A 230,686-nucleotide genomic window follows, 5' to 3' on the forward strand; every position below is an offset into this window, starting at 1 on the left:
GAAGTCGAAGAAAATTATTTTGACTCATTTATAATTAATTCGTTAAGAAATCTACATAATGAGCAGAATAAGATAGATTTTATGAAAGCAGCAAAGTTAATTGGTGAGGTTTATGGTCAGTTGGATGAACCTCTAAGCGATACCTTTATAGAGTATAGAATTAGAGAACTGATCGACCAAGGTAATTTTGAAATAAAAGGAACCCCAAAGAATATGAGGTCGTATAGTGTGAAATTACGATAATGATTGATTGGTCTAAGAAAATATTCTTTAAAATTATCTTGGAAGTGACGTCTTGAACCCGGTTTATATATTGGATATCATTTCCTGTATCTAACTAATATTAATCTATGAATCAATGGTAAGGAGAATTATTATGATTGCAGAAATGTATAAACGGAGAATCAAGATGAGTTACATAACAATTAAGTAGCTGATCTACGGTTGTATTCGAAAGTGTGAAGAAGTAGTGAATAGAGCCGTTGTCAAACCCAAAAGGAGGAGGAATTGTGCTGGAAATGGGCAATAGAGCTGTTCTCAAACCCAAAAGGAAGAGGAATCGTGTTGGAATTAGGTAATAGAGCGGTTGTCAAACCCAAAAGGAAGAGGAATCGTGTTGGAATTAGGTAATAGAACGGTTGTCAAACCCAAAAGGAAGAGAAATTGTGCTGGAAATGGGCAATAGAGCCGTTGTCAAACCCAAAAGGAAGAGGAATCGTGTTGGAAATGGGCAATAGAGCCGTTGTCAAACCCAAAAGGAAGAGAAATTGTATTGGAATTAGGTAATAGAACGGCTCTAAAACCCTAAAGGGGATTAAAAATCTGAGAAAATAGGTAATAGAGCCACTTTGAATAGGGATTCGTCAAAATGGGCGTCACATTTGCGGATTTTCTTAAATAAAAGCGATTGTGGCACCGCACCGTTATGCCACAACCACTCCCGCTTCCGTTAATGGAAGAACTATTTATTATTACCAAGGTCCTCACTTAAACAGATGCATCGACTGATAAGAATTTAGACAATGTTTGTTCATGCTTATCGAGCATAATTTGTTTCGGATGGATGCCCTGTTCAAACAGTACTTCAATGTTTTGCGCAAGGAATTCGTCACTTCCTACTACATAAAATAGTCCATCCTTGTCTGCTGCAAGATTTTTCACTTCTTCATAGTATCCTTCACGATAATCGACGAACTGTGAAGTGAATTTCTTGTCAGGTGCAGATTCAAAAACATCTTTAAACAGAAAATCTTTTGAAGAATCGATGTTTAGAGAATGAATTTGATTGACGTTATCTGCACGATTCAAATAATCAAGTACAAGTGGTCTAAAAGTTGCTAGTCCAACTCCTGATGATAGAAGATAGACGTTTTTATCCTCTCTTTTTAGCGGTACATTCGAATGTGTCTTAAATAATGCAACATCACTGCCTACTTCAAGGGTTCTTAAAATTGTTTTATACTCCGAGCACTGCTCTTTAATGCGTGTTGTGATACCGATCGAATTTTCATGTGGTAAAGTAGAAATTGACATATGGCGAACTAAGCTACGGTTTGGTTTTTCTCCCGCATTAAAGCCTTCTAATGCAAGGTGTGTGTGGGCACCCTCTTCCCATGTGAAGTCTTCTGGGCAGTCGAGCAAATATGTTTTAACCTCCGGTGTTTCTTCAATAATCTTATTTATCTTCGTCCAGTATATTTGCATGATAAATCCCCCTTACTCAATTTTTATTTGTCTTACTATTTAATATACTATAATTGATAATAATTCTCAATTAAACAAATTAATTGATTCAAATGATTTAGGTTAAGAATAGTTGCTAATAATTGAAGCTACCGCTATACTTCAAATAAGTTTAAATACACGAATGAAAGAGTGTGTTGCATGGCACTAATAACATTAGAAAATGTTTTAAAACAGGACGGAAATCGAACTGTTCTAAAGAATATTAATTTAACTATAAAAAACTCATCTCAAATTGGGATTAAAATGTCTGGTGAAGAAAGCAAGTGTGTTTTTTGAATTAATTTCTGGAAAGCAATACCCTTCCAGTGGTCACATTAACCGATCTACTGATTCGTTACTTGTAGAAAGTAAAGATGATGGCTTATATGATGATTTAACCGTACAAGGTTACTTGAAGTTTTTTAAAAATATTGCAGACTTTAGAGATCCTCTAGAAGAATATATTGCAACATTTTCTCTATCTGATGTTTGGAAAACGAAAATCAAGAAATTGACTAAGGATCAGAGGAAAAGAGTTAGTTTGTATCGGATGTTTTTATTCACTCCGGAAGTCGTATTAATTGAGGATCCTTTTAATGATCTAACAGATGAAGGTATAGAACTTTATCTGAAATCATTGGAACAACTTCGTACAAACAATATTGCCACATTATTTACTTCTAACTACACGGAAGACTTACTTCTCTTAAGTAATGAGGTTTACCGTTATCATCGACTAACTGGATTAGAAAAGACGGATTTAGCTGAGGAAACAGATGGAGACACTCGTAAAAACGATGAGAGTGAAAGTAACCAACCCAAAAATGTTTTCAAAGTTACGTGTAAATTAGAAGATAAAACTATCTTTTTTAGTCCGGATGAGATTGACTTTATCGAGAGTATTAACAGTGTAAGTAATATTCGAATAGATGATGAATATTTCCCTACAGATTTAACGATGAATGAATTGGAAAATAAGTTGAGTAAATTTGGATTTTTTAGATGCCATCGATCGTATTTAGTTAATCTTCAGCGTGTGTCGGAATTAATAAGTTACTCAAAAAATAGTTATACCTTAATATTAAAAGGAAATCCAAGCGCGAAGCTCCCTTTGTCTAGAAATCGATTGGAAGAAATGAAGCAATTAATAGAATTTTAGCGTACAGTTGAGGTTGAAATGAGATCATTTCAGCCTCATTTTGGTACATTTGGGTTTTTAAATGTACTGTTCAAGGGATTTATACGACTTTTCTATATTTGTTTACTAAACTTAGAATTAGACGGGCAACTTAAAGAAAAACCGATAATCAAAATTCTTTAAGCCCTCCATAAATCAATTTTAAGGAGAGAAAAACAAAATGGAAAAGCAAATGGTGATTCAGGTTGAACATCTATCTAAAAAGTTCAAAAATGAATCTGCATTAAAAGATCTTAATTTTTCTGTTCATGCTGGAGAAATCTTCGGTTTTCTGGGTCCTTCTGGGTCAGGGAAAACAACAACCATTAAGATATTGACTGGACAATTGGCTCAAACATCGGGGCAAGCAACAGTGTTAGGGAAATCTGTAAATCAGATTGATGAAAGTATTTACGAACAAGTAGGAATTGTCACAGATAATAGTGGTCTGTATGAAAAAATGACGGTTTATAATAACCTGAAAGTTTTCGCTAAGATATTAAATGTAAAAAAGGAGCGTATTGATCTTCTGTTAGAAAGAGTTGGCTTATTGGAGCATAAAGATAAGATTGCGTCTAACTTATCAAAAGGTATGTCTCAGCGACTTGTCCTAGCAAGAGCATTATTACACAAACCGAAAGTGTTATTTTTAGATGAGCCGACGAGTGGACTTGATCCAAGTACAGCAGAAGCGGTGCATGCATTATTGTTTGAATTAAAAGAGAGCGGTACAGCTATCTTTCTTACCACCCACAATATGGATGAAGCCACCAAACTTTGTGATCATGTTGCATTATTAAATGATGGCTTAATTGTAGAACATGGGCCGCCGAAAGCGATATGTTTACGTTTTAATTCGAACAAACGATACCGGGTTCTGTTAAAAGGGGAACAAGAACTTGAGTTACCTCATTCTTTAGAGACAACAGAACAGATAAAAGAGTGGATGAAAAATGATCAGCTACTAACGATTCATTCTTGTGAACCGACATTAGAAAATGTATTCTTAGAAGTCACAGGGAGGGAACTAGTGTGAAGATTTCCTTACGAAAAATAAAAGCAATTATAGCAATGAAATTTCAGACGTTAGTAAGCAACACCAGTGTTATACTTGCACCAATTTTAGCATTAGGTTTTGTGTTTATTATGAAAAGAATCATGCCGGATGTAGATGTGAATGAAGCGGGAATGAATTTCTCCACAAGTGGTTTTGTGTTAAGTTTTGGGCTTATCTTTAATATTGCGATCGCGGGTATTTCAATGAGTAGTAGCCCACTGGCGGAAGAAAAAGAAAAGAATACCTTAAGAGTGTTAATGACTTCCTCTGTTAATGGTTTAGAATATCTAATTGGGACATTAATTCCGCCGTTAATTATCTTAATCATCGTCAATATATTGATGATTCCAGTAAGTGGTGCATCTTTTGCAGACCTTCAGCTTGGAAGTTATTTCGTAATTTCAACCGTATCTAGTGTTATAAGTTTGTTAATCGGTTATGTTGTTGGTATTTTCTCAAAAAATCAAACACAAGCTTCCCTTATTGGTATGCCGATTACATTAATTCTGACGTCTGTACCGGTATTGAAGTTTTTACAAGAAGATTTCGGACAATTTCTGAATTACACGTATACAGGTGTGTTAACGAATTACTCGAATAGTATATTTAGTGGAGATGGATACCAATGGAATGTAACAGACAGCGTTGTTCTCTTTGGGTGGTTGTTGGTATCTACAATTGTTTTCGTTTATGCGTATAAGAAGAATGGTATAGATGGATAATGTTTACGAAGCTGGATCTAGGTAGGTCCGGCTTTTTGTCTGTCAGAAATCTGTACGAATATATGTTCCTTTGATAAAATATTCGTATAATTAGGAGGAGAGACAATTGCATAAGTCAGAACAAGTAGAATTACAATTATTCAGAGATGAGTTTGAAGATGAACTGAATAGCTTTTCTTTACCAGATAACCAAGCACGATTTACAGCTTTGCCGGTAAAAGTGCTAACGGTCACTGATGGACAATATCCCGTTGTCATATTAAATCAAGGAACGCCAGTAGGGTTCTTCATATTACATTGTACGGAAAGGGTTCAAGAGTATTCCAATAATCCCAATGCGATGTTATTAACTTCATTTTCGATCAATCATAAACACCAAGGTAAGGGATATGCCAAGAGAGGAATGGTGGCATTGGAGCGTTTTGTTTTAAGTAATTTTCCGGACTGTGATGAAATTATTTTAGCGGTGAATCATAAAAATCTCCCTGCTCAACAACTTTATGAACAAGCAGGTTTTATTGATACAGGGAGAAGAATAGTAGGCGAAATCGGTGAGCAGTTTATTATGGAATATAGGTTTATAGTTAAATAGAGTCTTGATAACATAATGAGCACGAAAAGTTGGCAAGGCAATTACTTCTTTTCACATGTAACTGGAGACCAAAATCCATCCTTCTTTATCACTACTTTTCCTTCTGCATTAAAATTATCGAAGCACTTCTCTATAATTAATTCATTTGCTTTATGATTTTTATGTATTTGATTAAATAGTAGGGCACCCGTAATTAGAATTGCGACACTTCCAATTACTGCAATAACCAGAGTTAGTCTATTATTGTTCAAGCTTGCCTGCTCCTTTCATGTTCATCTAGTTAGCGGAGTGAGTTATTTACTCACTCCGGTTATATCAACATTTTCTAAAAATGAAACCTGCGTACAATTTCATTTTTCATGGTTTTTTCAGAAAACAGTATCATGCCAATTAGTGTTAGCAACGCATATAATGCAGTTGCCGCACTTGGCCATAATACAGTAGACCAGGAACTTAAGAAAAGGAGCACAGGAAGAAAACCAAGTACGACCATAGTTGTCAAATAGCCAATGTACTCGCGCCATTTCATTGGCTTCCGGAGTACGATAATCGTTACAAATAATGTAGCGAGTGTAACGAGAAACGGTATTACATAATGAATCGACCATCTGGAATTTCCAGAAGCTGCATCTAAAATGAAAAGTGTTACAGATAATGCGATGACTTGAAGTATCACTTTCGATCCGGTGTGAGCTCTAGAAAGAATGGTGTGATTAATAGTCAGTAATGCATATAAGGTAGGGCCTAACACATATAAGAACCACCAGCTATCCGAGTTCGTCAATAAATTAATTAATAGGCTCGTACTGATTGCGAAAATAGCAATAAACAGTACAAGACGCTGGACAAATCGTCGTCTTTTTACCCTCGTCTCATACACAGGATAGTATTCATTGTCTCCTGCTTCTTGAGAAAGTTGATTTTTACATAACGGACAATATTGTTGTTTGGTATAGGTCTTGCAGTTACTGCAGTAATGTTGCATTATTTTCACCTGCTATCATTGGAGTATACTTCTACCTCCAAATTGTATGTTTGTGAAAGTTCCCGAAAGAAGGTACGGATAATATCTGCTTCCTTTATAATTCGAGAAAAACTAATGACAAGCTCATCACCAAATGCAATCATCGCGCTATTAATTGGACTTTTCTTTGTTGGATATAAAATCAGTTCCATGTGAGAAATGTGGGACTGCATCGATTCAGGAAGTTGGACTCGTCCGACATTCGTCATTGTCATTGATTTTGTACGCTCACTAAAGCTTTTGTACCCATAACGTATGGCGTGATATTTCAGTGGCAGCGGTATAAATCTTGCTGTGAGTCTGGTCTGCCATTTTACTCGATCATTGATACTATGCTGTAAGTTTTCTTTTTGAACTTTTTCACGTAATTGTTTTGATACCTCTAAGATAATTTCATCTAATGTTGTGTTATCGTTAACTGCTATACCAACATGAACAACTCCGAAGAAATTACGAAGTGTAGTAGAAGGAAAGAAATTTCTTAGATTGACAGGAATTGCGATTTTTATTTCTTCTTGGTAAGCGCGGAATTTTAATCTTTCTTTATAAATCGCTGCAATAAGAAGCGATGATATAAAAGCAGTAATCGTTGTTCCGTGCTTTTTGGCAAGCTGATGAACACTTGATGCGCTCATTTTCCCATGAATAACAACCGTTTGATCAATTGCTCCGCCGCGGATTTGATATGAAGATGTCTCTTTGAATTTTATTTGTCGTTTTTTTTCGGTTACATAGTTTTGATAACTGTCATCGCGTTCGTAATAACTTGGATGTTCCTTTAAATTGATTAGCTTACTCTCATAGCTTACATCTTTTCCTATATGAACAAGGTAGTAATAAACGAGTGCATTTATAAATTCTAAAGCTCCAGTACCGTCTGTGACAGAATGAAAAAATTCTACTGCTATTCTTTTTTTATAATAAGTGACACGGAGTAAAAACCCATTTGTTTCGATTGGGTCAATCGGTGCACATGGATACTGACTTTCCGGCTGAATAAAAAGCTTCTCATTATTTTCCACAAGGAAATCCCAAAATACACCTTTATTAAGCTTTACTGCAAACATTGGAAGACGTTTAATCACATCGTCTAAGGCAAGCTGAAGTTTGTCTGGATCTATCGTTTCTTTCATAACCGTAGCTAATCGAAAGACGGATGAATTTGACTGTTCAGATACAGCATGAAACATTTTTCCAGCATTATCAAGTTTGTACCATTCTTCCATTTTTTGAACCTCTCTTGTCGTTCTAAATATCATCTATATTAATAATCTGAGTTAAATCTATTGTCATTATTAGTATTAGTTTTTACTTTAACAGATGGAGTTCTTTTTTTGTACTCTTAAAGAAGTGTAACCAAGTATTCGTATCGCTATCTTAAAAAAATGAAAGAAGTTCGAAAAAGAACACTTGTATTTATAAAAACTGATATGATTAACATTATATTCTATTAGAGGGAGAAAGTGGATGAATATAACGAAGAAAAGAAGCTTGTTATTGGGTGGTTTAATTATCATCTTGTTATTCGTAGGTGGACTTATTTACTATTATTTTTATTATGAAGAAGACGTTAATAAACCTTTACCAATGACTGCTGAAATGAAAGAAGACGACAATCAGGAACTAGAGGACATTGCTTATCGTTTTTGGTTTGCTTACATGAGCCAATATAAAGGGGATGACGTCAGCTCATGGAAGCGATTATCGGATGCTCGTTATAATGAATTTCAATTATTAGCGGGTGATGAGCAAGAATTTGCTGTTAAAGCAAATTTTTGGGTGGAGTTAGAGAAAGGAAATTGGTCGACCCACCATAGTTGGGGAGATGTAAAAGAGGACAGAGTAATAGAAGGTATTGAATGGACATTTAGAATAAAGAAAACAGGTGAAAAAGAATATACATTGCTTCGAATTGATGACATATCGGATGCGATTGGAGATCTTCCTCCTTTAGAAGATACGTATCAAAAAGAAGCAGGAATTGAAGTACCTGATGAATACAATCGTTATAGAATTGAAAATGATAAGCTTGAGATTACGTATGATAACGGAGAGACTTGGAAGGAAGTTCCTGTGGAAATTAATCGTTTATTTGAAGGTGATTATAACGGACCAGAGAATGAACTGATAGAAGACAGTTATTTGATATCTCCACAGCGAACTGTATTCATTGTTGGTGGGAATGAGAACATAGCAGTGATGCAATCAACAGATCAAGGAGAAAATTGGGAGACAACAACAATTCCAGCTGTAATTCAAGGGATTCGTATACGAATAATTGATTTCATATCGGAGAACAATGGATTTTTAATTCTGACTGGTGGACGGACGATGAGTTGGGAAGGAAATATAATTTATAAAACTGAAGATGGAGGAAAGACCTGGGAAGAAGCAGGGAATGTACCGACTGAGCGACAGGTAACGAGTGGCGGTTTTATTGATGAAGAACTTGGATTCGTTTCATTTGGAGCCATTAATGTAAATGAGAGTCCAGGAATGCCAGATATTTATCGTACTGCTGATGGCGGGAATACTTGGTCAAAAATAGAAGTACCAATTCCAGCTGAATATCAAGGAATCTTTACCGTAGCGGAAACTCCAACATTTGACGATTCTCAGGGTACAATGCTTGTGAATCAAGGACCTAATGGAGATTATCAAGGAGGAAATGTTAAGGCGAAATTTGTTTCAGTTGATGATGGAGCGACTTGGTCATTTGCAAACTTAGTTGATCCAAATGATGTTATAGGAAGATAAAAATAAGTTATAAATTGAATCTTTTGTATGTCCTTAATTCATAACGTTGTAAATTAAGATCTATAAACAAAATGAAGGACTTTAACTAAATGTTGTTGAAGTCCTTTTTAATAGAGATAGTTCTGAGATTATGGTTAGGAGTGTTAACGTGAAAGGAAATAAACGTAGAATAAAAGATTCGACGTCAATAAGTGCGATTTTGGGTGGAATTGCAGGATGGTCAGTTAATTTTAGTTTAAGCATTATTAATAATACGGATACGACACATCTGTATGGCATATCAATATTTTTGGGTGTGATTGTAGGCTTACTTTGGGATATTTCAGATAAGCTAAATAGAGATTAAGGAATTTGTTTTCTGTATAGATTTTATATGGATAAGCCTTGTCTTCGTTTGGGATACTAAACTGAGGTGAAAGCCATGAAGAAGAAGTGTCTCCTAGTTGTATTAATAGTGATGTTTATAATTTCTCATACCACTGCTTATGCTGAAACAACAAATCAAACTGATACAGATTGGTGTGATACGTTAAAATATGCATTTATAAACAGTTTAAAAGAGCCCATAGATGAAGCAATAAAAGAAATTTATAAAGATGATACGTTTGCTACAAATGAGGGACTATCTTGGGCACCATTCCAGACAGAGATAACAGAGATTAATCAAATATATGGAGTTGGGGGAGAATACGAGATTACATTAAAGATATATCCTTATTATCGTGCTCATAATACGTATGGAGAAGACCTAGTTGTAGTAAATACTGATGGTGAGTTAATAAGTTATGAGCACGTAAAAACTTTTCCCATTATAGGTGAAAATCTTGATTAACTGCATGTAAGCTTTGCATGAACAAATATTTATCGTAATATCTTTTTCCTGAGTTTAGAAGCCAATTTCATGGCTATTAACTGTGGAATTAAATTTAAAATAGTTACTAAAATTACTATCTGGTATGGCCATAAAGGCTTGAAATATCCGTTCCAATGATTGTTATCAGCTAACAGACTAGTAAAGTAAAGTGAAAATATGAGTGATAAAATGTTCCCCAAAATGATAATAAATGAGTTGCGAAAAAATTTGCTAATAAAAGCAAGGATAGCAGTAGAAACAACCATAATGAGATATCCAGGCAATAAATTGTTCGTAAAATCAATGTACATAGAAAAGTAAACAAAGGGAAAACAGTATAAGCACAGTATAATACTTCCAGTAATGGGCCTTAACATGGACTCACCTCTCTTACAACTTTCTTTCTTTTCCATCAGATTCAATCCTGATATTAAGCATTTTCATACTTCCGGCATCCATTGCTTCTTCTAACTGGGACACGTCAATTGTTGTATATATTTCTACGTGTTTTCTTTCATTTTTACGTATTTTAAGATGATAGGGAGCACCATTGTTAATGATTTTTATCATGTCATGTTCTACGTCACTGTATTTATCAATAAAAGCCAGTGATAAATCTACATCACTGTTACTATGATTGGTTAACAAAAGATTACATTCAGCCACTAAGGTGGTATCTCCATTTTTTCGAATATCACATTCACTAAACTCTTGTTCGTAAGATATTGCATATACCCCTGTTGCGAATGTTTTTTGGTATGTATCAGCTAAATATAGAGGAATGAAAGTTGCTAATAAGATGCCAATAAGAACAGTGCGTTTTTTATATTGATTTAATGATTTAACAGCTAGAGTAAAACTAGTAAACAATAAACTTAAAGCTATAATACCAAGATAGTTTAGCCCACTCATTGTTCGGAGCGGAATATTAAACAGAAAAACGTTATTACTTGGATGACTTTCGTGAAAGAAAGGGAAACCAACCACTAAATATACTATAAATAGGCAGATGGATACATAAAGATTATTTTTATTCTTGAAAATAAAAATCACTTCCTTCATAAAAAATCAATTTCTTACGTGTTAAGGGAAATCAAACCCTATTTCAAATAATGAGGTTTAGTCCAAGAAGTTACTATTGGGAATAAACCGACCATAAAATTTGGTTTGTTCACTAATATTCGATGGGGATTAAAGAATGCTCACTGAATGATGTATCAGGTTCTTCTTAATTATGGTTGCTGTTGTAACGTTCGTAAAGTCTTTTTTGAATAATGATGTAAAATTTTAAATAGTTTTAAAAGGTTATTATTATAATGGACGAATAGGTTTCTGAACAATTACGTATAGGTAAGAGTAAAATAGGAGATATCAACTAAATAGTGTGAGCACGCTTCAAATAAGGGATGGAGCGTGCTTTTTAGTATTTTTATGAGAAAAAAAGAAAAAAATATAAAAAAATGTGATCCAAAATCTATTAGCTTTCGTTAGCTTAATAGAAATAAAGAAAGAGAGGTGAACACAAATGACTGACGTTACTCAAATTTTAAGTGACATTTTAGGCGAAAGTGTGAATGACTCTGGAAATATTTCAATTGATGTAAGTAATTTACTTTAATGGAAAATCAACATTAAAAAAGCTAAAGGAGATGAGCAAATGTTTGATGTAACTCAAATTCTAAGCGATGTGTTAAATGGAAGTGGAAATGGATCGGGTAATGCTGATGTCGATTTAAGCGATATTCTATAAGATTAAATTTAAGGTGAAGGAGTGAAAAGATCATGGATATTACTCAAATTCTTAGTGATGTGTTGAGTGGAAGCGGGAATGAATCAGGGAATCTTGATATCGATTTAAGTAACATTCTCTAAATAATTTGGAAGGAGCAACTAACGAACATCACAGTTGCTCCTTTTTTTAATAGAGTAAGGTGGGAGAGTAATGAAAGAATTTTTACAGAAGTTTGTAAGTCCATATGAAAAACCTATTTTTATAATACTAATATTCATATTGTTACAAGCAGTTACACAATTAGCATTACCATTAATTATGGCGGTGATCGTGGACGAAGGAATAGTAAATAATAATATTTCTCAAATACTGTTGATGGGAAGTGTTATGTTAGCTGTTGCGGGACTCGGAGTCGGATTTGCAATATTATCTAACTATTATATTTCAAAAGTAACACAGAGAGTGGGCCGGGATGCTAGAGAAGAGATGTTTCACACCATTGCACGGTTACCAAGACTTAAATTTGAGTTTTTTGGAGAATCGACGCTAACAACTAGAACTACAAATGATAGTATGCAAGTTATTCAATTTATAAATACTCTCTTACGTGTAGTTGCTATGGCTCCAATAATGTTTATAGGTGCAATGATATTGGCTATCTGGATGAATCCTACGCTTTCACTTGTAATACTTACTCCCCTACCCCTTATCGTTTTATCCGTATGGTTCATTGCCAAAAAAGCTACTCCACTGTTTCATCAGGTTAGAGATCAATTAGACCATATACATTTGGCTATAAGAGAAACATTGGATGGAATGAAGATAATCCAACTCTACCAAAAGACAAAACAAGAAAAGCAACGATTCAAGGACATTAATTCCAACTATTATGGATTGTCACTGTCTGTAAATAGATTGATGACATTTTTAACCCCAACTATGATGTTGATTTTGAATTTTTCTATATTAGCTATTATTTGGGTGGGTAGTTCTCTAATTAGTAGCGGGAATTTACAAGTAGGACAGCTGATGGCTTTTATACAATATGCTATGCAAATAATGTTCAGTGTTGTTATGGCTTCAGTTGCACTAGCAGCTTTTCCAAGAGCAACTGTTTCCGCAAGTAGAATGATGGAAGTTCTGGATGAATCGAATATATCAAAGGAACCAATAAATGAAACTATACGGAAACAAGTAAGTCACAAATCAATATATTTTAATGATGTAAGCTTTTACTATCCAGGTGCAGAGAAGCCAGCTTTATTTAATGTGAATTTGACTATAAAACCTAACAAAATTAACGCTATCGTAGGAGGGACTGGAAGCGGAAAATCAACATTAATACAAGTATTACTAAAGTTTTATAATCCATCCGATGGTTCTATTGATATAGGATCTAGTTCTCTAAGGGAATTAAACGACTCTGACTGGAGATATGCTGTCGGCTATGTCCCTCAAAAAAGTCAATTGTTTACGGGTACGATAGAAGATAACGTTCGATTTGGGGATATGAAAGCAACGAATCAAGAGCTATTTAACGCACTTGATGAGGCTAAATTAAGTCATTTAATTGAAGAACTACCAAACAAACATCAAACAGTTTTAAAGCCAAAAGCTTCAAATATGTCTGGTGGTCAGAAGCAACGAATAACAGTTGCAAGAGCATTTATTTCGAATGCTCCTATACTTATGTTTGATGACAGCATGTCTGCTTTAGACTATCAAACTTCGAATTATCTTCGAGAAGTATTTCAGAAGAAAACCAAAGAATCTACCATCATTATGACAAATCAAGATATAAATACTGTAAAGTATGCAGATCACATTATTATTCTGGAAAAAGGTAAGGTCGTTGCCACAGGGACATATGAAGAACTAACTGCTAAAGATAACAACTTTTACGTAAAAGGAGGATAAATCATGAATAACGAGAAAAATAATTATAGTAAGATGCAGCATATCGTAAAAAGATTATTCAAATATATTACTCCTTACAAAAGGAAACTGATAATCGTTGTCATACTAGCAGTGTTAGGCACTTCTTTTACTATTTTCAGTCCCGTGATTTTAGGTTTAGCTGTGACGGAGTTATATGAGGGAATGGTCAATGGCGGAAGTAATGTGAATATGCAGTACATCCTACTTATAGTCGGTATTTTAGCAGTTTTATATTTGTTAAGCTCTGTATTTACCTATATACAAGAGTATCTTCTGATAGGTGTGTCTCAGAAAGTTATTTATACGCTTAGAAATGAAGTGAATAAAAAGTTATATAAGTTACCAATTGCATACTTTGATAATAATAGTCATGGGGATTTACTAAGTAGGGCGATAAATGATATTGAGAAGGTGAATAGTACATTTAAACAGATAATCAGCCAATTTTTCACATCTGTTATAACATTACTAGGGATCACGATTATTATGCTTTCTATAAGTCCATTCATAACAGTCGTTGTATTTCTTATTATCCCTGGGAGTATATTTATTACTAAGAAGGTTATTAAGAAATCACAATTATATTTTAAAAACGAACAGCATATTTTAGGCAACCTTAATGGTTTTGTGGAGGAAACGTATGCTGGGCAAGAAGCTATAAAATCGTTTAATCTAGAAAGTTTTTCAGATCAAAGCTTCCAAAAAAGAAATAATCTATTATACGAATATGGCTGGAAAGCACAATATATATCTAGCACGATAACCCCTTTACTAAGATTGTTACAAAACATGGTTTATATCGTAGTTTGTGTAATAGGAAGTATCTTTGTAATAAATCAGGTGCTAACTTTGGGAAATATACAGGCTTTTATTATGTATGTACGTCAATTTCAGCAACCAATTAATAAAATGGCGACAATTACAAATACCATTCAATCAACGATTGCTGCATCAGAGCGGATATTTGAATTGTTAGACGAGGAAGAGAAGCCTATTTTTTCGGGACAAGCTACTAAGTATAATGCCAATGCGTTTATTCAATTTGAAAATGTAAGTTTTTCTTATAACAATATTCACTCAACGATTAAGGATATCCATTTAGAAATTAATAAGGGAGAAACGGTAGCTATAATCGGTTCCAATGGAGCAGGTAAGTCTACTTTATCTTTATTGTTGCTTGGACTGTTAACCCCGAGTAAAGGGAAGATTTTAATCAATGGGATGGATATTCATCAAATGAAGGAACATGAAAAATTAGAATTGTTTGGAACAGTTTTACAAGAAGATTGGTTGTTCCGTAGAAGTATAAGGGAAAATATCGCCTATGGTTCCAATAACAATCAGGTGACGGACGAAGCGATTGAAAGAGCAGCTAAATTAGCACAAGCAGATTACTTTATTCGTAATTTACCGAATGGTTATGACACCGTCATGAATGAATCTAGTTCCAATCTATCTGAAGGAGAAAAGCAATTAATAGCTATTGCACGGGCGGTATTGGCACAACCAGAGATCTTGGTATTAGATGAAGCGACAAGTCATGTTGATAAAGAAATGGATGAACGCATACAATCTGGGTTACAAGAGTTAATGAAAGGAAGAACAACATTTATCATTGCGCATCATCCATCTACATTAAAAAATGCGGATCAAATTCTTGTTTTAGATAAAGGTAAAATCATTCAAGAAGGCAACCGCGAAGAACTAATGGATCAACATGATTATTATGAGGATTTTTTGTTTCAGAGTTAAATAATCAACTGAAAATTCGGTTAATGACACCAGCGATGTGGTAGAATGGGAGATAGCCTACTTGGAAATAACAAGCAAGAGTGAACGATCGGGCTCAGTTTTAAGTTTTACTCTGTAAGTATATTGGTGGTGATAACTATAGTTTTAGTCTTGGGTGTTTTTCCAGCACTAGTTTGTCTATATTCCTTTTATATAGCAGTAACGACAATGAACAAATTAAGTAAGTATATAGGGATTACTTTAGGAGTAGTATCTCTATTATGGTTGGGATTCTATATTTTTGTTTTACCTAGTATGTTTGGTGTTTAGGTAAACTTATAGAAAAGAAAGGAAACCTTGTTATGAAATTCAAAAATATATTTTTATTAGGAATAGTAGTGATCACTGTAGCTTTAACAACAGGTTGTAATACTTTCGCAAAAGAATCAAATGATGCAGATAATACAGAACAAAATCATACCTCGAATCAAACTTCCTCAGATTCACATCATCCATCTTCTTCAACGGATGCGATGGAAAAGCAGACCAGTAGTGGTGAATCTAATACCGTTGTTGAGAAAAATAATAGTAATCCAGTTGGAAAAACAAAAGAGCAAAATGATGATAAACCGAGATACCTGAAAAAGGAGTATCTTGAAAAACTAAATAAAACCAAAGAAGAAACAGATAAAGTTCGTAAGGAATCAGAAGATGAAATTACCTATGCTTTAAAAAAGGTAGAAGGTGATAGATATGATAATATTTGGGATGGTTTATTAAATGAAATTTATGGTGTTCTAGTAGATCAGTTATCATCTGAAGAAATGGAAGCTTTAAGAGTGGAGCAACGAGAGTGGTTAGAATATAGGGATAATACCGCTAAGGAAGCATCACTAGTATATGAAAATGGTACAATGGAGCAATTGGAGTATGTAACTGTTCAAAACAACTTAACGGAAGAAAGATGCTTTCAATTAGTTGAAGAATATATGAAATAATCTGTTCGTTAACGTATACGAGGCAATTGTTTTCACCATGGATTTACTGAAAATACTTAATTTAATCTTATGGGGAATAAGATGTCACAGCGGACAGTTGGCATATTACTGTTTGATGAAGTTCAATATGGGTTTGGCTGAAACTCTATTAGAGTAATCTTTGTTATTACTTTAATGGAGTTTTTTTGATATGCCGAATTTACTACTTTTTGAGGTAGGTTAATAGTAATAGATAATATATTTTGATTATTGACAACATCATAGGATTAAAGTATATTAATTGATAATGATTATCATTATTAAAAAGGGTTTATCGATCAAAAATCCTTAGACCAAAAAACTAAATAATAGATAGGAAGGGTTTACATATGTTTAAAAAGAAGTCTTTTTTACTAGTATTAATGTTTACTATAATTGCTACTTTAGTATTAGCAGGTTGTTCTGTTTCATCCTCAACGGAAGATGAGTCAGAAGAAGAATCGAATGATTCTGCAGAAACAGAAGGTCAATACCCAATAACAATTGAACATGCTTTAGGGGAGACAGTTATCGAAAGTAAACCAGAAAGAATTGCAACGATTCAGTGGGGAAATCACGATGATGCTTTAGCTCTTGGTGTAGTTCCTGTAGGGTTTTCTTCTGCAAACTATGGTGTTCAAGATAATAGTGGTATGCTACCTTGGACTGCGGAAAAGGTACAAGAACTTGGTGAAGAAAATCCAAATCTTTTCCAAGATACAGATGGTTTAGATTTTGAAGCAATTGCTGATAGTAACCCAGACGTTATTCTTGCTGCCTACTCAGGTATAACACAAGAAGATTATGATACATTAACTCAAATTGCTCCGGTTGTAGCATACCCAAGCGCTCCGTGGCTAACTACATGGAGAGAACAGTTAGAAATGAATTCTACTGCTATGGGAATGAAAGAAGAAGGCGAGCAATTACTTGCAGATGTAGAGAGCCAAATTGAAGAAAAGGTCAGTGAATATCCTGAACTAGAAGGAAAAACAGCTGCATTCTTAAGTGTAAATGCGGAAGACTTATCCAGCTTCTTTGTCTACACACCAGCAGATCCACGTGGTGGGTTTCTTTCTGAGCTAGGGATGGATTATCCTGAAAGTATTACAAATGAAATACCAGATTCAGATAGTTTCTATATTGAACCAAGTGCTGAAAATGCAGATATGCTTAACGATGCAGATATCTTGGTAACCTATGGTAATGATAATACACTTGAAGCACTACAAGCAGATCCTATTTTCGGGAAAGTTCCAGCAATAGAAAGAGGTTCTGTTGTAATTATTGGAGATAATACGCCACTTGCAGCAGCAGGAACTCCAAGCGCTCTTTCCATTCAATATACTATTGACGAATACTTAACTTTACTCTCCGAAGCTGCAAATAAAGTCGAATAAAATGAGTAATATATCCGTCTCAGAAAACAAGCAGTTACATTTACCGAAAAATTTAATAAAGGTACTTATACTTTCCGTTGTATTGCTGGGTATAAGTATCTTGGCTTCGCTTGCTTTTGGATCTCGTGTAATTGGATGGAATGAATTAATGGATGGTTTGTTTCATCCGGAAGTACAGACCCACGGGGCAAATGTAGTTCGCCAAAGAGTTGCGAGAACTGTATTTAGTTTAATGTGTGGAGCTGCACTTGGAGTTTCAGGAGCGCTAATGCAATCAGTCACTCGTAATCCAATTGCAGACCCTAGTATATTAGGAGTTAATACTGGTGCAGCGTTATTCGTTGTATGTGGAATTGCCTTTTTTAATATTGGTAGTGCTAGTCACTATATTTGGTTTGCATTAGTAGGAGCAATCTTAACTGCCATTTTTGTTTTCGGAATTGGTTCGATGGGGAGTGGCGGTGCCACGCCCCTTAAACTCGTTTTAGCGGGTGCTGCCACAAGTGCAGCGTTATCTTCGCTCGTAATGGCAGTTATGATTCCTCGCTCTAGTGTTATGGATGAGTTTAGATTTTGGCAGGTAGGAAGTGTCGGTGCAGGAGACTGGAACTCTGTTTCTCTCTTTATTCCTTTTCTTTTGATGGGGATAATCATAGCGATTGCTACTTCACCAGCTCTAAATGCATTAGCATTAGGTGATGAAGCAGCTACAGGATTAGGTGTACGTACTGGGACACTTAGACTTATTGCGGCTTTTGGCGGTGTAATATTGTGTGGTGCAGCGACAGCATTAGCTGGCCCTATTGGTTTTATCGGTTTGTTAGCGACACATGTCATACGACTATTAATTGGACCCGATTTACGATATGTTATCCCTTTATCTGCTTTAGCAGGGGCTGTTATTTTAACAATATCCGATGTATTTGGACGTATTGTAGGTAGTCCTGGGGAGCTAGAAGTTGGTGTGGTTACAGCCTTTATTGGGGCTCCTATATTAATCTTAATAACTATGAAAGCGAAAATGCGTGCTTTATGATGAATAATTCAATGAATCTTATTATGATAGGAAGAATAAAGAGACGTCGTCGGTTTATCCTTGTAACATCTTTACTGGCAATTACTGCTTTTGTGCTAAGTTGTACAATGCTTATGCTAGGGAACACAATTTATCCTGTCTCGGATGTTATAAGTGTATTACTTGGTGAAGAAGTCCAAGGTGCTTCATTTGCTGTTGGGACGATTCGTCTTCCAAGAATGATAGCAGGTGTATTTGCTGGTTTTGCTTTTGGGGTTGCTGGATATGTATTCCAAACGATGCTACGTAACCCGCTCGCAAATCCGAATGTTATTGGAATAACAGCTGGTTCAAGCGCGGCGGCTGTGTTCTGTATCATTGTCCTTCAAGCAAGTAATACAGTTGTTTCTATCGCTTCCATTATTGGTGGACTTGCGACAGTAATTGTTATCTTTTTATTAGCAAGAAGTACTTCTTTCTCAATTGGTAGATTAATATTAGTAGGAATTGGTATTCAGGCTATGCTTAATGCCTTAATATCATACTTATTAATGATTGGTCAGGAAAATGATATCCCTACGGCAATGAGATGGCTAAATGGTAGTCTAAATGGTGCCAAGATGGAGGATGTTTATCCTCTTATCATTGCTGTTATTATTTTTGCGCCTATTATCATTGCTCTCGGGAAACGATTGGATATGCTAGAACTAGGGGAACAAACAGCCATTTCACTTGGAGTAAATACCGATAAAACACGAGTTATACTTATAATCAGCTCGGTACTGATTCTTGCGTTAGCTACTGCTACAACAGGACCTATCGCATTTATTGCATTTCTATCTGGACCTATCGCTAAAAGACTAGTTGGTATAGGGTTTTCCAGTATTATTCCAGCAGGTCTTGTTGGCGTCATATTAGTTTTAGCAGCAGATCTTGTAGGGCAATTTGCGTTCGTTGCTAGATACCCTGTAGGTGTAATCACAGGTATCATCGGCGCACCATATTTGATCTATTTGCTAATTCGAATGAATCGAAAGGGAGATTTATAATGAAACCGACACTTGATTTTCATACAGAGAGAATTACTGCTGGATATGATAATAAACCTATATTACATGATGTAGATATTTCCATTCCAAGTAATAAAATAAGCATTATTATTGGAGCGAACGGTTGCGGGAAATCTACTTTGCTTAAGACAATGGCAAGGCTTATCAAGCCTACCTCTGGTCAAGTTATCTTAGGAGGGAAATCAATTCAAAAAATTCCTCCGAAGCAGGTAGCCAAAGTATTAGGGCTATTACCACAATCACCAATTGTTCCAGAGGGGATAACAGTTGCAGATTTAGTGGGAAGAGGAAGATTTCCACATCAAACGTTTCTAAAAGGATGGACCAAGAAGGATTATGAAGCGGTTAGTGAAGCAATGGAGATTATGAATATTACTGAATTTGCCGATCGACATATTGATGAGCTGTCAGGCGGTCAAAGACAACGTGTGTGGATTGCGATGTCTTTAGCTCAACAAACAGATATTTTACTTCTAGATGAACCAACAACCTTTTTAGATATCACGTATCAAGTGGAGATATTAGACTTACTAACAAAATTAAACCGTAAATACGGGACAACCATTGTAATGGTATTGCATGATATCAACTTATCCGCGCGGTATGCGGATCATATCTTTGCGATTAAGGAAGGTAAACTAATAGAAGAAGGAAATCCAACCGAAGTTCTAACAAGTGAGCTAGTAAAGACCGTATTTGATTTAGATTGCATCGTGATTCCAGATCCAATCTCACAAACTCCATTAGTGATTCCGAAAGGTCGTTATCATGTAGGAACTTAATGTCTATGTTGGTTTCGCCAACGTGTATTACTTTGATGCATCCAATGTGAATACAAGCTTTATAGTTTATATATTCGTGAAGTTACTATATTCTTAGTATTAGGAGGTGCATGACATTATGTCTATATACGAGTACCAAGTTGAAAAAAGTAATGGAGAAGAAATTTCACTATCTCAGTATCAGGACAACGTTTTATTAATTGTTAATACAGCAACTAAGTGTGGGTTTGCAAATCAATTTGAAGGATTAGAGGAATTGCACCAAAAATATCAAGATGAAGGGCTGCGTGTTCTCGGATTTCCAAGTAATCAATTTAACGAACAAGAACCAGTTGATGATGAAAATATGGAAGAAGCATGTAAGGTTAATTTTGGCGTTACATTTCCATTGTTTAAAAAGATTGATGTAAAAGGTCCTAATGCCGCCCCGTTGTTTAAATATTTAACAGAGGAACAAAAAGGGTTGTTAGGCAGTAATGTGAAATGGAATTTTACAAAGTTTCTTGTAGACCGAAATGGAAATGTCGTGAAAAGATTCGCACCCAAAGATAAACCAGCAAAAATAGAAGATGACATCAAAGCACTCTTATAAGCTTGGGTAAATTTAGAGCTGACTTATAAAAAATAAATGTAAAAACAGCAGTGTTTAACACTGCTGTTTTTTTATACACAGGAAATTATAAAATGAATGTTATTCCCAATTTAATTCTTGATCCGTTGTATTTGCGAATTTAACCATAATCGCTTTTAGATATTCATAATCCATGGATGGAAGACTTTCGATATCCACCTCTTCTAAAATATAACTATTAAAGTCCCAAAGTTCTTTTTGGATGGACTGATTGCTGACAACCGCACATTTATATAATACGTCTACGATGTTGCAAACAACGGATATATCATCTTTGCCATAATGTCTAATTTGGTAAAAGCTCTTATATAAATAATCGCGGAACCTTTTTTGATCCATTATTAATCTTAAATCTCCTTGGTTATCAGAGAAGTAAGTAACTTCACGATAATTTCCCGCTAATTCGGATAGTAATCCACCAAGACGATGAATACAGTTAATTGCCGTGTTTGGATCGTTCATCCCTGTTGATAGAGCTTTTACTGCAATTTCAACTAATTTATCCATCGAGAATTCAATATCTTGCAGATTTGTTCGTTCATTGCCTATCATAAGAAACTGGTCATGTTCTGCTTCATTTACGACTTTGTCGTTAAACGACCAATAATAAAATACGGGCATCCCCTTAGGTACATAATCTCCGACTTGGAAATTTGCTTCCAGGACCATTTTATTTTTACTTGCCCAGTTAATCAGATATTTGTAATCCACGTGCTGAATATATCCAGAACGTAATGCATACGTTGTTTGCTTATCTTTTTCTTTTATCTCGTTAATCTGAGAATGATCCCAATGTTGGTGCTCTCCATATGACCTATCTTCAAAGGTCTCTTTGATTAATTTCGAGGTTTCATTGCGAACAGTCGAAATTAAAAAATTCACCTGTACGTATCGAGCGGCATAGTGGATAAACAAGATGAAAAAACCGAGAGATATTACAGTAAATACTACTGTGAAAAAGGGGCTTAATAAGTCTTTTTGCTTTGATTCGGTTAAAAGCCATAAATTAATCAGCACAAATATAAACCCAAATGTAAACACACCTAAAACATGTTTCGTGATTTTACTTCGCATAAAATCTTGTAAGGCACGTGGTGAAAATTGAGAAGAATACGTAGTTAATACAACCATAATTGTTGAGAAACTGATTGTTATCATGGTTAGCGTGGCGGTAATTAAAGCTGCGTATAAATTTTTGGCGATACTTTGCCCGGTTAAAAGTATATCTGGAATACTATTTGAAAAGCGTGGTACGAGTTTAACATCGATCAATGTAACGACACCTACAGCTAGAATTGAACATAATCCATATATAATTGGTAAGAACCAGAAGCTATCGCGTATTTTGGATGAAGCTTTGGTGGTATTCATTTTATAACCTCTTTTCTGTGATTCTTTAGATGGCTAATAATTTACTTCTATATGTTCCCCGGCTGACTATAAGTATGCAAGAAGCTATAAAAAATTATCTAGCTTAGAATGTGGGTGTCAGGTGGAACCGAAGAAAAACTAACCTTTTTCATTTTTTTATTGAAAACCTACAATTACCTAGTTTTAAATTGTTAATTATGGCTTGTTCATCCAGCCACAATTTTCTTGGATGAGTTTTTCTTCAAACTTGTTTCTTCTTGTTTATACTATACGGAATTTGAAAATATTTAGTAGCGGTGATTGATGTGGAAATTTCATCTGAAGTATAGGGAGTTTTTTCCATAAAAAAATCTCCTGGAAAAAAGATTATCCTATTTTGTATTACTTATGCTAGCTAGATCTTTAGATTTATTGATGTTATGAAACAGGTATTCGATTAAAAAAATCTTTATAACTACTTCAGTTCTATGTTAAGATTTATGAAAAGTTCAGAAAATTATTAATGATTGAAGGTGAAAAATAGGTGAAGCTAGTCATAATATTTGGGCCTCAAGCAGTTGGAAAAATGACGGTTGGACAAGAGTTAGCTAAGATCACGGATCTTAAGCTTTTTCATAATCACATGACAATAGATCTAGTAGGTAATTTTTTTGATTACGGAACAAAGGAAGGGAAAAGGTTGGTAAATCTTTTCCGCCAAGAGATCTTTGAAGAGGTGTCCAAGAGTAATCTATATGGAATAATTTTCACTTTTGTATGGGCTTTTGATATGCAAGAAGACTGGAATAATGTTAAGAGGCTATCCGGTTTGTTTGAATCAAGAGGTGCGACAACATATTATGTGGAGCTTGAGGCTAGTATAGACGAAAGACTAGACAGGAATAAAAGTGAAAACAGGCTTAAGCATAAGCCTTCGAAAAGAAATATTGAATGGTCGGAGAATGAATTGAAAAGGTCGTTGGAAAAACATAGGCTTAATTCCATTGACGGTGAGATTACCTATCCCAACTATGTACGAATAGATAATACCAGTTTAGAAGCAAATGAGGTTGCCGTTTTAATTAAGAAAAAATTTAATTTGTAAATAAGAATCACAGGTGTTGTATGAACATTCAAGTTAAAAACTTAATTAATTAGCCCCAGGACAATGAAGTCAAGGGGCTAATACCATATCTGCTACTGTCTTTTCTTTGTTTTTTTATTGTTCAGCTTTTCTTCGGCTGTTAATGGTTCATTGGCAAACTCATGATCAAATTGTTTGGAAAGATCTCCTCTAACCGCTTGTTCGTCACTTATATTTGCACGATCTGTTTTTGACTTTTTACTCATAAAAAACACCTCCTAGCTTAATTTTTCCTGAGCTAAGAAAAATATGTAATAAATGTGATAGAGATACTTTAGAGTTTGCGTACCAAGTAGCACTTTTCTTCATTTCTTGAATTTATTACCCATTACGAAAAAGACAGCAATCCCACATAGGATAATTACTACAATAAAAGGTAACATAGATAACCATGTACATTATATTTGTATGTTATAATAATTAACAGAATATTTCATATATAATTCAATCAAACATTTGTTTAAGGAGGAATAAAGAATGGGTAACCCCATTTCGGTAACGGGATAAGTCATGGTAAACAACGAGGTGAATGTATTGGAAAAAAGCTCAACTGTTAAGGCGAAATTATTATTATCGATAATCGTAGTACCACCTTTGATCGCTTTCTCGGAAATTGATGATTCATTCAACAGATGGCTAGTTACTTTACTTTGGGGACTCTTTTTTATCTTTATTATTCAACCATTTATTTCTAAACGTTTTTAACATATTTACGATTAGTTAGGTTGGTTTAATCGAGCCTTTTTTAATGTTCTAAGAAATTATAAAATTATGCATCTGTGGGTAAACTTACTAAATTAATTAGCCACATCCAGCGCAAGCGCCCATCACCTATTGTACTTCCAGAGACCTCTTTACGAGGGTTCCTTCGTCTCATTCGTTCCCGTCCAGGACTAAACAGGCGCAAGCGCTTTTTTCCTTGTAAGAGAGGTTGCTATATTTATATATGAGGCGTATATTTAGTTGATAAAGAATGGTATTGCCTAAGAAAGAAGGTTCATCATCATGGTAGAGACTCAAGAGCATCAAAAGAGCAACAATCAGCTTCAATTTGTACTGTTAGTTATCGGAATAATTGTTGTAGCATTTAATCTACGACCGGCTATAACATCGGTAGGTCCATTGATCAGTCTTATCCGAGAAGATATTGATATTTCAAATGGTTTGGCAGGGTTATTAACGAGTTTGCCGTTGATAGCATTTGCAGTTATTTCACCAATGGTGCCGAACGTTGCTCATAAATTTACAAGAGAAAAAGTATTAATTTATGGACTTATTTTAATTATAATTGGAATGTCAGTCCGGTCTATTTCGGTATTTATTTTATTACTAATAGGAACATTAATCATTGGTACAGGGATAGCAATTTGTAATGTATTACTACCAAGTCTTATTAAGAGTCACTTTCCTTTAAAAGTGGCGTTGATGACAAGCATCTATACTACAGTCATGAATATTTTTGCAGCAGCTGGCTCTGGTTTAAGTAATCCCCTTGCGAAAGATCTAAACTTAGGTTGGGAGATTTCTTTACTTATTTGGGCACTACCTGCTGTATTTGCTGTTCTAATTTGGGTAGTTATCATAAGAAAAGATACAACAAAGCAAGAAACTATCACACCTTCTAAAAAGGGAATTCTTTCAGGTAATCGTATGTGGAGAATTCCACTTGCATGGATTGTTGCATCATTTTTAGGTCTACAATCAACGCTTTTTTACGTTACGATTTCTTGGCTTCCAGAAATTCTGCATGATTTTGGTATGAGTATGGCGACTGCCGGATGGCTCCTCTCTATTACACAAATTATCGGGTTACCAGCGAGCTTTGCCATTCCAATCTTGGCAGGTAAGTTACAAAAGCAATCCTTTATTGCTTGTTCGATTGGTATACTCTCATTGATTGGCTACGGTGGATTGCTATTAGGAGATTCATGGGCAACGATAATATTCAGTTTGATTTTCATTGGAATTGCATTAGGCGGAGGATTTGCTTTGGCTTTAACTTTCATAGGTCTCCGGTCTAAGGATGCAGAACAAGCAACGGAGCTTTCGGGAATGGCACAATCTGTCGGTTATTTATTTGCTGCTATAGGTCCATTTGCGATAGGTTCTATTTATGATGTTACTGCGAGCTGGACGTTACCACTGTTAACATTGATGGTAGTAGCGGTGTTAATGATAATTACTGGATATCAAGTTGGTAAGGATAGGTATGTAATTGATTAAGTTAATGGAGGGGGCTGTGTTTGTATTTCAGCATTTAATTGGAAGAAATGGTTGTTTTTATTACTGTTGATTTTCCTTGTAGGAAGTTTCATCTTACTTATTACCTTTATCTATCCAGTAGGTAAATTGTTTACAGCATCTATAGACTTAAGTCAAGAGAGTATAGGAGAATTTTCATTATATGAAGAGCTGGGTGCACATCACACAGAACAGTTAGCTAATTTTAAAAAGAGAGATGAAGAAAACGGAATAAGTTATCATCATGAAGATCACTTTGTACGTGCAAATGAAGGTAATGAAATAACTTCTATATCGATGGGCAAACCATATCGTACATCCTCAGGACTTAATGTAGGTGATTCTACAGAGGATGTAGAGAGAATTTATGGAGATGAGTACTATACGTATAGTGAAATGGGACTCGGAGATGCAATGGTTTACATTGATCGTGAGAATAATATAGAATTTACGGTTTGGACACAAGAAGAACGCGTTAGGTATATCTGGTTAGCAAGCAGCGATTAAAGAAAGATACTTCCGGGGAAAATGGGGAATGAGAAACATAGAATTATTTCGACACCTTGGAGGTAAGCAGAATGAAATGGATAAGTAGTATTGTCATTATGGCGGTTATTACCGTTGGAGTGGTTTATTATTATTTACAATCAGGCGACGAAAAAACTAATCATTCCAATCATAATACTTCAATGGGTGGAACATTGGATGTATCGAGTTTGGTAGATGCGATGAGTTTAGATGAAAAGATTGGGCAATTGATCGTTGGTGGAATTGACGGAACAGAAATAAATACGGATACGAAAGACATGATTGAAAATTATCATGTTGGAGGAGTTATTCTGTTTGCAGACAATATTGAAAGCAAGGCACAAACTGTAAATCTTATGAATGACATAAAACAGGTGAATGAGAATAATCCACATCCATTGCTTCTTGGGGTTGATGAAGAAGGTGGAAGCGTAACAAGAATGCCAGACGAGATCACAAGTCTCCCACCAAGTGGATCTATAGGAAAAGCACAAGATGAGGAACTTGCTTTTGAAGTTGGTATTCTTCTTGGACAGCAAATGCGAGGATTAGGATTCAATTTAAATTTCGCTCCGGTTCTTGATGTGAATAGTAATCCAGATAATCCTGTAATTGGCGATCGTTCCTTTGGTGATAGTCCAGACATCGTGACTGATATGGGGATTCAATCCATGAAAGGAATTCAAAGTGAGGGGATTATCTCTGTCGTCAAACACTTTCCTGGGCATGGAGATACAAGTGAGGATTCACATTTAAAGCTTCCCAAAGTCGATAAAAGTATAGAGGAGCTTTCAGAAGTGGAACTGGTTCCTTTTGAAAAAGCAATTTCCAAAGGAGCAGACGTGGTGATGACTGCACACATCTTGTTGCCACAAATAGATACTGAATATCCAGCATCTATGTCTGAAAAAATCATTTCTGGTCTATTGAGAGAAGATATGGGGTTTGATGGAGTTGTTATCTCAGACGATTTAACAATGGGAGCAATTACGGAAAACATTAGAATAGAAGAAGCGGCTATCCAATCTGTAAAAGCTGGCAGTGATATGGTACTTATCGCACATCATCCAGATGTAGTGGTATCCGTTCATAAGAAGCTAAAAGCAGCCGTGCAAAATGGTGTTATTTCTGAAGCAAAAATTGATGAAAGTGTAGAAAGAATTATTCAGCTAAAAAGGAAATATAAACTTTCAAATGAGGAAACTCCGCAGATAGATTTTCAACGAATAAACGAAAAGGTGGAAGAGATACTAGATCAAGTCTCTTCCACCTTTTCGTTTGATGAATTTTTAGTATATTCCAAATTCATGTCAATTGTACTATAATGAAGATTAGTAAAGGTATATATACCTGTATATTTGTAAGGAGTGATTGTAATAGCTGTTTTAAAGTTAAAAGAGGTATCCAAAAAGTACAAATCTCAACAAGTTATTGACGAGATAAATTTAACGATTGACCACCCCGGGATTTGGGCATTAGTTGGTCCGAATGGAGTGGGGAAAACCACTTTATTAAATTGTATTTGTAATATTATTCCTGCTAGTAAGGGAGAAATTTATCTACTTGGGGAATCAAACAAAAATTATCAGGTATTTAAGCAAGTATCTTATCTCCAGGATAATACAGTGTTATTTCATTATTTATCGGGATACGATCACTTGAAGTTTGTTTGTGATATACATAAATTGTCTAAGAGTCGCATAAAGGAAGTTGCCGAATATGTTGGAATGGATAGTTATTTACATAAAAAGGTTGGGGATTATTCCCTTGGGATGAAGCAGCATTTACTGCTGGCAATCTCCATTGTTAACAGACCGAAGCTTTTGTTCATGGACGAGCCGTTAACAGGACTAGATCCATCCAGTGCTATTCTTATGCGAAATATTTTACTCGAATTAGTAGAGCAAGGAACAACTGTAATTCTTTCCTCTCATAATCTAGCTGAAATTGATCGTGTGACGAATAACATTATTTTTTTAAAAGATGGAAAGCTGGTTGAAGTAGACCGATTAAAACATATGGAGACTCAGTACATATTCAAGTTATCAGATGAGGATTTAGGAAAACGTCTGTTCACAGATGCCGGATATACGATTCAAGAAAATAGCAGTAATGGTATGAAGGTAATTATGGAAGAAAGTAACTTAAATCAGTTCATCCAAAATATACAGAATAGTGGGATATCTATATTGGATATTCAAAAAGAAGTTTCGGGATCTGAAGAGTTGTATGAAACATACTTCGGTAAGCGAGGCTGATGAAATGAAGATATTATTATTTGAATGGAAGAAACTGTGGAAATCAAAAGCATTCATACTTCTTCTTTTGGTCAGTATGATACTTATCGCTGGATTATTTATACGTAACTATATTTATCAGGACATTGTAAAGTCGCAAAAAATAGAAATGTATCAAGACCATGCTTCGAATGTTCTTTCACAACTAATGGGTGATCAGGAAGACAGAAGAGAAATTGGTGAAGGTGTAGACCCGATATTGGAGGAAAAGGTTGAAGTCGGAAGTTCTTTATATGGAAAACACGAAGAATTAATAACCGCAATTAATGAAGATGAAGAAATTACCGCATTACAATTGGAAAATGAAACCTATGATTTGGCAATAAAATATCATTCATTAGAGAAGAACTATCCGTTATCAAAAATAGATATGGAGGATGAAATTAGACTAAATGAAGAGTTATTGATGAAACAGTTACCAAAGGAAAATTTGAATGCGTCTATTCAACCTGCCGTATTTATGAAGCAAGTCATTCAACTCTTATTAAATACCTTTGGGTTTCTTATATTAATCGTTATTATTGGAACGCCGATGATCAAAGAATTTGATGATAATACCATTCGGTTGACCTATGGTTTACCCATTTCTTCTCGTAGAATGGTTCTATCCAAATGGGGCGGCTTAGTTCTAAGTGGAATGACTTGGTTTGGGATCGTTCTTTTATTTACTTATTTCATAGTTGCCACTTTTGGGAAGGAATTACCCAATCCGTTCGAGTATCCGTTTTATACTGAACAAATGAACTTTATTCTAGGAGAAGACTATATTCAGCAATCGATTATATTCGGAATGCTCTACTTGTTAACACTTACAGCGTTATTTGTATGGCTGATGTTTTTAATGAAAAATACATTAGTTGTACACCTAGTAATCTTGTTTTTATTCTTGATTAATTTTTTGGTAATCAAAAGTGGCTTCGTATACCCGTTTCTACCATGGAGTTATCAAGAATTGGATGTTGTAACCTTACAGCAGAAACAAGCCTCATGGATAGGGGTTTTTCTTAACATAGGTATTACGACGCTTCTACTTCTTTTAGCTATTACATCTAGCAAAAGGAGGGAGTACGTAAAATGAATGTATTTAAATTTGAATTTAAAAAACTATTTACAAGAAAGTTGATATGGTTTTTTATAAGTTTAAGTATTTTCGCTATAGTGGGAATCTATAGTTTGAATTGGATCCTAACGACGAATGTCGAAAAACAAGGATTGACCTATTATGATCAACAAATTAATTGGTGGATGCAGGACATACAGTATTGGGCTACCGAAAAAGAGAAGGCTATGGAGGCGGAGGATGAAGCATTAATAGAAGAAGCTACACTGATGGAAGATGATGCTCGTTCTAGACATCAAAGATATAGTGATTTAAAGGAAGCATATAAGAATGGAGAATGGTCTAATATTTATAAAGGAAATTTAGAAGGCTTAGAGATTCTTGCATATCCACCTCCTGACCAACCAAGTGGTTCTAGCTTTGAAGAACAGCCAATATCCAATTTTACCTTGCGAGCAAGTTATGAAGAAATAAAATATTTATTGGAGCACAATATTGATTCATTTGGATCCAAGAGTCCAGACTCTATGTTTCTACCAACAATTTATGATGATTTCAGTGGGAATACACTAGAGAAATGGGAAGAAAGTACAAAGCGATATAGTAAACAAGGTATATATTTCTTCTATCAATTGATACAAAGCTTTTATATTCCTATTGTCATTTTAGTTGGTTGTTTTATTTTTGGAAATACACTTTCGCTTGAAACAACCAAGAAGCGTCCTAATTTACAATTTTATAAAACTCTGCCTATAAACCAATCAAAGCTTTTTTTAGTAAAATATCTGACTGGCTATTTAGGAGTCTTTCTTTTTCTACTTCTGATGATAGCAATACCGATATTAGTTGGAACGATCATTGGTGGTTTCGGTGATTTAGACTACCCGGTACTGGTTTATGACGGATATACAACAGAATACATGGAAGTCAATGCAGTAGAAGACACATTTCATTTTATAACTTTGCAGGAGTATTTAATTCGTACTTTCCTATTTACAGTGTTTATGAGTTTGTTTATATATTCTATTTATTACTTTATTTCTCAATTTATCAAGGAACCTATCTTTAACGTAATACTGGTTGGCTTAATTGTTTTTGGAGTTACATTAATTCAACATCCATACAATCCGTTGAGTTACTTAGATATGGATAAGGTACTTACTAATGAAGTGCAGTTGCAGTTGTTAAATACTGATTATACGTATATTACTGGGTTAATAGTGAACATAGTGTTAAGTATTATTTTCATATGGACTAATTTTATAACATTTAAAGTGAAAAAGGATAAAACATGATATTTATTGGGGGTACAACGAGATTTTTAATTTAATTTTAATTGGATATTTTTAACATTCAGTTAAAATCTTGCTATTTACCGGCTTTGTTTTCCATGTTTAAGAAAAAAAGACTAGATAGTAGTAAAATAAATTGTTATTTCTCCTTAAACTCTATGTTAATGCACTGTGATTTTCATATGATAGATTGGGTACAGTGGTAAAATATGATGGATTTTGTCGATAATTATCATATTTTAACTAGTATAGTAGAGAAATAAAGGAGGAATAACGTTGGCACAGACCAATCTATCAGCTAAGAAATATGTGCTTTCTACAGCACTTGTTACTTCATTAGCTCTAACACCTGTTTTTGCAGGAAGTGTGTTTGCTAATGCTGGAGCAGGAGCGTCGGAGGGAGATATACCTGCTAGCGAAAGTAACCTACCGAACGCAACAGAGCAAGAAGAAACTTCACCTAGTGTGGGACTAATTCAGCGCGGAGATGTAAGTTCTGCAGTAGAAGATTTGCAAGAAGAATTACAAGATCAAGGTTATTATACATATAACATTGATGGAATCTTTGGCCCAATTACTGAAGAAGCAGTAAGAGAATACCAAGCAGACCAAGACTTACAAGTGGATGGTATTGTAGGACCAAATACGAAAGACGCGTTGGCAGTACAAAATGAAAATTCTGATGAAGAATTGAACATTGTAGAAAAAGACGAAGATGAAAATACATCAGAGTCTGGAGACATCCAATCTGATATTGTTGCTGCAGCAGAGAGTGTTGTAGGTACTCCATATGTATGGGGTGGAACAACTACAGATGGTATGGATAGTAGTGGATTTATTAACTATGTATTCGATCAAGTAGATATTGATATTTCTCGTACGCATAGTGAAATGTGGGAGAACGATGGAGTACATGTAGACTCTCCTGAAGTTGGAGATGTTGTATTCTTTGAAGGAACTTATGACACTGAAGGAGCTTCTCACAGTGGTATCTATATTGGTGACGGTCAAATGATTCACGCTGGAAATGATGGTGTAAGTGTTGCTGATTTCACTATTGATTACTGGCAAGATCATTACATTGGCGCGAAATCTTTCACTGAATAATACAATCTAAAATTAGTATGATTACTCATTGAAAAGAGGCTAGTAAAATCTAGCCTCTTTCTTTATAGCTTTAGTAGCAATGAGTGTGTTATCTTTTTTCTATCTTATAATCTAGGCAGCTACAATAACCATACTCAAGGAGTTTTTCTTGATAACGTCTTAAATTTATTCAATACATGTCTAATTAAACTGGGTCCTTGCTAGATATCAATTATAGCTCGTTCTAGGTTTTCTTTTAACTGTTCTATGCGAATGAATCGACTTTCTCTAAATAATTCTTTTTGGTCCTTGAGCAAAAACATAGTAGGTACCGTAAATACCAAATATTCCCCTGCGATTTCTTTCACTTCATCTGCATCTACTTTTCCTAATTGAATTTGTGGGTAGTCACTTAATAATTCTTGAACCCTTGGCCATACGGCATGACAAACGCTACAGTTTTCTCTAGAAATATATATGAATGATAATCGGTTGTCTCTTGTAAATTCTCTAACCATTTCAATAGAAGTTAGCTGTGTATAATCCTTCATACATTGACTCCTTTATAGTTTATACATCATCTTTTACTCGAAGTAATCGTAAGCTGTTAAGCGTTACGATTAATGTAGCACCAATATCTGCAAAAATCGCTAACCAAAGCGTTAACCATCCTGGAATAACGAGCAGTAGGGCTGCTAGTTTTATGCCTAATGAAAAGATAATGTTTTCTTTAATAATTCGTAGCGTTTTACGACTCAAGTTCATTGTATATGGCAATTTATTAAGGTCATCTGACATTAATACAATATCAGCGGTTTCTAAAGCGGTATCGGTACCTGCACCACCCATGGCAATACCTACAGTAGAAGCTGCAAGTGCTGGAGAATCGTTAATTCCATCTCCTACCATCGCTGTTTTTTGATCGTTGTTTGTTAACTCTTTAATATACTTCAACTTATCTTCTGGCAATAGATTTGATTTAACATTGGTAACTCCTACTTGCTTTCCGATAGCTGAAGCAGTGTTTTGGTTGTCACCAGTTAGCATGACAGTGCTCATTCCAAGTTTATTTAGCTTAGTCACTACATGTTTTGATGCTGCTCTAACCTTGTCTGCGATGGCATATAACGAGAGAATGTCTTGATGAGTCCCTAGAATAATCACTGTTTTTCCTTCTAATTGCATATCTTCTATTTGTTGTACGATAGTCGGATCGATGGAGGTTTGTAACTCTTTAAAGAAATCAGGGCTTCCAACATAATAATCTTTGTTGTCTATCGTAGCTTGAACACCTTTTCCTGTGATCGATTTGAAGTTCTCCATCTCCACATTTTTGAAGGTAATATTATCCTCATTTGCTTTACGTATAATCGCAGCAGCTAGTGGATGCTGGGATCCATTTTCAATTGCGGCGATGAGTGATAAGTTAGAACCTTCCTCGCCTTGATAGGAAACAATATCCGTAACATGTGGCACACCTTCTGTTAATGTTCCTGTTTTATCAAAAGCAATTGATTGTAATGAACCAGTTTCTTCTAAATACACGCCACCTTTAATTAATACACCATTTTTAGCAGCATTACCGATTGCAGTAACAATCGCAACGGGTGTAGAGATGACAAGTGCACAAGGGCAACCGACGACTAATATAGCTAAGCCTTGATATATCCATGTACTCCAATCTCCTGTAATAGCAGAAGGAACAATCGCCACCATGAGAGCAATGAGCATGATTACTGGAGTATAGTACTTAGCAAATTTATCTACGAAAGCTTGTGAAGGAGCACGTTCTGCCTGTGCCTCCTCAACAAGATGAATAATCTTGGAAATAGTAGTGTCTTCCACTTTTTTCGTAACACGTATCTCTAATAATCCATCTTCATTAAATGTACCTGCAAAGACTTCATCATCTGTCATACGAGCAACAGGAATGCTTTCACCTGTTATAGCTGATTGGTTTACAGACGAAGAACCTTTTATGACAATGCCATCCATCGCTATCTTTTGTCCTGGTTTCACAATCATAATATCGTTTATCTGTATATCGTTGACATCGATTGTTTGCTCTATATTATCTCTGCGTATAAGCGCTTCGTTTGGTGCAATGTCCATTAAGGACTGAATGGATTGTCTTGCTTTATCCATAGAAAATCGCTCTAATGCTTCACTTATCGCAAATAGAATGACGACAGCTGCACCTTCTAACCATTCTCCAATTAATGCTGCACCAATAACGGCGATCGTCATTAATGTATTCATATCGAACTGGAATTGGATTAAATTCTTTAGTCCTTTCATAAATAGAGAATATCCGCCAATCAGAATTGCTGCACCGAAACCTATAGTGGGGATAATGCTTTGTTCATTTAAGGAATAACTAGCGATAAGACTGATAACAATAATAAACGCGGCAATATAGAGACGGATATTATCCTTTTGTTTCCAAAAGGAAATCGTTTTCTCGGATTTACGTTCTCTATCGTTTGTGATTTTGAGATTTTCGAATGATCCTGCTTTTTCTAAATCTTGTATGGTTGTGTTTCCCTCTACATATACCTTTGATGCTCCAAAATTTACTTGGGCATTCTCTACTCCGGGTAATTTTCTTACGTTGTTTTCAAATTTTGCTGCACAGTTCGTACAACTTAACCCCTGTATTCGATATGTTTCTACATTAGGACTAGAATTAATTTGACTATGAGACATGATTTTCCACCTCTTGATGATGGATTAGTGCTATGGATACAAGTTGGCGAATATGATCATCATCTAGAGAGTAGAAAGCGAGCTTTCCTTCTTTACGGTACTTCACAATTCCTTGTTTATATAACGTTCTCAAGTGATGAGAAGCTGTTGCAACTGATGTCTCGATGATATTCGCAATATCACAAACACATAGATCATCTTCTTCACTTAAGGCGAAGGTGATCTTTGCTCTATTTTGATCAGATAAGGCTTTGAATATCTTTGCCATACCTTCTAAATCATTGTTTTGCATTTTGACTTGAACACGATTAACCTTTTCTTCATTATGACAATATATATCGCAAGTATCTTTCGTTATCATAAGATTCACGTCCTTATTCAAATATTCATTTGATTGTATTGTAATACTAAATTTATTTATATTCAAGTATTCATTTGAATGTTCGTTTGTATACGTTTGTAAAGGAAAAAGAGGATAAAGATAGAATAGTAGTAAGTAGAGATGGGTTAAAGGGGGGATAGGATGTTTAATCAAGCATTATTAAGAAGAATACCAGAATTACGTGAATGTATGGAGATTATTCAAATTGAAAAAGGATTCTCTGCAGATAAGAAATATATAATTCATACAGAGAAAAATCAAAAACGATTACTGCGTATATTTGATAACGCAGAGTTAAAACAGAAACGTCAAGAATTTATGGTGCTAAAGAAAATGGAAGAAAACCAAATAGCCTGTTCAAGGCCTATTGCCATTGGAGAGGTGGATCAACTAGGGTATATGATAACTTCATATATCGAAGGAGAAGATGCGGAAATAGAAGTCATCAAACTATCTGAAGAAAAGCAATTCCAAGTTGGTGTAAAGGCAGGTAAAGAACTCAAGAAGATACATCAACTCCAAGCTCCCCCACAGATTTCTTCTTGGTACTCGAGAAAGGTGACCAAACACCAAAGGTATATGGAAGCTTATCAAAATTGTGGGGTACAAGTAAAAAATGATGAAAAAATTATTCGGTTTATTGAAGGTCATATGCATTTAATGAAAGATCGTCAAAATTCATTTCAACACGATGATTATAACCTTTCTAATCTGATTATTAATAATGGCGTGTTTGCGGGAGTAATAGATTTCAATCGATACGATTGGGGGGATCCCGTTCATGAATTCTTGAAGATTGGTATTTTTAGCCGAGAGGTTAGTATTCCATTTTGTATTGGACAGATTAAAGGTTACTTCGGTGGAAGAGAACCAGATGAAGTATTTTGGCAATTATATTCACTTTATCTTGCAATGTGTGTGTTCTCGACAGTTGTATGGACATTGAAAACAATCCCGGATAACTTGGATGACATGCTAGATAAAGTATACACATTTCTAGAGGATCACAATTATTTTGATGAGATTGTACCAAAGTGGTATAGAAACGAAGGAGTGTAGTGATTTGATCAAGCAACTACTACTAATTATAGATGTACAACAAGATTTAGTGGATGGAAATGATACAGAACAACCTGTTTTTTTGAAGGAAGAACTTATAAGTACTATTAATGATGTGATTGAAAAAGCACGTAATGAAAATATGCCTGTTGTATTTGTCAGAGACCTTGATGTGGCGGGAGGTAGTGGAGAAGGATTTGACGTTCATCGCAACATACATGTACCGGAAAATGCGAGGTTTTTTAATAAATCGGCAACAAATGCTTTTTACGGGACTGGTCTATTAGAGTATGTAAAGGGAGAGAAGTTCAACCATTTAATTATTATGGGCTGTGAAACACAGCATTGTATTGATAGCGCTGTTCGAACTGCGACGATTAATGGCATGGATGTAACGCTTGTTGGAGATGGACATTCAACGAAAGGCAATGAAGTGTTAAGTGGAGAACAAATTATCCGGCATCATAATACCACACTTCATGGCCATTATAATGTAGACCATTTTTCCGTCGTTCGGAATTCGAATGAGGATTTATTTGTTCCTACACATGATAACTATAGGTGATAGAGAGGAATTAATATATGAGTACAAAAATTATCGAATTATTAAATGAAATATATTCGATTCATTAACTGAACTTGGAGCTATTGATTAATAAGCAATCTATTATTAGTTGGTGTGTTTTACCTTTCATAAAAATGATTAACTTTATTAAAACTGGGAATACAGATTATATAACCAAATTTAATAGGAGGTAAGTATCATGCCATTTGTAAAAGCTTATACAAACGATGAAACGCTAGAAAAGGATATTAATACTTTAAAAGAAAGTGATATTAACTCTAAAGAAATTTTTGTGTTATCCCATGATGATGACCGTACAGCACGGATCGTAAGTAATACAGATATTTCAGGAATTGACTATAATAAAGAAAATATCGGATCCTTTGAAAAACAAGGTGATGAATTAAGAGAGAAACTTATTGAATTAGGAATAGCAGACGCAGAAGCTCACGAATTTGAAGAGGATATGGATGAAGGAAAAGTCTTCTTAATTGTAAAAGACGAAAGAGCAGAAACGGTGCTAAAATAATGATTGTAATTTGAAAATCGCTTGGAGATTAGGCTTCAAGCGATTTTTACTGTCTAATTTTTATGGTAGATTCAACTTATACAAACGATGGTGGAAGAAACTTATAGTACAAATTAGAAGATAGCCCCCACACCATACTTGCATCGCTTGATTTTTAAATATATAATGATTTTTCTGCAATAGAAAAGGAGGTAAGTCAATGTCAGAATGGATTTATATTGACAATGCGAACGAGCATAATCTAAAGGGTATTAGTTTACGTATCCCCAAACGTAAATTTACCGTGATCACGGGAGTCTCGGGTTCAGGAAAATCTACACTTGCACACGATATTCTATTTAATGAGTCACAGCGCCAATATTTAGAGGCGATGGGGATGCAAGGAATTGAAAAGCCCAAGGTAAACCATATTAGTGGTGTATCCCCAGCAATCAGTATTAAGCAACAAGAGACATCATCCAACCCTCGTTCCACTGTTGGTACAAAAACAGCGATGTATACAAGTTTAAGAATGATCTATGAAAAACTAGGCATCCGAAACTGCCCGAACTGTCAAAAAGAAGTTAACCCCACAAAAGCAATTGAAGAAACCGAGCATGTAGATGGAGAATTTACTGTTTATCAAATTTGTCCCCACTGTACACATAAGTATAAAAAACTTACACGAAGTCATTTTTCATATAATACTATTGAAGGAGCATGTCAGACATGTAAAGGAATCGGAGAAGTTATCCAAATTAATATGGATACGTTATTTGATATGGAATCCTCCATAGAGAATGGAGCTGTAGCATTATGGACAGGCCAATATCTTGATTACCAATTATCAAATATTAAGACCACCATGGATTACTACGGAGTTCCTCTGGAAGAACAAACGCCACTCCAAGAATTTAATGAATTGCAATTTGCTCTACTCTGTCATGGGACGAGTAGTGAAGAAGTTCTAGCTCTTACAAACATAAAAGAACCAAAAACAGTTTCAGCTGGAAAATTTCAAGGTGTGTTGACAAATCTTTGGCAAAAATACCAATATAAACAAGGTGATATGGGTAAAGAATCTATCTTCTTTTATAGTGACACATGTTCGGATTGTCATGGTACAAAATTGAATAAACAAAGTAGAACAGTAAGCGTCATGAATCGTTCTATCACTGATATAGCAACATTAGACTTAGATCAATTATTGGATTGGGTGGAAGAGTGTTATGAAGAGCTTCCTGATACAGAAACGAATGCTGTAAATGTGTATTTACAAGATATTAAAATAAAACTCACAAGAATAAAACGCTTGGGGCTAGGGTATCTCACCTTAGAACGTGGAACAAGCACTTTATCTGGTGGAGAAAGTCAACGGATAAGATTATCAGCAATTTTAGATTCAGACTTAACGGATGTTGTTTATATTATAGATGAGCCTACAGCTAGTCTACATGCGAAAGATACAGAGGGAATTATCACTATACTTAAACAGCTAAAAGAAAAAGGAAATACGGTTATTGTTATTGAACATAATACAGATCTAATGCGAGAAGCAGATTATCTAGTTGAAATTGGTCCAAAGGCAGGTCGCTTTGGAGGGGAATTAATTGGCCAAGGGTCAATAGAAAGTCTAAATAATACTGAAAGATCCTTGTTAAAAAACTATCTTGAAAATAAAAGTGAGCCGAAACAAGATGTTAGAAAAACAGACACGTATATTGGGGTAGATAAAGTAACACATCATAATCTGAATTCGGTTAGTGTAAATATCCCTACAAACATGCTGGTTAGTGTTACAGGTGTGTCAGGTTCCGGAAAGTCTTCACTTATCTTTGATGTAGTAGGAGAGAAGAATTCCAAAGTACAAGGGGTAGACCAGTTTGATGAGGTAATAACCATTAATCAAACAACTATTTCAAAGATGAAACGATCTAATGTGGCTACCTATACGAACGTATACACGGATATACGAAATGTATTTGCGAAGCTGGAAGATAGTAAAGCGCAAGGATTTACTTCAAAACACTTTTCTTTTAATACAAATGGCGGAAGATGTGAGACTTGTGAGGGATTAGGGTATGTAATGAGTAATATGCTATTTTTTAATGATATGGAAGTAATATGCCCAACTTGTAAAGGAAAGAGATTTAAAGAAGAAATTCTGCGTATTACGTATGAAAATCATAGTATTAGTGATTGCCTAGATCTGTCAGTGGAAGAAGCTTTTGAAGTATTTAAAGGGGAAGCTAAGATTGTAAAAGTACTACAGTTATTAACAGAAATTGGCTTAGGATATCTGAAGCTTGGACAATCCTTAACAACATTATCAGGTGGTGAAGGACAGCGGCTAAAGCTATCAACTTCCTTAATGAAGAAATCGAAGCAGAACACATTATTTTTATTAGATGAACCATCCACAGGCCTTCATCCCTACGATATACAATACTTGTTAGAACTGTTTAACCGGTTAATTGATAAGGGAAACTCTGTCATTATGGTTGAACATAATATTCGTATGATCCAGGCCAGTGATTGGATTATTGACCTTGGTCCAGAAGGTGGAATTAAGGGTGGACGTATAATGGCAGAAGGGACTCCAAAAGAAATTAAACAAAATCCTTTATCTATAACAGGGAAATATCTATAAATCTTTATGAAAAAACCATCTACTCTAAAACTAAGTAGATGGTTTTTTGTGCATTAATTTACAAAATTAACCATATTTTAATCTATTTCTAAGAAAGCCTTAATAGCTATCTCATTATTCATCATTAAGATATTGTTTATAACTTAAATGATGATATTGGAGGCTATCTTATGAAAATTGTAATCATACCATCCGGATTTAAAGAGTGCCTGAACGCAGAAGAAGTTGCGAGCTCTATGGATACGGGCATCCGTCGATTTGATCGAAATGTAGAAACAGTTGTCATTCCAATGATTGATGGTGGGGAAGGTTTTGCAGAAACCATTATCAATATTAAAAAAGGAAAACTTATTTACAAGAAAGTCACTGGTCCGGTAGGCGAACAGATAATGAGCCATTTTGGAGTATATAAAGAGAAAGGGATAAAAACTGCTGTAATAGAAATGGCAGCTGTTGCAGGGTTAAAATTAGTTCCTCGTTCCATGCGTAATCCTTTGGAAACGACTACATTTGGTGTGGGCGAACTAATCACGGCCGCTTTAGACGAAAATGTCGATCATATTATTATCGGGTGTGGTGATTCGGGAACTTCTGATGGGGGAGCTGGAATGGCTCAAGCGTTAGGTGTTCAATTTCTCAATCAACATCATCAGTTATTGGATATCCGTGGAGGTGGCGACTTAAGTCAAGTCGAACATATTGACCTCTCTCATTTGGACCAAAGAGTAGCTAAAGTGAATATTGATGTTGCTTGTAATTGGCATAATATTCTTTGTGGTGAAAAAGGAGTGGCCCGTGTATTTGCTCCACAAAAAGGCGCTACGCCTGAAGAAGTAGAAATTTTAAGTGATGGTTTAGAACACTATGCGTCTTTGATCCAGGAAGCAATGGGTGTTGATGTTAGAGTCATACCGGGAAGTGGAGCTTCAGGTGGTCTAGGAGCGGGATTGCTTGCCTTCACAAATGCTGTGCTACATCCTCGCTATGATATTATCATGCAATATATTCAGCTTGAAGATCATATTCAGGGTGCTGATTTGGTTTTAACTGCGGAAGGATGTTTAGATGGCCAAACGCCAAATGGAAAAATACCATCAGAAGTTTCGAGGATAGCCAAATTAGCAGGGGTCCCGGTGATTGCTATTACCGGTACCATTGGCGAAGGAGCAAGTATTAATTACACAAGTGGGATTGATGCGTATATAAGTATTATCCAAAAACCGACTTCATTAGAAAGTGCTATGGAAGAAGCAGCTATTTGGATTGCGGATAGTGCAGAGGCAGCGATAAGACAAATACAAATAGGATACAACATTGCACAACGCAAATATAAACGGGATGTAATATGATAGGCGATACTCGAATAGAAAGAAGAAATGCGAGAATGTCTCCGATCACTAAATATTTTAATGGCATGTCTTATCGCTCTGTATTTCTATACAGTATATTCATCATTTTATTTGTAGCATTCTCGTTTACTAGATCGTTAGAGTACGAGGCAAAGGTTACGCTAATTATTTTTATTATTGCGATGGTATTATGGGTAGCTACGAAGCTCCCTGCTGGATATGTAGCACTTGGATCATTATTATCGATCATTCTATTAAAAGGAGCTAGCACTAGCTTATTATATGAATCATTTTCACTTGAAATAGTTTGGTTAATGATTGGAGCATTTATGATAGGTGAAGCGGTAAAACGTTCTGGATTAGCTGATCGAATGATGAACTCGATCCTACATCGCTCTACAAGTTACAATGGACTTTTATTTTATGTCATGGTAGCGCTTTTTCCATTAGCTATTTTTATTCCATCTACATCTGGGAGGGCTGCGTTAACATTGCCTGTTGTTAAGGAATTGGGTAGACGAATTAAGGATGAGAAACAGAAGCAAACACTTGCGTTGTTTGTCCCAATCATTATTTTGATGTCAACATCAGCTACTGTGATTGGAGCGGGATCACATCTAATAGGTATAGAACTATTAAACCAAACAACAGGGGATTCGATTTCGTATTTTAATTGGTTGATTTGGGGTTTGCCTTTTGCTTTGTTTATTAGCCTTGTTACCTACTTTGTAATAAAACTATATATGGTACGGCAAGGCTCTAATCCTGTATCCACGGAAATAGTCAGTGATTCAGTTGAACATGAGAAAAAAGCTATGACAAAAAAAGAGTCGCAAACCTTAATAATCATTGGCATTCTTGTTCTGCTTTGGTTAACAGAGGCAGTACATGGTTATGAAATTGGGTTTATTACTATTTTGGGGGCTATTGTTTTGATGACTCCTAAATATGGTCTGATTTCGTGGAGGCAAGGGATAAAGGCAGTATCTTGGAATTTGATTATATTTGTATCGGCTGCAACGGCTTTAGGGATTAACCTAGTGGAAACAGGAGTTGTTGGATGGGTTGAGGAACATATCTTTCAATTTATTTCAACATATTCTGGCTTCAGTCATTGGGGAATACTTTGTGTGATTCTACTCATTTCCATTACGAGTCATTTATACGTGACCTCCCATACGACAAGAGCCATTGTATTTCTACCTGGATTTCTTATGTTGAGTACGTCGTTAGATTTGAATGCTACCGCAGTTTTATTTTTAAGTTTGATTGGTATGAATTATTGTGTGACTTTTCCAGTTAGCTCTAAAGCATTGCTTGTGTATTTTGAACAGGAGGAAATGAACTTTGAAGCCAGAGATTTGATAAAGTTAAGTATGCTACTGATGCCTGTTTATTTTATTTCTATGTTGATATTCTATTATACGTATTGGTCATGGACTGGATTATCACTATAGAATTTTTTCGCACCGCGTTTTTAGTGGAAATATACCTTGCATAAGATCACCTTATATACAAACGATAAACAGAGGTGATTTTTCAATGAAAAGAATTGTTGTTTTAACGTTTTTCATTAGCGTATGTATAGGTGCCCCATCTGTTTTTGCAAAGCCCATTAATGAAGCGGATACGGATTTTACCAAGACTCTCGAATATGCACTTATCATTAGTCTCAGGGAACCAATTGACGAAGCGATTACTACCATATACAAAGATGATAAAAAAGCTCCAGAAGATTTAGAGTGGTCCGCAGATGAAGCAGAGATATTAAAGATTAAACAAATAGGCGACGTTGGAGAAGCATATGAAATCACATTGAAAGTGTTCCCATACTATGGTGATAAACAAATATATGGTGAAGATCTGCTTGTTGTTCAGGCTGGCGGAGAATTAGTAGAGTTTCATCATTTGGACACGTATCATGTAAAAGATGAACACAAATAGATTTGGTATTTACTTTAGTGAATCAATTTCATAATTAATATATTTAGTGTAAAATCCGTATGAAGCGTTGTTTGATTTCCATTGCAGACGGCCGCTTATTAGCAGGCACAGCTTCAACTAACTAGGAAAAGAAAACCTCTTTTCCTAGTGGATTTTAGCTCATTGCTCTGAGCAGGAGTCGCCGTCTTCCATTATAATCAAAGTCGATTTTCCACTGATACCTGAACATTAATAAAAATATTATTACTAATAATTCGTTGATAAAAATTGGTAAGTGTGAAATTGATTTAACAAAATATGAATTGCTCAGCGTAAATTTCAGGTCTCAGTATCAGTTATAACAAAGTCCATAAAGTCGCACTGTCCTCTAAATCGAATCTGAAATTCTAATATCCTCCTTTGAAAAACAATATGTAGTGTTTTTTATTAGTTGTTTATTTCAGAAAAATGAGAAATATGGTATTCTTACTGATAAAGAGGAGGAGATCTCCATGTGTAGATTCCAAGTGTGAACATCCTAACTAAATGATCCTTACCATACGTTTTTAAAAATACTAAAGGACATTTAGGAGGATATAATGATGAATAAAAAGATGGAGTATGTTGATAAAGTTGCGAATGATATTCAATTTTCAGGAACGTTTCATGTGAAAAATTCTGAAGGAATAACAACGAAAAATTATGGTTATTCCAATTATGCAGAAAGAATTAAAAACCAAACCAATACTCGTTATGGGATTGCCTCTGGGTGTAAAATATTTACATCTATTGCCGTTTGCCAATTAATTGAAGCAGGAAAATTATCTTTTGACACTACATTAAATCAATGCTTGGATTATGATTTTCCGTATTTTGATAAGGATATCACTGTTCATGATTTATTAACCCACACATCAGGCATTCCTGATTATTTCGATGAAGACGAGATGGATGATTATGAAGAACTGTGGGCGTCCATACCAATGTATCATATGCGGAGTCTAAAGGATTTTTTGCCGTTATTTAAAGGTATGAAGATGAAAGGAAAAGTCGGAAACGCATTTTCATACAATAATGCTGGTTATATTCTGCTAGGATTAATTGTCGAGAAGGTCTCTGGATATGTATTTGGTGATTATATCGAGAAGTATATATTTCAAAAGGCGGGAATGGAAGACTCTGGGTATTTTGAGATGGATGATTTACCAGGACGAACTGCATTGGGTTATATCGAAAAGCCAGACGGGGCTTGGAAGACAAATATATATTCTCTTCCAGTCAAATCTGCTTCTGATGGTGGTGCATATGTGACAGCTAGAGATATGGCTTTATTCTGGGATGCGCTAACACAGGCCCGACTTTTATCAAGAAACATGACAGACCTTCTATTAAAGCCTATAGTCCGCGTGGATGATGATATTTACTATGGCTATGCTGGTTATATGCAAGTAATCGAAGACAAAACAATTAAGCATATTCTGATGGGGTATGATCCAGGAGTTAATTTTCGATTTGTACAGTATCCTGACACATCGTTAATAATTGTCGTGTGTTCGAATAAATCAGAAGGTGCATATGAGATTCTAAACAAGATAGAGGATCTATTGGTATAAGTGTAAGGAGAGGCTGGGCATACAATTGTCCAGCCCTTTTAAAATTAACAAATTCTTGGGTAGGAGGAAGGCAATTTGACACCAACTAACGTAAAATGGGGAGATGCTAAGGTAAAGCTGACATGGGCACCAAGCAGGATGCTACCATCATTTCATCTAATTACAAGCGTGCATGGATTATGCTTTCAAGATGGAAAATTATTAATGATTGATTTGAAACAGCGTGGCTGGGATTTTACGGGAGGGCACATCGAAGTAGGAGAGACACCTGAACAATGCTTCCAAAGGGAAACACTGGAAGAAGGTTATGTAGAAGGGGACTGTTTGTTACTAGGATACATAATTGTCGATCATAGTGAAAATGAAAATTGGAGAGAGGGTAGTAAGTATCCAAAGGTGGGTTATCAAGTTTTTTATAAAATGAATGTTACTCACCTACATCCATTTGAAGCAACGTATGAATCGAACCGTAGAACGTTTATTCATCCAGCAGAAGCGAGCTTGTATCATCATAATTGGAATGTTATTTATGAAGATATATTGAAAGTTGCATTATCACTAGAATGAGAGTTAATGATATATGGTTATGACCTTTTCGAATGACATAATAGGTGAAAATCCACTAAGCTATGTGTAGATTGTCTTTTGGCGCGTCTTTGTTTTGAGTAACTATTCGTGATGAATGATAGTATGGATAGAATAAGGGTTTTACTCGACTATACCCCTTCTTTTTCAATGTTGAGTGCGAATTAATATTGGATTAGCATAGATATTTATCTATATAACGGAAAGGAGAAAAATAGTTGAAAATAAGGCACATCCAAAGTTCAGATTATTATACTATATCCCCATTGGTAAACGAGTGGTGGGGAGGCAGGAATATGTCAGATATGTTACCTAAATTATTTTTTAATCATTTTAATGATACGAGCTTTATAGTGGAAGACGATAAAGAAGTAGTAGGATTTTTAATTGGATTCTTATCGCAAAGTAAAAAGAATACAGCGTATATTCATTTTGTTGGAGTACATCCTGATTATCGTAATCAACAAGTTGCGAGAAGGCTTTATAATACTTTCTTTAAGATGATTCAACAGAAAGGAAGGAACATTGTCCGTTCAGTAACATCTCCGGTCAACAAAGGGTCCATAGCTTTTCATAAGCAGATGGGATTTGCTATCGAAGAAGGGGATAAAGAAGTAGACGGAATCGAAGTTGTCTCCAATTACGATGGACAAGGGCAAGATAGAATCTTATTTATGAAAAGGGTTTAGAACTGAACAACTAAGTAAATAGGATAAAAAAAGGACGGAAGCGGTGATTTTACATGCCAACAGAGCAAGAAATGAAAGCAAGCCTACAAAAATATCTAGAAGGATTTAATGAAGGGAATTCAGAAAAAGTAATTTCCTTATTTGCAGAAGATGCACGTGTAGAAGATCCTGTTGGAAGTGAGCCTTTAAAAGGAAAAGCCTCGATTACGACATTCTTTCAACAAGCTATTCCATCGGTGAAAAGATTAGAATTAGCTGCACCAATACGTGGATCACATGGTAATGCAGCAGCTATGGCATTTAATATATACGTTGAAATGGAAGGAAAAGGCGCAGTTATTCGCTGTATTGATGTAATGACATTTAATGATGACGGATTTATTATTGATATGAAAGCATATTGGGGACCAGAGGATGTACAATCATAATTTAAATTGTTTAATTGTACGGGAAAGTAATATATGTTAGTCTTTAAGTGTAATGATCGTTCTATCTAAGGAGGGTAAGCATGAGGAAATCAAAGAAAAGAGAAGATTTATTGGATGCAGCTGAAGCCCTTTTTTACAAACAAGGATTCCATACGATTGGTATAAAGCAAATTTTGAATGAAGCTAATGTGGCGACAATGACAATGTATAATCATTTCGATTCAAAAGAAGAATTAATTACGGAAGTATTAAAACGTAGGGAGGAAATCTATTTTGATTTATTAAGGTCTAATACTTCTGAGCAAACAGATGTAGAGAGCTATATAGAATCGTTAATTGATTTTCATATTGATTGGCTTGTAAAGGATGGCTTTAATGGATGTCTGTTCTTACGGGCGAAACAAGAGTACGAAGGAATTAATGAAGAGATTACCTCACTAAGTGTGGAGTATAAGCAGAATCTCATTGATAAAATTAGTCAAGACCTGGCTAGATTGAATATGGATGATAACTATTCTGCCAGTATACAAATCACACTTATCTTAGAGGGTGCGACATCCATGTTTCAAATTTTGGATACGGAAGCGACCAGAAGAGAAACCAAAAATGTGGCATCGAAGTTGATTGGAAAATAGATGTTGATCTATTTTCTTTATTTTAAGCTTTTTACTATAATGAACGTTCTATCTAAATAAGGAGGATGCACAATGAAATCAAGGACATTAATAATGGCTGGACTACCGATGATAGCAGTAACGTATGGTTTATCTAGATTCAGCTTTGGATTGATGCTTCCATACATTCGTGAATCATTAACAATTAGTCAAAGTGTGTCGGGAGTTATTTCATCACTATCGTACTTTGCGTATTGTATTGCTATTATTATGGCAATGATTTTTGCAGTTAAAATTGGTTCCAAAAATATCATAATGATAGCTGGTCTTTTTTCTATCACCGGATTAGGATTGATCGCTGGTTCGAATAATTCCTTATTGTTGGGTATGGGAGTGTTCATTGCTGGGTTAAGTACTGGTTTAGCTTCGCCGCCTTATGCAGATATTGTTAGTACTAAAATAAATACGGATAAAAAAGATCAAACAAACTCTTGGATAAATTCAGGAACAAGTATTGGAACTGCGTTTACAGGTATGATTGCACTTACGATGACGAATGATTGGAGACAGGTATATATTATTTTCGCAATCGTAGCTTTCGCAGTTTTACTAGTAAATTATTTCAGTCTTCCACGTAAAAATATTTCTAAAAAGGAGGCATCACCATTATCATTTTTTCCTTACAAACAGGAGTGGAAAAATGCTATTGGATTAATTAGTGCTTCTATTCTTTTAGGTATCTCTAGTGCCGTATATTGGACCTTCTCACGTGATTATATAATTGGAATTGAACAACTACCTACCTTATTAGGCGATTTATTTTGGGTCCTTATTGGACTATCTGGACTTGCTGGTGGTACGGCGGGTTACTTTGTTTCCAAAATAGGACTATCCAAAGCGTATGTTATAACAGTAATTATGTTATCGACCGCTTCTTTATTATTAGGGTTATTTCCAACTAATACGTTAAGCGGGATTATTTCTCCAATCCTATTTGGAAGTTCTTATATATTTGTAACAGGATTACTAATTGTATGGGGTACAAATACTTTTATTACTAATGCATCGTTTGGGTTAGGTGTACCATTTTTATTATTAGCTTTAGGGCAAGTGTTTGGTTCGATTATTGCTGGAACAATAAGTGAAGCGATGGGGTACCCATTCTTGTTTATTTTCTCTGCTCTTATAGGCTATCTAACAATTTTTATTTGGCCGAAAGCAAAGAATAAACAGGAAACGGAACAATTAAGTGGTTTACATTGATGACTTAGTAACTGGCTGGAAAAGTAATTTGTTCATGACGTAATGACATTTAAGGATGAACCATATATGATTGATTTATTGACGGACGGAGGATTGACTCGATTTTTCTAAAGAGGTGGTATTTGTTGAATAAAGAAGTTGTTGGTAAATGTAAGATATGTGGAGACAACGTTTATTGTTCAGGTGGTTTTGTAGAAGGAGTTTTACAAGATGATAGAACACTTTTGTGTTTAAACTGCGCAGGAAGGGGCAAAAAGGATTGACACTCGACTGTCAATCCTTTTCCATTGTTACTTCGCAATAGGTTCGAGAGGTCCAAATAATTCCATATGAATATCGTTTTGAGCAATGTTCATATTTTGTAGATCATTGTTTATTGCACTCATAAAAGGCTTCGGCCCGCACAAGTAAAAGGCAGCATCTTTTGTAGGGATAACTTCTTTTAACCATTCATAATCGATATAGCCTTGTTTATCTCCATCTGTACGATTCGTTGGGTTACTATATACAACATACTGCTTCACTTGTTCTTTAGATTTTGCTATTTCAGAAACTCTTTTTCTCATCGCTTGATGGTCGATAGATTTGGCAGCATGAATGAATACTACATTCCGATTTGGCTGATGTTCTACAACGGATTCTAACATACTCATGATGGGAGTTAATCCAACTCCACCACTAATTAAAACTAGAGGACGGTGGTCACGTTCGTCTAAAATAAAATCACCAGCAGGTGCACTGATTGGTAAAACAGATCCCACTTCCACAGAAGTGTGAAGATAATTAGATACAACTCCAATCGGTTGATTTGAAGCTTCTCGTTTTACACTAATACGATAATAATCTTTCCCTGGTGCCGTTGATAAGCTATATTGTCGTAAATGAACATAAGCTTCACTTTCTATCTGTGCTTTTATCGTAATATATTGCCCAGGTATGAAAGTGGTGATTGGTAAATTATCATCCGGCTTGAGATAAAAAGAAGTAATCTCCTTACTTTCTTTTACTTTTTTAATAACTTTAAAATCACGAAAACCGGTCCATCCACCGATCTGGTTCTTTTTCTCGTTGTACATCTCTTTTTCTACGGATATAAAGATGTCCGCGATAACAAAGTATGCTTTTTCCCATGCCTCTATAATTTCGTCAGTAGCTGCATCTCCTAATACTTCCTTGATCGCTATTAACAGGTATTTACCAACAATAGGATATTGTTCTGGTTTAATATTTAAACTGACATGTTTATGTGCAATTTGTTTAACATGTGGTAAGATTTCTTCTAATTTCTCAATGTTTGCTGCAGCAGCGTATACCGTATTTGCTAGTGCTTTCGATTGGGCTCCTTTCCGTTGATTTGTTTGATTAAAGACATTTTTTAGTTCTGGATTGTTTTCTAAAAGTATCTTGTAAAAATGCTTAGTTATGGCTTCTCCGTGCTCCTTTAATACTGGTACGGTAGCTTTAATAATTTCTGTCGTTTTTTTGTCTAAAAGTACGGTTGTGTTTGACATGAAATCACTCCTAAATAAAAGATGTATTTTCTATACATCTTTTATTTTATACGATTACATTCTAAATACAATAAGTCTAACGCAACCATGTGTTACAATAATGTGAAAGATATAGCAAGTAGGTGTTAAAAAATGAACTTAAAAAAATATACCGATTATGCACTACGAGTTTTGATATTTACCGGTTTGAAATCGGATCAAGAGCTTGCGAATATTAAGGAAATAGCTGAAGTTTATCAAATTTCACAAGAACATCTGCGGAAAGTTGTGCATGAATTAACAAAAATGGAATTAGTTGTGACGATTCGTGGAAGAAATGGTGGGATAAAGCTAGCTAAACCAGCTTCAGAGATAAATATAGGACTTTTAATTAGACAGTTAGAGAATGATTTTGTTTTGTTGGAGTGCTTTGATAAAGGGACAAACCATTGTGTTATTTCTCCAGGATGTACACTCAAACACGTGATTAATAAAGCATTGGTAGCTTTCTTTAAGGTACTAGAAGAATATACACTAGAAGATTTAATTAAGAATGAAGAAGAGTTACTAGCACTCATGGGAATAGAAAAAGTATAATTGATAGAGGAGGGGATAATATTCCAATTGTCTTACAAAGAATTTATGAAGACTCGCAACCCGACGGTTATAGAGTTTTAGTTGATCGAGTATGGCCAAGAGGAATCTCAAAAGCGACTGCTAATTTAGATGACTGGGCGAAAGATGTTACCCCGAGTCCAAATCTTAGAAAGTGGTTCAATCATGATCCAGAAAAATTTGATCAATTTAAAAAAGAGTATAAAAAAGAGTTACTTGAAGATCAATCAAAGATAATGAAATTATTAGAGTTAAAAGAAATACAGGAAAAGCAAAATCTGATTTTGCTTTATGCAGCGAAAGATAAGGAACATAATCATGTTTTGGTTTTAAAAGAGGTTTTGGAGAATTATCAGCAGTAACTACAAATTTCTCACCTTGGAAGCACGATGGTCAGGCAACCGGAATTGATATTTCTGCCAAGAAGATAATTAAATTAACAGAAACAATCAATCAAATAATTGTTGATCCTTCGGGCCAGTCATGTAGTAAATGTAAGAAAAGATCATTTCGAATGAATTGGAATTGAAAACCCGCTTCAGAAATATACTGCGCTTTCCGTGGGCGGCTGGTGAGCCTCCGGATGCTCCGCATTCCGGGGTCTAACCTATGCCTCACTCCCACAGGAGTCTCCGTATATTTCTTACGCTTATATAGCTTTTATTCGTTTGTGAGAAAAATATTTTGGTTCTATGTCAAATGTGGTGGTGGGTTGAATCAACCCATCACCTTTTTCATTTCCTTGTTGCCATAGGATTTTCTTCTTTAATCTCTCGAAGCCTTTGATTCCATAAGAATTGCGTTTTATTACTTTAATCGTGTTGTTCACACCTTCACATTAGTATCTTTTATCCCTAACATTTCTATGATAAAATGGTTTTGCATTCGTTCTCTCTCCTTTGCCTTTTGTGTCGCAACTTTAGGGTATCAAAAGAGAGAGAACGGTGCATTTTTTACATCTTTAAAACATTGACAGGACAAGAAGCACCACCACATTCATTGTAGAGCCAATATTTTTAAAAACATTTTATTGAATGAATAACATGAAATCTGTTCAAGAAAAACAACCTCCTATAGTCATAATAAGTCCAAATACGAACTTTATGAAAATAGGAGGTTACATATGAATTAGTTATTCTCTTTCATTGATCTATCAGCTAATTGCATCATTGTCATATCATCCATCGGAGGATTGTGCAATCCCGCTCGAACGTCTCGATAGTAGCGTTGTAGATTGTTTTTCTCTGATAAGCTTTTTGCTCCAACAATCCGCATAGCTAAATCAACGGCATGAACAGCTTTATTAGTAACCGATAGTTTTGCTGCACCAAGTTCAGGTCCCATCGCAACACGAATGTTTTCATCGCCATTATCCCATTGTTGTGCAATGGAATGAAGGAAATGCTTAGATTCCATTAATAACAATTCAAGGTCACCCATCTTTTGTTTTACATTAGGTAAATCAGATATAGTTCCTTCAATACTGTTTGGTGAATAATTCATGGCGAATTGTACCGCTTCTTTTTGCGCTGCCTGTGCGATTCCTAGATAACAGGCAGGTATGTGAAGTAACCAACCAGCTGGTTTTCTTTTCTTGTTTGATAATATCTCTACTAAATTTTCTTCATCTAGGTGAACATTCTCTAATACTAAATCGTGACTTCCGCTGCCACGCATTGCAATAGAATCCCACGTCTCTTCTACGTTCACGCCCGGTCTATCTCGTTTGATTAAGAAATTGCCGACTTCACCTGTCTCATCAATAGTTGCACTAACAACAAAGTAGGTAAGAATTGGAGATAGTGTAGTGAATGTTTTTCTGCCATTCATTATCCACTTGTTACCTTGTTTAATCGCGTGTGTCTCTGGTTTACCGCCTCTGGTCGGGCTGCCAGTAGCTGGTTCTGTTGCTGCATTGTTGAGTAGAGCTCCGTTTTGAATAACATCATTTGCTACAGTGGAATAGACATCTTCATTCCATATTTTGTTTTCACCAAGATATTTCATAATCCCCATATGCCAACCGATTGATAAAGCAGTAGAGCCATCTGCCTGTGCGATGATTTCTTGATAGGTCAGTAATTCATCTAAGGTTATCCCGGCGCCTCCGTATTCCTTTGGTATGGTCAAACTAGGATAACCAATTGATTGTAAGTCTTTATAGTTTTCAAATGGAAAAGATACGTCTTTATCATGCTTTTGTGCGCGTTCATTAAATGGCGCAACAGTATTTTTTAATAATTGTATGCGTTTTTCAGTTGTATTGAGTTCGAGTAAATTATTCATTATTTAGGACCTCCTCTATAATGCCTAGTAAGTCAATAGGTATAATTCTTATTATTTCATTGTTAAAAATAAAATTCAATTAACTGGTATTTGAAAAGAACATAAGAAATATCAGTCCCTAGGTGGATAACATATGAATAATTACTTCAGATAATGAAGATAAGTTCAATTCATTATAAAGGAAGGAATATAGTTGGTAAGGTCGAAAGAGGAAATGATTTAACAGTATTTCTTATGAAGGAAGAGAAAGGAGAATAATATGCATAAACCTATCGTTGAGGTGAAACGAATGAAGGACATAAATACAGATGTGAGAAGAGAAGTGGCACAGGTATTTGTGAGTGGTTATGAAAAGGAGTTATCTTTTCTTTCAAAGGATAAGGAAAAGTTAGTCAGCGCTTTTCAACAAATGATCTGTCCAGAAGTATTTTATATTGGAATGTTGGAAAGTGAAATTGTAGGGATTCTAGCCTGTTCAAATAAAAAACAACGAGCAATACCTATAAAACAAGAGGTACTAAAAAAACATTTTGGTGCTTGGAAAGGTATAGTAGCATACCGCTTTATGAAAGATGAATTTAACAGTCAGCTTCTTTTTGGTGATGAAACTGGCTATATTGAATGTGTTGCAACTATGGAAAAAGCAAGAGGTAAAGGTGTATCTACTGCTTTATTTAACCATGTGTTAGTGCACGCTCCACATCAACACTATATGTTAGAAGTAGTAGATACTAATGTAGTAGCTCTAAACATGTATTCTAAGTTAGGATTTATAGAAACAAAGCGAAAGAAAGAACGGTTTTCTTCTTTAAAAGGTTTTAAGGAAAGAATCTATATGGAGAGATATTCATAGGTTAATTGTGTATTAGTATATAATAGTAAACAGAGAGGGGAGAAATTTATGAAAAATCACTCATTATGGAAGAATGTAGACGAGTACTTTGAGGCAAAACTTTTACCCGATGATAAGATATTGAATCAAACTTTAGACAATAATCAAGCAGCAGGATTACCACAAATCGATGTGGCACCTTTGCAAGGGAAGTTATTATACCTATTAACAAAAATGAAGTCTGCGAGACAAGTGTTAGAGATTGGAACATTGGGCGGTTACAGTTCGATATGGTTTGCCAAAGCAGTAACACAGAATGGAAAGGTAATATCATTGGAAGCAAATCAAAGCCATGCCGAAGTAGCAAGGCAGAATATAGAGAATGCTGGGTTTAAACAAACAGTGCAAGTACTCGTTGGAAATGCGCTTGATACGCTTCCGACTTTAGAAAATGCAGGAGAATCATTTGACGTTATTTTTATCGATGCGGATAAACAAAATAATCCCAAGTATTTAGAATGGGCATTACGATTAGCCAATGAAGGAGCACTTCTCATTGCAGATAATGTTGTGCGAAACGGAGAAGTGATTGATCAAAAAAGCGAGGATGAACGTATTCAAGGCTTGAGAGAGTTTGTGAATATGCTTGAAAATGAAGAGCGTATTGAATCTACTGCTATTCAAACAGTTGGCTCTAAAGATTATGATGGTTTTGTTATTGGGATAGTGAAGTGAGTTGGATTTGTCGCAGATGTTTACCGAACCTATTTATTACTATCTTGTTCTGATCAAGCGTAAGCTAATCTTTATATAGATTTATATTGTTCGACTTCAGAAATAACGAAAGATGTCGTTTTTCAATGGGGACCAATTATTGCTGGTGCACGGTTATTTGAGGCGGTCCCTTCTGAAAGGAAGCAACGATTAATAAATATCGTGAATGGGCTTTATCGGTAGTGTGGTATTTCTTACTCTATACGAAGAGAAAATACATAAGATGCTTCTCCTTGATCCCAATAACCGATGATTTCATAGATTATCTCTCCTTTATTCGTTAAATCTATAGAATCCGAAGAACTTACCACTTTATCATCCTTCCAAATTCTAACATCATAGTCATTAGGTTCAAGGTCAAAGTTTAATGTAACCTCAGAGTTTGTAGTTACGTTAGGTGAATGGAATTGTTTTGCTAATCTGGGTGGCCCTTCTTTATCTACCGTTGTATTTGTCATGGTCCCATCATTATTATCATATTCCCAACTGTATGTTCCTTGAATGGGTGAAATTGACTCATTACCAATATCGATTGATAAACGAGGCGGCTCCAGGAGTTGATTTTCTTTTGGATTTGAATGAGTGGGTTTATCAGTGGCTATCGTTTCTTCCACACATCCTATCAGGAAGAAGAAAGCGCAACATATGATCAATAAATAAAATGGCTTCATGATACACCTCCAATATATCTGTAAATTTACTATACCATAAGTAGTTAGAAAATTGGTTATATTTATAGGTTGAAGGGATCGGGTACACTGAAAGAAAACAAAAGGATGTGTAAACAATGGATCAACAACAGAACTTCCAACCTTTAGCAGAATCATTTTACCAAGTACCAACACTCGAACTAGCGAAGAATCTATTAGGTTGTATTTTAGTGAAACAAACAGAAGAAGGAACAAGTTCAGGGGTTATTGTAGAGACAGAGGCATATTTAGGGAATACAGACCGGGCTGCGCATGGTTACGGGAATCGCAGAACAAAACGGACAGAGATTCTCTATTCCAAACCAGGATATGCATATGTACATCTTATTCATAATCATCGTCTTATAAATGTAGTTAGTAGTATGGAAGGTGATCCTGAGAGCGTGTTAATTCGGGCAGTCGAGCCTTTCTCCGGTATAGATGAAATGCTTATGCGAAGGCCAGTGAAGAAGTTTCAGAACTTAACGAGTGGGCCAGGAAAATTAACACAAGCTATGGGGATATACATGGAGGATTACGGACATTTTATGTTAGCTCCTCCCTTATTTATATCGGAAGGAAAATCTCCCGCATCGGTGAAAACTGGAAGTCGAATCGGTATAGATAATACTGGTGAGGCAAAGGATTATCCTTATCGATTTTGGGTAGATGGCAATCCATTTGTATCAAGATAGAATGGAAAGGGGGTGCACACATAAAGGATTATATAAAAAAGGGATTCACATAATTATGTAGAATTAATTACGTAGATGTATTCATAGACATTAATATTTAAAGGAGGAAAAGAATGGATACGAAAGAAGTCTTATTAGCCCAAATGGACGCTTGTTTGGAAAATACATGGTTCGTATCGTTATCTCAATCTATACAAGGACTAACAGCAGAAGATGCAGATTGGAAACCTTCAGATGAAGTAAACTCTATACGAGAAATAGTGAATCATTTGATCTTTTATAATGAAAGACATTTAAACAGATTTAAGAACGTACCATCAGACAAAAAACAAGTTGAATCTACTTTTTTGAATAAAGATGGACTTACTTGGCATGATGCCCGAGAACGGATGACAAGGGGAATTGAAAACTGGCGAATAGAAATACAAAATGCAGATAGGAAGAAAGTGGAGGAGCAAGCTGAGGTAATTGCCCACTTAACAATACATATAACTTATCATACTGGTCAGATTATTTTCCTAAGGAAGTTACAAGGTAGTTGGAACACAGAAGATGGTGTGAAGGGGTAAAATTGATGAATGAAAAGCTGTGGCGAATTGGAACAACCTATATTCCGGTTAGTAATATAGAACTTTCTGTGAATTGGTATGTGGAGCAGTTAGGTGCACGGGTGAACTATCAAGATGATGATAAATGTATTCTAGATCTGGCAAATCAAAGCATTTTTCTTGTTAAGGCGCCGTCTGGACAGAGTGCTAATTTTATAGATTTAAATGGAGAAGAACATTTTTCGTTAACATTTGAAGTAGATGGAATTAATTCACTAGAATCATTACGAATTGAATTGGCAGAAGGTGATGTTCGTGTTGGTGAACTAGAAGATAGAGGTCATGCCGGGAGAAATTTCGTGTTTTATGATCCAGATGGCAATAAATTTGATGTGTGGAGTGAATTGAGTCCTGATTTTAAGGAAAAGTATAGCTTGGTGGAGAGGTGATTAGGACTGGATTTTTATTGGTTTGGCTTAATTTTTTGGATCTTTACTATTTCCGGATTTGTTTTGTTAATTGGCGCTTTATGGTTTAAAGAATGGAAGTTTTCATTTATAAGTGGCATGCTATTTTTATTTCCTGCATTATATTTTCTAGGTGCAGAGAATTGGCTTCGAGTTTTTGTACTTCTTCCTTTGTTTTCTTTTGGTCTAGCTTTTTTTCTATATCGAATGGTGATCGACCTAAGAAGTTAACGATGTTGCAAGCCGTACCTGAGGAAAGCATTCGTTTGCAACGGAAATCAAACGAGACAAGTTGCGGGTTTTATACTAAATATATTAATGATGAAGTTGATTCAGGTCTGATAATATTCAATTAATGGAGGGATTCAGATGGCAGAACAATATACAGTATTAGAAGGAGCAGAGTCATTTCATTTTGAAGGGAATCGTGTAGGCGTATTGGTTTCACACGGTTTTACGGGTACGACACAAAGTATGCGGCCGCTTGGGAAAGCATTTGCGGATGCTGGATATACTGTGTGTGGACCAAGATTGAAAGGACATGGAACGCACTATGAAGATATGGAGAAGACAACCTTTCATGATTGGATTCAATCGATTGAAGAAGGATATCAGTGGCTCCAAAAGCGATGTGACACCATTTACATGTGTGGCTTGTCAATGGGAGGAACATTATCTCTATATATGGCAGAAAAGTACAGTGGATTAAAAGGGATTGTTCTAATAAATGCAGCTATAGAAGTGCCGGATATGGAAACAGCGACTACTATGAAAGATACCCGATTTATTGATGCAATTGGTTCGGATATTAAAAAGCCGAATGTTCAAGAATTAGCATATGAAAAAACACCAGTTCAATCAATTCGAGAGATTGTAGGGCTCATGGAGCAGGTGCGATTAGATTTAAATAAAGTTACTTGCCCGACATTCATATTTGTATCGAATGAGGATCATGTTGTGCCGCCATATAATTCGGAGGTCATCTATAAGGAAATTCAATCTGAAGTGAAAGAAATAATTTCTCTAAAAGAAAGTTATCACGTGGCAACGCTGGATAATGACCAAGCTTATATTATTGAGAAAGCATTGGAGTTTATAAGTAAGCATTAGTTTGAGGGAGAAAATACAATGCCAAATGTTAATGGAATAAGTTTTGTAAATATCTTAATGATAGATGAATCTGATTTAGTGGAAATTCCTGAATTATCAGGTTCTTTTGCGATAATTGAATGTCGAAGTAAATATCTATTATGCTTTAATACGTTGAGAAAACAATGGGAATTACCTGCAGGGAAAAGAGAAAAAAATGAATCTCCAAAAGAATGTGCAATTAGAGAACTGTATGAAGAGACAAGTCAGTCCATAATGGATATGGCATTTATAGGAATATTAATTTCAAAAGATAAACTTGGGAAGGTTAAATATAATCCATTGTTTTACGCAAGAGTAGAAGAGCTTCAAACATTTATACCTAATAAAGAGACTTCAGGTTTGAAGCTCTGGGGTCAAGCAGATGAAATAAGTCCGATAGATCCTATTGATGAGAACCTTTTACAATGTATCTCTTCCCATATTAAGAAGACTATGTAGAAAGAAATTCCATTATCCTTCCACCATCTGAAGGTATGGAATTTCTCTGTTTTCTACAATTGCAATAAATATTTGCGTATCGGTTTCATAAATTTTTGTTCCTACAGGTAGTTTATTAGCAGTCCCGTTTTTGAAATCTTTAGCTTCATTCGATTGGGATGAAATCTCTCCAATTTCCTCACCAATAGTATATGTTTCTTCTTGAACCCATTCTATGTTTATAGCATTGGAAAAGACAGTATCTTCTAACAAGAAAATGTCTGCGTTTTCATTTTGGAGGAATTCATATGGAGTTGGGTTTTTAGTAACAGATTGTTCAGCTTTTGAACTACAACCGGTCAGAACAATTATTGAAACGAAGAGAATCATTACAAAGTAGCGCATGAATGTTTTTCCTCCTTAAGTAATTTTGATTTTCATTTGTATTCTATAGTATATCGGAAATTCCCTTTAAATGGTAATTATTAATTTGAGGAGGAGAAGTAATGAAAGATATAAAAAGTCGCATGGATGGAATAGAAGCAGCCAATAAAATAGTGGAGCAGCATTTCCCTGAGTGTACTGGATCGATCTTAGCAGGGAGTGTAGTGCGTGCGGAGGCAACAAATACTTCTGATCTTGATATCGTTATTTTTGATAAAAAATTGCCAGCAGCTTATCGAACTTCATTTCATGCTTTTGGGTGGCCAGTGGAAGCATTTGTTCATAATAGAGAATCATTCAAGTTTTTCTTTGAGTCAGACCGCAAGCGAGCTCGGCCTTCTTTGCCGGATATGGTAGCTAATGGAATAATTATTAAAAATGAAGATGGGGTAATAGATAAGATTAGGGGGGAAGCGAAGCAAATTTTAATGAATGGACCTGATAATTGGATGGAAGAAGAGGTTGATTTAAAACGTTACTTTATAACGGATGTATTAGATGACTTTATTGGCAGTGAAAATAGATCAGAGGAATTATTTATAATAAATAAGCTCGCTGATCTTGTAAGTGAATTTATTTTACGAACAGATAATCAATGGGTTGGAGAATCGAAAGGAATGTACCGTGCTTTACATATATATGATGCCAATCTAACGGATGAATTGATACAGAGCTTGGATGCTTTCTATCAACATAATGAGAAGAATTGCATGATTGAATTTGTGGATAGAATCCTAGAACCATTTGGTGGAAGGTTTTTTGAAGGATTTTCTATTGGGAAACCTGGGAAGTAATTAACAACTTGAATTACATTATCCCATAGATGAGTGCCCGAAATAAGAAGGACAAGCAAGAAATAGTAAGTCATAACGGTGATGAGTGCCCGGAATAAGAAAGATAAGCAAGAAATGGTAAGTCATAACGAAGATGAGTGCCCGAAATAAGAAGGACAAGCAAGAAATAGTCCCTCATGTAATTTAAAGCAAAGTTTAATCTCCTTGGAATTACGGTTTCTCTAAAAATGGCGGGAATAAATGGAATAACGAAATTCTTCATTTTTTTCTGAAAAATATGTTGATTTTTGACTAATTATGCGTTTATAATAATTAGCAATCACTCTACATTTTCAGACTTTGGACTATTCATATAGAGGTAGCCCTACTCACAGAGTGAATTTTCGAAATCATTAATTAATTTCTATCAAAAAAGGAGGGCTATTTCATGATCAGTAATCCACTGGTTGCTACAACACTTATTTTTGCACTAATTGCTCTAGGAGAATATATTTCTATTATTACAAGGGCAAGAGTTCCGATGTTGCTTACGGCGATGGTTGGATACCTCGTTTGTGTGTGGACAGGCATTTTTCCAACTGATTTGCTCGCAACTTCACAGTTCGCAGCGCTTGGGGCTATATTAGTTGGACCAGCAATTTTGCATATGGGGACGATGATTCCTTTTTCACTTTTAAAAAGCCAGTATAAAGCCGTACTTATTTCTTTAGGCGGACTGGTTGTGTCAGGTGCACTCGTATTAATTATCGTGAGCTTCATGTTTGATTATCCAACCGCAGTTGCGGGTGTGGGGCCATTAAGTGGAGGTATTGTAGCACTTATTGTTACTTCAGAAAGGTTATCAGAACTCGGTTTAACGAGTTTGGTCGTAATTCCAGCATTAGTTGTCGCTTTTCAAGGTGTACTAGGTATGCCTTTAGCACAGTATTTCTTGCGTAAGTATGCATTTACGATCCAAGAGAAAATAGATAACGGCACCTTTGTACCGATAAATCAAGAGGAAGCAAGTGCCACTAAGGAAACAGAGAAGCCAGAAGGACCAATTAGATCAAGTGCAACATTAAAACTGTTCTTTATATTTGTTGGGGCAGCTATCGGTATAGTGCTAGGAGAGTTAACACCAATACACTACAGTCTTTGGTGTCTGGCGATAGGTGTTGGGGGATTGAAATTAGGTATTTTCCAACATAAATCACTAGAAAAAGCCAATTCATTCAATATAACGATGATTGGAATTATCTTTGTCGTTATTGGAACCATGGCGGATGTTGGACCACAAGATGTGTTAAATAATTTACCTAGTATTATTGTTTTATTGTTACTTGGTACATTTGGTCTCTCGGTTGGCGGGTTTCTGGTATCTAAGTTGCTTAAATGGCATCCATATAAAGGAATGCCTGTCGCATTAACAGCATTATTTGGATTTCCAGCAGACTATATACTTTGTGAAGAAGTGAGCAGAAGTATTGCTCGTAATAAAGAAGAGGAACAGACTATTTTTGATGAAATTTTAACACCAATGTTAATCGGTGGATTTACTACAGTGACGGTAGCCTCTGTTGTAATCGCAGGAATATTAGTGGAAACATTATAATTTTTTGGGGGAGATATCATGACAACTTTACTGATAAAAAACGGATTATTTATAGATGGAAATGGTGGTGAACCACAAAAGGATGCAGTTATTGTAGTAAAAGATAATCAAATTGCTTACGTAGGACCAGAAACAGCTTATTCAAGTAGTGGCGAGGAGCAAGTTGTAGATGCCGAGGGCGGAACAATACTTCCTGGAATGATTGATACACATGTGCATATGATGATGGAATTTTCTCCAGTTGCAGAAAGATTGGAGACACCTTTTTCTTTTATGTATTATCAAGCAGCGAAATATTTAGAAACCACATTAAAAGCAGGAATCACCTCTGTAAGAGACGCACTTGGTACTGATCTTGGTGTGAAGAAAGCGGTAGAAGAAGGTTTGATTTCAGGACCACGCTTACAATTAAGTATCAATGCGCTTACGATTACCGGTGGACATGGAGATGGTTATACTGTTTCTGGACGTGAAGTTGACTTACTGCCTTCGGATTATCCAGGCATGCCAAGTGGGAAATGTGATGGTGTAGAAGAAGTGCGTAAGAAGACACGTGAGATGTTACGTGCCGGAGCAGAAATTATTAAGGTACATGCTACTGGTGGTGTTCTAAGTGCTACGGATCATCCAGAGTTTACTCAATTTTCGCAAGAGGAACTAGAGACGATTGTAGAAGAAGGGCGCTTCCGAAAAGGAGTCAAAGTAATGGCGCATGCTCAAGGTGCTGAAGGAATTAAAAACGCAGTAAGAGCAGGGGTACATTCGATAGAACATGGAATATTTCTTGATGATGAGGCAATTGATTTGATGATAGAAAAAGGCACGTTCCTTGTTCCTACATTACTTGCACCAGTTGCTGTACTAGAAACAGCTAAAGAGACGGGTATGCCTGATACGGCAGTACAAAAATCAAAAGAAGTTATTGAAATTCATAAAGCTAGTATTGCTAAAGCCCATAAAGCCGGTGTTAAAATTGCAATGGGAACTGATGCTGGTGTGATGAAGCATGGAACAAATTTACGTGAGCTAGGTTTGATGACAGAAGCAGGGATGACAGCGATGGAGGCGATTGTTGCTTCAACAAAAACAGCCGCCGAATGTTTGGGATGGCAAGACAGAGTTGGTACCATTGAAGAAGGAAAGTTAGCAGATATAATTATTGTTAATGGCAATCCATTAGACGATATTAACCTGCTAGCGAATAATGAAAATATAACAACCGTCATTAAAGACGGGAAAATAGAAAAATAGTATCAAAAAGATCCGCCTGAGATTCATCCCTTATAGGGTGTGTATCCTCAGACGGATCTTTTAATTTTTTTAAGTATTTAGCCACCGAAGAACAGATCAAATGCATTACTCGCAGCTGAGCTATCTTTATTATAGAACTCAGAGTAACCGCAATCTTGGCAGAAAACTACGGTGAAGCGATTGTTTTGGACATCAAACATTTTAGATAGGCCTGAGCCAGTCATGGATACATCCTTTTGATCTGCATTCGTACTACCACACTTTATACAACCTTGACCCTGTTTCATTTCCATCACCCCTTAATATATATTACGACTAAATCATGTGAAAAGTTTCATGGAATTCTGATACAATACTACTCATGTTTCAATTATGTTTAATTCTTTTGTTTTACAGGGAAAGATATAACGTGAGAAGTTTAAGGAGGCGATGAATAATGAAATTACAAGAAGCTTTAAATAAAAAAACTGGTTTAGGTACTGCTCCTTTAGGAAATATGTTCCGAAACGTGTCTGAAGAAGAAGCACAAGAGACAATACAAAATGCGTGGGATCAAGGTATCCGATATTTTGATACGGCACCTTTTTATGGGGCTGGATTAGCAGAGCAACGTTTAGGAAAAGCACTTAAAGACAAAAATCGAAATGAATATTTGTTAAGTTCAAAGGTTGGAAGAATTATTTTGGATGAGAAGGAAAATAGCTCTGGAGAAGGACTATTTAAAGATGCTCCCCAACATAAAATAGTAACCGATTATTCTGAAGAGGCTACACTTCAATCGATAGAAGATAGTCTTAAACGATTAAATACAGATTATTTGGATATGGTATTTGTTCATGATATTTCACCGGATTTCTTAGGAGATGAATGGATTACAAAATTTGATGAAGCGCGCAATGGTGCATTTAAAGTCTTAGATCGTCTGCGTGACGAGGGAGTAATTAAATCATGGGGACTTGGTGTTAATACAACGATTCCAATAGAATTAGCTATGGAATTAGAAGAGGCGAATCCAGATCTTTCTCTAACAGCAACACAATATACCCTTATGCAGCATGAAAGAGCATTAGAGCGTATGATGCCGCTTGCTGAAAAAACAGGTAAAAAGTTTGTTGTTGGTGCTCCATATAATTCTGGTGCGTTGCTTGGAGGCGATCATTTTGATTATCAACCAGCAAGCAAAGAAGTAAAAAAACAAGCACAGCAATTAAAACAAATTGCAGATAAACATGGAATTACTCTAAAAGCAGCTGCATTACAATTTTCAACAGCAAACCCAGCGGTTAGTGCAGTAATTCCAGGTTCTACAAGACCGAGTCGTATTAAGGAAGATTTAAGCGCAATGCAAGAATCTATACCTGCTGCGTTTTGGCAAGAATTAATCAGTGAAGGATTAATTTCTGACAAAGCTCCATTACCAAAATAACAGGAATGTAGGAAAGAGGCTGGGACAAAACGAAAATTTTGGGCAAGACGGAGGCTCGCTAGCCGCCTTAGGGTTAGCGCAGTATATTTCTGAAGCAGGTTTAAAAGCAAGTCATTCGGATTGCTCATTTAATTAAATACTTTTGTCCCACCCCCCTTCTCTCCCAATTTCTTAATAAAAACATGCAATGATTCTCCCTAAGGTATTTATCAAATCATCTACATCCAATATTCTTCCGATTATGAATCCAATTGAACCTCTATTACCCATTCTTTAGCTTTTCAAACGAATTATTGGTTTAGAGAACCGCTCTATCACCCACTTTTTAGCTTTTCAAACGAATTATTGGTTTAGAGAACCGTTCTATTACCCATTTTTTAGATTTCCTAACGTATTTTTGGTTTAGAGGACTGCTTTATTTACTACTTTTTCAGCTTTTCTAAGTTTTTTCGCTTACAGTCTTGTGTTCTTCGTAAATTAGTAAGATTGAGACATAATTATGATACAATAAAAATAATCTGAAAATTAAAACGTAAAAGATAATCATGGAAGGCGTGAGGAATAATGAGTGAGTCATATGAAGTAGATATTTTTCAATGCAGGGGTAGTTCATTTGACATTGGATATAGCATTGGTAAACAACTTAAGAATAACAATATTGTAAACGTGTATAAAGAAAAGATGAAACCAACGATAGACATAGCAAATATGGAATCGATATTTACTACCTTTGCCCCACACCTTATAGAAGAATTGAAAGGAATATCAGAAGGATTAGATATTTCCTATAAAGAAGCAGCCGCTATATTTAGTGGGTATGACATACCAAAAATAGATACGATGGGATGCAGTGCAACAATCACAAATGAATACTATGTACGAAACTATGATTTTACTCCTTTATTATACGACCATTTATTTCAGTTAGTAGATCCAGAGAAATCATTTGCTTCGGCTGGTTATTCACAACAAGTTTTAGGTAGAATAGACGGTGCTAATAGCGAGGGACTCGTAATTGGACTTCATTTTGTAAGTTATACTGAATATCAAATTGGAATTTCTGCGTGGACAGCAATACGAATGGTATTGGATACATGTTCTAGCACTAGTCAGGCGGTGAACATGTTAAAAGAGATACCACATGCCGCTTGCTATAATTTTTCCATTGGCGATAAGTCTGGAGATATAGCTGTTGTTGAAGCTAGTCCAAATAAAGTGGTAATGCGTGAACACAATAGCTACCTTACTTGTGTAAATCACTTTCAAAACCAAGATTTGCATCAAAAAAATAGACAGCATATAGAGTTTTCCGAGAAAAGAAATATGCATATGCAAGAGTTGAACAAACAAGGATTTTCCGAGAAGCAAATGTTTGAACAATTTAAAGATAGCCATTCTCCGCTATTCTTTAAAAACTATGATGATTTCTTTGGGACCCTCCACACCTTTAGTTATTCTTTTCATGATTCAAAGGTAACTACTTGTTTGGCACAAGGTGATAATGTAGTATCTTTTTATTTAAAGAATTGGGCTAATGGTGAAGCGATACCAGAATCCATCATGTCTGGAAAAATTGAAAGGGAAAGCATATGATCAAAGAGATAACGTTAGGTGAAGCTAGAGTAGCTACTTTGCTTGCTTGTAAATTATATACAAGTCACACTGTTAACGAATTAGAAAAAGAAATGGAACTACTCATTGAGGATGACAATGCTGCTATCTTACTTGCTTATCATAGCAATGAAGCAATTGGATTTGCGCAATGTCAGCTTCGAGTTGATTATGTAGAAGGTACGGACTCAAGCCCAGTTGGGTATTTAGAAGGGATATATGTACTGGAGAATTATAGAAATTCAGGAGTAGCAAGAGAATTAGTGAAAGAATGTGAACGTTGGGCAAAAAGAAAAGGATGTTTAGAGTTTGCAAGTGACTGCGAATTGGGTAATGAACAAAGTCTTGCTATGCATCTTCGCTTAGGGTTTACAGAGGCGAATCGAATCATATGCTTCCGAAAAGATATATAAATTAACCAATGAATTTAGAATTAGTTAATGAAAGGAGTTATTGGAATGATTCAATTCAAAGATAATAACCTGACCGTGTTTCAAAGTGCCTTATACAAAACAACGACAGCCGTCATTCACACAGAAGAAGCACTTATTATGACAGATCCGAATTGGCTACCAGAAGAAGTGCAAGAAATTAGAAACTATGTATCCCAACATATTGGAAACAAAAAATTATACATTATTTATACGCATAGTGACTTCGATCATATTATTGGAGCTAGTGCTTTTCCAGAGGCTTATGTGATTGCTTCAGAAGAGTTTAGTGCCAATAAACATAAGCAAGAAATTATGAAAGATATTGAAGAGTTTGATCAGAAGTACTATTTATATCGAAATTATACGCCTGAGTATCCTAACGTCGATGTTCATGTAGTCAACGATGGTCAAACATTACAAATTGGTGAGGTCACACTACATTTTTATAAAGCTCCTGGACATACGTCTGATGGGATATTTACGGTTGTAGATCCATATGGGATTTTTTTGTCTGGGGATTATCTATCAGATGTGGAATTTCCTTTTATTTTTAGTAGTTATCGGGACTATGTTCGTACGGTAGATAAAGCAATGCAAATTTTTAAAGAGCATTCAATTTACTATCACGTTCCCGGACACGGAACAACTACTGTTGATTATCAAGAAATGGCAAAAAGAGTAGAAGTATCTCGTTATTATTTAGAACAGTTAGGTAAAGACAACGAACAATTAGAGGGATTTTGCAAAAAAGAATATAGCTTTTTTGACGGCATGAAGGAAATTCATGAAAGTAATAAGGAGAAGGTGAAAATGGATTAATTATTGAAAGTCTATTAAAAAATGTACAGGAGAATACGCTATGAAAATTACAATGCTAACAACAAAAGATCAATGGCTAGAAGCATTTCCTATCATGAAACAATTACGGACCCATCTTGATAAAGGATCTTATATTAGCCTCATATCGGAAGCGGTAGAAAAAGATAATTATCGTCTTTATGCTTTGTATGATCATCAAAAGATGGTAGCTGTAGTTGGTCTTAAACCAATGATCACGCTGTACTATGGCAGATTTGTATGGGTGTGCGATTTGGTAACAGATAATATTTATCGTTCGCGAGGCTATGGAGAATATCTATTAAACTTTGTCCATACTTGGGCAGCAGATAATAAATACGAGAGTGTTGCACTCTCTTCGGGAATTGAACGTTATCAAGCCCATCGTTTTTATGAAGAAAAAATGGATTATGAGAAAGTCAGTTATGTATTTAAATCAAAATGAACCTCCTATTACCTAGTAAAGGATAAAACCAATCCTTCACGTCTAGATACTAATATGCTAGTTTAGAAGAAAGAACTTGGAATATATTACATAGGAGTGTTAAATAATGACTGGTAAAAAGGCAGTAGTTATATTAAGTGGCGGATTAGATAGTACGACGTGTATGGGAGTTGGCAAGGAAGCAGGGTATGAATTGTATCCAATTTCTTTCCACTATGGTCAGCGCCATGATCGTGAGATTGAAAATGCTAAAAAGGTAGCTTCCTATTTTAATGTAACGGAACACAAAGTATTTTCACTAGAATTTTTAAAAGAGATTGGTGGCAGTTCTTTGACCGATCAATCAATGGAAGTAAGTCAAGAAGGTGTCGGTGAAGATGTACCAAATACATATGTTCCGGGAAGAAATACAATTTTCCTATCAATTGCTGCTTCTTATGCAGAAGCCATAGGTGCAGAAAAAATATATGTAGGTGTATCGGCGGTTGATTATAGTGGATATCCAGATTGTCGTCCTGAGTTTATAGAAGCAATGCAACAAACTATATATCAAGGGACCAACGCAAATCCTGCAATGACGATTGAGGCTCCACTGATTGATTTATCAAAAGGAGATACCGTCAAATTAGGAATGAAATTAAACGTACCGTATCACTTAACTACTTCTTGTTACTTAGGTGGAGAAGAAGCATGTGGTGAATGTGATAGTTGTAGATTGAGATTACAAGGATTTGAAGAAGCTGGTGCCACAGATCCTATCAAGTATATGTAATAGTTTATTTTATATGAAGCCTATTAGTACTAGGAGGTTAGTTTATGAACACATTTGATGAATTTCTACAGACAATGGAAAATCCTAATCATCGTTCAAGAATGGAAGAAATTCTAGACTGGATAACAAACAAGTATCCTGATTTAAATCAAGAGATAAAATGGAATCAGCCAATGTTTACCAATCATGGAACGTATATTATTGGTTTTAGTGTTTCAAAAAAGCATATAGCGGTTGCTCCTGAACAGGCGGGAATAAATCAGTTTATAGAGGAAATTGAACAGGCTGGTTATGACCATACGAAAGAGATAGTTCGGATTCGGTGGGAGAGTGAAGTGGAGTACTCTCTAATTGAAAGCATGATTGAGTTTAATATCAATGATAAGGTTAATTGTTCAACGTTTTGGCGTAAATAAAATGGTGAGCAGATTGGTTAGAAAGTTGACTAAGTAGAGGAGAATTAGAATGGATCGTATAGCCAAGATACGTCGAGAAGAGAAATTATATCATGATCAGTGTTATGAGAAATTCGCTTTGTTTGAAAAAGGATCTTGGCTATATAAACCTGTTCAATCTGTACTGGATATTATCCCGTATTTCAGAGGAGTAGAACCGTTGGAGGTACTAGATTTAGGTGCAGGTATAGGAAGGAACAGTATTCCGGTTGCAGAAGCGATCTCTGTTGGGAAAGGGAGCGTTACCTGTGTCGATTTATTAGATTCGGCCATCGAGAAGCTCAGTGAGTATAGTAAAATTTATCACGTCGAAGATCGAATCCAAGCAGTGAAGCAGGATATTGGTACCTATCCAATTTATCCAAATACATATGATTTTATTATAGCTGTTTCCAGTCTTGAGCACGTTCGGACAGAATCAGAACTCGATAAAGTCCTACACGGAATGAAAGCGGGCACGAAGCATAAAGGTATAGATTGCATAATTATTAATTCAGAAGTTAGGGAAGTAGATATAACAACAGGCCTTGATTTAGAGGCCCAGATGGAAGTGAATTTACCGACAGCAGATATGATAAACAAATTAAAAAAAGTATACCAAAGCTGGTCAGTTGTGAAACATGTAGTGAAACCGCTCGAGTATACGATTGAAAGACAAGGAAAGCCTGTGTTAATGACTACAAACGCGATTACCTATGTGGTAAAAAAAGAAGCGGGATTATGAAAATAAATCAATCCCAAGTTTTGTAAGAACTCCTATTAAGATTCCATATATGCCAATACTTATTGCCGATGATAAAAATAGACGCTTTTTATCCATTCCAATGACTTTTCCAATCACACCGATCGCCCACGAACCAAGCAAAGGAGTTCCTAAAAGAATAATCATAAATCCACCTTTGTTTAAACGTTGGCTGGTTTTTGATTGGGTTAATTTATAAAAGTATTTATTGATCTTATTAAATTTCGTTAACCAATCATAACTATAAGCAATAAAAGGTATTGCAAAGAAATTACCAAACCATGCCCATATTATTGACGACACCATATCTAAACCTAATCCCATACTAGCTGGAATCGCTAAATAAATTTCGAATAAAGGGAAGAAACCCATAAACCAAGCAGTAGCTGCTAATATAATGTACTCCAACATACATATCACCTCTGTATAATCAAAAATAAAACCGAACGTTCGGTAGTTTTATTTTAACATAAATACTATATTTTTAGTAACTGAGTCAATCTCATTGCTCAATTTCCAGGGTAAAGTTTATTATGTTTTTCCAGGCGGAGGAATCGAAAAAGGAGAATCGCCTCAAGAAGCTGCGAAAAGAGAAGCATATGAAGAGTTAGGACTACTTGTGGCAATTGGAGAGTGTATTGCAGAAATAGCATATAATGGTATACAATATTATTTTGCTGCTCAATTAATCGATGGTGAGTTTGGAACAGGAAAAGGAGCAGAATTTTTCAATGAAGGTAGAGGATCATATACACCCGAGTGGTTGGAAATCGATAAGCTCTCCTTTGTTGATATGCGTCCTCCTGAATTAGTGAAAATAATTCAAGCTCATGGTGATTGCTACAGCAGAAGAAACAAATAATTTATTTAGGGAGAAAGCAATGACGGGAAAGACACATATAATGGGAGGTATTGCGGCTACGACTGCCTATGCCTACTATTCGAATTATGATCCAACAGCATTAATTATTTCAGGTGTTATTGGTTCCATCATACCGGATATTTGTCATGGTGGAAGTAAGATTGGAAGGCGTTTTCCAATTTTATCAAACATTATCAATGCTATTTTTGGACATCGTACCATTACACATAGTTTGATATTTTTAGTACTAATTGGATATATCCTTACGCTAATCACCGATAATCAGTCAATTATTATGGGTGTGTTGGTTGGAATGGCGAGTCATTTAGTTTTAGATGCATGTACAAAAAATGGCATAAAGTTATTATATCCTGCTTCGGTAACAGTACGTTTGCCAATAACCACAAGAACTGGAGGAGCAGTAGAGAATATCGTTCTTATTGCTTTAACAATTGTAACGATTTATTTTGGGAAAGAATTTATTCTCTAATGTTGTACATATTAAAAGGAAGTGCCAGTAGAGGCACTTCCTGTTTAGTTGTCTAGGAAATTATAAATTTTTGGACTGTGGATAAACAACTAAGTTAATTAGCCACGTCCAGCTCCAGCGCCCATCACCTATTGTCCTTCCGGAGACCTCCTTACGATAAAGAAGACTGCCGAATGTTCTTTATGAGGCATAGTCGCACTTATGCCATGGCGAAAAGAAGACTGCCGAATGTTCTTTATGAGGCATAGTCGCACTTATGCCATGGTGAAAAGAAGACTGCCGAATGTTCTTTATGAGGCATAGTCGCACTTATGCCATGGCGAAAAGAAGACTGCCGAATGTTCTTTATGAGGCATAGTCGCACTTATGCCATGGTGAAAAGAAGACTGCCGAATGTTCTTTATGAGGTATAGTCGCACTTATGCCAATGGTGAAAAGAAGACTGCCGAGTGTTCTTTGTGAGGCTAAGTCGCACTTATGCCCTTGCGGTGAAAGTCAACATCGATTCGCATACGCTTATCGTGTTTCCTTTATCTCAAAGAAATAAAGAAGTTCGACCAGTCGAACCACCCCTTGAAAACCAGGGGCGCAGGACATACGGTTATAAACGGGCGCTTGCGCTTTTGTTCTATATCTGTTAATTTTACGTGATCTTATGATTTTGATTTTAATATATCTGATACGGCATGGAATACTTCTACACCTTGATACGTAAAGACTGACAAGGCTGTTAATGAAAAGAATCCAACAATGATATAACGAATAATCATTGATTGTTACCTCCTTTGATAAACTGTTTAATTAGTGTTTGTCAAAGGAGATTCTCCCAGATAACTCGACTGATAAAATATCGGAGTGAATTGAATTCTGCGAGTAACATAAGGCACTTGAAAATTACTCGAAAGTCGTTGAACCAAATTAATTATAATGATGGCTGAGAAAATCGATAGGAAAATAACTTTATCGTTATAACCACTTTGAGAATAAGATAAATCGACTGTGCTCTGATGTTCTACAATGTTTGCTTTGTCTAGGTTTACGTGACTATGCGAGCCGACTGTTAATTGAGAAATCGGTAATATAAGAATCATTAATGCAATTATTAAATATCGTTTCATCACGTCACGTCCTTTTCATTTATTCTTACAATATGTTGCCGAACCGGATTTAGTACATTTATACGCTTAAAATTTATTAAATGATTTTATCACAATAATATATCATGTATATGAAATTCACACAATGAAAATTATTCCATTTGCAAATAGGAGGAACTCGTTGTAAAATTAATTGTAGATAATATAGGTCTATAATAGTTATTTGAGAAAGGGTATTAGCATGAAGTTTTCTAAAGCAACAAATTATGCATTGCACACGATGGTCTATTTAGCGGATATACCAAAGGGTACATCGATTGGTGTGGATCGATTAGCGGAAACGCAGAAGTTGTCTCCGACGTATCTTTCCAAAATATTGACCAAATTAGTGAAATCGGGATTAATAGAGTCTACGCCAGGTGCTAAAGGTGGATATCGATTAGCGAGAAAAGCGGACAATATTACGTTTTTAGATGTTATTCGTGCCATAGAAGGACAAACAGTGTTATTTTATTGTTCCATCGATCATGATGACGATTTTTCTAGAAATGAAGAATGTTTAATAGAGAATGCCATGATTGAAGCGGAAGAAAAAATGAAAGAATCTTTAGATCGTAAATATATTGTGGATATTGCAAAGTTAATGCGCTCTCAAAAAAATCTTTAATGGAGCGTATTCTTTTTTGAATCTATTATAGATATTATGAGTCTTTAATATATTTATTAAAAGGAGTGTATGATAAATGTTAGATAGTATTGTTATTGGTGGAGGGCCCGCAGGATTAAGTGCGGCACTTGTATTAGGTAGAGCTGGAAAAAGAGTGGTTGTCTTTGATGATGATAACGCTAGAAATAAGGTGACCCATGAATCACATGGTTTTTTAACGAGAGATGGAATTCATCCTTCTGAATTAAAAGAATTAGGAAAAAAAGATATATTAAAATATCCTACGGTTAGTATGGAAATGCAACGTGTGAATGAAATCCATAGAGAAAACAATCATTATCAATTAATTACCGAAAACGGAGATTTATATCAAACAAAAAAGGTGCTCCTTGCAACGGGGCTTAAGGATGTTTTTCCACATGTGGAAGGACTCGATAAGTTCTATGGGTCCAGCTTATTCAGTTGTCCGTTTTGTGATGGATGGGAAATGAGAGACCAAGCGTTAGTAGTCATTTTTGAATAAAGATGCAGCATTTCATATGGGCAAAAAGTTATCTAATTGGAGTAAAGATATTGTAGTGTGCACGAACGGAAATCAACTATTGAATGAAGAACAAAAACGCTCTTTTGCTAAAAATGGTATTCAAGTCATGGAAGAGAAGATAGACGAACTTATAGGAGAAAATGGAAAGCTTCAAAAGATAAGATTTAGCAGTGGAGAAGAAATTCTTCGTGAAGGTGGTCTTGTTACAGTAGGTTTAAAGCAGTCATCTCCTTTTGCTGAAAGTTTAGGGTGTGTCATGTCAGAAAATGGTGGGATTAAAACAGATGGTTTAGGTAGAACAAGTATTCCTGGTATTTATGCAAGTGGAGATGCTACGATTTCGACTCCTTCGCAATTAATTATGGCGGCTGGTGAAGGCAATAAGGTAGGAGCGATGATCGTTTCTGATTTGATTGACGAATCGTTTAAACTATAAAAAGGCTAAAGATGCACTCTTTAAATTTTATGAATTAAATTTGTATTACATGGGAATATATAAATAGACATGTATTAATAGACATAGGTATAAAGGAGTGTACACATTGAGTGAACGAATTTTTATAAGTCCAGCAAAATATGTACAAGGAAAGAATGCAATCCAACGAATTGGCGAATACGTTAAAGATATTGGTAATCAAGCAATTGTTATTGCAGATGAAAATGTATGGGAAATAGCAGCGAATGACGTTGTAAAGAATTTAAAAGAAGAGAGTATTGAAGTAGAAGAAGTAGTATTTAACGGAGAAGCTTCCAAAGCTGAGATGGAGCGAATTTCTAAGATTGCAGATGAATCTAATTCTACTGTAGTTGTAGGGGTTGGTGGTGGTAAAACACTAGATACCGCAAAAGCTGTTTCTGATGAAGTAAAAGGTCAGACGGTGATTGTACCAACAACAGCTTCAACAGATGCTCCAACTAGTGCGCTTTCTGTAGTTTATTCCGATGATGGTGTGTTTGAAGGGTATCGTTTTTATGATAAAAACCCAGACTTAGTAATTGTAGATACAAAAATTGTTGCAGGAGCTCCTAAACGTTTCTTAGCATCAGGAATTGCTGATGCATTAGCCACTTGGGTAGAAGCACGGAGTGTGATTGAAAATAAAGGTAAAACAATGGCTGGTGGAATAACCACGATAGCAGGACAAGCTATTGCAGAAAAATGTGAAGAAACGCTATTTAACTATGCGGAATTGGCATATGAATCAGTGAAAGCAAAAGCAGTAACACCTGCTCTAGAGAATGTTGTTGAAGCAAATACATTATTAAGTGGACTTGGATTTGAAAGTGGTGGACTAGGTGCAGCACATGCGATCCATAATGGTTTTACTGCCTTAGAAGGTGAAATTCATCACTTAACTCATGGTGAGAAAGTTGCTTTTGGTACCTTAGTTCAATTGGCATTAGAGGAGCGCTCAAAAGAAGAAATCGAACGATATATTAAATTATATATCGCATTAGACCTTCCAGTAACATTAGAAGATATCAAGCTGAAAGATGCAACTCGTGAAGATATTATGAAAGTTGCAGAAGCAGCGACTGTTGATGAAGAAACAATTCATGAAGCATTTAATGTTACTGCGGATGATGTTGCAGATGCTATCTATGCTGCAGATCAATACTCTAGATCGTATAAAGAAAAACATCAGAAGTAATAATTATTTAGAAAAGGCATATCAACACTAATAGTTGGTATGCTTTTTTAATGTCATTTATTTTCTTTTTGTATAGTGAAACTTTTCTCTTATAAAAACCGTCTAATTTAATACAATCAGATTGGAAGGGAGAAGGAAGCGGTGAATAGTAAAAAGTCATATGTGTTCATGAGTTTGTTATTCATCATGTTATTGACGGGGTGTTCCTTTTTCGGAAATGGATTGATTAAGGGAGAAGTGCAAACCATTCGAATAGCTGAATCCAATGGTTTTGCGTCTGAAATTAGTAATGATTTTTTTAATGAAATAAAGGACGAAGAAGAGATTAAACAATTTAAACATGCTATTAATAGTGCTGTAAAACAACCTGGAGTAGTAGATATGATAGATCCAGTTTACGATGTGGAGTTGATAATCAATGACGAAGCGAGCCAAGAATTATATCTGTGGTTATATGAATCCTCTGGGTCGGTAATGACAGTCGAAGATACAAATACAGTTTATTCAATTTCTGAGAAAGAAGCAGAGAAATTATATAACATTGTAAGGTGATTAAATTAATAATTCAACGCTACTAACATACATCAAAAAAAGTTGATGTAAAACTTGTGGGATTTATCTTAATATTTTATAATCAACATATCAAGAAAAATTGATGTAAGGGACTGATCTATATGACCCAATTCTTAGAGTATGAAAAAAAATTCAAGGCTCTTGCCGATCAAAAACGCTTAGAAATAATGTATGAACTTTGCCAAAGAGGAAGAACCTGTGTATGCGATTTAACGGATATATTTGATGTTTCTCAATCAAAATTATCTTATCATCTCAAGATTTTATTAGACGCAGGGTTAATTACTAAAGATACAAAAGGTAAATGGAATTATTACACTTTAAATGATAAGGAAGTAAATAATCTGTTATCGGAAGAACTATGTTGCATATTTAGAAAAGAAGGAGAAAAAAGTACATGTTAATTTTTAGTCAATACATCAATTTTTTTTGATATAACGATTTAGGGGGAGTTTTTAATGAAGTATGTTCATGTTGGGGTAAATGTAACAAAGATTAATGAATCCATCGAATTTTATTCGAAAGTTTTTGGGGTGGAACCAGTAAAATCTAAGTCTAACTATGCTAAGTTTTTACTTGATAAACCTGGCATAAATTTCACACTCAATTTGAAGGATGAGGTGAGAGGAAACCAGGTGAACCACTTTGGATTTCAAGTAGAGACAGCTGAAGAAATTTTATCTCATAAAAAGAGATTAGAAAAAGAGGGTTTTTTTGCGCGTGACGAGATGAATACAACATGTTGTTATGCAGTACAAGATAAGTTTTGGGTGACTGACCCTGACGGTAATGAATGGGAATTCTTTTATACAAAAGCAGAAAGTGAAATAGAGGATAATACATGTTGTACCGGCTAAAATATACTAAATGATTAGTGTATCCTCGTACTTAGTGGGGATGAAGGGAACTTTTATTAATAGAAGCGAACAATAATTGGTTATTTCATTATATTGTTCGCTTTTTTTGGAATTCTTTTGCAGGTACCTTCTAGCTTTCTACTGTTATATTGCAGATAACACAAAGCTATTTAAAGATTGCCCTTCAACCGGCTGGTTCATAATATCGTAATAACTTTCAACAAGTGTTTGTATCATTGGAGACGCTTCGGAAAATGACTCTCTAATGGAATTTGCATAGGATCTCTCCCAATCTCCATCTTGTAAATAGGTTGCATCGACAGTAGATTGATCAATTATATTAAATCCAGCATCTTCTATGTATGTTTGGATTTGTCTCTTATCAAACAAATGTTGAATATTTCCATCATTGGATACAAAGTTTGAATATAGTGCTAAGATGGATGCTGCAAGAAAGTGTGGACGTTGTTGGATGTTTGCGTATGCTAGATCCCATTCCGCAAAGCATAGCTTTTTTGTGATTCGACGTAATTTACTAAAGTATTTTTGAAGTTGAGATGGGCTATTAAAATACCAGGATGAATGTGACAGTATAGCCATATCAAAGGTTTCATTCGTCTCGAATTCTAAGAAATCGGTATCTAAATAAAATGAAATTCTGTCACCTAAAGGTGATTGTTTGATAACCTGATTTGCCTGACCGAGTGTTAAAGGTGCTCCATAATCTTCTTTTGCAATGTCGATTGCAACAATTTTACCGTTTTCACCTACCGCATTAGCTAATGCAGCTGTTGTATCTCCTTGACCACAACCAATTTCGATAATACGCATTCCTTTTTCTACTTGAAAAGCATTTACTAGCTCCATTCGATGATTTAATTGGATTTGTTGAATAGTATCACCTTTATACAAGTTATATGTATGTATAAAGTGGTTTAGTTGATCTGAAGATTGAAAACTTGTCAATATATTTCCCCCATTCCTTTTAAGAAGGTACATTCTGTAAACCCCGCTGTATAACTTTCAAATTAAGCTTTTATATGTGATAAATATAGCTCTTTCATAATTTCTAACTGACGCCGTGGCTCCACCTCTACATCATAATAGTTAACAGCTTTCATTAATGCTAATTTACGCGCAAATAAACCAAAGTTGTTTATGAAAGATATCATTGTTTCTTTAATATCTATATCCTTACGAATCGAACCGTCACTTGATCCCTCTTGGATAAGTGTAGACATTAAAATATAGATCTTTTCTCTAACTGCATCGTATAAACCTATATCTTCTAAGGGTTCTTTAGAAATAGCAACATAGTTTTCAAATGCATCAATAAACGTTGTAGAGTTTTTAGAAGCATGTGTAACAATTTGACTTAGGAAGTTAAATATTTGTTCAATTTTTTTATATGCATTTTCGCCGTTATTGATAATTAATTGAAACTGATAAAGTTCTTCTTCCATAATGGAAGTTGCAACGGCAACGATAAGTTTATCTTTCCTCGGAAAGTATCGAAATAATGTCGCTACGCCAATCCCTTCTTCGTCAGCTATATTCTGCATCTTTATACTTTCTAAACCTGATTCGGCGAATAATCGTTCTGCAGTTTTAACAATACTTTGATAGCGCTTGTTTTTATTTTTTTCTCTCAAACCTGTTTTATTGGAAACGTCCATAACAATCTCCTTCTTGATAAATCTATAGTTAATTTATACAGGGAATCAATTTGTTTTGCAATTATATCAGAATTCGTATACAATTTAATTAATGATAGTCTTTCTATCAATACTTTATTTAAATGAAGTACAAGATATGTATCTATATATCTTATGGAAATATTCATAGGTAACCTTTCCATAAAGAATGGAGGAATTATAATGGGGCGATTAGAGAATAAGGTGGCAATTATTACAGGAGGAGCAAGGGGTATGGGTGCTTCTCATGTGCGTCTTTTTGCAAAAGAAGGAGCTAAAGTAGTGTTCACGGATTTAAATGAAGAGGGTGGACTTGCTTTAGCAAATGAATTAGGTGAAAATGTTAAATTTGTGAAGCAGGACGTAACAAACGCGGATGACTGGGAAACAGTTATCTCTGAGACAGAAGAAGCTTTTGGTCCTGTAAATGTATTGGTAAATAATGCGGGAATTAGTTTAAGTATTCCATTAATGGAGATGACAGAGGAACAATACCGTAAAATTATTGATATTAACCAAGTATCCGTATTTTTAGGGATGAAAGCAGTAGTTCCTTCCATGCAAAAAGCAGGAAGCGGATCGATTGTAAATATCTCTTCTATGAATGGAATTGTAGCAGGTGCAGTAGGATATACAGATTCTAAATTCGCTGTACGCGGAGCTACAAAAGCAGCTGCTGTTCAATTAGGTGGATTAGGAATTCGTGTGAACTCTGTTCATCCTGGTGTAATTGAGACTCCGATGGTTACAAAAGGTGATGCAGTAGAACAAATTAAAGAATTTGCGAAACAGATCCCATCTAAACGCATGGCACAGCCAGAAGAAGTTTCCAATATGGTGCTTTTCCTCGCATCGGATGAAGCTAGCTACTCTACAGGTTCTGAATTTGTGATTGACGGTGGATTAACAGCAATGTAATAGATGAATTTTCAAAAATACCTCTATGAGAAAAACGATTCTTTCTTATAGAGGTTTTTGATATTTTGGTGAGGTAGGAGAATTCATTGAACGAAATAAATACATACAGCTATTAACGCAGAGAGGATACCAATGCCTCCTGCTTTTAATCCGAAATTAGTTCGATAATGACGTTGTTCCTTTGATTGGGAATAATAATCAGCACGGTTATCAGGACCTGACTTCCATGTTCCCAGTACCAGTCCAGATATAATTAAACTAATCAGCCCTATTAGAAAGAATATATAAAACAATGCCTCTAATAATGTGGATAGCAATTTATTTACCCCTCCTTTTTATTATTTACGCTGTAAATCAAAAAAGGATATTTGAAATAGTATCAAATATCCGCTGTTCCTACCTATCTTATTCAGGATAGGTAAGGGATATTCTTTTTATTGCGAATATTATATAATTACCCTTAATTGATCTATGTAAATCGTAGGAAATCTGGAGGGGGTATTCATGAAGGGTATAGTGTTTAAATCAAAAGTGGATCGAGGCTACAAATTATTTTTATGTGTAGTGACTCTCATTTTATTTATAGTGTGCTTAATCCCGGTAATCATTTTTCCTTTTAATTGGTTAATATTAATTATACTTGTTGGTGTATTTGTTTTATCTACATTATTTATTTTATTGCCATGTTTTAATCTTTGTTATATTTTCTTCTATGACTATTTACTTGTGAAAAGCGGTTTCTTTCGTTTTCATATAAAGTATTCTCAAATGACTAAAATAGAAGCGACTTCTAATTTTTTGATCGGAACAAGAGCAATGATGGCGACAAATGGAATTGTTATATATTATTCGAGTGGAATTACAGGAGAATTAAAATTATCTCCTGACGACCAGGATGCCTTTTTAAAAATTTTGCAGGAACGGGCTCCGCAAGCAAATATTAATGTAAGATAAGATGAATAATTTTAATTAACTAAGGGGAAAAACACATTGTGAACAAATGTCATTTCCATTAATATAAAGAATATACAGTTTTTTAATGAACTTTTTATAGAGGATGATCAGATGAAATTCTTGGGTAGATTTCTATTAATAGTTGGAATAGTAATCGTTGCGATAGCTGGATTTCATTTATATCAGACAGAAAAATCACAAGATGAGGCTTTGCTGGAAGCAGAAATGCGTATAAAGCAAGGAGTAACGGAAGTTGAAGGTTCTACGTCAGTTGACGACATGAAACCAATAGATTTTAAAACCAAAACTGGTGAAGCATTTGGTACTTTAGAAATTCCTAAACTAGATAAAACACTACCCATTGTAGCTGGGACTGATCCAGATTCATTAGAGCGAGGGGTCGGACATTTGGATAACTCTGTGTTGCCTAGTCAGGGAGAGCAAATTGTCTTATCTGGTCATCGTGATACTGTTTTTCGGAATTTTGACCAAATAGAAATAGGGGATCAGTACATTGTTCACTTACCTTATGGATCGTACACATATGAAATTAAAGAAACAGAAATTGTTCCAGAGGATGACACTTCTGTAATCAGGCAAATGGGAGAAGAAGTTTTAGTCGTAACGACATGTTATCCATTCCACTATGTAGGCAATGCTCCGGAACGTTTTGTTACGTACGCTTATCCTGTAGAAAAGCATGCAAATAGTGATTAATGACTACTTTCAGCATTGGTAACAAAAATACTTGGTGTAGACTTTGGTCACTAATTCGGTAAGGAAGTACGATTTTGATTCATTTTCATCACGTGTTGTGAACACGGGAATGAGAATTCCTGTTGAAGGATTTCTCGCTTATTATATGAAGAGGTGGGGAATAAATGGGGGAATCATTTCTATCGATTGATTTAGGAGGAACATATACAAAATATGGATTAATTGATCAGGAAGGCAATGTAAGTAAAACACATAGGATAATTACACCAAAGGACTTGTCTGGGTTATTAGAAGAAGTAAATCTAATGATCAGTGAATATCCAAATAGTAAAGGTATTGCTATTAGCGCTCCTGGTGCTGTTTCGCATTCAGGTGTCATTCACGGGACGAGTGCAATACCATATATACATGGTCCAAACATCAAAGCGTTAATAGAACAATCTACTGGTAAGATGGTTTCAATAGAGAATGATGCAAATTGTGCTGCCCTAGCAGAAAGCTGGAAGGGGAATGCGCAAAAGGTGCAAAATGCTATTGTTATTGTTGTAGGAACGGGGATAGGCGGCGCTTTTATTCATCAAGGAGTTGTACAGCGAGGAAAGCATTTACATGCCGGTGAGTTTGGCTATATGCTCATTAAACATGAAGAGCAGTGGAGTTCGTGGAGCGAATTAGCAGCAACATCATCACTGAGAAAAGAAGTCGCTAGGCAAAAAAGTATTCCGTATGAAAGTATATTTACCGGTGAACAAATATTTGAAATGGCTTCAAACGGAGATCCGGAATGTATACGTGCGATTAAACAGTTCTTTTACTATCTTGCAGTTGGAATTTATAATATCCAACATATGTATGATCCTGATATTATTCTTTTTGGTGGAGGGATTAGTGCGAGAGAAGGTTTTATAACTGAAATATATCGTGAATATGAGGCTCTAACGGAAAATATGCATTTCGAAACAATTCGCCCAAAGCTAGATACTTGTTCTTTTAAACAACATGCGAACCTAGTTGGAGCAGTAAAGCATTTCTTACAATCAGAAGGAAATTAATCAAACGATTGATTAAAATAATCTAGCCGCCGTTGGTTATAAAATAATGATGTTCGGATTATAGAAACAACGTGGCATTCATTCAAAATAGATCAATTCTGAATGAAATAAAGTAAAAATATAAATAAGAAAAAAACTAAAATATAAGGTAGGTCAACAGCATGAGTAAAAATTTAACTTTTAGAAACGCCACTATAGAAGATTTACCAGAGATAGTAGCTATTTATAATTCAACGATCGTCAGTAGAATGGTAACAGCTGATACAGAACCGGTTACTGTAGAAGAGAGGCAAAATTGGTTTAATGAACATGACTCTGTCAGAAGGCCTTTATTAGTAGCAGAATTAGAAGGAGAAATCTGTGGGTGGATTAGTTTAGAATCCTTCTATGGACGTCCCGCTTATAATCAAACTGCAGAAGTTAGTATATATATAGATGAACGTTTTAGAGGAGAAGGACTAGGAAAGAAATTATTAAACTATATCATAGAAAAAAGTCCTTCTTATGGTATCGAAATATTATTGGGATTCATATTTGCCCACAATGAGCCAAGCATTAAATTATTCGAACGCTTCGGGTTTGAACAATGGGCCCATCTACCGAGCGTTGCTAAACTAGATAGCGTGAATAGGGATTTAATTATACTAGGGAAAAATATAAGTAAATAAGTAAAAAGAAGGATTAACTTGTGTAATCCTTTTTTAATGGAAAAATATACCTAAAATTCACTTTACAAGTCGTGTTATTTGTTTTAATATTAATATTCTGATTTTTATAAGAAAAAGGAGATTGGCTTGGGGTGTCTACGAATATGTCGCATTTATCTCATATTGATAAACTAAGGAGAGGTTTTATTTTAATCGCAACGGTTATTATTCTATTTCCTTACATTACGGACTCTATTATCATTAGTTTCCATCGTGTCCAAGCATTTGCGACAGAGGAAAATAATGAAGCTTTACACACTGAGGATATCAACATCTCCATTAAACTAAAACATGATTGGATTCACATAAAACAACTCGTATTAACAGAAAAGGCAACGACGATAAAGTACGAAATAATCCCTGTAAATCCTTTAAAAAGTGAACTAACTTCTGAAGCAATTACAATAAAAAATGAACAAAATGAAGAACTCTCGCCAACTTCAGGAGTTGCTAAAATTTTATATACGAGAGAATTTGGACAACGAAGTTTTGAAGCTATACCTTCCGATCAGGATAAATTAGTTGTAGGTTTCCTGTATTATGGACAAATGGTTGAACAAGAAATTGAGATACATAGATGAGGAGTTTTTAAATGAGATTATTTCATGGAAAGCAAAAAGGGGTATTGTATTTGCTTGAGTGGGGAGTTGTCATTTTGTTTGTGTGCTTCTTTATAATAAAGTGGTTCGATTATACACAATATCATTTTTCTGCAGATGCTGCTTTTGAAGAAAAACAAGATCTAAATTATTCCGGACCATCTAAAAAAGTTGAAAAAGTGGATGTGGATGATCGAGTATTTTACTTGAATACTTTTAATGACCAATTTTCTGTTGGGATACTAAAAAAAGACTTTGGCCTTCTGTGGAAATATGAAAATTCCTTTTACAGTATTGAAAGAGTAGACGAAGAAGCTATAACGTACTTACATGATGGATATATGAAGAATAATGATGTGTATTCTATTTATCTGGTTGGAGTTGTCAATGATCCAGCCATAAAGAAGATCCGACTGCAATTAAAAGGTGAAAAAACATTAGCATATCCAATAAGAGATAATGGTATGTTTGCCTTTTTCATTGAGGATAACCATATAGGGTACGATAATTGGGAGAAATTATCCGGTGTAGATAAAAATGGTAAAGTAGTTTATGAGAAAGCAATATAATTTGTTAGCCATTAACGAAAAACAAATGGTAAAATAAATAATTAGCCATATGGACGATGAAGAAATGAGGTTTATTTATGACAGAAATATACTTAGTTAGGCACGGGGAAACAAATTGGAATAAGGAAGGAAGAGTACAAGGCAGGACGGATATTCCTTTAAATGAAACAGGTAGAATGCAAGCAAAACTTTGTTTTAACGGAGTAAAGGAATTTGAGCCAACGATTCTGATTGCAAGCCCTTTACAACGAGCCAAAGTAACTGCTGAAATTCTAAATGAACAATGGGGTTTACCTATTATTGAGATGGAAGAATTTAAGGAACGATCCTATGGTGATGCGGAAGGAATGACGCTGGAAGATAGAGAACGATTCTTCCCTGATAAAGACATTCCGAATATGGAAATATTGGAAGATGTAAAGCGACGAGGAATTGAAGGAATACAAAAAGTGTGCCAACGGTTTTCTGATGAAAAAATCGTAATTGTAGCTCACGGGGCGCTAATCAATGCGATTTTATCGGTGATCTCTAAGGGAGAAATTGGATCAGGTAAAACACATTTAAATAATACTTGTATTAATAAGCTGACGTTTGCTGATAAGGTATTTGAAATTAAAGATTATAATAACACGGATCATTTAATAGCGGTGAATGATTAATTTATATATTTCCGGATAAGTATGGATATTGCTTATTCGGGATTTTTATATATACCCAGATTTTATAATATCCGTATGTAGGTGGCGGTAATGAGTCGATTTCATAACGATGTACATTCGGAGAGAATTTATTAACTGGTTATTAAGAACTGGTTCAAATGAAGGGAATAACATAATCCAGTTATGATTTTTATAACGAAAACAGTACTATTTACCCTGCAAATAGAAGCGTTGTTTTATTATAATGATGCATAGATATAGGAAAATAAAACCAATTTTAGGGTATTAAATCGGGTATAAAGAGGTGTTAACAAGGTGGATGTATTTACTATTAATGCAGAATTAAGTCGACTACAACATCGTATCTATCTGAATAATATCGACTTACAAACAAAGCAAGAATATTTAGAACGATTAAAGCGTACATTGAACAGCATCGACTCCAAGCTAGGGGATTTTCGCGGAAATAATCAATTATGTACGAAACCAGAATGTTCAAGGTCTACTTTTTTTGGAAATAATGCAGATACTGTTGAAGGGTTACGTGATAGTGACATCGTTCCTAGTTATAAGGACATCGCTGATAATCAGCTATATGGAAAGACAGACCAGATTCAGTCAAAGATTAGGGAGCTTGAAGGTGACATAAGTGCGCTAAACAGTTCGAATAATACCATGGAATCTAGCAGAAGAACATTGATTGATAGAAGGAATGAAATAGGCAGGTCGTCATGAGGTAGAATTTTTACACCTAAAAGCGGAAGCGTAGACGACCTATCTGGATGAGGGGATAGAGAACCCCCTTCAAATCTTGGTATTGTAAGAAGGGGCGGTTGTAATCTACCATTTTGAAGTAGAACTCATTTCAAAAGCTTCCATTTTTTCAATTAAAGTTTTAGGGTCTTGGTCGCTAATAATTAATTCTAAGTATGATTCTTTCATAAATCCTTCTTTGACCGTGTTTTTCAACATGCTTATTAAAGGATCATAAAACCCATTTACATTTAGAAATCCACAAGGCTTTTTGTGGTAGCCTAATTGTAGCCAAGTAAAGACTTCAAACCATTCCTCGAGAGTTCCGGCTCCTCCGGGTAATGCAATAAAACCATCTGCGAGTTCTGCCATTTTTGCTTTTCGTTCATGCATATCAGCAACAGTATGTAATTCAGTTATATCCTCATGAGCAATTTCAACATCAACAAGTTTTTGAGGAATCACGCCAATGACGTATCCGTGATGACTAAGAGACGCATTCGCTAATTCCCCCATGCATCCTACTTTTGCACCGCCATAAATTAGTTTTCGATTCGTTGCTGCCAAGTATTTTCCCATGTCATTGGCTGCTTTTAAATACCGCTCATTGGTTCCATTACTTGACCCACAAAAGATAGCAATATTATTTAAATTCATTGAGTTTTACCTCCTTAATTAGAATTATAGTATAGTTGTATTGCTTTGTATGGAAAAAATCTAATTTTTTCATAGTAGTCCATTTCATGATTGATAGGATTTGATATTTATATAATATTGATCATTACTTTTTGAACTAGTGATGGACATATGTTTATGTCATAATAAAATTAGAATGAATCCATAACTGAACGTTAAGCAAGATAATTAAAAAGACGAAAGAATTACCCAGAAAAAAGAATTGCCTTTGGGATGATAAGGAGAATAACAGATGAATGTCGATTATGTAAAAGTGGAGGTATATTTACCAGAAGAATATATAGAAACCATGAGGAATGAGCTAAATGATCATGGTTTTTTAACCGTTGGTAATTATGATCATGTTATCTCTTATTCAAGGGTAAAAGGGTTTTGGAGACCGCTCGAATTTGCTTCTTCTTTTGACGGAGAGAAAGGCAAAATATCTCATGGCACAGAGTGTAAGATGGAGTTTAGCTGTATGCGTGATCAAGTTGAACAGGTTAGAAAGATAATTATTGATAATCATCCATATGAGGAACCGATTATTTATTTCATACCGATTTTAATTTAATACGTAGTACAGGTAGAAAAGCGCTTGGGGTATAAATAATGTTTTAAGCTAAAAGAAGGATTATTATAATCAAAAATTAGCGTGAGAAATATGCAGAGAGCCCGGATTGAGGGATTTCAGAAGCGGGATTACATTAGGAAATATCTTTTGAAGATACTTATCTTTGTGTTTTTCTGAATATTCTATTTTAAGAGGTGTGAAAGATGTGAAAAAAAGTCTCCTTATCTTTATTTTCGTCTTTGGCTTAATGTTAACTAGCGGTTGTATGGGGGAAAACATTCCGGAATTAACCGTAACTGCGGACAGTAAAGAAGTTGAAGTCCGACTATCTAGTTATAGCTGGAAAGGAACGGAAACAAGTGTAATTGATCCAGTAAAAGTTGCGGAGGAAATGAAGGCGACATTAGTAAGTGAGAGTACGAATATAGAGTGGAGAATAAGTGAAAAAGCAGATTCGTATCGCTTTTCTACTTGGAATGGGAAAGAGTGGATAAATCATAAAGAGATCGATTTTCCTTCTAACAAAGGAAGAACTATCCATATGGTAATTGCAGAGTGGGATAATCAAGATTATGTTAATTATTTATTTGTGACAGAACTAGTTTATTAGAAGTTGGAGGTTATAATGGATTTTGGGTTATTTTTGTTTATTGTTATGAGCGTAGCTTCAGCTATACGTTGGTTATTTCGTCATATACTATATCGCATATTAGGTGTGGAGAGACGAACGCGTTTTATAGATGACGATCATAAGTATAAGAATCATATTATAGGCATAGTCGGAGTAATGGTATTAATCTTTGGCGTGACTTTATTATATATGTTTAATTATATTTCAATATTTGTGATTACTATAATCATAGTATTTGTAATATTTGTTAGTACGAGTATACATCAAATACGCTTAGAAAAAATGCTTGAACCAGAGACTAACAATTATCTTCATTCGATTTATATGTTAATTTTCGACATTATTGTTATTATCGTTATATTTATCCTGCTTTATCAAAACAAAGATATGATTTTACTATTTTGAGAGGAAAATACAATCAATGAATAACGATGTCTTAGGAAATATATGGTTGGATTTAGCGGTTTTTGTTTTAATGATTTTCTTCTTGCATTTCGTTTTTAGTAAACTAATGAGACGATTACTGAAAGTGGAAAAAAGGAAACCGTTCTCCTATAACTATGTAAATGATCAACATAAAAAAGGTGATAAAATAATAAGGACACTAGTTGTTATAATAGCTATAATAGCGCTAGGAATACATTACAATTCTGATGTAACAACAGGTATCCCAGTAGCTCTTATAATTGCAATACTGCTGCAGTTAATTCCTGAGTTATACCGAGCCTATATGGAGAAAAAGTATCAATCGCATTCAAATAATTATAAATATACATTGGCTGAAACTCTATTTTTGGCTTTAATTCTTATTGTCAGCATATTATTAATTTATCGTTTATATCGTTTTTAAATTAGTTTGCTATAATTTAACAATGAGCAGACAGCATATGAATTGGCCAATAGAATGGTTCTATTGTCTATTGAATGTAATAATAAAGGATTCTTCACCATATTTTGTTCGCTATGGACATCTTGGCTTCGCGCGTATAACCGAAGCTTATTGAGGATTGCCTGATCGAATTTTAAGAGAGACCATGCCAGGTGGTTTTTTAACGTTTTCTAATGATTAAACCGTATAGCATTCCTGATTTTCAGGAGGGCTATACGGTTTTAATGGTCTCTCTTCACTCACTTTATCTATTCTTTTTTTGCTGCATACTGATTTTCTTCCATTTCTTTCTCTCTTCAGTAGCTAATTTAGCATTTTGTTTTCGCTCGATATAAGCTAACTCACGTTGTAACTTAAGATAACTATTCCAACGTCCTTCTTCAAGATCACCTGTTTCCAATGCTTCTTTAACTGCGCAGTCTGGCTCCGTATCATGTTTACAGTCTGTAAATTTACATTCAGCTATTAAATGATTTATATCAGAGAAAGTATGGCTTAATGTATCACCATCTTCTGTCCATAATTGTAATTCACGCATTCCTGGAGTATCGATAATTACTCCGCCAGTTGGTAAGTTAAACAGTTCTCGGTGTGTAGTGGTGTGCCTACCACGTTTATCATCTTCTCGAACCGACCCTGTCTTTAAGACTTTTTCTGTCAAAAGTGCATTGATAAGCGTAGACTTTCCAGCCCCTGAACTTCCAATTAAGACGACAGAATCATCTTCGTGAATATTAGCCAAAATGTCTTCCTTGCCTTCTTCATTAGTCGCATTCCATTTGTATAATGGGATACCAAAAGCAATGCTGTCAGCGTGTTCAATGATTGAATCCATATCGCTGGCGAGGTCTACTTTTGAAAATACAATATGTGGTGATGCTCCGCTTTCCCAAACAGCAGTTAAATATCGTTCTAATTTCCGTTCATTTAAGTCTTCATCCGCACTAATGACAATAAAGACTTTAGTAACATTACTAGCAACGATTTGAGCGTCTGTCCTCAACCCAGCAACTTTTCGCACAATACTGCTGAATCTAGGCAGTACTTGATCAATAATCACGATGTCATTAAAGTCTTTTTCTTGTAGGACCACCCAATCTCCAACTGCTGGATAATCTTCTCTAGAAATTGCTTCATGTCGCATTTTCCCTTTTACTACTGCGGGTTTGAAACCATTTATTGTCTGTAAAATGTATCGTTCTTTTTGTTCCATTACTACTCGAGCTAATAAATCTATTTGTCCGTCATAATTGATTTCTTTTCGATATGCATATTTTTGTTGAAATTCGTTCAAGTTCATTTCCTCCTAGTGTTTTGTTGGCATAAAAAAATTCGGATAGGCACTCGCCAACCGAATAAGACAAAACACTAGAATAAACATGTATAAAAAGCTACACGTTAAAGGGCGTCCGACGTAAAGGTAGGCAAGTGCATAAAGAAAATTTGAGAATTTACATTGATCATTTTCATCACACATCACCTTCCTCCACATTATTTTCATTTATCATACATCAATTTGAAAATAATGTAAAGAAAATATTGAAAAATTAGGCGATTATAGTGTTGTTCATGGTAAAGTAAGTAAAAAGAATAAATTAATGGAGGAGAAGAGATTGATAAAGTTATTCGAATATAATTGGCAAGTTCGTGATGAGTGGCTTAATTGGTGTGAAACTATACCTGAAGAAGCGTTGTTTAAAAAAAGAGTTGGTGGAGTACATAGTATCCATTACACGTTATTTCATATTATTGAAGTCGAGTATAGTTGGATAAGAGCTATTCAAGAAAAGCAAGATGTTCCAATAGACTATAAAGACTATCCATCTATCGCTTCATTACAATCCTTATCCAGAGAGTGTCGGGATGAGATAGTGAGTTTCTTTGCCGACAATTCTAACTTTAATAGTAACAAACAAGTTCGGCCAGCATGGGAAGAAACAAGCTTTTCCATACAGGATATCTTACATCATGTCATTGTACATGAGGTTCATCATATCGGTCAGCTATCTATCTGGGCGCGAGAGGTAGGAGTAGAACCTATATCTGCTAGCTTTATTGACAGGGATATGAAGAAGGTATCAGATTATTTGGAGTAGAAGGAAGTGAAAAATAACCTCTGTATGGAGACAAAGGTTAACTTGCTTTCCTATAAATTAGCATGTAGCATGCCATTGTTACTGACTTCTGTAATTATTCTAGTCATTTCTTCTGTTGACTCCTTCATTCCATCTTCTAGCCAACGTTCAATGACGTTAATACTGCCACTAATAACATATAAACTAATATATTTTGAACGGGTTTTATTCGATATTATATGGTCATGGTTTAACGAACTCATGATATGAGATTGAGCAGCTTCCATTACTCTGTGTTGAAAACCTTTGTTACCATGTTCACTAAACAGAATTCGGAAATGCTCACTTCTACTCACTACATAGTCCAGTAAATATTTTGCCATTGCAAACATTTCTTTTTTATTTTGATAATTATATTGCAGTAAACTTTGATCCAGTTCTTCGATTATCTCTTCCTCAATGTGATTAAGTAAATCATATTGATCGGTGAAATGGCTATAAAAGGTAGATCGATTGATATCGGCTTGAGAACAAAGCTCTTTAATAGTGATAGAAGAAATTGGTTTATCATTTAAAAGTTCCATTAAACTGTCTTTTAATACCATCCGTGTATATTTTTTTCTTCGATCTAATTTCTTTTCCATATAAAAACCCTTTCATTTCGTGATTTCCAACATTTTTCTGAAAAGTGTTGTTAAAGTAACATAAATTATACAACTGTTTGTTGTGTAACTAACATGATGTATTTATAATGTTAATGTAAAATCATTAAATCATCAAGATGTGGGGAAATTACATTGTCAAATATAATTATTCGATTTAAGAAATCTGTGGTCATTCTATTCTTCGTATTAATGATTATCTCGGCATTTGCTTTCTTATTCGTAGATGTAAATTATAATATGCAAGATTATTTACCGGAGGATGCTGAATCAACAGTCGGGTTAGATGTAATGGATGAAGAGTTTTCCAGCGGAGTATCCAATACGAATGTAATGATCGAGGATGTCACGATTCAAGAAGCGATGGAGTATAAGCAAGAGATAGAGTCAATGGACGGTGTCACCGAGGTGTTATGGCTAGATGATGCTATAGACCTTCGTGAGCCAATAGAGGTGGCTGATACTGATACAGTAGAGAATTATTATAAGGATAATAAAGCACTTTTGTCGGTTACGATAGAAAGTGGTGAAGAAGTAGCAGCTACTGATCAAATTTACGAACTAATCGGTGAAGAGAATGCCATTTCTGGTGAAGCAGCTAATACAGCGACCCAACAGAAAATGGCTGGTAGTGAAACAATGTATGCTGCAGCTTTACTAATTCCGATTATTATAATCATACTTGTTCTATCGACGAATTCATGGTTAGAACCGGTATTTTTCCTGACGGCGATTGGTGTATCTGTATTAATAAATCTAGGTACAAATATCTTTGTAGGTGAGGTTTCCTTTATCACCCAATCGGTAGCACCAATCTTACAACTAGCAGTTTCGCTGGATTATGCCATATTCCTATTACATAGTTTCCAGGATTATCGTAATAGGGGGAATAAACCAGAAGAAGCTATGAAACTGGCAATGAAAGAATCATTCCCGGTTGTTAGTGCTAGTGCCTTAACTACATTCTTTGGATTTACAGCACTTATGTTTATGGACTTTGGAATCGGTGCTGACTTAGGATTAAGCCTTGTTAAAGGGATTTTATTGAGTTTCATTAGTGTTATGATATTCCTGCCAGCATTAACATTATTACTTTATCCTTGGATTGACAAAACACAGCACAAGTCACTTATTCCAAGTTTTAAAGGTGTAGGAAAGAAATTAATCAAGTTACGAATTCCAGTTCTTATTCTTATAGCACTGGTAATTGTTCCGAGTTTTCTTGCGCAAAGCAGTACGGAGTTCACTTACGGTATGGGCGATCAGCCAGAAAATACTCGTTTAGGTTCCGATATAAATCAGATTCAAGAGACTTTTGGAGAATCAACCTCTGTTGTGTTATTAGTGCCTAATAACGATATCGGAAAAGAACAAGAAATGATTCAAGATATAGATACAATCGATCATGTAACTTCCGTTGTAGGTTACGCTAATATGGTTGGAAGTACAATCCCGCAAGATTATTTAGAAGAAAATGTCACCGAACAATTTCTTTCGGAAAACTACAGCAGAATTATTATTAATACGGATGTTGGTGCAGAAGGAGATGTACCATTTAAGTTAGTAGAAGAAGTTCGCAGTGTGGCTACTTCTTATTATGGAAATGAAGCATTAACGCTTGGAGAAAGTGTTGCGCTTTATGATATGAAAGAAACTGTCACCGCGGATAATAAATTAGTAAACATCCTTACTATTGTAACTATAGCTATCGTATTGTTATTCACATTCCGATCGATATCTATACCGGTTGTATTATTGGTGACGATACAATCAGCTGTATGGATTAACTTATCCGTACCATATTTCACAGATACATCCCTTGTATTTGTAGGGTATTTAATTGTGAGTACAGTACAATTAGCTGCAACGGTAGATTATGCAATTCTTTTAACCGAGACGTATAAACAAAATCGCAAAGATATGGCCGCCTTACCTGCCATTAAAAAGACGATTGATGATAAATTGTTCTCGATAGCAGTATCTGCATCGATACTATCTAGTGTTGGATTTATATTATGGCTAACATCTTCAAATCCGATTGTAGGATCGATTGGTCTATTATTAGGTAGAGGGGCGTTATTAGCCTTTATTCTAGTAATTACGTTATTGCCAGCATTGCTTGTTATTGGTGATAAATTGATTTGGAAGACTACTCTCGGTACGAAAGTTTATAAGGAGGAAAAGCATGAAGATAATTAAATGGTTATGGCTTACTCTAGCAATCTTTTTCTTTCCTGTATTAATTACAAATGCAGAAGCGAATACTTCTGATTCTAATGATATCGATAGTGAAAATACAGAAGCTGGAGAGGTTTCTAGTAAAAATGAAGTTATTTATGCTAATTTACAAGCTGGCGGAAGCATGAAAGATATGTATGTTGTTAATGCGTTTGAATTATCGAAGCCAGGTTTGATTGAGGATTATGGTAATTATCAAGGTGTGAAGAATTTAACAGATACGTCACCCGTGGAACAGAATGATGATAAGGTTTCGATGATTGCAGAAGATGATTCTTTTTACTATCAAGGAAATATTACTAAAGAGTTACCTTGGACGTTTGATATTAAGTACTATCTAGATGGTAAAGAAATGGAACCTGAACAAATGATTGGTGAATCGGGAGAAGTTGAAATAACCATTGATGTTCAAGAGAACGATATAGATACATCTGCATTCTTTGAAAACTATATGCTTCAAATTTCACTACCATTGAATACAGATCACTTTCAAAATATAGAGGCACAGGATGCAACAATAGCTAATGCAGGTAAGAATAAGCAAATTGCATTTACCGTGATGCCTGAAGAAGAAGAACAATTTTCCATTAAAGCACAAACGGATAATTTTGAAGTAGATGGATTAGAAATTTCTGCATTACCTTCATCTATGTCTATAGATAGTCCAGATACAGATGAATTAACGAGCGAGTTTGAATCTCTAACGGATGCTGTTGGAGAGATCGATAATGGTGTTGGTGAATTAAGTGATGGCATTAGTGGATTAGCTTCTGGATTATCTGAATTAGAAAATGGTTCATCCCAATATAAAAATGGGATGGATGAATTAAATCAATCTAGCAGTCAATTAACAAATGCTTCATCTCAAATTAATGACGCATTATCTACGATTCAATCACAAATAGGGCAAGCAAGCGGTGCAAGTGGATTAGATCAATTAGAAGAATTAGAAACGGCTGTCACTGAAATGTCCAGTGGATTAGACGAATTAGCTAATGGGATGGACGATTTAGCTTCAAACTATAGCGATGCAAATCAAGCTCTAGAAAATGCGATTAACCAGATTCCTGAAAGCTCAATTTCAGAATCAGATATTGAAGCATTGTATCAAAGTGATGCAGATCAAGAGGTTGTTGATGAATTAGTGGCAACATACGAAGCAGCTCAGTCGGTAAAAGGAGCATATGATTCAGTTGGAGAAGCGTTCGATGCAGTTGAACCCAGCTTAACTACCTTTAGTGAGTCTACTAGAGAAGTATCAAATCATTTACGTGAATTAGCAGACGGGTTACAAGAATCAATGGATCAAGTAGATGTTGATGAAGGATTAAATGAACTTACAGCAGGATTAGAAGAAATGTCTTCTAATTACAGCCAATTTCACGATGGATTGATGGAATATACAAATGGCGTTAATGAACTAGCTAATTCGTATACTGAAATTCATAATGGTATTGGTGAATCAGCGGATGGTGCAGGTCAAATTGCTGATGGTGCTAGTGAATTAGAAGAGGGTACTGGACAGCTTTATGATGCAACTTCAGAAATACCTGATGAAATGCAAGAAGAAATTGATTCTATGATTTCACAGTATGATAAATCTGATTTCAATCCAATTTCATTTGTTTCCGATCAGAATGATGAAATAACAGATTCGGTTGAATTTGTTATTAGCACGGATAGTCTTATAAAAGAAGAGGCAGAGAATACAGAAGAAGAAACAGAAGAAGAAAAAGGATTCTTAGAAAAACTAAAAGATTTATTTAGATAACAGTTTGATGAGGACTATCAAGTTTAATAGCTTGGTAGTCTTTTTTAGTAAAAATGTAAAGAGGAAATCGGGGTGAACAGTAAGAATTTATAATGATAATTGTATATAAAGGGGGAGAACAAGATGAAAAGAAAATATGGTGATCGAGCTAATTGGCAGAGGATACTAGAGAGAAGTTATGCTCAAGCCTACATAAATGAAAAAGAATTCAAAGGATATATAACATTAATTCATATGAAAAAAGTGTCTCAACCATTGGTTATTCATTATGAGCAAGGAAAACAATTGAGCATTGTTGAGGATGGGTTTATGTGGCTACAACAATTTCCAGATCATGAGCATTTTGCTGTTACGACAACATTTGATGCTAATGGTAATGTAAAACAGTGGTACATTGATATCGCATGGGCTAATGGGGTGGAAGGGGGGATTCCATACGTCGATGACTTATATCTTGATATTGTTCATTTGCCATCGGGAGAAACATTTATGTTAGATGAAGAAGAACTTCAGGATGCCTTATTAACTAATGAGATCAATCGAGATATGTATAATTTAGCACAGAATGAATCTATTAAAATTCAAGAACAAATTAAGAATAATTCTTTTTCAATCCTTTCATTAGTACATCAACATATGGAGTATCTAAAACGTAGATTAGATTAAGTGGTTGAACAAACGTTTGATTTAATTTATTTCGTATGGTAACAAGGAGTAAATTACCTATCTAAAGGAAATAGGACTGACTGGAATTGAACATTATCATTCGATGAAGGAAGAACGAATAGCCCATAAGAAAGAGTTTTATTTCATGAAGTTGAAAAGAAAAGAAGGAATTTGAAAGCGATACAGATGCGGCTAATGCCTTAAAATAGCGGATTTCTTCGCAATGAGTTATAAAAAATATCTAAGAAACTCATTAATTAAATATGGAAAAAATCTTGGAAAATGAAGAGAAGTTTCCCAACTTAATTGTCTATAAATCTAATATTATCAATGATATGATTAAAGTAGAAAAAGTAAACATGTGGTATTAGCATAAAAGCTTCCCCCCACTCACATGTTTACTCTTTTTTATGTACAAGCTATAAGTCACCAATATATTCAATGTTCATACGTTTTAACAGATATTTTTGAGACATTTGAAAGTATATAGAAGCGAGTTTATACTTTCCTCTTGCTTTGAATCCATTAGCAAGCCATCCGGAATATTTTAGACAATGTCTGAGGTCTTGTATTCCATCAAAGTAATTAATTGCAGCGACACCTACCTCTTCCGTTATATATTGATAATCGGCAAGATCTTGATACACTTTTAAATGATGCGTGTATTTAGGATGAGCTTCCGGTGCGCTTTTTATCACGGCAAATCCCTGATCTATCCAATAAGTAACCTTATCCCATTGCTCATATTTTGCATATTCAATTACGATAGAGAATATCGTAACCAGTTTGTTGTTTGCTTTTTGTTTATAGGATAAGCTTTTTTTATAATATGGAATGACTTTTTCTGGTTGTAAATGAGAACTTAATGAACCGAGATTTTGATAAATTACTCCTTTTAAGAGTTCAACTTCTTCTAACATTCGAGTTTCATTTGTCATTTTTAAAGCTAGCTCATAAGATTTAAGTGCTTCTTCAAGGTTATTTCCCTTCTTATAAGCAATACCAATTAGTAGATAACAATCAATGGTTCGATTGATAATGAAGGCACGTTGAAAATACTTTAAGGAAAGTTTCCCGTATTCTATGGTATTAATTACTTCATCACAGGAATTATATGCAATAGCAAGCATGTATTGATGATCAGCTCTCTCCCAACCTTCTAATACGATATCATCTGAAATTACTAAAGCCTCTTTAAAATACGTTAATGCCTGATGAATATCTGCATACGTATGATGGAAAATTGCTTTGCATTGTAAAAATAAAAACTGTTGGTTTGGTGTAAAGTTTTCTTTTTCTTGTTCTAAGTAATCTAGATAAAAAGTACTACGCTCTTTATCTTCAAAGAAAAGTGTTAATCGAAAAATTAATAATTGCAGTTCTAAAAATGTCGTTTTACGGTAGATATTTTTCATGTATTGCAATTCATTTATTTTTTCTTCGATAAATTTAGATTCTCGATATATGCGAGCTCGTTTAGAAATAGCGCGTATTTCTTCAATAAAAGCCTCTTCATTTTTTTCTTGGTCAGAAAGCTCAATATTCAATTTCTGTAGTAAGAGGTTAATAACCTCATCACTTGCTGTAGTTGTATTGTTTTCAATTTTACTTAAATAGGATGTGGAACAAATACCTTTTGCTAATTGAGTTTGTTTAATTTGCTGCTTTAGTCGTTCTAGTTTAATGATATCCCCAATATTATTCATATTTCTCCCCCACCTTGCCCGTATCTATAGTATGATTATTTTTGTATATTAATTAGAATTGTCTGTTATTATTAGTTTAACGGTAATACTATAATTGAACAATAAAAATAGGTAAATTTGTATAATTTTGGGTGAGTGACCAATAAATACTCCTAGAGTAGTAGATTTTGGAGTGGATAAAATTGAACAAATGGATAGGTTCAGCGGCAGTTTGTATAAATAATCAGAGTGAAGTTTTAATGGTTCTGCAAGGGAAGAAAGAAGAAATTAAAACGTGGTCGATTCCTTCTGGCGGTGTCGAAGGTGGAGAAACGTTAGAGGAATGCTGTATACGTGAGCTAAATGAAGAAACGGGATATGTAGGGGAACTAATTTGTTCTGAGCCGATTAGAACGAAAGTCAGTATGGAAAACGAAATACCAGTTGAAGTGAAATATTATAGCGTTAAAATTGTTGGCGGGAGTATGCATATACAAGATCCGGATGGATTAATCTATGATATTAGGTGGATTAATTTACAAGAGTTTCGTGATTTAAATTTAACATTTCCGGAAGACCGCAAGTTTTTAGTAGGACTACTAGAATAAGTTCAACCAGGGGGATAGTAGAATGTTGTACGTAGATGAAGTATATGGTGAGTTTGAAATTGGTGGAGTGCTTGTGGATCTAGTGGAAAGTGAGAAGGAGAGTGAACTTATTGAAGATAATCGAAAAGAATCTGATCGCATCCTATAATAAAATGGCTGGTGAAAGAGATAAGCTTCGAATGAGTGAATGGAAAAAGGGAGAAAGAGATGTATTTGAACGTTTTATACTGAAAAGAGAAAGTAAGAACTTACTAGAAGTAGGTGCTGGAACAGGTCAGGATAGTCTTTATTTTCAAGAATTGGGATTAGAGGTAACTAGCGTAGATTTGTCGACAGAGATGGTAAAGCTTTGTAAGGAAAAGGGGCTAAATGCGAAAGAAATGAGTGTCTTCGATTTGGAGTTTCCGGACAACACCTTTGATGCGATTTGGTCATTAAACTGTTTACTACATATCACGAAGGAAGAATTACCACGCGCTTTACATGAAATAAAGCGAGTACTAAAGCCTAATGGGATATTTTACATGTTAAGAGAGTATAAAAATTTGGAATTCAAATAGTTCGTAGATAGAAATGGCTACGTCCAGCTCCCGTGCCCAGAAACTAGGCGACTTCACGAAATCGCCCTACAATAAGTCATCATCGATTCGTCACCTCACCGTGATTCCTTTATCTCAGTTGATTCGTTCCACTCGCTACGTTTCTAAACAGGCACCTGCGCTTTTGTTATGGGTGTATATGGGGGTAAGAACTCTCAAGGAGTTTGGGAAAAGGATACATACAATCCAAAAAGATTCTTTTCTTTCTACCTCGATGAACAGATTCAAGCTGTTGTAGAAAAGGTTTTTAACGTAGAGTATATCAATATAATTCCTAAAGATATAATTGGTGGAGAGCAAGAGCTAAGTTTTCAATCAATGGTGTTAACGAAATAACAAAGAACCTCCGTATCTATGAGAAGAACGCATGGATTGGAGGTTTATTTTGTTGTATCTTCTTGAAGTTTCTGCTGTTTACGAATAGTGTGTGCTTGTCCCCATTCATGCATTGCATGAAGCAAATCTTCTAAGGTTCTTCCATATTCGCTTATCGAATATTCAACACGGGGAGGAACTTCAGGATAGACGACGCGATTAATGATCTCCTCATTTTCTAACTCTCGTAGTTGTTTTGTAAGCATTTTTTGTGTGATTCCTGGAATACTACGTTTAAGATCACTAAAACGAACGGTTCCTTTTTCCATTAAATGTAATAGAATAATTGGCTTCCATTTTCCAACCAGTATACCTAAGGCATCCTCTACACTACAATGATTCGCATCAATGTTCATCTGCTCATCCCTTTCATATGAACAATAGTATCTTTAAGGAAACTATGTTTCTTCTAGGTGCGTACTTCTAAAATAACACTATATCATTCATAATAGCATTAATAGAAAATGTCGAATAGAGGCAATTAAAACATTAGAGGTGTTTGTAATGGAGAAATATCGTATCAACCCAAACCAGGGATTAGAATTTGGTTTATATACATTAGGGGATCACATGACAGATCCAAATACAAATAAGCGCATTTCTGCAGAACAGCGATTAAAAGAGATTATCCGTCTTGCTCAACTTGCAGAACAAGCTGGAATTGATTTTTTTAGTGTCGGTGAGAGTCATCAAGATTATTTTGCTACGCAAGCACACTCGGTTGTACTGGGTGCCATCGCACAGGCGACAGAGAAAATAAAAATCGCAAGTTCTTCCACAATTATTAGTACATTAGATCCCGTTAGAGTTTATGAAGATTTTGCAACGATCGATCTTATTTCTGGTGGACGTGCAGAGATTATTGCAGGACGGGCTTCTAGAGTGGGAGTTTTTGAGTTGTTAGGTTATGATTTACGTGACTATGAAGAATTATATGAGGAGAAGCTGGATTTATTATTACAGCTTAACGAAAATGAAGTTGTCAATTGGCAAGGAGAATTTCGTGCCCCTTTAAAAGACGCTAGAGTGTTACCTCGTCCGAAAGAAGGAAGTATGCCTATATGGCGCGCAGTAGGTGGACCTCCCGCAAGTGCCATCAAAGCAGGCTATGCTGGTGTCCCAATGTTCTTAGCGATGCTGGGGGGACCAGCACAAAGCTTTAAGACATCCATAGATGCGTACCGTGAAGCTGCACGTAGTGGGGGGCATGATCCTGCCCAACTTCCAATTGCTACAGCAGGATTCTTTTATGCTGCGGAAACAACACAACAAGCTCAACGTGAGATGTATCCGTATATTAACGAAGGAATGAAACTTTCAAACGGAAGAGGGTTTCCGAAGCAACACTTTGCACAAGGAGCAGACCCAAGAGATGTCATGAATATCGGTAGCCCTCAAGAAATTGTCGAGAAAATTCTTTATCAACATGAAATGTTTGGTCATCAACGATATATTGGCCAGATGGACTTTGGCGGGGTACCATTTGAAAACCTAGAGCGAAATATTGAATACATTGGTAATGAGATACTACCTCAAGTACGAAAATATACAGCGAAGAAATAGGAGGATGTGTCGTGAAGATAGTAGGATTATCAGGATCGGTAGTTGGATCAAAAACGAGAACGGTAATGAATTATACGATAGATAAGTTTAAAGAAAAATACCCAGATGAAGATATTTCACTCATTGACTTAGCGGATTATGATGTGCAAATTAGTGATGGAAGAAACTATTTGGACTATACAGGTGATACAGGATATGTTGCGAAAGAGCTTATGGGGGCAGACGTAATTATCATCGGTACCCCCATATTTCAAGCATCAATACCAGGTGCACTGAAAAATATCTTTGATCTTTTACCTGTACAAGCTTTCCAGGATAAAGTTGTAAGTATCATTGTAACAGCAGGTTCGACCAAGCACTTTTTAACGGTAGAGCAACATTTGAAACCAATTCTTGGTTACATGAAAGCTACAATTGTGCAAACCTATGTATTTATTGAGGAAAAAGATTTTTATCAAAAAGAAATCACTAATGTCGATGTGCAATTTCGTATTGAACGATTAGTGGAAGATACGATAGATGTGACACATGCTTTTCAAAAAATTCGAGAAGAAAAAGATGACAAATATGATTTTTAATGAGCGCTACATTGCGAAAAACTTATCTCTTAGGAGGTAAGTTTTTTTAGTTTTTATTCTTGGTAAGGTGAGCGCCTGAAATCCTCATAAGGCCGATGAGTGCCCAAAATCCAGGAGCAGCAGAAGAAAAGGTAACTCATAGGATCGATGAGTGCCCGAAATCCAGGAGCAGCAGAAAAAAAGGTAACTCATAAGGCCGATGAGTGCCCGGAATCAAGGATCTGAAGAAGAAAAGGTAACTCATAGGGCCCGAAATCCAGAAGGCTAGTGAAAATAGTCACTCATTGAAGTTAGCGATTGTATTGAGGATGATAATTAACATGAAAAAATGTAGAATAAAAGAAATGTTAGAAACCTCAAAGGTGGATGAGTGTAATATGAATATATTAATTGTGGAAGACGATAAGACGATTGCGACAGGATTAGAGTACTCGTTAAAACAAGAGGGTTATGATGTGGTAGTTTGTCATAAAGTTCAAGAAGCGCAGAGGAAGATAAATAATGATTTAGATGATATATCTCTTTGTTTGTTCGATTTGTCATTACCGGATGGCAGTGGGTATGAGCTTTGTGAAATGGTGAAGCGAAAAGCGGATATTCCGGTAATTTTTCTTACGGTCGTAGATGATGAGGTTAATGTTGTGATGGGGCTTGATATGGGTGCAGATGATTACATAACGAAGCCCTTTCGAATTCGCGAATTAATCTCTCGAATAAAAACAGTTCTCAGGCGCTATGAAAAAAGCAAACCAAATAAAGAGCAATTATCCAGCGTTATTTCTATCGGATCGATTAACATTCATACTCTCGAGGGGAAAGTTTATAAAGAGACAGAAGAAATACTATTAACAGCCTTGGAATATCGTTTATTAATGATTTTTGTGAACCATCGCGGACAAGTTTTATCTAGAAAACAATTGCTTCAGTTAATATGGGATATAGCTGGTGACTTTGTGAACGATAATACATTAACTGTATATATAAAGCGGCTAAGGAAAAAGATTGAAGAGGATGCACAACATCCAACAGTAATTGAGACTGTTCGTGGGATGGGATATAGGATGGTAGATACACATGATAAGAAACAATGAGGTTCGGAGATATTTATTTTTTGCAATTACCATTCTCATAATTAGTACGGTTTCGATAGCATTTATTTCGTCTGTTGCTGCTGGAATTGTTTTTGTATCGACTTCTCTAATTATTATTGTTTTTCTATGGATGACACACTGGCGCTACAAACAAATGGAAAAACTCTCTCATTATTTAAGGCAAATATCAGCTGGAAATACTTCACTTGATGTACGGGATAATCGTGAAGGGGAGCTGAGCATATTAAAAAATGATATCTATAAAATGACTTTAATGCTTTCTGAGCAAGGGGAAGATCTAAAAAAAGATAAACAAAAATTAACAGATGCTATCTCTGATATCTCGCATCAGCTAAAAACTCCTCTCACATCCATGACAGTTATGGCAGATTTACTTAGTGATGAGACGATGGATGATGAAAAGCGGTTGGAGTTCACGCATAATATCCGTAAACAACTGGAACGTATGGACTGGTTGGTATCTTCTTTGTTAAAGCTATCAAAAATGGATGCAGGTACTATTCCGTTTGCCATGGAACGAATTTTTGTATCTGATTTAATTGATGAAGTCATTGCTCCTTTAGAAATACCGATGGAACTAAAAGACATCGATTTCCAAAAGTTTGGTAATAGAGAAGTGACTTTCTTAGGAGATTCCAATTGGACGAAAGAAGCGTTGATTAATATTATGAAAAATGCGATTGAGCATACGCCTGAGGGTGAACATATTACCATACACTTTCAAGAGAACGCGCTTTATACAGAAATTATCGTACAAGATACAGGGAAGGGGATCCCAAAGCAAGACATTCCTTATATCTTTAAGCGATTTTATAAAGGCGGAAATGCCACGGATGGTAGCGTAGGAATCGGATTAGCAATGGCACATAGCATTGTTACGAATCAGCAAGGCGATATTGAAGTCGTAAGTGAAGAAGGCAAGGGAACAACGTTTACACTTAAATTCTATAAACAAGTTATTTAAAAAGTAGAAGGTGACAATATTGTCACTGAAAAAGTCACTGAGCCGTCATGTTGGACAAGTATGCTAAAGATAAAGCAATAGAAGGAGGAAATTTTACATGGAAATGTTAAAAATAGAAAACTTGTCCAAAGTGTACGGCAAAGGTGATACCGCAGTAAAAGCACTAGATGATATATCATTCTCTGTGGACAAGGGCGAATTTGTAGCGATTATTGGTCCATCCGGTTCTGGTAAATCTACGTTACTTCATTTACTGGGAGGCGTAGATCGACCTACAGAAGGTAAAGTATTCGTAGACGGAACGGACATGTATGAATTGAGTGAAACGCAATTGGCGATCTTTCGGAGAAGGCAAATTGGATTGATATACCAATTTTATAATTTACTACCGATATTAACGGTTGAAGAGAATATTACATTGCCGTTACTATTAGATTCTCACAAAGTGGATCAAAAACACTTTAAAGAGATTGTAGATATTTTAGGATTACAAAAACGTATTGAATATTTGCCTAACCAATTATCAGGAGGGCAGCAACAACGTGTCTCGATAGGAAGAGCAATAATTAGTAATCCTTCTATAATTTTAGCAGACGAACCAACAGGAAATTTAGATAGTGAAAATAGTAAGGAAATCGTGGATTTATTGAAAATGTTTAATCGGACGTATAACCAGACGCTTGTAGTTATTACACACGATGATCGAATTGCACTACAAGCAGATCGAGTTATCTCAATTGAGGATGGAAGGATTGCTAAAGATGAGGTGATCCGTCCGTGAATATCGTCAATAAAGTAACGATAAGGCATTTGAAAGAAAATAAACGACGAACACTTGTCACTATTTTAGGGGTAATTATCTCTGTAGCTATGATCACGGCTGTTGCAACTCTAGGTCAGTCTTTTTTAGATTTAAATCAGCGTCAAACGATTGAAAATACAGGGGAATGGCATTATAGCTATACCAATTTAAATGAACAACAATATCAAGCAGTGAAAGAGCATGATAAAACGGAGTCTATTGGTCTAATGAACGAATTAGGGTATTCACCACTAGACGGTGAGGGAAGTAAACCGTATGTGTATGTTCATCAATTAAATAAAGCAGGGATGGATCAGTTTCAAGTTAAATTGCAAGATGGGCGACTCCCTGAAAATCCAGACGAAGTGGTACTATCGGAAACATTATTACAATCAGGTTATGATAAAGAAATTGGCGATACAATAACATTAGAAGTTGGAGAACGCTATTCCTTATCAGATGAGATGGAAGGGGAAGGCCCTCTCAATCAAACCGTGTCAGCAGAAAGAACGGAAGATGGTTTAGCCGAAGAATTAAGAAATACCGAAGAACATACGTTTACGATTGTCGGTACAATAGAAGAACCTTTGTGGGATTATTCTTGGGCACCAGGTTATAGTATGCTTTCCTATATTGATGAAGACATTCTTTCTACAGAGGAAAATGTAACTGTTTATGTGAAAAGTAATGATATCTCAACTTCACTTTTTGATGATATTCCATCCTTTGCCAAGAAGCAAAACATAGACCAAGAACAAATTGAGTTTAATTATAATCTTCTCGAAGCATATATAGTATCTCCAAACCAAGGAGCATTGGCGACTATATTTGGCTTAATAACGATTATCGTTGTTATTATCATGATTGGCTCGATTGCATTGATTTATAACGCGTTTGCCATTTCTGTATCTGAGCGATCTCGTTACTTAGGAATGTTATCTAGTATTGGAGCAACAAAACGGCAAAAGCGGAATTCTGTATTTTTTGAAGGAATCATTATAGCTTTAATTAGTATTCCTTTGGGTGTAGGAGCAGGGCTTTTAGGAATTGGTATTACGCTATATTTTGTTAATCAGATTCTTTCGCAAGCGCAGTTTGATGTGGATTTACAACTCGTTGCATCGTTTGAATCGATAGGGATTGCAGTGGTGATTTCTTTTATCACAATTATGATCTCAGCTTATATTCCAGCAGTTCGTGCTTCAAAAGTAACTGCGATTGATGCTATTCGTCAATCGAAAGATATAAAACTAACGAAGAAAAAAGTAAAAGCAAACCCGCTCGTGCGAAAAATATTTGGCTACGAAGCGGAAATAGCTTTAAAAAATCTTAAACGAAATAAGAAACGGTACAACGTTACGGTTCTATCTTTAATTGTGAGTATAGTTTTATTTTTATCCGTAGGGTATTTTTCCAACACGCTGACAAAATCATTTGAGTTACAATCAAATCAATTAAATTATGATATAGCAGCCTCTTCTGCTACTGGTTATGGTGGAGTGGAAGGATTAAAGCAAGTAATGGATAATATCCAAGGACTTCAAGAAGTAAATGGTGCAATAATGTATCAAACAATGCATATGAGTGGGTTTGTAGAAGAGGAAATCGCAGGAGAGCCAATCAAGACACTGGAAAATGCTTCTGATTATATTAGTGATCAAGGAGTACAATATTTCATTGAGTTTATTGGATTGGATGATAAGGCTCTACAAGATTATGCCCAAGAAAATGAAATCTCTTACAGTGACATAGATGAAGGAGAAGGTATACTGATTAATCAAGTATCCTATCCAGATGATAATCAGGGTAAGTATGTAGAAACAGAAATACTTGATGCAGAGGTTGGAGATTCGGCGATAGCAGCTCAGGAAAATGTCGAAGATACTGGAGAAGTTTCTTTTGAAAGAGTATCGCAAGTAGACATTGCGGGCTTAACCGATCATTTTCCGATGGGGAATTTTTATCCCTCACCGAACACCTTATTCTTTGTGGTTTCTGAAGATACACTGGCTAATATTGATGAACAGACAGAATATCAGCCAAATGCAATGACTTTATATATTGAAACAGAGGATCCAGTAAGTACGCAGGAACATATAGAAGGATTAGAAGTGGCAAATGAACTTCATATTGCGAATCAATTTTATTATGAACAACAAGATAGACAAATGACACTGGTTCTTTCGATATTTGTTTATGGTTTTATTACGCTAATCACATTGATTTCTGTCGCGAATATCTTTAATACCATTTCTACTAGTGTAGCCTTACGTAGAAGAGAATTTGCAACGATGAAATCGATAGGGATGACACCTAAAGCCTTTCGTAAAATGATTCAGTTTGAAAGTGTCTTTTACGGTTTGAAGTCTCTATTATACGGGTTGCCGCTTAGTATCGGTGTGATGTATGTCATATATAATCAATCACAGAATACTTTTTCCTATTCATTCTCTTTACCTTGGATCAATATTTCAATTGCTATATTAGCTGTATTTGTCATTGTTAGTGTAGCGATGTTGTATTCGATATCGAAAATTAAAGATGATAATATTATTGAAACATTGAGACAAGAAAATATATAACGAGAGAGCGCATGTAATATAGTGACCACTTACTATATTACATGCGCATTTTTATTGTCTTCACGCATAAAAAAGAACGTTTTGTGAAGGGAGAGGGATTTATAAGAAATGTAGCGAATATATAACTATATCGAAATGATTGAGGTGATGATGTGATTTTACATAAATGGAAGAATCCTTCTTTCCTTCTTACTTCTATAGGCATTGCGAATATCGGTGATTTTATTTATTTAGTCGCAATTAATATTCTCGTATTTCAAATGACTGGATCTGCAGCCGCAGTGGCGGGACTGTGGTTAATTGGACCTTTGACCAATATATTTGCAAAGTTTTGGACGGGAAGTTTTATTGATTATCGAAGTAAACGAAAAGTGATGATGGCTACATATGTTATACGAGGTGTATTTATATTCATAATTCCATTTATGGATAATTTATTTTTGTTATATAGTGTTTTAGTGATATTAAGTATTGCTAAGGCATTCTTTAACCCGGCGTCGATGACATTTATTACAATAGTCGTGCCGAAAGATATGAGAAAAAGGTTTAACTCTATTCGCGCTTTTGCATCTTCTGGTGCCTTTATTATTGGTCCGTCTATCGGAGGAGCGTTAATCTATGCGACTTCTATTGATATTACATTATGGTTTAATGCGATCTTTTTTGTGCTGTCTGCTGTGCTTTTATGGCCATTGCCTGATGAGCACAAGCGTGCAGATCAAATTCCGAAATTAACAATCAAACAAGTGATGAAAGATTTTACAGTTGTCCAGACCTTTATGAAACATAACCGATATGTAACTGGTATATATCTAGGCTTCATTATTGTATTATTATGTACATTTGCGATGGATGCACAAGAAGTAGTCTTTACCCAACAAGTGGTTGGATTGTCGGAAGTGGACTATACGTTATTGATTAGTATTACAGGAATAGGGTCCGTTACCGGTGCAATTTTGCTATCAATTATTTCTAATAAGTTATCCTTACGAATGATGATCACTGTGGGGTTAATATTTGTATCAATTGGGTATGTTCTATACGCATTTTCTTGGTCTTTCATATCGATTACGGTTGGGTTTATCATTTTAGGTTTCTTTCTTGTATTCTTAAATGCTGGAATGATGACGTTTTATCAAAACAACATCCCAGTCGAATTAATGGGGAGAGTAACAAGTATCTTTGATTTAATTCAAAGCATATTGCAAGTACTCATTGTTCTAGCGATCGGGTTATTGGCAGATATTGTATCATTACGAGGTGCAATCGTTGGTTTATCTATCTCCATGTTTATGTTATCGATAATGTATACGTTTCTAGTATTAAAACCAAGGCATGCCAACCTATATCAAGACGTATCCTAGTTCATTATATTGACTTTCTTTGTTGCATTCGATACTATATTCTTACGGTATATAAAATGATGAATTCGATGACGAGAACGAGTAATTAGGCACCTCTTATCTACAGAGAGTTGACAATAGCTGAAAGTCAATGGTGAGAAGCTTAATGAAAATCATCTCCGAGAAGCAAAGTTGAACGGTAACTGGTAAACTTTGACGGTCTCCAACCGATATCTTGGACGCGTATGATGGTACGTAGTGCTAATTAGAAAAAAACCGCTACGATGGTTTTTTATTTTTGTCTAATAATGGTAATACTCGATTCTACGTGGTGGATTCGAGTTTTTTTAATTTAGTGAAGAGGTGAATGGAATGGATCACGCACAACGTGAACGAAGCATGAGGGCGCATTGGAAAGAAAATCGAACGTTTCAACGCTCCATTGAAAACAGAGAAGGTCAACAAACGTATGTATTTTATGAAGGGCCGCCAACGGCAAATGGAATGCCACATGCTGGTCATGCATTAGGCCGTACGATTAAAGACTTTGTTGCTCGTTATAAAACAATGTCTGGTTATCAAGTATTACGTAAAGCAGGCTGGGACACACATGGTTTACCAGTAGAATTAGAAGTGGAAAAACAGCTTAATATCCGTGGGAAAGATGATATTGAGAAGTTTGGAGTAGAGAGATTTATTGAGAAATGTAAAGAAAGCGTCTTTGTTTATGAAAATGAATGGAAGGAATTCACGGACAAGCTTGGATATTGGGTAGATATGGAAGATCCATACAAAACATTAAACAACCCATATATTGAGTCTGTTTGGAATATCCTTGCAACTATTCATGATGAAGATCTACTTTATAAAGGACATCGAGTAGTTCCATATTGCCCAAATTGCGAGACATCGTTAAGTTCCCATGAGGTGGCACAAGGCTATAAAGATGTGACAGATTTATCGGTAACTGCAAAATTCCGAATTAAAAATAAAGAAAATGAATATATTCTTGGGTGGACAACAACTCCATGGACATTACCAGGAAATGTTGCGCTAGCAGTGAATCCAGAAATGACCTATGTAAAAGCGAAGCAAGGTGAAGAAATCTATGTTGTTGCTAAATCATTAGCGAACACTGTTTTAGGTGAAGCTTACGAAGTGGTAGAAGAAGTATCGGGAGAAGATTTAGTTGGAATTAATTATGAGGCTCCATTTGACTTTATTTCTTTAGATAATGGTCATTACGTGATCGGTGCAGACTTTGTTACCGATACAAGTGGTACCGGTATTGTCCATCTAAACCCAGCACATGGGGAAGATGACTATAACGCTATCCAGGCAAAAGGGATGGACTTTGTAAATGTAGTCGATTCTAAAGGAAGATATGAGGATGTAATCGCTCCGCTTGCAGGACAATTTGTGAAGGATAGCGATGTGGATATCATCAAAATGCTAGCAAAAGACGGAACTTTATACGAAAAGCAAAAATATGAGCATAGCTACCCTCATTGCTGGAGATGTGATACACCATTGCTTTACTATGCGATGGAAGGTTGGTTTATTAAAACAACAGCTGTAAAAGAAAGAATGCAGGAAAATAATCAAAGCGTAGAATGGTTCCCGAATCATATGCGTGATGGGCGTTTCGGAAACTTCCTTGATAATATGGTCGATTGGAATATTGGACGTAATCGCTATTGGGGAACACCGTTAAACGTATGGGTATGTGATGATTGTGATAAACAAAAATCGCCTCACTCGATCCAAGAGCTACGTGCTTTTGCAGATAGTGACGTACCAGAAGATATTGAATTGCATAAACCATATGTTGATAAAATTACATTCGACTGTGAATGTGGCGGTAAAATGCATCGTACAAAAGAAGTAATTGATGTTTGGTTCGACAGTGGATCGATGCCATTCGCACAATATCATCACCCGTTTGAAAACGATGAACTATTTAATAAACAATTCCCAGCAGATGTGGTTATTGAAGGAGTCGATCAGACACGCGGCTGGTTCTACAGTCTCCTAGCGGTATCTACACTGTTTACTGGTAAAACACCATACAAACGAGTATTATCTCTTGGGCATATTCTTGATGAGCATGGGCGAAAAATGTCAAAAAGTAAAGGGAATGCTTTAAGTCCTGTGGAACTTATTGAAGAGTTTGGTGCAGATGCACTTCGTTGGGCACTTCTTGCTGATAGTTCACCATGGAATAATAAGCGTTTCTCGAAAAAGACAGTAAGTCAGGCAAAATCAAAAGTCATTGATACGATATTAAATGTCTATTCATTCTACTCTATGTATGCTGACATTGATAAATTTAATGTTGCAGAACATGCAACTGATGCTAAAACGACATTAGACAGTTGGATTCTATCCCGATTGAATTCGGTAATTAAAGAAGTAACAACAAGTCTTGATCAATATGATATTACTAAAGGTGCTCGTTCCATTGCATTGTTTGTAGATGAATTAAGTAACTGGTATGTACGTCGTTCTAGACAGCGTTTTTGGAGCAGTGGCATGAATGAAGATAAAAAAGCTGCTTTCACTACATTACACGAAGTACTATCAAAACTTACGCAGTTAATGGCGCCATATATACCATTTGTCGCAGATGATATATATACAAATCTGCAAGGGGATAGTGTTCATGTATCGGACTTCCCGAAAGTAGATGAAGCTGCAATTGATGAGAAATTAGAAGCTGATATGCAAGGAGTACTTGAAGTCATTGAAGGAGCACGTTCACTCCGTAATGAAGTAAACATTAAAACAAAGCAACCTCTTGCGGAGCTAGTGGTTGTTCCAAATGATGAACAACTTCAATCTGGGTTACAGGCATATACTTCCATTATCGAGGAAGAGATTAATGTGAAACAAGTTAGCTTTAAGAAAGACACTGCTGATTTCTTGGATACGGAGATGAAACTTAACTTCCCGGTTGCTGGACCAAAACTAGGTAAACAAGTTGGTCAGGCAAAAGGAAAAGTAGAAAACTTTACGGAACAAGAAAAAGAAGCGTTCTTAGTGAACGGTACGATTAATGTTGAACTTCAAGATGGTAGTGAGGTCACTCTTGAAAAAGAAGACATTATCGTAGAGAAAAAAGGACAAGAAGGATATCAATTATTTGAAGGCAATCGTTTTGTTCTTCTATTGGATACCAACTTGACAGAGAAGTTAAAGGAAGAAGGATTCGTAAGAGAGTTTATCCGTGCGGTACAAACATATCGTAAAGAACTTGATCTTCCAGTTGAACAGCGTGTGGATATATACGTGAATTCCGATGAAAATGCAGAGCGGATTCTATCAGAATTCGATGCTCTAATCCATGACGGATTAATCATTAACAGTGTTCAATTTGCAGAAAAAGAGGATATGAAGCAAGTAACAGTAAATGATACGGAAATGGGCTTGTCTATAGTATAAGCAAAAAAGTAGGGGTGCGCCCCTGCTTTTTTGTTGTCTAGAAAATCAGAAAATTTTGGAGCTTTAGATAAACGTACGCTTGTGCTTTTATTCTATTCCTAAGTATATATAATCATTTATAAATACTTCGTTAAAAATAGCAGGAATCTTCTTCATTCATGTCGAATATTATTAGAATTAAGGAGGAAATAAAAATGTCTAAACATATAGGTTCTATCAATAAAGATCAACACGTTTACATTGCAGAAAAGGATGATATGAAAGGCATTGTTCGCTTGTTAAAGGGCGTTTCTTCTTGGTTACAGGAGAGTCGCTTAAAACAATGGGAGTTTTTAAACGAAGGCGGAGAAGATCCTGAAATTAAGCAGGCGATTGAGGATGAGAATACATTTATAGTTAAAGAAGGTGACGAGCTAATAGCAACCTTTACGCTATATGAAATTCAAAATCCTTGGGATAAAAATATTTGGGGACAATCCAGTGACGACGCCTTTTATTTACATAGGCTATCCGTTGATTACGCTCGATTAGGTACAGGACTAGGTCGTGATGTCATAGCTTGGATGGAAACGTATACGAAGACACAGGGAATGAAAAGAATTCGTCTTGATTGTGTAGAGAATAATGAAAAGCTTAATTCTATTTATCAAAACCTTGGTTATGATTATAAAGGCACTAACCACGAACACTGCCGCTACGAGAAGATGTTATAACTAAAACGCATATCCGACTAAAAGGATATGCGTTTTTCTATGCTAGTGCATGGAATTATTCGAGAGTTTTTCCATCGACTGGACAAGCTGCGTACTCTCTTTATTCATTCCTTTAAATCGCACGGTAATATCGTTATCCTCAAACTTTGTTTTAATCTTGTCTAGAGCTCCCACTGCAGAATCATCCCATATATGCGATCTACTTAGGTCAATTTCTACATTACTTCTATGGTCATGAAAATCAATTTGGGATAATAAATCGGTAACAGATGCAAAGAATAGCGGTCCCTGTACTTTATAATAACGTGTATCATAACTTACTGTTGTACTTACTTTTACCTTTGAATTTTTTGCAGCAAAGAATATCATACTGAAAAGCACCCCTGCAAGAACTCCATAAGCAAGGTTATGAGTTAATACGACTGTACCAACAGTAACAATCATTACTATAGCATCGGTACGAGGAATTCGGTGAATGTGTAATACTGATTTCCAATCAAAAGTACTTATTGATACCATAATCATTACTCCCGCTAAAGCTGCCATCGGAATTTGAACAACGATATCACCTAAAATCAAAATAAGGAACATTAAGAACAAACCAGCAACGAATGCAGAGAGTCGTCCTCTTCCACCAGACTTGACATTAATAACGGATTGTCCGATCATAGCACATCCAGCCATACCTCCGAAGCAACCTGCTACAATGTTAGCAATTCCTTGTCCTCGCGTTTCTCTGTTTTTATTACTTTCCGTATCTGTCATATCATCGATAATATTGGCGGTTAGTAATGATTCTAAAATACCGACAATTGATAAAGCGAGTGCATATGGAAAGATAATCATTAAAGTTTCAAGGTTAAGAGGAATATTAGGTAGAGCAAACATAGGTAAAGTCTGTGTTAACTCTCCCATATCACCAACATTTCGTACACCTATATTCATTGTTAATACCATAATTGTAACAACAATAATTGCCACTAAAGTAGATGGCACAGCTTTCGTTATTCGAGGGAAGATGTAGATTATTGCTAGAGTTAAAGCTACTAAAGCATACATCATCCAAGTTTCGCCTACAAAATGCTGTAATTGCGATGTGAAAATAAGGATTGCTAACGCATTAACAAATCCTGTCATGACAGTTCTAGGGACAAACTTCATAAAGCGTGCTAATTTAAAAATGCCAAATAAGATTTGAAGAACTCCCGTTAAAATTGTAGCTGCTAACAAATATTCAATTCCGTGATTAGCTACTAAAGTTACCATTACTAATGCCATTGCACCAGTTGCTGCAGAAATCATTCCAGGGCGTCCACCAACAAATGAAATTACCACAGCAATACAAAAAGATGCATAAAGACCAACCATTGGATCTACACCTGCAATAATAGAAAAAGCAATCGCTTCTGGTATTAAAGCGAGTGCGACAACGACACCAGCTAATATATCTCCTTTGATGTTTCCAAACCACTGTTCCTTCCATGTTTGTTCCATAATTATACCTCTTTCAATCTATTAAAATAAATAATTCAAAAATAAACACCATAATAATTTATAACAAATAGAAACAATGTACAAGATATTATTTAACATAGAGGTAGATTCGTGCTTGTTCATACATCAATTATTAATTATTCTAAAAAGTGTAATAAATAATTGAAAATCTAGTATGATATAGATAAAATAATACTAATCTAGTACAGGGATGGAGTGGGGATGAAGTGACATTTCAGTCGAATCAGATATACATAAGAGAAGCAACAAATAATGATATAGGGTATATGATAAATGTAGAAAATAGTGAAGAGAATAAACCTCACATTCTTCCTTGGACAGAGGAGCAGCATCGTAAAACTTTGCAAGACGAAGACTCCTATTATTTGATCATTGTTGAAAAGGTTACAAATCGAAATGTCGGATTTATTATTCTAAGAGGATTAACCAATACGAATAAAGGTATAGAGCTTGTTCGGATTGCTATAGAGGAAAAAGGTAAAGGCATTGGTAAAGAAGCGCTGAATTTAATTAAAATATGGGCGTTTAATTCCTATAAAGCGCATCGATTGTGGTTAGATGTAAAAACGGATAACAAAAGAGCAATTACTATTTATAAAAAAGAAGGATTTACGTTAGAAGGAACATTACGAGAGTGTTTGAGAGTAGGAAACACATATGAATCCCTTCATGTAATGTCCCTATTAAAACATGAATATGATAATAGGTAGGATCTTTGGAGAATGTCCAGGTGATATTTTATTTCACTACAAAATTTAATAAAGGCGGGAAGTAATCAATAAATTATCAGAAAAGGTTGTTAAATCTAAATATTTATATTACTATAAAATAACAACGTTGTTATTTTATGTTAAAAAGAAGGGAGTAGTTTGTAATCGAAACTTTGTTAAGTAATTTAAAATCAGGCGAAATTGGAAAGGAAACCGGGGATATAAAAATATATAAACAATCATTTTCGCAATACCAAGGAACGTTTCTTGTGATGATTAAAGAAAGCGCTGACAAATTCTTGTTAGCTTCAGGTGAGGGAGAACTTTATAGTGAATTAGAAGGGGAAGAAATCGGTGGTGAAGGTAAGGTATGTCCGTTAACTCACCATAATCGATTAGTGTTAAATCGATATTTTGATTATACAGTCCCGAGTGCATTTGGAAAAAACACAGCAACTATAGGGCTCGGTGATCGACTTGGTATAGCTTCCCCAGGTCATATCGAGGCTGTTAGAGATAGGGATGTAAAACCGATTTTAGGGCAACAAAGTATTCGTGAGTTAACGTTAACAAAACGTACGATGGAAGATATGATTGATGCTGCAACATTTGCTGTATTTCAAGAAGGATATAGGGATGGGTTTGGTATTGATGCTGATCACATCAAAACGGAGGATGATATTAAACGTTCATTAGAAATTGGTGTGACGATGTTGACTTTAGATTGTTCGGATTATATTCAAAAAAACGTTGAGTCAGCATCTGAAAAACAAGTGCAAGATGAATTTGAAAAACTAGATGCAAAAGTAAAAGAGTATTATCTTCATACCTATTGTAACCAGGAGTTTAATATCAAAGAGAGAAAAATAGTTTTTAATGAGCTTGATGTTAAGCGTAACGTTTTAATATATGAAAAAGCGATTGATTACATGGTACATGTTTTTAACACGTATATCCGACATTTAGAAAGAGATTTTGACTTTGAAATATCAATAGATGAAACAGAAGCAATTACTTCTCCGGAGGCACATTTTTTTGTAGCTAATGAGTTGAAAAAGGCTCAAGTTGAAGTGACAAGCCTTGCTCCTCGATTTTGTGGTGAGTTTCAAAAAGGAATTGACTATATAGGGGATATTGGTCAATTTGAAAAGGAATTGAGTGAGCATGTAGATATTGCAAAACATTTTGGCTATAAAATAAGTATTCATTCTGGAAGTGATAAATTTTCGGTGTTCCCCATCATTTCAAAGCATACAGAGAGGATTTTACATGTTAAAACAGCCGGTACTTCTTGGCTAGAGGCGCTAAGAGTAATCGCAAATAAGAATCCATCATTATATAGAAAGATACACGCTTATGCTGAACAAAACGTAGAAGAGGCTTTGCAATATTATCATATTACTCCAGATTTCGGAGCGATTACTCCTCTGGAAGATACAAAGGATTCCATGCTTTCTGAGTACCTTAATGATGATAACGCGAGACAATTACTGCATATCACATACGGATTGGTTTTAACTGCAAGTAAAAATGGCAGTTCCCTCTTTAAGGATCACATATACTCTACGCTTAGTGAATATGAAGATGTTTATCGTGATTATCTTATTAAACATATTGGTAGACATGTAGATACATTAGATCTATAAAGGAGGCTTTTTCGTGAAAAAGTTTATGGATGATAATTTTTTACTGAGCAACGATACTGCAGAAGAGTTATTTCATCATTATGCAAAAGATATGCCGATTATAGACTATCATTGTCATTTAAGCCCAAAAGAAATCTATATGAATAAAAGGTATTCTAACATTACTGAGGTTTGGCTTTATGGAGATCATTACAAGTGGAGAGCGATGCGAGCAGCCGGTGTAGAAGAATCACTTATAACAGGTGATGCAAATGATTATGATAAATTTATGGCTTGGGCTGAAACCGTTCCTAAACTAATTGGAAATCCTCTGTATAATTGGACTCACCTTGAGCTACAAAGATATTTTGGTGTAGATGAAATTTTAAACAAAGAATCAGGACCATCTATTTGGGAAAAGGTAAATAAATGCTTAGCCCAAGATGATTTTGGGGTTAGAGAATTAATTAATCAGTCTAATGTGCAAGTCGTTTGTACTACGGACGATCCAATTGATGATTTATCTTTTCATCAAATGTTGGTTGAAGATGATGATTTTTCGGTTAAGGTGCTGCCCGGTTTTCGGCCAGATAAAGCAATAGAAATAAATCAAGAAGGATTTATTGACTATGTAGATTCGCTTGAAAAAGTCACTTCTCATTCTACAAAGACTTATGACGGTTTTTTAAGGGCGCTTAAGTCTAGAGTAGACTATTTTCACCAAAATGGATGCAGCGTCGCTGATCATGCATTAAATACGATGATGTTTACGGAAACAACCAAAGAAAAAGCCAGAAATTATTATGAAAAAGCCATGAATGGTCAGAAACTTTCTCCTAAAGAAGAAAGTGATTTTAAAAGCTTCACACTAGTATTTTTAGGGGAACAATATGCAGATAAAGGATGGGTAATGCAATATCACATAAATGCACTGCGTAATAATAATTCTAGGATGTACAATAATCTTGGGCCAGATACTGGATACGATGCCATGAATGACGAAGTAATTTCTAAACCTTTAGTCAATCTATTAAATGAGCTTGAAAAAAAGGATAGACTTCCAAAAACGATTTTATATTCGCTTAATCCAAACGATAATCCTGTTATTGCCTCTATCATTGGAAGTTTTCAACGTGGTGGAGTTCCTGGAAAGCTCCAATTTGGAACAGCGTGGTGGTTTAATGATACAAAATCAGGAATGATTAAACAAATGCAGACGTTAGCAGATATTGGTGTGTTCAGCCAATTTATTGGCATGTTAACCGATTCAAGAAGCTTTTTATCTTATCCTAGACATGAATACTTTAGGCGTTTAGTTTGTTCGTTGATTGGTGAGTGGGTTCACAACGGTGAAGTTCCTTATGACCTAAAATCTTTAGGGGAAATCGTTCAAGATATATCCTACTATAATGCAGCAAGATACTTTGACTTTGGACTCCTCTCGGATGAATGAAAAAAAGGGAGAAGCTGGGACATAACAACAAATTCTGATCAAAAGACGACGAATGAAAGCTAGAATAAGCGTAAGAAATATACGGAGACTCCTTGAAAATAAAGATCAATTTTCTGCGTGCGATGTAATGCTGTCGAAGCCTTCCTTGTACCGTGGGAGGAAGGCCTAGTTGAGATCCCGGAAATGCGGAGCATCTGGAGGCTCAGCAGCCGCCGTTGGAAAAGCGCTGTATTTCTAAAGCTGGTTTCCAAGGCTAAACATTCGGATTTATCTTTTGCATGAATACTTTTGTCCCAACCTCCCTTTCTTTAATGTTTACAGATCTGGTTGAGGAGCATTCGCGAGTAATTTACGATAAATCTAGATTTAGAATATAAGAGAAAGTCATAGAAAAAATAATAGAAAACTATCTTGAATTCTTATAAATATCAGAGTAAACTATAAATAAGGTCATCAGATGACCTTATTTATTTTGACATCTATGAAATCGCTTCATTGGGGAGAAAGAGGGGTTTTGATGTATTTACTTATAGCACTAAGTGCGATTATTGCACCGTTTATTTTTTTAGTGTTATTACGTTTTCCGGCAACAAAAGGAATGACGTGGAGTGCGTTAATTGTGATTTTATTCGCAATTACTGTATGGGGGATGGAAGGAGAAGTTATACTATCATCCATTTTCCAGGGGACGCATAAAACATTAACTATTTTATGGATTTTATTTGGGGCACTCGTATTGTTAAATACACTACGTAATACGGGAGCGGTTGATCGAATTAATCAAGGTTTTCAAAGTATTTCAGCAGACATGAGAGTTCAAGTGATTATTGTTGCTTTTTTGTTCGGAGCTTTAATTGAAGGGGCAGCAGGATTTGGTACTCCTGCGATGGTTACTGGACCTTTATTAGTGGCTTTAGGCTTTCGACCATTGGCAGCAGCTACAATTGCCGTGGTAGCTGATAGTGCTTCCGTTGCTTTTGGAGCTGTAGGTACACCGATTGCCGTTGGATTAAGTAATGTTCCTATTGCAAATGCTACGTTCTATGATGAAATCGGTATCATGGTAACGACACTCGATCTTTTTGCAGGAACATTTATTCCATTTGTATTGGTTATCTTACTCACCATATTTTTTGGGAAAAACAAAAGTATCAAACAAGCTTTACCTATGCTTCCATGGTCATTATTGATTGGTCTTTCCTATACAGGGTCTGCTTTATTTTATGCAGTTGTATTTGGGCAAGAATTTGTTGCTATTTTAGCTTCGTTAACAGCATTAGTCATCGCTACACTTACAGCAAAAAAAGGTTGGCTTTTACCAAAAGATACGTGGAGAGAGGCTGTTAGAGAAGGATTTGTCGTCAAGGAAAAGAAATCAGAGATGGGTATTATAGCAGCTTGGGCACCGTATGTAGTTGTCGTTGTTTTATTACTTATGACAAGAATAATACCTTGGCTAACCGAATTTACACAATCAGCTATTGATTTATCTTGGACGAATATACTAGGTGTGGAAGGCGTTTCTTCAACGTGGGAGTTTCTGTACTCACCAGGTACGATATTGGCAGTGGCAGCGGTTCTATCCGTGTTTTTACATAAAAAATCGTTCCATACTTTCGTAAACGCATCAAAAGAGTCATTATCAACGATGAAGACAACATCCATTTCATTAATTGCTACCCTAGCCATGGTGCATGTATTTACGAATTCAGGAATTAATCTCAATGAATTAGCAAGTATGCCACAATACATTGCAGAATCCTTAGCAAATTCATTAGGTTTTATTTGGTTAATTGTCGCACCATTTTTAGGAGAATTAGGTTCATTCATTACAGGAAGTGCCACAGTGTCTACACTTACATTTTCTCCGATTCAATATAGTGTGGCGAATCAAATAGGATTAGATGTAAATGCAGTGCTTGCAGCTCAGGTTATCGGAGCGGGAGCTGGGAATATGATTTGTGTGCATAATGTTGTTGCGGCAAGTGCTGTAGTAGGGTTGAGTGGTAAAGAAGGAGATATTATTCGAAAGACCTTACTTCCTGCCATTCTCTATGGTTTAATTGTTGGAATCGTTGGATTTATTATTGCTCATTTCTTTTTGTAGATTATCGTAGTCCTTGCCATCAGCTTTTCAAACTGGTTCGTTTCCATTAAAATGGTCTCAAGTGATGAGGAGTTGAAATGAATGGAGTACAAACGTATTAAATCCAAAAAAATATATGAACAAGTAGCAGATTCCTTAATAGATATGATTAAACAAGGGCGTATACAGCCTGGAGATAAATTAGATTCTGTAGAACAATTGGCACAAAACTTCGGAGTAGGGAGATCGGCTATTCGTGAAGCACTAAGTGGTTTAAGGTCTATGGGATTAGTAGAAATGAGACAAGGTGAAGGTACATTTATTAATACCTTTAATCCGAAGAGATTTACACTACCTGTTAGTACAGCATTTCTGATGAAACAAGATGATGTAAAAGAATTATATCAAGTCCGTAAGATTCTTGAAGGCGGTACGGCAAGATATGCTGCAACCAGCTATGAACAGGCAGATCTAGAAAAGATGGAAAAAACGTTAAACATAATGAAAAATGCTAAAGGGGATGATGTATTAGCGGAACAAGCGGATACGGAATTTCACTTAGCGATTGCCCAAGCGACACATATGGATTTATTAATTCATTTAATGGGCAGTGTGTCTGATTTGATGTCAGAGACAATTCGAGAAACAAGACAAATATTATTATATTCAGAAGACCGAGCGGATGCGCTATATGATGAGCATGACCGTATATATCAGGCAATTAAAAATAGACAACCAAATGAAGCGAGAGACGCAATGTACGATCATTTAGAAAAAGTAGAAATGCTCTTATTTAAAAATCTAGATATGTAATTCTAGCCTCGGTCATAGTTCAAATTAGAAGAGGTGTAACCAAATGAAAGTATCGTTATTCATTACATGTGTGAGTGATATTGTATTTGCAGATGTAGGTAAACATACGGTGGAAATTTTAGAACGAGTAGGTTGTGAAGTTGATTTTCCAGCTGCACAGACATGTTGTGGCCAACCTGCCTATAACAGTGGTTACCTACAAGAAGCCAAGAAGTCAATGAAACAGATGATTAAGGCATTTAAAAATTCAGAGTATGTAGTTGGTCCTTCTGGATCTTGTGTAGGGATGTTAAAAGAATACCCTCATATCTTTAAGGGTGATCCAGACTGGGAACAACCTGCTATTGATCTTGCGAATAAAAGCTATGAAATTACTCAGTTTTTAGTGGATGTATTAGGAGTAACGGATTTAGGCTCAACTTTCAAAGGAAGAGTTACGTACCATCCTTCCTGTCATATGACTAGGGTATTAGGTGTAAAAGACGCACCACAGAAACTACTACAAAGCGTAAAAGGCATTGATTTTGTTGAACTTCCTGTAAAAGAGGACTGCTGTGGATTCGGTGGAACCTTCTCCATTAAAAATCCGGAAATATCAAGAGAAATGGTAAAAGAGAAATCTCAGCATGTGTCCGAAACAAAGGCTGAATACCTAGTAGGTGGAGATATGGGCTGCTTAATGAACATCGGTGGAAGAATGCGTCGTGAAGGAAAAGATGTAAAGGTCGTTCATATTACAGAAATACTAAATACGCATCGTGAAGGAGGAATAGCATGAGCGTAAAAATTGGTGAGATTTCCTATAAAGAGCGAATTGATAAGGGAATTGATAACGACTTTATGCGTCAAGCCGTTTCTTCGGCACAAGGGAGATTTCGTAAGGGGCGTCTTTCTCAAGCAGAAGAATTAGGAAATTGGGAAGATTGGCGTCAGCTAGGTTCAGAGATTCGAACCCACACGTTAGAAAACATCGATTATTATCTTCACCAATTGAGTGAACAAGTAGAAAAACGTGGAGGGAACGTATTTTTCGCACAAACTGCTGAAGAAGCCAATGAATATATCGAAAATGTTGTGAAAAAGAAACAAGCGAAAAAAGTTGTCAAAACAAAATCCATGGTTACCGAAGAAATCGGATTGAATGAAGCACTAGAAAAATCAGGAGCAGAAGTAGTTGAATCGGATTTAGGGGAATGGATCCTACAATTAGATGAGGATCCTCCATCACATATTGTTACACCTGCTTTGCATAAAAACCGTCAACAAATTCGCGAAACATTTGCAGATAAACGTGGATATGATAAAACAGATTCACCAGAAGAACTGGCAGCCTTTGCCCGTGAGCAACTACGTCAAGATTTTCTAACTGCTGATGTAGGAATAACCGGCTGTAACTTTGCGATTGCAGAATCAGGAGCAATAACGTTAGTAACCAATGAAGGAAATGCAGAAATGGTTACTTCATTACCAGATACACAGATTACAGTGATGGGTATGGAGCGATTAGTACCGACGTGGGAAGACATGGAAGTACTAGTTAGTTTATTAACACGTGCAGCAGTTGGACAAAAACTAACTAGCTACATTACAGCCTATACCGGAGCTAGATTAGAAGAAGAGATAGATGGGCCGGATGACTACCATCTAGTAATTGTTGATAATGGCAGATCCAAGATATTAGGAACAGAATTCCAATCTGCGCTACATTGTATTCGTTGCGCTGCTTGTATTAATGTATGCCCGGTGTATCGTCATGTAGGTGGTCACGCGTATAACTCTATTTATCCAGGTCCTATCGGTGCCGTATTAACACCACTTCTAGATGGATATGACGATCATAAGGAACTGCCGTATGCTTCTTCTCTTTGTGCAGCTTGTACAGAAGCTTGTCCGGTGAAGATTCCATTGCATGAACAATTAATCCGTCATCGAGAAATTATTGTAGAGAAGGAGAAGAAATCTCCAGTATCTGAGAAAATTATGATGAAAGGTTTTGCGCAATGGGCTTCGAACCCAGCAGCTTATAAGTTAAGTACCAAGGTGGCCAGAACCGCATTAAAACCATGGACGAAAGATGAGTTTGTAGAAAATGGACCAGGGCCTTTAAAAGGCTGGACGGATGTACGTGATTTCCCTGCTCCTGGTAAACAATCTTTCCGTGCATGGTGGAGTGAACGCGCGAAGGGAGAAAAGCAAAATGGCAATTCATAATCGAGATAAATTTTTAAGTAATTTAGCTGCAAACCTTGGCCGTCCTCGGAAAACAGAAGGTGTAGAAAGACCGGAATATAGTGTGCAACCACAATATGAAGTTCTAAAAGGAGCTTCGCAAGATGAATTAATTGATGTATTAGAAAAACATTGTGAGGTCATTCATACAGATTTTGTGCGCACGAGTAAACAAGAGCTGCCTCATGTTGTACGACAAACCATCGAACGATATGAAGCGAAGTCTATCATTGCTTCTAATGATAAACGAAATGCGGAATATGGGATGGATCAAGCGTATAATCAGTTTGCAGAGGAACTTGATATGCATATTTGGGACGCTTCGATTGGTAAAGAAAATCAAGTTATTGCGGAGAAAGCAGATGTCGGAATTTCCTTTAGTGATATTACACTAGCAGAATCAGGAACAGTAACATTAAAAAATGATAAAGATAATGGTAGGTCGATAAGTTTAATGCCTAAAAGTTATATCGCTATCATTCCAAAAGAAACACTCGTACCTCGAATGACACAAGCGGCCAAACAAATTCATGATGATCATATGAATGGAATACAGACACCGTCAAGTGTTTGTTTTGTCACAGGACCTAGTAATAGCGCCGATATAGAAATGAACTTAATTGTAGGTGTTCATGGTCCAGTAAATGTTACGTATATTGTGGTAGATTAATAAGAAGAACATTTCGTTTATAATAATTTAATAACATATTGCAAGCATTCGTTTTAATAACAGATGTATGATAGCAGATGAAATATAAATAATTCCTAGGAGTCGAAGATTAATTTTACAAAGCTTTATGCTTAGTAAAAGAGAAGAATCTGGGGATACGAACATATTTCATCTGTTTTTTAAATGGAGATGATTAATCGTCAGTTACCCTGGAAGTCTTATGTTATCTTTAATCCTTTTATTACCACTGTTTTTACAAGTTAATTTCCAATTTAATTGTCTTTCTATTAATCAGTTAATCCAATAAGAACTATTTTTTACTGTGGGCATATGCTGATTTTAGATTCTAAGAAAGGCAGGTTAATGAGTACATGTATTATATTCCTTATTATCCAAATGATCTTCGTTATGCTTCGCAGTCACCCTCTATAACGGAACAGGAGAAAGAAGAGTTAGCAAAAATAACATTAGAGAACTTACAAAAAGATGCTGTGACCATCCAGTTATTAGATCAATTAAGCTCATCTATAAATGAACAACCATTTTTGAATACAATAAATTATACACGTGAGATTAAATTGAGAAACATAAATCAATTGGATTATTTATATAGAAATATCACCGGTAAGGCTCCGCGTTATGAGACAGAAGCAGAAGAAAGAAGCAATTCAGAATTAGGTATACAAGATATTGTGGAACGATGTATAGAAGATTATGAGGAAAACTATAAAGCTAGTCTAAAAAGTAACAGCTCAGCTGTTCAACAATTACATTATCAATTATCATCAGTAGGTTATATGGCTGCAAATCAATTGTATAATTGTTATCATTATTCCAGAAATAATGAATCGACCACTGCTATGAAAAGACAGATTGGGGACTATGGTGGCCATCCATTCGTTATTGATATAGAGGATGCTGCTGAGCAAAATACAGCATATCGAACAGCAATTTGGACTGGAGAACATCTACAAGTCACATTGATGAGTATTCCTGTTGGTGATGATATTGGTTTAGAAGTCCATAACGACCGCGATCAGTTTTTTCGAATAGAGGAAGGTGATGGTTTGGTTCAAATGGGAAGCCGAGAGAATAATTTAACATATCGGCGACAACTGTCTGATGGGAGTGCTGTCATGGTACCGGCAGGAACGTGGCATAATATAACCAATACGGGAGATGAACCACTGAAATTATACTCTATTTACGCGCCCCCAGAACATCCATTTGGAACTGTGCATCAGACAAAAGCGGATGCACTCGCTTCAGAATAAATAAGAATATGCTATAACGCATGAAATTGGAGGAAACTCTGAGTTTATGCGTTTTTTCATTGAAAAGAGAGAATCTAAAACTATTTTGTGAATTATAAGAATATGGAAGTCGCCTTTATGGTATATTTTCTACAAGTATTAAAAAGGGAAAGGAGAAAAGGATGAGTAGAAAAATTATTTATTCACAAATGGTTACATTAGATGGCTATATTGAAGGAACTAACGGTGAACTGGAATGGAGTATACCAGGTGATGAATTATTTGGATTTATAAATAAAAAGGAGGAAAATATAGACGCACATATATATGGTAGGAAGATGTACGAAAATATGTCTATTTGGCCAAGTAAAGGACAAGCACCGGATGCTTCAAAAGAAGAGAGAGATTGGGCAAAGCACTGGATGAAAGTAAAAAAATATGTGATTTCAAGTAAATTAAAGCAAGAAGATCTACAATGGAATACAGAATTACTGAATGGTGATATGGTGTCATCCATCTTACAATTAAAAAAAATTAGAGGCGGGGATATTTCTCTAGGAGGAGCAAGCTTGGCGGAAGAATTTTTTCATTATGACTTAATCGATGAAGTTTGGTTATTTATTTTTCCAATATTGCTTGGTGATGGCAAGCGGATGTTTCCGACTATGCAAAATCAAAGAAACTATCATTTAAAAGAATACAAGCGTTTTGACGATACTGTTTTTTTAAATTATGAACGAGGAAACAATATATTAAAAGGAGATTTATAGTATGGGGAAGGTGTAGTAGATATGATATTTCCATGTCCTTAGATAGGTATATCACTGGAAAAGATGATTCCACACAACAACCACTGGGAATAGGTGGAAAATCATTACAAAATTGGATGTTTCAAGGTTCATTTGCTAGTGAATACAATAATTTTTTTACCATGTCTGAAGTGAATCGACGTATATTTGACCAACCCATACGTTCGATAGGTGAAATGGTGGTAGGGAGAAGAACTTTTGATATTGTAAACGGATGGAATGGTAGTCATCCAATAGCAGGTATTCCTATTGTAGTTGTAACACATGAACCACCGAACGAATACGCGGAACAAGATACAATATTTCATTTTGCAAGTGGTTTTCATAGGGCAATTGATACGGCAAGACAAATTGTTGGAGATAAAGAGGTTAGTATTGGAAGTGCTAGCAATGTAGAAAAATTAGCAGATGAACTACATTTACATATTACACCGGTACTATTAGGAGAAGGTAAGAAATTATTTGTAAGAAGTAATTAACAATTCCACTTAAATTAATAAAAGCAATTAATGGTGATGTAGTCACGCATTTTTTTTACCACGTAATTTCATAGGTGAATGAAAAAAGGCTTATCCTCCTCTCGTATGAGTATATTCCAAAATGCTGAATAGTATGGATGTATTAAACAGGAGGGGTCAAAATATGGCTATCAAATTAAAGCGTAATACTGGAATGATGGGTGGAGCAACTCGAATTACTGTCAAAGCGGACAATGAGAAGTTGACGAGCTTAAAACAGAATGAGGAAAAACACATCGATTTGCCAAAAGATAAAACGCAAATTACTGCAAACCAATGGTTTTTTGGAAGTAAACCAACATCAGTAAAAGATGGTGATAATGTGAAAGTGCGCATGAACAATTATGCTCTTTTATTATATATCTTATCTATGATTGCGTTATTCACTGGTTTATTTACCAGCAATTTAATTCTCCTCATTATTGGTATTTTATTAATTTTTATCACTATGATTTATGCTATTAAAAATTGGTTTGTAGTTAATGTAAAATAGTAACGTACGTATATCGCTTTTACCTAGTGGTGAGTAAAGCTTTTTAATTCCAAACTCCTCACCATAATCTTAATACATTTAATAGGAACCAGCATTGTCTATGAGCAGGAGAGATAAAACCGGGCGGGGGTTGCCCGTTTTTTCTTTTTTGTAATTGTAAGGAAATACTGTACATAATTGCAAAAATATATTAATATCGATAACTGTGCGTAAATAATTTTCTTTTATCGTTTGTTGAAAGCGTATGCACCTTATCAAAGAAAAATACTAGAATAAAATTGCTTCGTGCCTTTAGGAATATGAGAAAGGTTTTACCCCCCTATTCTATCTAACAGGTAATGTAGTATATCTGTAATACATCACGAGCGTAACATAGTACATAGGAGGATATAAATGATTAACATACTAGAAAATATCAATGACGTTCTTTGGGGAACCCCCAGTTTAATCTTACTGGTTGGAACTGGACTATTTTTAACACTTATTTTAAAGGGCTTACAATTCAAAAGACTTGGCTATGCGTTTAAAGTTGCCTTCACAAAAGACAAAGAAGATGATGGAACGGAAGGTGACGTCAGCAACTTTAAGGCTTTAATGACATCGCTTGCAGGGATGGTCGGTAATGGAAACATTGCCGGTGTAGCAACAGCGGTGACGCTTGGTGGACCAGGGGCAATCTTCTGGATGTGGATTGTTGGACTAGTAGGAATGGCGACGAAATATGCAGAGGCTTTACTTGCGATGAAATATCGCGTGAAAAATGAGGACGGGGAGTATTCCAGTGGTCCAATGTATTATATCGAAAGAGGTATCGGCAAGAAGTGGAAACCGCTTGCTGTTGCTTTTGCCTTTTTTGGTGCTTTCGCAGCATTGGGAATAGGAAATAGTGTACAGTCCAATACAATTGCCGATGTGATGGAAAATAGTTTTAGTATAAATGGTTTAACTACCGGTATTATTCTTGTTATATTCACATCCTTGATTATATTTGGTGGATTACAACGTATTAGCTCAGTGGCGAGTGTATTTGTTCCGATCATGGCACTTCTTTATATTGGTGCATCATTACTAATTATTGGTTTAAATTACGATAAAATTATTCCGGCTTTTGAATTAATATTTACCTATGCATTTAATCCGGTATCAGCTGTTGGTGGATTTTCCGGAGTTGTTGTTTCAGAAGCGATTCGAAATGGCGTATCGAAAGGAATCTTTTCAAATGAAGCAGGTCTTGGTACAGTTGCTTTAATTGCTGGAAATGCAAAAACAAGCCATCCAGTTAAACAGGCATTAGTGGCTATGACCGGTACATTTATAGTTACGATTATTGTTTGTACAATGACAGGAATGGTTTTATTAGTTACTGGTTTTTGGGATACAACAGGTGGGCTTCTTTCTGGAGTCTCACATGATGCTAGTCTTGAAGCCGGAGCGCTAACAAGTGCAGCTTTTGGATCAACGCTAGGTAATATTGGAGAATATGTTGTATCTATTTCTGTTGTATTCTTTGGTTTCTCGACCATTTTAGGGTGGTATGTTTACGGTATAAAATGTTTTGAATATTTATTTGGCTTAAAATATGTAAGCATATATCGAACGATTTATATAGGCGCCACATTTATTGGGACCATTGCACAATTAACAACTGTTTGGGCATTTGCAGATATGGCTAACGCGTTAATGATGATTCCAAACCTTATTGGGTTGTTACTCTTATACAAAGTGGTTGCAAGTGAGACAAACGATTATTTCAGTAACTTTTATAAACAATCTACCAAAAATATTGGTTAAATAGATTTTTTGAGTTAAATCCGCATATTACGATATGCGGATTTAATTTTGATATCTATACTATTAAATTAAATAGAGAAGTAGTTATTATGGGATATCATGCGTTGATGGCTAAGTTATTTACGTCTAATTAAACATCTCTGGTATTTATTTTCTGAAATATAAGAATAATACATGTATAATAAAGGTAGTAATTTATAGCATAGCTGAATAATACTGGATTCAAATAAAAGGGTATACCTAACGAGGAGGTAACTGTTTAATGGAGCTAAAAAAACCTACTACCTATTCTAGTATCGCTTCATATCTAGCAGAAGCAAATAAAAATCCAATAAAAAGATGTGGTTATATAGGCGAAAATACGAACGAGATAAAAGAAGTATTAATGGAAGATTTTAGATTAGAAGAAATGATGGTTGCCGTAGACGGAGACGAGATTGTAGGAGTGGTTGCTTTTGATCACGAAGATGGGGAAGCAGAAGTTTGGGGTCCAGTAGTAACAAGTGAAAATCCAATTCAAACTGCAAATAGTCTCTGGTCTCAACATCCGTTCACAAAACAAAAATGGAAATTCCAATTTTTTTATCATGTAGAAAATGAAGAGATGAGATCATTTGCGAAAAACTTAAATGCAACCGTAAATGGGTATCATACCGTTCTCCAATGCAATCAATTTACGAGCACAAGTAATACGAATTATGAAGAAATAGATATATATAATACTAAGATGACCGATAGTTTTAAGGCATTGCATGATACCCTTTTTCCTGGTACATATTATCCAGCAGAGATAATCCTCGATCGTCTAACAGATGAACATCGATTATTAGTTCGAACAAATGGTGACGATGATGTAATTGGTTATGCTTATTTAGAAGGAAATAAACAGTTTAAAGAAGGGAGTGTAGAATTTATAGGAGTGGATTCTGCTTATCGAAAACAAGGCATAGGGAAGCAATTATTACAGCAAAGTATGATACTACTTATGATAGAAATGGAAATACCAACTTTGGATTTGACAGTTAATGACGAGAATATAGGTGCCATTCACCTTTATGAATCAGTTGGGTTTAAAAAGGTGAATAACTTTGTGCACTATGAATTAAGATGATTATTTAAAGGAACTAGTGAGGAGATTTAAATGATACGTCGATTACAAGATGGAGAAAATGTTCCAATGAAACTATTATTAATGGCGGATCCATCTGAGAGTATAGTGAAGAGTTATGTAAGAAGAGGGGTTTGTTATGTATTGGAGAAAAAGAAGCAATTAATCGGAGAATATGTACTTATCCCAACAAGACCGGAGACTATAGAAATAGTAAACGTGGCTGTTGATGAATACTTTCAGGGTCAAGGATTTGGAAAGAAACTTATTCTTCATGCAATTGAAGAATCAAAAAGATTAGGATATAAAACGATTGAAATAGGTACGGGGAATTCGAGTGTTCATCAACTCGCGTTATACCAGAAATGTGGATTTCGAATAACCAGTATTGATCGTGATTTTTTTGTGCGGCATTATAAGGAACCAATTTTTGAAAATGGAATACAGGTAATGGATATGGTTCGTTTATCAATGGATATTTAGAAAGAGGCAGTTGTAAAAGTGGAAATATATAATGAGTCATCTGGTAAAGGAGTAGAAAATATATAGCTAAAAGGGACAGTAACTCGCTTAACCAAGAGGTAAGCGGAATAAACTGTCCCCCAACGTTTCTTTTATGTGGTACTAAATGAAGTAGAGTAGTTAGGCCTCATGCCCACTCAATAAAGTATTACTTTATTCAAACTGTTGAAAGACAGCCTGCTGAGGTACAGGATAAATACTCTTTCCAGCAATTGAATTAATAATTTTTTGATTACGAAGTACAGATAAGCCTAAGTTAGTGGCACTAGAACCATGAGAATGCTCTAAGTTAGTTAATGTATAAATATGATTATGGCGTTCCTTTTTAAAAGCTAAACGATAATCTTTGGTCACTTTATACAGATGTTTATCTTCCCATATGATCTGTTCGGAAAAACGTTGTAACCAATCTGGAAGATTCGGTTTATATCCCGTTGCAAGAATAACTTTATCGGAAGAATGTGTGAATTCCTCTTGCTTTAGCCATTGCTCACAGGTTAGCTGATAAGTCGATTGGGACGTATCTTTATTAATATCCTTAACAGAAGTGGAAGATTGAATAGTAACGGATGGATTGTCTGCGTGAATCGAACGGTTATACATAATTTCATAAATCTTATTTAACATGACAGGGTCGACACCGTTCCGAACGCTATCCAATGTTTTCAGTGATTCTTGTCTTCCTTCAAACGATAATTTATGGAAGTAATCGATAAACTCAGGTGAAAAAACTTCTTTACCAAGGCTTGTTTCATCTTTTTGAAAGAAACCACCCGAACGAGTGAACCAAGTTAAATCATATCCATGCTTTTTTTGATCCTTTAACAAATCATAAAAAACCTCAGATGCACTTTGTCCAGAACCTACAACCGTTATAGATTTGGAATTCTTGATTGAATCCTCAAGATATAAATATCTGCTTGTATGTGTGACATCTTCGTTTGGAAAACCCTGTAAAGGTTTAGGGATATTCGGGATACTTCCCGTACCTAATACGATATGACGAGAGAAGTAAGATGTGGTTGTTTGATCAACGAGGTTCTCCACAATCACCTCATAATGAGGCGAGCTTTCTTCGGTGTGGTCAATAACATCAACCACGCGCATCCCAAAATAACAGTGATTGAGGTTAGATACAACCCACTGACAATAATCATTATACTGTTCTCTTGGTATGGTAAAGCGATTAAAGAAATAAAATTGATACAGTCTATTATGTACATGTAAATAGTTTAAAAATGTATGAGGGCTTGTCGGATTAGCGAATGTTACTAAGTCTGCTAAAAATGGAGTTTGCATATCCATCCCTTCTATAAGCATGCCCGGATGCCAATTAAACTCCATTTCTTGCTCGAAGTACATTGCATCAACTTCTGCTGTTTCTTCTGTTAAAACAGCAAGGCTTAAATTAAATGGACCTACTCCGATACCAATTAAGTCGTGTATTTTCTTGTTCATTTTTTTTCCTCCGAGAAATAGTAATAATTTAGGATAAATCATACGTTATCTATTCCCTAATCGAATACGATATAAACGGGGGAGAGCGGAAAGATATATTAAGATCTCCTAAGGAAGTAGAATATTTTCTTCAATCATTCAGAAGAGTTATGTAAAAATGAGAAGATATTATGAAGATGAACAAGCCTGAAAACAACAGGCTTATTCCGTCTTTATCGAGAAATATACAATTAAGCCTATAGTTGTTGCTAGTAAAATAGCAAAAATAGAAACAAATAAGTATCCGACGGGTATTGATACGACAAAAAAGTCGATAATGAACAATAAGAATACTAATATAATAGAAACTGCATAGGCACTGAGTGTAACTTTTCGTTTATTCATGATGTGTCTCCCTTCGACTTGTCCTTAAGTTCTGTTTACCCGATGAACCTTTTCTTGAAACAACCAAAAAAATGTATTGACCTATACGCAGCGTAAACCTTTAAACTGAAATTATCAGGAGGTGATGAAGTGGATTATACCGTAAAGCAAATAGCAGACTTATCAGGTGTTAGTGCACGAACACTTCGATATTATGATCAAATTAATCTGCTTAAGCCAAAGATGGTAAATGATTCTGGATATCGCATTTATGGTGAGGAAGAAATTAATCGTCTGCAGCAAATACTCCTTTATCGATCCATGGGGATGAAGTTGGAGCAAATTCAATCTGTTCTCGATGATTCTACATTTGATATCCATATTGCTTTGGAAGAACACCGTAAACAACTACTGGCAAAACGGAAGCAAATTGACCACTTATTACTGACTGTCGATAAGACGATACGTTATCAAAAAGGAGAATTAAATATGTCGAATAACGAGAAGTTCGAAGGGTTTAAAAAAGAACAATTGGAAGAAAATGAGAAGATGTTTGGTGATGAAATCCGTCAAAAATATGGAGAAGAGGCAGTAAATGCTTCTAATCAACAATGGATGAATATGAGTGAGAAAGATTTTAAGAAGATGCAGGAAATAGAAGATGAATTGTTTATGACATTAGACCAATTAGATCAATCAAAAGATTTAGATTCCAAAGAAGCACAGCAAGCGTTTGACCTTCATAAGAATTGGTTATTGTATAGTTGGTCAGAGTATTCTGCTGAAGCACACAAAGGGTTAGCGGAAATGTATGCAGCAGATGATCGTTTTAGAAAGTATTATAACGACAAAGCGGGTAAGGAAATTGTAGATTTACTTCGCGACGTAATAGTGAAGTATGCGAACCAACAATAATTGATTATAAAGAGCCTCTAGTCATTGGTACTAGAGGCTTATAAAATTTTTAGAAACTTTTTTAGCGATGAATCGTAAAATAGTTGATAATTCTTTTAATGATGTAAGATGCAAAAGGTCGTGTGTATAATAAATTAGTATTTAAATTGTAGAATTAAATTTGGGGGGGCTATTGTGGAATTTATATTTACTTACCAATGGGAAATATTTATCGTAGCAGAAATCTTATCTGTGATAATGCTCTTGTTATTTGGAATAACAAGATATCTTCTAGATAGAAAACAGCTTAGCGCCATCTTTATAATTTTATTTTTAGTACTTCTTATTATGGAAGCTTTACTTGGTATTTGGGTTTATCAACAAACGGGAGAAATTTCTAACTTTCAAATCATTATTACACTATTTGTAGTTTATGCTTGTACATTTGGTATCACCGATTTTAAACGGTTAGATCGCTGGATGAGAAAGGTAATAGGAAAATGGAGAAGCAAAGAACTATTAACGGAAAGAGATAGAGAGATAATGGCAAAACAACAGAATCCAAAATATATTGCCAAAAAATATCGTTATTCTTCTATTATTCATCTTATTGTTTTTGCTTCTGTTCAATTCATTTTATGGATCTATGGACTAGGTGGTACGGAAAGTATATTGGATTATATCACCGACTTATCGTGGATTGAAAATGGTGACTATAGACAATCTCCATATGCGAACGAAACAGCATTTGGATTATCCATGGTTTGGGGGATTATTTTTATTATTGATTTTATTTATTCATGGTCGTATACGATCTTTCCAAGTAAAGAGGAGAAATAAATCTGATAATTTGGTAAACTAATATGAAGGGGGAAGATAGCATGCAAACAAATCCAAATCATCAGCTATTCATGTCAAAGGCTATTGAATTAGCAGTTAGTAATATCTCTCAAGGTGGGGGGCCTTTTGGAGCTGTGATTATAAAAGATAATAAAATAATTGCAGAAGGAACAAACCAAGTAACCAATTACAATGACCCAACTGCACATGCTGAAGTTCAAGCAATTCGCCAAGCTTGCGAGAAGCTTTCGACTTTTGAGTTGAAAGGCTGTACCCTTTATACGAGTTGTGAACCATGTCCAATGTGTTTAGGTGCAATCTATTGGGCAAGAGTTGATGCGGTATATTATGGAGCGAATCGAAAAGATGCCGCAAAGATTAATTTTGATGACGATTTAATCTATCAAGAAATTGACCTTCATCCTAGTTCCCGTAAACTACCTTTTATCACAATTCCTACAAACGATTCCTTACTTCCCTTTGAAACATGGGAAAAATATACAAATAAGACGCATTACTAGATGTCAAATATGAATTGACATCTTCTTTTTTTGGCGTATAATAATTAGTAATTATAAAATTACAAATTACTTCAAAAAATTGAGGTGAAGTTATGCCCAAATTCGATCAAAAACAAGCATTTTTACAACCGAATTCTTCAAAAAAATATATAACTCCAGATGGGTATACAAGTGATATTGCTGTCTTTACTATCGTATCGAATACGATTGTTGAGAATACAAGTAAACGAAAAGTACTACCAAAAAAATTATTAAAACTACTTTTAATTCGAAGGGTTGAAATAGACAAGCATGGAAATCCAAATGTTGAGGGTGGAAAGTGGGCGTTGCCTGGAGGCTTTGTGGACGCAAAACAGCAAGAGACAGCCCATGAATCAGCGATGAGAGAATTAGTAGAAGAAACGGGTGTTGATCAAGTATATCTAAAACATTTTGGAGTTTATGATGACTGGGGACGTGATCCAAGAGGGTGGATTATATCCAATGCGCACTACGCCATCGTTCCTGAAGGTAAATTAACTAATCGCAAAGCAGCAGACGATGCGGCTGAAGTGAGATTGGTTTCTATAGAAGAAGCGTTTGAATTACCATTAGCGTTTGATCATCGTCAAATTATTGATGACGCCTTAAAGCGAATTGAAAGAGATATGTTGAATACAGATATAGCGAAGAATTTTTTGTTACATGAATTTACATTATCAGAACTCCAAGGAGTATTACTTACGGTATCTAATCATCCGAAAATAGCAAATAAATCTGTTTTTTTCACAAAAGCACCGAAGCTTCCTTTTTTAGAAAAAGTTGTTGATGAAACTGGAAATTGGAAGAAAACAGAGCGGAATTCTTATCGACCATCGCAATTATATCGGTTTACGAATCAAGTAATTGTACCATCTATCTGGGAATAAATTGATTTTGCGCTTATGAATCCATAGAAAGTAGCGCATTCTATAATTTAGGAGGAAAACAATGAATTACATTGATGACAGCTTGGCATTACATACGGATTTATATCAAATTAATATGGCAGAAACATATTGGAATGACGATGTTCATAATAGGAAAGCAGTGTTTGATCTATATTTCCGCAGCCTTCCATTTGGAAACGGATATGGAGTGTATGCTGGTTTAGAACGGATAATCGAGTATATGAATAATTTTCGATTTACAGATGCAGATCTAACTTATTTAAAAGAGATTGGTTATCAAGATGACTTTATCGAATATTTAAAAAGTATACGCTTCACTGGTACGATTAAGTCAATGAAAGAAGGGGAAATCGTATTTGCCAATGAGCCGATTCTTCGTGTAGAGGCTAGTCTTGCTGAGGCGCAATTATTAGAAACAGCTTTATTAAATATTGTTAATTACCAAACGCTTATTGCTACCAAAGCATCGCGTATTCGCCAGCTTGTAGGAGATCAGCTTGTAATGGAATTTGGAACGAGAAGAGCGCAGGAAATGGATGCAGCAGTTTGGGGTACTCGCGCTGCATTTATTGGAGGCTTTAGTGCAACGAGTAATGTCCGTGCAGGCAAATTATTTGGTATTCCTGTCTCAGGAACCCATGCGCACTCGATGATTCAGGCGTATCGAGATGAATATAAAGCGTTTATGAAGTACGCCGAACGACACAAAGACTGTGTGTTTCTTGTTGATACATACGATACATTACGTTCAGGAGTTCCGAACGCTATTAAAGCTGCAAAAGAGCTAGGGGATAGTATTAATTTCCAAGGAATACGATTAGACAGCGGAGATTTAGCTTATTTATCAAAAGAAGCAAGAAGAATGCTTGATGAAGCTGGTTTTCCAGATGCAAAAATTTATGCATCGAATGATTTAGATGAATATACGATTGCAAGTCTTCTCGCACAGGGAGCGAAGATTGATGTGTGGGGAATTGGAACAAAGCTGATTACTGCGTATGATCAACCTGCACTAGGTGCAGTATATAAACTTGTGTCTATTGAAGATGAAAATGGGGATATGAAAGATACCATTAAATTATCAGGAAATCCAGAAAAAATGACAACACCTGCTATGAAAAAGGTTTACCGAATTATAAATAAGGAAAATCAACATAGTGAAGGAGATTATCTCACGCTGGAAAATGAGTATCCAAATGAACAAGAAGAAGTGATGTTATTCCATCCGGTGCATACTTACTATAAAAAGTTTGTTTCTAATTTTGAAGCTGTAAATCTCCATCATGATATTTTCATTGATGGACAACTTGTTTATGAATGTCCTGATTTGGCAGAGATTCAATTATTTACTGAAAATCAACTTAATTTATTCTGGGACGAGTATAAAAGAACAAACTATCCGGCTGAGTATCCGGTCGATTTAAGTGAAGCATTATGGAATAATAAGATGAATCATATTGAACGAGTGAAACAAGCAGTAAAAGATAAAATTAATAAACGATAAATTAAGGAGGAAAATGCATGAGTGATTTACAAAAAACGATCATTGAAGATTTGCATGTTGAACCTGAAATTGATCCGAAACAAGAAATTCGTACGCGAGTAGACTTTTTAAAATCATATTTAAAAAAGCATACATTCTCAACAGGATATGTATTAGGTATGTCTGGTGGACAAGACTCCACTTTGTTATCAAAGCTCACGCAAATCGCAGTAAATGAACTAAACGAGGAAAACTCTACAAATACATATCAGTTTATTGGTATGAAGTTACCCTATGGTGTTCAAAAAGATGCCGATGATGTGGATGATGCGATTAAGTTTGTTGAACCAAGTAAAGTATTGACAGTAAATATTAAAGAATCTGTAGATGCAAGTGTAAAAGCTTTAGATGGAGCAGGCGTGGAAATTAGTGATTTTCTAAAAGGAAATGAGAAAGCAAGAGAACGCATGAAAGCTCAATATAGTGTGGCAGGAGCATTTAACTGTTTTGTTTTAGGGACAGATCATGCAGCAGAAGCTGTAACAGGTTTTTATACAAAACATGGTGATGGCGCTTGTGATTTAGCACCTTTATTTGGTCTTAATAAACGCCAAGGTAAGCAGATGTTAGTCGCATTAAATTGTCCGGAGCATTTATATAATAAGAAACCTACTGCTGATCTGGAAGATGATCGACCAGCTTTACCAGATGAAGAAGCATTGGGAGTTACTTATGAACAAATTGATGAATTCTTAGAAGGAAAAGAGGTAGCAGAAGACAGTAAGCGAACAATTGAAGGTCATTATTTAAAAACCATGCATAAACGTGAAGGTGAAGTAACGTTATATGATCAATGGTGGAAATAAATTTAGCAAAGAATGAGTTGTTAGAAGCTCATTCTTTTTTCCTGCAGTAAAATAGTATGATTTTGTCTAAAAATGACTAGACTTAGAGTGAAAAATGAAGCTATGAGTTGCGTTATAGTTAACTCTAAGTTATAAAATAATATTATAAAAATGAATAATAGCTTTAATCTATTTAGATTACTAGAAACTTCGAATAAAAAGTAATTAACTAAATGAAAAACTAAAAGGTTGGGATAGAAATTATAAAGCGATTGTTTTTACTGCTGTTAATAATATTATTGGCTTTTTGGACAAAACCATATTGGGAAGATACTGTTCGTGAAATTATTCCTGAATCAGTCAGTGACACCTTTCATTCTGCAACGGATGATCTTACGAATCAAAATATTGATTATGAATTTGACTTTGACTTCGATAGAGTAAAAGATCAGGTTTCTATGCTTTACTCGTCCGTTATTGATTCTATTCAAAATGCAGAGCAAGAACCTCAGACAGAACCAGTAGAAAAGCCTGAATTGACAACTCCTGATGAACAATCATTTTCTGTTGGGAATGTAGAACTAGGAGATACAAAAGCCGTAGTCGAAGAGATGTATGGAGAACCCATGCGTGAAAATGCAAACGAGTATGGAGTACAATGGTCTACTTATCATGAAAATTATCAAAATTTTATGATGGTTGCATATGATGAGCAAGATGTAGTGCGAGGGTTATTTACTAATCAGGATTTAATTTCTTCACAGCATAATGTAGAATTAGGTGTTCCGAAAACCGTTGTAAATGAAGCACTTGGTGAGCCAGAGGAAGTAATTCGTAATGGTTGGTTTAACTATCAAATCAATAGCGAAGGTGAATATGATATCTATCACATGGATGGGAGTTATGTTACTGTTTTCTATGACATTCATGAAAACGATGAAATGACAGCTATTCAATTAATAGATGAGAACTTAGAGTCCTCAAAAAAAGCACTCTATACGCCTAGTAGTGAGTCATTAAAAGAAGGTTTTGAATATCAGTTATTTGACTTAACCAATGCTACTCGCGTAAACCATGGATTATCAGTATTAGAATGGAATGAAAATGTACGGGAAACTGCAAGGGATCACAGTACGGATATGGCAGAGAATCAATACTTTAGTCATACTAATCAAGAGGGGCAGTCACCTTTTGATCGAATGCGAGAAGATGAGATATCCTTTTTAAATGCTGGAGAAAATTTAGCCTATGGGCAGTTTAGTAGTATATTTGCTCATCAGGGTCTAATGAATTCGCAAGGTCACCGTGAGAATATCGTAAATAATAGATTTACCGAGTTAGGGATTGGTGTGGACTTTAACGACGACAATCAGCCGTTTTACACGGAGAATTTTTTAGATAAGTAATATTTTAATCGTTTGGTGTTACTAGCCAAGCGATTTTTTATTACATATTAGGAAAAGAGATTGGGAAAAAGAATATGAATGATATGTTTACAAAAACCCCCCATTAGATTGCCTCGTATCTAATGGGGGTTTTGTGACTACGCCTATGATGTAAGAGAAATAGTCTAATTTACGAATTCATGCCTTTCTAGATAAAAGGCATTTTAACCAAAAATGGTTATATCTTAAAACTCTTCATAAACTGCTGGGTCTTGATCTTTCATACGACCATCCACTTTTGATAGCTGATTAATAATAGACATTTCTTCATCAGATAATTCAAAATCAAAAATAGAAATGTTTTCGAGCTGTCTTGAAGGCGTTGCAGATTTAGGTATTGCAATCGCATCAAGTTGATAATGCCAACGTAAAATTATTTGAGATACCGTTCGGTTATGGTTCGAAGCGAGCTTTTGTAAAACAGGATGGTCTAATACATCATTTGTACGTGCCAATGGGCTCCAAGATTCGGTAGCGATTTGATGTTCTTGATGCCATTTACGCTGGTCTTCTTGGTTAAAGAAAGGATGTAATTCAATCTGGTTTATCGTTGGTAATTCCCCAGTTTCCTGTTTAAGTCGCTCTAAGTGTTCTGGTAAGAAATTACATACTCCGATAGAACGGATATATCCCCTGCGTTTGGCCTCAATTAAAGCTTGCCATGCTTCTACATATATATCTTGGATTGGATTTGGCCAGTGAATAAGATATAAGTCATAATAATCAAGGTTTGCTCGATATAAAGATTCTTGGATCGTAGTAACTGCTTTATCATAGTGATGATATCGACCTGGTAGTTTAGAAGTAATAAGCAGCTGTTCTCGAGGTGTGGAACTTCTTCTAACCGCCTCACCAACAGTTCCTTCATTCTCATAGTTATAGGCAGTGTCGATTAAACGATACCCATGATCAATGGCATTATTAATGGCTTGTACACCATCGTTACCATTTAAACGATAGGTTCCAAAACCTACTTTCGGAATGGTTAGTCCATCATGTAGTGTAACGTTTGGGATTTGATTTACCATGTAATCCTCTCCTTCCATATATAAACTATAGATTACGCTTGCATTATTAAAAATTCAAACCATTTGCATAAAAGTGAATTTGATTATAAAAGGGTGAAGCACGTTTTACTGTATTTAAATTAAACAAACGCTTACCGTTACATTTCGTCCAGGAGGTTCTCTAACTCCTACCCCTGTTACTACCATTCAAATTGACAATGTAACAGGTGTTCAATTCAAGCGACAGACGATCCTGAATCAGAAAGTGATATATTTGACTTTTTACTTTCTCTTGGTTTAACTTGCTTTGATGACGACGACTTCGATTGCAAGAAAAAGAAACTATGTTGTGAGGGAGAAATCTTAAACAATCTAAGGGCTGCACAAACTTTTGCGTTAGAGATTAACCTTCTTATCACCGGGTTGGATACACCAATTGAGAGTGTATTTGTATATAATATCTGTGACTACATTGCGTTTTTTGTAGATGATTTAATTGACCCGACTACAATTTATGCATTTTCCGTATGTGATATTGGTGGATACACTGTACCTTAATAGAAGTGTGAAAAAAGCTAACGAATATTCTAACCTGAAAGGGTTAAGCACCTTATGAACTTTCAAGGAAAACGAAGTATTTATAAAGAAAATTTAATTTATAGATGGAGGATTTAGATTATGGAAAATAATAAAAGTCATAAAAATCATTCATTTACGATTAAATCAAATGTGACTAGAAATAATTCTAATGACGAGGTAACTATCGAAGATGAAGAGCTAGAACAAGAGGTAGTCGATTATATTAAATCGACTGTTGAAGAGTTAAAAAATAGTTTAACTAAGAATAAAACTAGATTTAAATCGTTAATGGATCAAGGTATAACGAGGCACAAAGAAGCGTTTAAGGATTCTGTTAGAAATTCAAAAGATATTATTGAGCAAACCAACAAAAGTGTACAGAAAAAGGTTGATGAAGAACAAAGTGAGAACGAAGAATAGTAATCATATCAAAAGTTATAGGGATACTGTCAACATTCCACTAATTTCATACAAGAAACAAATTTTGACGAGAGTGAAGTCAATTTTTGGTATGTTAAAAAGGTTTGTTTCCATAGTATCCCTTGTTATTAAGTATTTTTTACAGTATAATCAAACTATTCGAAGAAATGAACGGAGGTGAGTAGAGATGTTTATTCATGATATAATGCGCGCAGAATGGATAGAATTCCTTTATTTTTGTCGTGCAAAATTTGCTGTAGTTGCTTACAACGGGATACGTATGCCCTTTTTTAGTAACTTAATAACAGCGAATGAACCATGAAAAAGCATCTCTACATGCATGTAAGAAGTAATTTATAAAATATGAATTTTTGCACAAAGAGACCCCTGCTGCTCTTTGTGCTTTTTTCTTCTTATTGTCATTAGAGGTGACAAGTAAAGGAGATATATATACATGATTGCGTGTAGTATACAAAATATTAAAAAGATGTACGGTGGAAATCTTATTTTTGAAAGAATTAGTCTGGAAATAAATGAAAATGAAAGAATAGGTATCGTTGGCAGAAATGGATCTGGAAAGTCGACGCTGCTCAGGTTGATGGCAAAGATAGAAGACCCCGATGAAGGTAAGATTCATTGGAGAAAGAATACCGAAGTGGGTTATTTAGAACAAATACAAGCCGAGATGAATGGATTAACAGTTTATCACGTATTGAAAAGTGCTTTTGAAACTTTAAACGATTTAGAAATACAAATGCAGGAATACGAGGAAAAGATGCAGGACACTTTAGAAAATGTATCCGATCTTGTTATCCAATATGGAGAGATTCAAGAACGTTTCTCTTTTTTAGGTGGCTATGAAAGAGATGCGCAAATCGAAAAAGTTTGCCGTGGGATAAATATAATTTCATTATTAGAGCTGACATTTCAACAACTAAGTGGAGGAGAAAAGACAAAGGTTGCTCTGGCAACAATCTTATTGAAACAACCCGATTTTCTATTGTTAGATGAACCAACCAATCATCTTGATATATCTGCGGTTGAATGGTTAGCTTCATTTCTAAATGATTATCCAGGAACAGTGGTTATCGTGTCTCATGATCGTTACTTCCTCGATGAAACAGTAACGAAAATTATTGATTTAGAAGATGGGGAAGCAGTTATGTATGAAACCAATTTTAGTAATCACATAAAGGAAAAGGAATCCAGGTTATTAAAAGAGTTCCAAGATTATCAAGAACAGCAAAAGAAAATTAAGAAAATGAGAGAGGCAATCAAACGACTACGTGAATGGGCGAATCGCGCTAATCCACCGAATGAAGGATTGCATAAACGTGCAAGAAATATGGAACGTGCTATAGAACGAATGGAAAAGATCGATAAACCACTACTTCATCGAAATAAGATGGGGTTAGATATAGAAACAGCAGATAGAAGTGGAAAAGACGTTGTTAGATTAGAAGACGTAAAGAAGCGTTTTGAAGAACATCTACTCTTTGAAAATGTTAATATGCACATTCGATATCAGGAGAGAGTAGCCATTATAGGAGAGAATGGAACAGGGAAATCTACGTTGATTAAGATATTATTACAATCTCAACAACCTGATGTTGGAACAGTTTATATCGGTAATAATGTGAAGATTGGTTATCTTTCACAGCATGTTTTCCAAGATATAAATCCAACTAAAACGGTGATAGAGGTTTTTCGAGAGCAGATCGCAGTTGAAGAAGGAAGAGCAAGATATATATTAGCACAATTCTTATTCTATGGATATGCGGTGTTTCGGAAAGTTTCAGAACTTAGTGGTGGAGAAAAGATGCGACTTCGATTAGCCCAACTAATGTATGAGGACATAAATACGCTCGTATTAGATGAACCGACCAACCATCTTGATATTGATTCACGAGAAGTATTAGAAGAAGCTTTAGAAAACTTTCAAGGAACGATAATTGCAGTAAGTCATGATCGATACTTTTTAGATAAGATATTTAGGCGTATATATTGGATAGAAGATAAAACGGTTTATGATTATGATGGAAATTATTCTTGGGCTAGAGAAAAAATGAATGATAACAGGATAAAAAGAAAAGAAATCTTGGATATTCGTAATAATTCTAAGCAGTATGCAACTATCTCTCAACCTATTATTCCTGTGCCATCAAAAAATAAAGAGCAGGAAAACCTATTGGAACAAATTGAAAAGTTAGAGCAAGAATTGGTAACTATCGAAGGAAAGATGGAGAAAACAATGGATGTTGATCAATTAATGGTGCTTCAAAAGAATAAAGAAGAGATAGAACAGTTATGGGAGCACTATTTTCTTTTAATAGAAGAGTAAATTTATAGTTAAAAAGGCAGGTAATGTAGGCTGTTCCTGTCTTTTTATGCTAGGATATAAGTAGGGGTTAAAAGTAGTCTATTATGGCAAGAATAGTTGTTATGTATAATTCTGTTAATTAACATTATTCTGTGTGTTATTGAATTTACTATAAAAGAAGGTGCCTGTTTGGAAATGCATGATAAAAAAATGGGGTTATTTAAGCGTTTTTTTCTTAACAATCGTTTTGTATTGTTTCTCACCGTTCTATTATTAATAGGATTAAATATACTTATATTCACGAATATATCTTTTGTTTTTACACCTTTTGTTGTATTAATAAAGACTGTGATATTACCATTAATATTGGCAGCAGTCGCTTTTTACTTATTAAATCCTATCGTGAACTATTTAGAGAAGAAAAAAATAAAACGTATTTATTCGATATTCGGTTTATATGTTATTATCATTGGAATCCTCACCGTGATAATTGTATCGGTTATTCCTGTTTTGCGGGAACAAATCATGAGTTTGATAGAAAATCTACCACCTTTTATTAGTGATATTGAGGATATGGTTGAGGATTTAATTGGCAGCCAAGTATTAAACCAATCTCAAATATTGAGTAATTTAAATATATCTAGTTTTGTTGAGCAAATCTCTAATAAATTACTAGATCTTGTTGATACTGCATTCTCGAATATTGGTGGAGTAATAGGAACGGTAACGGAAATTGTTTTAGCTATAGTTACGCTTCCATTCATACTTTTCTATTTATTAAAAGATGGAGATAAATTACCGGGATATTTCCTGAAATTCTTACCAGTTTCATTCCGTGATCAAACATATACCGTACTTAAAGAAATGAATAATCAAATCAGTGCTTATATACGCGGGCAAATTATTGTGGCTTTTTGTATCGGGGTCTTAATGTATATTGGGTTTATGATTATACAATTGGATTATGCTCCAGTATTAGCTTTAATTGCTGCATTTACAACTGTAGTGCCTTATATAGGTCCTGCAATTGCTATTACACCAGCATTAATCGTTGCAATTGTAACATCTCCATTTATGCTAATTAAATTAATCGCTGTTTGGACTATTGTGCAGCTGGTAGAAGGGAAATTTATTTCTCCGCAAATCATGGGTAGAAATTTACGTGTCCATCCAATTACCATTATCTTTATCATTTTAACTGCAGGTAATTTATTTGGTGTAGTTGGCATCTTGTTAGCAATACCGGGATATGCTATATTGAAAGTTATTACAACACATATATTTGAATTTATAAAACGACGAAGTAAGTTATATAATGAGGACAATGTTCCTCAGAGTTAAAATTTAAAGGCTACGAAAAGGAAAAGTATATGGGGTAAAGTTCAAAGAGAGCCTCTGTTGGTGAGATGAGGTAACGATATTCCATTGAAAAATGACCTTTGAGCTGCGCACCAAACACAAAAATGTTAGTAGGCTGCGACGAGAGTGCACTCGTTACAACGGCGCCAGTATAGATGTACTGATGGAGGCAAATTGTGAGAGCAATTTGTGAAAATAGGTGGTAACACGGGAAATCTCGTCCTAATCTGATATACAGATTAGGGCTTTTTTTATGTATATATAATGAGGAGTGGTAACTATGGGTATTTTTATTGGTGGGGCATGGCCATATGCAAACGGTTCTTTACATGTAGGGCACATTGCAAGTTTATTACCTGGAGATATTATAGCAAGGTATTATCGTCAGAAGGGAGAGAATGGGGAGATCGCGTCCACTCCCCACATAGTGAATATTTAACTTAGGGTTTCATTGGTCGTTTTTTGCTGGAGTGCATGGAAAACTCAATTAATATTTCAATAACTACTGCAAAAATAAATATAATCCAAGCATATTGAATTCCTGCTAGCATCCAGATAATAATAAATACTCCAATAGAACCGACCCACAGTGCTCCAGACAGCATGCCTCTTTTTGTAGCTTGTTCAGGGGTTTGATAAGTATTGGAATAGTACTCGGTCAATTGAGCTTCTTCTTCCATAACCCAAGGTTTTAATCGTTTTTTCTCCGTGAGTATTAAAAAACAAATTGCTAATAATGCAGGAAGTACAAATGGAATTAATATACCAATTACAGCGACTGGGTCGCTATTTTCCATAAAATATTGGGAAGTAGAAATCGTTGATCCAAAAAGAATGGATCCTAATGCTATAGCGTATATCAATGCACGTCCCTGATGCATAGGGTATTTTCTAGATGTTTCTGTTGTTAATGCTAAATAAACTAAAGCAGCTCCTGCTGGTACAATAAATGGTAGTATAGTGGAAATCGCATAAAATAAATTGTTCGTTGCAAAGAAGGTAATCATACTTGTGATTAAACCAAATAAAAGTACACCTGCTGCTAATGTATATGCAATCGCATAACCTGTAAGGAGTTTTGGTGTAGGATCTACATACATTTTACCTATCAATTCCTTGCGTTTTTCTTTACTAATATCATCAGCAATTTCGGTAATATTTCCTAGTTCAGATACAGCATTAGTAAAGGCGTCTTCCGTTGAATGACCTTTTTTCTGTAAATCATCAATACGATCTTGTAGATTCAAAATAATCTCTTCTTTAAAATCTTCTAATTCAGGTGTGGATTCATAGTTGTGAAACAAATTATTTACATATGATCGGATATCGGTATTCATGTTTACTCCTCCTCCAGAAGTTGATTAAGAATTTTTTGAGTGAATTCCCAGTCCACTTTGTTTTGTCGATAGCGTTCTTTCCCTGAATCAGTGATTCGATAATATTTTCTTCTTCCTCCTTGGCTTTCGTCTCCCCAATAAGCAATAATAAGACCGTCTTTTTCCAAACGCTTGTAGCTTGAATATAGGGTGGCTTCTTTTAATTGATATAGTCCGTCAGTTCTTTCTAAAATGGTTTTATATATTTCGTAGCCATAGTTGTCTTTGTTCATTAAAATGCCAAGGACAATCGTATCTGTATGTCCTCGTAATAAATCTGCAGAAACTCTACCTTTCATGAGTTTTTCTCCTTCCTCTACATCCATCGCTCAATAATTACTATGACAGTCAAAGTAATTATTAGTATTATCATATTACTATGACTGTCATAGTATGTCAACGAATAATGTATAACAAAAAAACCGCCATAAAGGCGGTTTTTCAAGAGTTAGTTAGCGTATTTAATTTTTTTCCATTGTTTTAGGTATAAGAACGAAATTATAATTAAGAAAATCATTAATATAATGGTTACAAAACTTAAGGTCCATTGATCTGAAAAATTTTTAACTGCAATTCCGCTCATTGACCATAGGAAAACAAGTAATATACTCCAATCACGTACCGAGAATAGTATAGCCATACTAATCAAGATAATTACGGTAAGTGCCAGGTAAGCAAGTAATAATTGTGTAGAATCAGTAACTTCCAACGTAGCAACACTGAAATAAATTATATTGGTTGTAAAAGCAACAATTAACCACCCAAAATAAATGGAGACCGGGATTATCATTGAATAACTTGCTCGTTGTTGGCGTTGGTAGGTATATAATATTAATACGGATACAAGATGTAAGCCAAGGATAATAAGTGCTACTCCATCAAATAAATAATGCCAAAATACAATCCAAAGTGCGTTAAAAATACATGTCGAGATAAATATCCACATTAACGTAGCAGTGACAGGTTGCTTGTGTAGGCTAATTCTTATTAACCAATAAAGTAACCCAATATAAATAACAGTCCAAATACTAAAGGTATAGCTTGCAGGTGTAAAATATACATTGTACATGTTGGATACTTCACCTGTGTTATATCCGTTCAATGGAATTATATTAGCTAATGCATTGACTGCAATCATAGCAAAGAAAACTATGTACATAGATATAAGCTGTGTTGTTCGTTTTTCCATCGTATCACTCCAAACTACTTTTCATATGTTTACCCAATTTTTAACAATTTTAATCATCATTGCTAAACCATTTAAGATTATAGGGAAGAGAGTTATAATGTAATAAAAAAGAAGAAGTGAACATCATGTATAGAACAATGACCATTACATTTATAGTTGGATTAATTGGAGCTTTTATATTTTCAGTTATAGGTTTGCCCATGCCGTGGTTATTAGGACCACTATTTTTTGTTTTAATTACTCAATTGAAAGCTCCGATTTCGTTAACATGGCATCCTTTCTTTAGAAATATAGGATTAGTTATAGCCGGTTATGTCATAGGATACGCATTTACACTGGAAGCATTACAGCAAATGATACATTTTTTTCCGTTAATGATAGCTATCAATGTATTATTTTTCCTTTTATTTCTAGTAATTAGTTTTGTATTATCTCGATTATCTAAGATGAATTTAGGTACTGCAATGACGTGCTGTGTCCCAGGTGGATTGCAACAAGTCATTGTATTTGCTGAAGAACAAAAAGAGATGGATGTAACACTAGTGACGTTTTATCATGTATTACGTGTACTTGTTATTGTTTCCATGGTTCCATTTATCGTATCCATTCAAGGACCAAATCTTCCGGTTGAAACTTCTCAAAGTGAAAAATATAGTTTCATCCTATTGGGGTTAATGATCGTAGCATATTTTGTCGGTATGTTGTTTAAATTAATTAAGGTGCCTACAGCTTATTTATTAGGACCAGTATTTTTTGTGATGGTATGTAATCTAGTCGGATGGCAAGTGCCAATGATGCCAGATTCTGCTCTACATATAGCTCAACTGTTTATTGGTATTTATATTGGTTTATTGCTAAAACGAGATAGCATTAAAAAGATGAACAAACAATGGATGTATGCATTGTTATCATGTGTGATCTTCGTTAGTTTTGCACTCGGTATTAGTTGGTTTGTAAAGCAAGCGTATTTTGACTTTTCTACAAGCTTTTTAAGTGTTGTTCCTGGCGGTTTAGATCAGATGGGTATTATTGCGGCTTCTGTACAAGCAGATGTCATGATTGTTACTGCATTTCAATTATTCCGGATTTTATTCTTATCAGCACTTGTGATTCCTTTTGTGCAATATGTGGTTAGAAACAAAAGGAGAAATTACCGAGCAGAACATGATAGCAAGGAGGTTAAATAGATGATTTATATTGGATTAACCGGTTGGGGAGATCATGATACTTTATATACAGCAGACTCAAAACCACAAGAAAAATTACAGGATTATAGTAGTCACTTTCCAATCGTGGAATTAGATGCTTCCTTCTACGCCATTCAGCCACATCGCAATATTGAAAAATGGATAAAAGAAACGCCAGAGAAGTTTCAATTTGTAGTAAAGGCATATCAAGGAATGACTGGTCATCAGCGTGGGGAAAGCCCATTTGAATCCAAGGAAGCTATGTTTGAGGCGTTTAAAGAATCAATGATTCCTTTTCAAAAAACAGGTAAATTAGCAACTGTATTATTTCAATTCCCGCCTTGGTTCGATTGTAAAAAAGAACATGTACAATATATTCGATATTGCAAAAAACAGATGGGGGATATACAGGTTGCGCTAGAGTTTAGGCATCAATCATGGTATAGCGATTCTTTTCGTGAACAAACAATTTCTTTTATGAAGGACGGGGGATGGATGCATTCTATTGCAGATGAACCTCAGGCTGGCAAAGGGTCAGTACCTTTTGTTCCAATTACTACACACCCTGATACAACAATTATTCGATTGCATGGACGGAATTTTCATGGTTGGACTAGATCTGGGAATGAAAACTGGCGAGAGGTCCGGTATCTCTATGACTATAACAAAGAAGAACTATTAACACTAGCGAATGAAGTGACTCAATTAAATAAGCCCAATCACGATGTAATAGTACTGTTCAATAATAACTCTGGAGGGCATGCTGCAAATAATGCAAAGCAATTACAGGAGATGTTGGGGATAGATTATCAAGGTTTGGCACCTAAACAATTAGATTTATTTTAGGTTTGTTCAAAAAGAGCACCCACAGGATGTGGTGATTTCTGCGTTGCCCACAGGACGTGGGCGATTTTAGCAGAAGGTCCTTCTGTTGGCTTTGTTGTTTAGTTCCTCACGTATTAACTACATACGTTTCGGTACGGGGAGCAGCGCCACCTTGAACACTTTTACGATATATTTTGATTGCTTCCGAAAAATTTTTGATATATTTTTTGAGCATATCTTTTAAATGTTTTTGATTTGTCTAGGTTTCGTTCTTTCGTAAATGATTGAAAGGCAGTTCTTTTATCTGCGTCTTTCTTTTCTATTTGATTTTCAGTTGCAATTAGTAATAAGTCTCGCTCAGATAAATGACTAGCGTTTTTTTCTTGTTCTTCATTAAGATAACCAGCTCTTTTTAAAATTCGCAAAGGCTGTTTCATTGATTCAGGAATGCCGGCAAACTCATCACGTACATCTAATTTTTTTCCTTTTCCAGGAAGATCATCAAATTCACCATTTTCGATCGATTCTTTAATCTTATCTTCAACGAAATGATACATAAGTACCCTCCTCTTCTTACTTCATAGTATGAAGTAAGGGGAGTAGTCATTCAACTATAAATTATTGTCAATATGCTGAATGATTTGTTGCACAGCATGCTCTCCATTTTTCTGCCAATAAGATTTATCATCAATTTCTCCATCTGCATCCACAGGTTTTTGGAATTGACTTAGGCCTGTAGCTGTTGCTAAGTCAGAGCCTTCTTTTTCTAATCCTGTATTTACTACATGATTAATAACGAATGGTGTATCAAACTCGAGCAGTGCATGATCACTGTCTAATTCACCACTTATCACATGAAAGGGGAGGCGTAAATAAATTGTCTCTGCTCCTTCACGAGAAAGTATTCCATCGAAATATCCTTCATCATATTGCCATGATCCAGAAAGGCTAAAACCTAGTTCTTTTAATCCTCCCTGTAATTTACCAAAATACGCTTGCTTTCCTTCAATACCTGTTTCTAATTGAATCATACTAATTCACCTCGTACTTCCATTTTAGTACTATTGTTGCCACTTCTAATGGAAACATACGGATATCGAAGCATAGAAAAAGTGAAGGCTGTAAAATTTGCCTTCACTTTTTCTATCTGATAAATATCGCTACCCTTTAAGAGGTAGAATCTTATGAAGTGAAGCTTTATGCTTCTTCATTTTTCTTTAATGATGTTTTCCTTTTTTTGATGTAAGCATCCTCTTTTAAGGCTTTATATAAAGAAATAACCATTAATATAATAACAAAGGAAAATGGTAATGCTGCAACAATAACTGTATTTTGCAGGGAGCTAAGTCCGCCTACATATAAAAGAATTAATGCTACCGCAGAAATAGATAAACCAAGTGCGACTTTCACAGAATTCGGGGGTGAAAGTGATCCTCCGGTTGACTGCATACCTAACACAAATGTCGCTGAATCCGCAGACGTGATAAAGAAAATAACCAATAAAAATATTGCCAGTAAAGAGATGATGGTTGATAAAGGTAGGTAATCAAACATATTAAATAAAACGAGTTCAGTTGGAAATTGAGTTAGGTCAACAATTCCTTGTTGCTGCATATCTCCTGCAGTAGTACCAAAAACAGTAAACCATGCAGAGATTACTAGAACCGGTACAATAATTACGCCAAAAATGAATTGACGAATGGTTCTCCCTCGAGATATACGTGCAACGAAGATACCTACGAATGGTGCCCAAGATATCCACCATGCCCAGTAGAATATTGTCCATATATCCAACCATGCTCGATTATCTGATGCTAGAGGAGCGGATCGGAAGCTCATCTGAATAAAATTTTGAAAATACAAGCCAATTGATTCGGAGAACATGTTAAATATTAATAATGTAGGACCGACGGCTAATACAAAGATAAAAAGTATTAAAGCAAGTATAAGATTAATGTTGGATAGAGTCTTAATTCCTTTATTTAACCCACTCCAAGCTGATATTATAAATAATACAGTAACAATTAATATGATAGTTGCCTGTACGCCGATATTAACTGGAAGATCAAATAGATGGGATAAGCCAGCATTAATCTGGATTGCACCTAAACCAAGAGATGTAGCCACTCCAACTACTGTTGCGAAGATCGCTAAAGCATCAATTGCTTTACCGAATCCCCCATTCATTCGATCGCCAAATAAAGGCTTTAATGTAACGGAGATAAGTCCAGGTTCATCTTTTCTGAATTGAAAGTATGCAATAGCAAGAGCGACGAGTCCATACATGGACCATCCATGTATTCCCCAATGAAAGAATGAATGCGATAAAGCTTCTTTAAATGCTTGTGCAGTCCCTGGTTCTGATAGAGGCGCATCAATCATAAAGTGAGCAAGTGGCTCCGATGCCCCGTAAAAGACTAAACCAATACCAATTCCCGCAGCGAACAACATAGCTACCCAAGAAATATTTGAAAAATCAGGACGATCGCTATCTTTCCCAAGGCGAATATTACCATAAGGACTAACAGCAATAAATAGTGCTACAGCAACTAAAACAGACATTAGTAATAAATAATACCAACCAAAAGTAGATGATACCCAAGCTTGAACGCTTTGTGAAATTTGTTCAAATTTCACTGGGAAAATGGCACCAAGTGCAACCATAATACCAACTAAAATAACTGCGAAATAAAAAACATTCGTGACCTTTTTCATGTGTTCCCCTTTCGTATGGAAGAGCGTAGTTAATAGATATAATAAACTACCCTTTTTTGAATATTTTTAAACTTTTCTTTTGAATTATGAACCGCGTACAAATAGTATGAAACGAAACTTATTTGCTATACAAAAACACGAATAAGAATAACTTATGCTATAGTAAAAAGTGAAAAAATCATTTATAAAAGGAAGTAACAGATGAAAGATTATCAATATGATAAATTTTTACATATACGTACACAACCTCAAAAACACTTAGATTATCCAGATGAAATACAATATAATCCTTATGAGCCAACTCCCTATGGTGCATTAGAAGAATTAAGTCATGTATATACACCTACAAATGGTTATCTTGTTGATTATGGATGTGGAAAAGGAAGGGTGAGTTTTTATTTTCATCATTATTTCAAGTTGGGGGTAAAAGGGGTTGAAATGGATGAGAATATAATTCAAATTGCGATCGATAATCATCATCGTTATCGTAAACATCATGGTGGTGAAAGTATAGAATTTAATTGCTGTCTTGCCGAGGAATATTTTGTATCCAAAGATGAATGTATCTTTTACTTTTTTAATCCATTTACGATTCATATATTTCGAAAAGTTATACAGAACATATTAACTTCTATAGAAACACATCCAAGAAATGTAGATATCATCATGTATTATCCACATCAAGAATATATTTATTTTCTGGAGGATTCTACACCATTTGAATGTGTTCAAGAAGTCCCTTACTCAATGTTATATGAAAATAATCCAGATGAGCGTTTTCTCATTTATCGTTTTACAGTTTAATTATATCGATAAAGTATTTTCTTCATTGATTACTGGTTCTTTAATTTGTTGGATATCCTTATCGAAGAAAACATATATTCCTGTACAGAAAATCCAAGCCCCTGAAAGAATAAATACAATGTTTACATGAAATGTGTCTGCCAACCAGCCACCGAGCAAAGAGCAAATAGGAATTAAAAATCCTGAAATGGCTCCAATAATTCCAAATACACGACCACGTACTTCATCATCGACCATTGTAATTAAGTAGGTATTGAATTTAATGTTTAAGGCGACAATGACGAAAGTAAATGAAAAGTATAAGGCAATTCCAATAACCGGAATACTTGTTAAGGTAAGGAGTATTAAAGTAATCCCGGCAACCAAAAAGGAGTAAGAGAAAATTTGTGCGACAGATAACTTTTCGGTTAATTTTGTAATCATCAAACCAACTATAATACTTGCGATGGATGCAGCTGCTGAAAAGAATCCGAACATGACAGCACCACCGTTATATTGAATTTGTACGAGTACTACGAATAAGGGAAGTACCATTGTACTTACATTTACAACCATAGCTAAGATGATAAGCTTAAAAACTTCCGTCTTCATCCGAAGATACTTATACCCATGAACTAATTCTTGAAGAAGCGATGTCTTGGTATTTGTCTTTATATCTTCTTTTGAGGCAGCAATAGCTACCTCATCTATGTTCGTAGGTCTTACTTTACTAGTAATTTCAACTAAAAACATAAGAATTAGGCTAGCAATTAAATAAATAAGTGAATGTGATAACATAACACCAACAAATCCAATAAGTGCTATGGCAAAACCGCTAATCGACGTACCGATCAACGTAGCTACTTGGCCTGATGAACTAATGAACCCATTTACTTTCAACAGATTTTTTTGCGAAACAATTCTTGGGAGTAATCGGTTCTTCGCTGGAGCAACAATAAACATTCCTACATCATGCAATATAAGTCCAACGTAGACTACAATTAAAAAATAATCAAAAAAGAAATGAAAACTAATCGCCATAAAAATTCCTACAGTTAGCATGACGAGAAATCCAATTTGCATAAATCGCTTCGGTTCAAATCGATCAGCGAACGTTCCGAGTAACGGACCAATCAATATTTGTGTTGCAAAAGTTAATGCTGTAATAATGGAAGCCAATAATGCCGATTGTGAGACTTCATAAACATACCAAAAAATTGCTATATCATACACGCTATCTGCTAATTGAGTTAAAAATTGGTTGGAAACAATTATCTTCATGTTTCGTTTTTTCATTATGAACCCCTCCGTTACCTTATCTATTTTTAGTTTAATGAGGAAAGTTATTTTTCTAAACGGTAACTGGATGGATTTCATCTAAGTCTAAAGACCGATATTGTAAACAATTGCTCCGTGCTATTTTTGATATAATAAAACAAAATTAAAATCGAAAGGTTGAGATTTATGGTAAAACAACAAGTTCATCCATTCTTAATGTTCGAAGGCAAAGCTGAAGAGGCAATTAATTTATACCAATCCGTATTCTCTGATGTCGATATTCCTTTTATAGAAAGATATGGTTCAGAAGTGGAAGGCATGGAGGGTAAAATATTACGAGCAGTGATTGTTATTAAGGGTCAAGAAATAATGTGTATGGATAGTTTCATTCAACATGATTTTTCTTTTACTCCATCGATGTCTCTTTTTGTTACTTGTGATGATGAACAAGAATTGCAGGATGTTTTTACGAAGTTTTCTCAAGAAGGGGAAATCCGTATGCCAATTGATAACCATGGATTTAGTAAACAGTTTGGCTGGGTGGAAGATAAATTCGGTGTTAACTGGCAATTAAATGTTGAATAATAAATAATTTAAATAAAACACCCCTTAGATGGATTAATATATATGTCCTATCTAAGGGGTGTTATTATTTCTAGAATATTCTTCTAAGCTAAGTTAATTGAAATTCTTTGGCGAGTAACTCAATTGCTGTTTTTCGATTCTCGATTCCAGGAATGTTAGGAATCAATATAACTTCATCACAGTTATATTTGGCAATCAGTTTTTGAATTTCTTCCTTTACGTAATTCGAGTCGCCTATTATAGCTCTCTTACGGATATTATTTATTTTTTGTTTTTCAAAAGGACTAAAATGTTTGTTAGAAGCTGTAAGGACGTTTGGGAAGAATGGCGGATTCTTAGCAGTCTCTAATGACGCCATCCATAAATCAAAGGATTTAGCTAGCTGTTCAGCTTCGTCTGTCGTTTTTCCGACAACGACAAATACAGCAATAGAAACAATTGGTTTTTCATGAAACAGAGATGGTTTAAATTGTTTTCGATACGTATTAACGATTTCGATTCCTACATCAAAAGGTTTAATAAAATGCGCGTATGTGAAAGCCGTACCAAGTTCCGCAGCAATTTTCGTACTTGAACCTCCTGCACCTAGCATCCACATTTCTGGTCTTGTGGCAGTCACTGGTGTAGCGATTAGTTTTTGGAAACGATGACTTGATTCTTTATCATCACTTATATACTTTTGGATATCTCTTACTTGTTGCTCATACGTTAATCGTTCTTCTTTTTCCTCATTTAAAGCATGGTTTACTAATCTTCCTCCTGTACTATTTCCAATACCCAAATCAATCCGATTAGGGTGAATTGCTTCCAAAGTGCGAAAAATCTCAGAAACTTTAAAGGGGCTATAATGAGGGAGCATAATTCCACCAGAACCGATCCGTATATTCTTCGTTTGTCCAGCTAGATGCATCATTAATAATTCAGGTGAACTACTGGCAATCGAAAGAGCATGATGCTGTTCCGGTACCCAAAAGCGATGATATCCCAAATCATCAGCGAGCTTTGCTAATTCTGTCGTGTCATGAATTGCATCTATAGCTGTTTTTCCTTCATCTATTAATAGATAATCTAAGATGTTTAGACGTGTCATTACTTTCTATCCTCCGTTCGTTATTTATTAATTATTATTTGCTTATACAATTTATTCTAAACGATGGAGGGGAAAGAGTAGAGTTATACGTTTACAACAAGTATGAGCTAGAAGAAAATCTATACTAACTTTGTTCGATTCTCACTGACCTTTTTCCTGTGATACATAAGATTTTATCGCGTGATTCTTAGCTTTCTGATGCGATCGTTGTTTTACTAATACGAGAATTTCATAGGGATGTAGTGTTGTTTGTTCGCCAATAACCACTTGTTCATTCCTTTTAATAAATTCATTACTAACAGCGACTTTCCAATTTGCAGAAGAAGGTAACTGTAAATCATAGCAAGTATTTGTTGGATTGATATAGATGGTAATATCTGCATCATTGTCTAAAAGCGTGTATCCGAAAACCGGATGAATGGTAGGGAGGATATGAACATAATTGTTTATATCTTCAACACTTGGTAAACGAAATACCGGATATCTTTTTCGGAGTTCAATCAATGTACGAACAAAAGCAATCGATTCTTCTTCCGTTTCTCGTTGACTCCAATTGAGTTGGTTAATATTATCGCCAGATTGATAACTGTTTTCGTCTCCGTGTTTTGTCCGATACCACTCTTGCCCCGCATGAAGAAAAGGAATGCCTTGGCTGAGGATTGTTATAGCAGTAGCCAGTTGGTGTGTTTTTTTTCGTTCATCTACGGTGAAATGAGAATTGGTAATAGATAACCGATCCCAAAGCGTGTGATTGTCATGGCATTCAACATAATTAACGATTTGACCTGGATTTTCAGCAAAGGGTATACCATATTTACTTAACACACAACCGGTCACTAAATGCGGTAGATGTTCTACATGCATACCTTCTCCATTCACATACCCTTTTGAATCAGCTGCAAATAGATTTCCTTTTAAGGTATCACGAAAAAAATCATTAAAGAAAGCTATTCCTGTTAATTCGTGTGCTTGATTTGGTGTGGATTTTTGATTCGCAGGTAACGCAGTAGGTAAATCCCACCCTTCTCCTAGCAGCAATATAAATTCTTTCTCTTTCTGACAACGTTTTTGTATTTCCTGCATAGTAGTCACATCTATCGCTCCCATAAGGTCAAAACGAAAACCATCTACATTATATTCATTTAAAAAATAATCAATCGTGTCTAATATAAATTTTCTTGCCATTAATTTTTCACTAGCAAAATCGTTTCCTACCCCCGTACCATTACTTAATTCTCCATTGTCGTGATATCTAAAAAAATAACCTGGAACCATTTTTTCAAAAGAGGAATGGTCAATTTGGAATACATGGTTGTATACGACATCCAAGATGACGGATAGGTTATCCTCATGACAGGAATCTATACAAGATTTAAGTTCATTTATTCGTGAAAGGGGGTTAGTTGGGTTGGATGAATAGCTTCCTTCTGGTGCTTGAAAAAATAATGGATCATAACCCCAGTTATATGAATTATTGGGATGCAGGTCATCGACTCTAGCAAAATCATTTACAGGTAGTAATTGCACATGTGTAATTCCGAGTTCGTTTATATAACACCTGCCAGTTGAATATCCTAGATTGGTTACGGTATTTGATTCAGTTAGTCCGAGATAATTTCCTTTATTGTTGATTCCACTATTTTCATGTGTGGATAAGTCTCTCAGATGTAATTCATAAATTATCGCATCTTGGAATTTAGTAATTTTATTTGGGCGTTGATGATTTAAAGCGTTAGTTCGATTAAGGTCTATAATTACTCCTTCAGTACTATTTGCAGTGACTGATTTTGCGTAAGGATCGATAACTTCCTGAGTGAAATCATTGATCGTAATTTGATATATATAGGTCGTGCGATGAAAGTCTCCATCAAGGCTTATTGACCAGCTTCCATCTTGATTCCTATCTAAAAGATAGAAGTTATTTTTTATCTGTAAATGTACAGCAGTTGCTACTGGAGACCAAATGGAAAAGGAAGTGGACTTGTTATTACAAAACGCACCTAACTTTCGATTTGTAAAAAAATTATCTTCAAACCACTTTGTTCGTGTGATTTTACGAGTATATATAGGGATTTCTAATTCGTTCCATACAAGCACTAAATCTCTTCCAATAGGGAGCGGGTTATCTAATTCAACGATTATCTCTTTTTCATCACGATGGTTTATATTAGCGTTGTAATAATGAGTATTTGTTGATCTTTCTGTAATACGTACAGGAGTATTTGGCTTGTTTAAAAAATTGGATGATGGATGTTCAATGATTAATCGATGTACATCGTCATACCAAGCAATTATTGAATCAGTCATTGGCGCTCCTCCTTATTCCGATGTTTGATGTAGTATATGTTATACCCTAACTGAGGGGACTTTTATCCGAACTATAATGAAGTTTGGACGAGGTATTTGCAAAAGACGAATTCGAATGAGTTGTTTTGAAATCCGCTTCAGACTTAAACTAAGCCTGGCTTTCATCCGTTTTTTGACAAAACATTTGCTACCTCTTTCATCATTGTCATTCTTCGACATAAGTTACAATTATTGTCGAAGGAATATTCTGACTATTTTCTTGAACTAGTATTATTTTATCGCTATAATGTTAGGGAATACAAGATTTTCTTTTTCAATTGTTCAAAGGGGGCAGCGTTGGTTGTATCATATATCCGCAGAAGACATCTACTTATTCCATCAAGGTACAAACTTTGAGAGTCATCAATTTTTAGGATGCCACGAGATAAACTGGAAAGGAAAACGAGGGTATCGATTTGCTGTTTGGGCACCTAATGCGTTAAAAGTTTGCGTGGTAGGTGATTTTAACAATTGGGAAGAAAATAGCCATCCTTTAGAGAAGTTTACGGATGAAGGTCTTTGGGGTGGTTTTATAGCAGATATTCCACCAGCAACATCTTATAAGTATCATATATGTTCATCTGAAGACACTTCAATATTAAAAGCGGATCCATTCGCAACGCAAGCAGAGCGAAGGCCTAAAACTGCATCTGTAATCCCCGCAGCAAATGGTTACCAATGGAGTGATGATCAATGGATCGAACAAAGAAATACTTATGATCCATATTCATCTCCAATTTCCATTTACGAAGTTCATTTAGGTACATGGAAAAAAACACTCAAAAAACAATTTTTATCCTACCGAGAATTAGCAACACAACTAATACCATACGTAAAATCCCTAGGTTACACTCATATAGAATTATTACCCATAAATGAACATCCATTCGACCGATCTTGGGGATATCAAATCACAGGATATTTTGCGGTTACATCAAGATATGGAAACCCATCGGACTTTAAATATTTTATTGATCAATGTCATCAACATCAAATAGGTGTCATCTTAGATTGGGTCCCTGGACATTTTTGTAAAGATGATTTCGGACTGCGGCAATTTGACGGAGCACCACTGTATGAATACAGGGATCCGAAAAAATCCGAAAAAAAGTCATGGGGTACATTAGCGTTTGATTATGGCAGACCTGAAGTTCAAAGCTTTCTTATTTCCAATGCAATTTATTGGTTGAAAGAGTTCCATATTGATGGACTTCGTGTCGATGCAGTAGCGAGCATGTTGTATTTGAACTTTGATCGATATGATGAGGAAGAAAAAATATACAATACATACGGTGGGGAGGAGAATCTAGAGGCCTTTGCCTTTTTGAGAAAGCTAAATAAAGTCGTTTTTTCTTATATACCAGGTGCCTTAATGATGGCAGAAGATAGTTCGGATTTACCTTTAGTAACAGCTCCTGTAAATAAAGGTGGACTAGGGTTTAATTATAAATGGAACATGGGATGGATGAATGATTTGCTTTCTTTTATGGAGAAGGAATCGATACATCGGAAGTGGCATCATAACCGGCTGACTTTCTCGTTTATGTACACCTATTCGGAAAACTATTTATTGCCACTCTCTCATGATGAGGTCGTACACGGCAAGAAATCACTTTTAGATAAAATGCCTGGAGATCAATGGCAGCAATTTGCAAACTTACGTCTCCTCTATGGATATATGTATACACATCCTGGCAAGAAGCTAGTATTTATGGGGGGAGAATTAGCGCAATATGCGGAATGGAAGGACACGGAGGAGTTGGACTGGCATTTACTAGAATATCCGCTCCACAAAGGTATTTATCACTATATTAAAAATTTGAATGAATTATATCAGCAACATCCTGAACTTTATGAATTGGATCACCTAAGTGAAGGATTTGAGTGGATAGACCCACATAATATTGATCAAAGTGTAATAGCATTTAGAAGGAAAGCGAATAAACCAAATCAAGAATTAATTATTATTTGTAATTTCACACCTCAAGTTCATTTTGACTATAAGATTGGCGTTCCTGAATCTGGAAGATATAAAGAAATTTTTAATTCTGATTCAGTAAGGTTTGGAGGGTCTGGTCAAATAAATGAAGGGGAACATTTTAGCTTTCCGGAGAAATGGCATGGTTTATCACAGCATATAAAGATTAAAGTGCCACCATTAGCCATATCCGTTTTTCAAATCGAAGTTGAAAGGGAGAGATTGCCGCGTGAGTGAATGCATCGGAATGTTATTAGCGGGAGGAGAAGGAAAGCGACTGGGCATGTTAACGAAACAAGGAGCAAAGCCCGCTGTTCCGTTTGGAGGTAAGTATCGTATTATTGATTTTACTTTAAGTAATTGTACTAACTCAGGGATACAAACAGTAGGTATACTAACGCAGTATGCTCCTTTGGAATTGAATAAACATATCGGTAATGGAAAGCCGTGGGATATGAACCATCAACATGGTGGAGTTTCGATATTACCCCCCTACACAGGAACAAAAGGCGGGGATTGGTATTCAGGTACGGCGGATGCCATCTATCAAAATATGAACTTTATCCATCAATATGAACCTGAGTACGTTCTTATCATATCAGGCGATCATATTTATCAAATGGATTATCAACAAATGTTAGAGCAGCATAAACGAACGAATGCGGATGTAACAATCTCTGTTATTGAAGTTCCGTGGGCAGAGGCAGGACGCTTTGGGATATTGCATGCGAATGACGAACAAATAATTTATGAATTCGAAGAAAAACCAAAAAACCCATCCAGTAATTTAGCCTCGATGGGAATTTATATTTTTAACTGGAAAACGCTAAAAAAGTATTTAATCGAGGACGCAAATAAACCGAATTCGAGCCGTGATTTTGGTAAAGATATTATTCCGTCCATGTTAAATAATCAGCACCGCCTATATGCATTCAAATTTAACGGTTACTGGAAGGATGTTGGGACGATTCAAAGTTATTGGGAAGCCAATATGGATGTGCTGAAAGATAATAATGGATATTTTTCGTTACATGATCGAAATTGGCGTATCTATACACATGACTCGAATTTACCACCACATTTTATTGGAACCAATGGTAAAGCAGTAAACAGCTATATTAATTCTGGTTCCATTATTTATGGTCATATTAAAAACTCAATTGTGTTTCGTAATGTCAGTGTTCAACAGGGAAGTTATATAAACCAATCGATCATTCACCCAAATGTAAAGATAGGAAAAGATTGTGTACTTGATCGTGTGATTGTGATGGAGAATACGACGATTCCAGAAGGGACTATCTTTCGTTCGGATAAAGAGATAGAACCATTCATTATTAATAATGAGATATTAAATTCAATGCTTGCACCAGCAGGAGGAGACGTATAAATGGAACGTATGATGGGCCTTGTGAATTTAGAACATGAACATCACTTATTAAATGAACTGGCATACTTTCGTAATCCGGCTTCCATTCCGTTCGGAGGAAGGTACCGCCTCATTGACTTCACATTATCAAATATGGTGAATTCTTCGATTCAAGAAGTCGCGATATTTGTTCGGAATAAATATAGGTCGTTACTAGATCACATTGGTACCGGTGAAAATTGGGAGTTAGATCGTCGAAACGGAGGATTATTTATATTGCCTCCGGATTGGAATGATCCAACTGATCGATCTAGAGGAGATTTAAAGTTTTTCCATAATAATCGGGATTATTTCAATCGTAGTAATTCTAAATATGTGTTAATAAGTGGTAGTCAATTCATCTCCAATACGGATTACAAAGAAGCGCTCGAGCAACATATAAAAGAGCAGGCAGATGTAACACTAATAACCGTTAGAGAAGAAGAGCTTTCGAATGAACATGAGTCCAATTTACGAGTGGAATGTGATTATATACATCGAGTTCAAGCGTTAACCAATGATAAGAATAATCCGGAAATTTTTACGGGAGTATATATTATCAACAAAGATTTATTAATTGAACTGGTAGATAATTGTATCGCGTATCATAAGGACCATTTTTTTCATGCAGCGATTATGGAAAGACTGGGGGATTTACGTGTTTTTCGATTTCGGCAAGAAGGATATCACGCATTTATTAACTCTGTAGAAAGTTTTTATAAGCATAATATGAAGCTGCTACAGGAGGATAGTTACCAGCAGTTATTTTTAAACAACCATTTTGTGCGTACAAAAATATCCAATAATGCTCCGGTTAAGTACGGTGAAAAGGCAGAAGTAGTGAATACATTGGTTGCAAATGGGTGTAAAGTGAATGGCTGTATTGAAGGGAGTATACTGTTTCGAGGTGTCCAACTTCATGAAGGGGCAACGGTGAAAAATTCGATCATTATGCAACGATGTACAATTGGCTCAGGTGTTCATTTGGAAAATGTAATATTAGATAAAGACGTCGTAGTAACAACAGGGCAGCGAATTATAGGATCAAAGGAAAAACCATACGTCGTAGCCAAAAGACAAGTAATATAAAGTGAACCTAGGAAGGTGAGAAGATGAAAAACATTTTATTTGTCACCTCAGAATGTACACCATTTATTAAGACAGGCGGACTTGCGGATGTATCTGGATCGTTGCCACAAGCTCTTCAGGAACATGGAGGAATGGAAGTAAGAGTGATGTTACCTTTATATGATGAAATTGATCGTTCTTGGAAGGATCAATTTGAATTTGTGTGCGCTTTTACGGTCTCATTAGGGTGGAGAGAACAAACTGCAGAGCTATATCGTTATCGTTATAATGACGTCACGTATTATTTCATCGGAAACGATTATTATTTTACTAGAAAAGGAATATACGGCTATTACGATGATGGAGAACGATTTGTATTTTTTAGTCAGGCTATTATAGCTTCTTTAGAATATATCGATTTTATACCAAGTGTATTACATGCCCATGATTGGCAAACAGGGATAGCTGTTGCACTAGCTAAAATCTATCAACCTATTGAAGAATTGATTACCGTTTTTACCATTCATAATATATATTACCAAGGGACAATGCCTTTAACGACATTTGATGATTTTTTTCAATTAGGCAGAGAACATTTAGCAGGCATGGAATGGAATCAAATGATTAATAGTTTGAAATCAGGCATTTTTCATGCCGATAAAATAACGACAGTAAGTCCAACCTATGCAGAAGAAATACTAACACCTTATTACGGTGCCGGACTGGAAGAGATGCTTTGGAATCGGCGAGAAGACTTGATAGGAGTGCTAAATGGGATTGATTTAAAAGATTATAATCCTGCTATAGATAAATCTTTACCAGTTAACTACCGTTCTGCACGGTCGAAAAAAATAGAGAATCGTAAGTTACTCTATGAAGAAATAGGTTTGAATCTTAAAGATGGAGTACCTCTTTATATTATGGTTACTAGACTAGTAGAACAGAAAGGAATTCATCTTGTTCAACGAATTTTAGAGGAATTTTTACAAGAGGATATTCAATTGATTGTTCTTGGAAATGGAGAACAGGAATTTGAATACTATTTCAAAGACATCGAATACCGTTACCCAGATAAAATGATTACCCACCTGCATTTTAATGAATCATTAGCTAGGAGATTATATGCAAGTGCCGATTTTCTCCTGATGCCATCGAAGTTTGAGCCATGTGGGTTATCTCAATTAATTGCTTTACAATATAAAACCGTACCTATTGTCCGTGAGACAGGAGGATTAAAAGATACGATAATTGCTTTTAATGAAATTACAGGAGAAGGAAATGGCTTTCGATTTGCCAATTATAATGCACATGAACTTTTACATGTACTGAAGTACTCTCTGGAGATTTATCAACAACCTTCACTTTGGTCAGTATTAATAAAGAATGTAAATAAAAGTAAATTTAGTTGGAAGGATTCCGCGTCTGCATATGCAGACGTATATCAACAGCTCGATGCTTCATCTGTATCTTATAAATAGGGAGCGGGTCTGATTTGAAGTTGAGAAAGAAAAAATTAGTGAATCGAATTTCACAAGAATTAGCGCATCAAAAAGGATTAACGATAGAAGGTGCTAGTTCCAGAGATATATATGAAGTATTAGCCTCTATCATAAATGAGAGCATGGAGGATAATTGGAAAGCGACGCAGGAAGGCTATGCTTATGGGAAATATAAACAAGTCTATTACTTATCCATGGAGTTTTTAATTGGTCGGTTAATGGAAAGTAATTTGCTGAATCTAGGTTTGCTAGACGAGGCAAAAGAAGCGATACGTGAACTCGGATTTAATGAAGAAGAGGTATTTAGTCAAGAACACGATGCTGGGTTAGGTAATGGCGGATTAGGTCGCCTGGCAGCTTGTTTCCTAGATTCACTAGCTTCCTTGCAATATCCTGGGCATGGTTATGGGATTCGCTATCGGTATGGTTTATTTGAGCAACGAATAATACATGGTAATCAAGTAGAACTCCCTGACTATTGGCTAACTTATCCGTACCCTTGGGAATATCGGAAAGAAGAGGATGCGGTTGTTATTCATTTTGAAGGGAATGTGCACATACATGAAGATCAAGATGGAAACTTAATTTTTAGCTATGATCAAACGAATAAGGTGAAAGCCATCCCTTATGATATTCCAATTTCCGGATATCAAAATGGGACGGTAAACACATTAAGGCTATGGTCAGCGGAAGCGATAGATAACATCGGAGGTTCATTAGAAGAAAACACAACGTATTATAAGGAATTAGCACATCAGCATACGATAGAACAAATTAGCGGTTTTTTATATCCTGATGATTCAAGTGAGGAAGGGAAATCATTAAGATTAAAGCAACAATATTTTCTTGTGTCAGCTAGTATTCAATCCATAGTTCAGCAGTATAAACAAACACACAAAATCTCTATCGACCGTTTACATGAGAAAGTATCCATTCAAATTAATGATACGCACCCAAGTCTTGGTATTCCAGAATTAATGCGAATACTGCTAGATGAAGAAGGATTAAGCTGGGATAATGCATGGAAAGTAACTACGAATACTTTTGCATACACAAATCATACAACCTTAAGTGAAGCACTGGAAAAATGGCCTGTAGCAACTATTAAACAACTTATGCCGAGAATTTACATGATAATAGAAGAAATTAATGAGCGCTTTTGCCAAGAATTATGGCTGGATTATAAACACCTTCGTAATCAAATAGCTGATATGGCAATCATTGCTCATGATACAGTACATATGGCTCACTTAGCGATTGTTGGAAGTTATCGGGTGAATGGGGTTGCTCGAATTCATACGGAGATTTTAAAAACTCAAGAGATGAAGTATTTCTATCAACGCTTTCCAGACAAATTCACAAATAAAACAAATGGAATTACACATCGACGGTGGTTGCTGCAAGTAAACCCGGAATTGTCTACTTTAGTTACAGACGTGATTGGTAGTCAATGGATAAAACGACCAAAAAAATTAATCAGCTTACTAAAATATGCAGAAGATTCCTCCGTACTCGAGAAGCTGAAAGAAGTAAAACTTACGAATAAACAAAAGCTAGCTTCGGTTATTCAACAAAGAACGGGTATAATGGTTGATCCACACTCTATTTTTGATGTTCATATCAAACGTCTCCATGAATACAAGCGCCAATTATTAAACGTTTTTCATATTATTTACTTATATAATGAATTAAAAGATAATCCTCAACAAGATGTTATACCTCGGACATTTATATTTGCTGCTAAAGCAGCGCCAAGCTATTACATGGCAAAAGAGGTAATTAAACTGATTCATACAGTAGCATCTATTGTTAATCACGATCCAGATATAAAGGGGAAGTTAAAAGTAATTTTTTTAGAGAATTATCAAGTATCATTAGCAGAACAAATTATTCCTGCTGCTGATATTAGCCAACAAATATCTACTGCTAGTAAAGAAGCCTCTGGTACTGGAAATATGAAGTTAATGATGAACGGAGCAATTACCTTAGGAACCTTGGACGGGGCTAATATCGAGATACGTGATGTAGTCGGGAATGACAATATGTTTATTTTTGGGTTAACAGCTGAGGAAGTAATCGAGTATTACCGAAATGGATCTTATTCCGCGAGGGCGTTGTATGATCAGGATGAACGTATTCGCAGGATATTAGATCAGCTAAATGATGGTGACTTCGGTATTCATCAGATGGAATTCAAAGATATATACTACCATATTCTTTCGCATAATGATCCTTATTTTGTATTGCAAGATTTCGAGCCTTATTTAGAAGCGCATGAGCTTGTCGAGAGAGCTTATCGAAATAAAAATAAATGGCTGTCCATGAGCCTAACCAATATCGCTCATTCTGGAAAGTTTTCAAGTGATCAAACCATTCAATCCTATGCAACGGATATATGGAAGTTAAAGCAAGTACCTATAAAATAAAGTTTTAATCATTGGAGTTTAGAGTAATGCATTCCTCACCAATTTAATTTTTAAAGTAAAAAATCAAATGGTTTAATTGGCATCAGCCTGTTGTAAAGAAGAATTAAAAAAACAGAGGCCACTTAAAACCTAATAATTTTTAGGATTGCTAGTTGTTAAATATAAAAAAGACGAGTCTTAATTCATTTTTTGATATTAGATTCGTCTTTTTGATTATTTCGTGTGTATATTTTATTTTTAATTTTTCAGTCATCTTTATGATTCGTATCATATTACCGGTGAATATCATCCTCCTTGCAACTCTATACCGATTAGACCCGAGTATTTTTTCAACATCAAACCCATGTCTATATTTTCATTCACTATTTTTTATATTTTATAGCGTTGTTAATATCATTTTTAATTTAAATATATATTGTTACAATAGAATTATAAGAATAAATAGGATGGTGCGTATATTTTGATCCTATAAATACGTTTTTTTAGTTAGTAGCGATTAGTAAAGAGGAGGATGAGGCGATGAATCAATATGGGACATTACATGAAACTAACGGAAATTACGCTTTAAGATTTGAACGTTTTTTTTCTCTTAATCCAGAAGATGTTTTCGATGTCATTACGAATTCTGACTATTTCACCCAATGGTATCCTTTCGCAACAGGAGAGATGGATCTTAGGCTTGGTGGAGAGATAAACTTTGATGACGGTGAAGGAACGACATATAATGCTATTATTACAGAAATGGAAAAGCCATATTTATTTAGCTTTCGTGAGGTTGATGATCTGATAAATATTTCATTGCTGGAAGAGGATGAAGGGTGTCGAATGATTTTCACTCACACATTTAATGATGATTCATGGGCAGTTCCTACCGCAGCAGGGTGGCATAGATGTCTGGATGTATTAGGTCAAATTGTTAATGGTAATCCAGTGAAGTGGGACGATAACGCAGCTAAGTTGCGTGAAATCTATAGTGAAGCATTTCAAATGGAGAATTAACCAATCGAAGGGTTTTATTTTGCTATTGAGATTTAACGTATCGTATTCCGCTTTGAATATTAATTTATGAATATGGTATACAAGAACGATGCTAATGAAATAAATAATCAAGGAAAGAGGGTTGAACATGGACGTGAGATTCCCAATTGGCAAATTACAAGTACCTGAGAAAGTTACAATCGAAGATATTCATGAATGGCTAAAGCAAATTGAAACGTACACGAATCGATTAGGAGAAACAGTTAACTCATTAAATGATGAGGAATTAAGTAAAACTTATCGTGAAGGTAGCTGGGACATTCGCCAACTTGTTCATCATATTGCTGATTCTCAGTTGAATATGTATCAGCGCTTGAAGTTGGCTTTAACGGATGAAAGTCCAACAGTACCTGCTTTTGATCAAGAAAAGTGGGCTATTCAACCGGATACAAACCTGCCTGTAGAAACTTCTATAAAAATGTTGGAAGGTATAAATGAACGAATCGTGTCTTTAGGGTATAGGTTAACCGAGGAGCAATTAGATCAATCTTTTGTTCATCAAATAAATGGAGAAATATCAGTTGCCTCAAAAGTTGCAAAATTAGCTTGGCATGAAGAACATCATTTAGCGCATATAAAAATAGCATTATCGAACAATAGCGGATCGTAAAAAAAGAATAAATAATTCTTAGATAAAAATGAAGAGGCTGAGACATAACAAAAAGTGCTAGTCAAAAGACGAATGAAAGCTAGAATAAGCGCAGTATATTTCTGAAGCGTTTTTTTATAGTCCAATCATTTGAATTTGTCTTTTGATTAAATACTTTTGTCTCAGCCTCTTCATTTTTTACCTCCTAATAAAAAACTTTAGTCTCTGTCTCAGTAAATGGTATGATGAAAGTATAAATAGATTTTTCTGAAAAATGGGTGGTGGATAGGGTGGTAATGGAAATATTAATGTTGATACTTTCATATGTTCTCATCAGTATCATTGTTGGTTTGTTTTACGTGGCAATGCTTCTTTCTGTATTCTACCTAATGAAAAAGATATTCCGTATGAACGAATCAAAGTGGACTTCTCTTTTCAAGATACATAATGGGTTAGGATTGTATTATGCTTTAATCATTCCGTGGATAATAACGATCGTAGTTATGTTTCCAATCATTGTAATGTGGTTTGAATTAATTGGGATGGAATATAATATACTCGCTTCTGTATCTATCATACTATTGCTATTTGTAACAACTGCATGGAAGTTCTATAAGGGAAGAGCGGACCTTTCCAATATTAGTAGATAGGGGATATGTTTTGTGGAATGGGTGAGAGAATTTTATGAAAAGCAATATAGTTTGTGGGAAGTGAATGATACAGAAGCACTTGGATACCAACAAGAATTACTGAATAAATTGAAAAAATATGTGCCCTCCTCATGTGAAAAAATCTTGGAATTGGGTAGCGGACGAGGCTACTTCGCTGTGGCTGCAGCAAAGTTAGGCTATGAAGTTACTGTGATAGAGTTAGCGGAAAATGCTGTTCAAACTATACACCAACTTGCTAAACGAGAAGGCGTACAATCTAAAATTACCATCATACACGGGGATTTTTATGAAGCAGAATTAACTGAGCGGTATGATTTGATATGTTATTGGGATGGATTCGGAATAGGAGACGATCAAGAGCAACAGGTTCTATTAAAACGAATTTATCACTGGTTGAAGCCAGGTGGAACAGTGTTGATAGATATATACACGCCATGGTATTGGGCAAAAGTTTCTGGGAAGACAATGCAGATAGAAAAGGGGTTATTTAGGAAATATGAATTTGATGCAATAAATTGTAGAATGATAGATTCTTGGTGGAAGGAAGATAAGAAAACCGAGAAAGTCACGCAATCTTTAAGATGTTATTCTCCAGCTGACTTAGAGCTGCTAATGAGTGATATTCCATTTAACGTAACCCATTGTGAGCCAGGTGGAGAAATGAATTACGAGCAAGGCGAATATAGAGAATCTGTTTCGTTAGATAGAGCAATGAGTTATCTTGCAGTTTTTCGTAAAGAATGAAGATTAAAAAAGCATCCTTGAATTCAGGGGTGTTATATTTTCGATAATTATTTATTGATATTCGATAAAAATATGTTAATATATAATAAATAATGGTTGATGAGGTGATTTCATGAAACGAGAAACACAAGTATTAAAAATTGCCGTATTTCTTATTGGTCTTCCGGTGTTAGCTTTATGTATATTTTTATTTCCTGAAGTTTTATCGATAGCTGAACGTAATGGAGAATATTTTTATCTGCTTCCTTTGTTTATAATTTATTTGTATTTAACAGCTATTCCTTTTTATTACGCATTGCTTCAAGCATATAAGTTATTACAATTTATAGATCAGAACAAAGCATTCTCTGAACAATCAATAAAATCTTTAAAAATTATTCGGTATTGCGCAACGATGATCAGTGTAATGTATGTGATTAGCTTGCCGGTTTTTTACGTATTAGCTGAATTGGATGATGCTCCAGGATTGATATTAATTGGTTTAGTGATTACTTTTGCTTCATTGATAATCGCGGTTTTTGCGGCGGTTTTACAAAAGCTATTTAAGAATGCGAACGATATAAAATCCGAAAATGATCTAACAGTCTGAGGTGAATAACATGGCAATTATCATAAATATTGATGTAATGCTTGCGAAACGAAAAATGAGCGTTACAGAACTATCAGAACAGGTAGGAATTACAATGGCTAATCTTTCTATATTAAAAAATGGGAAAGCAAAGGCTATTCGTTTTTCAACATTGGAAGGGATTTGTAAAGCTTTAGATTGTCAGCCTGGAGATATATTAGAATACAAAGCTGATGCTGAGGATTAAAGATTTATAAGGTTATGAGAGGGGGGAGAAGGTGAGGGCATTAAAACAATTTATTCGTTTTGGAAGGGAGCAAGCTTTATCTTGTTTGTTCCCCGTGGTTATTTTTGCTTCACTAGCGATTACGCAAATCATCCCGTTGCCTTTTTTTCCACGATATGATTGGTTATTAATAATTTGTATACTCATGCAGGGCTTTATGTTGAAATCAGGTTTGGAAACAAAGGATGAATTAAAAGTCATTACATTGTTTCATATCATTGGCCTTTGTTTAGAACTATTTAAAGTACATATGGGCTCTTGGGCTTACCCAGAGGAAGGGTATTCGAAAGTTTTGGGGGTACCTTTATATAGTGGTTTTATGTATGCCAGTGTGGCTAGTTATTTATGTCAGGCATGGCGGAGACTCGATATTCAGTTAATGCGATGGCCTTCATCCTATATGGTAGCGCCATTAGCATTCGCTATTTACTTGAATTTTTTCACACATCATTTTTGGGTAGATATTCGATGGGGGTTATCTATACTTGTCGTGATTGTCTTTTGGAAGTCGTATGTTGTATATAAAGTAGGTAAATCTAAATATCGTATGCCTATTGTATTTTCCTTTATCTTGATTGGGTTTTTTATATGGATTGCGGAGAATATAGCAACCTACTTCGGTGCATGGGAATATCCAAATCAAACGGATGTGTGGAGTTTAGTTCATTTAGGGAAGATTAGTTCCTGGTTATTACTTGTAATTGTTAGCTTTCTTATTGTTGCAACATTAAAACGAGTGAAAGAAAAAGATCAGCGTACAAATAATGCTATCGTACATCGTTATTATAAATCGTAAGTTCGGCCCAAGTATAGTAAAACACCCCTAAAGGTAGATGCTCTCTATCCTTAGAGGTGTTTTATTTATTTAGTTCACGATCGTTATTTCTGCTTTTCCGACTCCGGAGTATACTGCTTCGTAATGACCAATCTCTAATGGAATTGGAGGAATAAAAGTGCCAGAAGATATGATCATCCCTCTTTTTAGAGTTGTTCCATGTAGCGCTAGTTTTTGGCTTAACCAGCGTAAAGCATAAATTGGATTGTCTAATACAGCGGAAGAAAATGCTTCTTTGATCTTCTCTCCGTTATAATATAGTTCTAACGAAATGTTTCCTAACTGTTCTAAGGTTAATATAGGTGCCGATTCAGCAACGACTACTCGTCCAGTTGCAGTATTATCACTTAGTAAGTCGATGAGAGAAAAGTTTGGGAACCAATCAATATAGCGCGCATCAGGAATCTCTATTCCAGCAGCAATACTTGTCTTCTGAAGAATCTCTGTTTCTTCTGCGTCTAGTGTTAAATCTTCGTTTACTATAAAGATTATTTCAGGTTCAAGTAGAGGCTGAAAAAGTTCCGATTTGGATAGCTTGCTTTCTGAAGTTAATACATGATGCGATAGCAATGTGCCATATGCTGGTTCATGTGTACTCGCTATTGCTTGTGTCTCTTTACTTGTCATACTAACTTTATATCCTGAAATATGTACATTTTTTTCTTCAAGTTGATGTTCAATAAATAACTCCTGAACGTGATAAGCTTCCTCTTCTGTTAAATTGAACGTATCTCGAATAAAAGGAATGGGTTGTTTGGATTGATGTGCTTTTTTAAGTTGATGAACAATTTCAAGTATATCCTCTTTACTCACGTAAATCTTTCCTTTCAAGTCGATTTAAAATAGTTTTAATCCTTCTATCCGCTTGATTGCTTCTACAATACGTTGTTCATCGACAAGCAATCCTACGCGTATGTATCCTTCACCGAAAGTTCCAAATCCATTACCAGCTGCTACCGCTACATCGACTTCATTCAATAAATAATCAGCAAAAGTTTCGCTAGTGAAACCATTTGGTACAGGTAACCAAGCAAAGAAAGAGCCTTGTGGCGCATTTATATCCCAACCGATTCGTTTGCATTCAGTAATTAATGCATCTCTTCGTTTTTGATATAGGGTAACTAAATCTTGTACACTGCTTTGATCACTTAGTAATGCTTCTGAAGCGGCTCTTTGTATTGCAGGAAAGACACTGACGAATAAATGATCTTGTAAAATATTAATGGCTTCAATCATTTCTTTATTACCAGCTGCAAAGCCGATGCGCCAACCTGCCATATTATACGTTTTAGATAGCGTATATAGCTCAATTCCTACTTCTTTTGCCCCTTTTGTTTGTAGAAAACTAATCGGTTTTTCTTCGTTGAAACCGATTGCTCCATAAGCAAAATCATGAACAATTCCAATATCATGATTTTTACCAAGTGCCACCGTTTCATTAAAGAAAGCATTATTTGCAGTAGCTCCAGTTGGATTATTTGGGTAATTTAAATACAATAACTTAGTCCGTTCTTTTTGACTTAACGTAAGTTGTTCATAATTTGGTAAAAAATTATTTTCTTCTAAAAGAGGCATCGTATCATATTGAATATCAGCTAATGGTATGCTCGACAAATAATCGGGGTATCCTGGATTAGGGAGCATCATCCATTCATTAGGGTTCATCAGTGCTAATGGAAGTTCTACAAGTCCAATTTTACTTCCGAATAAGACAGCGATTTCAGTATCAGGATCTAAATCTACTTGATATTCTCGTTTGTAAAACGTTGCAGCAGCTTTTCGAAAATCATCGGTTCCGCGAAAAGGGGAATACTTATGCGTTATAGGATCTTCTACAGCTGACTGTAGAGCTTTTATAATATGAGCTGGAGTAGGTTGGTCTGGATTACCTTGCCCTAAATTAATAACATCTCTTCCTTCAGAAATGGCTTGATTTACTTTTTGTACGAGAGATGCAAAAAATTGTGGAGGTAATTGTTTTAATCGGTTGGATTGTTTCATGTTGTTATCCTCCTTTGTTTTGGAATGTTCAAATTACTATAAATATTAACTTCAATCCTTGTATCTGTCTACCTTTAAACAAAGAATTTTTTACCATAAAAATATTTGTAGAAACTTGTCAAATTATGTTGCATTTATATAGTGGAAGGTGTATGATTATTTCCGTTGTACTTCTAAACTAAAAAATCAGATATTTCAAAGAACTCTTTTTCGGCTATTTTGGAGGGAATCACAGCTATGGATAATAAATTACACGTAAGACAATACTTAGCAATTGCTTTTATGCTTTTCGCTTTGTTTTTTGGAGCGGGAAATCTGATTTTCCCAGCACAACTAGGACAACTAGCAGGAGAAAACATTGTCCCTGCTATTATTGGATTTTTAACAACTGGGGTAGGCTTACCTTTACTTGGAATATTGGCTATGGGATATTCAGGAAAGAAAAACCTACAAGAGTTAGCGAGCAGGGTACATCCAATTTATGGGGTTGGATTTACTGCATTACTTTATCTTACAATTGGACCATTTTTTGCAGCACCAAGAACAGGTACTGTAGCATTTGAAGTGGGTATTGGACCGTTTATTAAAGAAGAGTCGTTTCAAACTGGGTTACTCATTTTTACGATTGTATTTTTCCTAATCACCCTATTATTTTCATTATATCCAGCAAAAATTGTTGATAATATTGGAAAAATCCTGGCACCACTGTTAATTATCTTATTGGCAGTACTACTGATTGTGTCACTATTCAACCCAATGGGATCCATTCAAGAACCACAAGAAGCGTATCAATCATCTAGTTTCTTTAAAGGTTTCCTAGAGGGATATAATACAATGGATGCATTGGCAGCACTTGTATTTGGAATCATCGTTATTCAGTCCATTCGTGCATTAGGAGTAACATCGAAACAGGAAATATTAGTTGCTACAGCGAAAACAGGAATAACTGCTATTATGTTATTAGGAGTAATCTATGTTGGAATTTCGTATTTAGGAGCAACAAGTGTTGGTACTTTAGGATTTTTTGATAATGGTGGTCCTGTATTAAGTGGTGCAGCGAGCCATTATTTTGGAACTTTGGGAAGTTTATTAATGGCAGTGCTGATTTCACTGGCCTGTTTGACTACTGCGATTGGTTTAGTGACAGCAAATGCGGAGTATTTTTATACACTGTTTCCGAAGATTGGATACAAACCTTTTGTGTTCTTCTTCTCTATATTAACATTTATCATTGCTAATTTTGGATTGACGAATATCATTACATTCTCTATTCCAGTTTTAATGTTCTTATATCCGTTAGCAATGGTACTAGTTTTATTAACATTTGTATCACCATTGTTCTATCACTCTCGATGGGTGTATATACCAACTATTGGAGTTACTTTTATACTGAGTATCTTTGATGGATTAAAAGCATTGTGTGATTCTTTAGGAATTGATAACTTTGCTTGGATGCAACCAATTCTTAATGTGTTTGATACGGTACTTCCATTTTACAATGAAGGTTTAGGATGGGTAGTACCAGCGCTAGTCGTTACCATCATCATGATGGCCGTTGTTCGCCTTCGCCAGACCAATGCAAATGTATGATAAATGAATATCAAAAACGCCCGGTATCCAATTTGTGGTAACGGGCGTTTTTATTCATGTTTATTTCGATTTTATCTTTTGAATAGATACTTTGGTCGCCATCTAATTTTTACAATTTATTCTGTAAAAAGTCATGCCAATCAATGATACGCGCGAAGCTTTTTTTATTTCGATTATAGGATTGGTCTTTAATGAGAAGCTTGGTATTCGTTTTAGTTAGGGTATCTAAAACAGTGGGTTTATCGTCCACATAGTAGTCTAAGTCAAGACCTTGAATAATCTCCATTTTCTCGTTATCCTTCATTCCATAAAAAAAGTGACTATCTAACACAGGGAATTCATTTTGACGTAACCAAGCTTTCGTTTGCTCACCATGTAGTTTAGGACGAGCAGTAATATAATAAATCTCATGACCTAGTTCTTCCAGTTGTAGAACCGTTTCTAATGCACCAGGGTAAATCGGACAATCCGTAAAGTATATTTCTTCTAAAGAATCCTCCCACATTTGTTTACCTTCCTGCTCATTTAGACTAAATAATTCATGAATTTCTACACGTTCAAGTTGATGGAATTTTTCTATATCAACTTGTTGGTTTAGCTTTCTTTGATAGATGTGAAAAGCATGTTCGCGTAATCGTATAAGTGTATCGTCAATATCAAAACCAAATTTCATCAATGGAACTCCTAATCATTTATTTCTTTAAAAATCGGGTAACCGATAAATCTAAAATCAGGTCCGATCTGATCTATCTTTAAGTTGAGTAAGTCAATAGAATCATCCATCTGTTCGATACCTGCCCCTTCAAAGAAGGTGGGAGCATTTTTTCCTCCGCTTAATTTTGGAGCCATGTAAAGGACTACTTTATCAACGAGTCCAGCTGCTAAGAAAGAAGCGTGGATATTTCCTCCACCTTCTAGTAATAAGGAGGAAATTTGTTGATTCCCGAGGTGATTAACAACATCCTGTATGTCTGTCTGTTCCTTGCCAGAAGTATTAATTATCTCTACTCCAACCGACTCTAACTTATCTTTCTTTTTCTGATCTACTTCTTCTTTGGTAAATATCATAGTAGGAGCTCTTTTGTCTTGAATAATCTGTGCATCAAGAGGTATACGTAAGCTTGAATCAAGTACAATTCGTATTGGATTTCGCCCATTCGGTATTCTTGTGGTTAGTGCTGGATCATCATGAATGATGGTCTGAATGCCAACTAATATAGCAGCATGTTCATTTCTAAGGTGGTGAACATCCTCACGTGCTGCTTCAGACGTAATCCACTTACTATGATTTGTTTTTGTCGCTACTTTTCCATCTAATGTAGAAGCTGCCTTCATTGTAATAAAGGGTTGTTTATGAGTAATAAATTTATTGAATACTTCATTCATCGATATAGATTCATCTTCTAGTACACCGACTTCTACTTCGATGCCAGCGTCCTCTAGTATTTTAACACCATTACCTGCCACCAAAGGGTTGGGATCAAGCGTTGCGATGACAACGCGTCTTACACCTGCTTCAACTAATGCAAGTGCACAGGGGCCTGTTCGTCCTTGATGTGAACAAGGCTCTAATGTGACATAGATTGTTGCTCCTTTGGCATTTTCACCCGCCATTTGTAGAGCGTGAATTTCCGCATGAGGCTCTCCGGCCTTGAGATGGGATCCAACACCGACAATTCGATTATGATTAACAATAACTGCACCGACTAAAGGGTTCGGGTCTGTTTGACCTTTCATCGCTTTTGCGTTCTCTATGGCAAGTTTCATATAGTGCTTATCATCAGTCATTACTGCATTTACCATCCTCTCGTAAGTGACCAGATTTTATCACCTTCGTGTCTAGATATTTTTTGTTATATTCTGAGCGATCTCCCCATAGTGGGGTTCTTCCAGAAAGCTGTAGTCCGGCATTTTCAAGCGCATCTACTTTCAAAGGATTATTTGTGATCAGGGTAACGGGTTTGCTGCGAAGTGTACGTAAAACGGAGATTGCATCTTCATAATCTCTAGCATCATTTACGTATCCAAGACTTTCATTTGCCTCCACGGTGTCATAGCCATTCTCTTGCAGTACATAGGCCATCGCTTTACTGAATAATCCTATGCCACGTCCTTCGTGATTTGCTAAATAGAATAAGGCTCCAGTGCCATGTTCTCTAATTTTCTTCATGGATTCCTTTAATTGAAAACCACAGTCACAACGTTTGCTACCAAATATGTCACCAGTGTGGCAAATCGAATGCATACGAATAAGTGCTTCTTCTGCATGAGCAAAATCTCCATATACCAAGACACTAGATTGTTGATATTCAGCCAGGTTTGCTGAGGATAACTTTTCAATCATATTTTCATAGTCTTCTGTTATCTCATCAAAATTTAACCAACAATACCATTGAAACACTGTTGTCTCTCCATCTAAATTTATGGGAAGTTGGATTGGTCCAACCAAATATATAGCATGATCATTTTGTTGAATAAGTTGAATTTTATCTTTTAAAAGGGCAAAAGCCTCTGATTCTAGTTTCGTATTTAACATCGGAAAGACTCCTTTCAATTGATTCATAGTATAGTGTATTACTGTTATCAAATCAATTGTTCCAACTCTGGCTGATAAGGGCTTATAACTATTGTTTCCTGCCTTCAGCAATTCTATAGAAAAATATATTCTATCAAAGACCAGATTTCATTTGTTGCATCATTTTTTATATTATAATACATTTTATTGTCTTTCTACCTTGCAGAAATACTTGCATGAGCAAAAGCAAAGTTTTTTTATGAGCTCAAATAAAAAACTTGCGCCTAACGTTACGTAAGGTGATATGATTTTCTTAGGAAAGGGGATCATTCATGACAAAAGATATCTTCTCCGTAAGTGAGTTTGCTCAATATACAGGGTTATCGATACGAACGTTGCATTATTATGAAGAAAAAGGGATATTACATCCTCTAAGAGATAAGGATACAGGACATCGTAGATATGTAAAAGAAGATTTGCTTCAGCTACATCAAATAGTCACACTAAAATTTTTAGGTTTTACTCTAGAAGAAATTAAGGATATTACAATGTCAACAAGTGTTGATTTAAGTTTTATTGAAACATTAAGGTTACAAGAAGCGAAATTAGTAGAAGATAAAGAAAAAATTGAAGTGTCTTTGGAAATGATTAAAAGAACCGTAAAACTTATTGAAGATGAAAAACAAATTGACAAGGATATGTTAGTAAGCTTACTCGCGAGTATGCAAACTGAAAAACAGCAGAAAGAAATTTCCAAAGGTATTTTGTCGGATCAAGCGATTGATCAATTATTTAGAGCAACAGATAGTGAGAAATTACTATGGGAAAAAGAAATATTACGATTTTATAAAGAAACGAAGCGGTTAGTAGGCAGGTCAAGTGATGACCCGGAAGTAATGAAGTTGTTTCAACGTTTTTTTACGTATGTGCTAGATATATTTAAAATGGAAGGCTTTCATGAGCTTGAAAATATACTGAAATCAAAAAAAGCGGAGGACATTAGTGATGAAGAGTTGGATCGGTTTATCTTAGAAATGGAGAAGTTAGTTCCGAACCCATTAACAAAGGAGGAGGTACAATGGTTAGATGGAATAATGACAACATATATGACAGAAAACAGCGATTTTTGGAAGGGAGTAGTAAGGAATGGAAAAAGGTCAACGTAATAATAAGGCATTTTTATCTTTAATTTTAACAGCGAATATCCCAAAGTTTGTTCTTGCTTTAGGGTTAATTGGAAGTATCATAACGACATTGGTGGGGCTTACTATACCGCTATTAACAAGAGAGTTAGTCGATGGATTTTCACTAACTTCACTAACCTTAAACTTCATATTACTTATTATAGGTATATTTGTATTACATGCACTGATTGATGGTTTTTCGACCTATGCATTAGCCTATGTGGGACAACGAGTAGTGGCTTATTTAAGAGAGTCTATATGGCAAAAAATGATTCGTTTACCTGTCAGGTATTTTGACCAACAACCAAGCGGAGAATCCGTTAGTAGAGTAATTAATGATACAGGTATTGTAAAAGATTTGGTATCGCAGCATTTTCCACAATTTATCTCCGGATTAATATCTATTATTGGAGCAGTTACCATCTTATTGATAATGGATTGGCGCATGACTTTAATGATGCTTGTCGCTGTACCGGTTACAGTAATTGTAATGATTCCTTTAGGAACACGTATGTCAAAGGTGTCCCGAAAATTACAAGATGAGACGGCTTCTTTTCAAGGAGATATCCAACAAACGATTAGTGAAATTAAGCTGATGAAATCATCTACCGCTGAGGAATCAGAAAAACAAAAAGGTTTAAAGGGTATTGGCAATTTGTTACGTACAGGATTAAGAGAAGCTAAAATCTTCTCTGTCATCGGCCCGTTTATGTATATGGTCGTAATGCTCGTCATTGTAGTTATTATAGGGTATGGCGGAATTCGTGTAGAAGAAGGTACGATGACGACAGGCGCTTTAGTCGCTTTCTTACTCTATTTATTTCAAATCACATTTCCAATAACTACGTTTGCCATGTTCTTTACTGAATTACAAAAAGCAAAAGGTGCTACCGGAAGAATTGTTGAAATTCTTGATGTAGACATAGAAGAAACTCATAAAGGAATTGATAAAAATATTGATAAAGAAGCTTTACAGTTTTGCGACGTTTCCTTTTCTTATGAAAATGGGGAAGAGGTACTAAAAAATATTTCTTTCCAAGCAAACCCAGGGGAGATGATTGCTTTTGCTGGACCAAGTGGTGGCGGAAAGACGACGGTATTTGGTCTCATTGAACGATATTATCAACCAGATAAAGGTGAGATATTAATTGGAAGTCAACCAATAAATGAAGTATCTATGTTATCTTGGCGTACGCAGTTAGGATATGTTTCCCAAGAAAGTTCGATGATGTCAGGGACAATTAGAGATAACTTAACGTATGGGCTTCAAGATGCGGATGAAATAAGTGATAATCAGCTGTGGGAAGTTGCGGAAATGGCTTATGCAGACCAATTTATAAAAGAACTCCCAAATGGTTTAAATACGGAAGTAGGGGAGCGGGGAACAAAATTATCTGGTGGTCAACGACAGCGGATTAATATAGCTAGAGCGTTTTTACGAAATCCAAAGTTATTGCTTCTAGATGAAGCAACAGCCAGTCTGGATAGTCAATCGGAACAGGTAGTTCAAAAAGCATTGCAACGCCTAATGGAGGGGAGAACGACATTGGTTATCGCACACCGATTATCTACGATCGTGGATGCGGATCAGATTATTTTTATTGAAGATGGACAAATAACAGGAAAAGGTAACCACCAAGAATTAATTGGAACCCATCAATTGTATCGACAGTTTGCTGAACAACAATTGACTTAATGATATAGGTTTGCCCGGATGATATATTTGTTTAATATTAAGCGTAAAATGTGAGAGACTCCGACGGGAAAAACACAAACTCGAAATTATTTTTCATCGTTTGTGTTCTTCCTTGTGTGGAGACCTCACATTTTATCGCTGCTACATTGCAACTGTTATATCTTTAATGAGTCTATGATTGACGTATAACAATAATCCTCCGAATACTATACTTAAAGCAATAGATAATGGAAAGGATTCTAACGATAGATGTGGGAAGAAATTAATGTGAGATAGTCCCCACAAGAGACCAGTAATATTTACAAATATGATTGCTATCGGTACAAAGGGTAACGTACCGATAATCCAGCCATATCGATAATATCCTAAACCAATCATCCAACCAATCAGGTAGTATAGTACGTGTATTAGAACGTAACTAATAAAGACTTCCATAAAGGAAAAGAACCCTGCAGGAGATACTTCATTTGTCCATGTAATATCCCATCCTGTAGTTTGAACTAATAGGTGTAACAATCCGTTCATAAGAAATATGGTTAGCGAAATTGCTACAGCAAGTAACCCTGAAGCGCCAATGGTTGCCTTGAAGAAGTTTCTTCGTGTAATGCCGCGTTTGGCAAAGTAATCGAAAAAACTATAAGTGGATAGAATTCCAATTACTAACATAAATATAGAAGACGATCCATTAGAAAACATGGAAAAATCTACAAACTCTATTGCTTCTACATACACTTGGTATAATAATACGGCCACATAGATGAGAAGGATCGTAAATGCGTACCATAAGGACCACTTGAATTGCTCTCTGAATATGCTTAGTCCAAGTTTTTTTGTATTCATGCTTCATCTTCCTCCTTTGTTAAATGTACAAATAAATCATGTAGGGAAAGTGGGCCAATATCCAAGTCTAAATCTCTTGCTTGCCTTCTTTTCTGTTCAGATAATTCTCCGTATACCATTACTGATTTGGTTCCACCTAAAATTTGACTATTTAAAACCTCAAGTCCAGTTGTAAATGCCTCTACATTGTCTTTATTTCCTGTAATCGAAAAGCCTTTCGAAATAACATTTTCGTTCGTGTCTTTTAAGAGAATCTTCCCTTGATGAATGATGGTAACTTCGTCAAAAAGGTAATCCATCTCAGATACTAGATGTGTGGATACAATCATTGTTCTAGGGTGTCTTTCTTGATCAGCTAACAATTCTTTATAAAATAATTCTCTTGTTGGAGCATCCATTCCTAAATATGCTTCATCGAAAATCGTTAATGGAGTACGAGATGCTAAACCAATGGTTACTTGCAGTGCTGATTGCTTTCCCTTCGATAATTGATGAACTTTCTTTTTTAATGGAAGCTTAAACTTTTTTACTAATTCACTAGCGTAGGTTGCGTCAAAGTTTGGACGGAAATCGGCGAGTTCTTTTAACATGTCACCTACTTTATCGTATTCATAGGTTAGATCTTTATCATAGATAAAAGAGGTACCTTGCATGATACGTGGGTGGTCAAATGGATCTTCCCCATCAATGGTTATCGTACCTTCCTTTGCTTTGCGAAAGTTAGAAAGGATGGATAGTAGTGTTGTTTTTCCTGCCCCATTTCTTCCGAGCAACCCATGAATCTTTCCTCCGTTTAGTGTGAAACTGACTTGATCGAGCGCTTTAAAATCTTTATACCACACAGTTAAATCATTTACTTTTATTTCATAACTCATGGCTGAATCCTCCTTTTTGCCTGTTTTATTAAATCAATAATTTCTTGCTCTGTTACTTTTAACTTCTCCGCTTCTTGAACGAGACCGATAACATAGTTATCCATAAAAGATTCTTTCCTTTTTTGAATCAATTTTTCTTTGGCTCCTTCCATAACAAACATACCTACACCTCGTTTTTTAAATAAGATGTCTTCTTCTACTAGCTGATTGATTCCTTTCGAAACAGTCGCATGATTTATTTTGTAAAACTGGACAAGTTGATTGGTTGAAGGAGCTTGATCTCCTTCTTTCAACTGGTCATTCACAATTTGATCTTCAATCATTTCTCGAACTTGAATAAATATTGGTTTATCACTATCAAACTGGTTCAATGTTTTCACCACCTATTACACTGTTATGGTTATACGGTTATATACTCATGTGTATAACTATAAGTCTAAAAATGATTAAAGTCAATAGGCAAGCGGAATTTTTTGATATACTATGGTGATAAAAGGGGTGGAGCGTAAATGAAGAATGTTGTTCATGTGAAGAATATCAATATCGGTGAGGGGAAACCGAAAGTGTGTGTTCCGATAACGGGAGCTACAAAGAAAGAAATAAGTGAGGAGTTAGATCTACTGCAAACCATAAAAGTCGACCTAGTGGAATGGCGGGGAGATTTATTCCAAGAAATTGAAAATGAAATATCGGTTAAAAACATGCTGCAAAAAATAAATCAAGAAATCCCTCACCTTCCGTTATTATTTACTTTTCGGACAAAAGGAGAAGGCGGTGGAAGGGAAGTCACGCTGGAAAAATATAAAGAAATTAATCGTTTTGTTATTGAATCAAAACTAGTCGACTTGGTTGATGTTGAATTATTTCGTGGTAAGAACTTAGTAAAAGAACTTGTTTCTTTTGCTCATCTGCATGACCAAAAGGTAATTATTTCTAATCATGATTTTAATCAGACACCTCCACGTGATGAGATCATAGCACGTCTAAAATTAGCAGCTGATAACGGGGCTGATATTGGAAAAATTGCAGTAATGCCTCGTAACGATGAAGATGTGTTGAATTTACTTTCTGCAACATCACTTGTGAAAGAATTGAATCATATTCCGATCGTCACCATGTCGATGGGAGCTGATGGATTGATTAGTCGCTTATCTGGTGAAGTATTTGGTTCAGCAATTACTTTTGCTTCTGGGAAAACAGCTTCAGCACCAGGACAGATTGAAGCTGAAAAATTACAAACCGTGCTAACGATTATCCATGATTCTATAAATAAGAAAAAGTAGAGGTTGGTACAAGGGATTTACTCAAAAGATGTATTCAAATGCTGGTTTTCATAACCGGATTCAGAAGTGTACTACGTTTGTGTAACGGTAAGGGGTGAGGCTGTAGGCTTACATATCAAAGTCTCACCAGTACTTACTCTTACTGAAGCTTATACAAACTTTTGCTTATTTGAAGTAGCATTCGTCTTTTGAAAAAAACTTTAGTATATACCACCCTCTTATTTTTTACAGATAAAGTTTCCTTAGTGCAAAAAAGTATCCTTTATAAAAATTACTTGACAAAATAAAAAACCGAGCATAAAGTAGGGATTAACGAATAAAGTTTACCTAAGGCAAAATTGAAAGGAGAATACAAAATGAAGAGCTTCAAGAAAAACATATGGGGATTAGCAATGTTAATTGGATTACTGATTTTAGCAGCATGTGGATCAAGCGAAGAGGATACAAGTAATGGAGAAGAAAAAATAAATGTAGTTACGACGATTGCACAAATCGGTGAACCTTTATCTGTGATTGGTGGGGAACATGTAAAAGTTGAGAGTTTAATGGGACCTTCGGTGGATCCGCATTTATACAATCCTACTCAAAGTGATATCTCAAAAGTCGATAGCGCAGATGTAATCTTTTACAATGGATTAAATTTGGAAGTGAATATGGTCGATGTGTTTGATTCAATCGGTACGGAAAAACCTGTCTTAGCTATCGGAGATACACTTTCAGAAGAACAATTATTGGAAGATGAAGAAGGAGCGGTGGATCCACATATATGGTTTGATATAGATCTTTGGGAAAGTGCTCTAAATGCAGCGGTTGAAGAATTGAAAGAATATGCACCAGAACATGCAGATGATTTTGAAGCAAATAAACAAGCCTATTTTGAAGAGTTAGATAGCTTACGAGAAAGTGCGGAGAAATTAGCAGAAATACCAGAAGAACAACGGGTGTTAGTTACTGCGCATGATGCATTTGGTTATTTTGGGAACCAACATGATATGGAAGTAGTTGGGTTACAAGGACTCAGTACAGAAGGAGAAATAGGTGTTTCCGATATTAATGAAACGATTGGTTTAATTGAGGAATATGAGGTGCCGGCTATTTTTGTTGAAAGTAGCGTGAATCAAGATTCTATCAATGCGGTTATTGAAGGTGCATCGAGCAATGGTGTAGATGTAGAACTTGGTGGAGAATTATTCTCTGACGCAATGGGTGAAGAAGGTACAGATGAAGGTACTTATATTGGGATGTATCAGCATAATATAGATACCATTCATGAAGCATTAACTAGAGGAGATGATTAAAGTGGGGTCATCTGTTATACATGTAGATGATTTGTCTGCTTCTTATCAAAAGAATAAAGTATTAGAAAATGTTCAGTTTGAGGTACAAGAAGGCACACTAACAGGAATTGTTGGTCCTAATGGCGCAGGGAAATCGACGTTAATTAAAACGATGCTCGGACTTCATCCAATACTAACGGGTAAGGTAAACTTTTGGGGACAGACGTTTAAGAAAGCGAAGAAAAAGATTGGATATGTACCGCAGCGTGGTTCGGTTGACTGGGATTTTCCGACGGACGCCTTAGATGTAGTGACGATGGGACTTTATGGCAAGATCGGTTGGCTACGAACACCTTCGAAAAAAGACAAAGAGAAGGCTATGGAAGCATTGGATAAGATGGGGATGAGTGCGTATGCACATCGTCAAATCAGTCAACTTTCTGGAGGGCAACAGCAGCGTGTCTTTTTAGCACGTGCTTTGGTTCAAAATGCTGATTTATACTTTATGGATGAACCATTAGCTGGAGTAGATGCTTCTACAGAAAAAGCGATTATGGCAATTCTTCAGGAATTAAAACAACAAGGAAAAACAGTAATGGTAGTGCATCATGATTTACAGACAGTACCCGAATATTTTGATCATGTACTATTTTTAAATCGTACTGTTTATGCGTATGGAAAGACAGACGACATTTTTACGAAAGAAAACATTGCGAAAACATATGGTGGCAATATGCAATGGATTGGAGAGGGAGATCAGTATGTGGTCCACACTACTTCACAGTAATACAATGTGGGTACTGCTTAGCACGGCTATCTTAGGTATAGCAGCAGGAGTAATCGGTTGCTTAGCTTATTGGAAAAAACAAAATTTAATGAGTGATGCACTTTCTCATGCTGCCCTCCCTGGAGTAGTTATTGCCTTCTTTATCATTGGTGAGAAAAACTTATTATTGCTAGTGATTGGAGCGGCTGCAAGTGCGCTGTTCGGTGCCTTTTTAATCCAGTGGATAACAGGATCCAGCCGAATAACTGAAGATACAGCCATGGGCATGGTTCTTTCTGTTTTTTATGGTGTCGGTGTTATGCTGTTATCTATTGCTAACCGTTCTGCAGGAGGGAATCAAAGTGGATTAGATAGTTTCATCTACGGGCAGGCTGCTGCAATGGTTCGTTCTGATGTAGTGACGATGATGGTACTTGCTGGGATTGTTATATTTATTGTATTTATTGGATTTAAAGAATGGAAGCTGTACTTATTTGATGCTTCATTTGCAAAAGGAATAGGGATGTCTATACGTGGAATGAATGCACTTTATACACTTATTCTCGTAACAACGATTGTCATCGGGATTCAGGCAGTTGGTGTTATTCTAATGGCAGCGATGCTAATTATTCCAGCTGTTAGTGCGAGGTATTGGACACATTCCTTTAGAAATATGATTCTGCTTTCTGCTACATTTGGAGGAATATCAGGAGCGGTTGGATCGTGGATCAGTTCAACTGGTAGTGGTCTGCCAACTGGACCATTTATCGTTGTGGCTTCGGCGGCATTTTTTATTATTTCATTATTATTTGGAAAAGAAAAAGGTATTATCGTTGGTTATATCCAATTTAAAGTACAACAACGAAATTCTAGTGAATTATTAGCTATAAAAGATGGTGATGCATCATGACATATACAGCTTGGATTATTTTAACTGCAGCACTAGTAGGACTTTCCTGTGGATTAATTGGCGTATTTCTTATTTTAAGAAAGCAAGCGATGATGGCCGATGCAATAAGTCATACGGTTCTACTGGGAATTGTATTAGCGTATATGGTTACACAACAATTAAGTGGAACTGCGATGCTCGTTGGAGGGATTTTAGCCGGAATATTAACAGCATTTCTTGTGCAGATGTTAAATTCATTAAAAGTACAACATGATGCCTCAATGGGGATTGTATTTACGACGTTATTTGCCATCGGTGTCATATTGATATCAACTTCAGTTGGGAATGTTCATCTTGATGTAAAACACGCATTAATGGGTGAAATCACCTTTATTCCGTTTACAACTGTAAGTCTCCCGATAATCGGAGAGATTCCACGGGCTACAGCATTATTAGCAATCGTATTATTGATTGTTATTTTCTTTATTGTAGCGTTCTATAAGGAATGGAAAATAACATCCTTTGATCCAGCTTTAGCTGCAAGTATCGGTATACCAGTTTTGCTGCTACATTATGTATTTATGACACTAGTCTCCGTAACGACTGTAGCTTCTTTTGATGCGGTGGGAGCGATACTCGTTGTAGCGATGCTTATTACTCCAGCAGCGGCGGCGTATCTATGGACAGATAAGCTGGTTGTTATGCTACTGTTGAGTGGGAGTTTTGGTGTATTAGCAGCTATCGTTGGATATTGGATCGCAACGTGGTTAGATACATCGATTTCTGGATCAATGGCTTTTGCAACAGGACTTATTTTCTTGGTGAGTTTCCTTCTATCACCAAAGCATGGATTAGTATCAAAATGGGTGAAACCACCTGAAATAATAGAACATTCTTCTTGACAGAAAAATCTCGATGGGATGAGTGCCCGGAATCAGGAGTATGAATCGGAAAAGGTAACTCATAAGCTGGATGAGTGCCCGGAATTAGGAGAGCGCCGAGAAAAGGTAACTCATGAGCTAGATGAGTGCCCATAATTCGGAGGGCATCGAAGAAAAGGTAACTCATAAGCTGGATGAGTGCCCATAATTCGGAGAGCGCCGAGAAAAGGTAACTCATAAGCCAGATGAGTGCCCATAATTCGGAGAGCGCCGAGGAAAAGGTAACTCATAAGCTAGATGAGTGCCCATAATTCGGAGAGCGCCGAAGAAAAGTAACTCATTAACATGGTCATATAAAAAACCCTAGCCACAGATTGGAGATCAGTTATGTGGCTCGGGTTTTTATTTTATATTTTAACTTAATACGGGTCTGCGTCATGTCCTTTATCTATTGCTTTTTTCGGTGCTTGTTCAGCATCTTTTGCACCTAAAGGATTATGTGGTGTTCCCATCTTCTTCGCCTGTTCTAATCCTTCTCGTAAACGTCTACCATATTCATCATCAGCTTCTTCTGCTAAAGCAATCATCTTATCTTGGATTCGCTGATCACTTACAGAAAGGTCGCCGACAAGATTGGAAATTAATTCTGCTTTTTCCCATTCTTCAAATTCACGGAAAGTATGTCCAGCTTGCTTCGTGTTATCATTCCGATCAATGGATTCACGTACAAGATTACCCTCGATATGAGGTGTGTATTCTTTACCGGTCTGTTCATTTTCTTCTAAGCCGCCAAGTACAGATGGCTCGTAGTTAATATGTGGGTTTTGACTAGGTGCTTTATCATTTTTCTGACGCATCTGACCACCTTCATGATTCGTTGCGACACGTTTTTTGGATTCATTAACAGGAACTTGCAGGTAGTTTGCTCCTACACGATAGCGTTGAGTATCAGAATAAGAGAACGTTCTTCCTTGAAGCATTTTATCGTCAGAGAAATCTAATCCATCCACTAAAACACCAGTACCAAATGCGGCTTGTTCTACTTCTGTAAAGTAATTTTCAGGGTTCTTATTTAATACCATTTTACCGACTGGATGCCATGGGAACTGATCCTCTGGCCATAATTTTGTATCGTCTAATGGATCAAAGTCTAGTTCTGGATGTTCATCATCACTCATAATTTGAACAAATAATTCCCATTCTGGATAGTCTCCGTTTTCAATTGCATCATATAAATCTTGTGTTGCATGGTTGAAGTTGGTAGCTTGAATTTCTTCAGCTTCTTTGGTAGTTAAATTTTTAATCCCTTGCTTGGGTTCCCAGTGATACTTTACAAGAACAGCTTCACCATCTTTATTAACCCACTTATACGTATTCACTCCAGAACCTTGCATCATCCGGTAATTTGCTGGGATTCCCCAAGGTGAATATACAAAGGTCACCATATGAAAGGATTCAGGAGAGTTTGCACAAAAATCAAAGAATCTTTCAGAATCTTGGATGTTAGTTACTGGATCAGGACGGAAGGCGTGAATCATATCTGGGAATTTCATTGCATCACGAATAAAAAATATTTTGAGGTTATTTCCTACTAAATCCCAGTTTCCATCCTCAGTATAAAATTTCACCGCAAACCCACGTGGGTCACGAACTGTTTCTGGAGAGTGATTGCCATGTACTACTGTTGAAAAACGTACAAATACAGGAGTTTGTTTACCTTTATCTTGAAATACTTTTGCTCTAGTATATTTGGATACTGGATCATTTCCGACAGTGCCGTATGTTTCAAAATATCCATGGGCTCCAGCTCCGCGTGCATGTACGATTCTTTCTGGCACTTTCTCACGGTCAAAATGACTGATTTTCTCAATGAAGTCATAGTTTTCTAATGTAGCGGGACCACGGTTACTTACTGTACGTATGTTTTGATTGTTTGTTACAGGGTGACCTTGACGGTTTGTAAGTGACATATCATTTTCTAGATTACTTTTATTCATGGATTCATCTTTTTTTGCCATGTGTATTATCCCTCATTCCATTTGTTATTTGGTAAGTACCAACAGATATATTCTTTTTTATCTTTGCCAATGGAATTAAATATAATCGCAGTTTCAACATTTTTTCTCTCTAAACCTCATCTATTTATAAAATAGGGTAAGCAAGCAGTGATATGCATGTTAAAATAAATAAGGTAAATAGAAAGGAAGTTATGTTATAAAATGAGTGTAAAAACAACGAATCAACCAATGTCACCAACCAATGATCCATGGGAAGCTTACATGGATGTAGAGCAACACGGAAAAATGACATTATCGAATATTGAATTTACAACAACATATATGTGTAATATGCGTTGCGCGCATTGTGCAGTAGGATATACACTACAACAAATGGATCCAGATGCACTGCCAATGGAACTGATAGAAAAGCGGCTAGATGAGATTCCGCATTTGCGAACATTGAGTATTACAGGCGGGGAACCGATGATGAATAAAAAGTCAGTTCGTCAATATGTCTTACCTTTATTGAAATATGCCCATGAGCGCGGCATTAAGACACAGATGAATTCCAACTTAACCTTGCCATACAATCGATATGAAGAGATTGTTCCATACTTAGATGTTTTACATATTTCACATAACTGGGGAACGGTTGAAGAATTTGCAGAGACAGGGTTTGCTTTAATGGATCGAAAACCTTCCGAAGAGAATCGTGCCAAGTACTTTGACCGTATGGTAGAAAATGCACAACGTTTATCCAAAGAAGGTGTCATGGTTTCAGCTGAAACGATGTTGAACAAACGGACGTTTCCACATCTAGAGAGCATCCATGACCATGTATTGGAAATGGGTTGCGCTCGCCATGAAATTCATCCAATGTACCCTGTGGATTTTGCTGAAAATCTAGAAATTCTATCGCTAGATGAAATGCGAGAAGGAATTACCCGTTTGTTGAATCACCGAAACCAAGACCTATGGATGTTATTTGGGACTTTGCCATTCTATGCTTGCAGCAGAAATGATGAAGATATTGAATTGCTAAAGCGACTATACAAAGAACCAAATGTTTCCGTTCGTAATGATCCAGATGGTCGTTCACGATTAAATGTAAATATTTTTACAGGTGATGTAATCGTTACGGACTTTGGTGATGAACCGAAGCTAGGAAATATAAAAACAGATTCTTTACCTAGTGCATACAATCGTTGGATGGAGACAAATACAGCTAAAAGTTTAAATTGTCATTGTCCGGCAGTATCTTGTTTGGGGCCTAATGTACTTGTGAAAAATGCATACTATAAAGATGTTGATTTCCAACAGCGAAAGGCAAGAATTAGCCAAACATCATAATAATACTACATCAAAGAGGAACCACCTAGAAAAACAACTAGAAAGTAAATAACTATATTACTAAAGTAAGGTGGTTCAATCTAATGGAAATATGGGATTTATATGATATAGATCGAAATAAAATAGGGAAGACGCATGAAAGAGGAATGGAGATGCCTGAGGGTTGTTTTCATCTTGTGGTTCGTGCTTGGGTAAAAAATGATAAAGATGAAATTTTGTTATCAAAACGACATCCAAACAAGCCCTTTGGAGGGTACTGGGAGAACACAGGAGGCTCAGCTATTCAAGGTGAAAATAGTATCCAAGCGGTATTAAGGGAAGTGTCAGAGGAAATAGGGCTGCAATTAGATTCAGAAGAAGGGAAGTTAATTCTTCAACAGACTAAAAATGTCTCGCATCAAGATATTTGGTTATTTCGTTCGAACGTAGCTATTGAAGAGTTATCCTTTCAAGAAGATGAAGTTGTTGATGCCATGTGGGTCAACAAAGATAAATATGATGAAATGCAAAATAAAGGTTTAATTGTTCCTACCATTTCAATGTTTTCAGCTTGGTAGGATAAACCATACATCTGAAGTTGTAGAAAATGCTACTGTCCTAGTAGCATTTTTTTGTGCTATAAAATCGGTCCATCAGCCGACTACGAAAATGTCCTGATTCAATAGAATAAAGAATGTAAGAAATAGTTGAGGAGGAACATACAGATGTTTATTTCAATTGATGTTTATAAGTGTCATGTAGATTATAAGGTGGAGGATCTTCGTAAGACAGCGGAACTTATAAAGAATGGTAAAAAAAGTTATAGACGTAATTGATTAATTGTCCATAATTTTTAGATAAAATTTTCCGAATAGGGTTGAACTTTTCACGTGAGCCTTTACAATTAAAATTAACTTAATTGTGGAGGGTACGACAGATGCCAATTAAAATACCGATACACTTACCTGCAAAAGATATTTTAGAAAAAGAGAATATTTTTGTTATGGATGACCAACGTGCTATTACACAAGATATCAGACCGCTGAATATATTAATCCTCAATTTAATGCCAGAAAAGCAAAAAACGGAAACGCAATTATTGCGTTTCTTAGGTAATACACCTCTGCAAGTTCATATTTCATTTTTACGAATGTCATCACACGAATCAAAGCATACGAGTAAGTATCATCTAGATACTTTTTATAAGAAGTTTGAAGAAGTGAAATCGAAAAAGTTTGATGGAATGATTATTACTGGATCGCCAGTAGAACATTTGCCATTTGAAGAAGTAGATTATTGGAAAGAATTACAGGATATAATGAATTGGTCCAAAGAAAATGTTACATCAACATTGCACATTTGTTGGGGAGCACAAGCTGCGCTTTATCATCACTATGGTATTGATAAACATCACTTGCCACAAAAATGTTTTGGCGTATATGAACATAAGCTGCTCCATCCACATGAACGTTTAGTACGGGGATTTGATGATTATTTCTTTGCACCACATTCTCGATATACTGATGTTTCTATAAGTGAGATTGAAGCACACCCGGACCTTCAACTTTTAGCTAAATCGGATGATGCAGGTGTATTTTTGCTCGCTTCAAAAGATGGAAAACATATTATGGCGACGGGGCATCTCGAGTATAGTGCTGAAACTTTAGCGGAGGAATATCTTCGTGATCATCAACGAGGTGTTGACACAGCTATTCCTGAAAATTATTTTCCAGACAACGATCCGAAAAAGCAACCGAAATATCGTTGGAAAAGTCATTGTAGTTTACTATTTTCTAATTGGTTAAATTATTATGTTTATCAAGAAACTCCTTATCAATGGGGGGAGTAGCATAGAAAAAGGCTTTCGAATTAATCGGAAGCCTTTTTGGTATGAGAAGTAATAAGCACGGGGTGCTGTTCTAGCGATGCTTGTTCATAAGCTTCTACAAGGCCATGCTGTTGTATTTTGTGTTTTGATACTTGTTTATATTGAATAGAAATAGGAAAAGGCCGATCAAATGGAAAGTTATCCATAACAATGGTATCTTCATCTTGCCAAGTTACTTGCATCTGTTCATCTAGTATATGGTGCAAGGTATGATTCGTTGGGATTCCTTTTTTGAAAAATGGATGTTGATCTTCACCAGTAGCACCCGGCTCATTCATACATGCGTATAATGAAAGGTTATCTGAAAGTTGGAGCAACCCATAATGAAATTCAAACAAACGTTTGTTGAAATTAGGTAGTGTAGCTATGATGCGTTCTTGTCTAGTTTCTTCGTGTTCTACAAAAGCTTGCGCTTCAAGTGAGGTATTATTAACTAAAAATCTTTTGTAATGTTCGCTACAGAGTAATGCAGCGTATAAATCAACTTTTTCTACTTCATTAATTCCGTACTTGTACAAAACGGTTTTAGGTACATTAGGGAAATCGGCAAAGGTATACGGTTGATTGGTGACATCATTCCAAAATGGTTGACGATCAAATTCTTTCCATCCTAGATCATGCTGATAAGCAGCATAAAGAACGGAATCTCTCCATTCTGCATCCTGAAAGTGTTCTAATTTCCAATTATTGAGTATATCCCCTGATATTTGAGCATGATCATCTTGCACAATTAAGATGAATTCATCTTTTCTTTCTCTAACAATCATTTGTCCCATCCTTTCTAAATGGTAGACTTTTAAAAAAGAACCTTAGACATTCGTCTAAGGCTCTCCATGCTTTTATCTGAGCTTATCAAATCGCAAGCGCTTGTGCAATGCGTAGAATATAGGGATACCGATCAACAGTACACCAAATTCCCCGATTGCAGTTGTAAACCAAGTGATCCAAAATGGAAGTTCGAGTGCAAGGTTTAATGCAAATGCAATGATAAACATATTAAACGTGAATACAATCGTATTTAGAAATAGTAGCGTCAACTTGTTCTTAATAAATTTAGATAAGAAAATAATAATTCCTAGTGAAATAGCAGAGTGCGCAACCCCGAATACGAGGTCATACCAACCAAGTGGTGAATTGAGGTTAACGATAAACACTCCAATTACAATTCCAAAGAAATAACGCTTATCAAATACAATTAGATGATTGAACATCTCGGAAATGCGAAACTGTATATTTGTAAAACCAAATGGCGCAATAAATAAAGAAACAACGACATATAGTGCCGCTATTACACCATTAATTACTAATGTTTTTACGTTCATATTTAATTTTCCTTCCTAGTTTTTTTGCGTGGGATGGTTACGAACCACGGTGATAAAATCACATTAGATTAGTATAATCGAAGGCTTGTAATCTGTCAAAATGGAATGAATTGTAAGTAATAAAATCAATGATTTTTGGTTAATCGGATCTCGATAGATAGTCATTAAAATTTAGGAGATAATAGTTGAACGGTTTGTTAAGTATAGTAAAATTAACTTGATATAATAAAGAAAGAGCAAACGTAACTTCCATGTGAAATAGAAATAAATGATAAAAAAGGAGCGATAAAAATGACAGGAGTAGAAATTGATTTAGTAGTATCAGACAGCTTAAAAGCTTTGGAGTACTATGAGAAGATTTTTGATATTGAACGAGTGGAGGTATCTAACTTACCAAAGGGTGAGAATGAGGTTATTTTTAGTTTGTATGGAGTAAGGTTTCATATGTTAGATGAAAACCCTGAATTTGAATTGATAGCGCCGAGTCAGGATGATCCTAAAACAATATGGTTTAATGTGATAGTCCCTAATATTAAAGACACCTATTCAAAGGCAATGGATCTCGGTTGTGTTGAGGTACAAGCCGTAACAGACCTTCCTGACTATGGTGTTTCAAATGCCATGTTTATTGATCCTTTTGGATATCTCTGGATGTTGCATCAAGTATATAAGGAAGTATCCCATGAAGAGCGTATAAAACTTTGGGAGGAAAAAAGAGATAATATGTAAGAGAGTTTCGTTAAGGTTAAGATACACTTAACAATTAGACATAATAGATATCGAGTAAAAACAGACTTTTCAAATGAAGGTCTGTTTTTTTACTTTTAACTAGGAAGAATAGACGGTAGGTTGAATCATATTGACCAACCCCTGCTATAAAGATATAATTAATTACATAAAGTAAGTTGCTATTAAAATATAATAAGAGAGGGATATAAATATGGAGAAGAAATTCTTTAAAGCTCCAACAATGCATATAAAAGACGTTACACTACAAGTAAGTAATTTAGAAAGGTCGATTAGATTTTACGAACAAGTACTAGGGTTACATGTATTAAAAAAAGAAGCTAATCAAGTAAAGCTAAGCGCTAATGGTCAGGATGTAATTCTAAGTCTGATGCAACCAACGAACGTGATCGCAAAACAAGGGAGAACAACAGGGTTATATCATGTGGCTATCTTACTTCCAACCAGAGAAGATTTAGGGGCATTTTTACGTCATTTTATGGAATTAGATATTGCAAATCAGGTGAATATCGGAGCTTCCGATCATATTGTAAGCGAAGCGATATATATATCAGACCCAGATGGAAATGGCTTAGAGATTGCAAGCGACCGCCCTTCTTCAGAATGGTCATGGAATATAGATAATAAGGTCATTATGAGCACAGAACCCCTTGATGGGCACGGTTTATTAGAAGCAGCTAATAACCATGAGTGGAATGGGTCTCCAGACAATACCATTGTTGGGCATCTTCATTTACATGTGGACGACTTGGTAAAGGCGAAACAATTTTACACGGAGGGATTAGGGTTTCAAGTTGTCACAGAATATCCAGGTGCGTTGTTTTTATCCGACGGAGGTTATCACCACCACTTAGCGGTTAATATTTGGAATGGAGAAAACGTACCAACCCCACGAAAAAATGAAGTCGGACTAAAGAATTATACCATGCGTTTTCCATCTGAGGATAAAAAACAAGTTGCTATTCAGCGATTATCTCGCTTAGGTTATGAAACACAAGACGATATCGTCATCGATTCAGCTGGGAATACGATTTTATTAAGTAGTGAACAATAGAAAATGGACGCAGTATTCATAAGAAGATAGAATGGATACAAAGAACTTTTTAAAATCGAAAGGGTGGAAAACGTGGAGTATGTTTGGTTGGTAGTAGGATTTGCACTATTAGTTAAAGGAGCGGACTGGTTTGTGGATGGTTCTTCTAATATTGCAAAACTACTCCGGGTACCACCGATATTAATTGGGTTAACAATTGTTGCTCTAGGGACGAGCTCACCCGAAGCTACTGTTAGTATTATTGCTGCATTAGAAGGAACTGCAGATGTGTCCATTGGTAATGTTATTGGGAGTAATATTTTTAATATTACACTCACAGTTGGCTTGGCAGCTTTTATTTTCCCGCTTCAAGTACAAAATGAGACAATAAAAAAAGAAATCCCATTTACGTTACTCGCGAGTGTTGCTTTACTTGTACTTATGTCTGACATTTTTCTTCAAGGCTTATCTTCGAATATGATTACAAGAAGTGATGGGGTTATCCTGTTACTATTCTTAACTATTTTTATGTACTATATTATCGAAGTGGGCTTAAAAAGTCGGAAAGAATCACGTGAAGAAGAGATATCGAATGAAGATATTTCGTGGGGGAAAAATGGTCTTATTACGATTATTGGTTTAGCTGGAATCATTGGTGGAGGACAACTTGTTGTCACAAATGCTACTGAAATTGCTTATTCACTAGGGATGAGTGAAACACTTGTTGGTTTGACAATAGTTGCAATTGGAACTTCACTACCGGAATTAGTTACGTCTATATCGGCAGCGTTGAAAAAAGAAAGTGAAATAGCACTTGGTAATATTGTTGGAAGTAATATCTTTAACATTTTATTTGTGTTAGGTGCATCATCAGTAATTACCCCGCTTGCGATAAATGAAAAGATATTTACAGATATTTGGCTTATGATCATCTTAACTATCTTACTTCTCATTTTCTCAAGAACGAAATATCGAATTGGAAGAAAAGAAGGATTAATTTTAGCATTATTTTACATTGCCTATATGGTATTTATCATTATTCGAAATTAAAGCTGACCTTATAAGAAACTATGTCTTAAAAGACAAATGATAGCTAAAATTATCGACGCAGCAGACTAAGGCAGCAGGTAAGATTCCCGGTGTATAAGCATCCGGGGAATCACCTGCTGCTTTTTTAATCATCTAGTTATACCAGCTAGCTGCGGTTCTAACTTCACTAATTGTTAACTGATGTCCATTATTTTCCCAATGAAGCTTTGTTTCAGCGCCAGCAGCTTTGAGTAATTGCTCTAACTCCTCAGATTCTTCTGGAGCACAGATTGGGTCATTGGTTCCAGCTGCAATAAATACACGTTTGCCAGTTAAATTAGGAAGTGTAATTCCTCTTCGTGGCACCATTGGATGATGGAGGATCGCTTGTTCTATGGAATTTTCATAATGGAATAATAGACTTGCTGCGATATTTGCTCCATTAGAGTAGCCAATTGCTGTTATTTTATTGCGATCAAAACTATACTTTTCACTTGCTTCATCAAGAAATTGATGCAGTTCTTCCGTTCGGTTAATCAGATCTTCTTCATCAAACACACCCTCTGCAAGTCTACGGAAAAATCGAGGCATTCTATTTTCTAACACGTTTCCTCGTACACTGAGTATATTTGCTTCGTTATCAATTATTTCAGCTAGTGGCAGTAAATCATTTTCCGTACCCCCTGTGCCGTGTAATAATAGAAGAGTAGGTTTATTCTTATCTGTACCTGGTTTGAAAATATGTTGCATTTTTTCACTTCCTTCCCTTTAATTCTCGATATTCTTTGTTCCTACTTGTTTTAAAACTTCAATGACAGTTTGTTTTTCTTCTTCTGAAATTCCTTCAAATAGCTCTTCAATTACTCGTTGGTGTTTTGGGAAAATCTCATCCATAATTTCTTTTCCTTTATCGGTAATCTCGATATAAACAGCTCGACGATCATCAGGACTATTCGTACGGGTGAGTAGCCCGTTATTTTCTAATTTATCAATGACGTACGTGATAGAGCCAGTATTTATTAATACAGCTTCTGAAATTTCTCGAATAGTTTGCTTACCTTTGTGATATAATGCTTCTAATATTGTAAAATCTGAAGCGCGCATTCCGTGCTTTTTAATATCTTTTTTTGTAATTTCCTCTAATGTTCGGGAAGCCTTCATAATGACTACAAATGCTTTTAATGAAAAGTTCTCAGACATTATTGTTCCTCCTTAATAGTTTTAATTAAACTATCTTTAATTAAGTTTATGTTATAGAAATAATCTTATCTTGTCAACTAATCCAAAAAAAAGAAGCTTGTACTATTGATTTATGCTCCTCTTAAGATATACAGATTCTATACTAAAAATCTGATATGATAGAGTGCAGAAATTAAGTACAAGCTTCTCACTTTTTTACTTCAATTTTTATTTTGCAAAAAGTTCACTAATCATACGAAATTCATTATCGGTAAGTGTTACATTTAGCGCTTTAAGGTTATTAATGACTTGTTCAGGTCGTTTAGCACCAGGGATGACAGCGTCAATAGCGTCATGTTTTAAATACCAAGCTAGTACAATATGGGCAACTTCCGTGTTTTTATCCGAAGCAAGCTGTTTTAACTGATCTACTTTAGCGAGTATTTGTTTAAATTGATCGCCTTGATAATGCGGCATATTAGAGCGGAAGTCTTCGAATGTACTATTTACAGAATATTTACCTGCTAATATTCCAGAAGCGAAAGGAAAGTAAGGGATAAAGGTAATATTATTATCTAATGTGTAAGGGAAATAATTTGTTTCTGCATCTCGTTTTAATAAATTATAATGTCCCTGTAGTACGTCAACATATCCGTCCTTATTTGCCTCTTTCACTTGCTCTGGTGAGAAATTTGATATTCCAATAGACCGTATTTTTCCTGCGTCTTTTAATTCTTTCAGTGCCCCGACCGCTTCATCTTTCGGAGTGCTTTCATCAGGAAAATGGATATAGAATAAATCAATATAATCGGTTTGCAGTCGTTTAAGACTGTCGTCAACAGCTTGTTTTAAAAAGGATGGGGAATTGTTAAATCCTGCTTCTCCATCTATGACTGTTTGTGCAGCCTTGGTAGCAAGAACAACATCAGATCGATTTCCCGTCCTTTTTAATGCTTGTCCAATTAACTCTTCTGAACGACCATTTCCATAACCATATGCTGTATCAATAAAATTAAGTCCGTTTTCTATTCCTGTTTGAATGAGTGATTTTCCAACTTCTTCATCTAAATTTGGATAAATATTGTGACCACCTACTGCATTAGCGCCTAAACCGATTGGGTTAATGACTACATTTGACTTTCCGAGTGTTACGTTTTGGGCCATTTGTATCTCTCCTTTAGGTTTTGATATTTCTATTGTAAAAGTCTACAAGCGCTCATACAAGCAAATGAACTTTAAGAGGGTTTCCAAAAAACCTGACTACTTTTGAACACGCACTTTAATTAATTTTCTTGCTTGGTACGTAATCTTATCATTTGCATTCTTTCATTAAAGAGTGTCGGATACGATAAGAAACCGAGCATAATACTAGTTACTGCAGCAGTTGTTAGTAATAAGAATAAAATTAGTAACTGAAATTGAACTGCTTGAATTGGATCCGCACCAGCAATTATTTGACCACTCATCATACCGGGTAGTTGAACCAATCCTATTGTTTTTTGGCTCTCAATCGTAGGGATCAGACTAGCCTTAATAGAATGGATTAATGAAGTATGAATTGCTTGTCTCGGAGTTCCCCCAAGAGATAGAATTAATTCCGTTTCGTTCTCTCTAGTCTCAATTTCAGATGTAAATCGATTTAGAAATAAAATGGATAATACCATTGAATTCCCAACCATCATTCCGCTGATTGGAATAATATACTGTGCGGTTGCGGGTGTGATTTGAAACCCTAATAATATTGATTGTGTGATGACTTCAATAAGGATAAAAGTTGTCACCAACTTCCAAGTAATTCCTTTTATAGAGGCTCCTTTTTTTCTGGCGTTGTGTGTTGCTGCTGTTATCATTAATACGACCATAAGTATAATATAAATATAGTTATCGGCTTCAAATACTAAAGCGAGTACATAACCTACCGCAAATAATTGAATAATGGAACGGATCGTTGCAACAATTGTGTCTTTCTCTAAGCCTAAATTCAATGATTTAGATAATACAAGGGGAATAAGTACAAAAATTAGTGATAGGGAAAGTGCTGTAATACTCATGATAATTCCCCCTTTATAAACTCACGGACAGCTGGATTTGTAGGATTCTCCAGTAAATTACTGTCGCCGGATTCCAATAATGATCCATTCATCATCACCCAAGTGTAATCTCCAATAGATAAAGCTTGTTCAATATTATGGGTAATCCAAGCAATCGTAACGTTGTATTCTTGATTGAGTTTTTTAATTAATTGCTCGATGTCTCGTTTAGATACACGATCCAATGAAGATGTGATTTCATCAAGTAAAAGTATACTTGGTTCATTTACCAATGTTCGTGCGATAGAAACTTTTTGCTTTTGACCTCCTGATAAATCTGCTACATTACGATGTAACAATCCTCTATCTAATCCTACCTGTTCGAGAAGAGAAAAAGCTGTATCTTCGTCTAACGATTCTCCTTGTAGCGTTTTAGGTAATGCAAGGTTTTTCATAACAGTACCACTAAGCATGGTTGCTTGTTGCAAAGCTATCCCTACAGTTCTTCTGAGATTGGTAGGCTCTAATGTAGATATCGGATCTCCAAAAAGGTGGATATTACCATCGTCTGGTGAAATGAGGCCATTACAAAGGCGAAAAATGGTTGTTTTACCAGCTCCGGATGGTCCTACTAAAGTGGTTATTTTACCTTTTGGTATGATTCCTGTAATTTGTTTTATAATCGATATGTCTCCATCAGAGAAGCTTACATTCTCTAATTCGAGAGCTAATTCATCATGATTGTTTGAATTCGTCATCGTACTATCCTTTCTTCGTTCATTTTCTGTCTATATGCTTAGTTATACCCTTAATATAATTTATCAAAAGTAAAAAGATAGATGTTGGAACATAACAAAAAGTTCAACTTCAAAGTGAAAAGCGCTTCATAAATATACTCCGCGGCTGATGACTCCCGTATATTTCGTCCGCTTATTCTAGCAAGCAAAACATACGGATTTATCTGTTATGTTTAATACTTCTGTCCCAACCTCCCAGATATTACATTTTATTATTGATTTGCTCCATAATTATTTTTTTCTCTTTGAGTAGTTCTTGAAAGTGTTGATCTAATTCTTCAGATGGGTTAAGGCTAAGTTTACCTAATACTTCAGTGATTTTATTTTCGATTATCAACTTCTGCTGTTCAAGAGAATCTTCTTGTTCATGGGTTTTCGATTGAACTTGTTGATATGCCTGATAACTACCATCAAAAATATGAAGTTGTTTGTCTTTAATTTCCACTATTCGGTTAGCCACTTGATTAATAAAATGGCGATCATGGGATACAAAAAGGATTGTTCCAACATACCCTTGTAATAAACCTTCTAGTGCCTCAACTGCTTCTATATCGAGAAAGTTCGTCGGTTCATCGAGGATAAGTATATTAATATCACTCACAAACAGTTTTGCAAAAGCTACTTTGACTTGTTCTCCACCGCTTAATACATGTACCGGTTTATACACATCTTCATCGAAAAAGTGTAGTCGAGCTAAAACGGTGCGAATGAGTGATTCCTGTTGTTTCGATGTTTCTTGAACATTTTCAAGAATTGATTTATTTGCATTAAGCACGGATAAGTTTTGACTGAAATAACCAATCTTAACGGAAGGATTAATGGTAATCCCTTTATGATTACGGTTAATAATTTTCTTCACTAGAGTTGTTTTTCCGGTTCCATTTTCTCCAATTATTGCTACTTTATCTCCGCCTTTAACATAGAGACTTACGGGTTCCCACAATCGTTTTTCAGGTACTTTTCCTTCTACATCTTCCATTCGTATAATTATTTTTCCTGTTACTTTATCTTGCATCGGCAAAGTCATTTTTATAGGAGGGCTATCATTTACTTTTTCTACTTTATCTAGATGTTCTAACCGTTTTTCCAATGCTTTTGCTGTTTTTTGTAATTTCTTTTGCTTCTTCGCAAAGTAAGGTTTTGCACCTGTAATTTTAGCTTCAGAGCGGCTTACTTGTTTAGGTTTTTTGGTAGCTCTTTGTGCCCGTTGCTCTTTCTTTTCGATTGCGTTTTCGAGTTGTTGTTTCTTCTGTTGATAGTGTTCGTACGCTTGTTGTTGCTGTTGTATCTCAAGATCTTTTTGTTCTCGATAGTCAGAATAATTTCCTTTGTAGATATTCACTTTACTATCTTCTAACTCCCAAATGCTCGTGCAAAGCTTATCTAAGAAAAATCGGTCATGTGAAACAATAATTAACGCACCTTGCCAATTGGATAATTTTTTCTCCACCCATTCAATATGCTTGGTATCAAGATTCGTTGTTGGTTCATCTGCTAATAGAAGTCCTGCCTTGGATTTTAAGGAATTAGTAATATATTCTTGGGTTACCTCGCCGCCACTTTTTGTAGTATCTTTTCTTTTTAGTTGAGGTAAGAGCTCAACTTGAGTATACGTTTTTATGCTCCCGGAATCAGGATTTCGCTTTGTAGCTAATAATTCTAAAAGTGTTGATTTTCCAGTTCCATTAGGGCCAACTAATCCAATTCGGTCATTTTCTGAAATAGATAGCTGATCAATGTTTATTAGTGTTCGATCTTTTATCGCATACTGAACATGATTGATTTCCAATATCCTCATATGATCATCTCCGTTTATATATTTTTGGAGACAAAAAAGCCCCCGTTCTTTTCCAGAACAAGGGGATAGCACCGGGTATTGGCAACGGAAAATAGAGCTATCCCGTAGCACATACACAAGGAAAGATAGAAGCTAATCCTGTTCTGGAAAATTCAATTAAACATAACAAAACGCACCGATGGTATTTACGCACGATAGTCTTTTATGTCGATATGAATTTTCTTAGATTAATAACAGGATTAGTACTTCATGTTCCCTTGATTCACCCTTTCGATTCAAATGTTAGTGTCATTATAACGGAAAGAAAAAAGAATGTCATCCTTATTCTTAAAAATAGGCGAGAAGAAAATCAAAGAAACCCCCAAACGATGATAGTTCGTCTGGGGGTTAAATTTACAATGCGGTTGTAGCAGGGTTTTGCATAGATTCTTTTATAGCGCAATTTCTTCCTCTTCCGTGTGGAATACACATTGGTGTTCCAAAAATTGGATCACAGGCAATGTTACAACGCATACGAAATACGTCAGAAACCAATTCGCTTGAAATTGTATCTTCAGGTCTACCTTGTGCATATACCTTTTTGTCTTTAATTGCTATGATATGATGAGCATAACGGCTAGCGAGGTTCAAGTCATGCAGTACCATTACGATCGTGCGGTTATCTTTTTCATTCAGTTCAAATAATAAATCTAAAACATCGATTTGATGGGTTAAGTCTAAATAAGTAGTGGGCTCATCCAATAGAATGATATCTGTTTCTTGTGCTAGTGTTAAAGCAATCCATGCCCGTTGACGCTGACCACCGGATAATGAATCAACTGGCTCATTCATTAATTCGCGCATATTGGTATCTTGAAGTGCTCGTAGTACTGCATCTTCGTCTTCTTGAGACCACTGCTTCATCATTTTACGATAAGGATGTCTGCCTTGTTTTACTAGTTCATAAACAGTAAGCCCTTCAGGACTTGCTGGTGATTGCGGCAATATAGAAAGGTTTTGAGCAACCTCTTTCGTTCGCATTTTTGCTATATCTTGGCCATTTAGGACAACCGAACCGTCTTTAGGCTTCAATAATCGAGCTAAAGAACGTAATAATGTTGATTTCCCACATCCATTTGGACCGATGAATACCGTGATTTCTCCTTTAGGTATGGAAATATCTAATTCATCGATGATGATGCGATCACCGAATCCGAGTGTTAAGTTATTCGCTGTTAGCGTATCCAACGTAATCGCCTCCCGGTTCAAAACACGTACATTTTGACGTTACCTTCATTTTATTGGTTAAAAAGTCATTCGTCAATGATAATAATTTTCAATTAAGGTATCAATAAATGAAAAGTTAATGGAGTAAAAAGACTGAAACATAAGTAATCAATTAAAATACTTTTTGTTCCAGTCTCTTCTAATTTTATTTAAAGATATTAATTAATTCATCAATTGTTTGTTCATAAGCTTTAATACCGTTGTTTGTCCAGTTGCTTTCGTCTTCAAAGTGGTAAACTTGATCATTTTGGACAGCTTTGGTATTTTGCCAAACATTACTATTATTTAATGTTTCAATACCTTCGTCGTCTTCTGATCCAAGGATAACGACATGGTCAGCTTCAATCTCAGATAATTTTTCCAGAGATATAGGATCCCAATTAGTTTCAGTCTCACCTAGATCTTTAACTAATTCAGGAACTTTTACTCCTAACTCTGAATAAATCATTTTAGCAGTGTGTCGATTTTCTTCAAATAAGAAGTATTTTCCACCAACAACCCACATAAATGCTACTGATTCTTCTCCTAAAGTATCTTGAAGCTGTGTATTCGCTTCTTCTACTTTCGCTTCATAATCAGCAATTGCTTGCTCAGCTTCATCTTCTTTGCCAAGTAACTCTCCAAAACGTTTCAGTTGGACTTGCCAGTCTGACGTTTCTTCTTGACTCATTACGTAAGTAGGTGCGATTGCTGAATAATCTTCATACGAACCTTCATAGCTATCTAAAGTATTTTCTAATATAATGAGGTCAGGTTCATAGCTTAGTACTTGCTCTAATGGCATTGTCCATTCGATTGTTTCTACATCTTGAAGTTCTTCTTCTAAGTAGTCTTGTACACTTTCACCAATTGCCCATTTTGCAGTAGGCGTAATTCCAAGTGCTAACAGTGTATCTTCATGATAAGGTGCTAATACGTTTTCCGGGTTTGCTGGAATAGTTACTTCTCCCATTTCGGAATCTACGGTTTGCTCTGACGGTTCTTCGGAATTATTGTCTGAACTATTATCCGTATCATTATTATTGTCATCGCTACCACAAGCAGCTAAAAATAATGATATTGCAATGAATAATACCAGAAGTAGTTTATTTTTAGTTAAGTATTTATACATATTCTTTTCTCCTCTATGTTATAATGTTCACCTAACGACAATGATAATCACTTTCAATTAGAAAGTCAATGTTATCTTTAAGTGTTCCACATACTTTCATTATTGTTGGCAAACCGTCTATTCGAATCTTCCTTAATATATAATTAAGGAGACATTAAACACAATGATTGAAGATGTATAATCTTGTATAGGAGTCTTTTTTATGAAAACATTCACAAAATCTCCCTTTTCTAAATTAGGTTTAAACATTATTGGTTTATGTCTAGTTGTTTTTTCGATGGGGATATCTATTTCTTATGGTGCCACAAATATAGACTTACATACTGTTTGGGATGCCGTATTACATTTTAATCCAGAAAATCAATCCCACCAAGTTATTCAGGAGTTACGCATTCCTAGAGCGTTGTCTGCCGTTTTAGTTGGTGCATTTCTAGCTGTTTCTGGAGCAGTCATGCAGGGGATGACACGAAATCCATTAGCTTCTCCTTCTATTATGGGTGTGACGGATGGTGCTGCATTTGCGCTAGTTATTATGATGGCATTTTTCCCGTCTGTTTCAAGTGGAGGATTAACGCTAGGATCGTTTATTGGGGCAGGCGTAGCTGTTACGCTAGTATTTTTAGTCGGATCGTTCTCAAGTAGTGGACTTACTCCAGTGAAATTAGCTTTAGCAGGTGTAGCTATTGGTACACTTTTACGGTCTTTATCATCCGTAATTTCATTGCATTTTCAACTGGAAAAAGATATTGGTTTTTGGCTTGCTGGTGGATTGGATGGGGCCAATTGGGGATCTGTTCAACTCTTAGTCATGATTGGGATTTTCGGAATGCTGATTGCTCTATCAATTTCAAAATCTATCACAGTGCTAAGTCTAGGTGATGATTTATCAACAGGTCTAGGTCAAAATAATACGATGATTAAGATCATGGGGATCATTTCCGTATTATTATTAACTGGGGTGGCAGTATCAATAGCTGGATCTGTTGGTTTTATCGGGTTAATTATTCCTCATATCACAAGGTTTATTATTGGCACAGACTATCGTTGGATTATTCCTACAACAGCTGTGTTTGGTTCGCTTCTTTTAGTAAATGCGGATTTAATAGCAAGAATGATTAATGCACCGTTTGAAACGCCGGTTGGTGCAATCACATCAATCATTGGTGTGCCATTCTTCCTCTACTTAGCAAGAGGTAGTGGAGGTGACAAAAAATGAATGAATTAGAACAACTGAAGTGGAAACGTTTTTGGACGATTAGTGGAATATTAATTGTATTAATGATTGGTTTTGCTTTTCTTAGTTTAAATATGGGGGTAATCTCTATATCCCCAAAAGAGGTAATTCAAACATTATTCCAAAATGGTACGGATCAACAAGAATTGGTGTTATTTAATTTTCGATTACCCGGGATTATTCTTGCATTATTAATTGGAGCTGGATTAGCAGTTTCTGGAGCTATTATGCAAGGGTTTACCCAAAATGGATTAGCCGATCCTGGTATCCTCGGAATCAATACAGGTGCAGGATTTGCAATTGTATTATTCTTATTTTTCTTTCAAGGTGTTATACCAAGTTCAAGCCCGCTATCTATTTTTGCCATGCCGTTTGTTGCTTTAATAGGGGCATTAACAGCTGCAGCAATTATTTATGCACTAGCTTGGAAAAAAGGTGTAACAGCTATTCGTCTCGTGCTAGTTGGAATTGGTGTGAATGCCGCTTTTAGTGCATTGTTGACCATTATGCAGTTGAAAATGGATCCACAGAACTTTAGACAAGTAACCATATGGCTGTCGGGTGATATATGGAATGCGAATTGGAACTTTGTATTTGCTTTGCTACCATGGATGCTTATACTCATTCCAGTTGCAATTAAAAAGTCAAAGTCTCTTAATGTGTTCAATTTAGGAGATGATGTAGCTTCTGGTTTAGGTGTGAGAGTGGAAAAAGAAAGAGGATTACTACTATTTATTGCTGTTGCGTTAGCAGGAGCTTCCGTAGCGGCAGGTGGGGCAATTGCATTCTTAGGACTGGTAGTACCTCATATTGTCAGAAAGATAGTCGGGCCTATGCATCAATTTGTAATTCCTATATCAGCTTTACTTGGTGCAGTTTTATTAATGGTAGCTGACATAATTGGAAGTAATTTATTAGCACCGAGCACCATCCCCGTTGGTATTGTAGTTTCGATAGTAAGTACACCATACTTTATCTATTTATTAATGAAAACAAAGTAGGATAAATTAAAGAGAAGTTAGTTAATCTCTATCTTGCTTTTTATAGCAGATAGCAGAAATATAACTAGAAAAGTTAAAGGTCAGATGCGAAAAACGCCTCTATTGTTACATAATACATTAGTAACATATAGAGGCGTTTTTTCTAGACTACTTCGTAATATACTGAAGAAATAATTGGTTGAAATTTATTCTGTCTTCTTCTGTCAATGCTTTAGGACCTTTCGTTCGTTTGCCGCTCTTTCTTTCTTTTGCACTTAAATATCGTGATTGTAATAATTGATCGATATTATGATTCGTGTAGGCAAATCCTTTATGATGAAGTACATAACATCCTTTTGCTAAAGCTAGAGATGCTAGTCCGTAATCTTGAGTGACGATGATATCTCCTTTGTTTGCTAATTGCATAATCCGATAATCCGCAGCATCTGCACCAGTATCTACATAAATAGTTTCAACATGAGAAGGATGTTCATGAAGGGAATAATGAGATAGACTGGTTACAAGCGTAACGGCTATATTTTGCTTTCCAGATTCTTTGATAATAATGTCTTTCACTGGACAAGCATCCGCATCTACATATACTTTCATATATTTCGCTCCCTCATATATACTAAGTATATTGTACCGAAATCATTATTAATTGGAAAATATAATAAAAAAATATGAAGATTTGAGGTATCCGTTGTGACAGTAATAGAAAAGATGAAGAAATCTGACTGGAATCAAGTATTAGATATATATATTCAAGGAATGGAAACAAAAAATGCAACCTTTGAAACAACAAAACCAGAGTGGGAAAGCTGGGAAGATTGGGACAGTGATCATCTAGAGAACTGTCGATTAGTTGTCAAAGAAGGAACCAAGTTGTTAGGCTGGGCTGCATTATTACCAATATCAACGCGGAAATATTATTCAGGGGTTGCAGAGGTTAGTATTTATCTAGATAAGGAAAGCCTTGGAAAAGGGATTGGCTCCATGTTAATGAAATCATTAATAGAACATAGTGAGAAGAACGGTTTTTGGATGTTACAATCCGAAATTTTTCCAGAGAATATAGGCAGCATCAAATTACATGATAAATTTGCCTTTCGCAAAGTCGGTATTAGAGAAAAGATTGGAAAGATGGAAGGAACAAAAAACGAATGGCGAGATGTTGTTTTAATGGAAAGAAGAAGTGAAAAATGTGGAGTATAACAAGGAGGCGATATTTTGGTAATTGTCTTAAATAATCACGAGTTCATTGCTCGAGATGTGAAGTTAAATGATGAAAAAGAAAAAACAGAGTTGTCGTTTTACTTCAAAGTGACGAGTGAAACCTATCACGATATTACAGTATTATTATATGAAAATAATTTCTTCGTACAAATACCAGAAAAAAGTATTAATTTTTCAGCTACAATAGGGCAGTACGCAACATCAATTACAAATTTATATGAAGAAGGAAAAGAAGGAGACTTTTTCTTATCACTCGTTGAAAAATAAGTATGTAAATGTATTGATATGAGATTGATATAGAACGAATAAATGGGGGGATGGGGATGGAACCGATATTAATCGAGTTTCCTGATTACGTAGAAACAGAAAGATTGCTTATCCGAGCACCGAAGTTAGAAGATTGGAAGGAATTACATGAGGCAGTACGTGCTTCTAAAGCCGAGTTAGAACCATGGCTTCCTTTTGCACGAAACGATGAAACTGAAGAAGATCGTAAAGCAAATACGAAGGAAGCATATGTAAACTTCATTTCGAGAAAAGATTTGCGTTTTCATGTTTACAGTAAAGAAACCGGGAGATTTATTGCTTCAACCGGATTACATCGAATTGACTGGAAAGCAAGAAAGTTTGAAATTGGCTATTGGGTAGATTCCCGTCAAAGTGGGCAAGGGTATGTAACAGAGGTGGTATATGGATTAACCAAGTTTGCGTTTGAACAATTAGAAGCGAATCGAGTAGAAATTCGTTGTGACTCTAAAAATACGAAAAGCAGAGCAGTTGCAGAAAGAGCTGGATTTGATCTTGAAGGAATATTGAGAAATGATGAAATAGATCATAAAGGGATATTGCGTGACACATGCGTTTATTCAAAAATAAAATTATAAAGAGTTTCCTTTAAAGGAAAGATAGGATGACAATATGAAAAAATTAAAAGTTAAGCAAAACTATGTGAAGAACTTTAAAAACCAGACCCCGTTAATTTTAAGTGAAGCGGTAGATAATACGAAACAACTTAATGAAGGAGAAATTATTGAATTAGTAGATCCTCGTGGAGGTTTCTTAGGAAAAGGGTATGTTGGTTTTCAAAATAAAGGAATGGGTTGGGTACTAACATTTAAAGAGAACCAACCGATTGACCAGGTACTATTTAAACAAAAGATACTTACTGCATTAAACAAACGTACCTCTTATTATCAGGATGAAATGACAAATGCTTTTCGTATTTTTAATGGAGAGGGAGATGGCATAGGTGGCCTAATCATTGATTATTTTGACGGATATTACGTCATTCAGTGGTACAGTGAAGGCATCTATCAATTTAAAGAATGGGTACTAGAAGTGTTTGAAGAACTTGGTGATTATCGAGCAATTTACGAAAAGAAACGCTTTGATACCAAGGGTAAGTATATTAATGATGATGACTTTGTAAGAGGAGAGCGTGGGGAGTTTCCGATTATCGTGCAAGAAAATGGGATGAACTATGCTGTTTATTTAAACGATGGTGCTATGGTAGGAATCTTTCTTGATCAGCGTGATGTACGAAAAGCCTTAAGAGATAAGTATGCATGGGACAAGCATGTATTAAATACATTTTCGTATACGGGTGCTTTTTCCGTAGCTGCAGCTTTAGGAGGAGCGAACAAAACGACTAGTGTTGACTTAGCGAAGCGTAGTAAGGCTAAAACGATTGAGCAGTTCAGTGTAAATGGAATTGATTTTGAGCAGCAAGATATTATTGTAATGGATGTGTTTGATTACTTTAATTATGCGAAGCGAAAAAACCTTCGTTTTGATGTCGTAGTGCTTGATCCTCCAAGTTTTGCAAGATCCAAAAAACGTACATTTCGAACAGCAAAGGATTACCCAGAATTAATTAAGAATTCCATTGATATAGTAGAAAAAGATGGAATGATTATTGCGTCTACTAATACGGCATCGTTTGGTATGAAAAAATTTAAAGAAATGATTGATCGAGGGTTTAAGGATAAAAATAAAAAATACACTATAGTCGAGGAATTCACACTACCTGGAGATTTCATGGTGAATAATCGTTATAAACAAGGTGATTATCTGAAAGTGGTAGTACTGCAATTGAAATAGACAGGAGAAATTATTCTTGACTAATATGCAGGATTTAGAAAAGAAGATGCAAGAAGTATGTAGACGCTAATAAATGGTAAAAATTTACATTTTTTAAAGTTAACTACATACTATGTTTACCTTACTCTATTAAACTTTATATGAACATATATTTATATAAATATATAGCTGATATCATAGGAGGGGTAGACATGAAAAAAACATACGTAATTTTATTAGGGCTAATTTTGATGGGAAGTGTAGCCTTTGGTACCATTTCAGCGAATGCGGAAACTACTCAAGAGGGAGATGCAAACTTAGAAGTAATGTCTTACAATTTACGTTATGATAATCCGAATGATCCACAAACTTGGGAAGAAAGACTTCCGGTATTGCAAGAATATTTATTAGAGAAAGACCCAGATATTATAGGAACACAGGAAGCTCTTTATAACCAAGTGAACGATGTGGATGCAAATTTGCCAGGGTATGATTGGATAGGGCTAGGTCGTGAAGGTGGTTCAAACGGAGAATTTATGGCGATTTATTATAAAGAAGATCGGTTTACTCCTTTGGAATATGATCATTATTGGTTGTCAGATACTCCAAAAGAAATTGGATCGACATCTTGGGGCAATTCCATTCCAAGGATGGTAACATGGGCAAAATTTGAGGATAAAGAAACAAATAAGCAATTTTATTTTGTTAATACACATTTTGATCATGAATCAGAAAATGCACGTGTTAAAAGTGCAGAACTAATTGCAGAGAGATTAAATGATTTTGATGAAGATATTCCGGTTGTATTAACGGGTGACTTTAATACTCCATTAGAAAGTGAATCACATCAAATATTAACAGCAGATGATTTGTTTGAAGATCCTTGGGAAACTGCAGAAGAAAAAATAAACGAAGATCTAGGAACGTTTAACGGATTTAATGATGCAACAGGCGGCGGAGCTGATAATAAAATTGACTGGGTACTGACAAAAGGAATCGATACTAAATCTGTTGAAATTGATAACTATCAAAATAATGGGTATTTCCCAAGTGATCACTATCCGGTAATAACTGAATTAAACTACTTAGAACAGGAAGAAGAATCTTCACCTGTTATTAAAAATTTGGTTCCAGAAGAAAATAAATCACTAAAGGCTGGAGAATCTGTCAAGATACAGTTTGAAAGTGAAACAGGTTTAAAAGCTACTTTCTCTATTAAAATGCCACTTACAAATGTTCGATCTGCATCTACTGAGTTGCCTTTGTTAGAAGTGGATGAAGGACAATATGTTGGTTATTGGACTGCGACTTCAAATGTTGTAGCTGAAGGTGCTGAGATTCAAGTTAATGTAGTCGATCAAGAAGGGAATAGTAATAGTAAAACAGCAGAAGGAACATTAGACATTAACGTAGAGAAGTAGTTTTACATTGAGTTAAGATATAGTTGGCAAAAGATTATATAGCATAGAAAAAACTCGTTCATGTAATGATCATCACATGGACGGGTTTTTATATTTATACAAAAAATGATAGTGGATTATATATAATAGTTTAATATGATTTTCTAATAGTCAATCAAATTAAAAATGTATAATCTAATTTAAATTTAATAAATAAACAGTTGAAAACTATTGTATAATTATTCTTTTTGTTGCATAATAATTCATACAACCATTTTGGAAAGGTGTGCGTGAAGATGACAACGAATACTCAAGAAATTAATTTTCAACAACAAGAGTTAAAGGGAAGAGACTTCTTAACTTTAGCGGATTATACAAAAGATGAGATTAATTACTTAATTGATTTAGCAGACTACTTGAAAAAACAACATAAAGATGGAGTTATTTTTGAGCCTTTAAAAGGAAAAACGTTAGGAATGATCTTTGAGAAGTCATCTACGAGAACGAGAGTATCTTTTGAAACGGGAATCTACCAACTTGGAGGGTTAGGGATTTTTCTCAGTTCCAAAGATATTCAGATTGGTAGAGGAGAGACGATTGCAGATACGGCGAAGGTTCTTTCTGGATATTTAGATGGTATTATGATTCGAACGTTCGCACAAGAAGATGTGGAGGAATTAGCAAAGCATGCTAGTATTCCTGTTATTAATGGATTAACGGATTTGTATCATCCTTGTCAGGTATTGGCTGATTTACAAACGATTAAGGAGGTAAAAGGTAAACTCCATGGAGTAAAATTGGTCTACATTGGTGATGGTAATAACATGACTCATTCTTTAATGTTAGGTGCCGCAAAAACAGGCATGCATATGGTAGCCGTAACACCTGATGGATACACACCTAATAAAGAAGTATTAACTAAAGCGAAAAGTATAGCTAATCAACATGGGGCTATTATCGAATGGACATCTGATATAGCAACGGCAGTACAAGAGGCAGATGTTATTTATACAGATGTATGGGCAAGTATGGGACAGGAAGAAGAGCAACAACAACGAGAAAAAGACTTTGAGAATTATCAAGTAAATGAAAGTCTGTTAGAAAAAGCGAAAACGGATGTGATTTTTATGCATTGCTTACCAGCTCATCGAGGAGAAGAAGTGACTGCAGGAGTAATTGATGGAAAACAATCTGTCGTATTTCAGCAAGCAGAAAATCGTCTACATGCACAAAAAGCATTAATGACAGCGTTAATGGCAGATTGATAAAGAGAAGAGTTAGATTTAGAGGCAATATTTAAGGAGATAAAAATTCGAACGTTGGATTCTGGATTGGTCGGAATTTTAATGAACTTAGTATTGTAATGAGATGATCGCGTATAGAAAAAGCGTATGAATTCATACGCTTTTATTTTGAGTAGAAATTTCTGCATAGTAATGATGTTTTACATTATGAAACTTTTAAACCGTCGATATAGACTTCAAGTAATTTAGTTTGTAAATCAAATGGGTTACCATCCCATAGAAGAAAATCAGCATCCTTCCCAGCTTCTAATGAACCTACACGATTATCTACACCCAGGTGTTTAGCTGCATTCGAGGTGATTGTTTTTAATGCTTGTTGTTCCGTAAGTCCATTCTTAATTGCATGAACGGCGCTAGTTAATAAATACTCAATTCCCACAACTGGATGATCGGTCGTGATAGAACATGAAATCCCAGCATCGGTTAATGTCTTAATGGTTGTCCAATCTTTATCCTTTAATTCTACTTTAGATCTTGTAGACATCGTCGGTCCAACAGAAACCATGACATTATGTGCTGCGATATAGTCAGCAATAAAGTGTCCTTCTGTACAATGTTCAATTGTTACATCGATATCAAATTCTCTTTTAAGCCTTAGAACGGTAAGAATATCATCTGCACGATGCGCGTGGACTCGTAGTGGAATTTCTTTCTTTGTAACTTTTGCTAATTGTTCCATTCCAAGATCAAATGAAGCGTTACTATTGTTCGAATAATATTTGGCTTCAAATAATTTCTGTCTTAAAGTAGCTGCTACTCCCATACGCGTAGTAGGCATTTTTCCTTTAGACCCATGAAATATTTTCGGATTCTCTCCAGTAGCAGCTTTCATACCTGAAGTTGAACGAATGACCATCTCGTCAATAATCGTGCCAGTTGTTTTTAACACTGACATTTCACCGCCGATGACGTTTGCACTCCCAGGCATAACTTGGACAGTAGTAATTCCCGATTCTCTCGCTACTTGAAAGCCATATTCTCGTGGGTTAATGCCATCAATGGCGCGAACTTCAGGAGTTGTAGGGTTCGAAGTTTCATTAAAGTCAGCCCCTTCTTTGCCAACTCCCTCTTCCGAAACACCTAGATGCGTATGTACGTCAATAAGTCCTGGAGTAATGACCAGTCCTTTTCCATTAATCGTTTGATAGGTAGGTGGTATCGTGATGTCTTTCGCAATTCCCTCAATTTTCCCGTCTTTCATAAGTATTGTGTGTCCTTCCAATACTTCCTCTTTTCCGTTCCAAATCGTTGATCCGGTTATAGCAATCATCTGTGTATCCCCCTATAAGACAAGACATATGATGAAATTGATTTATTAGATTATTTCATCTATACTTTATTGTTATATTAATAGTTTTAAAAATACAACAAAAAATTAGAAAATTCAACATGGAGGGATCAACAAATGTCAAAAAAACAAGATGTAAACAAATTGTTGTCATTTTTGAATGCAAAGGGCGCATACCAACCTAGAAAAATTGGTGAAAGTACAGATTTTACGTTTTTGGCAAATTTAACAGGAAGACCACAAGTTTGGAAGATAGATGAAAAAGGAAAAGTATCTGCTTTTCATGAGCTGAAGGATAGAGTACTACAGGTATATCATTCTCCTTCTGGAAAGCATACCGTATTAGCTTCTGACTTTGAAGGGAATGAAAAGCAACAGTTTTATTTAAGCTCAGATAATGGAAAGACAATAGAAGATTTAGTAATATCTCCTGAGCATTTTCACCAATTTGGTGGTTGGTCTCCAGATGAGAGCAAAATTACGTATGCAAGCAATCGAAGAGATCCGGGATATTTTGATATTTTCACATTGAATATCAAAACAAAAGAAGAAGTCACTGTGTTTGAATCCAATACAAATTGTACTCCATTAACTTGGACGGCAGATGGTAAAGGTATTATCTTTACGTACGCTGTTTCGAATATTGATAATCAATTACATATTTTAGACCTTGAATCGGGGAAAACAAAGCCAATTGGTAATGTAAATGTCCCAGCTAGATACCATTCAGTTCAGTTAACGAAAGATAATTTGTCAGGGTATGTTGTAACCGATGAAGGTAGAGATACTTTAGCAATTGCAAAGTTCCATCTTGAAAAACCAGATTCATTAGAATTTATCTATAAAAGTGAGCAATGGGACATTGAGGAAGTTAAGGTATCTGCTGACGAAAAGCATCTTGCTTTCTCACTAAATGAAGGTGGAAGTTCGCAATTAGGAATCTATTCTGTAGATAAAAACAAAGTAAAATTCACTAAATCATTGCCAGTTGGAGTCTATCAATCTATACAATGGTTAAATGAACGAGCGTTATTAATAGGAGTAACAAGCTCGATATTGCCAGGCGATATATGGAAAGTAGATATAGTAGAAAATGAATCAGAGCGACTAACGAATATTGGTGAAAGTCCGGAAGTTGATCATCTGTGGGTGGAACCCGAAGTATGTCATTTTTCTTCCTTTGATGGATTAGAAGTTCCATATTTTCTATATGGAAAGAAATCAACGAACCAACCTGTAATGATATATGTTCATGGTGGTCCTGAGAGTCAAATTCGCAATGAGTATAACCCTGTTATTCAGTATCTTGCTGCCCAAGGATATGCCGTTGCAGCTCCTAATGTCCGTGGAAGCATGGGGTATGGGAGGGAATATGTTCAGTTAGATGATATTCGGAAAAGAATGGATGCGGTGGCAGATTTAAATTATCTTGTAGAAGATTTAGTATCTACACATCAAACAGACAGAAATCGTGTTGGGATCATGGGGAGAAGTTACGGTGGATTTATGGTATTAGCTGCTATTACGCATTATCCTACTGTATGGGCCGCTGCAGTAGATATTGTAGGTATTAGCCATTTCCGGACCTTCTTAGAAAATACTGGTCCTTGGAGAAGAAGACTTCGTGAACAGGAATATGGTTCGTTGGAGCATGATAGTGATTTCTTTGAAGAAATAGCACCATTAAATCATACTGAAAAGATTCAAGTACCATTACTTATTTTCCATGGAAAGAATGATACTCGTGTACCAGTTTCAGAAGCAGAGCAGCTCACCAAAGATTTAGAGTCTCAAGGAAAAGATGTTGAGTTAATTATTTTTGAAGATGAAGGGCATCAAACGGAAAAACTCGAAAATCATGTGGTAATGAATAAGAAAACCGTAGAATTTATGGATCAATGGTTAGGTGAATAGCGTAATATTTTCCAATTGAAAGAAAATTCCTTCAAATATATTGCTAACCTACTGTTTTTTGTGTATATTTAAAATTAGTATTTTCGTCATTTTTTGACAATTAAATCAACATGAAAAAACAAGGAGGAATTTCAGGTGGGGAAAAGAAGTATCTGGCTTATTGTTAGTATGGTTGTAATTGGATTTATATTAGTAGGTTGTGCTAGTGAACCAGATGAATCTGGAGCAGAAGAGGATGGACAAGCTCAACAAGAAGGTGGAGATTTAGTGATCGCAACTGTTTCAGACGCAGTTGCTTTAGATCCTGCAGGAGTTAATGATGTACCTTCCTTTGATGTACAATACAATATCTTTGAGAAGTTAGTGAAACACGATAGTGATATGAACTTACAACCTGGACTAGCTAAGAGTTGGGAAGCAGTGGATGATAATACTTGGCAATTCGAACTGCAAGAAGGGGTAACTTTTCATGATGGTGAGCCATTTAATGCGGAAGCTGTTAAAGCGAATATAGAGCGGATGTTAGATCCAGAAGTTGCTGCACCACATTCATATTTATTAGATGGAGTGGAAGAAGTTGTAGCAGTGGATGAATATACTGTTCAATTTAAAACGGAATACCCAATTTCTGGATTACCCTCTAGTTTAACACATCCAGTTGGATCAATGATTTCACCAAAACAAATTGAAGAGGATTATGCAGCTATGGAGAATGGTGAGAATCCAGGTTCAGTAATTAATGAAAATCCAATTGGAACAGGATATTTTAAATTTGATGAATGGAATACAGGGCAATATATTCGTCTAGTTAAAAATGAAGATTATTGGGATGGAACTGCTAATGTAGATACAGTTACATTTAAAGTTGTATCGGAGGATTTAACGCGAATCGCAGAATTACAAACTGGAGATTCACATATATCGAATCCGCTTAGTGCATCTGATGTAGAGCAATTGGAGCAATCGGATGAAATGTATGTAAATCAACAGGGAAGTGTTTCTTTAGATTATTTAGGTTTTAATATGGAACAAGAACCATTTGATGATAAGCTTGTTCGCCAAGCTATCTCAATGGCAATTAATAAAGATGAAATTATTGATGGAATTGCAAATGGTTACGCGAAAAAAGCAATTGGCCCGTTGGCTCCAGGAGTTGCGGATTATGATGAGAATTTAAAGGGACTAGAATATGATGTAGAAGCAGCGAAAGAACTATTGGCAGAAGCTGGCTATCCAGATGGTTTTTCTGCAACAATATGGACGAATGAAACGAGAGAGCGTTTAGATATTGCTACAAATGTTCAGGCGCAACTAAAAGATATAGGCATTTCCGTAGAGATTGAAGTATTTGAGTGGGCAGCCTATTTAGAAGAAATCGGGAAAGGTAACCACGATATGTTTATCTTAGGATGGTCAAATAGTACTGCAGAAGCAAATAACGGTATCGCACCATTATTCCACTCAGACAATATTGGACCTTCTGGAAACAGAACATTTATGCAAAATGACGAGCTGGATCAACTTCTAGATGAAGGATTAATGGAGATTGATGAAGAGGAACGCTTCAATAAATATCAGCGTGCACAAGAGATACTTGTAGAGGAAGCTCCAGTTGTTTATCTTATGCACAAAGACTATTTGATGGGCGTACACGAAAGTGTGAACAACCTAGAAATGTTACCAACAAAAATGTTGTTATTAAAAGATGTTACGATAGAGCAGTAAAATGGAAAGAGGCTGGGACATAATAAAAAGTGCTAGTCAAAAGACGAATGAAAGCTAGAATAAGCGTAAGAAATATACGGAGACTCCTTGGAAATTAAAAAACGATTTTCTGCATGCGATGTAATGCTGTCGCAGTCTTCCTTGTCCTGTGGTAGGCCTAGGGGAGACCCCGATGCATAAGCATCCGGAGGCTCAACAGCCGCCGTTGGATAAGCGCTGTATATTTCTGAAGCGGGTTTTTATAGTCCAATCATTTGGATTTGTCTTTTGATTAAATACTTTTGTCTCAGCCTCTATTTTCGAATGCATACAAATAAGTCAATTACATAATTGCTAACTTATTCTTGAATGGAGATACCTTGATAGTCGATAGGTATGTATTCAACTTGGTAATCCGCAAGTAAAGACAACTTAGACATATTGTTTTGTAAAGTTGGTCCGTTTCCTTTTGGAGTTATGGATAGCATAGTCGGACCTGCGCCACTTAAGATAGTGCCAAATGCGCCATACTTTTTCGCTTCCTCTCGAATATAAGCAAAATTTGGAATTAGCTCTGAACGAAAAGGTTCATGAAAGAGATCTTCTTCCATTAGTTTACCTGCTAATTTGTAATCCTTACTGTATAATGCAGCAATAGTTAAATTGCTAATTGCACTTGCTTTAGCAGCATAATCTCGATTGTAGCTATCAGGTAAGCAATTTCTAGATACGGATGTCTTTAGTTCTATATTTGGTATATAGGCAACTATATCGACATCAATGTCTCTCAATTGGATATGTTCAATTTCTTTCTCTAATACTGTTGAAATAACTAATCCACCATAGATAGAAGGTGCAACATTATCAGGATGCCCTTCAATTTCCGTGCCGTATTGTAATTTTTGTTCTGGTGTTAAATGTAGATTTCCTAATTGATTGGCAAGCTCGATACCTGCAACAATTGCAGAAGCGCTGCTTCCTAAACCACGAGCCAAAGGAATCTCGTTAGTTTCCTGTACCTTGCAAGCAGGTAGACGAATACCGTGTTTATTAGCAATGTTTTCTGCAATATTCCATATAAAGTGGTTTTCTGTAGGGGTAGATTCGCCGTCGGAATAAAATTGTATGCTGTTCGCATCCTCTACATTTAGATGTAAGTATAAGCCTAATGCAAGCCCTGTTGAATCAAAACCAGGGCCCACATTACCGCTGCTTGCTGGAACAGAGATACCAAAAGGCGTCATGATGTAATCAACTCTTCAAGATAGTCCATGACTGCTTTTTCGTTGTTTGGTAAGCTTACAGGATCAATGGATAGTTGATCGATTGCCGTTTGTGGATCTTTCAATCCATTCCCTGTCAATACAGCAACAACCTTACTACCTTTTGGAATAGTTCCACTTTTAACCTGTTGGATAACACCAGCGATAGATGCTGCTGATCCTGGCTCTGCAAAAATACCTTCTTTTTGTGGTAAAAGCTTGAACGCATTTACAATCTCTTCATCTGTTACATACCCAATACTTCCATTTGATTCTTCTTTTGCTTTTAGGGCAAGTTCCCAACTTGCTGGGTTACCGATACGGATAGCAGTAGCTACTGTTTCTGGTTGCTCAATAACTTTATTTTTAACAATAGCAGCAGCACCTTCTGCTTCAAATCCCATCATTTTGGGTAGTCCCGATTGGTGTTTTTCGTTATATTCTTTAAATCCTTTCCAATATGCACTAATATTTCCTGCATTCCCTACTGGAATAGCAAGAATATCAGGAGCTGAACCTAATTGATCGCAAACTTCAAATGCGGCAGTTTTTTGTCCGTCAATACGATAAGGATTAACAGAGTTAACTAATGTAACGGCTGATTTCTCACTGATTTTACGAACCATTTGCAGTGCCTCATCAAAATTACCATCAATCTCAACAATCTCTGCACCGTACATGACGGCTTGAGCTAATTTTCCTAAAGCAACTTTTCCTTTAGGGATGACAATAATTGCACGTATACCAGCCCTAGCAGCATAGGCAGCAGCTGCAGCTGAAGTATTTCCTGTAGAAGCACAAATAATGGATTTGCTGCCTTCTTCGATTGCTTTTGCAACTGCCATAACCATGCCTCTATCTTTAAATGAGCCGGTCGGGTTTAATCCTTCAAATTTTCCATATAACTCTATTCCTAATTCCTTTGATAAAGTTGGAAAAGACAATAAAGGAGTGTTTCCTTCCATTAGACTTAATGATGGTGTCTGGTCTGTGACTGGTAATAAATCCGCATATTCCTTTAATAAACCTTGCCAGGTCATTACATCACTTCTCCTTCCACTTTATAATAGCTTTTGATTTCCATAACTGCTTCAAAACTTTTCAACTTCTCTAACGTATGTTGGAAATTAGACAAAGATGTATCATGAGTTACAACAACAATTTCAGCTGCTTCATAATCATTAACAGGTGTTTGTACGATACGTTGGAAGCTTATATCTTGTTCATGGAATAATGATGATATTTTAGAAAGAACTCCAGATTCATCCTTTACACAGAGCCTAATATAATACTGGCTATGTCGCTTATTAATTGGGGTTAACGTTTTAGTGAACTGCATTTCATTTGATTGACTGCCGGATACACCAAGACGTAATCCTTTTATCGCTGCACTGACATCAGATAGTATTGCTGTAGCAGTAGGCAAACTACCGGCCCCAGGTCCATAAAACATGGTTTCACCTACAGCCTCGCCATATACATAAACTGCATTATATTCGTTCTTCACACTAGATAATGGGTGGTTTTTTGATAAGAGTGTAGGTTGTACATTTACTTCCAGCTCTTGATCGTTAAAGTTCGCAAAACCAATAAGTTTCATTGTATAACCGAGTTGTTTTCCGTAACGTAAATCTTCTAATTCAATCCCTCGAATACCGTTTACTTCTACATCGCTTAATTCAACAGGAGTCGAGAAAGCAAGTCGACCAAGGATGGCCATTTTTCGAGCAGCGTCTAATCCGTCAACATCTGAAGTAGGGTCTGCTTCTGCAAATCCTAACCGTTGCGCTTCTAATAGAGCGTCTTCGTAACTCATTCCTTCTTCATCCATTTTAGTTAGGATATAGTTTGTAGTACCATTCACAATCCCCATAACACGTTGAATATGGTCCGTAGACAATCCTTCCGAAATACCTCTTAGAATTGGAATGCCTCCAGCAACGCTTGCCTCATAATAGAAGTCGCAACGATTTTTGGTAGCAGCTTCTTGAAGCTCAGGTCCATGCAGAGCGACTAAGTCTTTATTGGCGGATACGACATGTTTTTTATTATTAAAAGCACGTAAAATATATTCTTTTGCTTGATCAATGCCACCCATTACTTCTACTATAATGTCAATTGATGGATGATCTAATACATCACTTGGATTTGTCGTGAGCAAATCACCATTAATATGTATATTTCTTGTTTTATCTAAATTTTTTACTAACACTTTCGATACTTCTACTTCACAACCAAGTTGATGAGTTAATTTTTCACGGTGGTCATTAATTAATTGAATAACACCAGACCCAACAACTCCTAAACCTAATAAACCAACAGACACTTTCTCTTTCATACTTTCACCCCTCTGCGATGTATATTGAATACATTTAAACACGAAAACTAATGTATGGCAATAGTGAATTATTTGAAATTAACAAATAAATATTGTGTTAATACAATAATAGAAAGAGATTAGGAGGAAAGCAGATGAGAGAAGCAGTGATTGGAGCAATATTTCTTGTTTGTTTAACAATCGGTTGTATAGTGGGTTATTTATTTGGAAGTACTGAAACTGGGGGAACCATTGGTTTAGCTTTTGGATTAGTAAGTATTTTATTATTTCGAAAGCGTAGAGGAAAAGATGGAATATAGCTAAAAACATTCGTTGGCACTTCTCAACAAATTATAGAAATAGCTCTTGAAATTTGAATTTAAACTTGAACATGTACAAGTAAATATTTACTTTCCAAGCTTTGAAGATATTATTATTTAGGAAAGTTATATAAAAGCTCTACACCTAATTTCTGAGGTGTAGAGCTTTATTTGCTTTTTTAAAAGTATAATTTATTTAGATGAAGAAACTAGCGATTGTTTATCTTTATATCCTTTTAAAGCAATAATCGATGTGATCAGACCGATAAGAACTATTACTCCTCCTACAAACGCATTGAATTGTACATGAGACTTTTCAATGACGAAACTACCAATGAACGAGCCAATTGCTATTCCGAAGTGTAATGCAGAATTATTTAGACTCACTAATATATCTGCATTTTTTGGAGCAGTTTCAATTAAGAAGCTCTGAACTGGTGGTGACACCGCCCAACTCATCATACCCCAAATAATTAATACAACAAAGAATATAATTATATTAAAAGTAGCAAAAGGTAAGGAGATTATTGCTAAAATGAATAGTATAATTACGGTAAGAATAGTGCGTTTTGGTCCAAAATGATCAGATAAAGCTCCGCCCGCACCACCGCCACTAACTGCAGCGATTCCAAAGGCTAAATAAACAACGCTAAGCCAAAAACCATTCATATTCATCATTTCACTAACGAAAGGGTTTAGGTAGGCGTATAACGTAGTATGTCCTGCCAAAACAAATAATGTTGTTAGTAATGCAAATAAGACGGATTTACTACTAACCATTTTAAGCTGGGATTGTAATGGTAAAGGCTTTTCGGATGTATAAATCTTCGTCATAAAGAAATAAACACCTACCATAGATAAAACGGTTAAGATCGCTATGAGTACGAATGGCGCTCGCCATCCGAATGCCTCTCCAAGTATTAAACCAAACGGAATACCAAATACTAATGAACCGCTGACGCCCATGCTGACAATTCCAATGGCTCTTCCGCGGTATTCAGGTTGAACAATGGATGATGCCATCATGATACAAAGTACGATAAGGATCGAAGCACTTGCAGCAGAGATAATTCTACTTATAAATAGCATTGTATAGGAAAAACTAAATATAGCTATTAAATTACCTATAAAAAAAGTACTTAAAGCAATTAATGTTAATTTTTTTCGTTCAATCGAAGCTGTTAGAAATAATAAAATTGGTGCCGAGATTGCAAATACTAATGAAAAGATGGTGATAAGCAACCCGGCCTGTCCCATCGATACATTAAGATCATTTGCTACTAAATCTAAAATACCACTGATAATTAATTCTACCATTCCAACTACAAAGGAGATGGTCATTAATAAATACACTCGTTTATCCATGTCAACACAGCCTTACATAAAATTTCGCAACAAGACTATCGTAGACTTATTTTTACAGAAGTACAAGAGAATAGTATTTATTTACAAATTTTTTACACGGCACAATTAAAAAGGAAAAAAAGTGTTGTGTTTGTTATACTTGTACTATCGCATGAATCGGACAAGGAGGAATCTTTGGTGAGTAGACAAGCAACATTAGATAAAGAAGCAATGAAGGTACTCAAAGAAACTAGTCGAACATTTTACATTCCAATAAAGCTGCTGAATAAAACATTAAGGAAAACAGTTGGTTCAGCATATCTTTGTATGCGTGCGATTGATGAAATGGAGGATCATGAGGCGTTGGATTCTTCGAGTAAGCAGGAGTTATTAATCCAGACAAGTCAATTATTACAAGCGGAAACGTTTGATAATGTTGCTTACCAATCATTAATTGATCCGTACCGTGATATACTCCCGGAAGTAACTATTCGTTTAAATGATTGGTTACTATTTTGTCCTTCGGATATTGTTACGCAAGTCAAGTCTTCCACAAGTGAAATGGCAGAAGGAATGGCGAAATGGGTAGCTAGAGACTGGGAAGTAAACACCAAAGAAGACTTAGATGAATATACGTATTATGTTGCTGGGTTAGTCGGTGTAATGCTATCAGATATATGGAAGTGGTATGACGGAACGGAGACAGATCGTGAATTAGCTATTGGATACGGCAGAGGTTTACAGGCTGTGAATATATTAAGAAATATTGATGAAGATGCTGAACGCGGAGTAGGTTTCTTCCCGGATGATTGGACCAAAAAAGAAATGTTTGAATATGCAAATATGAATTTACATATGGGTGAACAATATATGGAACAAATTTCCACAAAGAATATTTTATTATTCTGTCGTATCCCATTAGCACTTGCGCAAAAAACATTGACCGCATTGGAAAAAGGTAAGGAAAAAATATCGCGGGATGAAGTGGAAAATACAGTTGATCACATTATAAATTCAAAATAGGTAGTGCTTAACTGTAGATTTTAAAAGATAAGACCTTTTATAATAAAAAGCCAAATTTCTCAAAAGTAATCTGAGAAATTTGGCTTTTTTGTAGTTGTTAGTCATTTGAATTTATCTTTTTCGTTATCTCGAAGATATTTCTATTCAATACCTATGTTGCAGGAAAAATGCTCAACTATTTTTTGAATTTATGACACAAAATAAAATATATAACTTATAAATAAACATTAGAAAGGGAACATATAACTAAATATGTACTGTATAAGATGTAAAAATGGCAGGATTCTTTTATTTTTCTGTAAATAAAGTGATTAGGGTAGGGATTTTATTCTAATTCTTCTCTTTTCTTCTGTATTTAACGAGAAACTATAGGGGATATTATTTGTATGAACAAAAATAAAAAACTATAATTAAAAACTGTGTTTAATAAATTAAACAAGCAAGTTGGTGGAATGCTGTTGTGATTCACGTTTTCTCTGTTTTCATTTATCCATCCGACGGTCTTTATGAACAGTTAATACTAACTTTAGGCGACTTGCTGTAAAAATCAGGAGGTAAAACGTGAGATCCCAAGATAAGAAGGAACTCGATTGGCCCGTCTTTTATATAAGCGGAGGTTTTTTAATATTATTTATAATCCTTTCATTATTAAGTAAGGATAAAGTCGGAGAGTGGGTAAATACTTTATTTACTTATTCCTCAGATTGGTTTGGAGCATATTGGCAAATATTACTATTACTTAATTTCTTGATCGGACTAGGATTAGCTGTATCAAAATATGGAAAAGTTCGTTTAGGGAAAATGGATAAACCAAAATATAGTTATTTTGGTTGGGTAAGTATGATTTTGGTGACATTACTTGCGAGTGGCGGTGTTTTCTGGGCGGCCGCTGAACCGATGTATCATTATATGGATACACCACCTTTGTTTGGTGGTGGGGAGTTTAACTACTTAGATGGTGCAATGGCCCAAGCTTTTGTCCATTGGGGATTCCTAGCATGGGCAATTCTCGGTACTTTAGCTGTAGTAGTCATGATGTATGTCCATTATCACAAAGGATATCCATTAAAACCGAGAGGATTACTATATCCAATATTTGGTGAAAGAATTTTTGAAAAGAGTGTTGTCGGTACACTTGCAGACAGCTTTTCAATTATAGCAACAGTAGCAGGGACACTAGGCCCATTAGGGTTTCTAGGTTTACAAATTTCTTATGGATTAAATCATTTATTTGGAGTACCCAACACACTTGTGATAAGTATGTTAGTCGTGCTTGGATTAGTTGCTGTTGCTGCTATTTCAGCGGCAACAGGTGTAGATAGAGGGATTTATCATTTAAGTAATTGGAATGTACAATTTACTATTCTTTTAGCATTAATTGTATTTCTTGTAGGTCCGACAACATTTATTCTTGATGCGTTTATCGGTGGAACAGGTGTTCATTTACAAAACTTCTTTACAATGAACTTGTTCCGTGGAGATGAAGGTTGGTTATCCGGTTGGACGATATTCTTCTGGGGTTGGTTTATTGGCTATGCACCGATGCTAATTGTGTTTATAAGCCGGATATCTAGAGGTCGAACGATTCGTGAACTAATTATTGCAGTATCAGTAGTTGCTCCATTAGTTACAAATTTCTGGTTCTCTGTTGTAGGAGGAACGGGAATATTCTTTGAAAATGAAAACTCAGGTTCTGTTTCAAATGCATTAACAGAGGGTGGAATGCCTGCGGCTGTTATGGCGATAACGGATCAATTACCGATGGGAATCATATTTGGAGTAGGATTTTTATTAGTATCGATTATATTTGTAGCTACTACGACGGATACAATGTCATACACCGTGGCTGCGACATTATCGGGTCATGATAACCCGAAACGTTGGTTGCGTGTGTTCTGGGCAATCATCTTCGGTGCTACTACTGCTGTGATTTTAACAATTGGTGAGGATAGCATTACATCAATACAAAATTCGATTGTTATTACTGCGGTTCCGGTATCTTTCTTGTTATTACCACCGTTGTGGAACGCGCCAAAAATTGCAAAGAAGATGGCGTTAGAACAAGGGTTAATTTGGCAACGTGAAATGAATAAAAAAGTAGATAAAGATTAAAGAGAAAAGACGGCCTTTATAAAGGCCGTCTTTTTCATATTCCAGGAAATTATAAAATTTTGGGGCTGTGGATAAACAACTAAGTTAATTAGCCACGTCCAGCTCCAGCGCCCATCACCTAGTGTCCTTCCGGAGACCTCCTTACGATAAAGAAGACTGCCGAATGTCCTTTATGAGGCATAGTCGCACTTATGCCAATGGTGAAAGTCAACATCGATTCGCATACGCTTATCGTGTTTCCTTTATCTCATACGGTCCCGTCCAGGACATACGGTGATAAACGGTCGCTTGCGCTTTTGTTCTATAAACAATATCTTTTTGAAAAAAACCTCTGTTGTTAATAACATTGAAATGATTCAATTCGATCTAAATCCATTCCAAAATACACCCAACGGAATCCACTCCAGCGGAAACCGGCAATTGAATTTCTTCCTACAAAGGTAGGGAAGTACCAAAAACCTCTCCCTCTTTCTGGCCAAATGTAAGTGAAGCGGAAAAGACAACGTCTGATTCCACCAGGATCTACTGCAAATGTTTGGAATGCTGGTTTTTCTGGTGTGAAGTTAGGAGGCGCTGATGTTGGTGCTTGCTGTCCACCTTGGCCACCGCCACCAGGAAACCCACCGCCTGGAAATCCTCCTCCAGGAAATCCATCAAAAATCCCTCCAGGGAACCCGCCGCCAGGTCCACCATCAGGACCGCCGCCTGGGAATCCACCAGGGAACCCACCGCCGGGTCCACCACCAGGACCGCCGCCTGGGAATCCACCAGGGAACCCGCCACCCGGTCCACCATCAGGACCGCCGCCCGGGAATCCACCAGGGAACCCGCCACCCGGTCCGCCGGGGAATATGCGACCAGGATCATTGAAATATCCGTGTGGATTATTAGCCTCTGATTCATCTACTTCATAATATCCTTCTGAACTTTCGGGATGTGCTCCAGTGAATTGTTGTTGATTATAATCGTCGTGTTGGTTATTAAAATACTGATTTAACATATCACCAGGTAAATTATTATTTTGTCTCTGATCTTGTTGAGGTTGCTGGTGATATGGGTAATTATTATAGTAATCCATTGTTTTCCTCCTCAAATGCAAAGTTTCATCACAATAGCATATGGGATAAGAGCACAATTTGGGATACAAATTTAAAATATTGGGCTTATCCAATAGAAAATAACAATTTATATAGTTTGTCTCGAAGGGGACTAATACCAATATTTAAACTATGAGGCTTAGCTGAAAGTTATAGTTGTTCACAGGATAAATAACATTCAAGCAGAGGAGAATGAAAATCCCCACTAGGTTAAATTTCACTTTATAAGCGTTGTACAGCCTGTAAAATATGATCAGTTTCTGTAATGGCTGAAATAAAAGATACACCATCAGCTCCAGCTTGAATTATCTCTTGTGCATTGGTAGTGTTAATACCTCCAATTGCAACTAATGGAAGGGAAGGATGTTGTTTTTTTAAACTTTGAATCCATTCAAGACCTACCGCTGTCTTAGCGTCCTCTTTCGTATTTGTATCAAATATTGGACCAACTCCAATGTAATCGACAAGATCTAATGGGCTTTGATTTAATTCATTATTCGTAGATATAGATAATCCAATGATCTTATTTGGGAACTGTTTCCGCACAACCTCTACAGGTTGATCATCTTGACCGATATGAATACCATCTGCATCCAATTGTTTTGCTAAATCTACATCATCATTAATAATAAAAGGGATTTGAAAATCATGGCAAATAGCTTTTAAATCTTTTGCGAGTTCAACTTTTGCAGTTCCTGTTAAAGAATTCTTACCCTTTTCTCTGTATTGAAAAGCAGTAATTCCTGCAGAGGCTGCCTCTTTTAATATCTCCCGTGGGTCTCGATGGCAGTTTTGACTACCCATAATAAAATACTTTCGAAGCATATGTTTATCGAATTTCATAATGATTTATTCTCCTTCCGTAAGTTCCTGTGGCATTTTAGAAAGCGAATCAATGAATACAGGTAAAAAACTACCTGTACCATGAACATTTTCTTGATTAGCTGCATAAGAAGCAGAAAGTCCATAGAACGAGACCGCTGTCATTAATTGATCTTTTAGTGTGGATTTTGTGGTTAAGCACGCCGCGATAATGGAGCCTAATAAACAACCGGAACCAGTTATTGATGATAGGTAATGATGACCTGTACCATTATGAATCAAATGATTATCTACATAAATAACATCCGTTTCTCCGGTGACAACAACTGCAGTGTTATATTTTTCACTTACTTTTTGCGCAATAACATCTAAATTTCCGTCACCAATGGAGTCTACTCCTTTTGCTTCGAGATTGATATTAACGAGACTTGCTAGTTCACCAGCATTTCCTTTTATAACAGTTGGTCGAACTTCCTCTAAAATTTTATCAATAGCATTTCGTCTAAAAGAGGTGGCAGCAACACCAACAGGGTCTAATAATACTGGAATATTATGCTTATTCGCTGTTTTTCCAGCAGCAATCATAGATTCCAATTCGGTGGAAGTTAACGTACCGATATTAATTAAAACGGCATTTGAAATTGCCGCAATTTGTTCAACTTCTTCTATCGCTTTTGCCATAATTGGTGAACCGCCAAATGAAAGTAAACCATTGGCAGAGAAGTTCATTACTACTTGATTAGTTAGGTGATGCACAAGTGGTTTAGTGTCACGTACCTGTTTAATAATATCGACCTGCATATTTATCTCCCTTTCCTTAATATCTCCATTACCTTTCTCGAGTCGCCCAATGATTCGTTGGTCCATTACCATTACCGAGCTCAAATGATTTGGATATTGCAACAGTAACAAAGTCTTTTGAGTGTCGAACTGCTTCTACAATGGAGTACCCCTTAGCAAGATAACTAGTAATAGCAGCAGAATAGGTGCACCCTGTGCCATGGGTGTTTTTGGTATTAATTCTTTCAGCTGAAAATGTATGGATCTTAGATCCGTCATATAGAAAGTCTATTGCTTCCCCTTCCATGTGACCACCTTTTATTAATGCCGCATCTGCGTGGAAATGATCAACAATGTGTTTTGCCGCATCTTTCATATCTTCTACTGTTTCAATAGAATTTCCAGTAATAAATTCTGCCTCTGGAATATTCGGCGTCACTAGTGCCGTTTGAGGGAGTAAACTTTCTCTTAAAAATGAACGAGCTTCTTTATCTATAAGGGAATCACCACTGGTAGCAACCATAACCGGATCCATAACATAAGGTGCATTCAGTTTCTCTATTTTTTTTGAGATGATTTCCATCATTTGTTTATTGGCAATCATTCCCGTTTTAAAAGCGTGGATAGGCATATCTTCCAGGATAGCTTCAAGTTGGTCTTCGATCATATTGATTGGCATATGATGGACCGAAGTTACACCAGTAGTATTTTGAGCGACTACGGAAGTAATGACAGACATGCCATACGTTTGTAGCTCTTGAAATGTTTTTAAATCTGCTTGTATGCCAGCTCCGCCACTTGGGTCTGTGCCAGCAATCGTTAATGCACATGGTACATTCTTCATTTTTTAATATCCTCCTTTATTGAGGGCCACTCCTCCGTGGATATAGCCATTTCCCAAAATAAGTATTCTAATTGACAACTTTTTCGGAAAGCAATTTTCATATTTGTTTTTTCTTTTTCTGAAGCATGTCTTGCGTGTTCGTCAAGACGTGCACACATTTCTTCAACATCTTGCTCTGTATTTGCATAACATTGTATCCAAATTTGAAATGGATGATTATCCGATGGTTGCCATATTTCATTTATATATTTTCCGATCTCATAGTACGTCCAAGGGCATGGTAAAAGCGCACTAATTGCTTCTCCAGTAGTTCCTGTTTGGGCATGATACATCATATGTTTAACATAATGATCTCCTGTTGGAGGCAATGGCAGTTCTTGTAAGTCTTCGTAGTTTACATTAATATAGTCACAAAAACACAGATGAGCTTGTATTTCGTCATGTAGAGAAAACTGCATAAGCTCACTAAAGTAAGCAATGTCGTCCCGGTGATCGGCATTTCCGATGGCCATGCCGATTGTTTTCATAAACCCATTTAAATAAGCATAATCTGCTTGAACATAATGACGAACTGCATCTACAGGTAGTATTCCCTTTCCTACCCCTTCCACAAACGGATGAGCTTTTATAAGTGCAAAAATATCTTCGTTTTCCTTTCTTAGTTCTTCTGAGAAATTCATGAATAATCCCTCCTCTGAATGTGTGAAAGTTCTGTATGATGGACTCTAGATAATATAAACCAACCTATGCAAGCTCCTGAAACACTACTAACGATGAATGCTGGTAGAAATGCAAGTGCACCAACACTTGAGCCCATTAAAAAATTAGCAAAAGGAACGGCAAGGAGCGAACCAACTATCCCAGTACCTAATATTTCTCCTGTTACTGCTAAACGATGACGCCGCCATTTTCGATAAAGTATCCCTGCAAAAAAAGCGCCAATCATTCCTCCGGGAAAAGCTAGTAATGTTCCTAGCCCTAAGAGATTTCGAAGTAAACCAATCATTAAAGCAACACCAACAGCAGGTCCTGGACCAAGTAACACTGCTGCCATAACATTTACTGCATGTTGAACAGGATACGCTCGTGCGACACCAGCAGGGAACCATAATAACTGTGAACCAATCGTTCCAATGGCAACAAGGACAGCCATCAATGTTAAGACGCGGGTGTTTTTCACTTTATCTCTCCTTTTTAAAACAAACAAAAAACCAGGTCCAATTAAAGGACCTGGTTTTGGTATACTGAGAATGTAATCATCAAAATTATTGACTACTTCCCTACGCTGGTATTAACCAGATCAGGTCCATAAGAGTCGGAAAGTAGGTGCTTTCCTCTCAGCCCACACATAGTACTGGGCACCCCTAGTAGTTGCTTTTCGTATTTATTTACTTCATATTAACTGTAACAAAATAAATAAATTCTGTCATCTGAATACATAAAATTGGGATTCAAAGGGGACTGAGATAGATGCTTCAATTAAGAGAACTAGAATATCGACAAGGTGACCACATCTTGTTTTCGACGTTTCATTTAACGATTCAAGAAGGGGAAGTTGCAGCGATTCATTCCTCCTTAAATGTTAGGCAGATGTTAATAAAAATGATTGTTGGAGATAAAAAAATTAATAACGGTAGTATCGAATTAAATGGAATTACATTAAAAGATAAAGTGGAGTACTTTCAAGCGTTAGGACTTCAATTATTGAATAACGGCCTTTACGAACGGATGAATATAAAAGAATATTTTCGATTTATGGAAAAATTATATCAAACGAATGTCAATCATCAAGATTTGATTGAAAAATTACAATTACATGAAGTGAAGGATAAGCCAATTAGTAAATTAACAGAGTCTGAACAAAAGCGGGTTCATTATGGGAAAGCAATTATTCAGGATGCAAGTATTTATCTTTTTGAAGAGCCGGATTTAAATGTTGACTTAGAAACGAAACGAGTATTGGTTCATGTTTTAAACCATCTTAAGCAGAATAAAAAAGGTGTATTAATACTGACATCCAATATGGAAAGTGCAATTACATTAGCAGAAAGAGTTTACCGACTTAACGAGGAAGGGTTACAAACAGTTGAAATTAAAACAGAAGAAAACGAAGAGAAGCAAGAGATAGACGAAGTTTCAGAAGAAGAGTTAGGAAAGCAAGATTTTTCTTTTCAGCTAAATAAAATACCTTCGAAAGTAAATGACAAGATAGTACTACTTGATCCTCCAGAGATTGACTACATTGAAAGTGATGAAGGTCAAGCTGTAGTACATATGAAAGGGTCATCGTTTCGAACAGCATTTACGCTTCGTCAATTAGAAGAAAAATTAGAACATCAAGGATTTTTCCGATGTCATCGATCTTATATCGTAAATTTACAAAAAGTACGAGAAGTAATTACCTGGACGAGAAATAGTTACAGTCTTGTTTTGCAAGATAAAGAAAAAACTCAAGTACCTTTATCGAAAGCAAAGTTGGTTGAATTAAAGCAAATTTTAGGAGTCGATTAAGCTCCATTTAACCTAT

General features: G+C 35.6%; 237 protein-coding genes, 2 pseudogenes, 2 riboswitches and 2 other annotated features (1 of these 243 running past the window's edge). Of the genes and pseudogenes, 169 read left to right on the forward strand and 70 right to left on the reverse strand.

The features are described 5' to 3' along the window. Window positions 1-243, forward strand: the 3' end of a protein-coding gene (locus OB_RS01450; protein WP_011064645.1) for a DUF1835 domain-containing protein. Its footprint begins 591 nt before the window's first position; 243 of the gene's 834 nt are visible here — the last part of the coding sequence; the start codon falls outside the window, past its left edge; its stop codon occupies window positions 241-243. A gap of 744 nt (window positions 244-987) precedes the next feature. Here the strand turns inward: OB_RS01450 and OB_RS01455 are convergent. Beyond that, window positions 988-1,704: a hypothetical protein gene (locus OB_RS01455; RefSeq protein ID WP_011064646.1), complete on the reverse strand. Its 717-nt coding sequence runs from the start codon at window positions 1,702-1,704 to the stop codon at window positions 988-990. A 292-nt stretch (window positions 1,705-1,996) separates the two neighbouring features. Between OB_RS01455 and OB_RS01460 the strand changes: the two genes are divergently transcribed. The 4 genes from OB_RS01460 to OB_RS01475 all read left to right on the forward strand — a co-directional run bounded on the left by OB_RS01460 (window position 1,997) and on the right by OB_RS01475 (window position 5,273). Then, window positions 1,997-2,884, forward strand: coding sequence for a LytTR family transcriptional regulator DNA-binding domain-containing protein (locus OB_RS01460; RefSeq protein WP_197530218.1), 888 nt, complete (start codon window positions 1,997-1,999; stop codon window positions 2,882-2,884). A gap of 199 nt (window positions 2,885-3,083) precedes the next feature. Beyond that, the gene (locus OB_RS01465) at window positions 3,084-3,938 is read left to right on the forward strand and encodes an ABC transporter ATP-binding protein (protein ID WP_011064648.1); all 855 of its coding nucleotides are present in this window, start codon (window positions 3,084-3,086) and stop codon (window positions 3,936-3,938) included. Beyond that, a complete protein-coding gene (locus OB_RS01470; RefSeq protein WP_011064649.1) occupies window positions 3,935-4,681 on the forward strand; it encodes an ABC transporter permease in 747 nt (248 codons plus the stop codon). Before OB_RS01465 ends, OB_RS01470 begins: the two co-directional genes overlap by 4 nt. Window positions 4,682-4,787: 106 nt before the next feature. Beyond that, window positions 4,788-5,273, forward strand: coding sequence for a GNAT family N-acetyltransferase (locus OB_RS01475; RefSeq protein ID WP_011064650.1), 486 nt, complete (start codon window positions 4,788-4,790; stop codon window positions 5,271-5,273). 41 nt (window positions 5,274-5,314) lie between these two features. On the opposite strand, the gene OB_RS01480 is transcribed toward OB_RS01475, so the two are convergent. From OB_RS01480 to OB_RS01490, 3 genes are all read right to left on the reverse strand, one after another. Continuing rightward, complete coding sequence (locus OB_RS01480; protein ID WP_041544070.1) at window positions 5,315-5,524, reverse strand: hypothetical protein; 210 nt, start codon at window positions 5,522-5,524, stop codon at window positions 5,315-5,317. A gap of 74 nt (window positions 5,525-5,598) precedes the next feature. Continuing rightward, window positions 5,599-6,258, reverse strand: a complete 660-nt coding sequence (locus OB_RS01485; protein WP_041544071.1) for a DUF6320 domain-containing protein — start codon at window positions 6,256-6,258, stop codon at window positions 5,599-5,601. 5 nt (window positions 6,259-6,263) lie between these two features. Further along, entirely contained in the window at window positions 6,264-7,523 is a 1,260-nt protein-coding gene (locus OB_RS01490; protein ID WP_011064652.1) for an acyltransferase, read from the reverse strand. Between the two features lie 241 nt (window positions 7,524-7,764). Between OB_RS01490 and OB_RS17820 the strand changes: the two genes are divergently transcribed. The 3 genes from OB_RS17820 to OB_RS01505 all read left to right on the forward strand — a co-directional run bounded on the left by OB_RS17820 (window position 7,765) and on the right by OB_RS01505 (window position 9,886). Then, complete coding sequence (locus OB_RS17820) at window positions 7,765-9,054, forward strand: WD40/YVTN/BNR-like repeat-containing protein (RefSeq protein ID WP_011064653.1); 1,290 nt, start codon at window positions 7,765-7,767, stop codon at window positions 9,052-9,054. 148 nt (window positions 9,055-9,202) lie between these two features. Beyond that, the gene (locus OB_RS01500; RefSeq protein WP_231846979.1) at window positions 9,203-9,400 is read left to right on the forward strand and encodes a hypothetical protein; all 198 of its coding nucleotides are present in this window, start codon (window positions 9,203-9,205) and stop codon (window positions 9,398-9,400) included. Window positions 9,401-9,511: 111 nt separating this feature from the next. Then, window positions 9,512-9,886 (forward strand): DUF3888 domain-containing protein, encoded by a 375-nt coding sequence (locus tag OB_RS01505; RefSeq protein ID WP_231847014.1) that lies wholly within the window; start codon window positions 9,512-9,514, stop codon window positions 9,884-9,886. A gap of 411 nt (window positions 9,887-10,297) precedes the next feature. On the opposite strand, the gene OB_RS01515 is transcribed toward OB_RS01505, so the two are convergent. After that, window positions 10,298-10,969, reverse strand: a complete 672-nt coding sequence (locus OB_RS01515) for a hypothetical protein (RefSeq protein ID WP_041544072.1) — start codon at window positions 10,967-10,969, stop codon at window positions 10,298-10,300. 880 nt (window positions 10,970-11,849) lie between these two features. Between OB_RS01515 and OB_RS01520 the strand changes: the two genes are divergently transcribed. The 8 genes from OB_RS01520 (at window position 11,850) to OB_RS01555 (ending at window position 21,183) form a co-directional block, all read left to right on the forward strand. Then, window positions 11,850-13,556 carry an ABC transporter ATP-binding protein gene (locus OB_RS01520; protein WP_011064658.1) on the forward strand — a complete coding sequence of 569 codons (1,707 nt, stop codon included), beginning with the start codon at window positions 11,850-11,852 and terminating at the stop codon, window positions 13,554-13,556. A 3-nt stretch (window positions 13,557-13,559) separates the two neighbouring features. Next, on the forward strand, window positions 13,560-15,329 hold the full coding sequence (locus tag OB_RS01525) for an ABC transporter ATP-binding protein (RefSeq protein ID WP_011064659.1): 1,770 nt from the start codon (window positions 13,560-13,562) through the stop codon (window positions 15,327-15,329). A 341-nt stretch (window positions 15,330-15,670) separates the two neighbouring features. Continuing rightward, the gene (locus OB_RS01530; RefSeq protein ID WP_011064660.1) at window positions 15,671-16,306 is read left to right on the forward strand and encodes a lysozyme inhibitor LprI family protein; all 636 of its coding nucleotides are present in this window, start codon (window positions 15,671-15,673) and stop codon (window positions 16,304-16,306) included. A 368-nt stretch (window positions 16,307-16,674) separates the two neighbouring features. Continuing rightward, window positions 16,675-17,724 carry an iron-siderophore ABC transporter substrate-binding protein gene (locus OB_RS01535; RefSeq protein WP_011064661.1) on the forward strand — a complete coding sequence of 350 codons (1,050 nt, stop codon included), beginning with the start codon at window positions 16,675-16,677 and terminating at the stop codon, window positions 17,722-17,724. A gap of 1 nt (window position 17,725) precedes the next feature. Beyond that, the gene (locus tag OB_RS01540) at window positions 17,726-18,760 is read left to right on the forward strand and encodes a FecCD family ABC transporter permease (protein ID WP_011064662.1); all 1,035 of its coding nucleotides are present in this window, start codon (window positions 17,726-17,728) and stop codon (window positions 18,758-18,760) included. Continuing rightward, window positions 18,757-19,788, forward strand: a complete 1,032-nt coding sequence (locus OB_RS01545; RefSeq protein WP_011064663.1) for a FecCD family ABC transporter permease — start codon at window positions 18,757-18,759, stop codon at window positions 19,786-19,788. Before OB_RS01540 ends, OB_RS01545 begins: the two co-directional genes overlap by 4 nt. Next, entirely contained in the window at window positions 19,788-20,591 is an 804-nt protein-coding gene (locus OB_RS01550) for an ABC transporter ATP-binding protein (RefSeq protein ID WP_011064664.1), read from the forward strand. The genes OB_RS01545 and OB_RS01550 overlap by 1 nt, the downstream gene beginning before the upstream one ends. A gap of 118 nt (window positions 20,592-20,709) precedes the next feature. Then, window positions 20,710-21,183, forward strand: a complete 474-nt coding sequence (locus OB_RS01555) for a glutathione peroxidase (protein ID WP_011064665.1) — start codon at window positions 20,710-20,712, stop codon at window positions 21,181-21,183. Between the two features lie 99 nt (window positions 21,184-21,282). Here the strand turns inward: OB_RS01555 and OB_RS01560 are convergent, their stop codons facing one another. Beyond that, complete coding sequence (locus OB_RS01560) at window positions 21,283-22,593, reverse strand: DUF2254 domain-containing protein (protein WP_011064666.1); 1,311 nt, start codon at window positions 22,591-22,593, stop codon at window positions 21,283-21,285. A 523-nt stretch (window positions 22,594-23,116) separates the two neighbouring features. Between OB_RS01560 and OB_RS01565 the strand changes: the two genes are divergently transcribed. Further along, the gene (locus OB_RS01565) at window positions 23,117-23,677 is read left to right on the forward strand and encodes an AAA family ATPase (protein ID WP_011064668.1); all 561 of its coding nucleotides are present in this window, start codon (window positions 23,117-23,119) and stop codon (window positions 23,675-23,677) included. Between the two features lie 92 nt (window positions 23,678-23,769). Here the strand turns inward: OB_RS01565 and sspO are convergent, their stop codons facing one another. Then, a complete protein-coding gene (sspO, locus tag OB_RS01570; RefSeq protein ID WP_011064669.1) occupies window positions 23,770-23,922 on the reverse strand; it encodes a small acid-soluble spore protein O in 153 nt (50 codons plus the stop codon). A 304-nt stretch (window positions 23,923-24,226) separates the two neighbouring features. Here sspO and OB_RS18260 point away from each other — a divergent pair, with 304 nt between their 5' ends. The 8 genes from OB_RS18260 (at window position 24,227) to OB_RS01605 (ending at window position 32,241) form a co-directional block, all read left to right on the forward strand. Continuing rightward, on the forward strand, window positions 24,227-24,421 hold the full coding sequence (locus OB_RS18260; protein WP_152023685.1) for a hypothetical protein: 195 nt from the start codon (window positions 24,227-24,229) through the stop codon (window positions 24,419-24,421). Window positions 24,422-24,721: 300 nt separating this feature from the next. Beyond that, window positions 24,722-25,939, forward strand: a complete 1,218-nt coding sequence (locus OB_RS01575) for a CynX/NimT family MFS transporter (RefSeq protein ID WP_011064670.1) — start codon at window positions 24,722-24,724, stop codon at window positions 25,937-25,939. Between the two features lie 51 nt (window positions 25,940-25,990). Further along, complete coding sequence (locus tag OB_RS01580; protein ID WP_011064671.1) at window positions 25,991-26,464, forward strand: hypothetical protein; 474 nt, start codon at window positions 25,991-25,993, stop codon at window positions 26,462-26,464. A gap of 71 nt (window positions 26,465-26,535) precedes the next feature. Beyond that, window positions 26,536-27,810 (forward strand): beta-N-acetylhexosaminidase, encoded by a 1,275-nt coding sequence (gene nagZ / locus OB_RS01585; protein ID WP_011064672.1) that lies wholly within the window; start codon window positions 26,536-26,538, stop codon window positions 27,808-27,810. 42 nt (window positions 27,811-27,852) lie between these two features. Then, window positions 27,853-28,743: an ABC transporter ATP-binding protein gene (locus tag OB_RS01590; RefSeq protein WP_011064673.1), complete on the forward strand. Its 891-nt coding sequence runs from the start codon at window positions 27,853-27,855 to the stop codon at window positions 28,741-28,743. Continuing rightward, window positions 28,715-29,860 carry an ABC transporter permease gene (locus OB_RS01595; RefSeq protein WP_081427486.1) on the forward strand — a complete coding sequence of 382 codons (1,146 nt, stop codon included), beginning with the start codon at window positions 28,715-28,717 and terminating at the stop codon, window positions 29,858-29,860. Before OB_RS01590 ends, OB_RS01595 begins: the two co-directional genes overlap by 29 nt. Next, complete coding sequence (locus tag OB_RS01600) at window positions 29,857-31,137, forward strand: ABC transporter permease (protein ID WP_011064675.1); 1,281 nt, start codon at window positions 29,857-29,859, stop codon at window positions 31,135-31,137. The genes OB_RS01595 and OB_RS01600 overlap by 4 nt, the downstream gene beginning before the upstream one ends. 273 nt (window positions 31,138-31,410) lie before the next feature. Continuing rightward, a complete protein-coding gene (locus OB_RS01605; RefSeq protein ID WP_011064676.1) occupies window positions 31,411-32,241 on the forward strand; it encodes an NlpC/P60 family protein in 831 nt (276 codons plus the stop codon). A gap of 200 nt (window positions 32,242-32,441) precedes the next feature. On the opposite strand, the gene OB_RS01610 is transcribed toward OB_RS01605, so the two are convergent. From OB_RS01610 to OB_RS01620, 3 genes are read right to left on the reverse strand one after another with little or no spacing between them, the layout of a single operon-like run. Further along, window positions 32,442-32,771 (reverse strand): thioredoxin family protein, encoded by a 330-nt coding sequence (locus OB_RS01610; RefSeq protein WP_011064677.1) that lies wholly within the window; start codon window positions 32,769-32,771, stop codon window positions 32,442-32,444. Between the two features lie 19 nt (window positions 32,772-32,790). Further along, window positions 32,791-34,926, reverse strand: coding sequence for a heavy metal translocating P-type ATPase (locus OB_RS01615; RefSeq protein WP_011064678.1), 2,136 nt, complete (start codon window positions 34,924-34,926; stop codon window positions 32,791-32,793). Then, entirely contained in the window at window positions 34,916-35,287 is a 372-nt protein-coding gene (locus OB_RS01620) for an ArsR/SmtB family transcription factor (RefSeq protein WP_011064679.1), read from the reverse strand. Before OB_RS01620 ends, OB_RS01615 begins: the two co-directional genes overlap by 11 nt. A gap of 162 nt (window positions 35,288-35,449) precedes the next feature. Between OB_RS01620 and OB_RS01625 the strand changes: the two genes are divergently transcribed. The 13 genes from OB_RS01625 to OB_RS01685 all read left to right on the forward strand — a co-directional run bounded on the left by OB_RS01625 (window position 35,450) and on the right by OB_RS01685 (window position 48,554). Next, a complete protein-coding gene (locus tag OB_RS01625) occupies window positions 35,450-36,367 on the forward strand; it encodes an aminoglycoside phosphotransferase family protein (RefSeq protein ID WP_011064680.1) in 918 nt (305 codons plus the stop codon). A 7-nt stretch (window positions 36,368-36,374) separates the two neighbouring features. Continuing rightward, on the forward strand, window positions 36,375-36,932 hold the full coding sequence (locus OB_RS01630; RefSeq protein WP_041544423.1) for a cysteine hydrolase family protein: 558 nt from the start codon (window positions 36,375-36,377) through the stop codon (window positions 36,930-36,932). Between the two features lie 199 nt (window positions 36,933-37,131). Next, window positions 37,132-37,461, forward strand: coding sequence for a general stress protein (locus OB_RS01635; protein WP_011064682.1), 330 nt, complete (start codon window positions 37,132-37,134; stop codon window positions 37,459-37,461). 199 nt (window positions 37,462-37,660) lie between these two features. Further along, window positions 37,661-40,090 (forward strand): ATP-binding cassette domain-containing protein, encoded by a 2,430-nt coding sequence (locus tag OB_RS01640; RefSeq protein WP_011064683.1) that lies wholly within the window; start codon window positions 37,661-37,663, stop codon window positions 40,088-40,090. A gap of 170 nt (window positions 40,091-40,260) precedes the next feature. Further along, window positions 40,261-41,439 carry a glycerate kinase family protein gene (locus OB_RS01645; RefSeq protein WP_011064684.1) on the forward strand — a complete coding sequence of 393 codons (1,179 nt, stop codon included), beginning with the start codon at window positions 40,261-40,263 and terminating at the stop codon, window positions 41,437-41,439. Further along, window positions 41,436-42,896, forward strand: coding sequence for an SLC13 family permease (locus OB_RS01650; protein WP_050750199.1), 1,461 nt, complete (start codon window positions 41,436-41,438; stop codon window positions 42,894-42,896). The genes OB_RS01645 and OB_RS01650 overlap by 4 nt, the downstream gene beginning before the upstream one ends. Before the next feature lie 85 nt (window positions 42,897-42,981). Further along, the gene (locus OB_RS01655) at window positions 42,982-43,383 is read left to right on the forward strand and encodes a DUF3888 domain-containing protein (RefSeq protein WP_011064686.1); all 402 of its coding nucleotides are present in this window, start codon (window positions 42,982-42,984) and stop codon (window positions 43,381-43,383) included. Between the two features lie 581 nt (window positions 43,384-43,964). Beyond that, window positions 43,965-44,975, forward strand: coding sequence for a serine hydrolase domain-containing protein (locus OB_RS01660; protein ID WP_011064687.1), 1,011 nt, complete (start codon window positions 43,965-43,967; stop codon window positions 44,973-44,975). A gap of 75 nt (window positions 44,976-45,050) precedes the next feature. Further along, window positions 45,051-45,542: an NUDIX hydrolase gene (locus tag OB_RS01665; protein ID WP_011064688.1), complete on the forward strand. Its 492-nt coding sequence runs from the start codon at window positions 45,051-45,053 to the stop codon at window positions 45,540-45,542. A 236-nt stretch (window positions 45,543-45,778) separates the two neighbouring features. Further along, entirely contained in the window at window positions 45,779-46,249 is a 471-nt protein-coding gene (locus tag OB_RS01670) for a GNAT family N-acetyltransferase (protein ID WP_011064689.1), read from the forward strand. 53 nt (window positions 46,250-46,302) lie between these two features. Continuing rightward, entirely contained in the window at window positions 46,303-46,677 is a 375-nt protein-coding gene (locus OB_RS01675) for a steroid Delta-isomerase (RefSeq protein ID WP_011064690.1), read from the forward strand. An 80-nt stretch (window positions 46,678-46,757) separates the two neighbouring features. Continuing rightward, window positions 46,758-47,312: a TetR/AcrR family transcriptional regulator gene (locus OB_RS01680; RefSeq protein WP_011064691.1), complete on the forward strand. Its 555-nt coding sequence runs from the start codon at window positions 46,758-46,760 to the stop codon at window positions 47,310-47,312. A 72-nt stretch (window positions 47,313-47,384) separates the two neighbouring features. Then, a complete protein-coding gene (locus OB_RS01685; protein ID WP_011064692.1) occupies window positions 47,385-48,554 on the forward strand; it encodes an MFS transporter in 1,170 nt (389 codons plus the stop codon). A 290-nt stretch (window positions 48,555-48,844) separates the two neighbouring features. On the opposite strand, the gene hmpA is transcribed toward OB_RS01685, so the two are convergent. Next, window positions 48,845-50,065, reverse strand: a complete 1,221-nt coding sequence (gene hmpA / locus OB_RS01690) for an NO-inducible flavohemoprotein (protein WP_011064693.1) — start codon at window positions 50,063-50,065, stop codon at window positions 48,845-48,847. A gap of 132 nt (window positions 50,066-50,197) precedes the next feature. Here hmpA and nsrR point away from each other — a divergent pair, with 132 nt between their 5' ends. The 3 genes and pseudogenes from nsrR to OB_RS18720 form a co-directional block, all read left to right on the forward strand. After that, window positions 50,198-50,641: a nitric oxide-sensing transcriptional repressor NsrR gene (nsrR, locus tag OB_RS01695; protein WP_011064694.1), complete on the forward strand. Its 444-nt coding sequence runs from the start codon at window positions 50,198-50,200 to the stop codon at window positions 50,639-50,641. A gap of 20 nt (window positions 50,642-50,661) precedes the next feature. Continuing rightward, complete coding sequence (locus tag OB_RS01700; protein ID WP_041544074.1) at window positions 50,662-51,021, forward strand: DUF488 domain-containing protein; 360 nt, start codon at window positions 50,662-50,664, stop codon at window positions 51,019-51,021. A 38-nt stretch (window positions 51,022-51,059) separates the two neighbouring features. Further along, window positions 51,060-51,188: pseudogene (locus tag OB_RS18720) on the forward strand (ATP-dependent Clp protease proteolytic subunit); the annotation flags it as partial. A 120-nt stretch (window positions 51,189-51,308) separates the two neighbouring features. On the opposite strand, the gene OB_RS18845 reads toward OB_RS18720, so the two are convergent. Beyond that, window positions 51,309-51,488: a hypothetical protein gene (locus tag OB_RS18845; RefSeq protein WP_152023686.1), complete on the reverse strand. Its 180-nt coding sequence runs from the start codon at window positions 51,486-51,488 to the stop codon at window positions 51,309-51,311. Window positions 51,489-51,787: 299 nt separating this feature from the next. Next, the gene (locus tag OB_RS01705; protein WP_011064695.1) at window positions 51,788-52,945 is read right to left on the reverse strand and encodes an acyl-CoA dehydrogenase family protein; all 1,158 of its coding nucleotides are present in this window, start codon (window positions 52,943-52,945) and stop codon (window positions 51,788-51,790) included. Window positions 52,946-53,204: 259 nt separating this feature from the next. Between OB_RS01705 and OB_RS01710 the strand changes: the two genes are divergently transcribed. Together OB_RS01710 and OB_RS01715 are read left to right on the forward strand one after the other, a co-directional pair. Further along, window positions 53,205-53,798, forward strand: coding sequence for a GNAT family N-acetyltransferase (locus OB_RS01710; protein WP_011064696.1), 594 nt, complete (start codon window positions 53,205-53,207; stop codon window positions 53,796-53,798). A gap of 48 nt (window positions 53,799-53,846) precedes the next feature. After that, window positions 53,847-54,512: an O-methyltransferase gene (locus OB_RS01715; protein ID WP_011064697.1), complete on the forward strand. Its 666-nt coding sequence runs from the start codon at window positions 53,847-53,849 to the stop codon at window positions 54,510-54,512. A 233-nt stretch (window positions 54,513-54,745) separates the two neighbouring features. Here OB_RS01715 and OB_RS01720 read toward each other — a convergent pair whose 3' ends face one another. Continuing rightward, entirely contained in the window at window positions 54,746-55,222 is a 477-nt protein-coding gene (locus tag OB_RS01720; protein WP_011064698.1) for a hypothetical protein, read from the reverse strand. Between the two features lie 116 nt (window positions 55,223-55,338). Here OB_RS01720 and OB_RS01725 point away from each other — a divergent pair, with 116 nt between their 5' ends. From OB_RS01725 to OB_RS01745, 5 genes are all read left to right on the forward strand, one after another. Next, window positions 55,339-55,935 carry a DNA-3-methyladenine glycosylase gene (locus tag OB_RS01725; RefSeq protein ID WP_011064699.1) on the forward strand — a complete coding sequence of 199 codons (597 nt, stop codon included), beginning with the start codon at window positions 55,339-55,341 and terminating at the stop codon, window positions 55,933-55,935. A 113-nt stretch (window positions 55,936-56,048) separates the two neighbouring features. After that, the gene (locus OB_RS01730; protein WP_011064700.1) at window positions 56,049-56,504 is read left to right on the forward strand and encodes a DinB family protein; all 456 of its coding nucleotides are present in this window, start codon (window positions 56,049-56,051) and stop codon (window positions 56,502-56,504) included. 5 nt (window positions 56,505-56,509) lie between these two features. Next, window positions 56,510-56,932: a VOC family protein gene (locus OB_RS01735; protein WP_041544075.1), complete on the forward strand. Its 423-nt coding sequence runs from the start codon at window positions 56,510-56,512 to the stop codon at window positions 56,930-56,932. Window positions 56,933-57,319: 387 nt separating this feature from the next. Continuing rightward, window positions 57,320-58,060, forward strand: a complete 741-nt coding sequence (locus tag OB_RS01740) for an alpha/beta hydrolase (RefSeq protein WP_011064703.1) — start codon at window positions 57,320-57,322, stop codon at window positions 58,058-58,060. An 18-nt stretch (window positions 58,061-58,078) separates the two neighbouring features. Beyond that, the gene (locus OB_RS01745; protein ID WP_011064704.1) at window positions 58,079-58,540 is read left to right on the forward strand and encodes an NUDIX domain-containing protein; all 462 of its coding nucleotides are present in this window, start codon (window positions 58,079-58,081) and stop codon (window positions 58,538-58,540) included. Between the two features lie 12 nt (window positions 58,541-58,552). Here the strand turns inward: OB_RS01745 and OB_RS01750 are convergent, their stop codons facing one another. Next, window positions 58,553-58,924 carry a hypothetical protein gene (locus tag OB_RS01750; RefSeq protein ID WP_011064705.1) on the reverse strand — a complete coding sequence of 124 codons (372 nt, stop codon included), beginning with the start codon at window positions 58,922-58,924 and terminating at the stop codon, window positions 58,553-58,555. A gap of 101 nt (window positions 58,925-59,025) precedes the next feature. Here OB_RS01750 and OB_RS01755 point away from each other — a divergent pair, with 101 nt between their 5' ends. The 3 genes from OB_RS01755 to OB_RS01765 all read left to right on the forward strand — a co-directional run bounded on the left by OB_RS01755 (window position 59,026) and on the right by OB_RS01765 (window position 62,602). Next, a complete protein-coding gene (locus OB_RS01755) occupies window positions 59,026-59,757 on the forward strand; it encodes a nucleotidyltransferase domain-containing protein (protein ID WP_011064706.1) in 732 nt (243 codons plus the stop codon). A 427-nt stretch (window positions 59,758-60,184) separates the two neighbouring features. Further along, a complete protein-coding gene (locus OB_RS01760) occupies window positions 60,185-61,351 on the forward strand; it encodes a hypothetical protein (protein WP_011064707.1) in 1,167 nt (388 codons plus the stop codon). Between the two features lie 18 nt (window positions 61,352-61,369). After that, entirely contained in the window at window positions 61,370-62,602 is a 1,233-nt protein-coding gene (locus OB_RS01765) for a metal-dependent hydrolase family protein (protein ID WP_011064708.1), read from the forward strand. A gap of 77 nt (window positions 62,603-62,679) precedes the next feature. Here OB_RS01765 and OB_RS01770 read toward each other — a convergent pair whose 3' ends face one another. After that, a complete protein-coding gene (locus OB_RS01770; RefSeq protein WP_011064709.1) occupies window positions 62,680-62,889 on the reverse strand; it encodes a zinc ribbon domain-containing protein in 210 nt (69 codons plus the stop codon). Between the two features lie 149 nt (window positions 62,890-63,038). Here OB_RS01770 and OB_RS01775 point away from each other — a divergent pair, with 149 nt between their 5' ends. The 8 genes from OB_RS01775 to OB_RS01810 all read left to right on the forward strand — a co-directional run bounded on the left by OB_RS01775 (window position 63,039) and on the right by OB_RS01810 (window position 69,306). Beyond that, window positions 63,039-64,028: an aldo/keto reductase gene (locus OB_RS01775; RefSeq protein ID WP_011064710.1), complete on the forward strand. Its 990-nt coding sequence runs from the start codon at window positions 63,039-63,041 to the stop codon at window positions 64,026-64,028. A gap of 564 nt (window positions 64,029-64,592) precedes the next feature. Beyond that, a complete protein-coding gene (locus OB_RS01780) occupies window positions 64,593-65,621 on the forward strand; it encodes a C45 family autoproteolytic acyltransferase/hydolase (protein WP_011064711.1) in 1,029 nt (342 codons plus the stop codon). After that, entirely contained in the window at window positions 65,618-66,052 is a 435-nt protein-coding gene (gene aac(6'), locus OB_RS01785) for an aminoglycoside 6'-N-acetyltransferase (protein ID WP_011064712.1), read from the forward strand. The genes OB_RS01780 and aac(6') overlap by 4 nt, the downstream gene beginning before the upstream one ends. A gap of 45 nt (window positions 66,053-66,097) precedes the next feature. Further along, on the forward strand, window positions 66,098-66,892 hold the full coding sequence (locus OB_RS01790; protein WP_011064713.1) for an MBL fold metallo-hydrolase: 795 nt from the start codon (window positions 66,098-66,100) through the stop codon (window positions 66,890-66,892). 40 nt (window positions 66,893-66,932) lie between these two features. Next, on the forward strand, window positions 66,933-67,355 hold the full coding sequence (locus tag OB_RS01795) for a GNAT family N-acetyltransferase (RefSeq protein ID WP_011064714.1): 423 nt from the start codon (window positions 66,933-66,935) through the stop codon (window positions 67,353-67,355). 106 nt (window positions 67,356-67,461) lie between these two features. Continuing rightward, the gene (queC, locus tag OB_RS01800) at window positions 67,462-68,127 is read left to right on the forward strand and encodes a 7-cyano-7-deazaguanine synthase QueC (protein ID WP_011064715.1); all 666 of its coding nucleotides are present in this window, start codon (window positions 67,462-67,464) and stop codon (window positions 68,125-68,127) included. Between the two features lie 44 nt (window positions 68,128-68,171). Continuing rightward, window positions 68,172-68,543 (forward strand): iron chaperone, encoded by a 372-nt coding sequence (locus OB_RS01805; RefSeq protein WP_011064716.1) that lies wholly within the window; start codon window positions 68,172-68,174, stop codon window positions 68,541-68,543. Between the two features lie 49 nt (window positions 68,544-68,592). Then, window positions 68,593-69,306 (forward strand): class I SAM-dependent methyltransferase, encoded by a 714-nt coding sequence (locus OB_RS01810; RefSeq protein WP_011064717.1) that lies wholly within the window; start codon window positions 68,593-68,595, stop codon window positions 69,304-69,306. Here the strand turns inward: OB_RS01810 and OB_RS01815 are convergent. Then, complete coding sequence (locus OB_RS01815; RefSeq protein ID WP_011064718.1) at window positions 69,301-69,735, reverse strand: small multi-drug export protein; 435 nt, start codon at window positions 69,733-69,735, stop codon at window positions 69,301-69,303. The genes OB_RS01810 and OB_RS01815 overlap by 6 nt on opposite strands. A 67-nt stretch (window positions 69,736-69,802) precedes the next feature. Here OB_RS01815 and OB_RS01820 point away from each other — a divergent pair, with 67 nt between their 5' ends. Both OB_RS01820 and OB_RS01825 read left to right on the forward strand, forming a co-directional pair. Beyond that, window positions 69,803-70,186 carry an NUDIX hydrolase gene (locus OB_RS01820; RefSeq protein ID WP_041544077.1) on the forward strand — a complete coding sequence of 128 codons (384 nt, stop codon included), beginning with the start codon at window positions 69,803-69,805 and terminating at the stop codon, window positions 70,184-70,186. A gap of 19 nt (window positions 70,187-70,205) precedes the next feature. Continuing rightward, window positions 70,206-70,676 carry a metal-dependent hydrolase gene (locus tag OB_RS01825; protein WP_011064720.1) on the forward strand — a complete coding sequence of 157 codons (471 nt, stop codon included), beginning with the start codon at window positions 70,206-70,208 and terminating at the stop codon, window positions 70,674-70,676. 797 nt (window positions 70,677-71,473) lie between these two features. On the opposite strand, the gene OB_RS18275 is transcribed toward OB_RS01825, so the two are convergent. Next, window positions 71,474-71,794 carry a hypothetical protein gene (locus OB_RS18275; RefSeq protein ID WP_011064722.1) on the reverse strand — a complete coding sequence of 107 codons (321 nt, stop codon included), beginning with the start codon at window positions 71,792-71,794 and terminating at the stop codon, window positions 71,474-71,476. Between the two features lie 220 nt (window positions 71,795-72,014). On the opposite strand from OB_RS18275, the gene OB_RS01830 reads away from it, so the two are divergent. The 7 genes from OB_RS01830 (at window position 72,015) to OB_RS01855 (ending at window position 76,066) form a co-directional block, all read left to right on the forward strand. After that, a complete protein-coding gene (locus OB_RS01830) occupies window positions 72,015-72,440 on the forward strand; it encodes an Rrf2 family transcriptional regulator (RefSeq protein ID WP_011064723.1) in 426 nt (141 codons plus the stop codon). A 76-nt stretch (window positions 72,441-72,516) separates the two neighbouring features. Then, window positions 72,517-72,963: an NAD(P)/FAD-dependent oxidoreductase gene (locus OB_RS18725; protein WP_011064724.1), complete on the forward strand. Its 447-nt coding sequence runs from the start codon at window positions 72,517-72,519 to the stop codon at window positions 72,961-72,963. Then, window positions 72,956-73,420, forward strand: a complete 465-nt coding sequence (locus OB_RS18730) for an FAD-dependent oxidoreductase (RefSeq protein WP_011064725.1) — start codon at window positions 72,956-72,958, stop codon at window positions 73,418-73,420. The genes OB_RS18725 and OB_RS18730 overlap by 8 nt, the downstream gene beginning before the upstream one ends. 106 nt (window positions 73,421-73,526) lie before the next feature. Further along, window positions 73,527-74,636 carry a glycerol dehydrogenase gene (locus tag OB_RS01840; protein ID WP_011064726.1) on the forward strand — a complete coding sequence of 370 codons (1,110 nt, stop codon included), beginning with the start codon at window positions 73,527-73,529 and terminating at the stop codon, window positions 74,634-74,636. 168 nt (window positions 74,637-74,804) lie between these two features. After that, complete coding sequence (locus OB_RS01845) at window positions 74,805-75,188, forward strand: hypothetical protein (protein ID WP_231846980.1); 384 nt, start codon at window positions 74,805-74,807, stop codon at window positions 75,186-75,188. Window positions 75,189-75,310: 122 nt separating this feature from the next. Then, window positions 75,311-75,613 (forward strand): ArsR/SmtB family transcription factor, encoded by a 303-nt coding sequence (locus OB_RS01850; RefSeq protein WP_011064728.1) that lies wholly within the window; start codon window positions 75,311-75,313, stop codon window positions 75,611-75,613. A 54-nt stretch (window positions 75,614-75,667) separates the two neighbouring features. Continuing rightward, the gene (locus tag OB_RS01855; RefSeq protein WP_011064729.1) at window positions 75,668-76,066 is read left to right on the forward strand and encodes an ArsI/CadI family heavy metal resistance metalloenzyme; all 399 of its coding nucleotides are present in this window, start codon (window positions 75,668-75,670) and stop codon (window positions 76,064-76,066) included. A 144-nt stretch (window positions 76,067-76,210) separates the two neighbouring features. Here the strand turns inward: OB_RS01855 and OB_RS01860 are convergent, their stop codons facing one another. Further along, window positions 76,211-77,032 (reverse strand): class I SAM-dependent methyltransferase, encoded by an 822-nt coding sequence (locus OB_RS01860; protein WP_011064730.1) that lies wholly within the window; start codon window positions 77,030-77,032, stop codon window positions 76,211-76,213. A gap of 62 nt (window positions 77,033-77,094) precedes the next feature. Beyond that, complete coding sequence (locus OB_RS01865) at window positions 77,095-77,742, reverse strand: TetR/AcrR family transcriptional regulator (RefSeq protein ID WP_011064731.1); 648 nt, start codon at window positions 77,740-77,742, stop codon at window positions 77,095-77,097. Window positions 77,743-77,943: 201 nt separating this feature from the next. Here OB_RS01865 and OB_RS01870 point away from each other — a divergent pair, with 201 nt between their 5' ends. Then, window positions 77,944-78,678: a glucose 1-dehydrogenase gene (locus OB_RS01870; RefSeq protein ID WP_011064732.1), complete on the forward strand. Its 735-nt coding sequence runs from the start codon at window positions 77,944-77,946 to the stop codon at window positions 78,676-78,678. An 83-nt stretch (window positions 78,679-78,761) separates the two neighbouring features. Here the strand turns inward: OB_RS01870 and OB_RS01875 are convergent, their stop codons facing one another. Further along, on the reverse strand, window positions 78,762-78,995 hold the full coding sequence (locus OB_RS01875; protein ID WP_011064733.1) for a DUF5316 family protein: 234 nt from the start codon (window positions 78,993-78,995) through the stop codon (window positions 78,762-78,764). A 187-nt stretch (window positions 78,996-79,182) separates the two neighbouring features. On the opposite strand from OB_RS01875, the gene OB_RS01880 reads away from it, so the two are divergent. The 8 genes from OB_RS01880 to OB_RS01915 all read left to right on the forward strand — a co-directional run bounded on the left by OB_RS01880 (window position 79,183) and on the right by OB_RS01915 (window position 84,670). Further along, window positions 79,183-79,632 (forward strand): PH domain-containing protein, encoded by a 450-nt coding sequence (locus OB_RS01880; RefSeq protein WP_011064734.1) that lies wholly within the window; start codon window positions 79,183-79,185, stop codon window positions 79,630-79,632. A 111-nt stretch (window positions 79,633-79,743) separates the two neighbouring features. Beyond that, window positions 79,744-80,349, forward strand: coding sequence for a class D sortase (locus tag OB_RS01885; protein ID WP_011064735.1), 606 nt, complete (start codon window positions 79,744-79,746; stop codon window positions 80,347-80,349). Between the two features lie 164 nt (window positions 80,350-80,513). Continuing rightward, window positions 80,514-81,401 (forward strand): ROK family protein, encoded by an 888-nt coding sequence (locus OB_RS01890; RefSeq protein WP_011064736.1) that lies wholly within the window; start codon window positions 80,514-80,516, stop codon window positions 81,399-81,401. A gap of 161 nt (window positions 81,402-81,562) precedes the next feature. Next, on the forward strand, window positions 81,563-82,069 hold the full coding sequence (locus OB_RS01895; protein ID WP_011064737.1) for a GNAT family N-acetyltransferase: 507 nt from the start codon (window positions 81,563-81,565) through the stop codon (window positions 82,067-82,069). Between the two features lie 131 nt (window positions 82,070-82,200). Continuing rightward, complete coding sequence (locus OB_RS01900) at window positions 82,201-82,689, forward strand: hypothetical protein (protein WP_011064738.1); 489 nt, start codon at window positions 82,201-82,203, stop codon at window positions 82,687-82,689. Window positions 82,690-82,700: 11 nt separating this feature from the next. Next, complete coding sequence (locus OB_RS01905) at window positions 82,701-83,276, forward strand: hypothetical protein (RefSeq protein WP_011064739.1); 576 nt, start codon at window positions 82,701-82,703, stop codon at window positions 83,274-83,276. Between the two features lie 77 nt (window positions 83,277-83,353). Further along, a complete protein-coding gene (locus OB_RS01910; protein ID WP_011064740.1) occupies window positions 83,354-83,935 on the forward strand; it encodes a histidine phosphatase family protein in 582 nt (193 codons plus the stop codon). 315 nt (window positions 83,936-84,250) lie between these two features. Next, complete coding sequence (locus OB_RS01915; RefSeq protein WP_011064741.1) at window positions 84,251-84,670, forward strand: DUF5082 family protein; 420 nt, start codon at window positions 84,251-84,253, stop codon at window positions 84,668-84,670. Between the two features lie 105 nt (window positions 84,671-84,775). Here the strand turns inward: OB_RS01915 and OB_RS01920 are convergent, their stop codons facing one another. Beyond that, window positions 84,776-85,345, reverse strand: coding sequence for a TIGR00730 family Rossman fold protein (locus tag OB_RS01920; RefSeq protein WP_011064742.1), 570 nt, complete (start codon window positions 85,343-85,345; stop codon window positions 84,776-84,778). Window positions 85,346-85,616: 271 nt separating this feature from the next. On the opposite strand from OB_RS01920, the gene cutA reads away from it, so the two are divergent. The 4 genes from cutA (at window position 85,617) to OB_RS01940 (ending at window position 87,418) form a co-directional block, all read left to right on the forward strand. Next, a complete protein-coding gene (gene cutA / locus OB_RS01925) occupies window positions 85,617-85,937 on the forward strand; it encodes a divalent cation tolerance protein CutA (RefSeq protein WP_011064743.1) in 321 nt (106 codons plus the stop codon). 205 nt (window positions 85,938-86,142) lie between these two features. Beyond that, entirely contained in the window at window positions 86,143-86,547 is a 405-nt protein-coding gene (locus OB_RS01930; RefSeq protein ID WP_011064744.1) for a hypothetical protein, read from the forward strand. A 15-nt stretch (window positions 86,548-86,562) separates the two neighbouring features. Then, the gene (locus OB_RS01935) at window positions 86,563-86,973 is read left to right on the forward strand and encodes a DUF4181 domain-containing protein (protein WP_011064745.1); all 411 of its coding nucleotides are present in this window, start codon (window positions 86,563-86,565) and stop codon (window positions 86,971-86,973) included. 16 nt (window positions 86,974-86,989) lie between these two features. Next, entirely contained in the window at window positions 86,990-87,418 is a 429-nt protein-coding gene (locus OB_RS01940; protein WP_011064746.1) for a DUF4181 domain-containing protein, read from the forward strand. 283 nt (window positions 87,419-87,701) lie between these two features. Here OB_RS01940 and rsgA read toward each other — a convergent pair whose 3' ends face one another. Continuing rightward, a complete protein-coding gene (rsgA, locus tag OB_RS01945; RefSeq protein ID WP_011064747.1) occupies window positions 87,702-88,757 on the reverse strand; it encodes a ribosome small subunit-dependent GTPase A in 1,056 nt (351 codons plus the stop codon). 298 nt (window positions 88,758-89,055) lie between these two features. On the opposite strand from rsgA, the gene OB_RS01950 reads away from it, so the two are divergent. Continuing rightward, on the forward strand, window positions 89,056-89,553 hold the full coding sequence (locus tag OB_RS01950) for a DinB family protein (RefSeq protein ID WP_269445909.1): 498 nt from the start codon (window positions 89,056-89,058) through the stop codon (window positions 89,551-89,553). A gap of 50 nt (window positions 89,554-89,603) precedes the next feature. Here the strand turns inward: OB_RS01950 and OB_RS01955 are convergent, their stop codons facing one another. After that, complete coding sequence (locus OB_RS01955; RefSeq protein WP_011064749.1) at window positions 89,604-90,176, reverse strand: TetR/AcrR family transcriptional regulator; 573 nt, start codon at window positions 90,174-90,176, stop codon at window positions 89,604-89,606. A 153-nt stretch (window positions 90,177-90,329) separates the two neighbouring features. Here OB_RS01955 and OB_RS01960 point away from each other — a divergent pair, with 153 nt between their 5' ends. The 3 genes from OB_RS01960 to OB_RS01970 all read left to right on the forward strand — a co-directional run bounded on the left by OB_RS01960 (window position 90,330) and on the right by OB_RS01970 (window position 94,869). After that, a complete protein-coding gene (locus OB_RS01960) occupies window positions 90,330-92,393 on the forward strand; it encodes an efflux RND transporter permease subunit (RefSeq protein ID WP_011064750.1) in 2,064 nt (687 codons plus the stop codon). Beyond that, window positions 92,380-94,203 (forward strand): hypothetical protein, encoded by a 1,824-nt coding sequence (locus OB_RS01965; protein ID WP_011064751.1) that lies wholly within the window; start codon window positions 92,380-92,382, stop codon window positions 94,201-94,203. The genes OB_RS01960 and OB_RS01965 overlap by 14 nt, the downstream gene beginning before the upstream one ends. A 123-nt stretch (window positions 94,204-94,326) precedes the next feature. After that, a complete protein-coding gene (locus tag OB_RS01970) occupies window positions 94,327-94,869 on the forward strand; it encodes a DUF402 domain-containing protein (RefSeq protein WP_011064752.1) in 543 nt (180 codons plus the stop codon). A gap of 419 nt (window positions 94,870-95,288) precedes the next feature. Here the strand turns inward: OB_RS01970 and OB_RS01975 are convergent, their stop codons facing one another. Continuing rightward, window positions 95,289-96,575 (reverse strand): helix-turn-helix domain-containing protein, encoded by a 1,287-nt coding sequence (locus tag OB_RS01975; RefSeq protein WP_011064753.1) that lies wholly within the window; start codon window positions 96,573-96,575, stop codon window positions 95,289-95,291. 182 nt (window positions 96,576-96,757) lie between these two features. On the opposite strand from OB_RS01975, the gene OB_RS01980 reads away from it, so the two are divergent. From OB_RS01980 to OB_RS01990, 4 genes are all read left to right on the forward strand, one after another. After that, a complete protein-coding gene (locus OB_RS01980; protein WP_011064754.1) occupies window positions 96,758-97,162 on the forward strand; it encodes an NUDIX hydrolase in 405 nt (134 codons plus the stop codon). Between the two features lie 22 nt (window positions 97,163-97,184). Then, window positions 97,185-97,310, forward strand: a complete 126-nt coding sequence (locus tag OB_RS18735) for a hypothetical protein (protein ID WP_011064755.1) — start codon at window positions 97,185-97,187, stop codon at window positions 97,308-97,310. Next, window positions 97,273-97,722: a class I SAM-dependent methyltransferase gene (locus OB_RS01985; protein ID WP_011064756.1), complete on the forward strand. Its 450-nt coding sequence runs from the start codon at window positions 97,273-97,275 to the stop codon at window positions 97,720-97,722. The genes OB_RS18735 and OB_RS01985 overlap by 38 nt, the downstream gene beginning before the upstream one ends. A gap of 168 nt (window positions 97,723-97,890) precedes the next feature. Beyond that, entirely contained in the window at window positions 97,891-98,097 is a 207-nt protein-coding gene (locus tag OB_RS01990; protein WP_011064757.1) for a hypothetical protein, read from the forward strand. A 44-nt stretch (window positions 98,098-98,141) separates the two neighbouring features. Here the strand turns inward: OB_RS01990 and OB_RS01995 are convergent, their stop codons facing one another. Continuing rightward, window positions 98,142-98,492, reverse strand: a complete 351-nt coding sequence (locus OB_RS01995) for a winged helix-turn-helix transcriptional regulator (protein ID WP_011064758.1) — start codon at window positions 98,490-98,492, stop codon at window positions 98,142-98,144. A 148-nt stretch (window positions 98,493-98,640) separates the two neighbouring features. Here OB_RS01995 and OB_RS02000 point away from each other — a divergent pair, with 148 nt between their 5' ends. From OB_RS02000 to OB_RS02040, 9 genes are all read left to right on the forward strand, one after another. Further along, complete coding sequence (locus OB_RS02000) at window positions 98,641-99,699, forward strand: LLM class flavin-dependent oxidoreductase (protein WP_011064759.1); 1,059 nt, start codon at window positions 98,641-98,643, stop codon at window positions 99,697-99,699. Window positions 99,700-99,710: 11 nt separating this feature from the next. Next, a complete protein-coding gene (locus tag OB_RS02005) occupies window positions 99,711-100,277 on the forward strand; it encodes an NADPH-dependent FMN reductase (RefSeq protein WP_011064760.1) in 567 nt (188 codons plus the stop codon). 377 nt (window positions 100,278-100,654) lie between these two features. Beyond that, window positions 100,655-101,368 carry a response regulator transcription factor gene (locus tag OB_RS02010; protein WP_041544429.1) on the forward strand — a complete coding sequence of 238 codons (714 nt, stop codon included), beginning with the start codon at window positions 100,655-100,657 and terminating at the stop codon, window positions 101,366-101,368. Further along, complete coding sequence (locus tag OB_RS02015) at window positions 101,352-102,353, forward strand: sensor histidine kinase (RefSeq protein WP_011064762.1); 1,002 nt, start codon at window positions 101,352-101,354, stop codon at window positions 102,351-102,353. The genes OB_RS02010 and OB_RS02015 overlap by 17 nt, the downstream gene beginning before the upstream one ends. Window positions 102,354-102,450: 97 nt before the next feature. Continuing rightward, a complete protein-coding gene (locus OB_RS02020; RefSeq protein WP_011064763.1) occupies window positions 102,451-103,134 on the forward strand; it encodes an ABC transporter ATP-binding protein in 684 nt (227 codons plus the stop codon). Continuing rightward, entirely contained in the window at window positions 103,131-105,737 is a 2,607-nt protein-coding gene (locus OB_RS02025) for an ABC transporter permease (protein WP_011064764.1), read from the forward strand. The genes OB_RS02020 and OB_RS02025 overlap by 4 nt, the downstream gene beginning before the upstream one ends. A gap of 152 nt (window positions 105,738-105,889) precedes the next feature. Next, a complete protein-coding gene (locus OB_RS02030; protein ID WP_011064765.1) occupies window positions 105,890-107,101 on the forward strand; it encodes an MFS transporter in 1,212 nt (403 codons plus the stop codon). A gap of 59 nt (window positions 107,102-107,160) precedes the next feature. Beyond that, window positions 107,161-107,374, forward strand: a binding site (T-box leader). Window positions 107,375-107,452: 78 nt separating this feature from the next. Beyond that, the gene (gene ileS, locus OB_RS02035; protein ID WP_011064767.1) at window positions 107,453-110,521 is read left to right on the forward strand and encodes an isoleucine--tRNA ligase; all 3,069 of its coding nucleotides are present in this window, start codon (window positions 107,453-107,455) and stop codon (window positions 110,519-110,521) included. 194 nt (window positions 110,522-110,715) lie between these two features. Next, window positions 110,716-111,234 carry a GNAT family N-acetyltransferase gene (locus OB_RS02040; protein ID WP_011064768.1) on the forward strand — a complete coding sequence of 173 codons (519 nt, stop codon included), beginning with the start codon at window positions 110,716-110,718 and terminating at the stop codon, window positions 111,232-111,234. Window positions 111,235-111,276: 42 nt separating this feature from the next. Here OB_RS02040 and OB_RS02045 read toward each other — a convergent pair whose 3' ends face one another. Continuing rightward, window positions 111,277-112,728, reverse strand: coding sequence for a SulP family inorganic anion transporter (locus tag OB_RS02045; RefSeq protein ID WP_011064769.1), 1,452 nt, complete (start codon window positions 112,726-112,728; stop codon window positions 111,277-111,279). A gap of 227 nt (window positions 112,729-112,955) precedes the next feature. Between OB_RS02045 and OB_RS02050 the strand changes: the two genes are divergently transcribed. The 15 genes from OB_RS02050 to OB_RS02120 all read left to right on the forward strand — a co-directional run bounded on the left by OB_RS02050 (window position 112,956) and on the right by OB_RS02120 (window position 128,790). After that, complete coding sequence (locus OB_RS02050) at window positions 112,956-113,459, forward strand: GNAT family N-acetyltransferase (protein WP_011064770.1); 504 nt, start codon at window positions 112,956-112,958, stop codon at window positions 113,457-113,459. A 173-nt stretch (window positions 113,460-113,632) separates the two neighbouring features. Further along, complete coding sequence (locus OB_RS02055; protein WP_011064771.1) at window positions 113,633-115,105, forward strand: tagaturonate epimerase family protein; 1,473 nt, start codon at window positions 113,633-113,635, stop codon at window positions 115,103-115,105. Window positions 115,106-115,118: 13 nt separating this feature from the next. Beyond that, window positions 115,119-116,537 (forward strand): glucuronate isomerase, encoded by a 1,419-nt coding sequence (gene uxaC / locus OB_RS02060; RefSeq protein ID WP_011064772.1) that lies wholly within the window; start codon window positions 115,119-115,121, stop codon window positions 116,535-116,537. Window positions 116,538-117,054: 517 nt separating this feature from the next. Continuing rightward, window positions 117,055-118,644, forward strand: a complete 1,590-nt coding sequence (locus tag OB_RS02065) for an L-lactate permease (protein WP_011064773.1) — start codon at window positions 117,055-117,057, stop codon at window positions 118,642-118,644. An 81-nt stretch (window positions 118,645-118,725) separates the two neighbouring features. Further along, window positions 118,726-119,436 carry a FadR/GntR family transcriptional regulator gene (locus tag OB_RS02070; RefSeq protein WP_011064774.1) on the forward strand — a complete coding sequence of 237 codons (711 nt, stop codon included), beginning with the start codon at window positions 118,726-118,728 and terminating at the stop codon, window positions 119,434-119,436. A 43-nt stretch (window positions 119,437-119,479) separates the two neighbouring features. After that, window positions 119,480-120,214: a (Fe-S)-binding protein gene (locus tag OB_RS02075; protein WP_011064775.1), complete on the forward strand. Its 735-nt coding sequence runs from the start codon at window positions 119,480-119,482 to the stop codon at window positions 120,212-120,214. Beyond that, on the forward strand, window positions 120,211-121,647 hold the full coding sequence (locus OB_RS02080; RefSeq protein ID WP_011064776.1) for a LutB/LldF family L-lactate oxidation iron-sulfur protein: 1,437 nt from the start codon (window positions 120,211-120,213) through the stop codon (window positions 121,645-121,647). Before OB_RS02075 ends, OB_RS02080 begins: the two co-directional genes overlap by 4 nt. Next, a complete protein-coding gene (locus OB_RS02085; RefSeq protein WP_011064777.1) occupies window positions 121,634-122,335 on the forward strand; it encodes a LutC/YkgG family protein in 702 nt (233 codons plus the stop codon). The genes OB_RS02080 and OB_RS02085 overlap by 14 nt, the downstream gene beginning before the upstream one ends. Window positions 122,336-122,706: 371 nt before the next feature. Beyond that, window positions 122,707-123,609 carry a cupin domain-containing protein gene (locus OB_RS02090; RefSeq protein ID WP_011064778.1) on the forward strand — a complete coding sequence of 301 codons (903 nt, stop codon included), beginning with the start codon at window positions 122,707-122,709 and terminating at the stop codon, window positions 123,607-123,609. 161 nt (window positions 123,610-123,770) lie between these two features. Beyond that, on the forward strand, window positions 123,771-124,358 hold the full coding sequence (locus OB_RS02095) for a dihydrofolate reductase family protein (RefSeq protein WP_011064779.1): 588 nt from the start codon (window positions 123,771-123,773) through the stop codon (window positions 124,356-124,358). Window positions 124,359-124,390: 32 nt separating this feature from the next. Further along, window positions 124,391-124,876, forward strand: coding sequence for a dihydrofolate reductase family protein (locus OB_RS02100; RefSeq protein WP_011064780.1), 486 nt, complete (start codon window positions 124,391-124,393; stop codon window positions 124,874-124,876). A gap of 163 nt (window positions 124,877-125,039) precedes the next feature. Further along, the gene (locus OB_RS02105) at window positions 125,040-125,408 is read left to right on the forward strand and encodes a hypothetical protein (protein WP_011064781.1); all 369 of its coding nucleotides are present in this window, start codon (window positions 125,040-125,042) and stop codon (window positions 125,406-125,408) included. A gap of 393 nt (window positions 125,409-125,801) precedes the next feature. After that, window positions 125,802-127,199: an alanine/glycine:cation symporter family protein gene (locus tag OB_RS02110; protein WP_011064782.1), complete on the forward strand. Its 1,398-nt coding sequence runs from the start codon at window positions 125,802-125,804 to the stop codon at window positions 127,197-127,199. A gap of 262 nt (window positions 127,200-127,461) precedes the next feature. Further along, complete coding sequence (locus OB_RS02115; protein ID WP_011064783.1) at window positions 127,462-128,310, forward strand: GNAT family N-acetyltransferase; 849 nt, start codon at window positions 127,462-127,464, stop codon at window positions 128,308-128,310. A gap of 30 nt (window positions 128,311-128,340) precedes the next feature. Next, complete coding sequence (locus OB_RS02120) at window positions 128,341-128,790, forward strand: GNAT family N-acetyltransferase (RefSeq protein ID WP_011064784.1); 450 nt, start codon at window positions 128,341-128,343, stop codon at window positions 128,788-128,790. A 192-nt stretch (window positions 128,791-128,982) separates the two neighbouring features. On the opposite strand, the gene OB_RS02125 is transcribed toward OB_RS02120, so the two are convergent. Beyond that, window positions 128,983-130,287, reverse strand: coding sequence for a lysine N(6)-hydroxylase/L-ornithine N(5)-oxygenase family protein (locus OB_RS02125; RefSeq protein ID WP_011064785.1), 1,305 nt, complete (start codon window positions 130,285-130,287; stop codon window positions 128,983-128,985). A 201-nt stretch (window positions 130,288-130,488) separates the two neighbouring features. Beyond that, window positions 130,489-130,671: a hypothetical protein gene (locus OB_RS02130; RefSeq protein WP_011064786.1), complete on the reverse strand. Its 183-nt coding sequence runs from the start codon at window positions 130,669-130,671 to the stop codon at window positions 130,489-130,491. A 129-nt stretch (window positions 130,672-130,800) separates the two neighbouring features. Between OB_RS02130 and OB_RS02135 the strand changes: the two genes are divergently transcribed. The 7 genes from OB_RS02135 (at window position 130,801) to OB_RS02165 (ending at window position 137,568) form a co-directional block, all read left to right on the forward strand. Continuing rightward, window positions 130,801-131,565 carry a MerR family transcriptional regulator gene (locus OB_RS02135; RefSeq protein WP_011064787.1) on the forward strand — a complete coding sequence of 255 codons (765 nt, stop codon included), beginning with the start codon at window positions 130,801-130,803 and terminating at the stop codon, window positions 131,563-131,565. 174 nt (window positions 131,566-131,739) lie between these two features. Then, window positions 131,740-132,384 carry a hypothetical protein gene (locus OB_RS02140; protein ID WP_011064788.1) on the forward strand — a complete coding sequence of 215 codons (645 nt, stop codon included), beginning with the start codon at window positions 131,740-131,742 and terminating at the stop codon, window positions 132,382-132,384. Between the two features lie 41 nt (window positions 132,385-132,425). Continuing rightward, window positions 132,426-132,905, forward strand: a complete 480-nt coding sequence (locus OB_RS02145) for a nucleoside deaminase (RefSeq protein WP_011064789.1) — start codon at window positions 132,426-132,428, stop codon at window positions 132,903-132,905. A 92-nt stretch (window positions 132,906-132,997) separates the two neighbouring features. After that, on the forward strand, window positions 132,998-133,813 hold the full coding sequence (locus OB_RS02150; RefSeq protein WP_011064790.1) for an NUDIX hydrolase: 816 nt from the start codon (window positions 132,998-133,000) through the stop codon (window positions 133,811-133,813). Between the two features lie 61 nt (window positions 133,814-133,874). Next, window positions 133,875-135,338: a nicotinate phosphoribosyltransferase gene (locus OB_RS02155; protein ID WP_011064791.1), complete on the forward strand. Its 1,464-nt coding sequence runs from the start codon at window positions 133,875-133,877 to the stop codon at window positions 135,336-135,338. Between the two features lie 17 nt (window positions 135,339-135,355). Beyond that, complete coding sequence (gene nadE, locus OB_RS02160; protein ID WP_011064792.1) at window positions 135,356-136,183, forward strand: ammonia-dependent NAD(+) synthetase; 828 nt, start codon at window positions 135,356-135,358, stop codon at window positions 136,181-136,183. Between the two features lie 251 nt (window positions 136,184-136,434). Then, on the forward strand, window positions 136,435-137,568 hold the full coding sequence (locus OB_RS02165) for a CAP domain-containing protein (protein WP_011064793.1): 1,134 nt from the start codon (window positions 136,435-136,437) through the stop codon (window positions 137,566-137,568). A gap of 224 nt (window positions 137,569-137,792) precedes the next feature. Here OB_RS02165 and OB_RS02170 read toward each other — a convergent pair whose 3' ends face one another. Further along, the gene (locus tag OB_RS02170) at window positions 137,793-138,635 is read right to left on the reverse strand and encodes an aldo/keto reductase (RefSeq protein WP_011064794.1); all 843 of its coding nucleotides are present in this window, start codon (window positions 138,633-138,635) and stop codon (window positions 137,793-137,795) included. Between the two features lie 657 nt (window positions 138,636-139,292). On the opposite strand from OB_RS02170, the gene OB_RS02175 reads away from it, so the two are divergent. From OB_RS02175 to OB_RS18035, 5 genes and pseudogenes are all read left to right on the forward strand, one after another. Continuing rightward, window positions 139,293-139,613: a hypothetical protein gene (locus tag OB_RS02175; protein ID WP_011064795.1), complete on the forward strand. Its 321-nt coding sequence runs from the start codon at window positions 139,293-139,295 to the stop codon at window positions 139,611-139,613. Window positions 139,614-139,818: 205 nt separating this feature from the next. Continuing rightward, on the forward strand, window positions 139,819-139,935 hold the full coding sequence (locus OB_RS18820; RefSeq protein ID WP_379606266.1) for an RAxF-45 family protein: 117 nt from the start codon (window positions 139,819-139,821) through the stop codon (window positions 139,933-139,935). Between the two features lie 132 nt (window positions 139,936-140,067). Next, window positions 140,068-141,954, forward strand: a complete 1,887-nt coding sequence (gene abc-f / locus OB_RS02180) for a ribosomal protection-like ABC-F family protein (RefSeq protein WP_011064796.1) — start codon at window positions 140,068-140,070, stop codon at window positions 141,952-141,954. Between the two features lie 168 nt (window positions 141,955-142,122). Continuing rightward, window positions 142,123-143,274 carry an AI-2E family transporter gene (locus OB_RS02185; RefSeq protein ID WP_011064797.1) on the forward strand — a complete coding sequence of 384 codons (1,152 nt, stop codon included), beginning with the start codon at window positions 142,123-142,125 and terminating at the stop codon, window positions 143,272-143,274. A 3-nt stretch (window positions 143,275-143,277) separates the two neighbouring features. Next, window positions 143,278-143,520 (forward strand) — a binding site (T-box leader). 52 nt (window positions 143,521-143,572) lie between these two features. Next, window positions 143,573-143,692, forward strand: a pseudogene (locus OB_RS18035) (class I tRNA ligase family protein); the annotation flags it as partial. Between the two features lie 40 nt (window positions 143,693-143,732). Here OB_RS18035 and OB_RS02190 read toward each other — a convergent pair. From OB_RS02190 to OB_RS02200, 3 genes are all read right to left on the reverse strand, one after another. Further along, window positions 143,733-144,629: a permease prefix domain 1-containing protein gene (locus tag OB_RS02190; protein ID WP_011064799.1), complete on the reverse strand. Its 897-nt coding sequence runs from the start codon at window positions 144,627-144,629 to the stop codon at window positions 143,733-143,735. A gap of 2 nt (window positions 144,630-144,631) precedes the next feature. Then, window positions 144,632-144,967 carry a PadR family transcriptional regulator gene (locus OB_RS02195; RefSeq protein WP_011064800.1) on the reverse strand — a complete coding sequence of 112 codons (336 nt, stop codon included), beginning with the start codon at window positions 144,965-144,967 and terminating at the stop codon, window positions 144,632-144,634. 149 nt (window positions 144,968-145,116) lie between these two features. Further along, on the reverse strand, window positions 145,117-145,857 hold the full coding sequence (locus OB_RS02200) for a TspO/MBR family protein (RefSeq protein WP_011064801.1): 741 nt from the start codon (window positions 145,855-145,857) through the stop codon (window positions 145,117-145,119). Window positions 145,858-145,982: 125 nt separating this feature from the next. Here OB_RS02200 and OB_RS02205 point away from each other — a divergent pair, with 125 nt between their 5' ends. Further along, window positions 145,983-147,044, forward strand: a complete 1,062-nt coding sequence (locus tag OB_RS02205) for an AbrB family transcriptional regulator (protein ID WP_050750203.1) — start codon at window positions 145,983-145,985, stop codon at window positions 147,042-147,044. Beyond that, window positions 147,045-147,890 (forward strand): DUF72 domain-containing protein, encoded by an 846-nt coding sequence (locus OB_RS02210; protein ID WP_011064803.1) that lies wholly within the window; start codon window positions 147,045-147,047, stop codon window positions 147,888-147,890. Window positions 147,891-148,051: 161 nt separating this feature from the next. On the opposite strand, the gene OB_RS02215 is transcribed toward OB_RS02210, so the two are convergent. The 3 genes from OB_RS02215 to OB_RS02225 all read right to left on the reverse strand — a co-directional run bounded on the left by OB_RS02215 (window position 148,052) and on the right by OB_RS02225 (window position 150,584). Further along, window positions 148,052-148,426: a DUF1992 domain-containing protein gene (locus tag OB_RS02215; protein ID WP_011064804.1), complete on the reverse strand. Its 375-nt coding sequence runs from the start codon at window positions 148,424-148,426 to the stop codon at window positions 148,052-148,054. Window positions 148,427-148,480: 54 nt separating this feature from the next. Continuing rightward, window positions 148,481-148,900 carry a YugN family protein gene (locus tag OB_RS02220; RefSeq protein WP_011064805.1) on the reverse strand — a complete coding sequence of 140 codons (420 nt, stop codon included), beginning with the start codon at window positions 148,898-148,900 and terminating at the stop codon, window positions 148,481-148,483. Window positions 148,901-149,066: 166 nt separating this feature from the next. Continuing rightward, the gene (locus OB_RS02225; RefSeq protein WP_011064806.1) at window positions 149,067-150,584 is read right to left on the reverse strand and encodes a BCCT family transporter; all 1,518 of its coding nucleotides are present in this window, start codon (window positions 150,582-150,584) and stop codon (window positions 149,067-149,069) included. 201 nt (window positions 150,585-150,785) lie between these two features. On the opposite strand from OB_RS02225, the gene OB_RS02230 reads away from it, so the two are divergent. Then, window positions 150,786-151,388 (forward strand): SAM-dependent methyltransferase, encoded by a 603-nt coding sequence (locus OB_RS02230; RefSeq protein WP_011064807.1) that lies wholly within the window; start codon window positions 150,786-150,788, stop codon window positions 151,386-151,388. On the opposite strand, the gene OB_RS02235 is transcribed toward OB_RS02230, so the two are convergent. After that, complete coding sequence (locus OB_RS02235) at window positions 151,389-152,663, reverse strand: MFS transporter (protein ID WP_011064808.1); 1,275 nt, start codon at window positions 152,661-152,663, stop codon at window positions 151,389-151,391. It lies immediately after the preceding gene. A gap of 168 nt (window positions 152,664-152,831) precedes the next feature. On the opposite strand from OB_RS02235, the gene OB_RS02240 reads away from it, so the two are divergent. After that, window positions 152,832-153,230: a VOC family protein gene (locus OB_RS02240; RefSeq protein WP_011064809.1), complete on the forward strand. Its 399-nt coding sequence runs from the start codon at window positions 152,832-152,834 to the stop codon at window positions 153,228-153,230. 88 nt (window positions 153,231-153,318) lie between these two features. On the opposite strand, the gene OB_RS02245 is transcribed toward OB_RS02240, so the two are convergent. Both OB_RS02245 and pulA read right to left on the reverse strand, forming a co-directional pair. Continuing rightward, on the reverse strand, window positions 153,319-154,320 hold the full coding sequence (locus tag OB_RS02245) for an LLM class flavin-dependent oxidoreductase (RefSeq protein ID WP_011064810.1): 1,002 nt from the start codon (window positions 154,318-154,320) through the stop codon (window positions 153,319-153,321). A gap of 141 nt (window positions 154,321-154,461) precedes the next feature. Then, window positions 154,462-156,627 (reverse strand): type I pullulanase, encoded by a 2,166-nt coding sequence (gene pulA / locus OB_RS02250; RefSeq protein ID WP_011064811.1) that lies wholly within the window; start codon window positions 156,625-156,627, stop codon window positions 154,462-154,464. A 340-nt stretch (window positions 156,628-156,967) separates the two neighbouring features. Between pulA and glgB the strand changes: the two genes are divergently transcribed. The 12 genes from glgB to OB_RS02310 all read left to right on the forward strand — a co-directional run bounded on the left by glgB (window position 156,968) and on the right by OB_RS02310 (window position 169,734). Beyond that, a complete protein-coding gene (gene glgB / locus OB_RS02255; RefSeq protein WP_011064812.1) occupies window positions 156,968-158,881 on the forward strand; it encodes a 1,4-alpha-glucan branching protein GlgB in 1,914 nt (637 codons plus the stop codon). Between the two features lie 10 nt (window positions 158,882-158,891). Continuing rightward, window positions 158,892-160,031, forward strand: coding sequence for a glucose-1-phosphate adenylyltransferase (locus tag OB_RS02260; protein ID WP_041544437.1), 1,140 nt, complete (start codon window positions 158,892-158,894; stop codon window positions 160,029-160,031). Next, complete coding sequence (gene glgD / locus OB_RS02265) at window positions 160,032-161,138, forward strand: glucose-1-phosphate adenylyltransferase subunit GlgD (protein WP_011064814.1); 1,107 nt, start codon at window positions 160,032-160,034, stop codon at window positions 161,136-161,138. 23 nt (window positions 161,139-161,161) lie between these two features. Next, a complete protein-coding gene (locus tag OB_RS02270; protein ID WP_011064815.1) occupies window positions 161,162-162,595 on the forward strand; it encodes a glycogen synthase in 1,434 nt (477 codons plus the stop codon). 14 nt (window positions 162,596-162,609) lie between these two features. Next, window positions 162,610-165,042, forward strand: a complete 2,433-nt coding sequence (locus OB_RS02275; protein ID WP_011064816.1) for a glycogen/starch/alpha-glucan phosphorylase — start codon at window positions 162,610-162,612, stop codon at window positions 165,040-165,042. 519 nt (window positions 165,043-165,561) lie between these two features. Then, window positions 165,562-166,041, forward strand: a complete 480-nt coding sequence (locus tag OB_RS02280; RefSeq protein WP_011064818.1) for an SRPBCC family protein — start codon at window positions 165,562-165,564, stop codon at window positions 166,039-166,041. A 127-nt stretch (window positions 166,042-166,168) separates the two neighbouring features. Next, complete coding sequence (locus OB_RS02285; protein WP_011064819.1) at window positions 166,169-166,690, forward strand: YfiT family bacillithiol transferase; 522 nt, start codon at window positions 166,169-166,171, stop codon at window positions 166,688-166,690. Window positions 166,691-166,965: 275 nt separating this feature from the next. Next, window positions 166,966-167,319 (forward strand): hypothetical protein, encoded by a 354-nt coding sequence (locus tag OB_RS02290; RefSeq protein WP_011064820.1) that lies wholly within the window; start codon window positions 166,966-166,968, stop codon window positions 167,317-167,319. Window positions 167,320-167,331: 12 nt separating this feature from the next. Next, window positions 167,332-168,084 carry an SAM-dependent methyltransferase gene (locus OB_RS02295; RefSeq protein ID WP_011064821.1) on the forward strand — a complete coding sequence of 251 codons (753 nt, stop codon included), beginning with the start codon at window positions 167,332-167,334 and terminating at the stop codon, window positions 168,082-168,084. A gap of 112 nt (window positions 168,085-168,196) precedes the next feature. Continuing rightward, window positions 168,197-168,673 carry a DUF2975 domain-containing protein gene (locus OB_RS02300; protein ID WP_011064822.1) on the forward strand — a complete coding sequence of 159 codons (477 nt, stop codon included), beginning with the start codon at window positions 168,197-168,199 and terminating at the stop codon, window positions 168,671-168,673. A gap of 10 nt (window positions 168,674-168,683) precedes the next feature. Beyond that, window positions 168,684-168,899 carry a helix-turn-helix domain-containing protein gene (locus OB_RS02305; protein WP_011064823.1) on the forward strand — a complete coding sequence of 72 codons (216 nt, stop codon included), beginning with the start codon at window positions 168,684-168,686 and terminating at the stop codon, window positions 168,897-168,899. Between the two features lie 31 nt (window positions 168,900-168,930). Further along, window positions 168,931-169,734: a DUF817 domain-containing protein gene (locus tag OB_RS02310; protein ID WP_011064824.1), complete on the forward strand. Its 804-nt coding sequence runs from the start codon at window positions 168,931-168,933 to the stop codon at window positions 169,732-169,734. Window positions 169,735-169,803: 69 nt separating this feature from the next. Here the strand turns inward: OB_RS02310 and OB_RS02315 are convergent, their stop codons facing one another. Both OB_RS02315 and OB_RS02320 read right to left on the reverse strand, forming a co-directional pair. Beyond that, the gene (locus OB_RS02315; RefSeq protein WP_011064825.1) at window positions 169,804-170,586 is read right to left on the reverse strand and encodes a 2-keto-4-pentenoate hydratase; all 783 of its coding nucleotides are present in this window, start codon (window positions 170,584-170,586) and stop codon (window positions 169,804-169,806) included. A 24-nt stretch (window positions 170,587-170,610) separates the two neighbouring features. Then, complete coding sequence (locus OB_RS02320; protein WP_011064826.1) at window positions 170,611-171,774, reverse strand: pyridoxal phosphate-dependent aminotransferase; 1,164 nt, start codon at window positions 171,772-171,774, stop codon at window positions 170,611-170,613. A gap of 237 nt (window positions 171,775-172,011) precedes the next feature. On the opposite strand from OB_RS02320, the gene brnQ reads away from it, so the two are divergent. Then, window positions 172,012-173,364 carry a branched-chain amino acid transport system II carrier protein gene (brnQ, locus tag OB_RS02325; protein WP_011064827.1) on the forward strand — a complete coding sequence of 451 codons (1,353 nt, stop codon included), beginning with the start codon at window positions 172,012-172,014 and terminating at the stop codon, window positions 173,362-173,364. Between the two features lie 109 nt (window positions 173,365-173,473). Here the strand turns inward: brnQ and OB_RS02330 are convergent, their stop codons facing one another. Genes OB_RS02330 through OB_RS02340 form a run of 3 tightly spaced genes read right to left on the reverse strand, consistent with a single transcriptional unit; the run spans window position 173,474 to window position 175,900 of the window. Further along, window positions 173,474-174,037 carry a 5' nucleotidase, NT5C type gene (locus OB_RS02330; RefSeq protein WP_041544079.1) on the reverse strand — a complete coding sequence of 188 codons (564 nt, stop codon included), beginning with the start codon at window positions 174,035-174,037 and terminating at the stop codon, window positions 173,474-173,476. A gap of 11 nt (window positions 174,038-174,048) precedes the next feature. Further along, window positions 174,049-175,152, reverse strand: a complete 1,104-nt coding sequence (ribD, locus tag OB_RS02335) for a bifunctional diaminohydroxyphosphoribosylaminopyrimidine deaminase/5-amino-6-(5-phosphoribosylamino)uracil reductase RibD (RefSeq protein WP_011064829.1) — start codon at window positions 175,150-175,152, stop codon at window positions 174,049-174,051. Beyond that, a complete protein-coding gene (locus tag OB_RS02340; protein ID WP_011064830.1) occupies window positions 175,145-175,900 on the reverse strand; it encodes a GTP cyclohydrolase II in 756 nt (251 codons plus the stop codon). The genes ribD and OB_RS02340 overlap by 8 nt, the downstream gene beginning before the upstream one ends. Before the next feature lie 311 nt (window positions 175,901-176,211). Here OB_RS02340 and OB_RS02345 point away from each other — a divergent pair, with 311 nt between their 5' ends. Next, entirely contained in the window at window positions 176,212-177,045 is an 834-nt protein-coding gene (locus tag OB_RS02345; protein ID WP_011064831.1) for a MerR family transcriptional regulator, read from the forward strand. Continuing rightward, complete coding sequence (locus OB_RS02350; RefSeq protein ID WP_011064832.1) at window positions 177,026-178,759, forward strand: ABC transporter ATP-binding protein; 1,734 nt, start codon at window positions 177,026-177,028, stop codon at window positions 178,757-178,759. The genes OB_RS02345 and OB_RS02350 overlap by 20 nt, the downstream gene beginning before the upstream one ends. Before the next feature lie 141 nt (window positions 178,760-178,900). Here OB_RS02350 and OB_RS02355 read toward each other — a convergent pair whose 3' ends face one another. Genes OB_RS02355 through OB_RS02365 form a run of 3 tightly spaced genes read right to left on the reverse strand, consistent with a single transcriptional unit; the run spans window position 178,901 to window position 180,797 of the window. Continuing rightward, window positions 178,901-179,599: a hypothetical protein gene (locus OB_RS02355; protein WP_011064833.1), complete on the reverse strand. Its 699-nt coding sequence runs from the start codon at window positions 179,597-179,599 to the stop codon at window positions 178,901-178,903. Next, entirely contained in the window at window positions 179,596-180,474 is an 879-nt protein-coding gene (locus OB_RS02360; RefSeq protein WP_011064834.1) for an ATP-binding cassette domain-containing protein, read from the reverse strand. The genes OB_RS02355 and OB_RS02360 overlap by 4 nt, the downstream gene beginning before the upstream one ends. Further along, a complete protein-coding gene (locus tag OB_RS02365; protein WP_081427534.1) occupies window positions 180,471-180,797 on the reverse strand; it encodes a GntR family transcriptional regulator in 327 nt (108 codons plus the stop codon). The genes OB_RS02360 and OB_RS02365 overlap by 4 nt, the downstream gene beginning before the upstream one ends. A gap of 186 nt (window positions 180,798-180,983) precedes the next feature. Here OB_RS02365 and aroD point away from each other — a divergent pair, with 186 nt between their 5' ends. From aroD to OB_RS02390, 5 genes are all read left to right on the forward strand, one after another. Further along, window positions 180,984-181,757, forward strand: a complete 774-nt coding sequence (gene aroD / locus OB_RS02370; RefSeq protein ID WP_011064836.1) for a type I 3-dehydroquinate dehydratase — start codon at window positions 180,984-180,986, stop codon at window positions 181,755-181,757. Window positions 181,758-182,113: 356 nt separating this feature from the next. Next, a complete protein-coding gene (locus OB_RS02375) occupies window positions 182,114-183,055 on the forward strand; it encodes a metal ABC transporter solute-binding protein, Zn/Mn family (protein WP_011064837.1) in 942 nt (313 codons plus the stop codon). After that, the gene (locus OB_RS02380; protein WP_041544080.1) at window positions 183,048-183,821 is read left to right on the forward strand and encodes a metal ABC transporter ATP-binding protein; all 774 of its coding nucleotides are present in this window, start codon (window positions 183,048-183,050) and stop codon (window positions 183,819-183,821) included. The genes OB_RS02375 and OB_RS02380 overlap by 8 nt, the downstream gene beginning before the upstream one ends. After that, complete coding sequence (locus OB_RS02385) at window positions 183,796-184,710, forward strand: metal ABC transporter permease (protein WP_011064839.1); 915 nt, start codon at window positions 183,796-183,798, stop codon at window positions 184,708-184,710. The genes OB_RS02380 and OB_RS02385 overlap by 26 nt, the downstream gene beginning before the upstream one ends. Further along, the gene (locus OB_RS02390; RefSeq protein ID WP_011064840.1) at window positions 184,707-185,591 is read left to right on the forward strand and encodes a metal ABC transporter permease; all 885 of its coding nucleotides are present in this window, start codon (window positions 184,707-184,709) and stop codon (window positions 185,589-185,591) included. The genes OB_RS02385 and OB_RS02390 overlap by 4 nt, the downstream gene beginning before the upstream one ends. Window positions 185,592-185,989: 398 nt before the next feature. Here the strand turns inward: OB_RS02390 and OB_RS02395 are convergent, their stop codons facing one another. Continuing rightward, window positions 185,990-187,588 (reverse strand): catalase, encoded by a 1,599-nt coding sequence (locus OB_RS02395; RefSeq protein ID WP_011064841.1) that lies wholly within the window; start codon window positions 187,586-187,588, stop codon window positions 185,990-185,992. 201 nt (window positions 187,589-187,789) lie between these two features. Between OB_RS02395 and yfkAB the strand changes: the two genes are divergently transcribed. The 3 genes from yfkAB to metA all read left to right on the forward strand — a co-directional run bounded on the left by yfkAB (window position 187,790) and on the right by metA (window position 190,748). Beyond that, complete coding sequence (gene yfkAB / locus OB_RS02400; protein ID WP_011064842.1) at window positions 187,790-188,920, forward strand: radical SAM/CxCxxxxC motif protein YfkAB; 1,131 nt, start codon at window positions 187,790-187,792, stop codon at window positions 188,918-188,920. An 83-nt stretch (window positions 188,921-189,003) separates the two neighbouring features. After that, entirely contained in the window at window positions 189,004-189,477 is a 474-nt protein-coding gene (locus tag OB_RS02405; RefSeq protein ID WP_011064843.1) for an NUDIX hydrolase, read from the forward strand. A 359-nt stretch (window positions 189,478-189,836) separates the two neighbouring features. Next, entirely contained in the window at window positions 189,837-190,748 is a 912-nt protein-coding gene (metA, locus tag OB_RS02410) for a homoserine O-acetyltransferase MetA (protein WP_011064844.1), read from the forward strand. Window positions 190,749-190,768: 20 nt separating this feature from the next. Here metA and OB_RS02415 read toward each other — a convergent pair whose 3' ends face one another. Both OB_RS02415 and OB_RS02420 read right to left on the reverse strand, forming a co-directional pair. Beyond that, entirely contained in the window at window positions 190,769-191,554 is a 786-nt protein-coding gene (locus tag OB_RS02415) for a DUF3891 family protein (RefSeq protein ID WP_011064845.1), read from the reverse strand. 72 nt (window positions 191,555-191,626) lie between these two features. Then, complete coding sequence (locus OB_RS02420) at window positions 191,627-192,109, reverse strand: QueT transporter family protein (protein WP_011064846.1); 483 nt, start codon at window positions 192,107-192,109, stop codon at window positions 191,627-191,629. A 9-nt stretch (window positions 192,110-192,118) separates the two neighbouring features. Further along, a riboswitch (PreQ1 riboswitch) is annotated at window positions 192,119-192,163 on the reverse strand. A 237-nt stretch (window positions 192,164-192,400) separates the two neighbouring features. On the opposite strand from OB_RS02420, the gene OB_RS02425 reads away from it, so the two are divergent. The 3 genes from OB_RS02425 (at window position 192,401) to OB_RS02435 (ending at window position 194,939) form a co-directional block, all read left to right on the forward strand. Continuing rightward, window positions 192,401-192,838 carry a VOC family protein gene (locus OB_RS02425; protein ID WP_011064847.1) on the forward strand — a complete coding sequence of 146 codons (438 nt, stop codon included), beginning with the start codon at window positions 192,401-192,403 and terminating at the stop codon, window positions 192,836-192,838. 211 nt (window positions 192,839-193,049) lie between these two features. Then, window positions 193,050-193,910, forward strand: coding sequence for a VOC family protein (locus tag OB_RS02430; protein WP_011064848.1), 861 nt, complete (start codon window positions 193,050-193,052; stop codon window positions 193,908-193,910). Between the two features lie 72 nt (window positions 193,911-193,982). Beyond that, a complete protein-coding gene (locus OB_RS02435; RefSeq protein WP_011064849.1) occupies window positions 193,983-194,939 on the forward strand; it encodes a calcium/sodium antiporter in 957 nt (318 codons plus the stop codon). A gap of 132 nt (window positions 194,940-195,071) precedes the next feature. Here the strand turns inward: OB_RS02435 and OB_RS02440 are convergent, their stop codons facing one another. From OB_RS02440 to OB_RS02475, 8 genes are all read right to left on the reverse strand, one after another. Further along, on the reverse strand, window positions 195,072-195,668 hold the full coding sequence (locus OB_RS02440; protein WP_011064850.1) for an alpha/beta hydrolase: 597 nt from the start codon (window positions 195,666-195,668) through the stop codon (window positions 195,072-195,074). 18 nt (window positions 195,669-195,686) lie between these two features. Further along, complete coding sequence (locus OB_RS02445) at window positions 195,687-196,118, reverse strand: MarR family winged helix-turn-helix transcriptional regulator (protein ID WP_011064851.1); 432 nt, start codon at window positions 196,116-196,118, stop codon at window positions 195,687-195,689. A gap of 207 nt (window positions 196,119-196,325) precedes the next feature. Next, window positions 196,326-197,261 (reverse strand): aldo/keto reductase, encoded by a 936-nt coding sequence (locus tag OB_RS02450; RefSeq protein WP_011064852.1) that lies wholly within the window; start codon window positions 197,259-197,261, stop codon window positions 196,326-196,328. Between the two features lie 119 nt (window positions 197,262-197,380). Beyond that, window positions 197,381-198,148 carry an ABC transporter permease gene (locus OB_RS02455; RefSeq protein WP_011064853.1) on the reverse strand — a complete coding sequence of 256 codons (768 nt, stop codon included), beginning with the start codon at window positions 198,146-198,148 and terminating at the stop codon, window positions 197,381-197,383. Further along, the gene (locus OB_RS02460; protein WP_011064854.1) at window positions 198,145-198,885 is read right to left on the reverse strand and encodes an ABC transporter ATP-binding protein; all 741 of its coding nucleotides are present in this window, start codon (window positions 198,883-198,885) and stop codon (window positions 198,145-198,147) included. Before OB_RS02460 ends, OB_RS02455 begins: the two co-directional genes overlap by 4 nt. A gap of 241 nt (window positions 198,886-199,126) precedes the next feature. Continuing rightward, complete coding sequence (locus tag OB_RS02465; protein ID WP_011064855.1) at window positions 199,127-200,722, reverse strand: Vga family ABC-F type ribosomal protection protein; 1,596 nt, start codon at window positions 200,720-200,722, stop codon at window positions 199,127-199,129. A gap of 393 nt (window positions 200,723-201,115) precedes the next feature. Next, window positions 201,116-201,949, reverse strand: coding sequence for an ABC transporter ATP-binding protein (locus OB_RS02470; protein ID WP_011064856.1), 834 nt, complete (start codon window positions 201,947-201,949; stop codon window positions 201,116-201,118). Between the two features lie 184 nt (window positions 201,950-202,133). Beyond that, a complete protein-coding gene (locus OB_RS02475) occupies window positions 202,134-203,099 on the reverse strand; it encodes an iron-hydroxamate ABC transporter substrate-binding protein (RefSeq protein ID WP_011064857.1) in 966 nt (321 codons plus the stop codon). Between the two features lie 202 nt (window positions 203,100-203,301). On the opposite strand from OB_RS02475, the gene OB_RS02480 reads away from it, so the two are divergent. Both OB_RS02480 and OB_RS02485 read left to right on the forward strand, forming a co-directional pair. Continuing rightward, window positions 203,302-204,315, forward strand: coding sequence for a FecCD family ABC transporter permease (locus OB_RS02480; RefSeq protein ID WP_011064858.1), 1,014 nt, complete (start codon window positions 203,302-203,304; stop codon window positions 204,313-204,315). Beyond that, entirely contained in the window at window positions 204,312-205,334 is a 1,023-nt protein-coding gene (locus OB_RS02485) for a FecCD family ABC transporter permease (protein WP_011064859.1), read from the forward strand. Before OB_RS02480 ends, OB_RS02485 begins: the two co-directional genes overlap by 4 nt. A 147-nt stretch (window positions 205,335-205,481) precedes the next feature. On the opposite strand, the gene OB_RS02490 is transcribed toward OB_RS02485, so the two are convergent. Further along, entirely contained in the window at window positions 205,482-205,922 is a 441-nt protein-coding gene (locus tag OB_RS02490) for a YaiI/YqxD family protein (protein WP_011064860.1), read from the reverse strand. A gap of 96 nt (window positions 205,923-206,018) precedes the next feature. On the opposite strand from OB_RS02490, the gene OB_RS02495 reads away from it, so the two are divergent. The 6 genes from OB_RS02495 (at window position 206,019) to argF (ending at window position 211,293) form a co-directional block, all read left to right on the forward strand. Beyond that, on the forward strand, window positions 206,019-206,528 hold the full coding sequence (locus OB_RS02495) for a GNAT family N-acetyltransferase (protein ID WP_011064861.1): 510 nt from the start codon (window positions 206,019-206,021) through the stop codon (window positions 206,526-206,528). A gap of 15 nt (window positions 206,529-206,543) precedes the next feature. Continuing rightward, window positions 206,544-206,816, forward strand: a complete 273-nt coding sequence (locus tag OB_RS02500; RefSeq protein WP_011064862.1) for a DUF3219 family protein — start codon at window positions 206,544-206,546, stop codon at window positions 206,814-206,816. A gap of 56 nt (window positions 206,817-206,872) precedes the next feature. Beyond that, window positions 206,873-207,433, forward strand: a complete 561-nt coding sequence (locus OB_RS02505) for a GNAT family N-acetyltransferase (protein ID WP_011064863.1) — start codon at window positions 206,873-206,875, stop codon at window positions 207,431-207,433. A gap of 34 nt (window positions 207,434-207,467) precedes the next feature. After that, window positions 207,468-208,649 carry a class I SAM-dependent rRNA methyltransferase gene (locus tag OB_RS02510; RefSeq protein WP_011064864.1) on the forward strand — a complete coding sequence of 394 codons (1,182 nt, stop codon included), beginning with the start codon at window positions 207,468-207,470 and terminating at the stop codon, window positions 208,647-208,649. A 191-nt stretch (window positions 208,650-208,840) separates the two neighbouring features. Further along, window positions 208,841-210,049 carry an endonuclease/exonuclease/phosphatase family protein gene (locus OB_RS02515; protein WP_011064865.1) on the forward strand — a complete coding sequence of 403 codons (1,209 nt, stop codon included), beginning with the start codon at window positions 208,841-208,843 and terminating at the stop codon, window positions 210,047-210,049. 275 nt (window positions 210,050-210,324) lie between these two features. After that, a complete protein-coding gene (gene argF / locus OB_RS02520) occupies window positions 210,325-211,293 on the forward strand; it encodes an ornithine carbamoyltransferase (protein ID WP_011064866.1) in 969 nt (322 codons plus the stop codon). A 184-nt stretch (window positions 211,294-211,477) separates the two neighbouring features. Here argF and OB_RS02525 read toward each other — a convergent pair whose 3' ends face one another. Then, window positions 211,478-212,602, reverse strand: coding sequence for an amidohydrolase (locus OB_RS02525; RefSeq protein ID WP_011064867.1), 1,125 nt, complete (start codon window positions 212,600-212,602; stop codon window positions 211,478-211,480). A gap of 135 nt (window positions 212,603-212,737) precedes the next feature. On the opposite strand from OB_RS02525, the gene OB_RS02530 reads away from it, so the two are divergent. Both OB_RS02530 and OB_RS02535 read left to right on the forward strand, forming a co-directional pair. Continuing rightward, window positions 212,738-214,534 (forward strand): S9 family peptidase, encoded by a 1,797-nt coding sequence (locus OB_RS02530; protein WP_011064868.1) that lies wholly within the window; start codon window positions 212,738-212,740, stop codon window positions 214,532-214,534. Window positions 214,535-214,669: 135 nt separating this feature from the next. Then, window positions 214,670-216,259, forward strand: a complete 1,590-nt coding sequence (locus tag OB_RS02535) for a glutathione ABC transporter substrate-binding protein (protein ID WP_011064869.1) — start codon at window positions 214,670-214,672, stop codon at window positions 216,257-216,259. Window positions 216,260-216,597: 338 nt separating this feature from the next. On the opposite strand, the gene thrB is transcribed toward OB_RS02535, so the two are convergent. The 3 genes from thrB to OB_RS02550 are packed head-to-tail and all read right to left on the reverse strand — an operon-like array spanning window position 216,598 to window position 219,838. Next, window positions 216,598-217,482: a homoserine kinase gene (gene thrB, locus OB_RS02540; RefSeq protein WP_011064870.1), complete on the reverse strand. Its 885-nt coding sequence runs from the start codon at window positions 217,480-217,482 to the stop codon at window positions 216,598-216,600. Further along, entirely contained in the window at window positions 217,479-218,540 is a 1,062-nt protein-coding gene (gene thrC, locus OB_RS02545) for a threonine synthase (protein WP_011064871.1), read from the reverse strand. The genes thrB and thrC overlap by 4 nt, the downstream gene beginning before the upstream one ends. Further along, on the reverse strand, window positions 218,540-219,838 hold the full coding sequence (locus tag OB_RS02550; protein ID WP_011064872.1) for a homoserine dehydrogenase: 1,299 nt from the start codon (window positions 219,836-219,838) through the stop codon (window positions 218,540-218,542). Before OB_RS02550 ends, thrC begins: the two co-directional genes overlap by 1 nt. A 134-nt stretch (window positions 219,839-219,972) precedes the next feature. Here OB_RS02550 and OB_RS18460 point away from each other — a divergent pair, with 134 nt between their 5' ends. Beyond that, window positions 219,973-220,137: a hypothetical protein gene (locus OB_RS18460; RefSeq protein ID WP_011064873.1), complete on the forward strand. Its 165-nt coding sequence runs from the start codon at window positions 219,973-219,975 to the stop codon at window positions 220,135-220,137. Window positions 220,138-220,329: 192 nt separating this feature from the next. Here OB_RS18460 and OB_RS02555 read toward each other — a convergent pair whose 3' ends face one another. After that, the gene (locus OB_RS02555; RefSeq protein WP_011064874.1) at window positions 220,330-221,502 is read right to left on the reverse strand and encodes an MFS transporter; all 1,173 of its coding nucleotides are present in this window, start codon (window positions 221,500-221,502) and stop codon (window positions 220,330-220,332) included. 177 nt (window positions 221,503-221,679) lie between these two features. Here OB_RS02555 and OB_RS02560 point away from each other — a divergent pair, with 177 nt between their 5' ends. Beyond that, window positions 221,680-222,504: a squalene/phytoene synthase family protein gene (locus OB_RS02560; protein WP_011064875.1), complete on the forward strand. Its 825-nt coding sequence runs from the start codon at window positions 221,680-221,682 to the stop codon at window positions 222,502-222,504. 561 nt (window positions 222,505-223,065) lie between these two features. Continuing rightward, window positions 223,066-224,616 (forward strand): BCCT family transporter, encoded by a 1,551-nt coding sequence (locus OB_RS02565; RefSeq protein ID WP_011064876.1) that lies wholly within the window; start codon window positions 223,066-223,068, stop codon window positions 224,614-224,616. A gap of 337 nt (window positions 224,617-224,953) precedes the next feature. On the opposite strand, the gene OB_RS02570 is transcribed toward OB_RS02565, so the two are convergent. The 6 genes from OB_RS02570 to thiW form a co-directional block, all read right to left on the reverse strand. Further along, the gene (locus tag OB_RS02570; protein ID WP_050750233.1) at window positions 224,954-225,469 is read right to left on the reverse strand and encodes a hypothetical protein; all 516 of its coding nucleotides are present in this window, start codon (window positions 225,467-225,469) and stop codon (window positions 224,954-224,956) included. A 466-nt stretch (window positions 225,470-225,935) separates the two neighbouring features. Then, the gene (gene thiE / locus OB_RS02575) at window positions 225,936-226,556 is read right to left on the reverse strand and encodes a thiamine phosphate synthase (protein ID WP_011064878.1); all 621 of its coding nucleotides are present in this window, start codon (window positions 226,554-226,556) and stop codon (window positions 225,936-225,938) included. Window positions 226,557-226,562: 6 nt separating this feature from the next. Beyond that, window positions 226,563-227,336: a hydroxyethylthiazole kinase gene (thiM, locus tag OB_RS02580; protein ID WP_011064879.1), complete on the reverse strand. Its 774-nt coding sequence runs from the start codon at window positions 227,334-227,336 to the stop codon at window positions 226,563-226,565. A gap of 28 nt (window positions 227,337-227,364) precedes the next feature. Beyond that, on the reverse strand, window positions 227,365-228,159 hold the full coding sequence (gene thiD / locus OB_RS02585; protein WP_011064880.1) for a bifunctional hydroxymethylpyrimidine kinase/phosphomethylpyrimidine kinase: 795 nt from the start codon (window positions 228,157-228,159) through the stop codon (window positions 227,365-227,367). Beyond that, window positions 228,156-228,839, reverse strand: a complete 684-nt coding sequence (tenA, locus tag OB_RS02590; RefSeq protein WP_011064881.1) for a thiaminase II — start codon at window positions 228,837-228,839, stop codon at window positions 228,156-228,158. The genes thiD and tenA overlap by 4 nt, the downstream gene beginning before the upstream one ends. Further along, complete coding sequence (gene thiW / locus OB_RS02595) at window positions 228,836-229,339, reverse strand: energy coupling factor transporter S component ThiW (RefSeq protein WP_011064882.1); 504 nt, start codon at window positions 229,337-229,339, stop codon at window positions 228,836-228,838. Before thiW ends, tenA begins: the two co-directional genes overlap by 4 nt. Before the next feature lie 80 nt (window positions 229,340-229,419). Continuing rightward, a riboswitch (TPP riboswitch) is annotated at window positions 229,420-229,535 on the reverse strand. 94 nt (window positions 229,536-229,629) lie between these two features. Here thiW and OB_RS02600 point away from each other — a divergent pair. Continuing rightward, complete coding sequence (locus OB_RS02600; RefSeq protein WP_011064883.1) at window positions 229,630-230,670, forward strand: LytTR family transcriptional regulator DNA-binding domain-containing protein; 1,041 nt, start codon at window positions 229,630-229,632, stop codon at window positions 230,668-230,670. Window positions 230,671-230,686 lie beyond the last annotated feature (16 nt).

Origin of the sequence: Oceanobacillus iheyensis HTE831 (assembly GCF_000011245.1) — a bacterium.
In the GTDB taxonomy this organism is placed as follows: domain Bacteria; phylum Bacillota; class Bacilli; order Bacillales; family Amphibacillaceae; genus Oceanobacillus; species Oceanobacillus iheyensis.

Bases quoted from the DNA above. Each gene is read 5' to 3' on its own strand.
- OB_RS01455 (WP_011064646.1), bottom strand. From the start codon at position 1,704: ATGCAAATATACTGGACGAAGATAAATAAGATTATTGAAGAAACACCG.
- OB_RS01465 (WP_011064648.1), top strand. From the start codon at position 3,084: ATGGAAAAGCAAATGGTGATTCAGGTTGAACATCTATCTAAAAAGTTC.
- OB_RS01485 (WP_041544071.1), bottom strand. From the start codon at position 6,258: ATGCAACATTACTGCAGTAACTGCAAGACCTATACCAAACAACAATAT.
- OB_RS01490 (WP_011064652.1), bottom strand. From the start codon at position 7,523: ATGGAAGAATGGTACAAACTTGATAATGCTGGAAAAATGTTTCATGCT.
- OB_RS17820 (WP_011064653.1), top strand. From the start codon at position 7,765: ATGAATATAACGAAGAAAAGAAGCTTGTTATTGGGTGGTTTAATTATC.
- OB_RS01505 (WP_231847014.1), top strand. From the start codon at position 9,512: ATGTTTATAATTTCTCATACCACTGCTTATGCTGAAACAACAAATCAA.
- OB_RS01515 (WP_041544072.1), bottom strand. From the start codon at position 10,969: ATGAAGGAAGTGATTTTTATTTTCAAGAATAAAAATAATCTTTATGTA.
- OB_RS01520 (WP_011064658.1), top strand. From the start codon at position 11,850: ATGAAAGAATTTTTACAGAAGTTTGTAAGTCCATATGAAAAACCTATT.
- OB_RS01525 (WP_011064659.1), top strand. From the start codon at position 13,560: ATGAATAACGAGAAAAATAATTATAGTAAGATGCAGCATATCGTAAAA.
- OB_RS01530 (WP_011064660.1), top strand. From the start codon at position 15,671: ATGAAATTCAAAAATATATTTTTATTAGGAATAGTAGTGATCACTGTA.
- OB_RS01535 (WP_011064661.1), top strand. From the start codon at position 16,675: ATGTTTAAAAAGAAGTCTTTTTTACTAGTATTAATGTTTACTATAATT.
- OB_RS01540 (WP_011064662.1), top strand. From the start codon at position 17,726: ATGAGTAATATATCCGTCTCAGAAAACAAGCAGTTACATTTACCGAAA.
- OB_RS01545 (WP_011064663.1), top strand. From the start codon at position 18,757: ATGATGAATAATTCAATGAATCTTATTATGATAGGAAGAATAAAGAGA.
- OB_RS01550 (WP_011064664.1), top strand. From the start codon at position 19,788: ATGAAACCGACACTTGATTTTCATACAGAGAGAATTACTGCTGGATAT.
- OB_RS01555 (WP_011064665.1), top strand. From the start codon at position 20,710: ATGTCTATATACGAGTACCAAGTTGAAAAAAGTAATGGAGAAGAAATT.
- OB_RS01560 (WP_011064666.1), bottom strand. From the start codon at position 22,593: ATGAATACCACCAAAGCTTCATCCAAAATACGCGATAGCTTCTGGTTC.
- sspO (WP_011064669.1), bottom strand. From the start codon at position 23,922: ATGAGTAAAAAGTCAAAAACAGATCGTGCAAATATAAGTGACGAACAA.
- OB_RS18260 (WP_152023685.1), top strand. From the start codon at position 24,227: ATGGTAAACAACGAGGTGAATGTATTGGAAAAAAGCTCAACTGTTAAG.
- OB_RS01575 (WP_011064670.1), top strand. From the start codon at position 24,722: ATGGTAGAGACTCAAGAGCATCAAAAGAGCAACAATCAGCTTCAATTT.
- nagZ (WP_011064672.1), top strand. From the start codon at position 26,536: ATGAAATGGATAAGTAGTATTGTCATTATGGCGGTTATTACCGTTGGA.
- OB_RS01595 (WP_081427486.1), top strand. From the start codon at position 28,715: ATGAAACATACTTCGGTAAGCGAGGCTGATGAAATGAAGATATTATTA.
- OB_RS01600 (WP_011064675.1), top strand. From the start codon at position 29,857: ATGAATGTATTTAAATTTGAATTTAAAAAACTATTTACAAGAAAGTTG.
- OB_RS01610 (WP_011064677.1), bottom strand. From the start codon at position 32,771: ATGAAGGATTATACACAGCTAACTTCTATTGAAATGGTTAGAGAATTT.
- OB_RS01615 (WP_011064678.1), bottom strand. From the start codon at position 34,926: ATGTCTCATAGTCAAATTAATTCTAGTCCTAATGTAGAAACATATCGA.
- OB_RS01620 (WP_011064679.1), bottom strand. From the start codon at position 35,287: ATGATAACGAAAGATACTTGCGATATATATTGTCATAATGAAGAAAAG.
- OB_RS01625 (WP_011064680.1), top strand. From the start codon at position 35,450: ATGTTTAATCAAGCATTATTAAGAAGAATACCAGAATTACGTGAATGT.
- OB_RS01635 (WP_011064682.1), top strand. From the start codon at position 37,132: ATGCCATTTGTAAAAGCTTATACAAACGATGAAACGCTAGAAAAGGAT.
- OB_RS01640 (WP_011064683.1), top strand. From the start codon at position 37,661: ATGTCAGAATGGATTTATATTGACAATGCGAACGAGCATAATCTAAAG.
- OB_RS01645 (WP_011064684.1), top strand. From the start codon at position 40,261: ATGAAAATTGTAATCATACCATCCGGATTTAAAGAGTGCCTGAACGCA.
- OB_RS01650 (WP_050750199.1), top strand. From the start codon at position 41,436: ATGATAGGCGATACTCGAATAGAAAGAAGAAATGCGAGAATGTCTCCG.
- OB_RS01655 (WP_011064686.1), top strand. From the start codon at position 42,982: ATGAAAAGAATTGTTGTTTTAACGTTTTTCATTAGCGTATGTATAGGT.
- OB_RS01660 (WP_011064687.1), top strand. From the start codon at position 43,965: ATGAATAAAAAGATGGAGTATGTTGATAAAGTTGCGAATGATATTCAA.
- OB_RS01675 (WP_011064690.1), top strand. From the start codon at position 46,303: ATGCCAACAGAGCAAGAAATGAAAGCAAGCCTACAAAAATATCTAGAA.
- OB_RS01680 (WP_011064691.1), top strand. From the start codon at position 46,758: ATGAGGAAATCAAAGAAAAGAGAAGATTTATTGGATGCAGCTGAAGCC.
- OB_RS01685 (WP_011064692.1), top strand. From the start codon at position 47,385: ATGAAATCAAGGACATTAATAATGGCTGGACTACCGATGATAGCAGTA.
- hmpA (WP_011064693.1), bottom strand. From the start codon at position 50,065: ATGTCAAACACAACCGTACTTTTAGACAAAAAAACGACAGAAATTATT.
- nsrR (WP_011064694.1), top strand. From the start codon at position 50,198: ATGAACTTAAAAAAATATACCGATTATGCACTACGAGTTTTGATATTT.
- OB_RS01705 (WP_011064695.1), bottom strand. From the start codon at position 52,945: ATGAATAATTTACTCGAACTCAATACAACTGAAAAACGCATACAATTA.
- OB_RS01710 (WP_011064696.1), top strand. From the start codon at position 53,205: ATGCATAAACCTATCGTTGAGGTGAAACGAATGAAGGACATAAATACA.
- OB_RS01715 (WP_011064697.1), top strand. From the start codon at position 53,847: ATGAAAAATCACTCATTATGGAAGAATGTAGACGAGTACTTTGAGGCA.
- OB_RS01720 (WP_011064698.1), bottom strand. From the start codon at position 55,222: ATGAAGCCATTTTATTTATTGATCATATGTTGCGCTTTCTTCTTCCTG.
- OB_RS01725 (WP_011064699.1), top strand. From the start codon at position 55,339: ATGGATCAACAACAGAACTTCCAACCTTTAGCAGAATCATTTTACCAA.
- OB_RS01730 (WP_011064700.1), top strand. From the start codon at position 56,049: ATGGATACGAAAGAAGTCTTATTAGCCCAAATGGACGCTTGTTTGGAA.
- OB_RS01735 (WP_041544075.1), top strand. From the start codon at position 56,510: ATGAATGAAAAGCTGTGGCGAATTGGAACAACCTATATTCCGGTTAGT.
- OB_RS01740 (WP_011064703.1), top strand. From the start codon at position 57,320: ATGGCAGAACAATATACAGTATTAGAAGGAGCAGAGTCATTTCATTTT.
- OB_RS01745 (WP_011064704.1), top strand. From the start codon at position 58,079: ATGCCAAATGTTAATGGAATAAGTTTTGTAAATATCTTAATGATAGAT.
- OB_RS01750 (WP_011064705.1), bottom strand. From the start codon at position 58,924: ATGCGCTACTTTGTAATGATTCTCTTCGTTTCAATAATTGTTCTGACC.
- OB_RS01755 (WP_011064706.1), top strand. From the start codon at position 59,026: ATGAAAGATATAAAAAGTCGCATGGATGGAATAGAAGCAGCCAATAAA.
- OB_RS01760 (WP_011064707.1), top strand. From the start codon at position 60,185: ATGATCAGTAATCCACTGGTTGCTACAACACTTATTTTTGCACTAATT.
- OB_RS01765 (WP_011064708.1), top strand. From the start codon at position 61,370: ATGACAACTTTACTGATAAAAAACGGATTATTTATAGATGGAAATGGT.
- OB_RS01770 (WP_011064709.1), bottom strand. From the start codon at position 62,889: ATGAAACAGGGTCAAGGTTGTATAAAGTGTGGTAGTACGAATGCAGAT.
- OB_RS01775 (WP_011064710.1), top strand. From the start codon at position 63,039: ATGAAATTACAAGAAGCTTTAAATAAAAAAACTGGTTTAGGTACTGCT.
- OB_RS01780 (WP_011064711.1), top strand. From the start codon at position 64,593: ATGAGTGAGTCATATGAAGTAGATATTTTTCAATGCAGGGGTAGTTCA.
- OB_RS01790 (WP_011064713.1), top strand. From the start codon at position 66,098: ATGATTCAATTCAAAGATAATAACCTGACCGTGTTTCAAAGTGCCTTA.
- OB_RS01795 (WP_011064714.1), top strand. From the start codon at position 66,933: ATGAAAATTACAATGCTAACAACAAAAGATCAATGGCTAGAAGCATTT.
- queC (WP_011064715.1), top strand. From the start codon at position 67,462: ATGACTGGTAAAAAGGCAGTAGTTATATTAAGTGGCGGATTAGATAGT.
- OB_RS01805 (WP_011064716.1), top strand. From the start codon at position 68,172: ATGAACACATTTGATGAATTTCTACAGACAATGGAAAATCCTAATCAT.
- OB_RS01810 (WP_011064717.1), top strand. From the start codon at position 68,593: ATGGATCGTATAGCCAAGATACGTCGAGAAGAGAAATTATATCATGAT.
- OB_RS01815 (WP_011064718.1), bottom strand. From the start codon at position 69,735: ATGTTGGAGTACATTATATTAGCAGCTACTGCTTGGTTTATGGGTTTC.
- OB_RS01825 (WP_011064720.1), top strand. From the start codon at position 70,206: ATGACGGGAAAGACACATATAATGGGAGGTATTGCGGCTACGACTGCC.
- OB_RS18275 (WP_011064722.1), bottom strand. From the start codon at position 71,794: ATGAAACGATATTTAATAATTGCATTAATGATTCTTATATTACCGATT.
- OB_RS01830 (WP_011064723.1), top strand. From the start codon at position 72,015: ATGAAGTTTTCTAAAGCAACAAATTATGCATTGCACACGATGGTCTAT.
- OB_RS18725 (WP_011064724.1), top strand. From the start codon at position 72,517: ATGTTAGATAGTATTGTTATTGGTGGAGGGCCCGCAGGATTAAGTGCG.
- OB_RS01845 (WP_231846980.1), top strand. From the start codon at position 74,805: ATGAGTTTGTTATTCATCATGTTATTGACGGGGTGTTCCTTTTTCGGA.
- OB_RS01850 (WP_011064728.1), top strand. From the start codon at position 75,311: ATGACCCAATTCTTAGAGTATGAAAAAAAATTCAAGGCTCTTGCCGAT.
- OB_RS01855 (WP_011064729.1), top strand. From the start codon at position 75,668: ATGAAGTATGTTCATGTTGGGGTAAATGTAACAAAGATTAATGAATCC.
- OB_RS01865 (WP_011064731.1), bottom strand. From the start codon at position 77,742: ATGGACGTTTCCAATAAAACAGGTTTGAGAGAAAAAAATAAAAACAAG.
- OB_RS01870 (WP_011064732.1), top strand. From the start codon at position 77,944: ATGGGGCGATTAGAGAATAAGGTGGCAATTATTACAGGAGGAGCAAGG.
- OB_RS01880 (WP_011064734.1), top strand. From the start codon at position 79,183: ATGAAGGGTATAGTGTTTAAATCAAAAGTGGATCGAGGCTACAAATTA.
- OB_RS01885 (WP_011064735.1), top strand. From the start codon at position 79,744: ATGAAATTCTTGGGTAGATTTCTATTAATAGTTGGAATAGTAATCGTT.
- OB_RS01890 (WP_011064736.1), top strand. From the start codon at position 80,514: ATGGGGGAATCATTTCTATCGATTGATTTAGGAGGAACATATACAAAA.
- OB_RS01895 (WP_011064737.1), top strand. From the start codon at position 81,563: ATGAGTAAAAATTTAACTTTTAGAAACGCCACTATAGAAGATTTACCA.
- OB_RS01905 (WP_011064739.1), top strand. From the start codon at position 82,701: ATGAGATTATTTCATGGAAAGCAAAAAGGGGTATTGTATTTGCTTGAG.
- OB_RS01910 (WP_011064740.1), top strand. From the start codon at position 83,354: ATGACAGAAATATACTTAGTTAGGCACGGGGAAACAAATTGGAATAAG.
- OB_RS01920 (WP_011064742.1), bottom strand. From the start codon at position 85,345: ATGAATTTAAATAATATTGCTATCTTTTGTGGGTCAAGTAATGGAACC.
- cutA (WP_011064743.1), top strand. From the start codon at position 85,617: ATGAATGTCGATTATGTAAAAGTGGAGGTATATTTACCAGAAGAATAT.
- OB_RS01935 (WP_011064745.1), top strand. From the start codon at position 86,563: ATGGATTTTGGGTTATTTTTGTTTATTGTTATGAGCGTAGCTTCAGCT.
- OB_RS01940 (WP_011064746.1), top strand. From the start codon at position 86,990: ATGAATAACGATGTCTTAGGAAATATATGGTTGGATTTAGCGGTTTTT.
- rsgA (WP_011064747.1), bottom strand. From the start codon at position 88,757: ATGAACTTGAACGAATTTCAACAAAAATATGCATATCGAAAAGAAATC.
- OB_RS01950 (WP_269445909.1), top strand. From the start codon at position 89,056: ATGGAGGAGAAGAGATTGATAAAGTTATTCGAATATAATTGGCAAGTT.
- OB_RS01955 (WP_011064749.1), bottom strand. From the start codon at position 90,176: ATGGAAAAGAAATTAGATCGAAGAAAAAAATATACACGGATGGTATTA.
- OB_RS01965 (WP_011064751.1), top strand. From the start codon at position 92,380: ATGAAGATAATTAAATGGTTATGGCTTACTCTAGCAATCTTTTTCTTT.
- OB_RS01970 (WP_011064752.1), top strand. From the start codon at position 94,327: ATGAAAAGAAAATATGGTGATCGAGCTAATTGGCAGAGGATACTAGAG.
- OB_RS01975 (WP_011064753.1), bottom strand. From the start codon at position 96,575: ATGAATAATATTGGGGATATCATTAAACTAGAACGACTAAAGCAGCAA.
- OB_RS18735 (WP_011064755.1), top strand. From the start codon at position 97,185: ATGTTGTACGTAGATGAAGTATATGGTGAGTTTGAAATTGGTGGAGTG.
- OB_RS01990 (WP_011064757.1), top strand. From the start codon at position 97,891: ATGGGTGTATATGGGGGTAAGAACTCTCAAGGAGTTTGGGAAAAGGAT.
- OB_RS01995 (WP_011064758.1), bottom strand. From the start codon at position 98,492: ATGAACATTGATGCGAATCATTGTAGTGTAGAGGATGCCTTAGGTATA.
- OB_RS02000 (WP_011064759.1), top strand. From the start codon at position 98,641: ATGGAGAAATATCGTATCAACCCAAACCAGGGATTAGAATTTGGTTTA.
- OB_RS02010 (WP_041544429.1), top strand. From the start codon at position 100,655: ATGAATATATTAATTGTGGAAGACGATAAGACGATTGCGACAGGATTA.
- OB_RS02015 (WP_011064762.1), top strand. From the start codon at position 101,352: ATGATAAGAAACAATGAGGTTCGGAGATATTTATTTTTTGCAATTACC.
- OB_RS02020 (WP_011064763.1), top strand. From the start codon at position 102,451: ATGGAAATGTTAAAAATAGAAAACTTGTCCAAAGTGTACGGCAAAGGT.
- ileS (WP_011064767.1), top strand. From the start codon at position 107,453: ATGGATCACGCACAACGTGAACGAAGCATGAGGGCGCATTGGAAAGAA.
- OB_RS02040 (WP_011064768.1), top strand. From the start codon at position 110,716: ATGTCTAAACATATAGGTTCTATCAATAAAGATCAACACGTTTACATT.
- OB_RS02045 (WP_011064769.1), bottom strand. From the start codon at position 112,728: ATGGAACAAACATGGAAGGAACAGTGGTTTGGAAACATCAAAGGAGAT.
- OB_RS02065 (WP_011064773.1), top strand. From the start codon at position 117,055: ATGTATTTACTTATAGCACTAAGTGCGATTATTGCACCGTTTATTTTT.
- OB_RS02070 (WP_011064774.1), top strand. From the start codon at position 118,726: ATGGAGTACAAACGTATTAAATCCAAAAAAATATATGAACAAGTAGCA.
- OB_RS02075 (WP_011064775.1), top strand. From the start codon at position 119,480: ATGAAAGTATCGTTATTCATTACATGTGTGAGTGATATTGTATTTGCA.
- OB_RS02080 (WP_011064776.1), top strand. From the start codon at position 120,211: ATGAGCGTAAAAATTGGTGAGATTTCCTATAAAGAGCGAATTGATAAG.
- OB_RS02085 (WP_011064777.1), top strand. From the start codon at position 121,634: ATGGCAATTCATAATCGAGATAAATTTTTAAGTAATTTAGCTGCAAAC.
- OB_RS02090 (WP_011064778.1), top strand. From the start codon at position 122,707: ATGTATTATATTCCTTATTATCCAAATGATCTTCGTTATGCTTCGCAG.
- OB_RS02095 (WP_011064779.1), top strand. From the start codon at position 123,771: ATGAGTAGAAAAATTATTTATTCACAAATGGTTACATTAGATGGCTAT.
- OB_RS02100 (WP_011064780.1), top strand. From the start codon at position 124,391: ATGTCCTTAGATAGGTATATCACTGGAAAAGATGATTCCACACAACAA.
- OB_RS02105 (WP_011064781.1), top strand. From the start codon at position 125,040: ATGGCTATCAAATTAAAGCGTAATACTGGAATGATGGGTGGAGCAACT.
- OB_RS02110 (WP_011064782.1), top strand. From the start codon at position 125,802: ATGATTAACATACTAGAAAATATCAATGACGTTCTTTGGGGAACCCCC.
- OB_RS02115 (WP_011064783.1), top strand. From the start codon at position 127,462: ATGGAGCTAAAAAAACCTACTACCTATTCTAGTATCGCTTCATATCTA.
- OB_RS02120 (WP_011064784.1), top strand. From the start codon at position 128,341: ATGATACGTCGATTACAAGATGGAGAAAATGTTCCAATGAAACTATTA.
- OB_RS02125 (WP_011064785.1), bottom strand. From the start codon at position 130,287: ATGAACAAGAAAATACACGACTTAATTGGTATCGGAGTAGGTCCATTT.
- OB_RS02130 (WP_011064786.1), bottom strand. From the start codon at position 130,671: ATGAATAAACGAAAAGTTACACTCAGTGCCTATGCAGTTTCTATTATA.
- OB_RS02145 (WP_011064789.1), top strand. From the start codon at position 132,426: ATGCAAACAAATCCAAATCATCAGCTATTCATGTCAAAGGCTATTGAA.
- OB_RS02150 (WP_011064790.1), top strand. From the start codon at position 132,998: ATGCCCAAATTCGATCAAAAACAAGCATTTTTACAACCGAATTCTTCA.
- OB_RS02155 (WP_011064791.1), top strand. From the start codon at position 133,875: ATGAATTACATTGATGACAGCTTGGCATTACATACGGATTTATATCAA.
- nadE (WP_011064792.1), top strand. From the start codon at position 135,356: ATGAGTGATTTACAAAAAACGATCATTGAAGATTTGCATGTTGAACCT.
- OB_RS02170 (WP_011064794.1), bottom strand. From the start codon at position 138,635: ATGGTAAATCAAATCCCAAACGTTACACTACATGATGGACTAACCATT.
- OB_RS02175 (WP_011064795.1), top strand. From the start codon at position 139,293: ATGGAAAATAATAAAAGTCATAAAAATCATTCATTTACGATTAAATCA.
- OB_RS18820 (WP_379606266.1), top strand. From the start codon at position 139,819: ATGCGCGCAGAATGGATAGAATTCCTTTATTTTTGTCGTGCAAAATTT.
- abc-f (WP_011064796.1), top strand. From the start codon at position 140,068: ATGATTGCGTGTAGTATACAAAATATTAAAAAGATGTACGGTGGAAAT.
- OB_RS02190 (WP_011064799.1), bottom strand. From the start codon at position 144,629: ATGAATACCGATATCCGATCATATGTAAATAATTTGTTTCACAACTAT.
- OB_RS02195 (WP_011064800.1), bottom strand. From the start codon at position 144,967: ATGAAAGGTAGAGTTTCTGCAGATTTATTACGAGGACATACAGATACG.
- OB_RS02200 (WP_011064801.1), bottom strand. From the start codon at position 145,857: ATGGAAAAACGAACAACACAGCTTATATCTATGTACATAGTTTTCTTT.
- OB_RS02205 (WP_050750203.1), top strand. From the start codon at position 145,983: ATGTATAGAACAATGACCATTACATTTATAGTTGGATTAATTGGAGCT.
- OB_RS02210 (WP_011064803.1), top strand. From the start codon at position 147,045: ATGATTTATATTGGATTAACCGGTTGGGGAGATCATGATACTTTATAT.
- OB_RS02215 (WP_011064804.1), bottom strand. From the start codon at position 148,426: ATGTATCATTTCGTTGAAGATAAGATTAAAGAATCGATCGAAAATGGT.
- OB_RS02220 (WP_011064805.1), bottom strand. From the start codon at position 148,900: ATGATTCAATTAGAAACAGGTATTGAAGGAAAGCAAGCGTATTTTGGT.
- OB_RS02225 (WP_011064806.1), bottom strand. From the start codon at position 150,584: ATGAAAAAGGTCACGAATGTTTTTTATTTCGCAGTTATTTTAGTTGGT.
- OB_RS02230 (WP_011064807.1), top strand. From the start codon at position 150,786: ATGAAAGATTATCAATATGATAAATTTTTACATATACGTACACAACCT.
- OB_RS02235 (WP_011064808.1), bottom strand. From the start codon at position 152,663: ATGAAAAAACGAAACATGAAGATAATTGTTTCCAACCAATTTTTAACT.
- OB_RS02240 (WP_011064809.1), top strand. From the start codon at position 152,832: ATGGTAAAACAACAAGTTCATCCATTCTTAATGTTCGAAGGCAAAGCT.
- OB_RS02245 (WP_011064810.1), bottom strand. From the start codon at position 154,320: ATGACACGTCTAAACATCTTAGATTATCTATTAATAGATGAAGGAAAA.
- pulA (WP_011064811.1), bottom strand. From the start codon at position 156,627: ATGACTGATTCAATAATTGCTTGGTATGACGATGTACATCGATTAATC.
- OB_RS02260 (WP_041544437.1), top strand. From the start codon at position 158,892: ATGTTATTAGCGGGAGGAGAAGGAAAGCGACTGGGCATGTTAACGAAA.
- glgD (WP_011064814.1), top strand. From the start codon at position 160,032: ATGGAACGTATGATGGGCCTTGTGAATTTAGAACATGAACATCACTTA.
- OB_RS02270 (WP_011064815.1), top strand. From the start codon at position 161,162: ATGAAAAACATTTTATTTGTCACCTCAGAATGTACACCATTTATTAAG.
- OB_RS02280 (WP_011064818.1), top strand. From the start codon at position 165,562: ATGAATCAATATGGGACATTACATGAAACTAACGGAAATTACGCTTTA.
- OB_RS02285 (WP_011064819.1), top strand. From the start codon at position 166,169: ATGGACGTGAGATTCCCAATTGGCAAATTACAAGTACCTGAGAAAGTT.
- OB_RS02290 (WP_011064820.1), top strand. From the start codon at position 166,966: ATGGAAATATTAATGTTGATACTTTCATATGTTCTCATCAGTATCATT.
- OB_RS02300 (WP_011064822.1), top strand. From the start codon at position 168,197: ATGAAACGAGAAACACAAGTATTAAAAATTGCCGTATTTCTTATTGGT.
- OB_RS02305 (WP_011064823.1), top strand. From the start codon at position 168,684: ATGGCAATTATCATAAATATTGATGTAATGCTTGCGAAACGAAAAATG.
- OB_RS02320 (WP_011064826.1), bottom strand. From the start codon at position 171,774: ATGAAACAATCCAACCGATTAAAACAATTACCTCCACAATTTTTTGCA.
- brnQ (WP_011064827.1), top strand. From the start codon at position 172,012: ATGGATAATAAATTACACGTAAGACAATACTTAGCAATTGCTTTTATG.
- OB_RS02330 (WP_041544079.1), bottom strand. From the start codon at position 174,037: ATGAAATTTGGTTTTGATATTGACGATACACTTATACGATTACGCGAA.
- ribD (WP_011064829.1), bottom strand. From the start codon at position 175,152: ATGACTGATGATAAGCACTATATGAAACTTGCCATAGAGAACGCAAAA.
- OB_RS02340 (WP_011064830.1), bottom strand. From the start codon at position 175,900: ATGTTAAATACGAAACTAGAATCAGAGGCTTTTGCCCTTTTAAAAGAT.
- OB_RS02345 (WP_011064831.1), top strand. From the start codon at position 176,212: ATGACAAAAGATATCTTCTCCGTAAGTGAGTTTGCTCAATATACAGGG.
- OB_RS02350 (WP_011064832.1), top strand. From the start codon at position 177,026: ATGGAAAAAGGTCAACGTAATAATAAGGCATTTTTATCTTTAATTTTA.
- OB_RS02355 (WP_011064833.1), bottom strand. From the start codon at position 179,599: ATGAATACAAAAAAACTTGGACTAAGCATATTCAGAGAGCAATTCAAG.
- OB_RS02360 (WP_011064834.1), bottom strand. From the start codon at position 180,474: ATGAGTTATGAAATAAAAGTAAATGATTTAACTGTGTGGTATAAAGAT.
- OB_RS02365 (WP_081427534.1), bottom strand. From the start codon at position 180,797: ATGATTGAAGATCAAATTGTGAATGACCAGTTGAAAGAAGGAGATCAA.
- aroD (WP_011064836.1), top strand. From the start codon at position 180,984: ATGAAGAATGTTGTTCATGTGAAGAATATCAATATCGGTGAGGGGAAA.
- OB_RS02375 (WP_011064837.1), top strand. From the start codon at position 182,114: ATGAAGAGCTTCAAGAAAAACATATGGGGATTAGCAATGTTAATTGGA.
- OB_RS02380 (WP_041544080.1), top strand. From the start codon at position 183,048: ATGATTAAAGTGGGGTCATCTGTTATACATGTAGATGATTTGTCTGCT.
- OB_RS02385 (WP_011064839.1), top strand. From the start codon at position 183,796: ATGTGGTCCACACTACTTCACAGTAATACAATGTGGGTACTGCTTAGC.
- OB_RS02390 (WP_011064840.1), top strand. From the start codon at position 184,707: ATGACATATACAGCTTGGATTATTTTAACTGCAGCACTAGTAGGACTT.
- OB_RS02395 (WP_011064841.1), bottom strand. From the start codon at position 187,588: ATGGCAAAAAAAGATGAATCCATGAATAAAAGTAATCTAGAAAATGAT.
- yfkAB (WP_011064842.1), top strand. From the start codon at position 187,790: ATGAGTGTAAAAACAACGAATCAACCAATGTCACCAACCAATGATCCA.
- OB_RS02405 (WP_011064843.1), top strand. From the start codon at position 189,004: ATGGAAATATGGGATTTATATGATATAGATCGAAATAAAATAGGGAAG.
- metA (WP_011064844.1), top strand. From the start codon at position 189,837: ATGCCAATTAAAATACCGATACACTTACCTGCAAAAGATATTTTAGAA.
- OB_RS02415 (WP_011064845.1), bottom strand. From the start codon at position 191,554: ATGATTGTTAGAGAAAGAAAAGATGAATTCATCTTAATTGTGCAAGAT.
- OB_RS02420 (WP_011064846.1), bottom strand. From the start codon at position 192,109: ATGAACGTAAAAACATTAGTAATTAATGGTGTAATAGCGGCACTATAT.
- OB_RS02425 (WP_011064847.1), top strand. From the start codon at position 192,401: ATGACAGGAGTAGAAATTGATTTAGTAGTATCAGACAGCTTAAAAGCT.
- OB_RS02430 (WP_011064848.1), top strand. From the start codon at position 193,050: ATGGAGAAGAAATTCTTTAAAGCTCCAACAATGCATATAAAAGACGTT.
- OB_RS02440 (WP_011064850.1), bottom strand. From the start codon at position 195,668: ATGCAACATATTTTCAAACCAGGTACAGATAAGAATAAACCTACTCTT.
- OB_RS02445 (WP_011064851.1), bottom strand. From the start codon at position 196,118: ATGTCTGAGAACTTTTCATTAAAAGCATTTGTAGTCATTATGAAGGCT.
- OB_RS02450 (WP_011064852.1), bottom strand. From the start codon at position 197,261: ATGGCCCAAAACGTAACACTCGGAAAGTCAAATGTAGTCATTAACCCA.
- OB_RS02455 (WP_011064853.1), bottom strand. From the start codon at position 198,148: ATGAGTATTACAGCACTTTCCCTATCACTAATTTTTGTACTTATTCCC.
- OB_RS02460 (WP_011064854.1), bottom strand. From the start codon at position 198,885: ATGACGAATTCAAACAATCATGATGAATTAGCTCTCGAATTAGAGAAT.
- OB_RS02465 (WP_011064855.1), bottom strand. From the start codon at position 200,722: ATGAGGATATTGGAAATCAATCATGTTCAGTATGCGATAAAAGATCGA.
- OB_RS02475 (WP_011064857.1), bottom strand. From the start codon at position 203,099: ATGTATAAATACTTAACTAAAAATAAACTACTTCTGGTATTATTCATT.
- OB_RS02480 (WP_011064858.1), top strand. From the start codon at position 203,302: ATGAAAACATTCACAAAATCTCCCTTTTCTAAATTAGGTTTAAACATT.
- OB_RS02485 (WP_011064859.1), top strand. From the start codon at position 204,312: ATGAATGAATTAGAACAACTGAAGTGGAAACGTTTTTGGACGATTAGT.
- OB_RS02490 (WP_011064860.1), bottom strand. From the start codon at position 205,922: ATGAAAGTATATGTAGATGCGGATGCTTGTCCAGTGAAAGACATTATT.
- OB_RS02505 (WP_011064863.1), top strand. From the start codon at position 206,873: ATGGAACCGATATTAATCGAGTTTCCTGATTACGTAGAAACAGAAAGA.
- OB_RS02510 (WP_011064864.1), top strand. From the start codon at position 207,468: ATGAAAAAATTAAAAGTTAAGCAAAACTATGTGAAGAACTTTAAAAAC.
- OB_RS02515 (WP_011064865.1), top strand. From the start codon at position 208,841: ATGAAAAAAACATACGTAATTTTATTAGGGCTAATTTTGATGGGAAGT.
- argF (WP_011064866.1), top strand. From the start codon at position 210,325: ATGACAACGAATACTCAAGAAATTAATTTTCAACAACAAGAGTTAAAG.
- OB_RS02525 (WP_011064867.1), bottom strand. From the start codon at position 212,602: ATGATTGCTATAACCGGATCAACGATTTGGAACGGAAAAGAGGAAGTA.
- OB_RS02530 (WP_011064868.1), top strand. From the start codon at position 212,738: ATGTCAAAAAAACAAGATGTAAACAAATTGTTGTCATTTTTGAATGCA.
- thrB (WP_011064870.1), bottom strand. From the start codon at position 217,482: ATGACGCCTTTTGGTATCTCTGTTCCAGCAAGCAGCGGTAATGTGGGC.
- thrC (WP_011064871.1), bottom strand. From the start codon at position 218,540: ATGACCTGGCAAGGTTTATTAAAGGAATATGCGGATTTATTACCAGTC.
- OB_RS02550 (WP_011064872.1), bottom strand. From the start codon at position 219,838: ATGAAAGAGAAAGTGTCTGTTGGTTTATTAGGTTTAGGAGTTGTTGGG.
- OB_RS18460 (WP_011064873.1), top strand. From the start codon at position 219,973: ATGAGAGAAGCAGTGATTGGAGCAATATTTCTTGTTTGTTTAACAATC.
- OB_RS02555 (WP_011064874.1), bottom strand. From the start codon at position 221,502: ATGGATAAACGAGTGTATTTATTAATGACCATCTCCTTTGTAGTTGGA.
- thiE (WP_011064878.1), bottom strand. From the start codon at position 226,556: ATGAAATTCGATAAACATATGCTTCGAAAGTATTTTATTATGGGTAGT.
- thiM (WP_011064879.1), bottom strand. From the start codon at position 227,336: ATGCAGGTCGATATTATTAAACAGGTACGTGACACTAAACCACTTGTG.
- thiD (WP_011064880.1), bottom strand. From the start codon at position 228,159: ATGAAGAATGTACCATGTGCATTAACGATTGCTGGCACAGACCCAAGT.
- tenA (WP_011064881.1), bottom strand. From the start codon at position 228,839: ATGAATTTCTCAGAAGAACTAAGAAAGGAAAACGAAGATATTTTTGCA.
- OB_RS02600 (WP_011064883.1), top strand. From the start codon at position 229,630: ATGCTTCAATTAAGAGAACTAGAATATCGACAAGGTGACCACATCTTG.